This window comes from Enterobacter sp. SA197 (genome assembly GCF_054131575.1).
On record NZ_CP096393.1, the window covers coordinates 2,759,211 to 2,989,896 of the forward strand.

Sequence of the window (230,686 nt, forward strand, 5' to 3'; positions counted from 1 at the left end):
CCGTGAGGTAAGGCTGTTGTAACTACGCTGCCATACCAGCGGAAAACGCCCCGGTAGTGCGAAGTCCTGTTCATTCTCGTCGTTGAGGACTTTCACGCCGGTTGAGGCATGGACCGGGTTGGAAGAGCCAAACACCGCGCCAATCACCATGTCGGTGAGTAACCCTGCCCCGGCGGAGGCCAGCGCACAGGGCATATTTTTCAGGATCTGGCCAGGCCGCCCGCGAATCAGTGACATGGCAATCATCGCCAGTGCAAGCCCCGGCGTTTTTCCGCTTTTGATATCACGAACGGTAAGAGTCTCCCCACCGATAATCACGTCCGGGGAGACTTTTTCTGACACCGTGGCTTCGCAGGTCGTGCGATCTTTAGCGCGGACGGCGGGCTGATTATTGATAAACACGCTTTTCGACCCTTCCGCCAGATACTGCTGCGGGGAGTGTTTTTCGCAGTCGACTTTATCTTCCTCAAGGGAGGAGGTGCCGGGGTCGGCAGAAGCCACCTGCGGCTGCCACATGTTGCTGCCGAACTGGGCTGCCATCGACAGCAGCATGCCGCCGTAGTCGGCGAAACTGGCGGGAGACTGGGGTTCTGGCGGCGGTGTGTCTCCCGGCGTCAGCGTACCGGCCGCACGTGCAGCAGGCTTTTTGTTGGTGAGGACGTTTTCGGAACCGTTAGCAATTTTGCCTGCGGACGACGGCGGGAAGATGGCATCGCCAATGCTGCTGGCAGCATTGCTGATGTCATCGGTAATGCCCGTCATGTTCGCCAGTACGGCACCGGCAATGCCGCGAAAAACGCAACTTGACCCCAGAGTAATCGCCGTGGCGGCGGCTGAACTGGCCCCCGCGGCCACCAGCAGAGGGGCAGCAGCCGATACCGCGAACCCGACAGCGGCCCCTATAGCAGCATAGGCCAGCCCTTCAGCCACAATACTGGTAATATCCGCAAAAACGCTGGAGTGAATAATCTGGTCGCCCTTCCGGGCCGCGTGTTTGTCACTCATGCCTTATGCATTCCGGTTGTCGCCTTTATATTCAAGGAAAGGCAAAAGTCCTTAAGATGATTAGATAAAGAGAAGAAAAAATATATTTTTCGAGAAATGCTTCATGATCTTTATCAATAGAAAATATGTAAACTCATTTTATTTATGTTCATATATCTTTATAAAATAACTCATAACCTTATCCCTTACCTTCAGCGACACAGAGTTTTTAAGAATGAAAGGATACAATGGCATATCTCTATGACCACACGAGATGACCATCAATAAATTTATATTAGCTACAACAGAGGAAAACGTTGAAGTCATAACGTGAACATTTATTAACTAACCCCTATTTCTCATCCACATCAACTGCATGCTCTATGATGTCAATACAAATATGACCAGGAAGACATAGCTCATGATTAAGAATTAATTTATTTTTTGAGAAAAACGATCTCCAGGTCATTATGGATTTTGCATAAACCTAACATATTCACCTTTCACTTTTACGTATTTTTTAGCAGCCTCTTTGAAGTAACGAGTTTCACGATAATAAAGAACATAAAAGGCATTCCTCTTACCACAATTTAAGTTCTGCGAGAGGGGCAAAGCAGTCTTCGCAAACTTTTTTTACCAGAGGCCGTATCTCAAATAATTTTTTCCGATCATTCCATTCCCTGAGGCCATAATCTCTGCCTAACAAATGAATCTCCGGCTCAAGAGGCAACTCAAGCAGCAGAACATCCTCTTTTTCCAGGTACGTATATCCTTTGTTTATTTCCTGACCATTGTGCTGCGTATGAACAACGACACGGAAAAATGTATAGTCTGAGAATGGAAGATGGTTTACCAAAATATCCCTGACTTTACGTGAAACACATATGGTCTGCGCTTTTTGATGAACCGGACAAAGTAACAGCATTATGACCCACCTTGTTTACATTTCGTGACGCCCAGCTTTTTCTGAATGAAATGATACTGGCGCATCGCGCCTTGTGGTACGTCAACACCGCCCGCAGAGAGCACCTCCATAACATGCGTAAGACAGCTCCGGGTTCTGACATCATAGGGTCCCAGACTTTTGCCCACCTGCGATCGTTGAAATTCTAATGCTTTTTCTGCCCCTGCATCCGTCATATCAAAGGTCGTTTGATGGACGGGTTTTCCTTGCAGTTTTGCGTTGTTAACCTGGGACTGACCATCGCTTGCTATCATCGTGTCCGTCGGATTAACCCCCACATTGCGCCCACCCTCATTTACAAAGTCTTCATAGCCACCGTATTGATGGGTGTGCAAAATCTTATCGCCCATCACTTTCACAGTATAGTGACCGGTCGCGTCTATGCTTTGATCAGGAGATGGGGCTAACCAATACACAATAGCGGTTGCGAGACCCAGCGGGTCCATCCACACCAGGGCATTCGGTGCAAACCGGTAGAGATTTATCCCACCCGCAAGGCCGATTGGGTCGTGCTGAGTGAAGCGACCACAGTCCGGATCATAGTAGCGAAAGAGGTTATAGTGCAGCCCGGTTTCACGGTCCAGGTACTGACCCTGCATGCGTAAATTTTGCGGATAATCAATTGCCTTATGCGTCGCTTCCCGCAGAAGCTTACCCCAGGCGCTGTTCTGCCCTTCCCAGCGCAGTTCGCCTTCGATATCCGTCATCCGCTCCGGCGTGCCGTTCAGCTGACAGTGAAACCAGTAAACGTCCGGCGATTCGGTGCCATCAATTCGTGCCAGCGGCTCGTAGCTGCCCTGATCGCTGTAGACGTAAGTGAGCGGGACATCATCGTGGATCTCCTGAAGCAGCCTAAACCCTTCCCATAAAAAACGGGTTGTTACGCGTCTGCCAACAGGTTGACCGCCAAACATTTGCTGACGGGTTTTACTGATACGCCTGCCCAGTGGATCGTAGCGAAAGCTGACCCGGGTCTGCGGCTTGTTGCGATCGCGTGGCTGGCTCACTACCTCTGTCAGACGGTGTTCGGTGTCGTAGTAATAGCGCCAGCAGGTCTGACCGTTGTTTTTTTCGACGGTACGCCCGTGGATATCGTACTGCCAACGGGTGCCCTCAAGCCGTGTTACACGGTTATAGGCAACCTTTTCTGCCTGACCATTATCTACGGGATTACCGGCCGCATCCCAGTGACACTGCTCGTTACCGCCCAGCGTCCCACGCTGACTCAACAATCTACCGATATCGTCATACTGCCAGTTTGACCAGTTGAACGGGTTATCATCACGTTCTTCGCGCACCAGTTGGCTCTGGTAATCGTAATCCCAGCGGCGAGCCCAGCGTCTGGGAGCCGGACGCTGAGAGTGTCCTGTAAAAACATCACGCCGCTGAAGGCGGCCGAGGCGATCGTATTCACTGTTGCAGGTCAGTCCCCCCAGCGTGCGGCTGGTCTCCCGATGCATATCATCACGCGTGAAATCACTGATGCCTATTCCCTCATACGCCACGCTGAGGAGATGGCCGCTGCCATAATGCAGATAGTTGAGGCTCTGGCCCTGGGGCAATTCAACGGTGGTGCAATTACCCAGTTCATCATAGCGCCAGGAGAGCGCACCATTTTCCCCCTGCTCCTGCGTCAGGCGACCCAGTACATCAAAGGTGAAAGTAAGCTCCTGTTCGGCACACTGGCTCCAGATGTTGTCTCCGAGAGGGGGGTAAACCGCAATTCGGGTTATCTGGCCAAGGGGGGAATAGGTGTAGCGCGTCAGCGCTTCCGGCGTTGCGCGACTTTGCAGTTGCCCCGCTGCATTCCAGTTAAACAGGTGCGTTATGGCTTCCTGGTGACCTGACGCAAATTCGCGGCTGACCATACGACCGCAGGCATCATAGCTATAGCGGGTGGCCACGCCGTCAAGTCCCACTTCCGCCAGCAGCAGCGAACCTGCTCCCCACTCGAAACGATAGCTCTCTCCGTTGGGGTTTTTTAATTCTGTCAATCGGTTGCGGTTATCCCAGCGGCGGTGATGCTCCTGGCCAAGCGGGTCCCTGGTGGTGACAAGTCGACCTGTCGCATCATACTCAAACTCGCTCTGCGAACCGTCAGCGGCAATCTGCCTGACCATCTGTCCGGCTGCGTTCCATTCCAGTGTCTGAAGCCACCCTTCGGCGCGTTCGACCCGCACCGTTCGGCCTGCGGGGTCGTAGCTAAACGAGGTCTGTTCCCCGGACGCCGTCCGGACAGACCTCAACCAGCCAAGGGGATGATAGCGGTAATGTGTCGTGTAACCCGAACAGTCCGTCCGGCTTCGTACCAGGCCTGAATCCTCGTACTCGGTACGATACGTATTCCCCCGCGCATCCACCTCCTCAGTGACCTGACCACATTCATCGCGGCGCACAAACGTCGTCTGCCCCATCGCGTCGACAACCCGCCCGAGGCCAAAATGCTCGTCGTAATAAAACCGTGTCGCCGCCCCGTTTGCCTCCGTGATAACCGTTGGCAGCGCACGCTGTACCAGCCATTCGGTGGTACGAATGTTCCCCAGCGGGTCGATTTCCTGAATGCGGTTACCCGCGTCGTCATAGACAAAGGTTGTGACGTTTCCCAGCGGATCGGTACGTTTTGTCAGCAGGTCGTTGTCGTTCCATTCATACTGCCAGCGCCCGCCGCGTTCATCGACAAAGCAGGTGATCAGCCCCTGCTTATTCCAGAAATGCTGGCGGACGTTACCGTCATACTGGCGAACGGTGGTCACCCCGGCGTCCAGATCGTAATCAAAACGGCAGCCGTCGCCGCTGCTGGTGCGGTTTTCTACCACCCGCCAGTGGTCAAACTTCTGCCAGCGATACTCACTTTCAAGACCGCCCGGCAGGCGGTGCCAGGTCATCAGGCACTCATCGTTGTAACGAAACTCGCGGGTTATTACGCCCGCCGCGTCTTCCACCGCCGCCAGTTGCCCGCGCCTGTCAAACCGCCAGCGCATCAGCGGCCAGTGCCGGTCGCCGTCAAAGTGACTGGCCGATGTCACCCGCATCGGGAAACGTTCATCCTCGTAACGCAGTGTCACATCAATGGCGAGCGGTTCGTCATGAATGCGTACCAGCCGCCCGTGTTCATCCCAGCCCGTTTCCAGCATATTGCCGTACTCGTCGCTGAGCGAGGCCAGACGCAGAATTGCCGGGTTCTGGCGCGTCGGTTTATACAGCCGCCAGACCGCGCCATCGTCGTCGGCAATCGCCACATCACCCTGTTCATTACGGCGGATGATCAGTCCTTCACTGACGCTGTAAAAGGCGCTGTTGCTGGCAGGCAGCGTGAAGGTCAGTTCGCGCCCGGTGTCATCAAACCAGGTCGCCGTCTCGCCGTCGAAGTGCAGACAGCTGTCGAACACCGTGGCCCAGCCGGTGCCGTATAAGCCTTCCCGTGAGGTAAGGCTGTTGTAACTACGCTGCCACACCAGTGGGAAGCGCCCCGGCAGCATAAAGTCGCGTTCGTTGCCGCCGTTGAGGACCTTCACCCCGGTTGCCGCATGAACCGGGTTGGAAGAGCCAAACACAGCGCCAATCGCCATGTCGGTGAGTAACCCTGCCCCGGCGGAGGCCAGCGCACAGGGCATATTTTTCAGGACTTTGCCGGGCCGCCCGCGAATGAGTGAGATGGCTATCATCGCCAGCGCCAGGCCGGGCAGCTTGCCGCTTTTGATATCGCGAACGGTGAGGGTCTCCCCACCGATAATCACGTCCGGGGAGACTTTTTCTGACACCGTGGCTTCGCAGGTCGTGCGATCTTTAGCGCGGACGGCGGGCTGATTATTGATAAACACGCTTTTCGACCCTTCCGCCAGATACTGCTGCGGGGAGTGTTTTTCGCAGTCGACTTTATCTTCCTCAAGGGAGGAGGTGCCGGGGTCGGCAGAAGCCACCTGCGGCTGCCACATGTTGCTGCCGAACTGGGCTGCCATCGACAGCAGCATGCCGCCGTAGTCGGCGAAACTGGCGGGAGACTGGGGTTCTGGCGCTGGCGTCTGCCCCGGGGTCTGCGTGCCAGCGGCGCGGGCGGCGGGCAGCGTGTTGGTCAGTACATCAGGCGACCCGCCGGCTATCTTACCGGCAGGTGACGGAGGGAAAATCGCGTTGCCAATGCTGCTGGCCGCGTTACTGATGTCATCGGTAATGCCCGTCATGTTCGCCAGTACGGCACCGGCAATGCCGCGAAAAACGCAACTTGACCCCAGAGTAATCGCCGTGGCGGCGGCTGAACTGGCCCCCGCGGCCACCAGCAGAGGGGCAGCAGCCGATACCGCGAACCCGACAGCGGCCCCTATAGCAGCATAGGCCAGCCCTTCAGCCACAATACTGGTGATATCCGCAAAAACGCTGGCGTGAATGATATCGTCGCCCTTCCGGGCCGCGTGTTTGTCGCTCATGCCTTATGCATTCCGGTTGTCGTTAAGGGTGAGTGTCTGCTTAATGGCATTCCATCGCGCCGTATCCTGTTCAGTAAATGCGCGCAGTGCGGAAAGCGTGAAAACCAGCAGCACCGCCTGCTCAGGAACCTGGACCGCCAGCTGTTTTTGCCAGATATGGTGTTCACCGCGTAAAAAGGCGGTTTCGACTTCAATGGCGCGAATATTTCTTTGCGGCCCCACAAGCACACGGGCAAATTCGCTCTGCTGTACGTCCCCCATCTGGGTGCGCATTACGTCCCATTGACGCTGAAATTCCTGCTCTGCATTGCTGCCCTCTGGAATCACGCCCCGACTGACGACCACGGATAAACCGCTCTCATCATCACGCAATACTGTCATGCTGGTGTCCTGCCACTGGGCAGGGAATAGCTGAAAGGAACCTTCCTGGAGGTGATATTTCATTATTAGCCCTTTTAATGCTTTCACTGAGGGGGAATAGATGGGTAAGCGCTACTAAGACAGCGCTAAGAGAAGTCCTTCGACGAAATAACCACGCTGTGCAAGCAATCAGGTTGTGATTCAGTGAAACTGAACGTTATCTCCTGGCCTTGCTTATCAGCAGGGGTTGTATGGCTGGTGACTTCATTTACGGATCGCCCTCTGGGTACGTCCGTTATCTGTAATTCAGGATAATGTTTTTTTACCGTGTCGAGCGAAATACAGTGCCCGAACCAGATAAAACTTAAGAAAGGCCCCTGACCGCTGCGATCCTTACTCAAACGCACATCAATATCAGCAACTGTTGAGCCATCCTTCAATTCAACAGTCGCTGCCTGATAAAACTGAGTATATTCATTCTGTTTAACTAAACGTAACGCCACTGGAAAAGTGTTTACGTTATGTATTGTCAGATTGCGGATGGGTGCCTTGATGTCGGTAATAAAATCCCAGACATCATTACTTTTTATATTCGCCTCAGCATTCGCAGCCATAAATAAAAGCGAAAAAACAAACACTTTTTCAACATATCGACAAAGCATGTGATTTACTCATCTTCTTCGTTGTAACTCATAATGATTGAGGCCACTTGCCCATCAACGACTTCAAAAGATATACGTTTCTTCGCAAATAAATAGTGAATTACCTTACTGCCATTAATTTCGACCTCTTTGCCTGCGCCATAGCGTTCACGAAGCTGGGCCAGAGGCATGCCGACATAAGCGCCTCTATTTGTTTTCAGCTTCGATGACGTCAATGTAATCTGGGCAATGATATAATCATCAACCGTCCTTTCTGCTTTATCCCACCAAAGATTGGATGTATAAACATCGAAACCATCATATTGATGACGATAAAACTTGTAAGTGTCATCGCCGTAGTCAACTGTTCCGACAAAGTCATCCCTTTCGGCTTGTCCGAGCACCTTATCGGTCTGCTCGTTCCAGGGATCACCGAGCGAAATAATTTTCCGCTCTCCGATGACAGAAAAATCGCCCTTCGTTAGCGCAGCATCACTCACAGCAGCCATCGTCGACGTTATCTGCGTACCTGATGAGTAGGCCGTAACACTAAAAAAAACAAAAAACGCTGTAAAAAACATTCGAATCATAAAAAAATGCGCTCTATAAAAAACCATCAATAATTGAAGTCACATTCATTTACTCCATATACCCGTTTGATTTACGACTGTTTTATTGTTATTAACGACAGTCAATGTGTTATCCAGCTTACTGACCGAATAGACCGCGTTCCCCTTCCTGAACTCATATGAAATAATGGGGCAAATCCCGGAGTCACACCCCTTGCGAACGGCAACGCCTTTGAGAGTTAGCTCCGCACCATCTTTTTTTCTCGTGCCATGATACGTTGAAACATTGCAGTTTTTCTCAGCATCGCAGACCGTTGTAAGCTCAATGGAAAATGAATCTGTATTAAAGTGAGCCGTTTCTGAGTAATCTGCGGGGACGCTTCTGAGCGAGGCAAACTGCATATTACCGAATCGTTCAGCCCATGCCTTAATGTCCTTGTTAATTTCCGCTCCATCAGCATTGCTTTTATACTGGATAACATCAGATTCTGGCACCACCCATGCAGCTGATATTTTCCCATCAGGGAAGACAATTAAGGCCGAGGCATTTTCTTTATATAAATCCTGCATCCACCCTTCAACAAACAATGCACCATCACGGGTCTTATGCGGTTCGCCATAGACCTCAAAATTATTAATATAGGTCTCATAATCCGAGCCCAGTAATGCTTTCAGGCTCTTCGTCACATCTTTATTCTCCATCAGGCCAGATGCCGTGGATATTTTGTCATATTGACTTAAATTTATCGATGCTAATGCTGACAAGGGAGAACATAGCGCGGCGACAACCAAAGATGTAATTGCAAATTTTTTTAACATAATTATTACTCTTTAGATAATTTTAAAAACTCATCAGACTCGTTAGCATAGCGTTTTTTAAGTCCTTTGTTGTAGTGATCCCACCAGTTATAGGCTTTGCCACCTTTCACTGTTGTTGTGTCGCCATAAATCGCCTTGTCATAATCTAGTCTCGCGTTCACCAGTTTTTCCTGAAAATCCTCAGGCGTCATGGCTTCTATTTTTGTGATCGCCTGGGGTGTCAGGGTATCAGTTTGAACTATTTTACCTGATTCCATTGAGTTCAGTATGGCTTGAGCCCCACCGGCACCCCGCATGTGGGATAAAGAGGTAATGGCCGCTTGTTTGCCAGGATCGGTAAAATTTAACGCGCCGGCGGATTTTGCCGTGCTTGACATCGCTTTTGAAACCTCTTCAAACTCCTCAGCGCTTCCCTTGCCGTAAGCTTTACGCGCGGCAAGTATGTTGTCATACGCTTTTCCATTCCCTTTTCGGAAACCATAAAGCTCCTTACGCCCACCCTGCTCGCCTTCACTCCCTTCCGATTTCATCACTGATTTGACGACTCTATCGTCAATCCGCCCCGCTTTCGTCGCTGATTGCCCTCGCTGTGGGGCCGCTGGCGGTGCACCTGCCGCTTTCCCTTTTTTCTCAGGTGTAAAATGGGCCTGTACCGCCGCATCAATATCGCTCTTATGATCAGAGCCTGGGGCGACAGTGCCTGGCTGCGTGTCGTCGGCATTGAGATGCAGTTTCCCGCCGGTTTTAATGTGCCCGTCGTCTTCCACAAAGAAGTTAAACGACTTACCGATGAGATTGATTTTTCCGTTGGCATTCAGCTCAAAGGCACTCTCACCGCATACCAGCCGCAGTTTGGTGCCCGAGGCCAGCACGTACTGTTCGACTACCGCATCGAGTTTGCCTTTGCCGGTCAGGATCTCCGTGCCGCCTTTGACGGCCTGGGTTTGATTGATTTCGACCCGATGCAGTTCGTTTTTCTTCACATAGTGCGAACGTTCGCCGAGGACACTATGGGACTCATCGTTTTTAACATGGGTATCCATATTGCGTTGGGCCTGGATCCACACCTGCTCTTCCCCGGCTTTATCTTCAAAGCGCAGGGCGTTGGCGGTGTCGGCAGAACCGTCTTTTGAACGGCTGAGGAAACCCATTTGGGTCGCTCCTGCTGGCAATGCCCAGGGCGGCATACTTGCTTCGTTATAGACGCGTCCGGTGACGATGGGTCTGTCCGGGTCGCCGTTGATAAAGTCCACCACCACTTCATCGCCCACGCGCGGGATCTGCACCCCGCCAAAACCCTGACCTGCCCATGCGCTCGATACCCGCACCCAGCACGAACTGGTGTCGTCACCCTTCGCAAGACGGTCCCAGTGGAATTTCACCTTGATGCGACCGTATTTGTCCGTCCAGATGCTCTCGCCTTTCGGACCCACCACTTTCGCCGTCTGCGGCCCGTACGTGCGCGGCCACGGCGTCGACTGCGCCGGCCGGTACGGCACTGACGCGGGGATCACCGTGAAGTCCACGCGGTGCATCGTCTGCGAGTCGCCCCCGCTGGCGTACCGGTTCTCCTCCAGCCAGTATCCCGCCGCCGTCGTCAGGTATTCACCGTTGTCGCTGAAGAACGGTGCATTGTGCAGCGTGAAGGTCGTCCCCGGCGCAATCCCCAGCGCCGTGCCGCTCCCCTGCACCTGCTGGTGCTCCACCTGCCAGCGCTCCTGGCGGACTCTGGCGTAAAATTCAGCGTGGTCGTTCTCCACAAAACGCCCCGGCCAGTCGTAAACGTCGATGCTCCCCGGCTGCGGCGAGGACGGATTCTGACGCGCCTGGAACAGCCACGCGTTCGGCTTGCGGAAATCGTAGTCGTCCAGACTGTAAATCCCCGGCGTCACGCTGTCGGTCAGCGCCCACTGGCTGACCCCTTCCTCATCGGTGCTGCCGCCGGATGCGGTCACATGGTAGGGGATGGTTTCATAGCCGGGGAACGGCTGGTGCCCCGTGGTGGCATCCGTCAGCACCATCACGTGGCGACCGGCTTCATGGCGGAAGAAATAGGTGATGCCTTCCAGCTCCATCAGCCGGCTGATGAAATCAAAACTGCTCTCCTGGTACTGCACGCAGTAGTCCCATACCCGGTAGCTGCCGGTAAGCCTGTCCTCCGTGTTCACCTGATATTCACCCAGCAGCGTTTTCACTATCTGCACCGCCGTCTGACCCTGGAAAATGCGCAGATTGCGGTCACGCTTCATCGGCCACAGGTCCGGTTCAACGGTAAGCTGGTACACCGCATAGCGGGTGCCGGAAAGCTCCACGGCGCTCACCGCCACACGGGTGATTTTCCCGTTAAGAAAACGGGGCGAAAGAAGGTTTTGCGTAGGAATAGTAACAGTGGCAGGTTTGCCCAGTAGCTGGCTCCTGTCCAGGCGCGCATCAGTGCCAAGCAGCGTCAGCTCCAGCGCAAACGGCTCTGACAGGGCTTCCCGCCCGGAGAGTTTCCAGAAAAGCAGCCCCTCAACCGGAAGCTGTACGGTAATACGGTTAAGCATAAAGTTCATTCCGTTTCGTCATGAAAATACAAATGCACGCAGAAGTGAATACAGGGTTAATAAGACGCCAGAGATCGTTTGTTACAGTAAAGGGTACTGCAGGTGTTGCCTCCTTTAGGGTGCCAGCAGTAACACCTTGAACTGACTGGGGACAATGCGCATCCCAATAGCATTCGTAGAGTTTTGCAGACTGATACTGGTCAGTCGCGTCGCGGGTGTGCCCTTGAGCAGGACGGTAAACGCGCCGGTTAAATGCCGCGACGGCCCCATCACCGTGCCGGACGCGACGCCCGTGGCCACGCCCGGATTATCGCCAACGGTAAGCGGTGTGACCGTCGCCATGTTGTGTGCAGGCATCCCCATAAACAGGATGTTGAGGGCATTAGGAATGGCCGTTGGCCCCAGGGCAACATCCGGATAAGGAACAGGCACTGGCGCTGGCATCGGCGTCAGGCAAACATCAGGAAACGCCAGGTCTACCCCGAAAAGCTGGCAATTAGCAAACATCGTCGTTCCTCATCCCATGTGGATCTGTTCAGAATCGATTTTGGTTATCGCTTTGGAGGTGATAACCGTGTTGTGCGCATGCAGTCGCGCATAATCCTCGGCTTTGATATCCAGTTGCCCGGCACGCACCTGCTCCGTCTGCCGGGTGGTGCGAAACAGGTTATGGCTGATTTGCGTTACGGTCTGCCATACCGATTCTGCCCGTTTGCCGACAATGCGGGACAAACTGACCCAGGCGGAGAGTTTGTCACCACTGTATTTCATCTCACTGATATGGCAATCGCCCTGCGCTGCGCTCACTTTCAGGGCCGCGCCGCGCAGACTGAGCTCCCCTTCACTGCGAATCAAAAGATCCCCCGGCACGCTAAGTTCGCAGGCTTCTGCACTGACTCTTTCCAGGACCGCCAGCAACCAGATTTGATTGTCGACACCGGCAATCAACACAGTGTCCCCAACCTGTGGCGCAATTACGCAGCTCACGGCACGACGGCAATGCCAGCCACGCCCTTCACTCTCAACCATCAGACTGCCATCAGCAAAACCTTGGGTGACAATGCCCGATGCCTGGGCTGACGGCACAAGTGAATGCGCCAGTGAATGGTTTATTTTGTTCATCTTTTACTCCTCATCATTGACGACTCTGGCGCTGTAAGCTCCATGCTTCCGCAGCTAACAATTCTTCGTCATAGTCCAGAATGCCCTGTCGTCCGCTCAGACGGGCGTTATCCAGTTGGGCACGGTGCATGCGGGTGCGCGAGAAGGTGGCGCCACGAAAATCTGCCCCGTCCAGATTCGCGTATGAAAAATCACTGTAAGTCAGGTTACACAACGTAAAATGCGTGCCGGTGGCGTGGCTGTTCTGCAGAATGCTTTGAAAGAGTCGACTCTGACTGAAATCTGCCTTTTCCAGTATCGCCCCCACAAAAATAGCCTGATCAAAGACGCTACCCTGACACCGTGCTTCCGTCAGATTGGCTTCCATAAACAGTGCCTGACTGGCATTGACCTGATTCATATTTGCGCCTTTAAGGGATGCGCCCTTGAAGTTGCACTGCGTTAACTGCGCGCCATCGAAATTGACTTCATCAAGTTGGTTATCGGTAAACTGGCAGCCGGTAAATCCCTGACGGGAATAGTTCTTCCCACGCTGATCGCAGTTAAAAAAGACGGCACGTTCAAATGTCGCCCGTTCAAATTCAGTCGCACGAAGATCGCTGGCGTAGAATGTGGTCAGCAAAGTTGGGCATGCGGTAAAACGCGCATTGTTAAGATTTGATTCGAAGAACACACTGCGCTCGATTTTCGCGGCATCAAACTGGCTGTTCTCTACTTCACAGCTTAAAAACTGGGTCGCCTGTATTTCTCCACCGGCGAAGCGGCTGGCGGTTAACGAACATTTGTTGAAGATGCACTCGTTAAGCACGGTCTTAGTGGCATCGATATTGCCCATCTCACACTGGATAAAGAGCGTCTGTTCCAGTCTCGCCTCTCGCAAATCGGCATGCTTAAACAGGCACTCCGTAAAGACCGCCTCTTTCAGATTGGCATGTCGCAGGTTGACGTGGCAAAACGAGATATCCTGAAAAATGCCCCCGGAGAGATCGCATCCCTGTAAATCCAGCCCGTCCAGAGTAAGGTCACTGAGTGTTTCGCCACTTTTTACGCGCTGCTGCAGTTCAGCGGCTGTCAGCATTGTCATATCACCTCTCCATCCCGTTTGGGCAGCGTTTTGATGCGCTTCGTCCAGGCACCGTCAAACCGTGTCGTATCGCTGGTAAAAGACTGCGAGAGATCCGCGCGAAACAGATTCGCCCCCGGGAAGATGGCCCCGCCAAGCTGGCTCTTTTGCAGGATGGCCCCCATCAAATTGGCATCAGTAAAATCAACGTTTCGCAAATCAGTGCGAACAAAAAGGCTGCCCATCAGATTGGCCCCCACGAAATGGCAGGATGCGCAATTCGCCTCGCTGAAATCACTGTTGTCCAGTTTCGCCTGGCCGAATTGCGCCCCGATGAGCGGCGTTTGTCGCAAATTGCATTGTCTGAGCGTGGCGTAGCTGAAATCCGCACCCGTAAAGTCGCTTTCCGAAGCCACCGCCGTGGTTATACAGGTGGCATGGCTGAAACAGGCCTGTTCCGCCTGTGTTTGTACAAATGAACAGCTGTCGAGCGTAGCCGAATGGAAGTTTGCTGCGACCAGTTTCGATTGCATAAAGGCACATTTTTGTAGCGTTGCACCACGAAAATCGGGTTCCGCAAGCGTCAGTTCCATGAATATGCAGTTATCGAGTTTCGCCATGTGAAAACGACAACGGCTTAACCCGGTTTCACGCAGAAGCAGTCCGTCGATGTGAGCCTTATCGAAAATACAGTCCGCAAAATATGTGTTCTGCAACTGGGTATCTTTAAAACGCGCGCCGCTGAAGTCGCTTTGTACACACTGCGCCAGTGACATGCTTGCCTCGGAAAAATCACAACCCTGCATCGAGGTTTTTTCAAATTCCGCGCGCGCCAGCACGGCCCCCTCAAAACAGACACCGTCCAGTTTTGAATGGCGAAAGTCGACGCTTTCCAGTAATGCTTTGCGGAAATTCGCACCGCGCAGATCCATCCCGGAGAAGTCAGCACCGGTCAGATCCATGCCGGTAAAATCCCCGCCGAGTGCCAGCGTTCGTTGTGCACGTTGACGAATAATCACCGCCAGATCGCCTTTAAGACGCAGCGCCGGAGGCTGCGTCTGGACAGCCAGTCGATACATTTGATGCAGCATCTCGCATGCCTGCTCGCGCTTTTTCTCGCTCATCGTGTTGCTTTCGCGGTAGAGCATGTCCTGCATCTGATGCAGGGATTCCGGGCCACGTGGCAGATTATCTTCACTGTTCATTTGCGGATATTTCGCGGCGGCTTCTTTCTTGTGTGCCTCCGCTTGCTCTTGCATCTCCTGCGCCTGACGCTCCATTTTCTCCATGAATTCCGGCAGTTCTTCGAGTGTCGGCATTGGCGGCTCGGCAAGTTCTTCCATTAATGCGTTGACATCTCCCCCGCTTTCTTCAAGTCTGGCGCGATGTTGTTCTTTTAGCAGCCGCTCCCGATTTTTCATGTTGTCCTGCATCGCGCTGGACGACTGCGCCACCTCGTTGTCCAGCCAGGGGCCAATGGCATCCTCGGGAAGCAAGTCCTTTTCCCTGAATGCAAAGAGCGCCCCTTTTTCTTTATCAAGACGCTGATTCAGGACCTTGCGGTAGTGATGAGATGAACGGGCTGCGCCGTACTTTTCCAGCGCGGGGATGAGTTGCAACACATCCGCGGCATCATCTTCGTTGATGCGAATATGCCCCTGCCAGATAAGCAGCATCTGTTCCAGATGGGGAAAAAACCAGACGGTGGTCGCTCTGAGCGTAATCTCTTCGAAAAGGATTTCTTCCGCCCGTTGGCGCTGGATAAAGCAGCGTGCCTGCCAGGGCGGCAGCGTGCCTTCCTGTATCGGTTTTTCCGGATGCATGTTCCAGATGCGCCAGTGCGCATTTTGCGGTAATGCGTCTTTGTCATCCCACCACTGGTCGGGGCTGGCAGCATTAAATACCGTCCAGTCGATGTCACGGGAAAAGCCCGGAAACTCATTCTGCAACCAGCTCGCGTCGTATTTGTTGCCCATTTTTTTGAAACGGCGAGGCCAGGTCATATCGAGCGGCCCAAAACTTGTGGGCTCCGGTTTCTGATGCGTTGACGTGATACGACCTGACAGGGGCTCTATGTTGGGCAATCGGCGAAACTCATGACCCTGATGTATTTCCGGTCGAAAACCGACGCCGTGAGGATTGTCCTCAAAGCCTTCCCCACCGTAAGCGCGCGACCAGTCCAGACGCATCTCCTTCCAGGGTTGCGGCGCGGTCATTTTATTGTCCACCCAGTAACGGTCGCCGGATACCACCAGTGATTTACTGAGCGCCTCAATGTCGATACGCGCGATGGCCGTCGTTTTATCTTGCTGATGATGGGTATAAACATGGCCTGTCGCCAGAAACTCAGCGCGGGTTTTCGGAATGGCCATATCAATCACGCCGCCACTGGTGTGCAGTTCACGGGCGGCAAGTTGCCAGAGCTCCATCTCGGGGCGCAGTTTAGGGTTTGCCCCCATATCAGCCAACGCGAGTACCGAGACACCAAGATGATTTTTTCCCTGCCAGCGAAAAGGACGATTGAGCACACTCAGTCGCAAGGGCTTCACTATCTTCATCGGCTATTTCCTTTATCACTCAGAATGAGCGGCCTGTCATATCACGCCATACGCTTGGGATGGGCGGGCGACGATAATATCGACATTCGCACCCATTCCCTTTTTCCTGACCGTAGCCTGGGTGAAGACATCGTTCATATCGGGGATGAGGTTATTTCGAAAACTCAGATAGAAGATGCCCGCTATCAGCACAGTCATTTGCAGAGGAAGTCAATACCAATAACGCTCCAAAAAGTTCATAGCATCACCTTTCAGGAATCAGCCATTATTACTGGGTTAATAAAGGTTTACCCCCAGGGTCTTTAACGACAGTAATATTATTTTTTTCATCTATCTCTCCCTGATAAATATTACCAATATTGTACGAGGCAACGGCAATTAACCAGGCGGTTTCATCGTGTTTTTCAACAATCCAGCTTTTACCATTACCCGGTTCCTCTAATCGTAACGACATCCCGTTGACCGGGCTGCTATTGATAAATAACCCGCTCTGTTTCATTGGCATAATGGTAATAGTTACATCTCTACCAAGAACGAGAATCTGCGCTTATCGTCGTGATATCCAACTGACGCCCATTCTTTATCGTTGTTTTTAAGCCATTGTTTAACACCCGTGTGTCAATATCTTCGACAGGGGTTGCCCGCTTTTTACGATAATGAATGTCGCATCACACGTCACATCATCCGTCTGCTTTTTCTTGATGGTGGTCGTGCGGTTACCATCAATAGTCTCCGTTCATCGTTCTCCACCGACAACACCATGTCTTTTTCCGAGTTGTTTCTGATCGTTAGGGCAACAGGCGGGCATACGCTTTGGGGCGCAGGCCGCTACCGGTTGCCCGGAGTGATTCTCCCGTTTACGTCTTTAATTTTTTAACGCTACAGAGGGTTGCCCGACCTGCACCGGCCTGCCGCTACCATCTTTAACGAAAACAATTTTTCCCGTTTTATTTTCAACTTTACCGTAATATACCTCGCCGACCTGATAGGAGGCGACGGCAATTAACCAGGCGGTTTCCTGATGTTTTTCAACCAGCCAGCTTTTTTGGTTTTTAACATCCTCAACCCGCAACGACATATCAATAACGGGATTGTTGTTAATGAACAGGCCATTCTGTTTCATCGTCAATATCGTAATATTGACATCACTACCCTGCTCAAGAACCGTCTGCTCTCTCTCCTGAGAATTGCGCACAACGCGGTGGGCAAAATAGATAATGATGGCGGATAAAGACAACGTCACAACAATATTCACTACATTAAAAAGAGACATGCTTGTTCCTTGGCTTACATGACCATACAGAGGGCGAAAAGCGCCGTTTTAAGGCTTCCGCTCTCCACGCGAGCAGCTTCAACACGTTGCGCATTCACAATGGTGTGACCAAAGGTGAACCCTTTATGCGAGACATCAACCGCGGTAAAGGCGTAGCTGCTGCTTTTGATCGCGACCGTTCCCACTGAGAAAGTAAACTGTTTAATAAGGTAATCCACCACGTCCTGCGCGAAACTCGTTTTCTGAACATCGTTGCGTTCAAAGACGGGCGAATCAATAAACACTTTAGTGCCGCTTTTAATAGTAATTTGACCTGGGGACTGGATCATGATTTTTCCGTCCACGTATTGCGTCCACTCACCGCTGATATCGACGTTGACGTTATCAGTAATGGTCTGGGTTTGCCCACCTGAAGTAATAGTGATGGTTTCTCCGGCATCAATCGTTTTATCGTGTTTACCTTCGATATGGGTTTTATCACTGCCGGTAATGGTGCGTTGATTATTACCATCAAGGGTTAATATTCTGTTCCCTTTAATGGTGCTCTGATCGCCGTCATTCTTAATTTCAAGCCTACGCCCATTCTTAATGGTGATTATTTCGCTGTTATTGAAATTCTTGGTTTCAACATTGTCTACGGTGGTAGTGCGTTTCTGTTTATAGGTAAAGGTGGCGTCCTGCAAAACCGTATCCGTCTGCTTTTTCTTGATGGTGGTCGTGCGGTTACCGTCAATGGTCACCGTTTTGTCGTTCTCAACCGACACCACCATGTCTTTTTCCGAGTGCATCTGCACGGACTCATTGCCCGGATTATCTTCAAAAAAGAGAAAGCTGGCATTATCCATGTTGCCGTCTTTACTGCGGGTCATAAATCCCATTCGGGTGGCGTCACCGGGTAATTCCCAGGGCGGCATACTTGCTTCGTTATAGACGCGTCCGGTGACGATGGGTCTGTCCGGGTCGCCGTTGATAAAGTCCACCACCACTTCATCGCCCACGCGCGGGATCTGCACCCCGCCAAAACCCTGACCTGCCCATGCGCTCGATACCCGCACCCAGCACGAACTGGTGTCGTCACCCTTCGCAAGACGGTCCCAGTGGAATTTCACCTTGATGCGACCGTATTTGTCCGTCCAGATGCTCTCGCCTTTCGGACCCACCACTTTCGCCGTCTGCGGCCCGTACGTGCGCGGCCACGGCGTCGACTGCGCCGGCCGGTACGGCACTGACGCGGGGATCACCGTGAAGTCCACGCGGTGCATCGTCTGCGAGTCGCCCCCGCTGGCGTACCGGTTCTCCTCCAGCCAGTATCCCGCCGCCGTCGTCAGGTATTCACCGTTGTCGCTGAAGAACGGCGCATTGTGCAGCGTGAAGGTCGTCCCCGGCGCAATCCCCAGCGCCGTGCCGCTCCCCTGCACCTGCTGGTGCTCCACCTGCCAGCGCTCCTGGCGGACTCTGGCGTAAAATTCAGCGTGGTCATTCTCCACAAAACGCCCCGGCCAGTCGTAAACGTCGATACTCCCCGGCTGCGGCGAGGACGGATTCTGGCGCGCCTGGAACAGCCACGCGTTCGGCTTGCGGAAATCATAGTCGTCCAGACTGTAAATCCCCGGCGTCACGCTGTCGGTCAGCGCCCACTGGCTGACCCCTTCCTCATCGGTGCTGCCGCCGGATGCGGTCACATGGTAGGGGATGGTTTCATAGCCGGGGAACGGCTGGTGCCCCGTGGTGGCATCCGTCAGCACCATCACGTGGCGACCGGCTTCATGGCGGAAGAAATAGGTGATGCCTTCCAGCTCCATCAGCCGGCTGATGAAATCAAAACTGCTCTCCTGGTACTGCACGCAGTAGTCCCATACCCGGTAGCTGCCGGTAAGCCTGTCCTCCGTGTTCACCTGATATTCACCCAGCAGCGTTTTCACTATCTGCACCGCCGTCTGACCCTGGAAAATGCGCAGATTGCGGTCACGCTTCATCGGCCACAGGTCCGGTTCAACGGTAAGCTGGTACACCGCATAGCGGGTGCCGGAAAGCTCCACGGCACTCACCGCCACACGGGTGATTTTCCCGTTAAGATAGCGCGGGGCCCCCGCCGTCCGGGTCGGGATGGAGACGGTCGCAGACTGACCGAGCAACTGACTGCGCTCCAGGCGCGCATCAGTGCCAAGCAGCGTCAGCTCCAGCGCAAACGGCTCTGACAGGGCTTCCCGCCCGGAGAGTTTCCAGAAAAGCAGCCCCTCAACCGGGAGTTGTACGGTTATACGATTAAACATATCAGTGCATCCGAAAAGTTATATCGTTCACAATGACCAGCGGACGGTGCGCCTACCCCCTCCTCCCGACGCGTCGGGGTGAAGGGGTAAGGGGCTACTTTCCGCGATGAAATTTAATCCCCTGAATGGTGTCCTGATACTGCTGCTGGTGGTGAAGGCTGAACTCATCCATGCAGGTCGCCACATAGCTCACCAGTTTCTTTTCGCCATTTGGCGAGTCGATAAGGATAAGGGTCTGGCGCTGGAAGATGATGTGATTGTCATTTCTGAACTGGTAAAAGAGTTCAAAAGCAGGATAGCTATCCACCGTCAGCATTTGCGTTGATTCAAGATAGAAGTCCGTCAGCGTTTCATTCAGTTCACGTAGGGTACGGGCAGCAATGTCATGCACTTTATCGTCAGGCTCCGCACGCGTGCGTGAGACGACAAAGGTAAATCCGCCACTGCCATCATGGCTTTGTCTGAGTACATTCATCATTTATTCTTAGCATCATTGCGCAATGCCGTTGAGAGTAAGTCACCGCTGCGGGTTCACAAGCCAGGTTCCGGCGCTGGCTATCGTCAGTGTCTGGCTACGGGACTGGCCGTTACCCTGAAGCACAAGCTCATAGCGTCCGGGCGGCAATTTTACGGTCGCAAAACCGCTGGTCGCGGGGCTGACCGACTGTGCTTCACCATTAAGCGAGAGGGTTTCCCCTTCGTTCATCCGCACGTAGACCTGGGCTACAGGTGCTTGCGGCGCGACGGCAGCCGACGGCTGCACGACGGGTTCTGGCTGGCCTGGCGCTGTTGCGGGCGGTGTGTTCTGCGCGGTAGCACTGACCGGCGGTTGTGCGGGTTCAGGCGTCGTGGCGGTACCTGCAACCGGTGCCTCCTCTGACGGGCTGTGGTCGGCCTGCGCGGTCGTACTCTCCGGCGCGGAGTCCTGATGGAAGAGGATCCCACCGGCAATTAACCCAACCAGCACCCCTGCGGCTATCAGCCCTGGCACCTTGTAACGTCGCCAGTCCAGCATGCCCGGTTTTTCTTCCACCTCTTCAACGGGCACCAGCATGGTGCCGGGCTTTTTAACGCTTACCACGTCATTCATCCCGGCGACGGGCATCTCGATCAGGGCGGCGAACTCATCGATGGTTTGCGGCCTGTCTTCCATCTTCAACGACAGGGCTTTATCTACCGCGATCAGTAATGGCGCCGAATACCCCGGCAGATGGCGGCTTATTAACGGCTGGTAGCCATCCTGAATACTGCGCACCACGCTGACCGGCGGCGGGGAGCCGACAATCAGCGTGTGAAGTACCGCGCCCAGCGCATAGATGTCTGTCCACGGCCCCTGCTCGCTCTCGTTATCGTCGGTGTACTGTTCGATGGGAGCAAACCCGGGGCGCAACATGGTCTCAGTTTCATCGGAAACCGAGCCTATGCTGCGGCGTGCGGAGCCAAAATCAAGGAGTACGGGCAGGCCGTTATCCTGGATCTGAATATTATCCAGGGAAATATCCCGGTGCAGATAGCCTTCGTCGTGAATAGTTTTGATTGCCCCCAGCAGCATGGGCAGCATACGGCGAATCCACGCCTCGTCGACAACGTGGGGGGATTTCTCCCGCAGGCGCGACAATGTTGTACCGCTGTAAAATACGGTGCCCATGTAGGCAGTGTCGTTCTGAACCCAGAAACGGAGCACGTGCAGCAGGTTGGGATGGTTAAAGCGGGCCAGCAGTCGCGCTTCCTGAATGAAACTGTTTAACCCGGCAGAAAAGGCTTTACTGAAGCGGTCGCTGCGTAAGACCAGCGTCATATCATCGTTTCGTACCGCTAAAGAAGAGGGCATGAACTCTTTGATAGCTATAGTGCGCTCAAGCTGATGATCCCAGGCACGATAGACAATGCCGAACCCGCCCCCGCCAATCACCTCTTTGATTTCGAACTCATTGAAGCGGTAGCCGGGTGGCAACGCGTTCGGTACCGTCCGGTTGTTATCATTTTCCGTCATTAGTCAAACTCTCCTGGTTGTTGCATCAGGCCGCAAATTCACACTGGAATTCGCCCTGTTCAAAGGTAATACGTAGCTGCCGGAAACGCTCATCACGCGCGCTGGCATCCAGTAAAATCTGGCTCATTTGTGGCAGGAGCGTATTGGTCAGAATGGCATCCACCATACGGCCACCCGATTCGACATCGGTACAGCGCTGGACTATCTGCGTCACCACGCTGTCGTCCACCTCGCAGACAATCCCGTGATTATCGGCCAGGCGTCGTTGAATACGTTTCAGCTGCAGGCGCACAATCTGTGCGAGCATGGTGTCGCTGAGCGGATAGTAAGGCACCACCAGCAGACGACCCAGCAGCGCCGGGGGGAAAACCTGAAGCAACGGCTGGCGCAGCCCGTCACGCAGCGTCTCAGGGTCCGGCAGGAGCTCAGGGTCAGCACACAGGTTCGTGATGTACTCCGTACCCACGTTAGAGGTCAGGATGATGATGGTATTGCGAAAATCGATGTGCCGTCCTTCGCCATCCTCCATCCAGCCTTTATCAAATACCTGGAAGAAGATCTCATGCACGTCCGGGTGCGCTTTTTCGATCTCATCCAGCAGGACCACGCTATAAGGACGACGACGCACGGCTTCGGTGAGTACGCCGCCTTCACCGTAACCAACATATCCCGGAGGCGCGCCTTTCAGGGTCGATACCGTGTGCGCTTCCTGGAATTCACTCATGTTGATGGTAATGATGTTTTGCTCACCGCCGTAGAGCGACTCTGCCAGCGCCAGTGCGGTTTCGGTTTTACCCACCCCCGATGGACCACAAAGCATAAACACGCCGACGGGCTTGTTCGGATCGTCCAGACGCGCACGCGAGGTGCGTACACGGCGGGCAATCAGCTCCAGCCCGTGCTGCTGACCAATAACCCGCTCTCCCAGCGTATCCGCCAGCCTGAGCACCGCGTCTATCTCATTTTTCACCATCCGCCCCAGCGGAATACCGGTCCAGTCGGCGACCACGGCGGCCACAATATTGGCATCGACGGAGGCAAAGAGCAGCGGCGTGTCGCTCTGCATCTCCCGCAGTGCCCGCAGGCTCTGCGCCAGCGTTTCCCGCAGCGCGTCAGGCGACGGGTCGCTTTCATCGCGTAACTGCGCGCGCATGCGGATAATGTCATCCACCAGCGCCTGCTCCTGCTGCCAGCTCTGCGTCAGTCTGTCCCGTTCGGCTTCCAGCGCCGTGCGTGCGGCTTGCAACTGCACGACGCGTGCTCCGTCGCCTGCTGCCATACGCTGCTCGCGGCTGGCAATATCGATTTCCACCTCCAGCGCCGCAATGCGGTTCAGGCAATCTTCCAGCATCGGCGGCGGCGAGCTCTGGCTGACGGCGACCCGTGCACAGGCGGTATCCAGCAGGGCGACGGCTTTATCCGGCAACTGACGTGCGGGAATGTAACGATGTGAAAGCTTAACGGCAGCGACAACGGCCTCATCAAGCAGCAGCACGCGGTGGTGTGTTTCCAGTGCGGAGACAGTGCTGCGTAACATCAGTACCGCTTTTTCTTCGTCCGGCTCCGCCACCTGCACGGTCTGGAAACGCCGGGTCAGCGCCGGATCTTTCTCAATGTATTTTTTATACTCAGCCCAGGTAGTCGCGCCAATGGTGCGTAGCTGCCCACGGGCCAGCGCAGGTTTGAGCAGGTTAGCGGCGTCCCCTGTACCCTGCTGACCACCAGCGCCAATCAGCGTGTGGATCTCGTCAATAAACAGCATTACTGGCGTCGGGCTGGACTGGACCTCATTAATGAGCCCCTGAAGGCGCGCTTCGAATTCGCCTTTCATGCTTGCCCCGGCCTGCAACATGCCGATATCGAGCAGCCAGAGTTCCACGTCGCGCAGCGGCTCAGGCACGTCACCGGCGGCAATACGCAGCGCCAGCCCCTCTACGACTGCGGTTTTACCGACCCCGGCTTCCCCTGTCAGCAGAGGGTTGTTCTGCCGGCGTCGCATTAAGATGTCGATCATCTGGCGGATCTCTTCGTCACGTCCGACGACCGGATCAATTTTACCTTCACGCGCCCTGGCCGTGAGATCCTGACCGTACTGCGCCAGGCTCCCCTTCTGCGCGGGTACCGCCGCGCTGTTCTCCGGCGCAGTGAAGGTTTGCGTCGCCTCTTTGCTCTGCGCAAAAATCTGGTCGAAATCGTCCAGTAACGTATCGACACGAATACGCTCAAACTGCGGAGAGATGCCTTTGAGCACCGTTGCCAGGCTCCAGGTTTTCAACAGGCCAATCAGCAGATGCCCGCCACGAATGCGGGTCACGCCAAATTTCAGTGAACCGTAGACCCAGGCGCGCTCCACGGCGGTATCAATATGCTCCGAGAGATCGGAAACCGATGTGGCTCCGCGCGGCAGGGCGTCCAGGGCCCGAATGATATCGCGACTGAGCTCCTCTTCACTGAGATTGAAATGGTGAATGACCTGTTGCAGGTCGCCCCTCTCCTGCTGCATCAGCGCATGCAGCCAGTGGACCAGTTCCACATAAGGATTACCGCGCAGTTTGCAAAACGACGTAGCACTTTCCAGCGAAGTAAATAACAGCGTATCCAGTTTGCCGAAAAGCACGGCACGGCTAATTTCTGACATGATCGATTCCGTGAATGAATGAAATTGCGTTGGACGGAGCTCAGTGCTCCGGGCTGAAAACCAAATCGCCGCGTGGAACGGCCTGCGGCTGCGTACCAAGCCAGGCGCTGTAGCCAAGACGTTCGCTGCCGCCCAGCGCCGCCCCGGTGACATCCTCATGTTGTAACCACACGCGCAGTGACCATTTATATTCAATGCCAAGATACTGGCGGACCCAGTCACGCACGCGCTTTTCCGCATCATTGCCGGGCAAAAACTGGCGGTAGGAGGCCTGGTTCAGGGGGCCGATATCGATACGAAAACAGTGCGTAACGTCGCGAACGGCTTCGCCGAGAAAGGCCGATTCGCCCAGCCGAGGGGCATGACGCCCCCCCTGCAATCGCGCCCGCTCACGTGGGCTCAGCGGCATCCATTGCGGCACGTTTTCAACGACCCTGACCGGTACACCAAAATAGTGACGGAGAATTTTTTCCAGCCCTTCAGGATCGCGTCCGTTACGGGTCAGGTGGCCTGCCAGCGCAAAACGCGCGTGGGGGCTGAGACTGCCTTTGTGCAGTTGCCCGGGCTGGCCCATGCCGATTAAGGAGGCAACATACTGTTCAAAGCGGCGATTGTCGGCACGATCCAGTGAGACCGTAGGCTGCGCATCGGCCCAGGCACGGTAGAACAGTAAGGTCAGGCGGTGATGAAAAAGATCGGTGAATGCCGTTAAGCTCTCATCCTGATGATGATCGATACGCTCACGTGCATACTCCGTTAAATGTACCGGCAGTGGGCCATTCGGCCCGAAGAGACCAAAACTCAGAATAGATACATCATAAAGCGTCGAGGCGTCCCGTCTGCTCACCCCGGCCAGGGTTGAAGGGGCAAAACCCAGCGAAGGCTTTTGCCCGATACGTAACGGCTCAAAGCGCGGTAGCGGTGCGCGTCCGAGGGGATAACGTTCTCCTGCCTGCGCGTCGATGCGCCGTAGCAAACTGAAGAGATCGTAACGCCAGGGCGCCACCATGACGTTTTGCCAGAAACCGTCAGGTAAGGCTCTCGCACGCCGGATAGCAGCATGAGGTGTGACGACATCGGTCATAGTAATGCCCTCTTGCCCATCCGTGGGGGCCAGTAGCCAATTTCACCCCGTTGCAGACTGTTCAGGGTAAACTCGGTGAAACTGTTCATCGCCACAAGGCGCGAAAACACGCGCTCCAGAACGCTACCAAATAACCAGGGGCTGAAGCCGGAAAAGGCCTGTTCATCAACCGTCAGGCTGATGCCAACCCCGCGGGCAAAAACGATCGGACCCGGTTCAGGCACCCGCCGGTGTACCGGCTGCAGGAGGCATTCGCGTACCCCTTCAATCTGTCGCGCCACCGGGGCTTCTGCCAGCCGGGTATAGAGTCCAAGCAACTGGCGTAACGCTGCAGCCCCCTGTCCATCCTCACCGTCCATCAGGCTTAAATAGTTCATCTGCAGCTGGCTTATCAGTTGCCAGGTACTCAGCCCTTCGGCCAGGGCGGGACGCGGAGGCGTCGGGCCTTTGCGCAGGCGCGGCGTTTTTACGGGCAGCGAATCGGGAAGCACAAACTGCCCCAGCTCCTGTTGTAACAACAAAGGCAGATCGCGGCTGGTACAAAGGACGTCGGCGGTGATATAGCGCAGACTTTCATCCCAGGGAGCGTGCTGTTCATCAACCAGCGAGGCAAACACTTCTGATCCCATATATCCGGTGCGGGTGCCGTAACGCTGGGCATGCTCAGAGAGCGCGCGCTGCTCCCGACGCAATGAAAAGTAGGCTCCGTAGTTACCATCATCCTGATTCACGCTGCGCCAGAACGGGCGAAAAATCTGGTCATCACGCTGCCCGTCGCGGCTGGCGTAGATTTTGTTTACTGCATAAATTTCGTAATCCAGCGGGCGGATGTTGTCCACCACCAGATGGTACTCATACTGGTTCTCCTGCAGCTTTTGCCGCTCCGCCGTTTTACTGAACAGATTGATAACCGGCGTGCAGTGCAACGCCAGATGGCTTTTATCGACCACCCGCTCCAGTTGCGCATCGGCTTTATCCAGCAGGATTATGATGTCAAACGACTTCGCCTCTTTGCAGTCTGCCAGCAGCGGGCGCAGACCCTGAATACTGAAAAACAGAAACCGTGACGGAAAGGCGAAATACTCCTGCAGCAAACGGTAGCCATCAAAGTTGCGTAAATCTTCAGGTAGCAACGCCTGATCGGAGTCAAAACCTTCGTGACGCAGCGCCCCGGTGCCAAGGGATATCGGCGCGTTGTCGCTACCGGGGATGAGCGCAACCGCCCCAACCTGATGCGCCATCAGCAGTTCCAGCAGTTGTAGCGCCTGCATGTCCGGCCCGCTTAAAAAAAATGACACCCGATCGAAGTCGAGATGAGCCAGTTTTGTGGCCCCCTCACAGGAGAGGCGAATACGCAGCGCACTGGCCGCGCCGCTTTGCGAAAGTCCGCAGCGGGCCAGTGGCAGATCCGCCGGAACGCCACCAAGCTCAGTGAGCGTAATGGAGAGCGGCAACAGAGTGACATCATGGGCGGTGGTGTAACTGCAGGTGACACCGTTTTTTTTTCAGCGCCTGGCTGTCCATCATGGTCCCCCTCGGAACCACAAACCCTTTGCTTAAATCGCCCTTCATGGCATCAGGCTGAAATTCAGCAATCGCCATAGAGGGAGTGGGAGCCAGATAATTGGGGGCAATCATCTCCATCAAACGTTCGGAGAAGCGCGGAAACTCGGCGTCCATTTTGAGCTGCACACGGGAAGTCAGAAAGGCAAACCCTTCCATCAGACGCTCAACGTAAGGGTCGGCCACATCCATGCCGTTCATGCCCAGACGCCCCGCCACCTTTGGATAACGCCCGGCGAACTCCTGGCCCATCTCCCGCAGCCACGCCAGTTCGCGGTTATAGTATTCGAGCAGTTTGCTTTCCATACTTACCCTTCATCCCTTAATTCGAAATGGCCGTTTTCCAGATCCACATCGGTACGGAAAAGAAAGGTCAGCGGATAGGGAACGCACCACAGGCGACCTTTAATTTCTATCGACAACACGTTATGCAGATCCAGAGACTGGGTATCGGAGATGCAACGTACCGACAACCCCTGAGGCAGGATCCGCGGTTCGAAATGGAGGATGGCCTGCGTGAGTTTCTGCTGGATATCCTGCCATTCAATATCAGACATCCGTTTACCAGCCAGCGGTGCGACACCAAAATTCACCACCGAACGGCGAACGTGGTGCAGGCCACTGAGATCGTTTTGCGCTTCGTTATTGATGGTGTTGAACAGCCATTGCAGATCGCGAAGTACGTGGCGACGCAGCGCGGCGTGCGCAATCAGCGTGCTGTTACGCGGTTCCTGACGCTTTTCCGGCGCGTCGTCGGTGAGTCTGTCCAGCAGCGAAGGCTGCATTTTGTCCCGGCTGCTGACGTTCTCTTTGTCCCGTCTTGCCCGCCAGCCGTTATGCAGCAGGTTACTGTCATCCTGTGCCGGGTTACTCATGGTCGGTTGCCTCATCAAAAGAGACGACCGCCAGGTCAAGCAGCGGAAACTCAGCGGTATCGTTCAGCCAGACTTTTTGCCCCTGTCCCAGGTAGTGCGTCTCATCAGCGGACACCGCCAGCCACTCGGTGGTGCGTGACAAACGGAAACGGTCCTCAGCCCCGGCGTCGAACGGGTAGCGAACCGGGATCTGGCAGACCTGTTCGCTGCCATCCTGTAAACGAATCAGCGTATGACGCCATACCAGATCGGTTACGCTTGCAGGCGGCTGAAAGGTCATCTGTTCAATGGCGCTGAAGGGTAGCCAGCAGTAGCGGCCATTAACGATGGTTTCACACACCGGTCCAAAGCGACAGTCGCCATCCATGAGCCAGTCAAAACGCCGGGTCTCGCCGTTGTGCAGCGTTAACTCGCCGGCAACCGCATCGGCGTGTTCAAGCGCCATCATTCGCCGCGCGCTGGCCTCAGCCCCTGCGTCTGCCAGAGAGGCGACCATCGTCTCCAGCCACGGCCACTGGTGGGCTGGCATCATGGGACGCGCCCGGCCTGCTAAAACGTCTGCACGCACTTTTTCGCCGTTAATCGCCTGCTCAAGCAGGGTAATGGTGGGCTGCGCCTGCGGGGTAAGTGCCAGCCAGCTTTTCAACTGCGCCAGCGCGCGTGACCAGTTCCCTTCCAGACACAGCAGCTGGACAAACGCCGCGCGCAGGTCTGCGTCGGCAGGTCGCGTACGAATTTGGTTTTCCAGATTCTCCAGGCTTACCTTCAGGGAATCCCCTGCGAGTAGTGCTTCAAGCGTATTCATAAACGCTCCAGTGGGTTGGATTAGGCATGGTGAGTCGTGGTTACCCTCTGCCTGAGACAGCGGGCAAGGCGCCAGAATGTGCCCCTTTGTCCCCTCGTCCTGCGCCGATGCGTCAGGATGAGGGGAAGATGTCGGACAGGGATTAATGCGTCGGCGTGTATTTGCCTACCGCCGGGTCGCGTAACTGCGGGCGCAACGCATCAATCAGCACGATGTTAAGGCGCGTTCCCGGTGCAAACCACGGGGTCCAGTTTTCACGGACTTCGTCAAGACGGGCGCGCAGACGCCCCTCATCGCTGAGCAGTTCCCGGGGCACCTCCACGGCGATGGTGCCGTTTGCCTGCCAGGCATTCAGGCTGGCATCATAAGGCAGCAGCATCCAGCTCTGACCGGAACGCCCTTCGCTGACCACCATGCGCTCATTATTAACCGTCGTGATCAGCAGTCGATCGGCATCCGCGCTTTGGTTAAGGCCGCTTACCGGAAAACCGTGCACAAAGGTCATGGATACTCTTTTTTCACCCTCTTTGCTCAGTTGAACCACTTCGCTGCGGCCGTTGAGCCAGCCGCCCTTTTCACACTTTCCATCCTCTTTAGCCGGAATGAAGAGTGCGGAGGTGCTGCTGTCGCCCTGCCAGTAAGTGCGTAAATGACAGCCGTCATGCATGGTGAACTCCTGCCAGGGCGTGCGATTTGCCGCCACGGACATCTCCTCCGGTCGACCTTCCGGGAGGGTATAAGCGGGCGCGGTCGTTGGTACGGTAGCGTCTGGCGTCACGGGGGTGTCGCTTGTGGCAGGGGTGGCGACTTCAGGCACCCAGTCTTTGGATTTTTTTGCCGTCCCCTCTGCCAGCGTGACGTTTTTTGCATCCGTCATTTTCCAGTTGACCTGGGTAAGCGCGCCACACTGGTTCTCCAGCAGTGCGCCGAGACGCGGCATAAAGGTGTCAAGCACAGTGACTTTCTTGTCGCCGTTGGCGACGATACGCAGCGGTAAGGTCTTCGCACACCAGCTTTGAGGCGAGTTATCCACAATGTTGTCGATCCAGATATCCAGTTTTTGCGAGGGGGATTGCACAATGCGATAATTTTCCGCCTGGGCACAAAAACCCACGGTCAGCAGTGCCAAACCCGGAAGCCAACGTTTCATAAAAATCCTTGTCAGTCTGTATCAGTCACGAAGAGGGAGAAATTGCGCCGCTTGCGCCAGTGAGTGCAGGAGCGTCGTATCCTGCGGTGCGCCAACCCATACGGCCACCGCGCTGTAGTTATCCTGCTGGCCATCGCTCTCCACGTTGTTTCGCAGCAGGATCTGATTCATTAGCGTCAGCCAGTCACCAGGGGTATTGACCATATGCAGTGACTGCTTCATCAGCTCTTCACTTACCCCATGCCAGAAGCCATCGGTGCAGAGTAAAAATACGTCACCATCCTCAATAGGCACCACATCGCTGTAGCTGGCTTCGCGCTGATCGTCACCCAGACCCAGCGCGAAATAGAGTAAGTTGCTGTTTATCCCCTCCGTCTGATGACCTGCGTCTTTCATTTGCTGAACCAGACTGTGATCGGTGGTGACGTGGTAGAGCCACCCACGGCGAAAGAGATATAAACGGCTGTCACCGGCATGCGCCCAGTAGGCCAGATGAAAATCCCGGTCAATGAAGAGACTGACCAGGGTGGTGCCCATCCGGGCGTTTTCATCTCCTGCTTTCTGCTCGGTGCGGATAGCCTGATTAGCACCATTTACATAGTGGCGGATGGACTGCGCATTGAGGTGCTTTTCACCGTCGAAGCCAGTAATAATGGCGTTGCGGGCCAGGGCGGCCGCCACATCGCCACCGGGCAGGCCAGCGATACCATCGCAGACCACAAAGCAGGCCGCGCGATCGCCAATGGTTTCGCCGGTCTGATCCTGGTTGCTGGATCGTCCGCCCTGTCGGGAGAGGGAGGCTGTGCTGATATTCATTATTCTTCCGATCCGCTCTGTGAGTCTTTGTACTGGTTTACCTCCATGTCGTAGGCGTGCAGGAAGGCTTCGCCAAACAGAGTATGGAAGTCGTCATCAATCTCACCGGCCGTCTCGGCATAACGGCGTACAAAGTAGTCCCACAATGCCGCCTTACGGTTGGAAAGCATGCCAAGACGTGCCAGGGAACCGTCCCGTTTTGCCTCTTCTTCCAGCAACTCAGGATTAAAGGACTGCAACATGGCCGCGATAATGGCGCGGATGCCGGAAATCATGCCTAACTGGTGTGCCTGAAGGTCAATGAGAGCGTCACGAACGGATTTTTTCGGCGGCATAAAGCCCGGCATACGGGTGCCGTACATCTGCATCAACACGGTTTTACCGGACGGCAGGAGTTTGAAAGGGTTATTGGCGTCGTCTAACACCATCGTCATGTCGGCCTTGACGCCACGCTTCAGAATGGAACGTGACGAGAGCAGCGCCACCGTGCCCTGAGAGAACATACTGAGCATCTGCCCGAGCTGGCGCATATTTTCTTTGTCAAACTGTGGCGTTGGCTGCATGTCGCCAAGCCCCATCCCTTCGAGCAGGGCATCGAGCAGTTCGCCCTTCAGAACATCACCACTGTCGTTTCCTGACGCAGGGGCAGACTCACTGCGCACCGGGTCGATGCGTAAGCGCCCTTTCGGCGTCTGTACCGCCGCCCGCTGTACCGTTTGCGGTGTGGGGAGCGTGATCGGCACATAGTCAGGCAGTGGCTCGCTGAACGGGGGCACCTCTGCGCTCTGCGCCGTCTGCATCACCTCAGGTTCTTCCGCTCTGGGTTGCGATTCCGGTTGCGGCGACCCAGCTGGCAGGATGTCGTCAGTATGCGCCAGCGGCACGGCACCGCTGAGCAGGCCAAGGGGATCATCGTCGCGGGTGGTTGCTGCCCCACCGCCTGCACCGCCGAACAGCGCCAGGGGATCGAGTTCATCCTGCGTGGCGTGGTTGTCAGCCGCGGGCTGCCCTGTGGGCGGTACCAGAGTCGAGGGGGTGGCATCAGCAAAAATGCTGTCACCTTTAAACGGTGTGTCGTCGGTAAAGAGAGTGTCCGTGTTTACCGTGCGCGGCGCGATGACTGGATCCGCTTTACCCAGCAGAGCGAGCGGATCTTCCGGGTTACGTTCCGGGGCATCCGGAGCGGCAAAAGGGTTTGCCGCCGGGGTGTCCTGCGGTTTGGCCCGCCCGCGGGAGATGCTGTCCGAGATGGAAAACTCCTGCATCAGGCTGTCCCAGATTTCGGTGGGCACGGCGGCAGGCGTCGCCTCTGTTTTGCTGGTTTCTTCGGGCAAGGGCTCCGGCGTCAGTCCAGCCTGTACGTTGGCAGCCATACGGCTTACCGGCTGCGTATCAAGGATAAGATCACTGACTTCAATTCGGTATTCGTCAATGCCAAGAATATCACCATCCTGTAACTCCACCTGGCGCCCGCGCTCCAGCGGAATATCATTCAGCACCACGCGTGTTACGTTGCCACGGTTGGTGATACGGCACTCTCCGTTCCCCGAAATATGGACAATAGCCTGTAAGCGGGAAATGGCCCGATCGTTATCGGGCAAGACCAGATTGTTGTCGGTTCCCCGGCCAATGGTGCCCCCCGGCGGGTAAAAATCGCAGCGGCTTTGCACGGGTTGATGGCCGGGTTTATTGGTGACTATTGTGAATCGCATAGCGTTTTCCTGCTGGAGTTATTCGCGCTCAAACGGCGAAATTTGCCTTAAACGGTGGCGTTTGCCTGTCTGGAGAGTCAAGTTTTGCTGGACCGGTCATTCTGGAACCGGTTCAGGTACAGGTTTCGGCGCGCAAGCTTTTCCGTGGCCGACGCGCAAGGATTCAGAACGCATCCAGGCTGTGAGACAGCACCTCAAGCCGATCCTGCATGGATTTCTGCAGGCAGGTTTTATCGTCGGCGCAGCCATTTCGTTGCGCCAGCCATGCTTTTTGCCCGCTAATCAGGGAAGCCTGCAGGTCGCTCTTGTTGAGTCGGGCGGCTTCCTTGCGATATCTCTTCCATGCGCGTGATACGCTGACATCAAGTGAGGCCAGGGAAGGATTGTCACAAATGGCTTTTTCGCTCGCTGTCGCGGCGTTATCGCAACTGAAGGATGCGACGGGTTTGCCATGCTGTTCTACCGCTTTCAGGCTCAGAATCGTGCCATCTGTCCAGTTCAGTAGCACCTTATTGCCCGCGAAGACAATATCGACCGGCGTGTTGCCATCACCATTGGTGAACTGCCCCGTTTTACAGTCGAGGGTGGTGACGACCGCCTGTTCAGCGCCGGCGATGCCAAGCCCATAATTTTTAGCATTCGCATCGTCACCGGTCCCAAATACCCTGGTAATCCAGGTATCGAGTTTTTCATTTTTTTGTGTATACGATGGCGACTGGCAATGCGCACCACTGGGTAAGTCTGTTGCGATCGCATCGGGAGTGAGTGTTAAAAAGCGCCCGACCAGCCGATCGTCATCACTCTCATAGGTCAGCGTTCGCCCGGAGAGATCGTTAATCGCTACGTCAGAAACCTGCCAGACGCCGAGCGGTGATTTTTCAGTAACTGCCAGACTACTGGCCGTGAAAAAGCCCGCGTTCAGGATAAGGGCGAGGGTAACGACTTTCGGCACGTTCATCTCTTATGTTCACTTTGTAATCAGGGTGCCATACCCGTGATAAACGGGGCCAGCAGCAAGGTATATCTGCGCGCAATTACGCCTCATCACATCTCTCTTTTGAGGCAATAACGCCGCGGCTGGTTAAGCGGCGGGCTCATGCGCCAACACACTTAAACAGAATAGCTTTTTATAAAGTATTTAAGGCCAGGCATTCCCCTGGCCTGTTAGCACGTCATACATTAATACGTATTACGCTTCTTTGTTCTCTTTAATGTTCCAGCCTGAGCTGGTTTCCGCACCTTTACCACCTGCGGAAGATTGCTCCCAGTATTGTTGTTTCACTTTCGCTGCCTGGAAGGCATAGGTTACGCCGACGGTATCACCATTATCGGCACCGGTATATTGCACAGACGTCACCAGAACTTCTTCCAGTGTAATACGTGCATATTCCACCTGCTGCCCACCCGCTTTGCAGACGGACAATTCCACTTTGCTTAAGTGTTTACCGCTGGCGCAGTGTTTGAGAATAGCCGTCGTGGCCTTATCAATGAGCGCATTAATATGAAGATCGTTGAAGTTAACTTTACCGGCACCACCGCCGCCGCCAACGCTCATATTTCCCGGTTGGGACGCACCCCAGGAAAAAGAAGTAATATCTGTCCATCCAGTGTGATTAGAATCTTTTGATTCACCCGTCACACCGTCGACCTTCAGGAACATATCAATAGCCATAATATCTACTCTTCGTGGTTGAACAATATTGCTTTCGAAAAAGCACTTATATGGCAAAAAGGAAAGCATGGGGCCAAATAAAACCATCCATATTTTACCTCTGCCTCGGTTCTGAATAGTTAAACTATTCAGTATTCTTTGTCGCCTGCATAAGGCAGGTAACAGGAAACCTTGCGTCAAAACTCATCGCGTTAGCGCGCATGTTGTTTTATTCTTCGGCCATGACCGTTGATAAATGTGAGATAAGGTAACGATCGTGAGCAAAAGGGTTTTGCTTATGCTGCTGATGCTATCCATCGCCGCTGGCGTATATTCATTTATCGATCTCAGCCGTTCTCTCTGGCTGGTACTGGAGTACGAACCGTTGATGGCCTGTTCTTCAGGTGCCTTGCTCGGAAAATTTCTTTTTTTAGTCTGCACGCTGTTGGCGTTTGTTTTGATATACCGCAGGCTCAGACATCGGTGCTGAAGTTGCGCTGGCGCTTCGCTTATTCACTCTGCACGCGCCAGCAGCCGGGATAATTAATTCAGCTCCCAAAACCAGACTTCTTTGCAGTCAAAATAACAGTTGCTGTTGCACTGAAACATATTATCTTTATCCGGCTCCAGCATATCGATGTGCCCGCCACCATAATCTACAATTTGATGAAAATAGATCACCCCTTTGCGATTTTGTAGTTTGCGTGCGGCCTCCTGCAAATCCGAATAGAGTTCGGCCTTACCAAACACATCCGGGCGGTAAAGCTGATCGGCCAGCAGTTTCGCTCCCGTTTCAATTTTCTTGCCTTTGTAGGGGCCTGTTTTAATCGGCAGACGCCCCTGGAAGGTGATGTTGCATTTTAAAAGAGCCAGGCTCATCCGTACTGCACATGTATTTTCATATGCAGGGCTCATTTTCAACATTTCTTCCAGGGTGTAACCAATTTCAGGATACACATTTTCGCTATCGACAAACCCCTGACGGTAGGGATTGGATGAGTAATGGTTCTTTTTAAGCTGGGCATACAATGGTTTCATGACTGCGGTCCCTTTTGACAGGCGTGATTCTGGATCATCGCTTCAAGAATGAGCGTCGAGGCTCGCTCTTTTAAGCGCTCCGGAGGTAACTTCTTAAAATAACGATGCACGACTTCATGTACCGTAAAGATTTTAAGCGTCTTGTAATCACACCAGATTTTCCCTTCCGTCGCATCCAGCACCCCCAGCAGATATAAATCAGCTTTCAGACGTTCCGGGTTTTCTTCACCTGAACGCCATGCCGTTAAAAATTTTTCACCCGTCAGGTTGACGTTGGCAGGCCAGATCAGCGAAGGATCTTTTGGGAAAGTACTGTTCGAAATAGATTCTGCCGAGGCATCCAGCGCCGGGGTCAGCATGGTGGTCAGAGCAAGAACGAAAAGCAGGGACGACCGTGTTGTCCTCATTTTCAGGGAAATCTCCTTAACAGGGCCGGCATCATGCGGCTTACCATTACAACCGCTATCAGCCTGATGCCAGGCAACATGAACAGTGATGACTTTTACCAGGCTGCCGGGAAACCCCGCGGCAGCCTGATGCGGTTACGCCTCTTTCGTTTTCAGCGACGGCAGTTTTGACACCAGGCGCAGTGAGACGGTCAGCCCTTCCAGCTGATAGTGCGGGCGCAGGAAGAATTTCGCCGTGTAATAACCGGGGTTATCTTCAATTTCCTGAACCTGTACTTCGGCGGCCGCCAGCGGTTTACGCGCTTTGGTCTCCTGAGAAGAGTTTGCCGGATCGCCGTCTACATAGTTCATCACCCAGTCGTTGAGCCAGCGCTCCATCTCATCGCGCTCACGGAATGAACCAATTTTGTCGCGCACGATGCACTTAAGGTAGTGCGCGAAACGGCAGCAGGCAAAGAGATACGGCAGGCGTGATGCCAGCCGGGCGTTAGCGGTGGCGTCAGCATCGTGGTACTCGGTCGGTTTTTGCAGCGACTGTGCGCCGATAAAGGCAGCAAAGTCGGAGTTTTTACGATGGATCAACGGCATAAAGCCATTTTTGGCCAGTTCAGCCTCCCGACGATCGCTGATAGCGATTTCTGTCGGGCATTTCATGTCTACCCCACCGTCATCACTCGGGAAGGTATGGCACGGCAAGTTTTCCACCGCGCCGCCTGACTCCACGCCACGAATTGAGGTGCACCAGCCAAACTCTTTAAAGGAGCGGTTGATATTGGTTGCCATCGCGTAAGCGGCGTTGGCCCAGGAGTAGTTGCTGTGGTTAGCGCCGTCAGTCTCTTCTTCAAAGTCGAAGCTGTCCACCGGGTTGGTGCGAATGCCGTACGGCAGGCGCGACAGGAAACGCGGCATGACCAGCCCCAGATAGCGCGCGTCTTCAGATTCCCGCAGAGAGCGCCAGGCGGCATATTCGGTGTTCTGGAATATTTTGGTCAGGTCGCGCGGATTGGCGAGCTCCTGCCAGGATTCCATCTGCATCACGCTCGGCGCCGTGCCGGTAATAAAAGGACAGTGTGCGGCCGCACCGATACGCGCCATCTCTCCTAACATCTCCACATCCTGCGGGCTATGGTCGAAGTAGTAGTCACCCACCAGGCAACCAAAGGGTTCGCCCCCGAACTGACCATACTCCTCTTCGTAGATCTTTTTGAAGATGGGGCTCTGGTCCCAACCCACGCCTTTATAGCGCTTCAGCATCCGCCCGAGTTCCGGTTTCGCGATGCTCATAAAGCGAATTTTCAGCATCTCATCGGTTTCAGTGTTGTTAACCAGATAGCTCAGGCCGCGCCAGGCGCTTTCCAGTTTCTGAAATTCCTCATGGTGGAGGATCTCGTTTACCTGCCGGGAGAGTTTTTCATCAATGCCGGCAATCAGGTTCTGAATGGTGCGATAGGTGTCGGAGGAGAACGTCACGGTGTTTGCCAGCGCCTGCTGCGCCAGCGTCTGCACCGCCGTTTCCACTGCCGAGCGGGCCTGTTCGGTTTTCGGGCGGAACTCTTTGTTCAGCAGCGCGCTGAATTCGTCCTGGCTGAAGGTTTCTTCGCGCTGAAGTTCATGCTGTTGTCCTGGATTGCTCATGATTTACTCCTCTTTCCCTTGCGCGCTGTCGTGGTTGTCTGGCAACTGGCTTAACGATTTGAGCAGCGTCGGATCTTTGAGGATGTTGGCAATCAGCTCCTCAGCACCGTTTTTGCCGTCCATGTAAGTCAGCAAATTGGAGAGTTGCGTGCGCGCCTCCAGCAGTGCGTTCAAGGGTTCAACCTTGCGGGCGATCGCATCCGGCAGGAAATCTTCCATGCTGTCGAACGTCAGGTCGACGCTCATCTTCCCTTCGCCGGTGAGCGTATTATCGACCTGAAACGCCACGCGGGGTTTGAGGGCTTTCATTCGCTCGTCGAAGTTATCAATATTTATCTCATGGAATTTGCGCTCTTCAATAGAGGGAAGGTTTTCGAGCGGTTTCCCCACGAGGTCAGCCATTACTCCCATCACAAAGGGAAGCTGGATTTTGCGCTCCGCGCCGTATACTTCCACGTCATACTCAATTTGTACGCGTGGCGCGCGGTTACGCGCGATAAATTTTTGCCCACTGTTACTTCTTGCCATGATGTTCTCCGTCGAAGGTGCGCGGTGACGCTATCGGGATGATTTCACCCTGTTGTCAAAGGTTATGAGTGACGCCCAAAAATGTTTTCCAGTTGCTGGACGCCATCCGGGGCGAGGTCGCGAATGATCGCCATAAAATCCTGTTCAATGAGCCGCTGTACGCGATCGATCATGAGCGGCGCCGGGTGGCTGGGTTCGTGCCGGGTAAAGTAGAGTTTTACTTTTTCGAGCATCAGTTGTGCATCGGCCCGGCTGGTTATCTCCGTGCTTCGCCAGTCGCTGCGCGCGGGCTGCGGGGTGACCAGTGCGGCTTCAGGAGCAGCATCCGCTGGCGTGACAGGTGCCTCATCCAGAGGTGCGGTGGAGACGCTGGTGATGAGGGCTGTCGTTCTTATCAACTGATCCATTTCCGGCGCGCCGCTCTCACTCAGTTTGTCTACCAGTCCATCGCGAAGGGCAATAAGGCTCAGGTGGATGCGCCGCATAATACTGTTGTCACCCTCGCCGGTGCGGGCCAGTTCATCCACCAGCCGGGCGCGGCCGCCGGGAAAACCAGCACACTCCGTTTTGCTGCCATCCAGTAACGCCTGCGCATCGCGCACGCTTATCTCATCGCCGTTGCTGCGCAGCAGCACACACTGGCGCAGCGTGGTCGTCAGGGCCGATTTGTCACCGATGCTTGCCAGCGCGTTGATGCGGTAAAAAGGATCATACTCACCGTTTTCGGTGAGGGCGGGCCACAGTGCTTCCCAGTAGATCTCCAGCGCCTGTTCAATCAGCGACAAGCCGTTGGCATACCCTTCCAGCCCCTGACGACGGGTCCAGGCATGGGTTAAGGCGACCATTACCCGCAGATCTTTAGTGCGGGAAAGGAGCGCCGTCGCCAGTTTTTCCACCCGGTTCCAGTCCGCAGGTTCGGCCGGAATAATCGTGTCGCCAAATTGTTGCTCGGCTTTTCCCTGGCTTGCCTGCTCCAGTGCCTGGAACTCGGCGTCATACTCCAGGTTCTCGCCGCAGGGCTGCTCTGGGTTAACTGGAGCAAGTAAAGTTTCAATGGTCATGGTCTGCTCCCTTATTCAAACATCGGCGGATAAAGTCCGTGTCGGCCCGGTCGCGCCCCGCCTGCCGGGTCAAACAGCAACGTGAACAGCTGTCCGGTGAAGTTTCCGCTGTGCACGTGGGTATAGAGCGGATACCCGTCACAGCGGTTGGTCCACCAGAAGCTGGTCTGTCGCTGCGGGTCAAAACAGTCGGCAGCCTGCTGCCAGCCGAGGGTGGATTCTGCGTCGCCGTCGTAACCGAGGACATCCAGAATGTCGGAACGGTTTTCCACTTCCCCCGTCTGCGGCGTGGCTATCGACAGTAACGCCTGATCCAGTTGTTCAGGTGAATAGCTGTTTTTAACGCCATGCAGAAGGGTGCGCCCCAGTTGCTGATACCAGTCGCCAGAGAGACTCAGCTGGCGGGGTGACCACTCCTGAGGGTTTATTGCCAGCAAGGCGCAGACCGGATACTGTCGCCCGACGCTGTCGCGTCCCGGCAGTAAGCAGCCCATCTGCACCTGCTGGCCGCCTAACATTGGCGGTACCACGAAGTTCCAGACTGGCGCACTTCCGAACTTGCGCTCCGGGGTACTGTCAGCCTCTTTCTGCCAGTTCAGCAGGCCCAGCTGAAACCAGTGCGACCACTGACGTTGCAGGGCGTCCGGGAAACGTCGCTGGAGAAAATCGCCGGCACTGGGTAGTTTTCCGTACCAGCTTAATAATGAAGATGTTGTCATTCGGCTTTCCTTGCTGTTAGGGACACGCGAAACGGGGAAGCTGAAACGGGTTACGAATGCTGCCGGGAATAAACTCCAGCGTGACCTGATGCCCGTCGACGTTAAAAGTGGCCTGGCGCGCAAGACCGCTGCTGCCGGCACTTACCCGCGCCTTATCGACAAAACGGTTCAGCGCCCAGGCACCGTTACTGACCAGCGTCGAGGTGGTGCCATTGGTCAGTCCCAGTTGCATACGCACCTGATTGGTGCCACCAGGGCCTGGCCAGTTGATCACCTGTACCGCCTGCGGACCGTGGCTGTAACGGAGGATCTGTCCGTCAACGTCAAGCGTTAAGTTGAGGATGGCGTTGTCCATTTGTACGGTGCGCACGGTGGTACGAAAAGAGGGGGTCGTGCTGCCGTTGGCAAAAAACGCATCCCGAATGGACTGTGCCTGCTGGAACGGGGCCAGTAACCCCTCACTGCCCGGCAGGGTTTTCCCATCGATGCCCGGCGTAAAGCGCCAGGGTGACTGGGTGGTATCCACTTTATTGGTCAGGTTGTCACGAAAGAAGCTGTCCATCAGGCCGCTGCCAGGAGCAAACATGCGGGCCAGATCGTCGGGGGTGACTTCGGCGCTTGCATTGCGTACCAGCGGGTAACGTCCGGCGATCGCCTGACGGCAAAAACTGCCCACTTCGACGCTAATGCGCTTTCGTACGTTATCGAGCTCCCTACGCTGGGTATCACTGCTTGCACCAACGGCCATGTTGCTGAACATCGACTGCAATCCGCCGGGCAGACGGCCTGCGCTGGCCTGCAGACGGCTTATCGCCTCGCCGCCTGGCGGTGGCATTCCGCTGTTAGCGGCATCCTGTACCGCGGTCAGGTATCGATAAAGCTCATCCACCTGTTTGAGAAAATCATCAATCACCAGTGCCTTGCCCCCCTTTTCCAGCGGCTCAGCCAGCGCAATAACCGGGGCGTAATAGTCGGTGACCCGCTGCTCCGGTGATGCATTTGTCGCCGCCACCGGCACATTGTCAGCAGAATCGCGATGCCCGAAAAGGACATCCAGGGTACGACTGGTAGAGCTGGTTTCGGTGGCTTTTTTCTCGCCTTCCTGCGGTAAATCACGCGTCAGGGTTAACACTTTACTCAGATTAACTACCAACTGGCGTAACGGTGAGGCGTTGCCGGAGAGCAGGCGCGCGGTGTTGATTCGCTGCGTCAGGTTGGCGCTGTTATTAAGCTGAATGTCGCTTAAGAAATGGTCCCACTGCGTAATAAAGTCGCGGGCGTAGAGCTGGCGCACCGCCATATCGGTTTCCTGCGAGATCTGCGCCTGTGAGCTGCCCAATACCCACATGTCATCATCATGCAGCGCTTTAGTGACCGGACCAATTTGCGGATCAACATGCTTCCAGTAACCGTCCGGGGTGAAGAGCCCCGGCACGCCCTCGTTGAGCGAAGTCCCGCTTTTTCGTGAGAAAACCAGTTCACTTTGCGGCCCGCCCAGACTTGCCAGCGAGACCGGTTTGAGATTTTCATCGGCCGCGAGCAGGCGTTTAAGGCGACCATAGACGCGGGTTGCCAGGGGTTGCTGGTTAATCAGTGCCTGCTCCCTGGCAATCAACGCCTCATCTTTGGCATAGGGCGAGGATTGAATTTGTGGCTCCAGCAGCTGCGTCAGGTGCCACGCCATACGGCGAAGCTGAGCCTTTGTCATCGTCGCCGGCAGGTTACGCTCCAGGTTGAGCATGACCCATGCATGAAGGAATTTACCGTCGTAATGTTTCGGCTGATACAACATCTGATAAGCCTTCAGCGCTTCGTAGCTGTACTCTGCGTCCTGTCCGTTATCGCTGCGTAACCACTGGGTGATACGGGTTGCGACATCCGGCAGCAGTAGCTGATCGAGCGCTTTCTGGTACAGCGTTTGCGAGGCATCCGCCACGTCGTGACCACGGTAGAGCCCCATGCGACGGGTTAACGGAGGATCGTTTACATCAAAGGCTTCGCTTTGCGGCAGTTCGCTCAGGCTGTCGAGCAGGGGGAGCAGCGCAAAAAGATCGCCCTGCGTCCGGGCTCGCAGGGCTTTTACCTGCTCACTGATACCCGGCACTTTGGCATCCACTTCCGCAAGATAGTCCTGGTTGTTGTTATAGCTGGTAAGCCACAGCCCGCCGATTACGACAAGCAGGGCCAGCAATGCCGCATAGCCTGCCCACATCACCGCCCTGTTGCGCATCTCCCACCAGCGGTTTTGCCCGGCAATCCCCGCCTCCTGGAAAATGACGTTCTGCAGCAGGTTTTTGATAAAGAAACTCTGACCTTTATTGCCAGGCACCGGCTCTTCTTTGCTAACCGTATCCCAGCTCTCAGCACCTTCCCCTCTGGGCAGCGACAGTGAACGGGCAAGTTCCCCCATCACCCTGTCAAACGGCAACCCTTCCTGCGTACCGCTGGCAAGATAAATACCGCGGGGAGAAAATTCGGTTTCAAAGTTTGAGCGGGCAAACAGGGTTTGCAGGTAGTCAGCCAGTAAAGGACGCAGGGCCGCGAACTCCTGCGGGAAGAGATAACACTCCGCCCGCGCTTCGGCATCGCTCTCTTTTAACAGAATGTCCGGCAGTGCGGCATCCAGACGCTGTTGCAGCAGTGAATATTCCTGACTGAACCGTCCGTGAAGATCGAACCCGGCCTGTTTCCCCTCTTCCCACGGAAACGTGAAGCCCCAAATCTGATCGCGCTGGGCCTTGTCAAACCCGGCGAAATAGGCACGAAACCCTTTAAGGAGATCGGCTTTGGTCACCAGTACATAGACCGGAAAACGAATACCCAACTGCTCATGAAGCTCGCTCAGGCGCTGGCGCAGATTTTGCGCCTGTTCGCGGGAGGCTTCCGGCGACTGCGTCAGCAAATCTGCCACGCTGACGGTGACGATGACGCCATTGATGGGCTGTCGGCGACGGTATTTTTGCAGCAGGCCGAGAAATTTCAGCCACTCGCTGGCGTCCTGAGCCTGTTCACTTTGCTGCGTACTGTAGCGCCCGGCGGTATCCAGCAGTACGGCTTCGTTGGTAAACCACCAGTCGCAGTTACGCGTGCCGCCAATCCCACGTAGTGCCGTCTTGCCGAACTTATCCGCCAGCGGAAATTGCAGCCCGGAATTTACCAGCGCAGTGGTTTTCCCGGCACCCGGAGCACCAATCATCACATACCACGGCAGTTGATAGAGGTACTGGGTGCTAAAGCGCTGTGTCCACGCAGTACCACGCTGTCCTGGCTGATTAAAATGCGCTTTTTTGAGGATTTGCGAAGCTTCCTCAAACCTGTCGGTCAGGATCTGGTCTTCATTGCTCAGACGCTTGCTGTCGCCTGGCGTTGCGGCCGCATTATCACTTTTCAGGTTGTCCATCAGTTTGCGATTGAGCCAGGCGTTGTACAGACGCGGCACAATGTGGCTTTGCATCCAGATGAAGTACATTACTGCGATAGTAATAATGCGGTTTTGCTCAGACTCCAGCGGGCGGGAGTCAACTACCGATAACAGCGGGCCAATCATCCAGACCACGGCTGCCAGCGCCGTCATGCCAAGAAAACCCCACAATATGCGGTTAGTCAGAATAGAAAGCAGACTCATCATCCTTAGTTTCCTTGTGGCAGTCCGTTCAGTTCAGCGGCCGTATTTTCCGGGGAGACCAGTAGCGTCACCTCCACCCGGCGGTTGCGGGCGCGATTTTCTGCCGAGTTATTCGGCGCGATGGGGTTCATCTCCCCTCGCCCTTCGGCTTTAACCCGCCCCGGCTGGCTTAGCTGTTTTTCCAGAAGCGACTGCACCGAGCGGGCACGCTCAAGGGACAGTTCATAATTGGAGGCAAAGCGTGCGCTGCGAATAGGCACGTTGTCGCTGTAACCAACGACCAGAATTTTTCCGCTGACGTTATTCATCGCCTGCGCCACACGGGCTATCACCGGCTCGTAAGAGTCACGCGCCACCGTGGAGCCGGAGGCAAACAGACCATCGCCTTTTAACGTCACTACGCTTCTGTCCGCACCATCCCGCACCGCAACCAGTCCTGCATCGATTTCCGGTTTGAGGAAGGCACGCAGGTTAAGCACCGGTGGCAAGGCGGGTGCCGGTTGTGCGATGGCGGCTTCCGGTAGCGTAGTCTGATAAATCTTCGCCAGTACCGGATTGGTGCCATCGCCCAGACGCCAGTTAAGGCCAATGAAGAATAAGCAGGCGATAAAACCCGCCAGCGCCACGCAGGCCCAGAGAGGGATAACCGGACGCCAGAGTTTGCGCAGAACAGGCCGGTCTTCAGGATGCGGTGAGAGCGGTGGCGGGTAACTCCCGCGCACGCCCCGGATCATCTGCCAGAGGCGCTGTTTGATGGTGTCCAGTTGGGTACGCCCGTTATCCATGACCCGGTAACGTCCTTCGAAGCCGAGTAACAGGCAGTAATTAATTAACTCCAGCAGAACCACATGTTCGCGCGGGTTTTGTGACAGTCGAGCCAGTAGCTGAAAGAATTTTTCGCCGCCCCAGGTTTCGTTATGAAAGGTGACCAGAAGACCACTTCCGGACCAGACACCACGGCTTCCCCAGGGGGTCAGCGCCGCCGCTTCATCCAGCGCTGTGCATAAACAGTAGCGGGCACCCACAATCACCTCATAGGCCAGGCCGGACTGTTGGCAGCGCACTTCGAAACGGCGAATTTCATCAATCAACTGCTGTCGTAACCCGGCCTGATCCTCATGTGACACCGAGTGGCGAATCTGGGGGATTGCGTTCAGCAACGGGTTTGCAGCAACCACCAGCGGGTTATTACCACTCGCGGCTGCGGTGGCGTCACTGCCATTGAACGTCTGTTCCTGCATGTCTGCGCTCGCTATTGATCACGTTGTTGCCGGATGGCCCAAAACTCCATGTCCAGCCCCGGGAATTCACCGGCCAGGTGCAGAGCAAACGCACCGGACTTTTCCATTTCGCTCCACAACTCTCCGCCCTTTTCCAGCTCGAAATAGTTGTACCCGGCGTGCCAGGGGATCTGGGGCGGCGCGACGGACATCGCACGCAGTACCATACCTGGCAGTTGCAGCTGTACCAGATCGCGGATTTTGGTCACCGGGGCGACTTTCATCTGCGCCGGGAAATGAACCTGTAGCACCTCGCCTGGTACATTGGCTTTTACCGCCAGCACGAAGCCAAACTCTCGCGCCATGCTGGTGCTTGGTAACGTTGCCACGTTCAGGCCGTGGGTACGCTCCGTTAGCGGAATCTGGATAGCATGTTCTTCCATCACCAGCGACAATCCCTGTCGCAGCATCAAGACCAGTTCATCAAAACAGACGGCGAGATTGTCATGATCATAAATCGGTAAGATCTCCTGAGGCGCGCGCGCTGAGGTCCAGGTGGCGAGCTCAGTGGCAAAGGCCAGCCACTCACGCCAGAGGTCTTCGGGGTGCAGCAGCGGCAGGGTTTTCAGGTGAGAAATGAGTCCGATATGGTGGTTGACCAGCGCCAGAAGCGTAAACTCCACCATTTCAGAGGTGTTAAAGCGGCCCGGCTGACGTAGGCGTTGGGCAAGTTGCTGGCTACGCTGGGTCAGGAGGCTTTGCAGGTCGTTCATCATCGCGTAGAGCAATGGGTTATTGGTGGCATTAAGCATGGGCGGAATGTAGCTGCTGTCGTGCCGGATATGGTTGTCGCTGCGTTTTTCCAGCACCTGCACGACGCCCATCGCTGTCCATTCAGCACTGAGATCTTTTTCCAGCATCAGTTTCAGTCGCAGACGGCCGAACTGCAGAGCCGCCGGGCCCACCGATAACGCATTGTCATCATCCACTTCGGTTTCAAAAGTGACATAGCGCGCCAGCGAGTCTTTCTCCTCGCTGAAAATAACTTCGTCGCGGCCACCGCGTCGGGCCGGCAACGCCAGTACCACACGTGCATTGCTGAGGTTGTCTGGAATTAACAGTGGCGTTGGTGCACTACGGGCATCGCGGAACGAAAAAAACGTGCCATCCGGTAACAGTCCGCTGGCATAGCTCAGTGCGATACAGCCCTGACGAAGCATCGCCTCATCGAGTTCAACATCGAGAAATCCCCAAAGAAAGGGACGCTGTAGCGATCCCCACTCCCGGATGTGATGTTCTAGATGACTTTCCGCACGCTGGAAGTGATGAGGGCGCAGAAACATACCTTCGGTCCATACGACCTTTTCTGCCTTGTTCATTCTGATTTCCTGTTGAGACTGGCGCTATCGTGAAACGGCACGAACACCGGTTGCGTCAAGGACAATGTCGGCTTCCAGTGAATCCGCTGACGTTGTCCAGAAGGCATAAAATGGCGTTTCGCCCTGCACCGGGATGGGGACCGAGATCCGCCATTTTTTGCCGTCAAGCGACTGATATTCCGCCATGATGCCCACATAACGCGCCTCAGGCGGCGTCTGGCCTTTCAGCACCTTAGAGAGCTGTCCGGGCATCAGGAAAAATTCATCGCTATTAAGCACATTTGCCCCGAGGGCACTGTCAGCATTGTTTTGTAGCGACCAGAAATCCGCCGACATGAAGCTGGCGTCAGATTTCAACAGCAGGACCCTGACCTTCAGCGGCGCAGACGCATTTACCTGCGGGTTCGCCTGAAAGCGGAGGGTGTAATTGCCAGGTACGCTATGTGGAGTCGATTCACAACCGCTGACCAGGGCGGTCAGCGCAAGGAGAAACGCCAGAAAAATCTGGCGTGTTTGCCCGGTAATGTTCATTTTTGCATCACCTGTCAGGACGAATTAGTCGATTATCCAGGTGCCTGAAGATTTATTTTTACAGGCTTTGCTGCTGCCATCGACGTTAACGCAGGTCTGCTTTTGCCGGGGCTTCAGGCGCGGGGTCTGTTTACGCACCGTCTCTTCATACAGTTCACTTTTCACCACGGCACGCATAGGCACATATCCAATCAGCTCCTCCTGCCCCTCTTCTGCCAGCGCCATCCAGAAGTGTTCAACCTGCCCCAGTACAACATAGGTTTTGCCATTTTCCAGCTGGCGTACCAGTTTGCCGCCGTAGTCTGGCTGGCTCATCAAGGATGCGGGGTACAATGCCCGATAATTTTCATTAATCGGCTGGAACGTTTTCGGCGGCTGAATGGCATACCGGTGCGTCAGGGTGACGCCGTTGACCTCGCTGGTTACGATGGTGTCATCCGTTGGGGCGGGCGGCGGCGGCGCTTTACAGGCAGAAAGTGTAAAGACAAAAAGCAGCGCTAATACATTTCGCATTTTCATAACGGTAATTTTCCATTGCAAATATATTACTGTGGCGATCTGGAACCTTTCGGAAAGAATGATTTGAATCTTTCAAAATCACCCCGTTCATTTTCCTGCTGTATCCCGGATTAATTTATTTTGGGCATAGCTACCGCACGAACCCAGGCGCAAACCAGGCACTATTCATGACGTCACTAATATCCGGCGAGGCGTAATCTTACAGATTGAGCAATTCAATTCAATATGATCTCCGACCACTTGAAAAATGAATATTCAATTTTTCTGTAAATTAAGATAAATCTCAAGAAATAATTTCATTTAAGGTCAATCCCTTATGAATTGCCTTAAACAAGCGTTACTTTCACTTAACTAAATCACCCACTTGGTTGAATTTAAACATTTTTATTTGACCCCTATGGGGATAGCATCTTTCACACCAATAGAGATAAGATTAATCTTAAAAGGGCATATTTTTGATAATACCCCTAAATATTAGTAGCATCAAAACCGTAATAGTATAAGGGGTATTATTACAAAGGTGATTATTCAGCAGAGGAAAAATCTAACCCATTAAATATACCCGTTATTCATTACGAATATTCCCGCCCTTTCATATGAAAATAAAGTCACCGCGTTAAAACCTTATTTAATCACCGCTTAAATCTATGTTTGCCGCACGACAACATGTAGCCCTGCTTACGGCTCATCAATAACCATTAACGGAATCAATTCAGCAAATTTGACCTGTATCAATTATTCCGTCCGGTTATTAATAAAAGAAATTGATCATATCGATCATTTTTATTTCATTAATGAGTAAATTCTTACGCTGACATTATTCAGCTTTAATATTTGCCGCCTTCGACATAAGAAAAAAAGATGAAGGTAGGTGCGATGTCGCGCGCATGCTTTGTCGGCCAGCAGGGGCCAGGAAAAGGGGCTCTCCAACGTGTCAGGTAAGCAGGGCAAGGTTAAATTGTCTGTAAGCACGCAAAATGCCACATCCGGCACGCTACGCTGCTCATATTCGACTAAGGTTTTCACTAGGTTGGCTACAGCGGCCCCGCATTTTACCCGCAAAGGAGAATCGTTAATGACAAGACCTGATCTGCGCCGTCAGCGCACCCTGTATCTTGCAATGCACATCGCGTTGGGTGGTGCGTTGCTCTCATTTCTCCCCTCGGCCTTTGCGGCTGATCCACAAAACGCGAAGCCGTCGCCGGATGTGCTCCTTGGGCCACTTTTCAGTGATGTGCAAAGTGCCAAGTTGTTCCCCGATCAGAAAACCTTTGCCGACGCTGTACCGAAAAGTGACCCGCTGATGATCCTTGCGGATTACCGGATGCAGAAGAACCAGACCAGCTTTGACCTGCGCCATTTTGTGGACGTCAATTTTGATTTGCCAAAAGCAGGCGAAAAGTACGTCCCCCCGGAGGGAGAAAACCTGCGTGAACATATTGATGGGTTGTGGACGGTTCTGACGCGCACAACCGACCATGCCAGCAAGTGGGATTCATTACTCCCCCTGCCTAAACCTTATGTCGTGCCGGGTGGCCGGTTCCGCGAGGTTTATTACTGGGACAGTTACTTCACCATGCTGGGGCTGGCTGAAAGCGGCCACTGGGACAAAATTGAAGACATGGTGGCCAACTTCGGTTATGAGATCGACAGCTGGGGTCATATTCCCAATGGTAACCGCAGCTACTATCTGAGCCGTTCACAACCGCCATTCTTTGCCTTTATGGTCGAGTTGCTGGCAAGCCACGGTGGGGACGATGTGCTTAAAACCTGGCTGCCACAGATGGAAAAAGAGTACCAGTACTGGATGGACGGCGCTGATACGCTGCAGAACGGACAAGCAAACAAGCGTGTGGTGAAACTGGATGACGGTTCAGTGCTGAACCGTTACTGGGATGATAAAGACACCCCCCGCCCGGAGTCCTGGCTTGATGATGTGACGACGGCAAAAAACAACCCGAATCGTCCGGCGACAGAGATTTACCGCGATCTGCGCTCAGCGGCTGCTTCTGGCTGGGACTTCAGCTCCCGCTGGATGGATGATCCCAATCAACTGGGGACAATTCGTACCACCAGCATTGTGCCGGTCGACCTTAATGCGCTGATGTTCAAGATGGAGAAAATGATAGCCCGTGCCAGCCAGGCCGCCGGTGACAGCGCAAAAGCCAGCAAGTTTGAAGCGCTTGCCAGCGCCCGCCAGAAGGGTATGGAAGCCAATCTCTGGAATGATAAAGAGGGCTGGTATGCCGATTACGATTTGAAAACCAAAAAAGTGCGTAATCAGTTGACCGCTGCGGCTCTCTTCCCGCTCTATGTCAACGCGGCCGCCAAAGACCGCGCTGATAAGGTCGCCAGCGCCACGCAGTCGCGCCTGCTGAAGCAGGGCGGATTAGCCACTACTACTGTTAACAGCGGGCAGCAGTGGGATGCGCCAAACGGCTGGGCCCCGCTGCAATGGGTTGCTACCGCCGGGCTTCAGAATTACAACCATAAGAAACTGGCAATGGATGTCACCTGGCGCTTCCTCTCCAACGTTCAGCACACCTATGACCGGGAGAAGAAGCTGGTGGAGAAATATGATGTCAGCACCACCGGCACCGGCGGTGGCGGCGGCGAATATCCCCTCCAGGATGGCTTTGGCTGGTCAAACGGCGTCACCCTTATGATGCTGGATTTAGTCTGTCCTAAGGAAAACCCCTGCGACAGCCTGCCAGCCACCCAACCGGTGGTCGATACGCCACCTGCGCCTGCGGCAAAACAGGTCGCGCAGTAAAAACAAAACCCGGCGGAGTATGCTCTGCCGGGTTTATTCATAGACGGGTTTAAAGGGGAAAACAGGTTAATCCCTGCGGATCATCCGGAATACCGCCAGCACCACTATCGCACCGACGACGGCAACGGCGAAGCTACGGATATCAAAGCCGGTGATGTCCCCACCCATACCAAACATGGTGGCAAGCCAGCCGCCGACGACTGCGCCGACAATCCCAAGAATACAGGTCAGAATAAAGCCACCACCATCCCGTCCTGGCATAATGAATTTAGCTATAATCCCTGCGATGAGTCCAAAAATAATCCACGCGATGATGCTCATGTTGCTTTCTCCTGCTCAAACGTCATACCGCTGCGCCGTCCACCATGGCGACGCGCTGCGTAAAGTATAGGTGATAGTGTGAAAACTGATTTGTTCTCACGGACTTAATCGAAACTTTTGTGAAAATAATTTCGCTTTTGTCTGAAGTAATTTCGGCAATTGCCGATAGACAATTCATACGGTCTGTCAGTTACCAAGGAGCCTTTAGGCGTGAGTAAGTACAGTGAGCAGTTCCTGAAAAATAGCCCCTTAGCGGTGCTTGGCGTGATTCGCGACCTGCAGAAAAATGATGTTCCGGTCAGAATTACCTGGGCGAGTGGTCAGTTCATCAGCAAAATTCTCGAGGTTACGCCGGAAATGCTGGTGATGGACTTTGGGAGCCAGGAGTTTGAGAATACCGCCGTACAGCGTGCCGGAAAGGTGACCATCACTGCCGAAACGCAGGGGGCAAAAGTGGAATTTACCCTGTCCAGACTCGAAAGCGGCAACTGGCAGTCCCTGCCAGCCTTCATCTCTCCACTTCCCGAAACCCTCTTTTTTATTCAGCGTCGCGAATATTTCCGCATTAATGCCCCGCTGCATCCGGCCTATTTCTGCAAAGCCGTCATGCCAAACAAGTCTGAACTGCGTTTTCGCCTTTTCGACCTCTCCCTTGGCGGTATGGGGGCGCTGCTGGATAGCGCACTGCCGGAAGGATTACAGGCTGGCATGCGTTTTTCACAGGTAGAGTTAGATATGGCGTCCTGGGGGCAGTTCTATTTTGACGCCCAGCTGATTTCCATTGGTGAGCGTAAAGTAGTGGACGGCAAGAACGAGACGATTACGACGCCACGCCTGAGCTTTCGTTTTCTGAACGTAAGCCCTGGCGTGGAGCGCGAACTCCAGCGCATCATTTTCTCACTGGAGCGCGAGGCGCGCGAACGCGCCAGCCGGGTGCGATAATTACATCGCATCCATCGCTTTTTGTACTTTCCAGATATAGCGCGGCGCCTGAGGCGCCGGGTGGTTCTCCACGATATGGTCGAAGAAGTCGTCCGCGCTCAGGTCGTTGATTTCACGAATCGCTTTCTTCCTGTCGGACGAGAAGGTGCGTAACAGCGCACCTGCACCGTTGACATAGGAGACCACCAGCGCGTATTGCATCACCTGCGGATCGCGGATACCCGCAAGCGGCCCGTGCTCCAGAATGCTCAGGTAGGCAGCCCCCATAGAAATATTGCGCTCCGGGTTTTTTAACTCACTGGTGGTGGGTTCCCCTTTCCATCCCATGCGCTGATAGACTTCACGCCCGGCGGTGGAAGCTTTTAACTGCATCAGCCCTACCGCATTTGATTTACTCACAAGCGTTGGATTCCCCCCCGATTCGACAGCAATCATCGCGGTGATTAAGCGTGGACTGACGCCCCAGGCGGCCCCTGCTTTTTCACTGATGGGTAGCCACTGCATGGCCCGTTTAACCGGCACCTTCGGATCCCAGTCCGGATTACGGTAATCGTGCTTTGAACTACAGCCCGCCAGCAAAACCACTAAAAAAGCAAACCATCTAAATTTCACACGTTATCCTTCTTGAGTGAATACATCGCTATGGATGACAACGAACAGGGTAAGCGGCATGATAACGATTTCCGATCAGATGTCAGCAAGGAATTGCCATGTCCAGGTTTCATTTAATCGCGCCGTCCGGCTATTGCATTAATCAGGCCGCTGCGGCGCTGGGAGTTCAACGTCTGGAGGCAATGGGTCACCAGGTGGATAACCGTCAGGTGATCGCCCGTCGGGATACCCGTTTCGCCGGCAGCGACCCGGAACGCCTTGAGGATCTGAATACGCTTGCGGGCTTAGAGGGGGACAATCTTATCGTGCTGCCCGTGCGCGGTGGCTATGGCGCCAGTCGCCTGCTGGACAAGGTGGACTGGCCGGCGCTGATTGCGCGCCAGCAACAGCAGCCGCTGCTGATTTGTGGTCATAGCGATTTTACCGTTTTTCAGTCAGGACTACTGGCTCTTGGAAAGGTCATTACCTTCAGTGGCCCGATGCTGGCCGCCAATTTCGGCGCCCCCACCCTCGACGATTTCACACTGGATCATTTCTGGCGCGCGTTAAGCAACCCGACGCTGGTGGTGGAATGGGAGGGAGACGGGCCGCGTTGTAAAACCGACGGGACGCTGTGGGGAGGCAATCTGGCGATGCTGACCTCGCTACTGGGCACCCCCTGGTTTCCGGCCATTGATGACGGCATTCTTGTTGTGGAAGACATTAATGAGCATCCCTTCCGTGTCGAACGCATGGTCATGCAGTTACTGCATGCCGGTGTACTGGCACGTCAGAAGGCACTGATTCTGGGTAGTTTCAGTGGCGTCAGACCGAATGAGTACGATGCAGACTACACTTTACTGACGATGGTGGACTACCTGAGAAGCCGACTGACTATTCCGGTGATTACCGGGCTGGCATTCGGACACGAGCAGCAGACCGTCACCCTGCCTTTGGGCGCCCACGCGGTATTGCACCATGAGGCGACATCAACGCTGACAATCACCGGTCATCCTGTGCTGTCTGCATAAAAATATTATTCATTCGGCTTATTAATTCATTTTTTCTGCCGTTAATATAAAGAGGTTTTCAACCCCGTGCCCTTGCAGGCTGCCGGTGCGCGGGTCTTTTGGTGGAGCGACGTCGAGAGGAGAAGCACGACATTGGACGCTGAGGCAGTAATTAGTCTGTTTATTTTGGGTTCTGTCCTTGTAACCTGCAGTATTTTATTAAGTTCTTTTTCGTCCCGTCTCGGTATTCCTATCCTGGTTATCTTTCTTGCCATTGGTATGCTGGCTGGTATTGATGGTATTGGTGGTATCCCGTTCGACAACTATCCGATTGCCTATATGATCAGTAACCTGGCGCTGGCGGTGATCCTCCTCGACGGCGGGATGCGAACCCAGGCCAGCTCCTTTCGCGTGGCGCTGGGACCAGCGCTGTCGCTGGCGACTGTGGGGGTACTTATCACGTCGGGTTTAACCGGCATGATGGCCGCGTGGTTGTTTCATCTGGATCTGATTGAAGGGCTGCTCATCGGGGCAATCGTCGGGTCAACGGATGCCGCAGCCGTCTTTTCGCTGCTGGGCGGTAAAGGGCTCAACGAACGTGTGGGCTCAACGCTGGAGATAGAATCCGGCAGTAACGATCCGATGGCGGTATTTTTAACCATCACCCTGATTGAGATGATTCAGCAGCACAATCTGGGCCTGAGCTGGATGTTCGCGGTACATATTGTGCAGGATTTTGGCCTGGGTATTTTACTGGGGCTTGGCGGCGGCTATTTTTTACTGCAAATGATAAACCGGATCGACCTCCCGGCCGGACTCTATCCTTTACTGGCCCTGAGTGGCGGCATTCTGGTGTTTGCGGTGACCACTGCCATTCACGGTAGCGGTATTCTCGCAGTCTACCTCTGTGGTTTTGTGCTGGGTAACCGCCCGATCCGCAACCGCTATGCGGTTCAGCAGAACTTTGACGGCCTGGCCTGGCTTGCACAAATCGGTATGTTCCTGGTGCTTGGGCTGCTGGTGACGCCGTCCGATCTGTTGCCTATTGCCGTGCCTGCGCTGATCCTTTCCGCATGGATGATCTTTGTGGCCCGTCCGCTGTCTGTCTTTGCCGGACTGCTGCCGTTTCGCGGTTTCACGCTACGCGAACGGGTATTCATAAGCTGGGTGGGGTTACGCGGCGCGGTGCCCATCATTCTGGCGGTTTTCCCGATGATGGCAGGGCTGGATAATGCCCGTCTGTTTTTCAACCTGGCCTTCTTCGTGGTGCTTATCTCGCTCTTATTCCAGGGGACATCGCTCTCGTGGGCTGCCAGAAAAGCCAGGGTCGTGGTGCCACCTGTTGGCATGCCGGTTTCGCGGCTTGGCCTGGATATCCACCCTGAGAACCCGTGGGAACAATTTGTCTATCAACTGAGTGCTGACAAATGGTGTGTGGGTGCCGCCCTGCGTGATCTGCATATGCCTGCTGAAACGCGCATTGCAGCGCTGTTTCGCGATAATACCCTGCTCCACCCGACCGGCAGCACCCGGCTGCGTGAAGGGGATGTGCTCTGCGTAATCGGTCGGGAAAAGGATCTGCCGGCTCTTGGCAAACTGTTCAGCCAGACGCCTCCTGTCGCCCTTGACCAGCGCTTTTTCGGCGATTTTATTCTGGAAGCCAGCGCGAAATTTGCCGACGTTGCCCTGATTTATGGTCTGGAAGACGGGCTGGAGTACCGTGACAAGCAGCAAACGCTCGGAGAAATTGTGCAGCAACTGTTGGGTGCCGCTCCCGTGGTTGGCGATCAGGTCGAGTTCGCGGGTATGGTCTGGACGGTTGCGGAAAAAGCGGAAAACGCGGTTCTCAAGGTAGGGGTTCGCGTGGCAGAAGAGGAGGCGGAGTAACCGCCCCGGCCTGAGTTACACCGTCACTACTGGCACGCGTGGGGCAAGCGCGCACATAAGCTCATAGCCCACCGTGCCAGCGGCAGACGCCACTTCGTCTATCTTCACCTCCCTCCCCCACAATTCGACCGGCGTGCCAATGCCTGCCTGCGGGCAAGGGGTAAGATCCACCGTAAGCATGTCCATCGAAATGGCCCCCAGGGTCACAGAGCGAATGCCGTCAACCATTACCGGCGTTCCATTTGGCGCAAGTCGTGGGTAACCATCCGCATAGCCGCATGCCACCACCCCGATGCGTTGCTCCCTGCTCGCCCGGTAACGACTGCCGTAGCCGACGCCATCCCCCGCCTGAAGGGTTTGCACGGCGATAATCTGGCTGGTGAGGGACATTACCGGGCGGATACCGCTGTCAGCCACATCCTGCCACTGCCCCGATGGCGACGCGCCGTAAAGCACAATGCCCGGACGCACCCAGTCAGCATGCACCTCCGGGTGCCAGAGCGTGGCGGCCGAGTTGGAAAACGAGCAGGTGCACGCCAGCCCATCGGTGGCGCGCGCTATCCGCTCGCTCGCCTCAGTGATGCCTTCCGGCAATTCGGCGCTGGCGAAATGGGCCATCAGGGTCATCTCACCGACGTTTTTCATTTCACGAAGCTGACGCCAGATGCTTTGCACCCGCTCAGGCTGGAAACCGAGCCGGTTCATGCCGCTGTTCATTTTGAGGTAGACATCCAGCGGCGCATGGAGCTGCGCGTCCTGCAGAACTTTCAACTGCCAGTTGCTGTGGACGCTGGTTGTCAGACGGTACTTGTCAAACAGGGGCAACTCATCGGCATGAAAGAAGCCTTCCAGCATCAGAATGGGGCCTTTCCACCCGCGCTCGCGCAGCAGGATGGCCTCCTCAAGGTTGAGAAGCGCAAACCCGTCCGTGCCCTCAAGCGCACGCCAGACCCGGTCAATACCGTGACCATAAGCATTAGCTTTTACCACCGACCAGACACGCGAGGCGGGTGCGGCACGGCGAACGACCTGGAGATTGTGGCGCAGCGCGCGCAAATCGATCGTGGCCTGAACAGGACGTGACATTCTCTCTCCTTGCGTTAGTTATGCGCGCCATGCAGTTGCTGATGACGGCCTGGCATAAACCCTGGTTGATATCTCGCTACGCTTAAATCTTCCCAGGGGATAGCCGGGGTCTGCCCTGAAATCAAATCGCTAAGCAACTGACCAGAGCCACAGGCCATCGTCCAGCCGAGCGTACCGTGACCGGTATTGAGCCACAGGTTTTTGAAGGGTGAACGCCCGACAATGGGTGTGCCGTCTGGCGTCATCGGGCGCAGCCCCGTCCAGAAGGAGGCCTGTTCGATATGCCCGCCGTGCGGGAAAAGATCCTTGACCACCATTTCAAGCGTGGCACGCCGGGGCTCGCGTAACAGGGTATTAAACCCAACGATTTCGGCCATGCCCCCTACCCGAATACGTTTATCGAAGCGGGTAATAGCAATTTTGTACGTCTCATCGAGAATAGTAGAAACGGGCGCGCCCGCCTCATCCGCAATAGGTATGGTCAGGGAATAACCCTTAAGGGGATAGACGGGAATATCGACGATACCTTTCAACATGGAGGTGGAGTACGAGCCGAAGGCCATCACATAAGCATCCGCTTTAACTATCTCGTCACCACACTTGACTCCATAAATTTGCCCGCTTTCATACAGCAGCCGATCCACCGGCGTTGAGAAGCGGAAGATAACCCCCTGCTGTGCGGCCATGTCGGCAAGGTTGCGGGTGAAGAGCTGGCAGTCACCGGTCTCATCATTGGGCAGACGCAGCCCGCCGCTGAGTTTATGCGCCACGGAGGCCAGCGCCGGTTCGACCTCCGCCAGGCGGGACGCTTCCAGCAACTGGTAGGGAACACCCGCATCTTTGAGCACGGTAATATCTCGGCTGGCGTTGTCATACTGCTCGGCAGTGCGAAAGAGCTGTAACGTGCCGCCCTGCCGCCCCTCATACTGAACGGCGGTTTCGTCGCGCAATCGCTTCAGGCAGTCGCGGCTGTACTCCGCCAGTCGGACCATCCGGCCTTTGTTTTCCATATAGTGGCGGGTGTCGCAGTTGCGCAGCATCTGCCACATCCATTTGAGCTGGAAAGGGGTGCCATCAAGGCTTATGGCCAGAGGTGCATGGCGCTGAAACATCCATTTGATGGCTTTTAAAGGCACACCGGGTGCAGCCCAGGGTGCCGCATAGCCGGGGGAAATCTGGCCGGCGTTGGCCGCACTGGTTTGCAGCGCGGGCCCGGGTTCTCTGTCGATTACTGTCACCTCATGACCTGCCTGGCGTAAATACCACGCGCTGGTGACCCCCACTACGCCTCCTCCCAGTACCACAACTCGCATAGCCTGCTCCCATGAGTAAAGCACAATCATCTGATTACAAATTGATAACCCAGATGAAAATGTTATTCAACATATGCCTTTTTTATGGTGATACTTCTCACACCTTTCGGTAAATAAAGGTATTCATAAAGTTGGCATCTCCTGCTGCGCACTCTTTCGCCTTAGCATAAAATGCTAAACAGATGGCCGAAATCGCGTCATTCCCCGGAAGAAATCGTGAAGAAAAAAATGCCGCTAACCCACAGTTTTTATTGTGTGTTCTATCATTGAAATGAGACCTTCCATACAGAGAGGGTTGTTAACAATGAGGGCGCGCTAATGGCTACGATTGATTCCATGAATAAGGATTCTGTACGTCTCAGTGATGGACCTGACTGGACTTTCGATCTGCTGGATGTTTATCTCGCCGAGATCGATCGGGTGGCGAAACTCTACCGCCTTGACACTTACCCGCATCAAATCGAAGTCATCACCTCTGAACAGATGATGGATGCCTATTCCAGTGTCGGGATGCCTATTAACTATCCGCACTGGTCATTCGGTAAAAAGTTTATCGAAACGGAACGCCTTTATAAGCATGGCCAGCAAGGCCTGGCTTACGAGATAGTCATCAACTCCAATCCCTGTATCGCCTACCTGATGGAGGAGAACACCATTACCATGCAGGCGCTGGTAATGGCACATGCCTGCTATGGTCATAACTCCTTCTTTAAAAACAATTACCTGTTCAGAAGCTGGACTGACGCCAGCTCCATTGTTGACTACCTTATCTTTGCCAGAAATTACATCACCGACTGTGAAGAGCGTTATGGCGTAGAGGAGGTGGAAAAACTCCTCGACTCCTGCCATGCCCTGATGAACTACGGGGTCGATCGCTATAAACGGCCGCAAAAAATTTCGCTACAGGAAGAGAAAGCCCGCCAGAAAAGCCGTGAAGAGTATCTGCAAAGTCAGGTGAACACGCTCTGGCGCACCCTGCCGAAACGTGAAGAAGAAAAAGCAGTGGTTGAAGCGCGCCGTTACCCCTCCGAACCGCAGGAAAATCTGCTCTATTTTATGGAGAAAAACGCGCCGCTGCTGGAGCCCTGGCAACGTGAGATATTGCGCATTGTGCGCAAGGTCAGTCAGTATTTCTACCCGCAAAAACAGACGCAGGTTATGAACGAAGGCTGGGCAACGTTCTGGCACTACACCATCCTGAACCATCTGTATGATGAAGGTAAAGTCACCGATCGCTTTATGCTGGAATTCTTACACAGCCATACCAACGTCGTTTTCCAGCCCCCTTATAACAGCCCCTGGTATAGTGGCATTAACCCTTATGCCCTGGGTTTTGCCATGTTCCAGGATATCAAACGCATCTGCCAGTCACCCACGGATGAAGATAAATACTGGTTCCCGGATGTTGCAGGTTCCGACTGGCTTGAAACATTGCATTTCGCCATGCGTGATTTCAAAGATGAGAGCTTTATCAGCCAGTTCCTGTCGCCGAAGGTGATGCGGGATTTCCGCCTGTTTACGGTGCTTGACGACGATCGCAACAACTATCTGGAAATTTCCGCTATTCATAATGAAGAAGGCTACCGGGAAATCCGCAATAAGATGTCGTCACAATATAATCTGAGTAATCTCGAACCTAACATTCAGGTGTGGAATGTGGATTTGCGTGGCGACCGCTCGCTGACATTGCGCTATATCCCGCATAACCGTGCGCCTCTCGATAAGGGGCGTCGTGAAGTGCTTAAGCATGTACATCGTCTGTGGGGGTTTGACGTTACGCTGGAACAGCAAAATGAAGATGGTAGCGTGGAGCTGCTGGAACGCTGTCCGGCGCGTAGCAACGTCCTGTAGCGTATTGTAAAAAACCCCTCGAATGAGGGGTTTTGCTGTTTTATCGCCCGTGCATAACCAGATCGCCCGGGAGGTTTTTATGCATGCGCTGCCAGATTTCACCGCTATCATGCCCGTATTTACGCACGGTTTCATAAACCTGGTCATGCAGCTTCTGCTCGCACAACTCCCCCAGTCGATGATAAAAGCCGAGCGCCAGGCTACGGGCTTCCGGGCTCGCAAAATAGTGACGGCCAATACGCGTGTAAAGGCCTTTCATGCCGTTCAGGATCAGGCCATAAATAGGGTTACCTGACGCAAACGCAAGACCACGGAAAATATTGTAATCAAGCTCGGCAAAAGCATCGCCGTGATCTTCTACTTCGCGCGCTCTGGCCAGCACTTCCAGCGCCTGGTCCGGGTGCTGGCGAAAGGCCGTGCGGATAAAGATGGTGGCGATATTAGTGCGAACGGAGAGGAGATTGTCGATAAGCTGCGGAACACTCTCATGATCCAGTCGCGCCAGTGTTTCCAGAATATTCAGCCCGGAGGTTTCCCAAAAGTTATTCACTTTTGTCGGCTTACCATGCTGAATCGTCAGCCAGCCATCGCGAGCTAAACGCTGTAACACTTCACGCAAAGTGGTCCTGGTGACGCCAATCAGTTCGGAAAGTTCGCGTTCTGCTGGAAGAATCGACCCGGGAGGGAAGCGGCTGTTCCAGATACTTTCGATGATATACTCTTCCGCGAAACCCGCCGGGCTCTGCGCCTTTATGACCATAGTGAGATTTCCATTACAACTAAGCAAATATCACTCATCATACCAGACCCGCTCTGGGGCAGATAGCTTAGGGGCTTAAGAAAAAGGGGATCGGCTACCCAATTTACAAGATTCATCCGCCTGGCCTGCTGTTCTGAAGAAAACCGTGCACGCGCGTCAGATTGCCATGTAGCCGAAGGTGCTATTAGCGCTTTGATTACATTGTTTACGAAACCGTTTAACACCCTGCCTGCTAAACATCCAATTACGTATTATTTTCTTATGTGATAGTGGTTTGCGAAGGGAATTCGTTTACACTGCGTTGTCTACGCGTGTCCCAGGGAAATGATTATGTTGCGATACTTAAACCAGTGCTCTCGCGGGCGCGGCGCCTGGCTGTTGATGGCGTTTACTGCGCTGGCACTTGAACTTGTGGCGTTATGGTTCCAGCACGTCATGCTGTTGAAACCCTGCGTTCTTTGTATTTATGAGCGTTCGGCGCTCTTTGGCGTCATGGGGGCGGGTCTGGTAGGTGCGATTGCGCCGAAATCCCCGTTACGCTATGTTGCGATTGCCCTATGGCTCTATAGCGCCTGGCGCGGTATCCAGTTGGCCTATGAACATACCATGATTCAGTTACACCCCTCCCCCTTTATGACCTGCGATTTCGCCGCCCGTTTTCCGACGTGGTTGCCGCTCGATAAATGGCTGCCTCAGGTATTTGTCGCCTCTGGCGACTGCGCTCAAAAACAGTGGGAATTTCTTTCGCTGGAGATGCCGCAGTGGCTACTGGGTATCTTTGTCGCCTACTTTATCGTTGCCGTGCTGGTGCTGATTGCCCAGCCCTTAAAACCGAAAAAACGCGACCTTTTTGGTCGATAAGAAAAGCGCCTCAGGGCGCTTTTTTTTGTCTGCCAATTGCGAATCGTTCTCATAAGTTTTATTTTAAATGCAACTTTAAAGAGGAGGTTTTTATGTCGCATTTACTGATTCCTGCCAACTGGAAAGTAAAACGCTCTACACCCTTTTTTACTAAAGAGAATGTGCCAGCTGCGCTACTCTCACACCACAACACCGCGGCAGGCGTATTCGGGCAACTGGTGGTGATGGAAGGTACGGTCACCTATTTCGGGTTCGCCAATGAGCAGGCGACCGAACATGAAGTAAAAACGGTAATTAATGCAGGCCAGTTTGCCACCAGCCCGCCGCAATACTGGCATCGTATCGAATTAAGTGAGGATGCCCGTTTCAACATCAACTTTTGGGTTGCAGAAGATAACGGGAGCGATGAACTGTTCCAGGCGAAAAAGGGGTGACGGCTTCACTGCGCCCAGTCAGGCTTGTTTAAAATATGGTCCTGCCAGTCGCGCACTTCCGACTCTTTGACCGCAATATGACGGACGGTGATGCGCTGTTTGTGCATCATCTCCTTCGAACCGGTCCGCAGCGGATGCCAGAGTGGTAAGCTTTGCCCTTCAGCCAGCAGCCGGTACGCGCAAGTCGGCGGCAGCCATTCAAACGTAGGAAGATTGTCCCGGGTCAGTTTGATGCAGTCCGGCTCGTACTCAAAACGCCGTTCATAATTTTTACACTGACAGGTTTTGATATTCAGCTGTTGGCAGGCCACGTTGGTGAAATAGATCTCATCCGTATCCTCATCCATAAGCTTATGCAGGCAGCACTGGCCACAGCCGTCACACAGTGATTCCCACTCTGCGTCTGTCATTTGCTCAAGCGTTTTGCTTTGCCAGAAGGGTGTGTCGTTCATCAGTCAGTTCGCCATTTAAAACCAGGGTGCACCTTATAACCAGTCTGGCAGAGGGATGCAAGTTTTGCCGCCCTTTTGCGGCGGCAAAGAGAGTCAGAGGACACGGGTGGTAAGGGAAAGTCCGTTAAAACTGATATCCAGTTCATCGCCGCTGTGAAGCGGGCCGACGCCGTCCGGTGTGCCTGTCAGCACCACATCGCCCGCTTTCAGGGTGAAGAAACGGCTGATGTAGGCAATAAGCGGCACTATTTTGTGAATCATGTCAGCGGTCGTGCCCTGCTGGCGCACTTCCCCGTTGATTTTCAGTCCAAGCGGTATGTTTTGCGGATCACCGTTAAATTCCGCCGCCGGAATGAAACCCGAAATCGGGCAGGCGTTATCAAAGCCTTTTGCTTTCTCCCAGGGCTGCCCTGCTTTTTTCATTTTACCCTGCAACTCACGCAGAGTAAGATCCAGCGCCACGCCATAACCGGCAATCCCTTTCTGAACATGGTCTTCCGTAGCCTGGCGCAATGTCGCGCCAATCAGCACCGCCAGCTCCACTTCATGATGCACAGCGCCAAGCCCCTCTGGTAAAACGAGAGGCTGGCGAAGATCGCAAAGCGCGGTTTCAGGTTTAATGAAAAGCACCGGCTCCTCCGGCATAGCGCTGCCCATCTCTTTAATATGCCTGGCGTAGTTGCTCCCCACACAGACGACTTTACTTACCGGATAATCCAGCAACGCGCCCTGCCAGTTATGATGCTGATACATAGTTTTCCCCTGAGTAACATACTGAACATGAGAGAAAAATGACTATCCGCGCAGCCTGGAAGTTTGTCAAATATCGAAACGGGCCGGGAAAAAGGTAAAAAGAGGGGGGAGATGTGGCGGAATCGATCCACCACATTGATATCGACAGGTTTTAGTCGTTTAAGGAAATATGCTGTTTTAACAAATCTTCTGGCGGCGGAGGTAACTGTAAATAAAAACCCTGTTCAGTCAGCGCGTTTTTTACTTTTTCCAGTGAAGCATTCGCCAGTTTTTTGCGCCCGTCCAGCGGCAGGATCATCGCCAGCTGCGGACGGCCGAAACTTTTCATTAATTCTTCCGGCACGCGGCTAAAATCGTCTTTTTTTTCGACATACAGATATGTCTCATCACGCAGGGGACTTCGGTAGATCACACAAAACATACATAATTACTCTGAATTAATGGGTGGTTACTTGCCTGAATATAATAGTGACTATAACATGCTTGATAGTCTTCGGAATATCACTCGGTTGGCAGTGATAATAGCAAAATGAGTAAGGTCAGGATGTCAAACGCGCCCATCGAGCTAAAAGGCAGTAGTTTCACCTTATCAGTGGTTCATTTGCATGATGCAAAGCCCGAGGTTATTCGCCAGGCGTTAGAAGACAAAATCGCTCAGGCTCCCGCATTTTTAAATCATGCCCCCATTGTTATTAATGTTTCCGCTCTCAGTAATCCGGTCAACTGGCCGCCTTTGCAACAAGCAATAATGGCGACTGGCTTGCGCGTTGTTGGTATCAGTGGTTGTCAGGACAGCGAACTGAAAGCGGAGATTGAACGCGCGGGTCTTCCTCTTCTAACCGAAGGGAAAGAAAAAGCACCGCGCCCGGCCCCCGAGCCGGTCGCTGCGGCCCCGCTTGCCTCGACGGTAACCAAAACGCGCCTGATAGATACCCCCGTTCGTTCCGGGCAGCGAATCTATGCGCCTGACAGTGACCTGATTGTCACCAGTCATGTCAGCGCGGGTGCAGAGCTTATTGCTGATGGTAATATCCACGTATATGGCATGATGCGTGGACGTGCGTTGGCAGGGGCAAGCGGCGCACAGGATTCACAAATATTTTGTAGTCACCTTGCGGCGGAACTGGTCTCCATCGCAGGGGAGTACTGGCTGAGCGATCAAATCCCGGCCGATTATTATGGCAAAGCGGCACGCTTACTCTTGGTGGGTAACGCTTTGACTATTCAACCGTTAGATTAAGCCCTTTTTAACAAGGAACTCCTATGGCACGCATTATTGTTGTTACTTCGGGTAAAGGGGGCGTTGGTAAGACAACCTCCAGCGCGGCCATCGCTACTGGTTTGGCCCAGAAGGGAAACAAGACCGTTGTTATCGATTTCGATATTGGCCTGCGTAACCTCGACTTGATTATGGGCTGCGAACGCCGTGTGGTTTATGATTTTGTTAACGTCATTCAGGGTGATGCGACCCTGAATCAGGCGCTGATTAAAGATAAGCGCACCGAGAATCTCTATATTCTCCCCGCCTCTCAGACCCGTGATAAAGACGCACTGACCCGCGAAGGCGTGGAAAAAGTGCTGGATGAACTCAACAAAATGGATTTTGCGTTCATCATTTGCGACTCACCGGCAGGCATTGAAACCGGGGCGCTGATGGCGCTGTACTTCGCCGATGAAGCCATCATCACGACCAACCCGGAGGTCTCTTCCGTGCGAGACTCTGACCGTATCCTTGGTATTCTTGCTTCGAAATCCCGTCGAGCGGAAAATGGTCAGGATCCCATTAAAGAGCATCTGTTGTTAACCCGTTACAACCCAGGGCGCGTTAACAGAGGTGATATGCTCAGCATGGAAGATGTGCTGGAAATTCTGCGCATTAAACTGGTTGGCGTGATCCCGGAAGATCAGTCTGTGCTTCGTGCATCCAACCAGGGCGAGCCGGTTATTCTGGACGCCACTGCCGATGCCGGTAAAGCCTACGCCGATACCGTTGATCGCCTGTTGGGAGAAGAACGCCCTTTTCGCTTCATCGAAGAAGAGAAGAAAGGTTTCCTCAAACGCCTGTTCGGAGGATAAGTTATGGCATTACTCGACTTTTTTCTCTCACGAAAAAAGAACACCGCCAACATCGCGAAAGAGCGACTGCAAATTATTGTTGCTGAACGTCGCCGGAGCGATGCAGAACCACATTATTTGCCGCAGTTGAAACGCGATATTCTGGAAGTGATTTGCAAATACGTGCAAATTGATCCTGAAATGGTCACCGTTCAGCTCGAGCAAAAAGGTGATGATATTTCCATTCTGGAACTAAACGTCACCCTTCCGGAACCGGAAGAGACAAAATAACTTTTTGGCAACGACAGTTGTCAGAGGTAAATAAAAAGGCAGATATCCTCTGCCTTTTTTTATTGCCGCATGTAAAAAGCCTGTATTTATTTACAGGGATTACCGGGGATAATCTGCTAATACTTTTTTAAGTTGATCGGCCATCAATTCTGCACGCCAGCCACTGATTAATTCCGGCAGCGTGGTGGTCGTTTTTAACTGCCAGTGCCAGTTCAGTAACTGATTAATCTGCCGACGTGACGCCAGTAATTCCGCACTGAGACCTGAGGTTTCGCTGACTTTTTGCACCAGCGCTTTAATGTCTTTAAACGCTTTACGGTAGCCGGGCATATCAACAAGATTTAATAGCGGTTCAGGCAAGTCGGCATCCGGCAGGGCCTGCGCCTGCGCTACCAGTGCTAACAGGGTTTTACCATGAAAACGGATTTCACTGCCTGACAGCCCTATGCTATCCAGCTCACCCATGCTGCCTGGCATGTAGCGTGCGACTGCCCAGAGATTCTCTTCGCGCACTACAAAGTTCACCGCAAGATCGCGTTCCCGCGCCTTACGCAGACGCCAGTCCGCCAGCAATTTCAGGCACCCCAGCTGTCGCGTACGCAGCTGCCACGCGTTACTGATATCACGCCAGGCGTCTTCCGGCGCAAGGATCTCCTGGCGGCGTTGCATCATCAGACGGCACTCGTCAAGCGCGGCCTCCTGCCAGCCTGCCTGCGCCGTTTCCGCCATAAGCTTGTGTGCAATCGGCAACAGATACCAGACATCGGCGGCGGCGTAATCACACTGACGGTCGGTCAGGGGACGCGCGAGCCAGTCGGTGCGGGATTCACTTTTATCGATGGCAAGCCCGGTGAACTCCTCTACCATCGAGGCAAAGCCCCAGGAGAGCGCCCGGCCACAGAATGCCGCGAGGATTTGAGTATCAATCATCGGTTGCGGCAACATGCCAAAGGCATTCAGGAAAACTTCAAGATCCTCACTGCCGGCATGAAGGAATTTGGTTACGCGGGTGTCGCCAAGCAGTGTGCGAAACGGTGCCCAGTCGGTAATGGCCTGCGGGTCGATCAACGCGAGTTGTTCACCGTCGAACAGCTGAATTAATCCAAGCTGCGGGTAGTAAGTACGGGTGCGGACAAACTCGGTGTCGAGGGCGACAGCATCTTTTGCACCCGCAGTTTCACATAGCGCCGCCAGCGCCTGGTTCGTGGTGATCATCTGGTAATTCAAATCATTTTCTCTTAAGTTTGCGCCCATAAAAAACGCCGGATTAACCGGCGTTCAGGCGACTAACGCATAGCTCAGGCTTTATTGTCCACTTTGGCGCGGGCTTCGTCACGTAATTCTCGTCGTAAAATTTTGCCCACGTTGGATTTTGGCAGTTCAGTGCGAAACTCCACTTTTTTCGGCACCTTATAGCCAGTGAGCTGACGGCGACAGAAGGCAATCAGCGCCTCTTCGGTCAGCGAGGCCTCTTTTTTCACTACAAAAAGCTTAACCATCTCGCCGCTGTTTTCGGAAGGCACCCCAACGGCAGCCACCTCCTGCACTCCGGCATGTTGCATTACGACGTCTTCTATTTCATTCGGATAGACGTTGAAACCTGACACCAGAATCATATCTTTTTTGCGATCGACGATGCGCATAAACCCTTCGTCATCCATCACCGCAATATCACCGGTATATAACCAGCCGTCTTTGATGATTTCGTCCGTGGCATCCGGGCGCTGCCAGTAGCCGAGCATCACCTGAGGCCCTTTTACGCAAAGCTCTCCTGGCTGGCCGTGAATGACTTCGTTGCCCTCGTCATCGACCAGTTTTACTTCGGTGGAGGGCACCGGCAGACCAATGCTGCCGCTGTGGTAGTCGATATCATGCGGATTCACGCTCACCAGCGGGGAACATTCAGTCAATCCATATCCTTCCAGCAAATACTGTCCCGTCAGTTTTACCCAACGTTCGGCAACCGCCTGTTGCACCGGCATTCCGCCGCCGGCAGAAAGATGGAGGGTGGAGAAATCCAGTTTGCGGAACTCTTCATTATTCAGCAGCGCATTAAAGAGCGTGTTAACCCCGGTCATGGCGGTAAAGGGGTATTTCGCCAGTTCTTTGACGAGGCCCGGTATATCGCGCGGGTTGGTAATGAGAAGGTTCTGCCCGCCGAGCTCGATAAACAGCAGGCAGTTCATGGTCAGGGCGAAAATATGGTAGAGCGGAAGCGCGGTTACCACCAGTTCAGTACCACGGTGCAGTAACGGGCCGTAGGTCGCATTGACCTGCTCAAGGTTTGCCAGCATGTTCCGGTGAGTCAGCATCGCCCCTTTGGCAACGCCCGTTGTACCGCCGGTATATTGCAGAAAGGCCAGGTCGTCTGTGACCACATCAGGCTTGATATACTGCTGTCGGTAACCGGTTTGCAGAGCACGACGAAAGGAGATGGCGTCCGGCAGATGGTATTTCGGCACCAGGCGTTTAACGTACTTAACCACGAAGTTGACGAGGGTGCCTTTGGCAGGAGAAAGCTGATCGCCCATACGGGTCAGAATCACATGACGGACCTGAGTCTTATCAACCACTTTTTCCAGGGTATGAGCAAAGTTGGAGACAATGACAATCGCGGCAGCGCCACTGTCGTTGAGCTGATGCTCCAGTTCACGCGGCGTATAGAGCGGGTTAACATTCACCACCACCATACCAGCCCGCAGAATACCGAACAGCGCGACCGGGTATTGCAGAAGGTTTGGCATCATCAATGCCACACGATCGCCCTTTTTAAGCCCCAGGCTTTGCTGCAGATAGGCGGCGAAGGCCCGGCTACGCTCTTCCAGTTTGCGGAAGGTCATGACCTCCCCCATATTCACAAACGCAGGCTGATCCGCATAGCGCGCCGTGGCATGTTCAAAAAGTTCAACCAGAGATTGATAACGGTCGGGGTTGATTTCTGCCGGAACATCGGCGGGATAACGGTTTAGCCAAACCTTCTTCAATGCATCACCTCTAAAATGGATATTTGACGTCATCTCAACCCCGTTAAATAAACAAGTCGTTAACATAATATTAACTCAGCGTACCAGTTTATTAATTGTGCAAACTGAAGGTTGCGAAGCGCGTCACTAATTATTTTTCTTATCGACATTCAAATAAAGAAACAGCGGACCAGCCGCTGTTTTGTTTGCCAGGCAGAACAGAAAACTACTCTGTTACAATGCTTTGCTCGTATGCCGGGCCAGGGTTATACCAGCCCCAGCCACCGTAGCCATATCGCCACGGATGCGGCCCCATCATCCAGGGATCCATCGGCGCCGGAGGCAACACCACCTGTTTAGCTATATGCCAGCGTTTATACCCCTGCGCATTTACCACCAGAAACGTGTAGGGCGCGCCCCCCACCTGGCCGTCGTAGACGCCGGTAATCGGCCCTACTATCGTCACCAGGTGATTCTGGAAATCAACCGGATCGATAAAGCCGTTTACGTCAGCATAAATACGGCCGAACGAGGTCGTACCAAGGCGCGGACGCGCCCCGCTGTCCAGCGGCACGGCGGCGATCTCCAGTCGGGTTTTGCCTTTCTGATTAATCACCTTCACAACCTTGCCGCCAAAACGTGACTCCTGGCCGATATAAAGCTGGGGCGCGTTCATCACACGGACCAGATCCTCCTGCGGCGTCGGACTGTTTCCTTTGATCGCGTCAGGCACAGAGACACAGCCACTGAGCACCAGCGCCACAATACCTGCGGACAGCCAGCGCAAAACCCTTTTTTGATTCGCCATGATGCGACTCCTGAAACGTAGCTCGTACTACTGAGATTCATTCACGGCCGGGAAGTTTCTTCCATGCCACTTCGTTTCGCAAATAAACAGGTTCTGAGTGTTCAACGGCAACGGTGCGCCCCTGCGCCAGCAGGTGTTGGGCAATAGGCAGCATATCTTCTGCCGTCGGCAGTTCGATATGGCCGTCGGTAAGCGTAAGGTGAGTGACAGCACCCATTTCCGGCCAGGCTTTCCAGCCGGTCCCGACCGTCGCCCAGCTTCCCTCCAGTGCGGCCAGACGCGACACAACCGCCTCAGGCTTGAGCACAGCTTCGGTCTCTTCGCCCTGCCAGATGCCGTTTTCGTCACGCTGATACTCGGCCCAGTAGACCTCTCCCATGCGGGCATCAATCGCGGCGAGCACGCGCGTAGCGCCGGTTTTGCGCCATGCTCCCTCTGCCATCGTGGCCAGGGTCGAGACGCCAATCATGGGCAGTTCCGCGCCAAGTGCCAGCCCCTGGGCGATGCCGATACCAATACGAACGCCGGTAAAACTGCCCGGACCACGGCCGAATGCCAGTGCATTGAGAGAAGTTAAGGTCACCCCGCTTTGCGTGAGCACATCATTGACCAGCGGCAGGATGCGTTGTGTATGTTCGCGAGGGCAAAGTTCGAAGTGAGCAAAGGTTGCTCCGTTGTCGTGCAGGGCAACGGAGCACGCTTCAGTGGCGGTATCAATAGCCAGAATACGCATGGGTAATAGACGTCCCGGTAATACAAAATGGCGCGTATCTTAACACAGTCTCCGGCAAATTACTCCGCTTCGCCCGCCGCCAGAAATGCCACGGCGCGCTGAATATCACGGGTACGTGGCGCCGGGGGGAGGCTGGAGAGAAACACGGCGCCATAGGGACGCATGACCAGACGGTTGTCGCAAATCACCAGCACACCGCGATCGTCCACATCACGAATCAAGCGCCCTACTCCCTGTTTGAGGGTGATAACCGCATCCGGAAGCTGGACTTCATCGAAGGGATCACCTCCACGCAGACGGCAATCCTCCATACGGGCCTTGAGCAAAGGGTCATCCGGGGAGGTAAAGGGCAGTTTGTCGATGATAACCAGTGACAGGGCATCGCCGCGCACATCCACGCCCTCCCAGAAGCTGCTGGTCGCCACAAGCAAGGCGTTCCCGGCGCTGACGAACTGCTGGAGGAGTTGCCCCTTGCTGGTTTCTCCCTGTAACAGTACCGGGAGGGTCATGGTGGCGCGAAACTGTTCGGCCAGATCACGCATCATGGCGTGGGAGGTACAGAGCATAAAGCAGCGGCCATTATTCGCTTCGATAATCGGCCTCAGCATGGCAGCCAGGTGGCGGGCCGCCCCCGGCTGATTGGTTTGCGGCAGATTGCGCGGCACGCACAGCAGCGCCTGACTGGCATAATCAAAGGGGCTAGGCAGCAGTAAGGAGTCCGCGTCATTGATGCCTAAACGCGCGGTGAAGTGGTGAAGATCATCATTTACCGAGAGCGTGGCGGAGGTGAAAATCCAGCTGCCTTTCTTTTGTGCCATCACCTCCTGGAATTTATCGGATACCGACAGCGGGGTCAGCGCGAGGGTGAAATGGCGGGAGGTGCATTCATACCAGTAGCTGTACCCGGTCTGGTTATAGTCCTTTAAGCGCTTAAGTCGGGCCCGGTAGAGGGTGGCGCGCTCAAAGGCGGCATCGAGGAGAGCAGAACGGCCCAGGGATAATTTCGCGACGTCGTAGCAAAGCTCCAGCGCATCATCGAGCAGCAGCAAGGCGCGCTGGATATGGGCGTCTGCCAGTAATTCACGCAGATTACCGCGATAACCCGGTTCGCCGAGCTGCAGGCGAAAATCCTGGGTACTTTGCGCGAGCCTGTCGGCGCATTTCTGCAGCTGTTGCGTGTCTTTAAGCTCCGTGCGGTAGGCGATGGTGAAATCTTTAGCCAGATCGAGCAGTTGTCGGCTGGAAAGCGACTGACCAAAATACTGGCTGGCAATGTCCGGGAGCTGATGCGCTTCATCGAAAATCATCACATCGGCTTCGGGAATGAGTTCGCCGAAACCACTCTCTTTGACCACCATGTCGGCGAGAAAAAGATGATGATTCACCACCACCACATCCGCATCCATGGCTTTTTTACGTGCTTTGACCACAAAGCACTCTTTATACATCGGGCAATCGCTACCCAGGCAGTTATCGTTGGTGCTGGTGACCAGTGGCCAGGCGGCTGAATCTTCCGCCACGCTTGCGCAGGTGCTGATATCACCGTCCACGGTATTATTCGACCAGGAGCGCAGCATAATGACATCGCTTAAGGTCTGCACGGGCAAGTCGCCGCCAGCGAGAACCTGCTGTTCCAGCCGCTCTATGCAGAGATAGTTCGAACGCCCTTTTAACAATGCCGTTCTTCCGGCGTAAGCCAGCGCTTTTGCAACCGTTGGCAGGTCGCGGCTGTAAAGCTGATCCTGCAGGGCTTTGGAGCCGGTGGAGATGATCACCTTTTTACCTGCACGCAGCGCAGGGGCCAGGTAAGCATAGGTTTTCCCGGTACCGGTTCCCGCTTCAACCACCAGCGGTTGCGTTCGTGCGATAGCCTCACTAACCGCCCGGGCCATCTGGCGCTGCGGCTCTCGCGGCTTAAAGCCTGCTATCGCTTTGGCCAACTGACCGTCTGTTGCAAAATCGTCCGTCACACTGCCCCCACACTGGATAAATCGCCAGCGATTATGTCAGGGCATTGGGTTTTACGCCAGTCTGTGGCAGTCTTCTGCCTTCATAAGAAAAAGCACGAGGAAAAAAGTATGACCATTACCCGCATTGACGCTGATGCCCGAATGTCTGACGCCGTAATCCATCATCAAACGCTTTACTACACTGGCGTACCCGAAAATCTTGATGCCGACGCTTTCGAGCAGACGGCCAATACGCTGGCGCAAATTGACGCGGTGCTGGCTAAACAGGGCAGTGACAAGACCCGTATTCTGGATGTCACCATTTTTCTGGTTGAGAAGAGTGATTTTGCCGCAATGAACAAGGCCTGGGATGCCTGGGTCGTGGCCGGACATGCGCCGGTACGCTGTACCGTTCAGGCGGGATTGATGAACCCGAAATATAAAGTCGAAATAAAGATTATTGCCGCCGTCTGACAGACACCTTCCGGCGCACACCCGGCGCCGGAATTTACTCCATATCCAGGAAGTCGTCCCGCTCAAGATAATGATTAAGCGCCCGAATGATTTCAGCATCGCTGGCATGGGGTTTTTGCGCAATCGCCAGTTCCACGACAGACTGAAAATGCTCGCCCATGCAGGCGAAGTGAGGGTAGCGTCCCGTAGGCATTGCGTCCTCATCGTCATCGCCGCCCGCCACAAAGAGCACATCCCCCTCCTGTAACGCCCCCTCCCGCATGGAGTAGAGGCTGTAGTCAAGCGTGGTCCCTTGCCCGGCCTTCACGCAGGCAATCAGCGCCCCGATGCCGAGCGCGATATTCAGTCGCAGCGTTTCAAGCGCCGGGCCGATGGGCTCAAAGATGAGGGTCGCGCCGGTGTCCTGTAGCGCCCGCTCCAGGGGGCGCAAGCGCAGTCGATAGTCCTCGCCCACACATACGGGCAGGCTGGCGACGAACCCTAACGCACCGGCAAGCGGCAGATTAAGCGCTTTTCTGAGGACGTGAACCACCTTAAGCTTCTGCGGCCCCGTCCCGGTGATAAGAAGGCGTCCCGCCTGCCAGTCCAGGGGATCGACGCGAGTATCGCTATCTTCTTCATTCTCCTCTGACAGCCACGTTTCCCGAAGTTCGCCCCAGAAGCGGCTCTCAGGTTCAGTATGAGCGTCCAGTAACGCCAGTGCGGTCGCCTCGTCAGCATGATGCAGTTGCGCAAGCAGGGTGTGAAAGGCGTCCAGGTTGGGGGCGATGCGTTCTGCCTGCCAGCTACCCGCACCGTGCGCCGCGTAATAGACCGGATAGCCCTGCGCGGCCTCGTCAAGATTGATAAAAAAAGGATCGTCCAGCCCGTTAAGCGCAATCAGATACCAGCCAGGCTGCCACATACCGGGAGTCTTCGCGACAAGATTTTCCCCGGTAATGCCGTGCCAGCGGTAACCGCTATGCCATGCATGCCATTGCGCTGGCTGAGGGTAGTGAAAGGGAAGCAGTATGTCGCCTGGCGTCACTGCCGCGGTGATAAATGCCAGAATTGCATCAGGTATCTTCTCCGGCATGTTATTTTCCATTTTCTGCCTCCATGTTCCGGCGGTTACTCGTCTTCGTCTTCGTCCTCAAAACGCGCCACGATGCGTTCCCCTTTGTGGCTGGCGCGTAATTCATTAGCTACCTGAGTGATAGCCTGCCCGCTGCTCATGCCCTGCGACATCAGCTCATGGATGCGCTCAACGGCTTTTTGCTGCTGTTCATGACTAAGGGAAGGTAAACCTGCAAACATGGGTAACTCCTGCTAAATTATTGGCGCTAATTATTTCATGCGCCGTGGCTATGCGCCAGCGCTGGCGTTAAGAGCCAGGAACAATGAACTCAACAACACCTGCCATTATGGCACTACCCTGGCAGTCTGATGCTGCCGAATACTATTTTTCTTCCTTCCAGCATTTACCCTGGGCCATGCTGCTGCATTCAGGGCACGCGGAGCATACCTATAACCGTTACGATATTCTGGTGGCAGACCCGCTCTCAACGCTTGTGACCTCAGGGCAAACCACACATATTCACGATAGCAACGGGAGTCATACATCCACCGAGGATCCGCTGACCCTGCTTTGCCGCAGTCTGGAGGCAGCACCCTTTAAGCCCGACCTTTGCGAGGGACTGCCTTTTCAGGGCGGCGCATTGGGGCTGTTTGGTTACGATCTGGGGCGTCGCTTTGAGACCTTACCCGCTCAGGCGGAACGCGACATCACGCTGCCTGATATGGCAGTAGGCATATACGACTGGGCAATCATTGTTGACCACCACCTGCAGCAGGTCACGCTGCTGAGCTATCAGGATGTTGAGGCACGCTACGCCTGGCTTATGCAGCAGTCTGCCGTCGCGTCGCAACCTTTTCGCTTAACCTCCCCCTGGCAGTCAAATATGGATAGCCAAACCTACGCAGAGAAATTCCGCCAGATTCAGGCATGGATACGAAGCGGCGACTGCTATCAGGTCAATCTTGCTCAACGCTTTCAGGCGCGCTATGAAGGAGATGAGTGGCAGGCATTTGTGCGCCTTAATCACTCAAATCGCGCGCCGTTCAGCGCCTTTATCCGTCTTGATGATGGCGCGATTTTAAGCCTTTCACCTGAACGGTTTATTCAGATATCCGGTGACCGCATCCAGACCCGGCCGATTAAGGGCACACTGCCTCGTCTGAACGATCCGCAGGCAGATATCCAGCAGGCGCAAAAACTGGCAGGGTCGCCAAAAGACCGCGCTGAAAACCTGATGATTGTAGATTTAATGCGGAACGATATTGGTCGTGTGGCCGTGCCGGGTAGCGTTCGCGTCCCGGAACTTTTTGTGGTCGAGCCTTTCCCGGCGGTACACCACCTTGTCAGCACCATTACCGCGACGCTGCCGCCAGAAAAGCATGCCAGCGATCTCCTGCGTGCGGCCTTTCCGGGCGGCTCGATTACCGGTGCGCCAAAAATTCGGGCCATGGAAATCATTGACGCGCTGGAGCCACAACGGCGTAACGCGTGGTGCGGCAGCATTGGCTACCTCAGTTTCTGCGGCACGATGGATACCAGCATAACCATCCGAACCTTAACGGCATGGCAGGGTCAGCTCTACTGTTCAGCGGGGGGCGGCATTGTGGCCGACAGTAATGAGGAGGCGGAATATCAGGAGACTTTTGATAAGGTTAACCGCATATTGCAGCAACTGGAGAAATGAGAAGATGACGCAGCCTGCTCTGACGCTGGAGGATTTCTTATCCCGTTTTCAGCTTTTACGTCCGCAGATGAACCCTGTTATTGCCAATACGCGACAGGCGGCCGTTCTGGTGCCCGTCGTTCGTCGCGAACAGCCTGGTCTTTTGCTTACGCAGCGCTCCGCGCGGCTACGTAAACATGCCGGTCAGGTTGCTTTTCCTGGCGGTGCAGTGGACGATACCGACGCTTCACTGATTGCTGCGGCGTTACGGGAGGCGCAGGAAGAGGTGGCAATCCCCCCCGACGCTGTTGAAGTAATAGGTGTGTTGCCTGCCGTCGACAGCGTGACCGGTTTTCGTGTCACCCCGGTTGTGGGCATCATCCCGCCCGATTTGCCTTATCACGCCAGCGAGGATGAGGTGGCCTCCGTCTTTGAAATGCCACTGGCAGAAGCGTTGCGTCTGGGGCGCTACCACCCTCTCGATGTTCACCGCCACGGCAATGCCCATCGGGTATGGCTCTCCTGGTATCAGCATTACTTTGTCTGGGGTATGACCGCGGGCATTATTCGTGAGCTTTCGTTGCAGATTGGCGACAGACCTTGACTATACTTTAGTCATTGTAATCAATCGCTGACAGCGTTCAGCGGCCCGGCATAAGAAAAATCGCTGTCAGCCATTAGTTTAATTCATGTGAATAGTTGAACCGCGAAATTACTTCCCTCTTACACTATGCGCAGTTATTACATCGTTACCGGAACCCCGGTAACCCTGTCAGGAGTGTTAATGTGATTAGTATATTCGACATGTTTAAAGTGGGAATTGGTCCTTCTTCTTCCCACACTGTTGGCCCGATGAAGGCCGGGAAACAGTTCGTCGATGACCTGGTCGAAAAGGGATTGCTGGAGCGCGTAACCCGCGTTGCGGTGGACGTCTACGGTTCACTGTCATTAACGGGTAAAGGCCACCACACCGACATCGCCATTATTATGGGCCTTGCAGGAAATGAACCTGCTACCGTGGATATCGACAACATTCCCGCGTTTATTCGCGATGTTGAAAACCGGGGCCGCCTGCTGCTGGCCTCTGGTCGTCAGGAGGTGGATTTTCCACCCAATGACGGCATGCGTTTTCACAGCGATAACCTGCCGCTGCATGAAAATGCCATGAGCATTCATGCCTGGAGCGGTGAGAAAGAGATTTACAGTAAAACCTACTACTCCATTGGCGGTGGTTTTATCGTCGATGAGGAGCATTTTGGTAAAGAGACCGTTGCCAGCGTGACCGTTCCCTACCCGTTCAGGTCGGCCAGCGAGATGCTCGTTTACTGCCAGCAGACCGGCCTTTCTCTGTCCGGCATGGTCATGCAGAACGAACTGGCGCTGCACAGTAAACAAGAGATTGAAAGCTATTTTGGCCACGTGTGGGCTACAATGCGTGCCTGTATCGATCGCGGTATGAATACCGAAGGCGTGCTGCCGGGGCCGTTACGCGTACCCCGTCGTGCTTCAGCGTTGCGTCGACTGTTGGTTGCCAGCGATAAATTATCTAATGACCCCATGAATGTTGTGGACTGGGTCAATATGTTTGCCCTGGCGGTGAACGAAGAGAACGCTGCTGGCGGGCGTGTGGTTACCGCGCCGACTAACGGCGCATGTGGGATAGTCCCGGCGGTCCTGGCTTATTACGATCACTTTATCGAGCCGGTAAGCCCGGATATCTATATTCGTTACTTCCTTGCTGCCGGTGCCATTGGCGCGTTGTATAAGATGAATGCCTCTATCTCCGGCGCTGAAGTGGGCTGTCAGGGTGAAGTCGGCGTTGCCTGTTCAATGGCCGCCGCCGGGCTTGCTGAACTGCTGGGCGCAAGCCCTGAGCAGGTCTGCGTGGCTGCGGAAATCGGTATGGAGCATAACCTGGGCCTGACGTGTGACCCGGTGGCAGGCCAGGTACAGGTGCCCTGTATTGAACGTAATGCGATAGCCTCGGTAAAAGCCATCAATGCGTCCCGTATGGCGATGCGTCGTACCAGCGCTCCGCGCGTATCGCTCGATAAAGTTATCGAAACGATGTACGAAACAGGCAAAGACATGAACGCCAAATACCGCGAAACCTCGCGCGGCGGCCTTGCCATCAAGGTTCAGTGCGACTAATACGTCGTCATAGCCCTTCTGCAACGGAAGGGCTAATTTCCTGCACCGCCTCTTCTCTTTCCTGAATTCCCACTACACTTTGTTTGTTCTGGCGATCGTTCCAGGCCAGTGGCTACACAGGCGGTCACGGCATGCAAACAGCACAGCAAATCATTTCAGGATACCGGCGCAAACGCATCATTGTCTGCGCCCTGGTCGCTATTGCTGTTTTTCTGGCAACCCTGGCGGTGCGATTTATTTTGGAGCGCAATTTAAATGAGCGCAAAATTGCAACCTTTACGGCCCATGCCGTGCAGACCCTGGACAAGTTGCTCCTGCCTCTTGAACTCAGACGCAGCGATCTTATTCCTCTGGTAGGACAGCCCTGCGCAAGTGCCCATTTTTTGTTGCGTAAACAAGCTGCCAGCCTGCAGACCGTGCGCTCTGTCGCCCTGATTAAAGACGGTATCCTTTATTGCTCAAGCATATTCGGTTATCGCGATGTGCCAATTAACCAACTACAGCCCGCGCTGCCTTCCCCTACTCCCTTGCTGCTGCTCTCAACCGATCAATCGTTGCTGAAGAATTCGCCAGTGATGATCTTTTGGTATCCGACAACACCAGAGGGGCAGAGTGGCATTATTGAAGTCATTAATATTGATCTGCTCACAGCCTTTACTCTTGAGCCTGATTCCCCGCTTATCAGCGGGGCAAGCCTGAGCGTCGGACAGCGGCATCTGGTCTATGGGCAGGGGGTGGTCGGGGCCCTTCCCGCCCTGAAGGGGGAGGAGCGTTATCAGAAAGCGTCGGACCGGTTCCCGTTCAGTGTTGCTGTTGTCAGCCCCGGTGCGGCGCGGCTGGCATGGCGTTATCTCTCCTCTCAGGTTCCTCTTGCGCTGATGCTAAGTCTGCTGATGGGATACATTGCCTGGCTTGCCACCGCGAGTCGGATGAGTTTTTCATGGGAGATCAATCTTGGCATGGCTGCGCGGGAGTTCGAGCTGTTTTGTCAGCCTCTGCTGGATGCCGGGACCAACAGGTGTGTCGGCGTGGAGATCCTGTTGCGCTGGAATAACCCCCGTCAGGGATGGATTTCACCGGAAGTGTTTATCCCCATCGCGGAAGAACACCATCTCATCGCTCCCCTTACCCGCTATGTCATGGCTGAAACGCAGCGTCAGATCGGGTTGTTCCCGGCCGACACTCATTTTCAGATTGGCATCAATGTGGCACCGAGCCATTTGCGTAATGGTGAATTACTAAAAGATTTAAATACGTACTGGTTCAGCGCCCGTCCGACCCAGCAGCTCACCATTGAGATCACCGAACGTGATGCGCTGCAGGATGTGGATTACCGCATGGTGCGCGAGCTGCACCGTAAAGGGTTAAAAATCGCTATTGATGATTTCGGCACCGGCAACAGCTCACTCTCATGGCTGGAGCGGTTACGCCCGGATGTGCTTAAAATCGACAAGTCTTTTACCACGGCAATCGGCACCGATGCGGTGAACGCCACGGTCACCGATATCATCATTTCGTTGGGGCAGCGTCTTAACATTGAACTGGTGGCGGAGGGGGTTGAGAACCTCCGCCAGGCCTCGCATCTGCGCCAGCGGGGAGTTCATGTCCTGCAGGGTTTTTTATACGCGAAGCCGATGCCGGTAAAAGAGTTTCCGCGCTGGCTGGCGGGATGGTCGCCCCCTCCCGCCCGCCACACTAAACTGATGACGCCGTTTATGTCGCTTTGAATTACTCTTCTTCGTCGTACAGCGGTTGCTCTTTAACAACACGAACCAGATCCACGCGATAATCGTTGGCTTCCACTACGGTTATCTGCAGCGGCTTCAGTTCCAGTACGTCGCCAGTACGTGGGATCTGACCATTAATCGCAATGACCAGGCCCGCAACGGTAGCAATGTCTTCCTCTTCATTGACCAGCGTATCGAGTTGCAGGGTATGCTGCAGCGCATGCAGATCCGTCGCCCCTTTCACCAGCCAGCCGTCACCGTCAGCGACGATTTCCGGCGTTTCGTCTGCATCGGGGAATTCACCAGCGATAGCTTCCAGCACATCCAGCGGCGTAACCAGCCCCTGCACGACGCCAAACTCGTTGGTGACAATAACAAAACTGCCACGTGCGCGACGTAACACCGCCAGAAGCTTAATAGGGTCCAGGGTTTCAGGGACGACGATAGCTGGCGACATGGCCGCAATGGCGCCTACGTCCCCCCCTTCTTCCAGCGCCACCAGCATCTCTTTGGCACGTACAATACCAATTACCTCATCCAGCTCTCCACGGCATACCGGGAAAAGACTATGCGGTGAAGAGAGCAGTTGCTGACGAATCTCGTCCACACCGAGGTTTGCATCCACCCAGCTTATCTCACCGCGTGGCGTCATGATGCTGCGCAGTGAGCGTGAGGCCAGGGTAAGCACACCATTGATCATGTAACGTTCTTCTTCCGCAAAGGCCCCTTCCGGCACCGGCACAGCCGCCGGGCTTTCAGCGTCCTGGGGCTGATTCGCGCGGCGCTTGCCCCCCATCAAACGGAGGATGGCATCAGCGGTACGTGCGCGCAGCGGCACCGCTGACTGGTGGCGAATAAAGTTGCGACGGGCAATCTGGTTAAAGAGCTCGATAACGATAGAGAAGCCTATCGCGGCGTAGAGATAACCTTTTGGTATATGGAATCCAAAGCCTTCCGCGACCAGACTCAGACCAATCATCAACAGGAAGCTCAGGCAGAGCACAACTACCGTTGGATGCTGGTTCACGAAGCGGGTTAACGGCTTTGAGGCAAGCAGCATGACGGCCATAGCAATCACCACAGCGGCCATCATGACCGGCAGATGATTCACCATACCGACGGCGGTAATGACCGCATCAAGAGAGAACACCGCATCAAGGATGACAATCTGAACGACCACTACCCAGAAACTGGCATAACCTTTCCCCTGACCGCCCTCAAGTTGACGGTTTTCCAGCCTTTCATGCAGTTCAGTGGTGGCTTTGAACAGCAGGAAAATACCACCAAACAGCATAATGAGATCGCGACCGGAAAAGGTGAAATCCCAGACGCTGAATAACGGCTGCGTGAGCGTCACCATCCAGGAGATCAACGACAGCAGCCCCAGACGCATGACTAAGGCAAGCGAGAGACCAATGAGTCGCGCTTTGTCACGTTGTTTAGGGGGAAGCTTATCGGCCAGGATGGCGATAAAGACCAGGTTATCAATACCAAGAACAATTTCCAGGACGACAAGCGTCAACAGGCCCGCCCAGATTGAGGGGTCCATTAAGAATTCCATGGGTATCTCCTGCTCAACATAAGGCCAGACAGCGCGCGTGAACGCACAGGCGTGATGACATTAAAGGGGGTCGAAGTACAGAAATGGTTGGCAATGGGTTGCCAGAGGGTTAACTGACGTCGGTGACGGTCCATACGGTGGGCTGCAGCCCTTTACTCCTGAAATATTAAACGGAAGGTAAACATATCAAAGAGAGTTTGTCTTTGGCAAAGATTTACCTGAATTTGCATTTAACGACTTTTTCACGCCGCGAGGCTTCTTCGGTTCTTAAGCTAAATTACGGATCTTCATCACATAAATTATTTTTTCGCTGTCTAAAATAAATCCCGGAAGTCTTAGTTTTTCCTCGCTTATATTAATCGATTCACTGAATGGCGAGGTTCTCAACAGACCTTTTACAGGTGTGTTAACGACAAAAACGAAGGAGGTAGCAAGTGACCATTGCTATTGTGATAGGCACACATGGTTGGGCTGCGGAACAGTTACTCAAAACCGCTGAAATGTTATTAGGCGAGCAGGAGAATGTGGGTTGGATTGATTTCGTTCCTGGGGAAAATGCCGAAACCTTAATTGAAAAGTACAATGCTCAACTGGCAAAACTCGATACCCACCAGGGCGTGCTGTTTCTGGTTGATACCTGGGGCGGCAGCCCATTTAATGCCGCCAGCCGCATTGTCGTCGACAAAGAACATTATGAGGTGGTTGCCGGGGTAAATATCCCCATGCTGGTCGAAACCTTAATGGCGCGTGATGACAACCCCGATTTTGACGAACTGGTCGCGGTGGCGGTTGAAACCGGACGTGAAGGCGTGAAAGCGCTGAAAGCGGCTCCGGTCGCCAAAGCGGTGCCTGCCGCTCCCCCTAAAGCACCGGCTCCTGCCCGCCCTATGGGCCCAAATGACTATATGACCATTGGTCTTGCACGCATTGATGACCGTTTGATCCACGGACAGGTCGCGACGCGCTGGACAAAAGAAACCAACGTGACGCGCATCATCGTCATCAGTGATGAGGTCGCCGCCGATAATGTACGCAAAACGTTGCTGACCCAGGTAGCCCCTCCGGGCGTAACAGCGCACGTTGTGGATGTAGCCAAAATGATCCGTGTCTATAACAACCCGAAATATGCCGGTGAGCGCGTGATGTTGCTCTTCACTAATCCGACAGATGTGCTGCGTATTGTTGAGGAAGGGGTGAAGATTACGTCCGTTAACATCGGAGGCATGGCGTATCGTCAGGGAAAAACTCAGGTGAATAATGCGGTGTCGGTGGATGAAAAAGACATTGAGGCGTTCAAAAAGCTTAATGAACGCAACATTGAGCTGGAAGTTCGCAAGGTTTCTAACGATCCGAAACTGAAAATGATGGATTTGATCAGCAAAGTGGCGAAGTAATCACGCGCTTTCTTTGACGCGATTTCACATATACGTTTGTTTTAGCATAGGAGAAGTACAATGGAGATTACCACTCTTCAGATTGTGCTGGTGTTTGTCGTGGCGTGTATTGCCGGTATGGAATCGGTGCTTGACGAGTTCCAGTTTCACCGTCCGTTAGTGGCCTGTACGCTGGTGGGTATTGTCCTGGGAGATATGAAAACAGGCATTATCATCGGCGGTACGCTGGAAATGATTGCGCTGGGCTGGATGAACATCGGTGCTGCAGTTGCACCGGATGCCGCGCTGGCCTCCATTATCTCGACCGTGCTGGTTATTGCAGGCCATCAGAGCATTGGCGCTGGCATCGCGCTGGCAATCCCACTTGCCGCTGCTGGTCAGGTTCTGACTATCATCGTGCGTACTATTACCGTTGCCTTCCAGCACGCCGCAGATAAAGCCGCCGAAAATGGCAACCTTACGGCCTTGTCCTGGATCCATGTCTCTTCACTCTTCCTGCAGGCAATGCGTATCGCCATTCCGGCGGTTATCGTTGCTATCTCTGTAGGTACCAGTGAAGTTCAGGGCATGCTTAATGCCATCCCTGAAGTGGTCACCAGCGGTCTGAATATCGCCGGTGGCATGATCGTGGTGGTCGGTTACGCGATGGTCATTAACATGATGCGCGCAGGCTACCTGATGCCCTTTTTCTACCTGGGTTTTGTTACCGCGGCGTTCACCAACTTCAACCTGGTGGCGTTGGGCGTTATCGGTGCAGTGATGGCTGTTCTCTATATTCAGCTTAGCCCGAAATATAATCGCTCAGCCGCCCCTGCGCAGGCTGCAGGTTCCAACGATCTTGATAATGAACTGGACTAACAGGTGAACGACATGGTTGATATGACTAAAACTACCCCTGAGAAAAAGCTGACCCAGGGCGATATTCGTAGCGTGTTCATCCGTTCTAATCTCTTCCAGGGGTCATGGAACTTTGAACGTATGCAGGCGTTAGGTTTTTGCTTCTCCATGGTACCGGCGGTAAAACGCCTCTATCCGGAAAACAATGAAGCGCGTCGTCAGGCGATTAAACGCCACCTGGAGTTCTTCAATACCCATCCCTATGTTGCCGCGCCCGTACTTGGGGTAACGCTGGCGATGGAAGAACAACGTGCCAACGGTGCCGAAATCGACGACGGCGCCATCAACGGTATTAAAGTCGGTCTGATGGGGCCACTGGCAGGGGTGGGTGACCCGATATTCTGGGGCACCGTACGTCCGGTCTTTGCTGCCCTCGGTGCCGGTATCGCCATGAGCGGGAGCCTGCTTGGTCCACTGCTCTTCTTCGTGCTGTTTAATCTGGTGCGTCTTGCCACCCGTTATTACGGCGTGGCTTATGGTTATCGCAAAGGGATCGATATCGTTAAAGACATGGGTGGCGGCTTCCTGCAAAAACTGACGGAAGGGGCCTCTATTCTCGGGCTGTTTGTCATGGGGGCGCTGGTTAACAAATGGACGCACGTCAATATTCCCCTTGTCGTGTCGCGCATCACCGACCAGACGGGCAAACAGAACGTGACGACGGTCCAGACGATTCTTGACCAACTGATGCCAGGTCTGGTGCCACTGCTTTTAACTTTCGCCTGCATGTGGCTGTTGCGTAAAAAAGTTAACCCGCTGTGGATTATTGTCGGCTTCTTCGTCATTGGTATCGCTGGTTATGCCGTGGGCCTGTTAGGCCTGTAAACCACTGTGCTATAACCGGGGCCTGGCCCCGGTTTTTTACTTTCAGGAGCAACAATGACGCTTACGGACAGCATTCTGGTACTGTTTATTGCAGCCCTTCTGGCTTACGCCATTTATGATGAACTGATCCTGCCAGCACGTCATGGTGAAAGCCTGTTGACCCTCCCTCTTCTACGCCGCAGTCGTGTGGATGCAAGCATTTTCGTAGGTTTGCTGGTGATTCTTATCTACAACAATGCGGTCAATGGCGGTACGACCTTAACCACATGGTTATTGTGTGCGCTGGCGTTACTGGCCATTTATCTCTTCTGGATCAAGGTGCCCAAAATCCACTTCAAAGCTCACGGCTTTTATTATTCTTCTGTCTGGATCAAATATGACCGAATTAAAGAGATGAATTTATCGGAAGATGGGGTGCTGGTGATGCAATTAGAGCAGCGCCGTTTGCTGATTCGGGTGAAAAATATTGATGACCTTGAGAAGGTTTATCATGTTCTTGTGAAACATCAATAACATAAAAATAACCTCATCAAAGATATCCGTATATTTATTAGGCATCAATATAGCCATTGCTATATTAAAGGTGCCAAAACCTCTTCACTCTATATAGATTACAATCACCACTCAAACCAAATGAAAATCGTTATCAACTGGAGCACGGAATTAACTTTCAGTTGTTGTTTTATATTCAATAAATATGTTAAGGTTGCGCCCGTCATTGGGGAGTAGCCGATTTCTGTTATCCCGGAAATGTACGTGTCAACATACTCGTTGCAAAACGTGGCACGTACGGACTGATCCTTCTCAGTCAGGCGAGACCATAGACACATTCACTGCTGTTTACTGGGGGCAGTGGTGTGTTTTATGGAATTCCCGGTCAGGACGCTCGCATGAATCTATCCGCTACTCTTTTCCTCGCTTTTGGCATGTCTATGGATGCTTTTGCTGCTTCCATAGGAAAGGGTGCCACGCTACATAAGCCTAAGTTTTCAGAAGCTCTGCGTACCGGTCTCATTTTTGGGGTTATCGAAACGCTGACCCCGCTCATTGGCTGGGGAATGGGCATGCTGGCCAGTCAGTTCGTGCTTGAATGGAATCACTGGATTGCGTTTATCTTATTAGTCTTTCTGGGCGGCAGAATGGTGCTGGAAGGCTGCCGTGCCGGAAGTGAAGATCCCCTGCACGCTCCCTGTCGGCATGGTTTTTGGTTACTGGTTGCCACTGCTATCGCCACAAGCCTGGACGCTATGGCTGTTGGCGTTGGGCTTGCTTTCCTTCAGGTCAATATTATAACTACCGCCCTGGCCATCGGTTGCGCCACTCTGCTTATGTCCACACTGGGTATCATGATTGGTCGCTTTATTGGCCCGCTGTTGGGTAAACGTGCCGAGATCCTGGGCGGGATTGTACTGATTGGAATTGGTGTACAGATCCTGTGGGGGCATTTCGCCCCTTAATCAACACGTCTGAGGCAGTGCACGGTAAAATCCGTTTCGCAGGTAAACTGCGCTTTACCAGCCAGTGCCTCCCACACCTCTGGTCTGGCACGCCAGGCAAAAGGCGTCATTTGCAGTAATGCCACGGCTTCTTTTCCGGTGAGGCTCATCTCGTAGGCAATTGACTGCTGTTCAATAACCTCAAAACCTTCAATCTCGCCCGCATCCGGAGCATGTAACTGTACTTCCTGATAAATCAGGCCCTTCAATGCTAACAAATGTCGGGGTCCCGGCGAGGCAGTGATGATAATACCTTCTGGTTTGACAACCCGTTTTAACTCTTCTGCTTTACAGGGCGCATAAATCCTTACTACCGCATCAATGCTGCTTTCCTTAAAGGGAAGACGATGGCTGGAAGCCACACAGAACATTGCTTCGGGATAACGTTTTGCCGCCGCGCGAATAGCAGCCTTTGAGACGTCAAGCCCAACCATTTTCGCCCCTCTGCTGGCCGCCACACTCGCAAAAGCACGGGTGTAGTACCCTTCCCCGCAGCCGATATCGAGTAAAGCTTCCGCGCACTCCGGCAGAAATTTATCAAGCTTTGCTGCGATGGCGTCACGGAGTGGCTGATAATGGCCGGCATCAAGAAAAGCACGCCTGGCCTGCATCATTTCTGCGCTGTCGCCCGGATCGCGGGAACGCTTATGCTGTACAGGCAGTAAATTTACATACCCTTCTTTTGCAATATCAAACTGATGGCGGTTTACGCAGGAAAAACTGTTTACTGAACGATGCAAAGGCGCGTGGCAGAGTGGGCAACTGAAGGGCATAACAACTCCGGAACTCGAAAAAGGGCCAAAGTGTACCGCCATTCCTGCCCGCGGGGAATGCGGAGCAGAAATTAAAAAGCCCCGCACAAGTGCGAGGCTTTCCGCTGACATTGATACGCCGCTGGCGTTTCAGGATCAGTGGTTTTGAAATCAGATGGCTGTTACGTTTACAGCAGCCGGGCCTTTCTGGCCATCCTGAATTTCAAACTCAACGTTCTGACCTTCAGCCAGGGTTTTGAAGCCATTACCCTGAATTGCAGAGAAGTGTACGAACACGTCTTTGCTGCCATCAGCAGGAGTAATGAAACCGAAGCCTTTAGACTCGTTGAACCACTTCACTTGACCTTTAATCTTTGCCATTTGCAATATTCCTTAATGTATATACTTTGCCCGCAGGCATTCACTGAGATAAAACTGAGACATTACTGCTTGAGGCACTAATATAAGGTTCGGCAGAGAAGCGGTATTCAACGAAAACGTGTTTACTCAGGACTTCTTTACTGAAAATGCCACACATAAACAGAACTGTACCTCGTTTGACCCTAAACGTGTTATCACATACAACGTTAATTATGGCAAGCCATTTTTAAACATGTCTGGATCCGTCGCACAAATTAACGGGTATTCGCCCAAGTAATGCACATTTAAGCAATACCTTATACGCTAAATGATTCAGCAGATTCCATCACACTGTATGCAAAAAACACACGAACTAACCATAGCGCAACATGTCAGGTTAGTCTATGTAAGCACTTAAATTTATTCAAATATAGCGTATATCATTCGTATGATTTAAGCGTGGCTTTATCATTAATACTGATGAGTTAAGTGTGCGAACTTCTTGAACAGTAGTAAACCAAATGCAACTGTTAACTATCGAGTAATTCTTGTGCAAATAATTCAGCCACTGCACCAAAATAATGAATGCTTGATGACAACGCCTCATAAAAAGGCAATAAAAACGTTTCGACGGTATTAACAACCTTTTAATTATTAGAAATAAAAAAATAGTATCAATAAGTGCTGCTTTAACCTTGCAAAGTCAAATATTGACCAATTTTGAGAATGTTGAAATTTGAGAACCCTGTCACCGTTTCGTTTAATGCGTTTTGCAATTCGTTTACAGGTTCATCTAAAGATTCATCCGCGAGTTCAAATACTCCCCAGTGAATGGGAAATGCGCGGGGTTGCCCAAGTTGACGCCACAAATGTACAGCTTGCTGCGGATCCATATGATTAGAAGCCATAAACCAGCGCGGCGCGTAGGCCCCAATGGGCAAAGCAGCAAGAGTAATGTCCCCCAGTCGCTGCGGGATTTGTAGCAAATCGGACGAGTATCCGGTGTCGCCAGGAAACCAAAAACGCTGACCGCAATGCTCAATAACCCAGCCGCACCACAACGATGCATTACGATCCCAAAATGTTCTCATACTCCAGTGCCGGGCAGGTACAGCTGTAAACGTCATTCCATGAAAGGTTTCCGCTTCCCACCAGTCACGTTCAACCACCTGCCTCGCCCCACGACGCTGTAGCCATTTACCCAGGCCAAGCGGGGCAAATATCGTTACCTCAGGAAAGCGCGCAACCAGCTGCCGAATCGTTTTATCATCCAGATGATCGTAATGGTTGTGTGAAATGACAATAGCGTCAAGGGAGTGAAGTTCGTCGACGGACAACGCTGGCGGCGTACGCCGTAAGGGGCCAGCAAAGGAAAGCGGTGAGGCGCGCTGCGATAAGACAGGATCTGTCAGAATAAACCGGTTTTGTATCTGCAAAAGGATCGTGGAGTGACCCAACCACCAGATTTTATCCTCTGTTGCTAAGGGATCGAGTTCCGCCTTCTGCCACCAGCGTGCAGTAAACTGCTCATAACCACCGGCGGGGGGCAGCGGAAGTCCTGCGGCTTTACGCTCCCTTCGCCAGCGCTTAACGTCACCCGGTTTATGGCCGCCGGGACGCATGTTCTTGAAGCCGTCGGAAGTATGATGAGGGAGTGAAGCATTAAACCAGGGATTTTTATGTGCCATGTCACTCCCCTTATCAGCAACTGTTCGGCTAATCAGCGCTCGGCAACCAGACGAATGAACTCATCGTCTTTACTTTTAGCGCTGCCAGGCTGCTCAACGGGCTGCTCTTTCTCTGGTTCATTCGCTTCACATAAGCGACGTAACAGTGCAGTCTGACGTTTTTGCTGATCGAGCATCGCTTCCAGCAGCTCAATGTGCTCATTGGTGCGCGAGCTGGCACGGTTAATGAAGAACCACAATACCAGGCCGACCAGCAATACCACTACTGAAACCATCAACGCCGAAAAATTAAGCGCTCCAGAATTTATCACTTCGTTCATTTCACCACCTCAACCAAAACGCAGTATTCTACCACTGGCGGTAAAGAAGGGTATCGCTTCACGAAAAAAAGCAGTTACCAGGGGATAAATTTATTTATGACGCAAATACCGCTGTAAAACTGAACACCTTCATCGCACATCACATTTAGCGTTTGAGTCCAGAGCAGCAGGCAGATTGCCAGCACGGCAACCAGCAACAGCCATCTAAATTTTCTCACTCCACTCTCCGATACTTACCCGAATGTCATAACGTTAGCATGACAACCTTAAACCGCGACTAACTCTGTAAGGTTGATTTTTAGGAATGCTCAACTTGCGGCTCACCGTGATTACGGTAGCCTTCCAGAGAATATTTTCAAGCAAGGAAGAGCGATGCGAACACTTATTCGTACAATTATTTTACTCGCGCTGGTATGGGTCGGTATTTTACTGAGCGGCTACGGTGTGCTTATCGGCAGCAGTGAAAATGCTGCGGGGCTGGGTTTACAGTGCAAGTACCTGACGGCGAGAGGCGTGAGTACAGCGCAATATGTGCACTCATCCAGCGGGATCATCGGTTTGACTCAGTGCCCGATTCTTCGAAAAAGTGAAATAGTCGTCGATAACGGTTAAGAAAGCGCCGCAAATATGCGGCGCCTGTCTATTAAAAGGGATAAGCCGTGTAACCCATCTGTTCTGAAATTTTGCGGGCTGCCTGATGAAGCATTTCAACATACTCATGCAGGCGCTCTTCGGAAAATCGCAGGGTCGGGAACGAAATACTCAGACCGGCAATGACAACGCCAAAACGGTCAAAAACAGGGACGCCGATGCAACGCAACCCCTCTTCCTGTTCTTCGTTATCTTCACCATAGCCCTGCTCCCGAACCACATCAAGCATACTCAGCAGCGCTTCAGTGCTGGTGATGGTGCGCTCTGTGCTACGTTTATACTCCACGCCTTCAAGGATTTGCCGCACTTCATCACGCTCACGCCAGGCTAAAAGCACTTTACCAATCGCGGTACTGTAAAGCGGGTTACGACGTCCAATTCTGGAGTACATGCGCAGGTTATACATAGAGTCAATTTTATGGATGTAGACAATGCTGTCTTCATCCAGCGCACCCAGGTGGATGGTTTCTTTAGTCAGACGAGAAAGCTCACGCATCTGGATGTCCGCACTGCGAATTAAATCCACATTTTGCAGCGCCCGCGCGCCCAGTTCGAAGAGTTTAAGCGTTAATGAATACTTTTCAGACTCACCTTCCTGGGCGACATATCCCAGTGATTTCATCGTCTGCAAAAAGCGATAAACGGTGCTTTTAGACATCATAACGCGCTGCGACAGCTCGGTGATGCCGATTTCGCGTTCCTCGCCCAGCGCCTGCAGAATGCCAAATACCTTTAATACAGAAGAAACAGAATCCGGCTGCTTATCCAAATCTGCGATTGCCATTACTCACCTCATCGCCAGTGTTTTATAAAAATTAGAATAGGTTTTTATTATAAATTTCTCACCAGTCGGTCGCAATGCACGATTACCGACTTCGTAACAAATCTGCGATATAAAACCGGAATCGTGGTTTGCCCTTTCACCCGACAGTAAGAGGATGAATTAGTGCTTAACACACTGCCTTTGAATGAGTGGCGCTTAAAAAACGTGTTGCTGCCTGTTGTGGGGTATAAAAAAAAGCGCGTCAAAGACGCGCTTTTTTAGCCTGCTCATCGCTTATTTCAGATACTCACCGCTACGCAGTGCTTCGATACGTTTATCCAGTGGCGGGTGAGTCATAAAGAGCTCACTCAGGGATTTAGATTTACCATTGATGCAGAAGGCCATCATGGTGCTCGCTTCCTGAGGTTCGTAACTGGTTTTTAATCGCTGCAGCGCAGCAATCATTTTCTCACGACCCACAAGTTTCGCAGAACCGGCATCCGCATGGAATTCGCGGTGACGCGAGAACCACATGGTAATAATGCTGGCCAGAATACCGAATACCAGCTCAAGCACGGTCGCGACTACAAAATAGATGAGTGGATTACCGTTGCTCTCTTCACCTTCATCGCGGTTCCCCCCCATGAAGCCTGCTGCAATCTGCGCCAGGATGCGGGAGATGAAAATGACAAAGGTGTTAACCACGCCCTGAATCAGCGTCATGGTGACCATGTCACCATTGGCTATATGGCTGATCTCATGAGCGATAACCGCTTCCGCCTCGTCACGACTCATGTTCTGCAGCAGCCCGGTGCTTACGGCGACTAAGGATGCATCGCGCCGCGCGCCGGTAGCGAAAGCATTGATATCAGGCGCATGGTAGATAGCCACCTGTGGCATAGCAATGCCCGCCTGACGGGACTGGTTAGCGACGGTATCCATCAGCCAGCGCTCCATATCATTGCGTGGTTGTTCGATAACTTCACCGCCAACCGATTTGAGCGCCATCCATTTCGACATCAGTAGCGAAATGAACGAACCGCCAAAACCAAACAGCAGTGCCATTATCAGCAGTCCCTGCACGCTGCTCGACCGAATACCCGTCAAACTGAGCACCAGGCCGAACACCAACATCACGGCCAGGTTAGTTAACAGGAAGAGCGCGATTCGCATCATAATTTTCTTTTAACCTCTGTTTAACAAAACGCACTATGCGATTACCCACATCGTATGGGTAATAACGCTATTTTCAAGCATCAGAATGCCGTAAGTGACCAGAAAGACACAACTTTACATTTTGTAGCATCATGCTTACGCGATGCTGTTGTTGTTAAAAAAACAGGCACAATTTCTTGTGCCTGGGAAGGAGTTATTTCGCGGGGGCCGGCTGAGCTGCCGGGTTATCTTTTTCCATCGCGGCGAGATCAATCGCGATGTGAACCGTCTCATCAAGATAAGGATCTGGCTCTTTGTAATCTTTCGGCAGGTCGTCCAGTTTTTTCAGCGACGGCTTACCTTCGCGCTTGAAGCGATCGTTAAGACGCGCCAGACGAATAGCATCGTCTTCGGCATTCTCTTTCTCACGCTGTGCAAGGTTCAAAGAGACCTGATTACGTTTATCTTTCAGCGCATCGAAGCGTGCAATGTCCTTCAGGATGTACTGGAACTCAGGATCTTTAGCGATACGTTCATCATGTTTTTTCAGCAATGCGGGTCCAAACGGCTTCATATCACCCGAGCGGGTAAAGCTGGCTGCATTAATGCTGTCCCACGGCAGAGCGTTGTCTTCGAATTTCTCACCCGTTTCGGTCTCCTGCGTTCCCGTCGGCATGATGATATCCGGTGTAACACCCTTACGCTGCGTACTGCCGCCGTTGACGCGATAGAACTTCTGAATCGTGTACTGCACGGAGCCCAGCGCTGGCCATTCAGGTCGAAGCATCTGATCGTAAATACGATTCAGAGAACGATACTGCTGTACTGTACCTTTGCCGAAGGTAGGCTCGCCTACCACCAGCGCCCGACCATAATCCTGCATTGCAGCGGCGAAGATTTCTGAAGCAGAAGCACTGAAGCGATCAACCAGCACGACCAGCGGCCCTTTGTAATACACCACGCCATCAGTGTCGCTGTCTTCGCGCACTTTGCCGTTGTTATCACGCACCTGAACGACCGGACCGGAAGGGATGAACAGACCCGACAGTGAAACCGCCTCTGTCAGCGCACCACCACCGTTGGTACGCAGGTCAATCACAACGCTGCTTACGTTCTGTTTTTCCAGTTTCTGCAACTGAACTTTCACGTCGTCAGTCAGCCCGACATAGAAGCCAGGAATATCGAGTACGCCAACTTTCTCTTTACCGACGGTTTTCACGGACATTTTAACCGCGCGGTCTTCCAGACGAATACGTTCACGTGTCAGGGTAATGGTGCGCGTTTTGGTCCCTTTTCCTGCAGGCAGGATCTCCAGACGTACTTTGCTGCCTTTAGGCCCTTTGATGAGAGCAACGACGTCATCAAGACGCCAGCCGATCACATCAACCATGTTTTGCCCTGTCTGACCCACACCCACGATACGGTCGCCAACGCTTATCGCTTTGCTCTTCGCGGCTGGTCCACCAGCAACCATGGAATTGATGACGGTATAGTCATCATCCATTTGCAGCACCGCCCCAATCCCCTCCAGAGACAGACTCATCTCGGTGTTGAACTGTTCGGTATTACGCGGCGATAAGTAGTTAGTATGCGGATCGATTTCACGGGCAAATGAAGTCATTGCCAGCGAAAACACATCTTCACTGTTGGTTTGTGCCAGACGACGAATCGCAAATTTATAGCGACGAGTCAGGGTTTCACGTATTTCCTGATCGTTCTTGCCTGTTAACTTAAGGCTTAACTGATCGTATTTAACCTTGCTGTCCCATAACGCATTCAGCTCAGCCTCATCTTTTGGCCAGGGCGCTTTACTGCGGTCAAGGTTAAAAACATCATTACCCGAGAAATCCATTGGCCGCTCCAGCACTTTTAGCGCGTACTGGTAACGTTCAAAACGGCGTTTTTGAGCAAGATTATAAAGATCGTAAAAGACATCCAGTTTTCCGCTACGCAACTCGTCACCAAGCAGCGTTTTTTTCTGCGCAAACTGTTCAACATCGCTGGCTAACAGCACATTGTGACTGTAATCGAGAAGATTCAAATAGCGGGCGAATATTTTGGCCGAAAAAGCCTGATCCAAATCGAACTGGCGGTAATGCGAACGCGTAAAACGTGACGTTACCCGTTCGCTGACCGTGGCGTGCTGCGTCTCTTCCTTTAATACGGGAATCTGATCGGCACGCGTAATATCTTCTGCTGCGAATACCTGGCCTGTTATTAACAACAGGCCAGCCAACGCGGTGCGCTTAAACAAAGTGTTCATGCCAGGCCAGGCCTCCGTTTCAGAACATCAAATGTTCTGCGCGTACAATCATCGACATACCCGAAGTAAGCTGTACGCGAACGCCATCTTTGGTGATTTCCGTTACGGTAGCGTCCATCGCATTATTACCCGCTTTTACCTTCAGGCTCTGGCCTACGCTCAGTACAGATAAGTCTGAAACTGGAGTGTGACGCTCTTCTTTAGGTGCGCGTTGGGGTTTTGCTGCAGGTTTATCAGCGCGCGCTTTTTGCTCACCACCCTCTTTACGACGGGGCGCTGGACGCGGTTTACGCTCACGGCGCGGCGCTTCTTCTGTCTCTCCGGCGGCAGCAGCAGCTTCACGTTTTTTCGCTTGTTGTTCTGCGCGCTGTGCCTGAACACGAGCCTTCGCTTCTTCAAGCTGCTTACGCGCATGTTCGACATGTTGCTCATCCAGCGCACCACAGTCATTACCGTCGAGATCAACACGGATCGCGCCAGCTTTGATACCGTAGAGATAGCGCCAGCTTGATGTATAAAGGCGTAAGGCTGAACGAAGCTGAGTTTTGCTGAGGCTCATCTCACCTTCAACACGTTCAACAAGGTCCTGAAAAATACCAATTTTCAGGGGACGCGCTTCGCCTTCTGCACTGAAACAGTGAGGAAAACGTTCGGCCAGAAACGCGATAACTTCTTTACTGCTATTCAACTTAGGTTGATTTTCCATGAAATTTCCTGATTACAACGGACGTTGCCAACAAGCGCAGGCATGAACAGGCGTCATTATAATGACGCTATCAGTAATTGCTACGTTATCCGTTGATTATCCTGCGACGTCCGTAAAGAATTTTTTGTGATCGGTGTTTTCGAGAACGTTTTGAAGGTGTGAAACCAGCTCACGTAAACCACTTTCATCCTCATGAGTAAAACGAGAATATTCAACGCTGTCGATATCCAGTACGCCAATAATTCTATTATTCACCGTAATTGGTAAAACGATTTCGGAATTACTGGCGGCATCGCAGGCGATATGACCATCAAACTGATGCACATCTTCCACACGCTGCACCTGGTTTTGCGCAACTGCCGTACCACATACACCCCGACCAACCGGGATACGCACGCAGGCCAGCTTGCCCTGAAACGGCCCGAGAACAAGCGTATCGCCTTCAAGAAGGTAAAATCCTGCCCAATTTACGCCACTCAAGCGCTCAAACAGCAATGCGCTGGTGTTCGCCAGAGTAGCCAGAAAACTGGTTTCTCCTGCCATTAACGCCTGAAAATCACGGTTTAAATCCGCGTAAAATTCTGTTTTGTTCATTTTCCAGTCACTTTAAGTCTTGCGATGTCTTACTGCATAGCCTATTAAAATAAGCATTAAATGCGTTGATGCTCAAGAAGTTCCAATCATGAGTTAAGATAGTAGCATTCCTGAATTTATCATTTGCTTGCAATGGCCCTTAAAAACCGACAGATAACGCCTGCTAAAAAGATGGCCGTCCATGCCATTGGCGACCCATTGCCACGCGCACACTATCAGCGATGCCCGCAATGCGATACGCTTTTTGCATTGCCGGTGATGAAATCGCACCAAAGCGCCTTTTGCCCGCGCTGTGACGCCAAAATCCGTGACGGGCGGGACTGGTCATTGACTCGTCTGGCCGCCATGGCGATCACCATGCTGCTATTAATGCCCTTTGCATGGAGCGAACCACTGCTACATCTCTATTTGCTTGGCGTGCGTATTGACGCAGACGTGCTGCAAGGCATTTGGCAAATTGTAGCCCAGGGCGACCCCTTAACCGCAGCTATGGTGCTGTTTTGTGCAGTAGGCGCCCCGCTCATTCTGGTCGCGGCGATTGCCTATCTATGGCTGGGAAACATTCTCGGCATGAATCTTAGACCCATTTTACTCATGCTGGAGAAGCTGAAAGAGTGGGTCATGCTGGATATCTACCTCGTCGGCATCGGTGTCGCCTCCATTAAAGTGCAGGATTACGCTTACCTGCGTCCTGGCATCGGTCTGATTGCGTTCATCGCGCTGGTCATTCTCAGCATCATGACCATTATTCACCTTAACGTTGAGCAACTTTGGGAGCGTTTCTATCCCCAGCGTCCCGCCCGGCGCCCTGATGAGAAACTACGGGTCTGCCTGGGATGCCATTTTACCGGCTTTCCCGACCCGCGAGGCCGTTGTCCCCGCTGCCACATTCCTTTACGCGTTCGCCGCCGTCAAAGTGTGCAAAAAAGCTGGGCTGCACTCATCGCCTCGATGATTTTTCTCTTTCCGGCCAACCTGTTGCCCATATCCGTGATTTATATAAACGGTGCCCGTCAACAGGACACGATTATGTCGGGCATTATCTCGCTTGCCGAAAGCAATATCGCCGTCGCTGCCGTGGTATTTATCGCCAGTATTCTGGTGCCATTTACCAAAGTTATTGTGATGATTACACTGCTGCTTAGCATCCACTTTAAGTTTGAGGAGGGGTTGCGCGCGCGCCTCACCATGTTACGTATCGTCACATGGATTGGTCGCTGGTCCATGCTTGATTTGTTCGTCATCTCGCTAACGATGTCACTGATTAATCGCGATCAATTGCTTGCATTTACTATGGGACCCGCTGCGTTTTACTTCGGCGCAGCGGTAATATTGACTATTCTTGCTGTGGAATGGCTGGACAGCCGCTTACTTTGGGATGCACATGAGTCAGGAAACCCCCGCTTCGCCGACAGAAGCGCGCATTAAAACCAAACGTCGCATTTCGCCTTTCTGGATTCTGCCGGTTCTTGCACTGCTCATTGCCGGCTGGCTCATCTGGAACAGTTATGAAGATCGCGGCAATACCATCACAATCGATTTTATGTCGGCAGACGGGATCGTTGTTGGCCGCACGCCCGTTCGCTATCAGGGTGTGGAAGTGGGTACAGTTGAGGACATTCGCCTGAGCGAAGATCTGAAAAAGATCGAGGTACGCGCCAGCATTAAATCCAATATGAAAGATGCGTTGCGTAATGAAACGCAGTTCTGGCTGGTCACGCCAAAAGCCTCACTGGCTGGCGTTTCCGGGCTGGATGCGCTGGTCGGCGGCAACTACATCGGCATGATGCCAGGCAAAGGTGAACCGCAGGAGCATTTTGTTGCGCTGGATACCCAGCCCAAATATCGGCTCAATAACGGCGAGTTAATGATTCACCTTCATGCTCCCGATCTCGGTTCCCTTAACAGCGGGTCGCTGGTTTATTTTCGCAAAATCCCGGTCGGTCGCGTTTACGATTACTCGATTAATGCCAATAAACAGGGCGTGACCATTGATGTACTTATCGAAAGACGCTTTACCAACCTTATCAAAAAAGGGAGCCGTTTCTGGAACGTCTCCGGTGTGGATGCTGATCTGAGCCTGAGCGGAGCGAAAGTAAAACTTGAAAGCCTAGCGGCACTGGTCAATGGCGCTATTGCATTTGACTCCCCGGAAGGCTCTGCCCATGCCGATCAGGATGATGAATTTGGCCTCTATGAAGACCTCGCCCATAGTCAGCGCGGGGTGCTGGTTAAGCTGGATTTACCCGACGGGAAAGGCCTTAAGGCAGGCTCTACCGCGCTAATGTACCAGGGGCTGGAAGTGGGTGAGCTGACCAAAATCAACCTCGACCCGGGCGGCACCGTTACCGGTGAGATGACGGTCGATCCGGGCATTGTTAATCTGCTTCGCGACAATACGCGAATCGAAATGCGCAGCCCTAAACTTTCGTTAAACAATGCCAGCGTCAGTTCACTCCTGACGGGTACCACGCTGGAACTGGTGCCAGGCGAAGGCCAGCCGCGAAATCATTTTGTGGTGTTGCCTTCGGATAAAACGCTGTTACAGGAACCAGGCGTCGTAACCCTGACGCTTAAGGCCCCCGAAAGTTATGGTATCGATGCCGGGCAACCTCTGGTGTTGCATGGCGTACAGGTAGGTCAGGTACTTGATCGCGATCTCACCAACAAAGGCGTCTCCTTTGCTATCGCCATCGACCCGCAGTATCGCGACCTGGTGAAGGGTGACAGTAAGTTTGTGGTAAACAGCCGGGTCGACGTCAAAGTAGGCCTGGACGGCGTTGAGTTTCTAGCCGCCAGCGCGAATGAGTGGCTCAGCGGGGGTATTCGTATATTGCCTGGCACCAAAGGCGATATGAAGCCTGACTACCCGCTCTTCGCTAATCTCGATAAGGCTCTGGAAAACAGCCTCAGCGATCTGCCGACCACGACCCTCACGCTGACCGCCGATACGCTGCCTGATGTTCAGGCCGGTTCTGTTGTGCTTTATCGTAAGTTTCAGGTCGGCGAAATCATTACCGTTCGCCCTCGCGCAAATGCCTTCGATATTGAAGTTCATATCAAACCCGAGTATCGCTCACTGTTGACCAACAACAGTGTGTTCTGGGCTGAAGGGGGAGCGAAAGTACAGCTCAACGGTAGCGGTCTGACCGTGCAGGCATCGCCGCTGTCGCGCGCCATCAAAGGCGCCATCAGCTTCGATAACCTTAGCGGTGCCGGCGCCAGTGCGCGCAAAGGCGACAAGCGTATTCTTTATGCCTCCGAAACCACGGCGCGTGCGGTAGGTAGCCAGATAACCCTGCATGCCTTCGATGCCGGCAAGCTCGCAGCCGGGATGCCGATTCGTTATCTGGGTATTGATATCGGGCAGATCTCTAATCTGCAGCTCATTACCGACCGGAGCGAAATAGAGGCAACCGCCGTGCTGTATCCGGAGTATGTGCAGAAATTTGCCCGTAACGGCACCCGTTTCTCGGTGGTCACACCGCAAATCTCCGCTGCGGGCGTCGAAAATCTTGATACGATTTTGCAACCCTATATCAATGTCGAACCCGGTCATGGCGAGACGCGCAGAGAGTTTGAGATTCAGGAGGCGACAATCACTGACTCACGTTATCTCGATGGCCTGAATATCGTGGTTGAGGCACCTGAAGCTGGTTCACTGAACATCGGCACGCCGGTGCTTTTCAGAGGTATTGAGGTTGGCACCGTGACGGGGTTAATGCTTGGTTCCATGTCTGACAGAGTGATGGTCGGTTTACGCATCAGCAAGCGGTATCAGCATCTGGTGAGAAACAACTCCGTCTTCTGGCTGGCGTCAGGTTATTCCCTGGACTTTGGTCTGACAGGCGGCGTGGTTAAAACCGGCACCTTCAACCAGTTCATTCGCGGTGGCGTGGCCTTTGCTACTCCGCCTGGCGTGCCGCTTGCGCCAAAAGCGCAACCGGACAAACACTTCCTGTTGCAGGAAAGCGAACCGAAAGAGTGGCGGCAGTGGGGGACCGCACTGCCCCGCTAATTAACGCTTTGCTCCGGCGTGCCTGCGCCGGAGCGAGTGTGTTACACTGCGCGCCTCTTCGATTCCTGTGGTATTCCTCGTGGCTCAAAACGCTGTATATCTCCCTGATGACTTCCTGGCTCAAATGCGTGACGCCATGCCTGCCAGCCTCTCCTTTGACGACTTTATCGCTGCCTGCCAGCGCCCGTTGCGTCGGAGTATTCGTGTCAATACTCTCAAAATTTCTGTTGAGCGCTTTCTGGCGCTTGTTGCCCCTTACCAGTGGCACCTTACGCCGGTTCCCTGGTGCGACGAGGGCTTCTGGATCGAGCGGGAAGATGAGGACGCCCTGCCCTTAGGCAGTACCGCAGAACATCTCAGCGGGCTGTTCTACATTCAGGAAGCCAGTTCCATGCTGCCGGTAAGCGCGCTATTCGCCGATGGCGAACTGCCGGAGCGGGTCATGGACGTTGCCGCAGCACCAGGATCAAAAACCACCCAGATTGCAGCGCGCATGGGTAATAGCGGCGTGATTCTGGCCAATGAATACTCTGCCAGTCGTGTGAAGGTATTGCACGCTAACATCAGCCGCTGTGGGATTACTAACGTTGCCCTGACCCATTTTGATGGCCGCGTCTTTGGCCCGGCGTTGCCCGAGGCTTTTGACGCCATTCTGCTCGATGCTCCCTGCTCCGGCGAAGGTGTAGTGCGCAAAGATCCGGATGCCCTGAAAAACTGGTCTCATGCCAGTAATCTTGAGATTGCTGCCACGCAACGGGAACTTATCGACAGTGCTTTTCACGCGCTACGCCCTGGTGGAACCTTAGTCTACTCAACCTGCACTCTGAACCGGGACGAGAACGAAGCTGTCTGCCACTGGCTTTTGCAGCAGTATCCTGACGCAGTCGAGTTTGTGCCGCTGGGGGACCTGTTTTGCGGAGCCGGGAAAGCATTAACCGCTGAAGGCTTTCTGCATGTCTTTCCTCAAACCTATGACTGCGAAGGTTTTTTTGTTGCCCAGCTACGTAAACGCGCCGCTGTCACCCCGCTTCCCACGCCGCAGTACAAAGTGGGTAACTTTCCGTTTACTCGCGTAAAACCGCGTGAATCCAGCCAGATGATAGCCGCCGCTGCCGCTGTTGGCCTTCGCTGGGAGGACGAATTACAGCTCTGGCAACGCGATAAAGAGATTTGGTTATTCCCGAAAGCCATCGATGCTCTGCTCGGAAAAGTCCGTTTTTCACGTATCGGCCTGAAACTTGCCGAAACCCATAATAAAGGTTTTCGCTGGCAGCACGAGGCCATTGTTGCGCTGGCCGATGTCACTCATCCTTCAGCCTTTGAGCTATCGCTCACGGAAGCGCAGGAGTGGTACCGTGGGCGCGATCTCTATCCACACGCGGCTTTGGCGCAGGATGACGTGCTCGTAACCTATCAGCATCAGCCTTTGGGGCTGGCGAAAAAAATCGGTTCCCGGCTTAAAAACAGCTATCCGCGTGAACTGGTACGCGATGGTCGTTTGTTTGCCGCCCCGGATGAGTCGTAGAAAAAACGCACGATTCGACTGGCATCTTGTCATTTGTTGTACCAGGCTAAAAAGTGGACGGCTTTACTGGTCGTACCACATTTTTCCATCAACGGAGAGCATTATGACGAAGACCAGCGTGCGTATTGGCGCATTTGAAATCGATGATGCCGAGTTGCAGGGCGAAACTCAGGGTGAACGTACTTTGCGCATCCCCTGCTCATCCGACCCGGATCTTTGTATGCAACTTGATGCCTGGGACGCGGATACCAGCATTCCGGCGATCCTTGACGGCGAACATTTTGTACTGTACCGCGAGCATTACGATCAACAATCTGACACCTGGATCATGCGCCTTGCCTGATTCATCGGGAACCCGTCCGTAAGACGGGTTATTTACCCGCTTCATTTCCCCTGTCACCGTTCATCCCCTACACTTAGTCCAGGTTGTCATGGTCTGAGGATGTAATGTTCGCGCTGGTTCTTTTTGTTTGCTATCTGGATGGTGGATGCGACGAAATCGTCGTTGATGTGTTCAACACTGAGAAGCAGTGCATGGTGGCAATGGACGTTCAACGTCTGCGCTATGGTGGATGCTTTCCGGTTGAAGATTTCATTGATGGTTTCTGGCAACCCGCACAGGAATACAGTGATTTTTAACTACTGCACGCGCACCAGCGTCAGCGCGCCGCCAAATACGGCTCCGGTGTCGATATAGTGCTGGTTTTCCACATCAAGCCGCTGTTTCAGCGGCGTATGGCCGAACCAGAAGTGTTCGGCACCATAGATAAACTCCCCCTTGCCGGCGAGATGCCGGGTTAGCCGCTCCCGGTTCCACAATACCGCCGCTTCGTTGATTGTCTGTTGCCATTTATAACGTGGTGCCGGGTAGTCAGCATGGGCAATAATATGAGTGCCGCTCTGGCTATGCAGTTCAATAATAAGCGGCCACGATGCGCTGTCGAGCAGGAGCGCCTCAGCCTGCTGTTTATGCCCGGAACTTAACGTTGTAAACCAACTGCCACCATTCAAAAGCCATAAGGTTTCATCACCTTTCTGAAGTGCCTCCATCGCCATCTGTTCATGGTTGCCGCGCACGGTTCTGAACCAGGGTTTTTTTTATTAATTCCAGACATGCGAGGCTCTCCGGACCACGGTCGATGAGATCGCCCACAGCAATTAACAAATCCTGCCAGGGATCGAAGTGCTGCTCGCGTAATTGCTCAGTCAGTTGCCTCAGGCATCCGTGCACATCACCCACAATCCAGATATAACGCCATCTTTTACCGTCGATACGCAGATACATATTTCTCTCCCCCTGATATTTAGTATAGAGAGAGGTCTTGACTGTGCCTGTTTATTAAAAAACATGCGATTAACCTCAATCTCCCCTAAACGAACCGGAAATAAAAGTCAGCACCGCTTCAGTTTATAATTCTTCACTCTTTAGAATGGTATTTGAAACATTGAGAGGTGCTTATCGTGTCAAATATCAGTCTGCAAACAAAAACGCTGCCATCAACCCGCAGACAAATTATCAGTGAACTGGTTACCGGTCGTTTAATTCCTGGGCCTATCTGGCGTAAGCGAGAGTATCGTTTTAAGTTTTTATTGCGCTCACTGCTGTTCTGGCCCTCGACCGTCAGGATGCTCAGCGCACTGGCACAGCGCCCCAATTTTGAAGAGATGCTTCATGCGCAGGTTACCCTTCCGAGTAAATCTCACCGTCAGTATCTGACTCTGGGTCTGAATGCTTCGCGCCGCGCCGATGCGATTGTGAGCCATTATGCATGGCTTGATTCGCAACTCTCTGCCCGGGCTGCAGACGCGCTGACGGCAACAGCGCCACAGCAAATCCTGCAGTTTACGGGGCGCAATGAAGCCCATTTTTACGTATGTGCCTCAGGGGCGCACAAAGCAGAGCGTGAAGGTGAAAGCACGCTGTGGCTTTATGACGGTAACGATGCGCTGCTGGCAAGCGTGACGTTCAGCGTGACGGTTGAAAAAGGTATTCGCACGTTAATGATTGGCGGGCTGCAGGGACCACGCAAAAATGTTTCTCATGAGGCCATTAAAATTGCGACCAAAGCCTGCCACGGTATATTCCCCAAGCGTTTACTTCTTGAAGCGTTATGGCAGATGTGTGCCAGCACCGATATTAAAGCAATGTATGGCGTGAGTGATAACGGTCATGTCTTTCGTGCGTGGCGATACCGTTTCAGTAAAGGCCGGGATTTCCATGCCAGTTACGATGAATTCTGGGCCTCCATTGAGGGTATCAAAAGTGATAAATATCGCTGGCGTTTACCCATGCAGATGGCGCGTAAGCCACTGGAGGATATCGCCAGTAAAAAAAGAGCAGAATATCGCCGACGCTTTGAATTACTCGATGAAATACAGTCCTCACTGCATAATTTTTTCTAAGCAATACTGATAAGGCACGTTACGGTGCCTTGCCACCATCATTTATTTCTGGGCCGCCTTCGCCTTCCAGGATATATCGTTACGCGGCGCTATTTAATGTTAGGGTATTCATTCCATTCCACGGCCCGGAGGGGCTATTTCAAATTTAAAATTCATTTGCCCGGTTTGCGGCGGCAATCATTTTTTCTTTACACAGTTTTGCCCTGAAAAAACTCATTTACATGGCGCACTATGTTCAGTCTGCGGCGCGAGGGTAACGTTAAAAGCCTGTCTGCCAAAAAGACGTCGGTGGGTGAAACCGGTTTGTTGAAAGTGAGGATAGCCCCGCACACAGGCACCACACTGAAGCAGCATTAAAAGCCGCACCCGGAACGGATGCAGCAGGAAGGATTAGTAAAATTGCCTGATTGCCTGTTCCGTCTCACGGGCGCTGACCAGGTCAGAAAACTTTGCAATGAGGAATTCTTCCCCATCAAGCACGTAGGTTTCAATCGGGAGATCCAGGAAGGATCGCTGATCGTTTCGATAGCTGACTTTCTTCAGGTCATCATCAACAGAAAGATGTTCGACCTTGCCACCGGGGAGTATTACCACAACATCTTTGCTCATGTCGTTATCCTCAGTTTTGTTTAAATTGCATACGACAGTAGCACACCTTTTCGACCACCGTCTCTTGTTAAATTGTGCTTCGCCAGTTCGCCAGCCCCACCCGTTGGACAAAATAAAAAACGCTGGAGGTTTTCAGGCCAGATTGTGGTATGTCTAGTGTGCAGGTTTGGCACCATTGCCGGGTTGAAAATAGAAAACCTTGCAGTTCAGACGTATAAAAAAGACCGGCTACGATTCCTATCAAGGTTGCTTCCTATAAATCTCTTTCAATATCATTAAGTTAAACCGCTACACCTCTTGAAAACACTCTCCAATGCTTATCATTGCATCCATTCAGGATCAAACACTTGTGCTATTTTTTGAGTCTCCCTCGGAGTAATCTCGTGATCTGATTTAGATCGTCAGATCAGCAGCACTAGCTACACTTGCAGAAATAAACTGGAGGTTCTATGTGCGGACGTTTTGCTCAAGCGCAGACGCGTGAAGAATACCTGGCCTACCTGGCAGATGATAACGATCGCGATATTGCCTATGACCCCGAACCCATTGATCGTTACAACGCAGCCCCTGGCACAAAAGTATTGCTGCTGAGTGAACGCGACGAACTACTGCATTTGGACCCGGTCCACTGGGGATATGCGCCTGGCTGGTGGGATAAGCCCGCATTAATAAATGCACGTGTCGAAACTGCGGCTACCAGCAGAATGTTTAAGCCACTATGGCAGCACGGCCGGGCGATCTGTTTCGCAGATGGCTGGTTCGAGTGGAAGAAGGAAGGTGATAAAAAACAGCCCTACTTCATCCATCGTGCCGACGGTGAGCCAATTTTTATGGCTGCAATTGGCAGTACGCCGTTTGAGCGAGGCGATGAAGCTGAGGGTTTTTTGATTGTGACCGCAGCCGCTGATAAAGGGCTGGTCGATATTCATGACAGAAGACCGTTGGTATTGTCACCGGACGCAGCCCGGGCATGGATGCGGCAGGATATTGGCGGAAAGGCAGCGGAAGAGATAGCAGCCGACGGCGCAGTGACGGCTGACAAATTTATCTGGCACGCCGTCACGCGTGCGGTCGGGAATGTGAAGAATCAGGGGGCGAACTTAATCGAACCGATAACATAAATCATCAAATAACCGGGCAACCGTCCTCATCCGCCCGGTCTACAAAAAACGTGACCAGACCGATCACCTGAGTTCCCTCCATACCCTCGCCCTCGTAAACGTCACCATCAGGCGTGACGAACGCCTGTCCATGCAGTCGTACTAACTGAAATCTAATGCTCCCTCCAATAAGCAGAGTATCCCCCTGCTCGATTCTGGTCGGTTGCGTTTCCACAATCGCGTACCCGGTTGCGGTGTCTGTCACTCCGGTTGTGGGGTTAACCGCAGACTGTATTCAGGTCTCTTCAAAATCAACATTCGGGAATAAGCGCTCACTACAGAAGCAAGGAATCGTCCTTCTTCTCAATCAATAGCAGGTTCTATGAAGACTCAGTTATCCCTGTCCCTTGCCATCGAACTGGCACCATCAATCACCGCGATTGTTAAGAGAGTCTCCCTGGCAATCAGTTTTTGGCTTCTTTATCGCTGCTCACTATTAAAGCCCCTCAGTGAGGCACTTCTGTATTTGATGGCAATAAAAGCCACCAGCGGATGCCAGTGGCTTGGTACAACCCAAATGATTACTTAGTCAGTAGTAAGCATTACATACTCAGAAATCAATAGTGCCTTTTGCGAATACTCTGTTGCCAGCCGCTCAAGTTCATTGGCATCCATCTTTCCAGACTGTGAGTTTTTGATATAAGCAGCTATTACACATTCATGCAGCAAGATATAAGGGTTCTGGTTGATTATCTCTTTTATGGCCAGAAAAAATGTTGCCAGATCATCGGTTTGCCCCGTATGCCAGGTTGGACGATTAAGCCATTCGTTTAACGCATCAAGACCCTTAAGCATAAGACCTCCTGTTTGTGGAATCCCATTCTCCCACCAAAGCAGTTATATCAAAAATTTTTTTGCATTATCACAGGCACTCATTGAATGCCTGCTGTAATGCTTGACAAATTTTATCAGTGATCACTTTCCTGAGAGGCCGGGTTATAGTGTTTTATAACCCTGGAGGAGCAATGAAAAAATGAAATGCATTCCACAGTGAAGGATTCATTGCCAAAAGACCTACCGAAAGGAATGAAAATAGACATAAAGATGCCAAAAATATTAAAACTTTCTTTTTAAATAGGCTCCACTTTGAATAGATGAAATATGTAACTCCAATTATTATTACTGCCTGAGCAATATACGGCGTCCATGACAACGGGTAACCAAACATAAAATGGGGGAAAAACAGGATCACATTATTAATGTAAGAATAATCCCTGCCCCGCAAAACACGTTATCTGTAAAGGAAAGCAGTTCGGACCACACCCGCCGCCTTATCATGAGATCAGGAGTCTGGCCACCAGAGTGTATTAAAAGGAGCGTGGAGAAGAATTCGCGCAGCGATTACTCGGATATAAAAACATTGCTATGACAAAAAAATACCTGGACGCTCGCGGTGCGGAGTATGTTATGGTTTAGCCCTAGTATGTAGTTTTCGAGTAATTTTCGTGGAATTTCGAGGGAAGCGATAAAAACACGTTAGAAAACATACATATAAAAAAAGACCGAATACGATTCCTGTATTCGGTCCAGGGAAATGGCTCTTGGGAGAGAGCCGTGCGCTAAAAGTTGGCATTAATGCAGGCTAAGTCGCCTTGCACTTTAAGAATAGATGACGACGTCAGGTTTTCCAGTTTGCCGCAAAAGCACGCTGAAAAATTAGGTTATCGTCACGCTTAAAAATGTTAAAACCGCAAGACTTCTTGATTAAGCCTTGCGGTTTTTTATTGTAAATCAAAAAGTTGAATTGTTTTTTTAACAAAGCGTCTCTGCTCGGGCAATAAAAGGCGCCAGGCTCATTTTTTCACCCGCACGGGCCGGATTATCGACCTGAATGACAGCGATTGGTTGTGCTGTCGTCTTACCGCTTTTCACCTGTTCTTCGGCTATATCATTCAGCGGATATTGCACCAGCGTGCTCGGGTTAATCACATACAACGCCTTGCCCGGACGACAGGTAAGCATCACCTCTTCGCGGTTAAATGCCCAGTTGTCTTTCCCCATCTCAAAACGGCTCACCGTAATAACTGATGGTGCCGCAGAGGCTGCTGCAGAAAAGGCCATTAATAATATCAATAGATTCTTTTTCATCGTTTCCCCGTCTCAGAAGGGTTCCCAGGTAGCAAACAGACTTACCGCGCCCAGTACCAGCGCGCCCAGTACTACCTCAGTCCATGTCATAAAAATGAGTGTTTGTTGCGCAGACGAAGGTTTCCGGCTCAGACGCGGCACCAGAACATACCTGTTCACTAACGCAATTGCCACCATTAGCAGGGCCAGCGCACTTTTGATCAACAGCATACGCCCCCAGTCAGTGCTCCAGGGCCATGAGATGCCCTGAATAAAGATCGTGTTCACTACCCCCGTTATCAATACACCTGCTACCGCCAGATGGCCGTACCGGGAGAATCCCATCAGCGCTGAAACCGACTCATGTTGCCAGCGTCGTTGCGTAAGGCTCATACAATAAATGACTGGCAACAGACCTCCAAACCACATGGAGGCGCAGAGTAAATGAACCGCATGATTAGCGCGCTGCAGCAGGCCTGGCAGGCCATCCAGCATCGCGGCATGCCCGACGCCTGCCATTAACACTAACTGAGCGGCGCATAGCAGCATGAGGTTTCGCTGCAGCCAAGGGCGCATCATTGCAACGATCAGGGTGAAAACAGCAATGACTATTTGCCAGAGCCACACACCGCCGAACCGGGTGCCCGCTAAGGCGAACCACGTTGCTGGCTGCCAGACATCCTGCCAGCCGTCCCCCATGATACCAGCCTGCAGAGGGTACATCAGAAGCGCACTCAGCGCGGTTAATACCAGGCAGATGCGTTGCAGCGTCCTGAAATCCCTGGCCATGACGCTCTGTAAAGCAGCAGGGGCCAGACGATTGATATAAAACGCTACGCCGAAACTCAGCATCAGAGCGCTGAAATGGATGAAACGCAACACCACATAACCTGAACTGAGCATGGGTTACTTCACGGTAAAGGAGTAAGTTCCACGCGTTTTGTGACCATCAACCGAAACGACATGCCAGTCAACGTTATACACCCCTGGTTGCAGGCTTTGCTCCAGAGGGACAACAAGCTGTGTGTCGTTATCTTTATCATGGGTGGCTTTGCCGGTTCTGATGGTCTGCTTCTTGCTATCCGTAAGCGTTAAGCCACTGAATGCAGGTTCAATCCCTTCAGAAAAGTTGAGGGTCAGCGCCTTTACATTCGTGGTCGCTTGCGAACTGGCGGCCGGGATCTGCGTTTTTAAATGCGCATGAGCAAAGGCCAATGGTGTAGTCAACAGCATACTGACAAGAAGCAGAACATGACGGGTGCCTGCGGCAGTGAAGACCATATTAGTCATTCCTTTACGTTATGTATTTAGGGTCGAGGATAACGCTGTATAATGTGTGCGTCGAGTATGATCATCTGTGCTCTTGTCTTTCTGCGACGGGCTTAGTACCTTTTTCGGCGTGAACTCAGGAGAAAAGAATGAATACGAATCTGGCCCATCTCTCGCAAGAGGAAATGGACAAAGTGAATGTCGATCTGGCAGCGGCGGGTGTGGCGTTTAAAGAGCGCTATAATATGCCGGTTATTGCTGAAGTGGTCGAGCGGGAGCAGCCCGAACACCTGCGCACCTGGTTTCGCGAACGACTCATCGCCCACCGTCTGACATCTGTGAACCTTTCCCGCCTGCCTTATGAGCCGAAATCGAAATGACTACGAGTAGCGTGTTAAGGGTTATCGATACCGAAACCTGTGATTTGCAGGGCGGTATTGTTGAAATTGCCTCAGTGGATGTGGTGGACGGGCAAATTATTAACCCGCAGAGCCATCTGGTGCGCCCGGACAGACCCATCAGCCAGCAGGCGATGGCTATCCATCGCATCACGGAAGCGATGGTTGCGCATCAGCCGTGGATTGAAGAGGTGATCCCTCACTATTACGGTAGTGAATGGTATGTCGCCCATAATGCCAGTTTTGACAGACGCGTACTTCCCGAGATGCCCGGAGAATGGATATGCACCATGAAGCTGGCCCGCCGGTTATGGCCCGGCATTAAGTACAGCAATATGGCGCTCTATAAATCCCGCAAGCTGAGCGTACAGACGCCCGCAGGGTTGCATCACCATCGGGCATTATATGACTGCTACATTACGGCGGCTTTACTGATTGATATTATGAATACGTCGGGCTGGACGCCAGAACATATGGTGACGGTAACGGGTCGCCCTGCATTGATGACCACCTTTACCTTCGGGAAGTATCGCGGTAAAGCGGTTTCCGAAGTCGCTGAACGCGACCCCGGTTATTTGCGCTGGTTGTTTAATAACCTTGATAAGATGAGTCCTGAACTGCGTCTCACGCTAAAACACTATCTCGGTGAGCATTAATCCTGGCGTGAAGCTTTCAGGGTTCCCTGCGCCAGCCCGATAAGAAATGCATATTCCATCGCGACACCTTCCCAGGACTTAAACCTCCCCGATTTTCCGCCATGCCCGGAGTCCATATCGGTACAGAGCAGCAGAATATTGTCATCGGTTTTGAGCTCGCGTAATTTTGCCACCCATTTCGCCGGTTCCCAGTACTGTACCTGAGAATCGTGCAGACCCGTGGTCACCAGCAGGTGGGGGTATGGATGCGCGCCAACGTTATCGTAAGGACTGTAACTCTTCATATAATGGTAAAAAGTTTCATCCTGAGGATTGCCCCACTCTTCGAATTCACCTGTTGTCAGCGGGATAGATTCATCCAGCATCGTGGTCAGGGTGTCGACAAAAGGCACCTGCGCCACCACACCATGAAACAGCGAAGGACGTTCATTGATAACGGCACCCAGAAGCAGTCCACCCGCGCTCCCGCCCATACCGTAGCAGTATAAAGGGGAGCCATACCCCTGCGCGAGCAGGGAATCGGTGACGTCTATGTAATCATGGAAGGTATTTTTCTTCTTAAGGAATTTGCCGTCTTCATACCACTGCTGACCTAACTCCCCTCCTCCACGAATATGGGCAATGGCAAAAACAAAGCCGCGATCCAGTAAGCTCAGCCGGCTACTACTGAAATCTGCATCCATGCTCGCACCATAGGATCCATATCCATAAACCAGGAGTGGGTTCTCCCCTTTTCGGAAATACTTGTGGTTGTAGACAAGCGATACGGGGACTTCGACGCCATCACGCGCGCGTACCCACACATGTTCACTGCGATAATTCGACGCATCAAAACCGGCCACTTCCGACTGCTTAATGACACGACGTTCACCCGTATCCATATCCAGTTCGAACAGCGTGTCCGGCGTCGTCATGGAAGAGTAACCGTAACGCAGGCGCGAGGTTTCCGGCTCGGGATTATAGGCAACCCAGGTAACATACGCGGGATCATCGAAGGCAATTCCCGTTACCTCCCGCGTTTTACGGTTGATTTGACGAAGGCTGGTCAGCCCACGCTGACGCTCTTCAACCACTAACCAGTCGGTAAAAAGGGTAAACCCTTCCAGCATAATATTTTCGCGCGCCGGGATAAGCACTTCCCAGCGCCTTTCGTCACGGACTTTCGTCCGGTAGAGGCCGAAATTTTTACCGTCGCGGTTAGAACGCAGATAAAAGGTATGCTGGAAATGATCGAGGCTGTACTCATGGTCTTTGCGGCGTGGAAGAAAACAGAGTGGTTGCGCATCGGGCAGCTCCGCATCCAGGAGTAATACCTCACTGGTCGTTGCACTCGACAGATGAATAATGATGTAGTGCTGTGAGGTGGTTTTACCTAAGCCTACATAAAACGTATCGTCTTTTTCTTCGTAAATAAGCTCATCGGCGCTGGAAGGGGTGCCTACCGTATGCCGCCATACCTGATAAGGCAGCAGGGTTACAGCATGCTTTCGCACGTAATAGATTGTTTCTGAGTCATTCACCCAGACAAACTCAGGCGCGACATTGTCGAGCATTTCCGGGTACCAGTTCCCCGTTTCCAGATTACGAAACCGTAAGCCATACTGCCGTCTCGACAGATAATCCTCTGCCAGGGCCATTATTTTGTTGTCCGGGGTAATAGCAAAGCCCCCCAGCGTATAAAAATCACTATGGGCTGCACGTTTATTACCATCGAGCAGAACCTGCCACTCATCCCACTCAGCAGACAAGACAGACTGACGCTGGTAGATGGCATATTCACAGCCAGGTTCATAGACGTGTCTGTAACGATATCCATTTTTCACATAAGGAGCTGACACCTCACGCGGAGGGATACGGGCAATGATTTCCGCGAGCAGTTTATCCTGCAACGCCTGCTGGGACGCCATCACACGGCGACCATAATCATTTTCATCCCGGAGGTAGTCCAGCACTTCTGGCTGCGTTCGGGTATCGTCCCGTAGCCAGTAGTAGTTGTCCAGGCGCGTGTCACCATGCAGTGTCATGGTGTGAGGAAGTTGTTTAGCTTTCGGCGGCATAACATTTTACTTATTTATTCGACACTCTATAAGGTTGGCAAAAGCTGCCGCCGATGCAAGCGAAACGTGACAACAAGGTTACTGTGGCAGTGCGCGCTTCTGCTCCTGAAGATCGGCTTCAATGCCCTCGCGAACCTCCTGAGGGATCTTCAGCGCATCGCCTAATGCGGCGAGATAGCTACGCTCCATAAAATGGTCGATATCAATGGCAGCGCAGCTCAGGAAGTACACCTCCAACGCCTCTTCTTCATTTTTGATATCCCGGGCCAGGCGCTGAGGGTCCAACGGTTGTTCTATAGCCTGCGCCACCAGTAACCTGCCCTGTTGTTCCACGCCGGCTTCGCGCAGCTGCTGTTCAATAGCGGCACGTTCTTTATCATCAATGTGCCCGTCACTTTTTGCGGCGAACACCAGCGCAAGGATCAATCGTTCCGTTCGGACATCCAGCGGAGAGCTCGTCTGCCCGAACTGGGGTTCATCTTTATGCGCTGCCCTCACTTTATCTTTGTATTTGTTCCATAAAACAGTACCGGCGACCGCACCGCCTCCTGCCAGAAGCGCACTGGTGCCATATTTTGTGAGTAGCTTACGTGATGATTTACTCGAGACCAGTAAACCGGCGAGCCCGCCGAGTGCGCCGGGTACAAGCAGTTTTCCGAGCCCCTGATCGGTAGATGGTGAGCCCGACGCACTTTTTTGGCCGAGCAATGACTGGAGTTGATTTAACCAGTTTGACATGATGTCCCCCGCTTAAGCGATGCCAGAAAGGTTCAGCGTAAGCGAGGGTGTGTCAGGAAATGTCTAAGTCTGCAAAAGAAAAGAAAATTCTGTACGCTTACTGGTGCTGATATTCTGCTTTTCCCGCTTTACAGTCTACCTGGACGAGATAGTGAATATCCGTATTCTTACCGCGCACGGTCAGGGGCACGCGCCATTTATCTTCTTTACCCTGCACGGCTTTTGGGCTAATCCAGGCGACCGGATCGGCCTGCCCAAGTTTTTGCTGATCATCAGCCCAGCGAACAATGCGGTTTTGCAGATAGTCACGCTTGACGCTGGCAGCAATGCCCTCAGCGTTCATTCCCTCACAACCTGGAAAGGTTACTGATTTTTGGTTATCAATGGTGACCGTCTTATCGTCTGCCGCTGAAACCACGAAACTCCCTGCCAGTAACACCGTACCCATTAACACTCCTGCTAATTTCATGCTTTTCTCCTGTGCATATAGCCCATACAAAGCATGGTACAAATTACTGGCAGTGCAAGGTGAATCAGGCAGCAGAGCGCTTCGCTGCGCGTTTGATATCTACAGCCTGGCTTTCGTTATCCGCTTCAGCGGAAACAGCAGCCGACGGGGTGTCCTCTGCTTCAGCCGAGGGGAGCTTACCCGATCGGAAGATGTGGCTCAGAACATCTTTTTGCTCTGCAAGCCACATGGCCATTTGATCGCGCTGCACATCCTCAAATGCAACAGGTGCTTCGCCAAGCCAGGTCTCAAGTACCTCAGCAAGATCAAGCATTTTGTCGTAGGCATCCGCTTCCTTTTTGCTGGCAAAAGACATTTTTTCCTCACCGTTACGAATCACAACATATTTGACTTCAACCGCCATGATACAGCCCCTTACCTGTTTATATATACAGTATATTACCGCACCACTGCCCTGGATGCAAGTCGCAAAAGACATGCGCAAACGTTTTCGTATATACTGCGGCCAGGTTTTTTTGAGGGTGAAATGACGATGACTTGTTTAGGTACTGCGCTGCGTCCGGCAGCAACACGTGTGATGTTACTGGGTTCAGGAGAGCTCGGGAAGGAAGTGGCCATCGAGTGCCAGCGGCTTGGGATTGAAGTCATTGCCGTAGATCGCTATGCCGATGCGCCCGCCATGCAGATTGCGCATCGTAGTCACGTGATTAACATGCTTGACGGCGACGCGCTGAAGGCCGTCGTGGCGCAGGAAAAACCGCACTATATCGTGCCGGAAATTGAAGCGATTGCCACCGATATGCTGATTGAGCTGGAGTCTCAGGGCCAGCATGTCGTGCCGTGCGCCCGTGCGGCAAAACTGACCATGAACCGTGAGGGTATACGCCGTCTTGCTGCTGAAGAGCTGGCACTGCCAACCTCGAGCTACCGTTTTGCTGATAGCGAAGAGGCCTTCCGTGAAGCCGTCAGTGAAATAGGTTTACCCTGTATTGTTAAGCCGGTGATGAGTTCATCAGGCAAGGGTCAGAGCCTCATTCGCACCGCCGGACAGCTGGAAAAAGCCTGGGAGTATGCGCAGCAAGGTGGTCGTGCTGGTGCCGGCCGTGTCATTGTGGAAGGCGTCGTCAATTTTGATTTTGAAATTACCTTATTGACCGTCAGCGCCGTGGATGGCGTTCATTTCTGCGCCCCGGTGGGTCATCGTCAGGAGGACGGCGATTACCGCGAATCCTGGCAGCCGCAGCAGATGAGCGACGTGGCGCTCAAGCGCGCTCAGGAAGTGGCGCGCAAAGTGGTGCTGGCGCTTGGCGGGCATGGCCTGTTCGGCGTAGAACTCTTCGTGTGCGGCGATGAGGTGGTCTTCAGCGAAGTCTCTCCACGTCCCCATGATACCGGGATGGTAACATTGATTTCGCAGGACGTTTCAGAGTTCGCACTTCACGTGCGCGCCTTCCTGGACTTGCCGGTAGGTCAGATTCGCCAGTACGGGCCATCAGCCTCTGCGGTGATTCTGCCTCAGCTGAAAAGTAAGAATGTCACCTTTGATAACCTGCAGAATGCCGTTGGCGCAGGCCTGCAGGTGCGTCTGTTTGGCAAGCCGGAAATTGACGGGACGCGGCGTCTGGGCGTAGCGCTGGCGACAGCGAATTCCGTTGAAGAAGCGGTGGAACGTGCGAAGGCGGCGGCTACAGCGGTAAAAGTTTTTAGTTAACGCGTACCCTGGGATCATTCCCCGGTGCCGCGACTCCCGCGGTACCTTTCTGCCAACCCCGGTGCCGCTACGGGATAGTATTCCGCCATGAGACGCTGAAATCAGCCAGTGAAACGCGGTCAGCGCCGTACAGGGTATCGCCAGCCTTACTCCGGGCGCAGCAGGTTCTGTTGCCTGTAAAAAAGCCGGTGCAATGATATGCACCGGCTTTTATTTTTAACCAGGAACACAACCCGGGTTAAATAAACTTATTTCGCGCCTTCTACCGCTTCGCGAGCCAGTTTAGTAATACGGTCATAATCGCCAGCTTCAAGCGCATCGGCCGGAACCAGCCAGGAACCACCGATACACAGCACGCTTTTCAGCGCCAGATAGTCACGGTAGTTAGCCGGCGAGATACCGCCGGTCGGGCAGAAGCGCACCTGCGAGAAAGGACCTGCGATAGCCTGCAGCGCTTTGGTGCCGCCGTTCGCTTCAGCCGGGAAGAATTTGAACTCTTTCAGACCGTAGTCCATGCCCAGCATCAGTTCCGAAACGGTGCTGATACCCGGAATCAACGGGATGGTACCTTCCGTCGCGGCTTTGAGCAGCGGCTCAGTCAGGCCCGGGCTTATGGCAAACTGTGCGCCTGCTTCGGTCACTTCTTTAAGTTGCTGCGGGTTCAGCACGGTCCCGGCACCAATAATGGCATCCGGCACTTCTTTAGCAATCGCGCGGATAGCATCCATAGCGCATGCGGTACGCAGCGTCACTTCCAGCACGCGTACTCCGCCAGCTACCAGCGCTTTCGCCATCGGGACGGCGTGTTCCAGTTTGTTGACAACAATAACCGGCACAACCGGACCCGTTTTCAGGATTGCTTCTGCACTCGTTTTCCAATTTTTCATCAGAGTTTTTCTCTCGCCAGAACGAATAATCTTGTCGTTTTAAAAATCGATACAGGTTGCGCCCTGTTCCGCGCCGGACAATTTTTCCCGTAACGCGCCGAACATTTCGCGCCCCGTGCCTACGCGCATTGCGCTCAGGTCAGGAATATGTGGCTGACGTGCGGTCAGTTCGGCCTCATCGACCAGCAACGTAAGTTCGCCAGTTTGGCCGTTTACGCGAATCATGTCGCCATCACGCACTTTTGCCAGCAGCCCGCCGTCATACGCCTCAGGCGTGACATGGATGGCGGAAGGCACTTTACCTGATGCGCCGGAGAGGCGTCCATCGGTAACTAACGCTATTTTGAAACAGCGGTCCAATAATACACCAAGTGGCGGCATAAGTTTATGTAATTCTGGCATGCCGTTCGCTTTTGGTCCCTGATGGCGCACAACCACCACGCAATCCTTGTCCAGCAGCCCTGCCTCAAAAGCAGGTAACACGTCATGCTGGCTTTCAAAAACCACAGCCGGCGCTTCGATAACCTGATATTCAACCGGCACGGCGGAGGTTTTCATTACCGCACGGCCCAGGTTACCACTAAGCACTTTAGTACCGCCGTGGCGGGAGAATGGGGCATCGACCGTAGCAATGACCTGTGAATCGAGAGGGGCCATAGCGCCGTCGCGCCAGGCCAGTTCGCCGTTATTAAGCCACGGCTCCAGGGTGTAACGGGAGAGACCAAACCCAGCGACGGTATTGACATCTTCATGCAGCAAGCCGCCTTTGAGCAGCTCACGCATCAGTACCGGTACGCCGCCCGCCGCCTGGAAATGGTTAATGTCGGCCGGGCCGTTCGGGTAGAGTTTCGCCATTAATGGCACGACCTCAGAGAGCTCTGAGAAGTCATCCCAGTTGATAATGATGCCTGCCGCGCGGGCCATCGCAACGAGATGCATGGTGTGGTTTGTCGAACCGCCGGTTGCCAGCAGTGAGACAATGCCGTTCACCACGGCTTTTTCATCAATCATTTTACCAATCGGCATCCATTCACTGCCGTTACCGGTCAGTCGGGTCACCTGACGCGCGGCAGCGCTGGTCAGTGCTTCGCGAAGCGGCGCATCCGGGTGAACAAAGGAGGAACCCGGTAGCTGCATCCCCATAAACTCGATAACCATCTGGTTGGTGTTGGCGGTGCCGTAGAAGGTACAGGTGCCCGGTGCATGGTAAGAAGCCGCTTCGGACTCCAGCAGCGCCATACGATCGACCTTCCCTTCCGCATAGAGCTGGCGAATACGCACTTTCTCTTTATTGGGCAACCCGCTGGCCATCGGGCCTGATGGGACAAACACCGCCGGTAGGTGGCCAAATGAGAGGGCAGCCATTGCCAGACCCGGTACGATTTTATCGCACACGCCAAGGAAGAGTGCACCGTCGAACATGTTATGCGACAGACCCACCGCTGCTGACATGGCAATCACTTCACGACTCAGCAAAGAGAGCTCCATCCCGTCCTGCCCCTGCGTGACACCGTCACACATTGCAGGTACACCGCCCGCAACCTGACCAATCGCATTCACTGAATGCAGCGCCTTGCGAATAATGTCCGGGTAGGTCTCATAAGGCTGGTGTGCGGAGAGCATGTCGTTATAGGAGGTGATGATGGCAATATTGTTACGCAGCATGCTTTTCAGGCCCGCTTTATCTTCGGGCTGGCAGGCCGCGAAGCCATGCGCGAGATTGCCGCACGCCAGCGACGAGCGGTGCACTGTTTCGCTCTTCGCCTGTTCAATGCGTTTTAGGTAGGCTGACCGGCTTTCGCGGGAACGCTCTGCAATACGATTTGTTACGCGTAACAATACTGAGTTCATAAAAGCTCCTGAAAATTTATCTGTCCGGCGCTACGCGTTGCAGGCATTACCAGGGTGGATAAGATCACCGGGATTACTGCATCCGCGCGCCCCAAAGGCAAAATCGCTTCAGCCAGTGTAATAAAAAAAGCCCCGCTGGTGAATCCAGGCGGGGCTTGAAAGATGAAAAATTATCCGGAATTCTGTGTTAGATCATGTTACCGGTAAAATAACGTAACACACCTGTTCAGCCGTTACTCAAACTCGTTCCAAGAACGGCCATCACGGGTAATCATCGCGACGGACGCAACGGGTCCCCAGGTTCCCGCCTGATACGGTTTCGGAGAGTCATTATCCATCGCCCAGGCTTCCGTAATGGAATCCACCCATTTCCAGGCCTCTTCCACCTCATCACGACGAACAAACAGAGCCTGAATCCCACGCATGGTTTCCAGCAGCAGACGCTCGTAAGCATCCGCAAGATGCGTTTCATTAAAGGTTTCGGAATAACTCAGATCCAGCTTGGTTATCTGCAGATTATGCTTGTGATCAAGGCCCGGCACTTTATTAAGTACCTGAATATCTACACCTTCATCCGGTTGCAGGCGAATGGTCAGTTTGTTTTGCGGCAGATCCTGCCATGACTCTTTGAAAAGATTCAGTTCCGGCGTTTTAAAGTAGACGACAACTTCAGAACATTTGGTGGGCAGACGCTTACCGGTACGCAGGTAGAAAGGCACGCCCGCCCAGCGCCAGTTATCGATATCGACGCGAATAGCCACAAAGGTTTCAGTGTTACTGGACTTGTTCGCCCCCTCTTCCTCAAGGTAGCCCGGCACTTTTTTGCCCTGCGCAAAGCCCGCTGAGTACTGACCACGTACGGTTTTTTCACGCACGTTGGTGCGATCGATACGACGCAGTGATTTCAGCACTTTCACTTTTTCATCACGAATAGCGTCGGCGGTAAGGTCGGACGGCGGAGACATGGCAATCATGCACAGAATCTGCAGGAGGTGGTTCTGGATCATATCGCGCATCTGGCCGGCCTGGTCAAAATAGCCCCAGCGCCCTTCAATGCCCACCTCTTCGGCGACAGTGATTTCGACATGATCGATGGTGCGGTTATCCCAGTTATTCACAAACAGAGCATTCGCAAAACGCAGAGCAAGCAGGTTCAGGACGGTCTCTTTGCCAAGATAGTGGTCAATACGATAGACCTGGCACTCTTCAAAATATTCACCCACCTGATCGTTAATTTCACGTGAGGTGGCAAGCGAAGTGCCTAACGGTTTTTCCATCACCACGCGCGCAGGTTTGGCATTCAGTTTTGCTTCACCAAGACCTTTGCAGATGGCGCCAAAGGTGCTGGGCGGCATGGCGAAATAGTTAATGGTGGTACGTTCTTTCTGATTAAGCATTTTACCCAAGCGGGTAAAGGCTTTAACGTCGTTTACATCCAGGTTGCAAAAGTCCAGGCGCCCGCTCAGCGTGTCCCATAAACCTTCATCAATTTTCTCTTTCATGAAGGTTTCGAGCGCTTCACGCACGACTTTGGTGTAGGCTTCTTTATCCCAGTCCGCGCGTCCCACACCCAGGATGCGTGTATCAGGATGAATCTGCCCTGCTTTTTCAAGCTGGTACAGGGAAGGCAGCAATTTTCGGCGTGCGAGATCGCCTTTCGCGCCGAAAATGACCAGGTCACATGCCTGGGCTGTTTGCGTTACCGCCATGTCATTCTCCTCAGTTGGCTTTCCTGGTGCTTATGCCAGGCCTTAGTTGTAATTTTATTACACTGCACTGTACTGCTTTTACGTAAATCACGAAACCGCTAACGCTTATCATGCCGTGCGTTCTTTAATCACCCGGCTGAGATCTGGGTTTTCGCCCGGAAAACGCTGGATGTTTGCCAGATGCCGTGATGGGAAAATCCGACTGTGATCATGTTATGAAAAAAAACAACAACATTTCACGTTGTTACTTACCTTTCCACTACGCGGGGAGGTATATTCTTGCTAAAACGCTTTACGGTTTTACACTCCAGTGGAACCGTTTTACTGATGAGCACGCTGCTAAATGAACATGCTGGAAAAAATCCAGTCCCAACTGGAACACCTTAGCAAATCCGAGCGTAAAGTGGCGGAAGTGATTCTTGCCCTTCCGGACAAAGCCATTCACTCCAGTATCGCCGCCCTCGCTCAGGAAGCGGGTGTCAGTGAACCGACGGTCAATCGTTTTTGCCGCAGTCTTGATACCCGTGGATTTCCCGACTTTAAATTGCATCTGGCACAAAGCCTTGCCAACGGCACCCCCTATGTTAATCGCAATGTCGATGAAGATGACAGCGTAGAAGCATACACGGGGAAAATATTTGAATCCGCAATGGCAAGCCTGGATCATGTTCGCCAGTCGCTGGATATGGCTTCGGTAAACCGGGCTGTTGACCTTCTCACTCAGGCTAAAAAAATCGCTTTCTTTGGCCTCGGTTCCTCAGCGGCTGTCGCACATGATGCGATGAACAAATTTTTTCGCTTTAACGTTCCTGTCGTCTACTCCGACGACATCGTCCTGCAACGCATGAGCTGTATGAATTGCAGTGATGATGATGTGGTTGTGCTGATCTCCCATACGGGTCGTACTAAAAACCTTGTTGAGCTGGCGCAACTGGCACGTGAAAACGATGCCATGGTGATTGCGCTGACCTCCGCCGACACGCCGCTCGCCCGCGAAGCTACCCTTGCCATCACTCTGGATGTGCCTGAAGACACGGATATCTATATGCCGATGGTATCGCGCCTGGCGCAACTGACGGTGATTGATGTACTTGCGACGGGTTTCACATTGCGACGGGGCGCAAAATTCAGGGATAACTTGAAGCGTGTCAAAGAAGCGCTCAAAGAATCGCGCTTTGATAAGGAGCGTTTTATCACAGGCGATAAACATTAATAGTAATAACAAAGTTGTAACATCTTTAGCTATTCGGTTAAATTCATTGTTCGCCGCTCTGGCGTAGCACGAAACCGAATTCATGTTCACGCAACACCTGGTTGTTCAGACAACGGAGTATTACATGTCCAGAAGGCTTCGCAGAACCAAAATCGTTACCACACTTGGCCCGGCTACTGACCGCGACAATAATCTTGAAAAAGTTATCGCTGCGGGTGCCAACGTGGTGCGAATGAATTTTTCTCACGGCACCGCAGAAGATCATAAATTACGTGCAGACAAAGTACGTGAAATTGCGGCAAAACTGGGACGCCATGTCGCTATCCTTGGCGATCTGCAAGGGCCAAAAATCCGTGTGTCGACCTTTAAGGAAGGGAAAGTCTTCCTCAATATTGGCGACAAATTCCTGCTGGATGCCAACCTTGGCAAGGGCGAAGGCGATAAAGAAAAAGTCGGCATTGACTATAAAGGCCTGCCCGCTGATGTTGTCCCTGGCGATATCCTGCTGCTTGATGATGGCCGGGTGCAGCTTAAAGTGCTGGAAGTTCAGGGCATGAAAGTTTTCACGGAAGTGACCGTAGGCGGGCCACTTTCCAATAATAAAGGCATCAACAAACTGGGCGGCGGTCTTTCTGCTGAAGCACTGACGGAAAAAGATAAAGCAGACATCGTGACAGCGGCGATGATCGGGGTTGATTACCTCGCGGTCTCTTTCCCGCGCTGTGGGGAAGACCTGAACTATGCGCGTCGCCTGGCGCGGGATGCAGGATGTGATGCCAAAATCGTCGCCAAGGTTGAACGTGCGGAAGCCGTTTGTAGCCAGGATGCGATGGATGACGTGATCCTCGCCTCCGACGTTGTGATGGTCGCGCGTGGCGATCTGGGGGTGGAGATCGGCGACCCGGAACTGGTCGGTATTCAAAAAGCATTGATTCGTCGTGCCCGTCAGCTTAACCGCTCCGTCATCACGGCAACCCAGATGATGGAATCGATGATCACTAACCCGATGCCAACCCGTGCAGAGGTTATGGACGTGGCTAACGCCGTGCTGGATGGTACTGATGCCGTGATGCTGTCTGCAGAAACCGCAGCTGGCCAGTATCCGGCTGAAACCGTTGCCGCCATGGCGCGTGTATGCCTTGGCGCGGAAAAAATTCCGAGCATCAACGTCTCCAAGCACCGCCTGGACATTCAGTTCGACAACGTAGAAGAAGCGATTGCGATGTCTGCAATGTACGCTGCTAACCATCTGAAAGGGGTGACGGCGATTATCTCGATGACAGAATCAGGCCGCACGGCGCTGATGACATCGCGAATCAGCTCCGGTCTGCCGATTTTCGCCCTCTCCCGCCACGAACGTACGCTGAACCTCACGGCGCTTTACCGTGGCGTTACGCCGGTCTACTTCGACAGCGTGAATGAAGGCGTTGCCGCCGCTAACGATGCGGTCAATCTGCTGCGTGATAAAGGCTATCTGATTTCCGGCGATCTTGTCATCGTCACCCAGGGTGACGTAATGAGCACCGTAGGTACAACCAACACCACCCGTATTCTGACCGTAGAATAAGGGCAGTGAAAAAAGCCCCGCACGCTGCGGGGCTTTTTTATCTCTTCTACTTCTTCGGAAAGAGCTCTTTACGTTTATAAGGCTCTTTATCTCCGGGTTTTCGCGTTTTAAGCAACTTTAAAATCCAGGTGTACTGTTCGGGGTTCGGCCCTACCAGTAATTCCACCTCTTCGTTCATACGACGGGCAATGGTGTTGTCATCCGCGCTATTCAGATCGTCCATTGGCGGGCGAACATGAATAGTGAGACGGTGTGATTTTGCGTCATAAACGGGGAACAGCGGCACAATACGGGCGCGGCATACTTTCATCAGGCGACCAATCGCCGGAAGCGTGGCTTTGTAAGTGGCAAAGAAATCCACGAACTCACTGTGCTCCGGCCCATGATCCTGGTCGGGCAGATAATAGCCCCAGTACCCCTGACGTATGGAGTGAATGAAGGGTTTGATGCCGTCATTTCTGGCATGCAGACGTCCACCAAAACGGCGACGCACGCTATTCCAGACATAGTCAAATACCGGGTTTCCCTGATTATGAAACATCGCGGCTATATTGCGCCCCTGCGACGCCATTAGCATCGCCGGGATATCGACGCCCCAGCCGTGTGGCACAAGAAAAATGACATTCTCGTTGTTTTCCCGCAGTTCATCGATAATGGCCTGCCCCTGCCATTTCACACGCGGCAGCACTTTTTCCGGTCCGCGCAGTGCCAGCTCCGCCATCAACACCATCGCCTGAGGTGCGGTGGCGAACATGTCGTCGATCAACGCCTCACGTTGCGCATCGCTTTGCTCAGGAAAACAGTACAGCAGGTTAATTTGCGCGCGACGGCGCGCACTTTTGCCAAGCTTACCGGCAAGACGTCCAAGCTTACCCAACAGCGGATCGCGCAGCGAAGGGGGGACCATAGCAATACCTGCAAAGGCCAGCACGCCCAGCCATGCGCCCCAGTAACGCGGATGGCGAAATCCCTTTTCAAACTCGGGTATGTATTCAGAATTATTTTTCTTGGTTTCCATGCATATTCCGCAGGCAGACAGGTATCAAAATAAAAAGTAGGCACAGTGTAGCGAGGCGCGCCGGATCCTACAAAAGAAAAAGCCGGCGCGCATGCGGCCGGCTCTCCGGGATGCAACCCTTAATCAAAGCGGAGCTGTGGGAGCACTTCTTTAACCTGCGCCAGGTAATCGCGACGATCTGACCCTGTCAGACCCTCCGTTCTTGGCAGCTTCGCGGTTAACGGGTTGACGGCCTGCTGGTTAATCCACACTTCATAGTGCAAATGTGGTCCGGTAGAACGTCCGGTATTACCAGAAAGCGCAATGCGATCGCCACGCTTCACTTTTTGCCCTTCTTTGACCAGCAGTTTTCGCAGGTGCATGTACCGCGTGGTATAGGTGCGGCCATGACGCACGGCAACGTAGTATCCTGCCGCGCCGCTGCGTTTCGCCACTACCACCTCACCGTCACCGACAGAGAGCACCGGCGTGCCTTGCGGCATGGCGAAATCAACGCCTTTATGCGGTGCAACCCGCCCGGTTACGGGGTTGAGTCGACGTGGATTGAAGTTAGAGGAGACGCGGAATTGTTTCGACGTCGGGAAACGCAAAAAGCCCTTCGCCAGGCCCGTGCCGTTACGATCGTAGAATTTGCCATCTTCAGCGCGAATCGCGTAGTAATCTTTGCCATCTGAGCGCAGACGAACACCCACCAGCTGGCTTTGTTCCTGCTTGCCCTGAAGCATTTCGCGGGACATCAGTACCGAAAATTCATCGCCTTTTTTCAGCTTACGGAAGTCCATTTGCCACTGCATGGCTTTAATAACCGAACTGATTTCGCCACTGCTCAGGCCCGCATCACGGGCGCTGCTGACAAAACTTCCCCCGACAGTCCCTTTCAGCACTGAATTAACCCAGTCTCCTTTCTGAAGTTCGCTGGTCATTTTAAAACCGCCATCAACGCGGTCATACGTGCGGGTTTCGCGGCGGGACATCTCCCAGGTCAGTCGCTGAAGATCGCCTTCGGCCGTCAGGGTCCAGGAGAGTTGTTGACCGATTTTCATATTTCGCAGGTCTTTATCAGCGGCAGCAAGCTGGCTGATATCACCCATCTCAATACCGTACTGATTCAGAATGCTGCTGAGGGTATCACCGGTAGAAACAACATATTCGTGCACGCCCGCTTCGTTCGCGGTTTTATCATCAAGCTCGTCCTGAGGAATGTCTTCAACTTCATCCGGCATAGACTGGTCTATTGGTTCGCTCGCCTCAGGCAGCAGCGATCGGATTTCATTCTTTTCAAGCGTAATGGCTTTGACGATAGGGGCAGGTTCGGTGTGTTCAGGGTGGTAAACATACGGACGCCAGACGGCGACCGTAAGGGTGAGAACTGTAAGTGACCCCAGCATTACGCGGTGGGGTCGGGGCAGATTATTAAATGCCAGGGCGACAGAGCGGGCTATCTGTTGCACGTATCCACTTCCTCGTTAATCTCCTTTCAGGCAGCTCGCATACTGGCTCGACAGCAGGGTCAGGAACTTTGAATAGCTCTCTTTACCAAGCTGGACAGGGGTTCCCAGGGGATCCAGGGTGCCCATTCGGACAGAGGTCCCTCTGGCAACCGCTTCAACGACGGCTGGCCTGAACTGTGGCTCAGCAAAAACGCAGGTTGCTTTTTGCTCAACCAACTGTGTTCTGATTTGATGTAAACGCTGCGCACCGGGTTGAATTTCAGGGTTGACGGTAAAGTGACCCAGCGGGGTCAGCCCGTAATGTTTTTCAAAGTAGCCGTATGCGTCGTGAAAAACGAAATAACCCTTACCCTTCAACGGTGCCAGCTCGCTACCAACCTGCTTGTCGGTCTGAGCTAAGTTTGCCTCAAACGCTTTCAGATTGGCATCCAGCCGGGCTCGGCTTTGCGGCATAAGTTCCACTAATTTATCGTGGATTGCAACCGCCGACATCCGCGCAATCTCCGGTGAAAGCCACAGGTGCATGTTGTAATCACCATGATGATGATGCTCGTCACTATTTTCATCGCCATGATCGTGTCCGGCATGATCATGCTCGTCGTGATCGCTCCCTTTCATGAGCAGAGGTTTCACCTCCGGCAGTGTCGCCATGACCACTTGTTTAGCGGCGGGTATCTGTTGGGCAGATTTGTCCATGAAAGCTTCCATGTCCGGGCCGACCCAAAAGACTAACTCCGCGTTATTTAAGCGTTTTACATCGGATGGGCGCAGAGCATAATCATGTTCTGAGGCGCCATCCGGAAGTAAAACTTCGGTCGTAGTAACCCCATCAGCGATAGCGGAAGCGATGAAGCCAAGCGGTTTCAACGAGGCGACAACGGCGGCGTTTGCGGTGCCTGAAACTGCCCCTAACAGAGCGGTGGAGAGTGTTGCGCAAAGAAGCGTATTTTTATGTAACATAGTGCGACTAATTATCGTAATGAATGGGTGGTATGTGATATTATAACATTCTATCACTTGTGCAACCCCTTAAACGCTATGACTAATTTGATAACGCTTGAAAATGTCTCGGTCAGTTTTGGTCAAAGACGCGTCCTGTCTGATATTTCGCTCAATCTGGAACCGGGTAAAATATTGACCTTGCTGGGTCCAAATGGGGCGGGGAAATCGACGCTTGTACGTGTCGTGCTGGGACTGGTAGCACCGGATTCCGGCACTATCAAGCGCGGCCCTCGACTACAAATCGGCTATGTGCCGCAAAAATTATATCTGGATGCCACCCTCCCCCTGACCGTCGGGCGATTTATGCGGTTGCGTCCGGGTACGCGGAAAGCCGATCTTCTGCCGGCGCTCAAGCGCGTTCAGGCAGCACATCTCATTGATGCGCCAATGCAGAAACTCTCCGGCGGCGAAACCCAGCGCGTTCTGCTGGCGCGCGCTTTGCTTAATAAACCGGAGCTGTTGGTATTAGATGAACCCACGCAGGGTGTGGATGTTAATGGCCAGGTCGCTCTCTACGATCTTATCGATAAGCTACGTCGCGAGCTCCATTGCGCTGTGTTAATGGTTTCCCATGATTTGCATCTGGTAATGGCAAAGACCGATGAAGTGCTGTGCCTGAATCATCATATCTGCTGTTCGGGTGCGCCAGAGGTCGTCTCGATGCATCCCGAATTCATCTCTATGTTTGGCCCGCGCGGCGCTGAGCAACTGGGTATCTATCGTCACCAACATAACCATCGCCATGATTTACAAGGGCGCATTATTTTACGTCAGGGAAATGGACGCGAATGATTGAATTACTGTTGCCCGGCTGGTTTGCCGGGATTCTGCTTGCCTGCGCTGCGGGTCCCCTGGGTTCTTTTGTCGTCTGGCGTCGGATGTCTTATTTTGGCGATACCCTCGCACATGCATCGTTGCTGGGAGTGGCCTTTGGCCTGCTTCTGGATGTGAACCCTTTTTATGCCGTTATCGCGGTAACGTTACTGCTGGCAGCGGGCCTCGTCTGGCTGGAAAAGCGACCGCATCTGGCGGTGGATACGCTGCTTGGTATCATGGCTCACAGCGCACTCTCGCTTGGTATGGTGGTAGTGAGCCTGATGTCGAACATTCGTGTTGACCTGATGGCTTATCTTTTTGGAGATCTTCTTGCCGTTACCCCGCAGGATCTCATTGCCATTGCGCTTGGGGTCTCGGTGGTTATCGCTATTCTTCTCTGGCAATGGCGCAGTCTGCTTTCCATGACTATCAGTCCGGAACTGGCCTTTGTTGACGGGGTTAAAATTCAGCGTGTGAAATTATTACTGATGCTGGTGACGGCCCTGACCATCGGTGTGGCAATGAAATTTGTCGGCGCACTGATTATCACCTCACTGTTAATCATCCCCGCCGCTACAGCCCGTCGTTTCGCGAAGACGCCTGAACAAATGGCCGGTGTGGCGGTAGTCATAGGGATGATTTCTGTTACCGGTGGATTAACCTTCTCGGCCTTTTACGATACGCCCGCAGGCCCTTCCGTGGTGCTGTGTGCGGCGCTGATGTTTGTGCTTACGATGGTGAAAAAGGCAGCCAACTGAATTTCAACTCCCTTTAGCAGAACCTCCCCGCCCACGCGGGGAGCCTGCCTGTCGCGCGCCGAAGGATATCTCATCCTCCTCCCCTTGTGGTTTTAAATTTGCACCCTGTGATCTTTTTCTCACTTCGGGACTTCTCTGACGGTGCGCGCACCTAAGCCCTTCTAAAGTTTAATCAGGGAGTTACTTCAAAGGGTAAGGAGAGGCCAGCCAGACGGGAGGTGCATATGCTACTCATCGGAACAGGCATCCTTTTGTTAATTATCCTGCTGGCGGTCGTGGTTTCCCGATCAGCCATGCAGGATATAGAAAATGACTATTGACCGCCTGAAGGGCGTTTCAGGGGAGTGCGGGCGGGGTAATACCGAAGTGGTTCCAGGCACGTACCGTGGCCATACGCCCGCGCGGCGTGCGCTGCAAAAAACCCTGCTGGATAAGATAAGGCTCAAGCACGTCTTCAATGGTTTCGCGCTCTTCGCCAATGGCGGCGGCGAGGTTATCCAGCCCTACCGGTCCGCCGAAGAACTTATCAATCACCGCCAGAAGCAGTTTACGGTCCATATAATCAAAGCCTTCAGCATCCACATTCAGCATATCCAGCGCCTGCGCCGCCACATCCACCGATATGGCACCATCATGTTTCACTTCAGCAAAATCCCGCACGCGGCGTAACAGACGGTTGGCGATACGTGGGGTCCCGCGTGCGCGTCTGGCCACTTCCAGCGCGCCATCGTCGCTCATATCAAGGCCCATAAAACGTGCGCTTCGCCCGACGATATGCTGCAGATCGGCCACCTGATAAAACTCAAGGCGCTGAACAATTCCGAAACGATCGCGCAGCGGCGAGGTTAAGGAGCCTGCCCGTGTGGTCGCACCAATCAGCGTAAAGGGGGGTAAATCGATTTTGATTGACCGCGCCGCCGGCCCCTCACCAATCATAATATCGAGCTGGTAGTCTTCCATTGCGGGGTAGAGCACTTCTTCGACGACCGGCGAGAGCCGATGAATTTCATCGATAAACAGAACATCATGCGGCTCAAGGTTAGTCAGCATTGCGGCGAGATCGCCCGCCTTCTCCAGCACCGGTCCGGACGTGGTACGCAGATTGACGCCCATCTCATTAGCCACGATGTTTGCAAGCGTGGTTTTCCCCAGACCCGGTGGGCCGAAGATCAACAGGTGATCCAGCGCATCACCGCGCTGTTTCGCCGCCTGAATGAATATTTCCATCTGCGATCGCACCTGTGGCTGACCGACATACTCAGCCAACATCTTCGGGCGAATAGCTCTGTCCGCAACCTCTTCCGCAGTCATACTGCCAGGGGAAATCAGACGGTCTGCTTCTATCATCCTTTACCTCACAACGCGGCGCGTAATGCTTCGCGGATTAGCGATTCACTGCTGGCATCGGATTTAGCGATTTTGCTTACCATCCGGCTGGCTTCCTGAGGTTTATAGCCCAGCGCCACCAATGCCGCAACGGCTTCCTGTTCCGCATCATCCGCCGTCGGACCTGATGGCGAAGTCAGTACCAGATCAGCTGCCGGCGTAAAGAGATCGCCATGCAGACCTTTAAAGCGGTCTTTCATTTCAACAATCAGACGCTCAGCGGTTTTTTTTGCCGATACCCGGCAATTTTATCAGCGCCGCAGGATCTTCACGCTCCACCGCATTAACAAACTGCTGTGCGTTCATACCGGAGAGAATTGCCAGTGCGAGCTTTGGCCCGACGCCGTTGGTTTTGATTAACTCACGAAACAGCGTGCGCTCCTGCTTATTGTTAAAACCAAACAGCAGATGCGCGTCTTCACGCACCACAAAATGGGTGAAGACCACCGCCTCTTTACCGGCTTCAGGTAGTTCGTAGAAGCAGGTCATTGGCATATGCACTTCGTAACCCACGCCTCCGACTTCCATCAATACCAGAGGGGGCTGCTTTTCAAGAATAATGCCTCTGAGTCTGCCTATCACATGACGCTCCTGCGTAAGGGCCGAAGAAAATATGGGGTATCATAAAAAAAGGCTGGATAGATATCCAGATGAAAAACAGCGAATCATGGCGCGAGCGTGAATTAACCCGCCGTTTCTACCCTACCCTGATGCGATAACGTCGCGGTGCTGGCCCATCAGGGGCCCTTTTTCTGGCGCACATGATAGGTAATACAGTCCACCCTGCACATTTTGCGCCCAGACCTGACGCGTTCACAGGTGCGGAATGTTGCGCATACGCGATACCTGTCACCAATGAATCGCTGCGCTTCATCGCCATCTTCCGTCTCCAGCAGGAGCTGACGTTTGGGGGTACAAACCCGGAAAATCAGCCTCTGCGCCCTCCTGCGCCTCGCAAAGCGATGTATCAGCCAGGTAAAACTGACGAAAGCCAGGATTGCCCATGCCATGATGAGCGCCGGGATCCGGCTTGGAATAAAGAAAAGGTCGTCGCAGGGTTTGGCAATAGCGGGACGGTTTTGCACGACGTGCATGCAGAGTAGCGCATCCGGCGGCAGGCGCGCTTTATCAACGTGCCAGTGCCAGGTTTTCGCCCCAGCCCGCCAGCTGACATCGTACGCATATTGCGCCGAGCAATCTTTTCTGCCGCGAAAATAAGTGCAGGTGTCATACCATTGCCGCTCGGCACTGCTGGTTACTTGCAGCCCGGACACCCTGGCCATGGAAACCGTACTGGTTCGATACCAGGGATACTCGGACCAGAACACATACCCGTTCAGAACGAGGAAAAGAATAAAAAGCGCTTTTATTACCCGCGACATCGCTGACCTCGTCACAACAGGGTTTAGCGCAGCCGTCCCCGCGCCAGATTCAGCCGGGAGTCGCTCATCTGCATCGCATTCTGACTGACATGGCAATGCGTAATCGCAATGGCAAGGGCATCGGCAGCATCCGCCTGCGGGTTCGCCGGCAGCTTCAGTAGGGTACGCACCATGTGCTGAACCTGCGTTTTTTCTGCACCACCGTTCCCGACCACCGTCTGCTTGACCTGGCGAGCGGCATACTCAAAAACGGGCAGGTCCTGATTGACGGCGGCAACGATGGCCACGCCGCGCGCCTGGCCAAGCTTCAGGGCTGAATCAGCATTTTTGGCCATAAAGACTTGTTCGATAGCAAAATAATCGGGCTGGAACTGGGTGATGATTTCCGTCACCCCTGCGTAAATCAGCTTCAGGCGCGAGGGTAAATCATCGACTTTGGTACGGATGCATCCGGAGCCCAGGTAGGACAGTTGCCTGCCTACCTGGCGGATCACACCGTAACCGGTGACGCGCGACCCCGGATCGATACCGAGAATAATAGACATCACGCATCTCCTTTTAACGGTTCAGAGCGTCTCATTACAGCGTTGCTGCAACCTCATCAGAGATCTCACCGTTATGGTAAACTTCCTGAACATCGTCGCAGTCTTCAAGCATATCAATCAGACGCAGCAGTTTTGGTGCCGTTTCTGCATCCATGTCCGCTTTGGTTGAGGGGATCATTGACACTTCAGCCGCGTCCGCTTTCAGGCCCGCCGCTTCCAGCGCATCACGCACTGTACCCATCTCTTCCCAGGCCGTATAAACGTCGATTGCGCCGTCATCATAGGTCACCACGTCTTCGGCACCCGCTTCCAGCGCCGCTTCCATGATGACGTCTTCGTCGCCTTTCTCGAAGGAGATAACGCCTTTTTTACTGAACAGATATGCGACTGAGCCGTCAGTGCCCAGGTTACCACCCGTTTTGCTGAAAGCGTGACGCACTTCGGCAACGGTACGGTTACGGTTATCGGAAAGGCACTCCACCATCACCGCTGTGCCGCCAGGACCGTAACCTTCATAAATGATGGTTTCCATGTTTGCATCTTCATCACCGCCAACGCCACGCGCAATGGCGCGGTTCAGGGTGTCACGCGTCATGTTGTTGGACAGCGCCTTATCAATCGCCGCACGCAGGCGTGGGTTAGAGCCCGCATCCCCGCCGCCGAGACGGGCCGCGGTGACCAGTTCACGAATGATTTTAGTGAAGATTTTACCGCGCTTGGCATCCTGTGCCGCTTTGCGGTGCTTGGTGTTGGCCCATTTACTATGACCTGCCATAACTATTTCCTCAAAATTATCCTGCGCCTTTCAGCTACCAGATGCGTTGGCTACGACCGCTCATACCTGTCACTTACCACTGTAAGCTCCTGGCGATTCGCGGTCTTGCCGCCTTCCTGGAAACCGGATGGTCTGGAAATTAATTAACGTTAATTACAAATTCTTCAATTGCCTGCCGGTTACTCCATGATTTGGTTAATGCAGCCGCTTCTGGCGCATCAACCCAGCGGTAAGCCAGGTGTTCTGTAAACACGATGGCGCGCTCATGGGGAAGCGCAAGACAGAACCAGGATTCTGTATTGCGCTCAATACCCGGGGCGTATCGATGACGTAAATGACTAAAAATTTCAAACTCCACCGTGCGTTGACAGTCCATCAAGGTCAGTTGCTCTTTCGCAACGTTAATCGTGACCTCTTCCTCTACTTCGCGCACGGCGGCCTGCGACGGGAGCTCCCCCTCTTCCAGACTTCCGGTAACCGACTGCCAGAAATCAGGATCGTCACGTCGCTGTAGCATCAGCACCCGCTTCGTGTCCTGAGCATAGATAACAACCAGCACAGAAACAGGGCGCTTGTACACTTTATCCTTCACACTGCCTCGTTGTTGGCTGCCCTCGTTCATCCCATTTACATAGTCATCTATGCTCATGAGAATTCACTCAGTTGCCGCCGCGATGCAGGGCGAAGGATTTCGTGTAGATAAGCCATATCAGTTTTTCTCTTCCTTTTTCACCACTTCGATACCCAGCTCGGTTAAAGATGCCGGGTTAGCAAAGCTCGGTGCTTCTGTCATCAGACAAGCAGCGGCGGTGGTTTTCGGGAAGGCAATCACATCACGAATGTTGTCGGTTCCGGTCAGCAGCATGGTCAGACGGTCAAGACCGAAGGCCAGGCCCGCATGCGGCGGGGTACCATATTTCAGCGCATCAAGCAGGAAGCCAAATTTCTCACGCTGTTCCTGCTCGTTGATGCCCAGGATGCCGAACACGGTCTGCTGCATCTCACCGCTGTAAATACGTACGGAACCGCCACCCACTTCATAACCGTTGATGACCATATCGTAGGCGTTAGCCACCGCTTCTTCCGGTGCTGCTTTCAGCTCGGCTGCGGTCATGTCTTTAGGTGAGGTGAAGGGGTGGTGCATCGCCGTCAGGCCACCTTCGCCATCGTCTTCAAACATCGGGAAGTCGATAACCCACAACGGTGCCCATTTGTTTTCATCGGTCAGGCTGAGATCTTTACCCAGTTTCAGACGCAGCGCGCCCAGCGCATCGGCAACCACTTTTTTGTTGTCAGCGCCGAAGAAGATCATGTCGCCATCCTGCGCACCGGTGCGTTCCAGAATGGCTTCCACAATCTCTGAATTCAGGAACTTGGCTACCGGGCTGTTAATGCCTTCCAGCCCTTTAGCGCGTTCATTAACCTTGATGTACGCCAGTCCTTTCGCGCCATAAATCTTCACGAAATTGCCGTACTCATCGATAAGCTTACGGGTCAGGGCCGCGCCACCGGGCACACGCAGAGCCGCCACGCGTCCTTTAGGATCGTTGGCCGGGCCTGCAAAGACAGCAAACTCAACGGATTTCAGCAGATCCGCTACGTCCACCAGCTCCATCGGGTTACGCAGATCCGGCTTATCGGAGCCGTAACGGCGCTCGGCTTCAGCAAAGGTCATGATCGGGAACTGCCCCAGATCCACGCCTTTAATATCCAGCCACAGCTTGCGAATCAAATCTTCCATCACTTCGCGTACCTGCGGTGCGGTCATGAAAGAGGTTTCGACGTCGATCTGGGTGAACTCCGGCTGGCGGTCAGCACGCAGGTCTTCGTCACGGAAGCATTTAACAATCTGGTAGTAACGGTCAAAACCGGACATCATCAACAGCTGTTTGAACAGCTGAGGTGACTGCGGCAGTGCGTAAAACTTACCTTTATGCACGCGGCTTGGCACCAGGTAGTCACGAGCGCCTTCCGGCGTCGCTTTGGTCAGCATCGGCGTTTCGATGTCCAGGAAGCCGTGGTCATCCATAAAGCGACGCACAAAGCTGGTGATTTTCGCTCGGGTTTTCAGACGCTGCGCCATTTCCGGGCGACGCAGATCGAGATAGCGGTATTTCAGACGCGCTTCTTCGGTGTTGACCTGATTGGAGTCCAGCGGCAACGGCTCGGAACGGTTGATAATGGTGAGTTCTGTGGCAAAGACCTCGACTTCACCCGTTGCCATGTCGCTGTTGACGTTTTTCTCGTCGCGCGCACGCACCGTGCCGGTGACGACGATGCAGAACTCATTACGCAGTTCAGAGGCCAGCTTAAAGGCTTCTGCATCCGGATCGAAGAACACCTGAACGATGCCTTCGCGGTCACGCATATCGATGAAAATAAGGCTGCCGAGATCACGACGACGGTTGACCCAACCACACAAAGTCACCTGCTGCCCGACGTGGGTCTTACGCAGTTGCCCGCAATATTCTGTACGCATGAGATATCCCTTAACTTAGCCGCAGGCTGTTTGTTGCCTGCCCTGCAGGCGACGTTATCGCAGCTTTAGCTGAATGTCACAACTGGATGAAAAAAGGCGGCTATTATACTGGAAATAATGGCTGACGATAAGCCCGATACTGCCTGTACGCGCGTTTGCTGCACGCTTAGCGGCTATTCTCACAAAAATTAACAAAAATTGTAAACCGTGCAGGAGTGCGTACCGGGTAAGGTAATGTGATGCCGTTCATATTCCAGGAGTAATTATGCTGCAACTTGATGCCACAAAAACCGCGCTGGTCGTTATCGATTTACAGGAAGGTATTCTGCCTTTCGCCGGCGGACCCTATAGCGCAGCCCAGGTGGTCTCCCGCTCCGCTAAACTGGCGGATAAATTCCGTGCCGCAGGTGCGCCCGTTATGCTGGTGCGCGTGGGCTGGTCGGCGGATTTTGCTGAAGCATTAAAACAGCCGGTGGATGCTGCAGCAGGCGGACATGCCCTGCCTGAAAACTGGTGGGACTACCCCGCGGCTTTGGGTAAACAGGAGAGCGATATTGAAGTGACCAAACGCCAGTGGGGGGCTTTTTACGGCACCGATCTTGAGCTGCAACTGCGCCGCCGTGGCATTGAAACCATCGTGCTGTGCGGTATCTCAACCAACATTGGCGTCGAGTCAACTGCCCGTAACGCATGGGAACTGGGCTTCAGTCTGGTGGTTGTCGAAGATGCCTGTGCCGCCGCAACCGCTGAACAACACCAGGGGAGCATGACAAACATCTTCCCGCGCATTGGCCGCGTTCGCACAACAGACGAGATCCTCGCCGCGCTATGATCTATCTTGGCCTTCCACAGTGGTCGCACCCCAAATGGGTGCGCATGGGTATCACCGGGCTTGAAGAGTACGCCCGACACTTTAACTGCGTGGAGGGTAACACGACGCTTTACGCCCTGCCGAAAGCAGAAATCGTTCAGCGCTGGCGGGAACAGACACAAGATAATTTCCGTTTTTGCTTTAAATTCCCGGCCACCATTTCCCATACCGCCTCGCTGCGCCAGTGTGGCGATTTGACGCTGGAATTTTTTACCCGCATGACGCCTCTGGCCGATCGCATCGGCCAGTACTGGTTACAGCTTCCGGCTACGTTTGGTCCGCGCGACATGCCTGCGCTTTGGGCTTTTCTGGATAGCTTACCGGCGGAATTTACCTATGGCGTGGAAGTGCGCCACCCGTCGTTTTTTGCCAAAGGCGATGATGAACGCTTTCTCAACCGTGGGCTGCATCAGCGTAACGTCAACCGCGTGATCCTCGACAGCCGCCCGGTTCATTGCGCCATACCGCATAGTGAAGCGGTGAGAGAGGCGCAACGGAAAAAACCGAAAGTCCCGGTGCACGCGCTGGTCACCGCACATAACCCAATGGTGCGCTTTATCGGTAGCGATAACATGCTACAGAACCGCGAATTATTTGCGGTCTGGCTGGAAAAACTGCCCTTATGGGAAAAGACCACCACGCCTTATCTCTTTCTGCATACGCCGGATATTGCCCAGGCTCCTGAGCTTGTGGATACCTTATGGCACGATTTGCAGCAGGCCGTGCCTTCTGTTGGCACTCCTCCGTCCATCCCTTCGCAATCTTCTCTTTTCTGAATGGATTACCTATCATTGTAAAGCCATCAGGTATTAAAGGGAGTTTGTATGGTTAGCGCGCTGTATGCCGTGCTGGGTGCGTTACTGCTCATTAAGTTTTCTTTTGATGTTGTTCGTCTGCGGATGCAATACCGCGTCAGCTATGGCGACGGTGGGTTCAGCGAGCTGCAAAGTGCAATCCGCATTCACGGAAACGCGGTGGAGTACATCCCCGTTGCGTTGATCCTGTTGCTGTTTATGGAAATGAATGGCGCCGAAACCTGGATGGTTCATGTGTGCGGCATTCTGCTGATTGTCGGGCGACTGATGCACTACTATGGTTTTCATCATCGCCTGTTTCGCTGGCGGCGTTCAGGCATGAGCGCCACCTGGTGTGCCCTGCTGCTGATGGCGCTTGCCAACCTGTGGTATATGCCGTGGGAGTTGGTTTTCTCCCTGCGTTAGCGCACAATACGCCACTTTGTTTTCCCAGGTATTTACATTATGTCTAACCGCGACACGCTTTTTTCCGCGCCTATCGCCAGCCTGGGCGACTGGACTTTCGATGAACGGGTAGCTGAAGTCTTCCCCGATATGATCCAGCGTTCCGTTCCGGGTTACTCCAACATTATTTCGATGATCGGCATGCTTGCCGAACGCTTCGTGCAGCCGCAGACGCAGATTTACGATCTGGGTTGTTCACTGGGTGCGGCCACGCTGTCGGTACGCCGCAACATTCATCATGACGGTTGCAAAATTATCGCCGTGGACAACTCCCCTGCAATGGTGGAGCGCTGCCGTCGTCATATCGACGCCTATAAAGCGCCAACACCCGTCCAGGTTGTTGAGGGTGATATCCGTGATGTGACCATCGAAAACGCCTCGCTGGTGGTGCTGAACTTCACCCTGCAATTCCTTGAGCCAGCAGAGCGTCAGGCACTGCTCGACAAGATTTATCAGGGGCTGAACCCAGGTGGTGCGCTGGTCCTGTCCGAGAAATTCAGCTTTGAAGATGAAACCGTCGGTGAGTTGTTATTTAACATGCATCACGACTTTAAGCGCGCCAACGGCTACAGCGAGCTGGAGATCAGCCAGAAACGCAGCATGCTGGAAAATGTGATGCTGACGGACTCCGTCACCACCCACAAATCACGCCTGCGCAGCGCCGGGTTTGAGCACAGCGAAGTCTGGTTCCAGTGTTTTAACTTCGGTTCACTGGTGGCTGTTAAAGCAGGGAATGGCGCATGATTACCTTTGAGCGTTTTTATCAGCAAATTGCCGTCAGCCCGCTATCACACTGGCTGGAAACCCTGCCGGCACAAATTGCCAGCTGGCAGCGTGAATCGGTGCACGGGCAAGTCAAGCAGTGGACCAGCGCGATAAACTATCTGCCTGAGCGAAAACCGCACCACCTCGATCTGCTTAATGGTGTCATTGCATCAAGTGAAGCGCCATTAAGTGCCGGTGAACTGACCCGCATTGAAACTCATCTGCGCAATCTGATGCCGTGGCGTAAAGGCCCTTTCTCTCTTTACGGGCTGCAGATCAACACTGAGTGGCGCTCTGACTGGAAATGGGATCGCGTTTTACCTCATCTTTCCGATCTGCGTGGCCGCACAATCCTCGATGTGGGGTGCGGGAGCGGTTATCACCTGTGGCGCATGATCGGGGCCGGGGCAAAATTCGCCGTGGGTATCGACCCGACACCGCTGTTCCTGCATCAGTTCGAAGCGGTGCGTAAGCTGTTAGGTGACGATCGCCGCGCCCATCTGTTGCCGCTGGGCATTGAGCAGCTTCCTGCCCTGAATGCTTTCGATACCGTCTTCTCAATGGGCGTGCTCTACCATCGTCGATCTCCGCTGGAGCATCTCTGGCAGCTTAAAGATCAACTGGTGCAGGACGGCGAGCTGGTGCTGGAGACGCTGGTGGTCGAGGGTGACGAGAATACCGTTCTGGTACCAGGCGATCGCTATGCGCAAATGCGCAACGTCTATTTCATTCCCTCCGCCGCCGCGTTGAAGAACTGGCTGGAAAAGTGCGGTTTTGTTGATGTGCGTATAGTTGACGTCTGCACAACGACGGTCGAAGAGCAGCGCCGTACCGACTGGATGATCACCGAATCGCTGGCCGAATTCCTTGACCCCAACGACAGCAGCAAAACCATAGAGGGCTACCCCGCCCCGGTTCGCGCCGTGCTGATTGCCAGAAAGCCCTAATCTCTGTTCAAACCAGCAGCAGAGGCATTGCAGCAACGCAGCGAGTTCCCGGGAGTTTAGACCGGGGCGAGCGAGGAGAGCGAACGCCGCTGCGGGCCGGAAGATGCAGGGGAAGCCTTCTCCACAATAGTCCGGTTTGCAGCAACGCAGCGAGCACCCTGAAGTTTACAGAAGTAAATGACCGGGGCGAGCGAGGAGAGCGAACGCCGCTGCGGGCCGGAATATGCAGGGGAAGCCTTCTCCACAATAGTCCGGTTTGCAGCAAGGCAGCAACGCAGCGAGGACCCGGGAGTTTACATAAGTAAATGACCGGGGCGAGCGAGGAGAGCGAACGCCGCTGCGGGCCGGAATATGCAGGAGAAGGACAAAAAAAGACCCCTGTTGAAATTGCAGGGGCCTGGTACAAATAAGCATCATATTGGGCGACATGATGCTGCGGTAAAATCGGTTACTTCGCGTGACGGGCTATTTTTGCCTTCATCGCCGCGACGGCGTCGCCATCCACCCGGTAACGGGAGTACTCATCCGCTGTGGGGTCTGCCGACATCGATAATCCTGGGTTGCGATAACGCATAGGGGACGGTGTTAGTTGCCCCGCCGAGCTGTGTAGCTCCCGGATGCCGGCAGTCAGGAAGCAATCCAGATTGCTTTCTCTTACTCCTGCACCCGCTATTATTATTGGAACACCTGAACGGCCATTTAGTTCCGTAATTAATGAAATACCTTTTTCGGCACCAGACTGCTGACCCGATGTCAGAATGCGTGCCACACCCAAATGGCCCAGAATATCAGCGGTTTGATAAGGGTCAGCACACATATCGAAAGCACGATGAAATGTCACTTTCATTCCCTGTGCGGCATGCATAATCTGCTGCATCCGGGTCACATCGACGTTGCCCTCTTCGTCCAGTACCCCCGTGACCAGCCCTGGAAAGCCCAGTTCACGCATGACCTGAATATCTTCCAGCATGACGGCAAACTCTTCGGCGTCGTAACAAAAATCGCCACCGCGTGGGCGCACGATAGGATGTACCGGAATGGTCACCGTCTGGCGAACCCGTTTAAGCACCCCGAGTGACGGCGTCAACCCGCCCTCCTTTGGTGCCGCGCACAATTCGATACGGTCGGCCCCATGACGCTGTGCCGTTAATGCGCAGGCTGCGCTGTAACAACAGATCTCCAGTAACGTCATTTTTCCTCCTTTCAGGCTTCCTGCTCGCTGGCTACAATGGCCTCAATGCTCCAGGGGTGAAACTTCACCGTCACTTTACCGTCTGTCACCGCCAGAGTGGGATTAGGCAGACGCTCGCGCTCTCCCCTGGGTGAGCTGGTTTTCACAAAAATGCCCGCCTGACGCAATCCCTCATCGGACAGCAGCGCCAGCGCGCGAGCGTTGAGCGTTTGCGGATCGCCCGGTAGTACAATCTCAATGTGCTCCCACCCCTCATGCGGGTAGCGCTTTTCCCCCGGCCACGGCAGTTCAACCACGCTAAAACGCCAGTGGGCAACACAAACGGGCTCGCGCAATCTGAACAAACAGATAGGGCGACCATTAATCAGGGTTTCAGATAGCAGTTCACCACACTGCTCAAGACCGCGACGCCAGCGTTCAGCCGTGGCGTTCTGGTGGCAGCGTAACGAGATGTGGTCAGCCTCAAGCGGTGCAATGTCCAGCCCAAGGCGTGTTATTAGTTGGGAAAAGTCAGCGCTAAATCGTGGCAGGTCTGCGCAAATGTCCTTCAGTTCTTCGAGTGTCTGCCAGGTGGCCATATGTGATATCCGTGCGGTGAGTAAGGCGGCTAATCTACCCTGTTCTGCTCCACAGACCAACCGTGACACCCAATCATTAACCACTGCGGTTCCCCTGCTGACGACATGGGGCAATTGCAGTATACTCCCGCCTTTCATAATCAACACCCGGACGCAGCCGCACTCGTGCGTGTTGTGTCGACAATGTAAGGTATCCCGGTGAATATTCAGACGCTTCTCTCAGAAAAAGTCAGTCAGGCGCTCATTGCCGCAGGCGCGGCAGCAGATTGTGAACCTCAGGTTCGTCAGTCAGCTAAAGTCCAGTTTGGCGACTATCAGGCTAACGGCGTGATGGCGATTGCTAAAAAACTGGGTATGGCCCCCCGACAACTGGCAGAGCAGGTTCTGACCCATCTCGACCTCAACGGGATTGCCAGCAAGGTTGAGATAGCGGGCCCTGGTTTTATCAATATCTTCCTGGATCCCGCATTCCTTGCCGCGCACGTCAGCGAAGCGCTGAAGTCAGACCGTCTGGGCGTTGCAAAACCGCAGCCGCAAACCATTGTGATTGACTACTCTGCGCCAAATGTGGCCAAAGAGATGCACGTGGGCCACCTGCGTTCAACCATTATTGGTGATGCAGCCGTCCGTACTCAGGAGTTTCTTGGTCATAAAGTGATCCGTGCGAACCATGTGGGCGACTGGGGCACACAGTTCGGCATGCTCATCGCCTACCTGGAAAAACAGCAGCAGGAAAACGCCGGTGAAATGGCGCTGGCGGACCTCGAAGGCTTCTACCGTGAAGCCAAAAAACATTACGACGAGGATGCCGAATTCGCCGAACGCGCCCGTGGCTACGTAGTGAAATTGCAGGGCGGCGACGAATACTGCCGTCAGATGTGGCGCAAGCTGGTTGACATCACTATGGGTCAGAACCAGATTGCCTATCAGCGTCTCAACGTGACCCTGACCCGTGACGATGTGATGGGTGAAAGCCTCTACAACCCGATGCTGCCCGGCATCGTGGCCGATTTAAAGGCCAAAGGACTTGCGGTGGAGAGCGAAGGCGCAACGGTGGTCTTCCTTGATGAATACCAGAACAAAGAAGGCGAACCTATGGGAGTCATCATCCAGAAGAAGGATGGCGGCTACCTTTACACCACCACGGATATCGCCTGTGCGAAATACCGTTACGAAACCCTGCATGCCGACCGTGTGCTCTATTACATCGACTCACGCCAGCACCAGCATCTGATGCAGGCCTGGACCATCGTGCGTAAAGCCGGTTACGTGCCGGAAAGCATTCCGCTGGAACACCATATGTTTGGCATGATGCTCGGCAAGGACGGTAAACCTTTTAAAACCCGCGCTGGCGGTACCGTAAAACTGTCCGATCTGCTGGATGAAGCACTGGAACGCGCCCGTCGCCTGGTGGCAGAGAAGAACCCGGATATGCCTGCCGATGAGCTGGAAAAACTGGCGAACGCCGTGGGTATCGGTGCGGTGAAATATGCGGATCTATCCAAAAACCGTACCACGGATTATGTGTTCGACTGGGACAATATGCTGGCATTCGAAGGCAACACCGCGCCTTATATGCAGTATGCCTACACCCGCGTGCTGTCCGTGTTCCGTAAGGCCGGAATCGAAGAGAGCGCCCTGCTCAACGCACCGGTAATGATTGCAGAAGATCGTGAAGCACAGCTGGCAGCCCGCCTGCTGCAGTTTGAAGAGACGCTGAGCGTGGTTGCCCGCGAAGGGACACCACACGTGATGTGTGCCTACCTCTACGATCTGGCGGGCCTGTTCTCCGGCTTCTACGAGCACTGCCCGATCCTCAGCGCCGAAAGCGAAGCGGTGCGTAACAGCCGTCTGAAACTGGCGCTGCTGACCGCGAAGACCCTGAAACTTGGGCTGGATACTCTGGGTATCGAAACCGTCGAACGCATGTAACAGGTCTCTTTTACATTGAAAACCGACAAGCCGTAGCGGGTGACGCTACGGCTTTTTTATTGCGCCTTTTGACCGGAAATCATCCGTCTTTTCCCTGTACGCTTTTTAACCACCCTGCGCTTTACCTTCTGTCCCACACGCCCATATAGCCTGTTTTTGGCTAACTTTAAGAAATCCTACCAGTTTTAGGGGTATCCAGACTCGGAATGGTCCGAAGTTTTAGGACTATTCCCCCTTTCGTCGTAACGCAAATAACTAAACAATTTTACAAAAAATCACATTAGATCCTTTTTACTTACACGGCACGGAATGACCGATGACTCTAAGACGTAATCTCGCCTTCATAATTTCGGCGACAGCCCCTTTTTCTGTTGTTTACAGTGTTCATGCTGCCCCTCCTGAAGATCAGTTCATTATTCAGCAGCAGCGCCAGAGAGCGCTGGAACAACAAATTACGCCACCGACACCGGATGTCAGGTTAACGGAACCCACTTCCAGCTTTGGCCGCATCCCCTTCCCCACTGAACGCCCGTGCTTCCCGATTAATCGCGTTGAGCTGAGCGGGCAGGATGCGCTGCCACACTGGTTACCGCTACAACGCCTTGCGGACCAGGCTCAGGGCCAGTGCCTGGGCGGGAAGGGAATCAATCTGTTGATGAGTACGCTGCAAAACAGACTGGTCGATCACGGGTGGATAACGACCCGTGTTCTGGCTCCGTCTCAGGATTTGAAAAGCGGAACGTTAAAACTGGCGATTGTGCCAGGCTACGTGCGCCAGGTGAAACTCACGCCTGAAAGCGATAACTATATCCAGCTTTACAGCGCCTTCCCTGCCCATGAGGGCAATCTGCTGGACTTACGCGACATCGAACAGGGGCTTGAAAACCTGCAGCGCCTGCCCACCGTCGATGCCAGTATGGAAATTCTTCCGGGTGATAAGCCGGGTGAAAGCGATATCGTTATCACCCGTAATCAGCGCAAAATGTGGCGTCTCGGGTTGTCGCTTGACGATTCTGGCACGGAAACCACCGGGCGCTATCAGGGCGGAGCGACCCTCTCGCTGGATAATCCCTTCTCACTGAGCGACCTGCTGTATGTCTCGGCCAGCCATGACCTGAATGACAGTGGCGGGAAAGGCAGCAAAAACGTTACCGCGCACTATTCGGTGCCGCTGGGTTACTGGATGTTTGGCATTACCGGCAGCGATTACGATTATCACCAGACGGTGGCCGGGCTGAACCAGGACTACCGTTATAGCGGCAAAAGCAAAAACCTTGATGTCCAGCTTAGCCGCGTGCTGCACCGCAGCGGCTCGCAGAAAACCACTTTCACTTACGATGTGCTGGCACGCGAAACCCGTAACTACATTGATGATACCGAAGTTGGTGTACAGCGCCGCCAGACAGCAGCCTGGCGTCTGGGGCTACAACATCGTCACTATATTGGCCAGGCTACGCTGGATGCTGGCGTCAGTTACCAGCGCGGGACCCGCTGGTTTGGCGCCCAGCCTGCGCCGGAAGAGTACACCGGTGATGCCACTGCGCTGAGCAAAATCCTTGTTCTCAACAGCCAGCTCGATCTGCCTTTCGACATCGCAAACCAGCACTTTCGCTACAACGTGCAGTATCAGCGGCAGGTCAGTAACACGCCGCTGACTCCACAGGATCAATTCGCCATTGGTAACCGCTGGACGGTACGTGGGTTCGATGGCGAACGCACGCTTAACGCCAGCCACGGCTGGTATGTACGTAACGATCTGGGCTGGAGCACACCGCTGCCTAATCAGGAGTTGTATATCGGTGCTGATTACGGCGAAGTCGGCGGTTACAGCTCAGATTACCTGATTGGTAAACACCTGGCAGGCGGCGTCCTGGGCCTGCGTGGCAGCGCTTTTAATACCGCCTATGACCTGTTTGCTGGCACGCCTTTCTCGAAACCGGACGGTTTTCAAACCAGTTCCGTTACCCTGGGTTTCAACCTGAACTGGAGCTGGTAATGCGCATTGGCGAGTACAACATCAAGGCTCCGCTGTTTCTCAGCGAAGAGGAGAACGAAGCCGAGGTGCTGGGGGCAAGCGTCTGGCTGTGGATGCACTCACCCATGCATCGCGATGCCCCGCTTCATGCGCTCCCCACACTGCTGTTACCGATTATTAAACGCCGTCAGTACGTGCTCGTTGCACGGGACGCCGAACCTGTTTTCTTTCTCAGCTGGGCCTGGCTTGATGAGGAAGCGGAAAGCCGTTTCCTTACCCGTCCGTCGATTGAAATGCGTGAAGCGGACTGGCAGAGCGGCGACCGTCTCTGGTTTTGTGACTGGATAGCGCCGTTTGGCGATACCGTCGCCATGCATAAGCTGATGCGTAATGACTTTTTCTCCGGGCACTGTGCCCGCGCACTCTATCACCGGGGTGCCGAGCGCGGTAAGCGCGTAGTGATGTTTCATGGCAACCAGATAAGCCGTGAAGACGCGCACGAGTGGCGGCGGAAACACCCGCTCACCGTCAACCTGCCGGAAGTGTTTAAAGGAATGAATGATGAATAAGAACCTGTACCGTATCGTCTTTAACAAAGCGCGCGGCATGCTTATGGTCGTGGCCGATATTGCCCGCTCTGGTCGTGCGGGTTCCGCACGCGCCTCCGGTATTGGCCATACCCATAGCCGTCTGGTATGTAAGCTCAGTGCCATGAGTCTGAGTTTGTGGCTGGCGATGGGGGTCATACAAACGGCGCAGGCCAATATTGTCGCGGATGTCAACGCCGCGAAAAATCAGCAGCCAACCGTGCTACAAAGCGCTAACGGCACGCCGCAGGTCAATATTCAGACACCGTCAGGCGCAGGGGTTTCGCGCAATAATTACACCCAGTTTGATGTGAATCAGCAGGGGGTCATCCTCAATAACTCGCATAAAAATGTGCAAACCCAACTGGGCGGGATGGTTGCAGGTAACCCCTGGCTTGCTAAAGGCGAAGCGAAAGTCATTCTGAACGAAGTCACTGCCCGCGATCCCAGCAAACTCAACGGTATGATTGAAGTGGCAGGCCAGAAAGCGCAGGTCGTCATTGCTAACCCGGCGGGGATCACCTGTAACGGCTGCGGTTTTATTAACGCCAATCGCGCCACCCTGACCACCGGCCAGGCCCAGCTGAACAATGGCAATCTTACAGGCTATAACGTTGAACGCGGCGAAGTGGTGGTTGAAGGTGCCGGGATGGACACCACCGGCGCCGACTATACCGATATCATCGCCCGCTCAGTAAAGGTCAATGCCGGATTATGGGCCAACGATCTTAAGGTCACCACAGGGCGTAACAGTGTTAACGCGGCCCATGATCAGGTCACCAAAGGTGCCGATGAGGCCAGTACACGGCCACAGCTGGCGGTGGATGTCTCCAGCCTTGGCGGCATGTACGCCGGCAAAATTCGTATGATCGGCACCGAAACGGGGGTGGGTGTGCGCAACGCAGGCGCAATGGGCGCGCAGGCGGGCAGCGTCACCCTCACCGCGGATGGTCGCATCGAAAACAGCGGGACCGTCCGTGGCAGTGAAGATGCCATCCTGCAAACGGCAGGCGAGTTTCGTAACAGTGGCATCGTGACGGCGGGAAATAACGTGCAGGCGCACGCGGCGACCCTCACCAGCGACAGTAACAGCGTGCTGGCAGCCGGGGTGGGAAATGACGGAAAACTGGGTTCTGCGGGCGAACTGCAGCTATCCACCGACGGCCAGCTTAACGCGCATGGCCAGACGCTGGCGGGGGGAACGGTCGCCATTTCGGGTCAGGGCGTCGACCTGAGCGGCAGCCAGACGCAGGGCAAACGGATGTTACTGAACGCCAACAGCGGTGATCTCAGCACCCGACAGGCCCGTGTTAACGCCAGCGAACTCTCTGCCAGTACCGCCGGAACCGCCAGTAATGACGGGGGTAATCTCAGCGCTGATACACTCAACCTGAGCGCCCGGCATCTTTCTAACCAGAAAGGCACTATTGTCCAGAGCGGAAAAGGTACTCTGACGGTTGCGTTACCGGGAAAACTCGATAACCAGCAGGGACAGATTGCCAGCAATGGCGATCTGAATGTCACCGCGCAAGCCCTCAATAACAATGGGGGACAACTGCTGGGCGTGGAGGGAAATACGCGTCTGAACACCGGCTCGCTGGACAACACCGCAGGCCTGATTTCTGCGACCGGCGGTGACAACATCATTCAGAGTCGCGATGCGGTCAACAACACCGGTGGACGCATTGAGGCTGCCCGTACCCAGCGCCTTGAAGCTACCGGGCTGAACAACCAGAACGGGGTCATTGTTGCCCGGGGTGCCAGCCTTGCGCTTCAAAACGGGGACTTTAACAACCAGTCAGGCTCCCTGCTCTCTCAGGGGACGCTCGACATTCAAAGCGGCGATCTCAATAACCAGAGCGGCTTTCTTGCCAGCAACGGTGCATTGACCTTCTCCGGCGGCGATGTGGATAACCGTCTCGGACAGTTTGGCACTGACGACACGCTGAATGCCCACTTCGGCACACTCACCAACCAGCAGGGCGCGCTGACAGCCGGCACCGGCATGACCTTAGACGGGGAGAGCCTGAACAACGATAACGGCGGCCTGATACACAGCGGTGGCGCGCTTGATGCCCGCGTCGCCACCCTTACCAACCAGCAGGGCGCGCTGAAAGCCGGCACGGGCATGACCTTAGACGGGGAGAGCCTGAACAACGATAACGGCGGCCTGATACAAAGCGGCGGCGCGCTCGATGCCCGCGTCGCCACCCTTACCAACCAGCAGGGGGCGCTGAAAGCCAGCACGGGCATGACCTTACGCGGGGAGAGCCTGAACAACGATAGCGGTGGCCTGATACAAAGCGGCGGCGCGCTCGATGCCCGCGTCGCCACCCTTACCAACCAGCAGGGGGCGCTGAAAGCCGGCACGGGCATGACCTTAGACGGGGAGAGCCTGAACAACGATGGCGGCGGCCTGATACAAAGCGGCGGCGCGCTGGATGTCCGCGCACAACGTATCAGCAACCGCAACAGTGGTGACACGGGGGGCATCCTCTCTCTCGGCGAGACCTCCCTGAATGCCGATGCACTGGATAACAGTAACGGCGTGGCCTACTCCGGCAATGCGATGACGCTGCGCGGGCAGACGCTTGATAACACCGCCGGGCAACTGGTGGCAAACGAAGGCCTTACGCTCAATCCGGCGTTGACGCTGAATAACCAGTCCGGGCTGATACAGGCTAAAGGGATCCAGGCCACCACCGGTGTACTGAACAATGTCGATGGTACCCTGAACAGCCTGGGTGAGCTCAACCTTGCCGCCGACACGCTTGATAATCAGGCGGGAACCCTGGCGGCCACGGGAAATGCAGTCATTGCGGCCGCCCGACTAACTAACCGCGACGGCGGACGGGTGATCGGTGAAGGCCAGACAACCATTAAAACCGATAGCCTTGCCAACAATAATGGTCAGATCCAGTCCGTTGGCGATTTAATGGTTGAGAGCGCGAAAGGCGTGGTAGATAACACCGCCGGCCTTATCCGCAGCGGGAATGACCTCAGCCTGGATGCCGCTACTCTCACTAACCAGAACACCCTGACCGACAATAAAGGTCTGGAGGGGCAGCGCGTCAGCCTGAAGACCACTACGCTTGATAACCAGCGCGGCTCTCTTCTTGCCAACGAGGCACTGGAAATTCAAAACACCGGTGAACTGAACAACAGTGGCGGTGCGCTGGCCGCCACCGGCGTGCTGGAGGTGAGCGGCGAAACGCTCTCCCTCATCAACCGCGACGGTACGCTCAAAGCCGGTAAAACGCTGAAAGTGGATGCCGATAGGCTCGATGGCAGCGGCCAGCTTTTGTCCCTGGGTGATATGACGCTACACAGCGCACAGGCTTTTGACAACAGCGGGTCAACTATCGCCAACGGCACCCTTGACCTTACGACTCAGGGTGACCTTACCAACAGCGGCAAACTGCTGGCGGGTAAGGCGCTCAACGTCCAAAGCGATAACCTGACTAACACCCAGGACGGCGAAATCAATGCCGGTCGAAACACGCTCACCACCACTGGTACCCTGCTTAACCGCGGCCTGATTGACGGCGGTTACACGCGCATCAATGTCGACACCCTGACCAATATCGGTAGCGGACGTATCTATGGTGACGCCATCGGTGTCAATGCCACGACCTTCAGTAATCTCGCGGAAAATGGCACGGCGGCCACGCTTGCGGGACGGGAGCGCGTTGATCTTGGCGTCAACACCCTTAATAACAGAGACCACGGCTTAATCTACAGCGCCGGAGAGATGGAGATAGGTGGCACTCTCGATGATAAAGGGGCAGTGACCGGGCAGGCAGCGACTATCAATAACCATAGCTCTACCATCGAATCGGCTGGCGATATGGCCATTAACGCTGGTCAGATCAATAACATCAACGATCGCTTCTCAACCGAGATCGTGACCGTTTCACAAGAGCCGCTGACGGAGTATCAGCACTCCGGCTCAACCAACCGCTGGAAAGCGGGCACGGAAAATGTCTTGGTAGATGGCAACTCTTCAGACGGCTTACGCAACCTCAGCACCCCGGAGCGCCCAGGCGGCGGTCATGATAACTTTAACCAGTATGACTATACGCGCACGGTTGAAGAGACCCGCATCAAAGAGAGCGATCCGGCTAAAATCCTCGCTGGCGGAAACCTGACCCTTAGCGGTGACACGCTGAACAACGATAAGAGCCAGGTGATTGCTGGCGGTACCCTGAGCACCGACGGTCTGAAGAGTCTGCGCAATGAAGATGTGACCGGCGAACGTCGGACAACGGATGTGGGCACGGTAACCCATTACTATCGCATCCGTCACAAAGGCGATGATGAACAGGGTCGCGACAGGACGAACTACACCCCGCCGACCGCCATCCAGTCCATCAAACTTAAACCCGGACAACTGATCAGCAACGGCACCGTCGACGGGAGCAATCTCACCCTCTCGCCGCTGGTGTCGCAGGCGACACATGTGACCATCGCCCGAACGGCAGATGTCGCCACCGGGCAGACCGAAGTGCCTGTCGCGCCACCGCAACAGTCGGTTTCTCCTGATGAACCTGTTACGCCTCCAGCCGGGCAGCAGTTTGAAGTGAAGCCAGCAGGTGGCCTTATCCGTATCGTTGGCCCGAACACCAGGCTACCGGACAATAGCCTGTTTAAGGTTAATCCGGCAGCCGATGTGCCGTTTTTGGTCGAAACCGACCCGCGCTTCACAAATGAAAGAAACTGGCTTGGCAGCGACTACATGCAGAAGGCCTTCAGCGATGATGGCGACAACACGCAGAAGCGCCTCGGCGACGGCTACTATGAGCAGCGCCTGGTGCGTGAGCAAGTCATCGGCGTGACGGGGCAGCGTTATCTTGACGGTTATTCCAATGACGAAGAGCAATATAAGTCATTGATGGATAGAGGCATTACATTCGGCAAACAGTACGATCTCAAGCTGGGGGTAGCACTGACGCCCGAGCAGATGGCGTTGTTAACCGGCGACATCGTCTGGCTGGTCAACACCCGCGTGAAGATGCCGGATGGTTCAATGCAAACGGTGCTGGTGCCGCAGGTGTATGCCAAAGTTAAACAGGGCGACATTGACGGCTCCGGCGCATTAATTGCAGGCAACAATGTTTCGCTGAAACTGAACGGCAGCCTGTTTAACAACGGCACCATTAGTGGCCGCCGCGTGCTGCAGCTTGACGCCGATAACATCACCAATCAGGCAGGGACTATCCGGGGGGCAGATGTCAATCTTCTGGCCCGCACCGATATTACTAATAATGGCGGCACGGTGGTTGGCGAGAACAGCGTAGTTGCGAACGCCGGACGCGATATCACACTCACCACCACCACGGCCAGCGCAGAAAGCGTTAATGGTGAAAACCGCTTTAGCCGCACCACTATCGACAGCGTGTCGGGGATCTATGTGCAGGGTGAGGACGGGAAGCTGGCGCTACAGTCCGGCAGGGATATTACGCTACGCGGCGCGCAGGTTATCGCCAGCGGAGAAAACGGCAAAGCACAGCTGGTGGCCGGCCGCGACCTCACGCTCGACACCGTGACCACCGCCCGCAGTGACAATCTCATCTGGGACGCTGACAACACTCTTCGGCAGAGCAGCCTTGAACACAACGGTACGACCGTTAATGGTAACGGCGGCGTAACTCTTGCAGCGGGTAATGATATCGCCGCTTACGGCGCGGCGGTGAAGTCCGATGGCACCCTGGCGCTGCTTGCCAGGAATGATATCAAGGTCTCCGGTGTGCTTAACGAAAACCAACTCGACGAACGGCACAAAGTGACAGGCGGTAACGGCTGGCTGTCAAAAACCACCCGTACCACGCGTGACACCATAGATCGACAGAGTGTTCAGGGCAGCGAGCTGAGCGCAAACATGCTGAAAATCGATGCGGGTAATAATGTGACCGTTGCGGGCAGTAGTGTGGTCGGCACAGGAAATGTTGGCGTGCGCGCCGGCAACGATTTAACCCTGACCACGATGGGGGGACGTAATGAAGAGACGCACCTTAAACAGGAGAAAAAATCGGGCCTGCTGAGTTCGGGCGGCATCGGTTTCACGGTGGGTTCACGTAAAGAGACTACCGAGCAGGCAAGCCAGGCGCTTTCCGGCCAGGGCTCAATGGTTGGCAGCCTGCAGGGAGACACGGTATTGCTGGCGGGCAATGACTATCGCCAGACCGGCAGTACCGTCGCGTCGCCTGAAGGCAATGTGGGCATCCAGGGTAAAAACGTCACCATTGAGGCCGACGAGAACACCTACGCGTCTCAATACAAACGTACCCTGGAGCAAAAAGGCTTTACGCTGGCCGTCAACGTGCCGGTGGTGCAGGCAGTACGCGGGGCAATTCAGAGCACGCAGAATGTGGGCAAGAGCAATGACGATCGCATCAACATGCTGGCAGCCGCCAACGCCGCATGGGACAGCGCCCGCGCGGCCAGTGCAATGATGAATATGTCGCAAGGTCTGATGGAAAACGGCGCCCAGGCGGCGGCGCAGAACGTCAGCGTGTCGCTCACCTATGGCCAAAGTAAACAGACTAATACCGAAAACACCAACAGCACCAGCGCACTGGCAAGCAAAGTCAACGCCGGGCAAAACGCAGTGGTGGTGGCGACCGGTGGCAAGCAGTCGGACATTAACATCATCGGCTCTGATGTCAGTGGCAAGCAGAGTACGACTCTGTTTGCTGACAACGACATCAATATCGTGGCCGCGCAGCAAGAGCGCCATGAACGCAGTGATAATAAGTCCAGCGGCTGGAACGCAGGCGTTGCGGTGAGCTATGGTCAGGGTGGTGCTTCGTTTGGCGTCACGGCCGGTGCCAACAAAGGCAAAGGCTATGGCAACGGGGATGAACGCTCCTGGCGTAACAGCCATGTCGGGGATATGGACGGGCAAACTACCCTCACCAGCGGCGGCACGACCACCCTGCGTGGCGGTCAGCTACTGGGTAAAGGGGTCGATATTACCGCCCAGGATCTGAATATCGAAAGCCTTCAGGACACCATGCAGTATGACGGGAAACAGATGAACGTCGGGGGTCAGGTCACCGTGGGCTACGGCTTTGCCGCCTCCGGTAACTACGGGCAGTCTAAGGTGAACGCGGATTACGCCTCCGTGCAGGAGCAGTCCGGAGTCTTTGCCGGTGCTGATGGCTATAATATTAATGTTAAAGACAATACCGATCTGGTCGGCGGGCTTATTACCTCCAGCGAGAGCGCAGAACAGGCGGGTAAAAACCAGTTCAGCACCGGCACAATCAGCTGGCGTGATGTTCATAACAACGCTGATTATGAAGGCAACGGCTTTGGCGTTGGCGGCTCAATGAGCATGAACACGGATATGGGCCTTGGCAAAAATGCGGCACCACAAAGTAGCAAAACCGTGACGGATAAAGACGGGAATACCCATCTTGCGGACGGCTATGCCTCCCTGGACAGAGATATCACCTTTGGCATTGGTCATGACAGCGGTAGTGAGAACTCAGTTACCCGTAGCGGCATCAACACGAGTAATGTCACTGTCACCCGTCCTGATGCGCAGCAACAGGCCGTTGATGGTATCAAAACCGACATCACGACCGAGACCGCCGCCGCCAACTCCGGTCGTCTTGAACATAACTTCGACAAAGACAAAGTCCTTAAAGAGCTGAACCTGCAGGTTCAGGTGACCCGCGACTTTAAAGAGAACGCCAACCGTCAGATTGGGGTGCTGCTGGATGACAAGCAAGCAGCCGCCCGCAATGAACTGCAAAAAGCGATTAAGTCAGGTGACGTGGCGAAACGCGATGCCGCACTGGATGAGATTTATAAAATTCAGTATCAACGCCGCCTGCTGCAGACCGTCGTTGGCATCGTCGCCGGCTCCCCGGATGCCGCTATCACCCAGGGCACCCTTGTCCTTGCTGCAACCAAACTGCGTGAAGAGACAGCCAGAAACTCAATGCTGTCGCCGGGTGTGGTCGATAAATCTACTGGTAATGTGCTAAGCAACATATCAGCGGTAAGTGGCGCCTATGATGGGCTGAAACTCGGCGGCGTAAGGGTTGGCTTAGATATCATTTGCGGCTCAAATAATGAACGCTGTGATACTAAAAAAGACGCGAACGGTAAATTGGTGCTTGATTATGATGCTGAAGGACGCGTGAAATACAAAGGTGATATCAATCACCCGACGTTAACCTCTCTACTGGAAGATAAAGAAATCGCGGCTGGACTTTATGGCTACACGGGCGGGCTTCAGGGTGTCGAGGGGCTTTTTGGCGACACGCCTTATGCTCCCGGCACGCTGAAAGGCGATTTCTTCGATACCACGGTGGAAAGCTTCGCCGGTTCACACGATTTCATCGGCGGCCAGTTACCGGGCTTCTATGATGAAACAGGTAACACCTCCCGTAACCGATCGGATTTCACCAAAGTTGCGGCAGAAGTCTGGACCTATGCGGCGCTTCCGCAGGCTGCACCTTTCGCATTAAGCGAGGTAGTCTCACCGGAACTGCTGGAGTTCATTTTCGCAACCAACAAATAACAGGATAAAACATGGTAAAGATGTCAGGCATTATCGCGAGTCTGTTTATGTTATCCGGCTGTGTCGTTGCGGATTTGGACTCGTCGAATTACAGGTACGTGCCCTGGGTACAGGTATTTCAGAAGCCGGAGGCATCGGGCCGCACCAATGAGGCTCAGCGTAAAGCCGATCTGTACAGCTGTGGTGTTGATCGTAAGGAGAATCTTGACGATCCGCAATGGAGTCTGAATACCACCAACCCTGGTGAGACGTACGAGCAATCCGTAAAACGAAGGGATAAAGTAATAAGTTGCATGGAAAGCAAAGGCTACAAGGTTTACGGCTTTGACCAGTGCGGCCCGCTAAAAAAACCTACCGGGTTATGCCCGAACTAATCGGCCAGTCAATCCCCTGCTAACCTGCAGGGGATTTTTTTACCTACAACACCGTGCCTCTCATCCCCTGCCTGACAAGCAACGAGCGCCGCTGCCGCTTACTGGCAGCAAAGTTAAAATAGAAAGTATGTTGTAACTAAAAGTGTGTCGCGCTGACCGATATACAAAAAAAAATCCGTAACCCCGCAGGATTACGGATATGTCGCCGGCCCCGTCAAAAATACTTGCGCAGGTATTCCGTCAGGCACAACATGGCCATAGCCTGACCATAGGGCATGGAGGTCAGCGGGATCTGGCGATAGAAGTCTAAATCGCTCCCCATCCCGGTACCAAAGGAGACCTGCAGCAGCTCCCCTTCTGCTGAGATGTTCTGCACCACCGCCTTGATTGCTTTCTCAGCCACCTGCGCATATTCCGGTCCGACATAGCGCTTGCGAACGGCTTTAAGGATGCCATAGGCAAACCCGGCGGTGGCGGACGCTTCAAGATAAGAGTTCGGATCGTCAAGCAGCGTATGCCACAGTCCGCTCTCATCCTGGCACTTCGCCAGCGCGGCAATCTGGGCATTCAACACCTGCACCAGATAACGGCGCACGGCGTTGTTTTCCGGCAGATCCACCAGCTCCAGGAAGTCCGGGATGACAATCGTCAGCCAGCTATTACCCCGTGCCCAGCGGGCGTGGGCAAAGTTATGGTTGCCTTCATAGCTCCAGCCGTGAAACCACAACCCCGTCTCGCGGTCCATCAGATTCTGCACATGCAGCAGGAACTGATACACCGCTTCTTCAACGTAATCCGGGCGATTAAGCAGCTTGCCGATTTTCGCCAGCGGCAGGACGGTCATCATCAGCGTGTCATCCCACATCTGCTGATGGTTCTCTTCCGCCAGCGTAATGTGCTGCATGCCGCCGTGCTCGGTGCGCGGCATTTCGCTCATCGCCCATTCAGCCCAGGTTTCCAGCCACGGCAAATAACTGGCCTCACCGGTTTCTTCGTAGCGATACGCCAGGGTCAGGAACGGCGCCATAGTGTTGACGTTTTTGGTGGTCGCGCCTTCAGCGAAACGATCGGCAAACCAGCTGTCGATAATATCGCGAACGGTTTTATCCCCCGTCTGACGGTAATACTGATACATGCCATAAAGTCCGACACCGTGGGTCCACTCCCACCCTGCCCATCCTTTGGTATCAATCACGCGTCCATCATCAAGCCGCAGTAAAAACTCACCAGAGGTATCATGAATATTAACCAGATTATGCGTCACCTTCTGGATCAATGCTTTAAGCTCATCGCGGGCGATAAAACGCTCGGGCTGGCAAAGTAACGGGCTGTGTTTAACAGGCCAAACCTTCATATTCTTAACCTCAGTTGTAAGTCGATTTCAGTGACGCGCGTTCTTTCAGTGACGGCGCGGCAGGTTTATTACGATTCAGATAGCCAATGTTGTTATTGCCCCACAGGGTGTCATACGGCATACCTGCCAGCATTTCGACGGTCGCACGGGCTTCAGGCGTTGCGGTTTCCGGCATGGCGCGACCGGAAGAACGCATTTTTGCCGTCTCTTCACGCAGGATGCTGTGGGTTTTCAGGTTCAGTTTGAAGCGCAGGGAGACCAGGAAGCCGCAGCACAACACCGCCACCGTGCCAACGCTTAAGATAAGCAGAATGGTATGGCTGACTTCTGGCACCTGAGTTTTCTGCCCGGAGACAAATCCGGACATCTGCATCACAATCCCCACCAGCATCACCGCACCGGCCTGAGACGCTTTACGGGTCAGGGTCATGATGCCCGCGAAAATCCCTTCACGACGCTGACCGGTGACCACTTCATCAATATCAGCAATGTAGGTATAGGTGTTCCACGGTACGTAGTTGATACCGCCACGGCCCAGGCCCGCGACCGCAGAAATCAACAGCAGCAGCGAGTAGACATCACTCAGGCCTGCCCAGTAGAGCACCGCGTAAGAGACTGCACTCAGACCAAACAGCACCACCACCATGCGGTAAGACGGCGCAGGTCCGAAGCGGATGCACAGCGGGATCATGGCGATAACGGCAATGAACTGGAAGATGGCCATGGTGCCCAACAGGCTGGAGGCCATAGAGGCTTCCTGCATCAGCACGAAGACCACGTAGTAGGTAAAGACCGCGTTAAAGACGTCCTGGGCAATATAACCGCCGAGGTACATGCCAAGGTGCTGACGGAAAATTTTAATGCGCAGCGTCGAGCTTAATTCCACGAACAGACGGCTCATGCTCTGACTAAAGGTCAGGCTTTTCTTCTCTTCTTCTGCACGCAGCGCGGCTTCAGTCCAGTCTTCACGCGGACGCTCCCAGGTAAAGCACCAGACAAAGGTCAGCATGATGGCGCACAGTACGGAGAAGACGAGGCTTGCATAGAAGAAGGAGATGGGGTTGTCTTTACCAAAATGAGCCAGCAGGATGCCCGGCAGGAAAGAGGCCAAAATAGCCGACATCTGCGCCATTGAGATGCGCGCACCCGAGAATTTGGTTTTCTGTTTAAAGTCATCGGTCATTTCCGGCACCAGGGTTTCGTAGGGTACCAGGATCATGGTGTAGACGATGTCAAAAATCAGATAGGTCACCAGGTAATACCAGAAGTTCATGTCCCCTACCCACATAATGGAATAGCTGAACACGCAAGGAATACCCAGCATGATAAAGAATTTGCGACGCCCAAAACGTTTACCCAGCCATGTTGACCCGAAGTTGTCGGTCAAAAAGCCCATCAGCGGACTGACAACGGCATCGAGTACCCTTGCGGCGGCAAAAATAAAGGTCGCTTCGATAGGTGTTAACCCGCAAAACGTTGTGTAGAAGTACAGAAGCCATGCAGCGGTCAGTGCCGTGGTGCCCGCCCCCAGAAAATCGCCTGAGCCGTAGGCGAGATAGTTAGCTAAACCAATTTTACGTGTTTTCATTGCCGTTAACCCTGTTCATTAGTGAGGGACCTCTGGCAATCCTTTCGCCAAAGGTGGTTCTTACACGGCTAAAGTAAGAGTATGCGCATTCTGAAACCTTCCTGTTTCTGCCACCAAAGTGGGCACAATGGCAAAAAAGCAAAGAGTCTCATTACGTGCGTCACTGATTTATAAAACAGTGTTTCTACTGCTTCAAAAGTGAGGGTCAAAATTTGCGAGCGAGTCATCATAATCCATGAAAAGAGAACGATGACTGCTGAAAAGACGAGCGTTTAGCGGTAGTTAACGATGACCTGATTACTGCGAACGTTCAGCGCGGGTATCAAACGTCCCCCGCCAGGAACCTCCCAGACAAAGCGCATAGGTTCAATAGCCGGTACACCGGCAAAGCCTACGGTGCTCCCGCTTTGACCATCAAGCTGAACACAGCGGGTCTGTGAGCAGAGGCGCACATTTAATCCCGCCGGTGTTGGCCCGTTAAGTTCATAACGCCAGACGACAAGGGTCATCAGCCCGTTGACAGGCTGGGATGGCGCAAGCACACGCGATGACGCAGCCTGCCCCCGGTGACTTAAAATAATACCTACGCTGCTGTCCTGCCAGGCGCCTTCACCGGCAGCCTGGCCGAACAACGGTATTAACAGAAGCAGGCCCGCGAGGCGTCGCATCATTTACCTCCGATGGTCGCCGTCATACGGATATGGCGATTATCAGACATTTCAAGATTCGACAGTACCACCAGCTGAGGCAGGCTACGACGCAGGAACCGCGACAGCAGCGGACGCAACGCATGGTTTACCAGCAGGACAGGCGGCGCGCCCATCATCTCCTGGCGTGACAGCGCTTCCTGAGTCTGGGCCAGCAGACGATCGGCCAGACCCGGCTCCAGCCCGCCACCGCCCTGCAACGCCTGGAGTAACAGACGCTCAAGCGGGGTATCGAGGCCAATGACCTGCACCTCGCCCGTGCCAGGGAACCACTGTTGGGTGATAGCTCGGCCGAGCGCAACGCGTACCACGGTCGTCAGTTCGTGCGGATCGTTTTGTACCGGCGCATGTTCGGCCAGGGTTTCCAGAATGGTACGCATATCGCGGATCGGTACTTTTTCTGCCAGCAGGTTTTGCAGCACCTTGTGCAGGGTGGTCAGCGTTACCACGCCCGGCACCAGATCTTCCGTGAGTTTCGGCATCTCCTGGGTCACGCGATCCAGTAGCTGCTGCGCTTCCTGGCGCCCAAACAGCTCAGGGGCAAACTGACTGATCAGATGGTTAAGGTGTGTTGCGACCACGGTACTGGCTTCCACCACGGTGAAGCCCTGAATCTGCGCCTGCTCTTTAAGGGCGCTCTCAATCCAGATAGCGGTCAGACCAAACGCCGGATCTACCGTCTGCTCGCCCGGCAGCGTGCCTGCGGCGGTGCCAGGGTTAATCGCCAGCCAGCGTCCCGGATAGGCTTCACCGCTGCCTACCTCCACCCCTTTCATCAGGATGCGATAGCGCGCCGGTGGCAGGTCCATATTGTCACGAATATGGACCACCGGGGGCAGGAAGCCCATATCCTGGGCAAATTTCTTGCGGATACTGCGGATACGTCCGAGCAGCTCGCCATCCTGCTGGAAATCGACCATTGGAATCAGGCGATATCCCACTTCCATACCGAGCGAGTCTTCCAGTTGCACATCGTTCCAGGTGGCTTCAACAGCCTGGGTGTTTTCCGGCATTTTGACCGGTGCGACTTCCGCCGGTGCTTCCTGCTCCTTGCCCCGTAGCCACCAGGCAAGGCCCAGCAATGCCCCGGTGAACAGCAGGAAGACAAAGTTCGGCATACCGGGTACAAGTCCCAGCAAACCAAGCACGGCGGCACTGAGCAGCATGACGCGCGGGTTGGTGAAAAGCTGCCCCACCATCTGCTGGCCGACGTCCTGATCGGTGGCTACACGCGTAACGATAACGCCTGCCGCCGTCGAAATGACCAGCGCCGGAATTTGTGCGACCAGACCGTCACCGATGGTCAGCAGCGTATAGCTTTCTGCCGCGTGGCCTACGTCCATACCATGCTGCAACACGCCCACCAGCAGGCCGCCAATCACGTTGATAACCATAATCAGGATGCCTGCAATGGCATCCCCACGCACGAATTTACTCGCACCGTCCATTGAGCCGTAGAAGTCGGCTTCCTGAGTCACTTCAGAACGGCGGCGCTTGGCCTCATCTTCACCAATCAGGCCCGCGTTAAGATCGGCATCAATCGCCATCTGCTTACCGGGCATACCGTCAAGAACAAAACGCGCACCGACTTCCGCAATACGTCCGGCACCCTTGGTAATAACCATGAAGTTAATGATGACGAGGATGATGAACACCACGATACCAATCGCGAAGTTCCCCCCGACCAGGAAGTGGCCGAACGCTTCGACCACCTTACCTGCCGCCGCACCGCCGGTATGCCCGTCCATCAAAATAATACGCGTGGAGGCCACGTTCAGCGCAAGGCGCAGTAAGGTGGTGAACAGCAAAATGGTGGGGAACGCAGCAAACTCCAGGGTTTTCTGGGTGAACATTGCCACCAACAGCACCATGATCGACAGCGCAATGTTAAAGGTAAAAAGCAGATCCAGGATGAATGATGGCAACGGCAATACCATCATCGACAGGATAAGCAGGATCAGTATGGGTCCTGCCAGAATCTGCCATTGCGTTGATTTCAGGTTGGCCGGCAGGCGCAACATGGAGACCAGATTAGCCATCAGTATCCTTCTCGTTCAAAAAATCCAGCGCCTCAGGCACAGGTAAATTTGCAGGTTTAACCGGCCGCTGACCGCCCGTCAGACGCCAGCGTTTCAATTGCCATACCCAGGCCAGCACTTCGGCAACGGCCGCATACAGCTGCCCGGGAATTTGTTGACCAATTTCAGCATGGCGATAAAGCGCACGCGCCAGCGGCGGCGCTTCAAGCAGCGGAATTTTGTTTTCCGTACCAATTTCACGAATGCGCAGCGCAACGAGACCGGAGCCCTTCGCTACCACTTTTGGCGCACTCATTTTGTTCTCATCATATTGCAACGCGACGGCGTAGTGGGTCGGGTTGGTCACAATGACATCCGCTTTAGGCACGTCGGACATCATGCGGCGACGCGCGGCATCACGCTGCAACTGCCGGATACGACCCTTAACATGGGGGTCGCCTTCCTGCTGTTTAAATTCATCACGGATATCCTGACGCGACATGCGTAATTTTTTAATGTGGCTGTATATCTGGAAGAAGACATCAAAGCCGACCATCGGGATAATCGCCAGCACCACCAGAATGCAGCACATGCCAGCAATATTGAGCGCGCTGGCCATCGCGGTAACCGGCGCTTCCGTCATCAGTCGCATCACGTCCGGCCATTTATGCCATAAATAGAGCCCGGCCACGCTTCCCATCAGCAGCGCCTTCATGACCGCTTTCACCAGCTCAGCGACCACCTGTGCCGAGAAGAGACGTTTGATGCCGCTAAGCGGATTCAGTTTTGAAAACTGAAACTGTAACGATTTCCCGCTGAGCACCAGTCCACCCAGCATCAGTGGACCCACTATAGCCATGATGACAACCCCGCTGATAAGCGGCAGTAACGCAAACATTGCATTTTTGATCAGCAAAATTATCTGACTGAGGATCAGATTCGGATCGTTGACAATGTTGTGGTCAAAACGTAACCCCGCCGTCAGCATCATCGACAAGCGACGTGCAAAGTCCTCCCCACCCATCCAGATAATGCTGACACCCACCAACAGAATCAGTACGGAGGTCAGCTCTTTCGATCGGGGAACCTGCCCTTCTTCTCGCGCCTTTTCTAGTCGGTGCGATGTGGGGGCTTCTGTTTTGTCGTCGCTATCTTCTGCCACGGCTTAAATCCACGGGTGGAGGTTTGACGACATATTGCCAGAGTCAAGTCTGTCTAATGGGCGGAGTAAGGCATAAAAACGGGGGGTTTTCGCGATTTGAGAAAAGCGAATCACAGCAGGGAGAGAAAAATGTCTCCTGTCTGAATGTGCAATAGCATGCGTTATGCCAGTCAGACGCAAGCGCCTTACCCGGCCTACAGGGCTGTAGACCGGGCAAGTGAAACGCCATCAGGCACGCTCTAGGTTTATCAGAAACCGAGGCTGTCCAGCAGGTCGTCGACCTGATCCTGGCTTGCCACCACACCGGCTTTGGTGGCGTCAAGCTGCGGACCATTGAGCAGGCCTTCGTTTTCACGTTTCGGACGTGAGGAAGGATCGGGCATGTTCTCCAGCAGCACCATCAGCAGCTGACGCTCAATCTCCTGAATCACGTCCATCATACGCTTGATAACCTGACCGGTCAGATCCTGGAAATCCTGCGCCATCATGATGTCCAGCAACTGGGCGTTAGTGAAGCTGGTATGGCCCGGTACGTCACCCAGATATTTGCGGGTATCGGTCACCAGTTCACGCGCGTCACTCAGTTCGATCGGATTTTCAAACCACTCATCCCACCGTTTAGAAAGCGTTTTGGCCCCTTTTTCCAGCGCATCCTGATGAGGCTGGGAAGCTTCTACGCTATTGAGCGCACGCTCGGCGGCCTGCGCTGTCATCTGCACCACGTAATCAAGACGATCGCGGGCATCGGGAATCGCTTCTGCCGCCTCCGCAATCGCCTGATCGAGGCCTAACTCACGCAGGCTGTCACGCAGCATACGGGTCAGGCTACCGATCCGGGCAATGATGTCGGTAGGTGAATGCTCTTCCACAGGTTTAATAGAAGGTTGAATCATCGTCCAGTCCTCACATGCCGAGTTTCTCGAAGATCTTACCGAGTTTCTCTTCCAGGGTTGCAGCAGTGAACGGTTTCACTACATAGCCACTCGCACCAGCCTGTGCCGCTGCGATAATGTTCTCTTTCTTGGCTTCTGCCGTTACCATCAGTACCGGTAATGTCGCCATGTTACCTGACGCGCGGATGGTTTTAAGCAACTCAAGGCCATCCATGTTCGGCATGTTCCAGTCAGAGATCACAAAGCCAAAGCCGCCGGCCTGAAGTTTATTCAGCGCGTCAACGCCGTCTTCGGCTTCCTCAACGTTGTTGAACCCCAGCTCTTTTAACAGGTTGCGCACGATACGACGCATCGTGGAAAAATCGTCAACAACCAGAAATTTGAGCTCTTTATCCGCCATAAAACTTCACTCCTCGTTAAATACGTATTGCCTGTCCGGCACTGATTTTCGCCAGCATCTGCTGGCTAACCTGACTGAGATCGACCACTTCGCTCACGCCACCCATATTGATGGCTTCGCGCGGCATGCCGAACACCACACAACTTGCTTCATTTTGCGCGATGGTCCAGGCCCCCGCCTGATGCATCGCTAACATTCCTGCCGCCCCATCATTGCCCATCCCTGTGAGGATAACGCCAACGGCGTTACGCCCTGCATGCTTGGCGACCGAATGAAATAGAACGTCCACGGCTGGACGATGCCGATTTACCGGCGGACCGTCGTGGATTTTTATCTGGTAGTTCGCGCCGCTTCGCGCAAGCTCCATATGTTTATCTCCCGGGGCAATATACGCATGCCCTGGCAGTACACGCTCACCGTCTTCCGCCTCTTTCACGCTTATCTGACACAACTTATTCAGACGTTCAGCAAACGAGCGGGTAAAGCCCGGCGGCATGTGCTGTGTAATCAGAATACCCGGACTTGAGAGGGGCAATGGCTGGAGTACATGACGAATTGCCTCTGTTCCTCCGGTTGAAGCCCCAATTGCCAGCAGTTTTTCCGAACTTAACAGCGGCCCCGACTTCATCAATGCCACTGGTGCGGCCGTTGGATGATGCGCGGCCAGGCGGGCACGAGAAGCCGTGCGTACCTTTTCAGCAATCATCTCGCTGTAGGCCAGCATTCCTTCACGAATGCCCAGCTGCGGTTTGGTCACAAAATCGATGGCTCCCAGTTCCAGCGCACGTAATGTGACTTCAGAACCCTTACCGGTCAAGGAAGAAACCATCACCACCGGCATGGGCCGCAGGCGCATCAGCTTTTCGAGGAAATCCAGCCCATCCATGCGGGGCATTTCCACGTCCAGCGTCAGCACGTCGGGGTTATATTTTTTTATTAAATCCCGGGCAACTAACGGATCCGGTGCCGTAGCGACCATTTCCATATCGCTATGACTGTTGATAATTTCGGTCATGATTTGACGCATCAGTGCCGAATCATCAACAGACATTACCCTGATTTTACTCATGCTTTTTCCTTACTCAGCGCATAAACGGTTTGGCCACGCAGGCTAAACTCACGCACGAGGTTGCTGAAATTCTCCGAATGCCCGGCAAAGAGTAATCCGTCAGGCTTAAGCATTGGTGCGAAACGGTGCAGTATGTCCTGCTGCGTCGTTTTATCAAAGTAAATCATAACATTACGACAAAATATCGCATCGAACGGCCCGGGGACGTTGTACTGTTTATCGAGCAGGTTCAGCGGCATAAACTCCACGTAATTTGCCAGCTCCTGGCGTACACGTACTAAACCGGAATGCGGCCCGGTTCCGCGCATGAAATAACGCTGTAGCTGCTGAGGCGACAGGGTTTTCAGCTCATCCTGGCGATAAATACCGCTGCGCGCTTTTTCCAGCACTTCCGTGTCGATGTCGCTGGCGATGACCTTAAAGCGACCTGGTGCCATGCCTAGTGCGTCCGCAAGGGTGATGGCAAGCGAATAAGGCTCTTCGCCCGTAGAGGCTGCCGCACTCCAGATACGGTACTCACCGCTGCGCTTGCGCGCATGTTCTGCCAGTACCGGGAAGTGGTGCGCTTCCCGGAAAAAGGCGGTGAGGTTGGTGGTCAGGGAGTTAATAAACGCCTGCCACTCGGCACTGTTCTGGTTCGCTTCAAGCATACTCAGGTAGCGACCAAAATCGTCCAGCCCAAGCGTGCGCAAACGGCGCACCAGACGGTTGTAAACCATGTCCCTTTTGTGATCGGCGAGCACAATCCCGGCTCGCTGATAAATCAATTGACAGATTCGACGAAAATGCGCGTCAGACAGCGCGAGGCGCTGGGTCATCTGTTGCAATATGGATGACGATTGCCCACTGGGCAGCGATGTTGTCATGGCGCGTTCTCACCTGGTTTATGATGCAACAGGCACGCCCTCAGGCGGTGCCACTTCGGGTGCTGAAACATGGTTTTCAACTTTAAATACTGCAACCAGCGAGGTCAGATGATCCGCCTGGTGGGCGAGTTGATCGGTCGCTGCAGCCGCTTCTTCAACTAACGATGCGTTCTGCTGTGTGACCTGATCCATCTGACTGACGGCCAGCGCGACTTGCTCAATGCCACGGCGTTGTTCATCCGATGCTGAAGCAATGTCGCCCATGATGTCGTTCACCTGCGTGACCGAACGGACAATTTCCATCATGGTTTGCGCGGAGGTATCCACCAACGCTGACCCTTGCTGCACACGCGAGACCGAGTCTTCTATCAACCCTTTTATTTCTTTTGCCGCCTGTGCGCTTCGGCTGGCAAGGTTACGCACCTCACCGGCCACCACGGCGAAGCCGCGGCCCTGCTCACCGGCACGCGCCGCTTCCACTGCAGCGTTGAGTGCCAGAATGTTTGTCTGGAAGGCGATACCATCAATCACGCTGATGATGTCGCCAATTTTTTGCGAGCTGGTGGCAATCTCGTGCATGGTGTTTGCCACATTAGCCGCCTGTTGCCCGCCTTTACGTGCTGTCTCGGCAGCCCCCTGTGCCAGGCCTGACGCCTGACGGGCGTTGTCGGCATTCTGACCGACGGTCGCCGTTAACTCTTCCATGCTTGCCGCAGTTTGTGCGAGCGAAGCGGCCTGCTGTTCGGTGCGTGCCGACAGGTCATTATTCCCCGCAGCGATTTCCGAAATACCGGTATGCATTGCATAGCTGCCGTGCCGGACGTCGGTTACCGTCGTGCGCAACGACGACTGCATTTTTTTCAGGCTGGCAAAAATGGCGGAAATTTCATTTTTACCAAATACCGCAATCGGACGCGCCAGATTCCCCTGCGAAATGCTGTCAAAGTGGCTGCTGATGATTGCCAGCGGCTGCACGATCATTTTGCGTGACCAGAACAGTGCGCCGGAGGTCAGCAGCGCGGCCAGAATCACCACCACCACAAAAATCACGGCGGAGCGCTGGTAATTATTCTGTCCGTCCGCTTTCGCTGTCCGCACAAAGCTGTCGATATGCGTCTGCCAGGCAGCAAAATTCTTATCAAATGCCTCCTGCGATTGTTGCACCGGCGCGGTCATAAAATCTGACAGCTGGTTATTCTCAAGCCAGGTCGCCTGGTGCTCCAGATCGCCATGCCAGGCGCTGTAGGCCACTTTTGTGACCGCCTGCAGGGTTTTGCCATCTTCGGTTAATACCGGAATGGCAAGGAATGCCTGCAGTGTTGCGTCCGCCTGCGAAAGAAAGCCTTTGGCCTGCGCCATCAGACCCTTAACCTCCTCCGGTGGGTAGGCCAGCGCGGTCAGGGTTCCGGCTTTGTTCAGTGCCGTACTCGCCTGCAACAACAGTGAGCGCGTCATCATCAGGGTACTGCGCTGCTGGTTACTTTTTTCGAGTTCTTCCAGATGGCCAGTACTTTCACGAAACGCCCAAAACGATAGCCCGTTACTCCCAACCTGCAAAACGCCACAAATAATCAAAATCAGAAAAAGTGTTGTCGAGATACGAATACGGTTTAACATCCACGCTCCCATCAGGCGGCATCCGACCGCCGTGATTATCCATTAAAAGGTTTCCCAATTATCATCTTGTCCGGTTGAGAGCTGGCGTGGTCTGGCACCTGTCGGAACGTTAACAGCTGCCGGATTAAGCGAACGCTGAGCCGGGGTTCCGGGTACAGTAGAGAGTCTGAAAGCGGAGACCGTCCTGGTCAGGCGGCTGGCTTGTTCTTCTAATGCTGCAGCGGCAGCTGCAGATTGTTGCACCAGTGACGCGTTCTGTTGCGTGACGCGGTCCATTTCAGACACCGCCAGCGCAACCTGATCGATGCCCCGGCTCTGTTCATCAGACGCCGACGCAATCTCACCCATAATGTCGTTCACGCGGGTCACCGCACTGACGATATCGTTCATGGTCTCCCCGGCGCTTTCCACCAGTTCCGAACCGGTATTCACGCGGGAGACGGAGTCCTCAATTAAGGCTTTAATCTCTTTTGCGGCCTGAGCACTGCGGCTGGCGAGATTTCGCACCTCACCGGCGACCACGGCAAAGCCCCGTCCCTGCTCACCGGCGCGGGCCGCTTCTACCGCGGCATTAAGCGCCAGGATATTGGTCTGGAAGGCGATACCATCGATGACGCTGGTGATGTCAGAAATTTTCTGCGAGCTGGCGGCGATGTCGTGCATGGTTTTTACCACGCCATCAACCACTTTTCCGCCGTGCCCGGCGGTATCCGAGGCGCTTTTCGCCAGCAGCGAGGCCTGACGGGCGTTTTCGGCGTTCTGTTTCACCGTCGCTGTCAGCTCTTCCATGCTGGCGGCAGTCTCTTCCAAGGCTGACGCCTGCTCTTCCGTGCGGGATGAGAGGTCGTTATTGCCGGCGGCAATTTCGCTGGTCCCGGCGTGGATGGCATCAGAACCGGCACGAACGCTGGTGACAGTGTCAATGAGCGAACGCTGCATATGATCCACGCTGTGAGCAAGATCGGTAATTTCGCTGCGCCCTTCCACCACCAGGTTATGCGCCAGATTGCCGCCTGCAATTTCACGGATGTGCCTGATTACGGCACTTAACGGAGCCAGCAGAATGCGGCGAATGCCCTCCCAGACCAGAATCAGCACCACAACTAACGCCAGCGCCAGCGCAGCCATCTGCCATTTTGCAAACTGGTAATCGCTTACGCTTTCGTCATAAGCCTGGTGGTAGAGGGATTCACTGAGCGTTGCATAATTCTTTAAGGCTTCACCGAGGCCATTTTGCATACCCTGAGTCGGCTGGGCGAAATACCCGTCCATGTTGCCGTTTTCCAGGAACTGCACCAGTTCGGTGAGGCCGGCAGCATAGGTTTTGTACTTTTCATCAAGCGTCTGACGGGCCTGATCCATTTCAGCGACCACCGGCAAAGCGCGGAAGCGGTCGTAGTGTTTGCCGGCTTCAGCAAGACTGCTTTTCGCGCTGTTGAGAAGGTCGGTTTTGGCACTGCTCTGCTGATTATTCGCATCCATCATCATGCGTGCGGATGAACGGCTGAGGTTGATACGCGTCTGCAGCATCAGCTCCCATGTTTTACCGAGTTCAGTCTGCTGCTCCCTGAGATCGTTGGAGACCGCAAAGCTTTGCTGATTTTGTTTAAGCGACGAGAAAAAAAGGCCGCCAGAGAGCAACTGGAGCAGCGCAAAGACAACCAGCACACTCATCAGCATTGTGACAACGCGAATACGGTTCAACATATGACACCTTCCCGAAAACTTGTTATCGAGGTTATCGGCAAAGGCCAACGGAACTTTACATTTGCGAAAAGGAATTACATATAGGCTGCATTATCTCCAGGACAGGTTATCTTCGCCTGCCCCGGAGATGAGGGATTAAAGGCCGATATCGATGGTCAGCGTGTCGCTGTAGACGCCTCCGGGCGGGGTTATCTGGTTCGGCAGGACCTGCGCCGTATAGTTAAAGGTGCGCAGTGTGCCATCGCTGCTGACCGCCGATGAGATTGCGCTGGCCCAGCGCTCAGAGCCAGTCGATCCCCAGCGCGATGTGGTGCTGCCTTTATAAATTTCATAGCTCAGACGGTTGGTCGCCCCGCTCGCCATTCTGCGCACGTTACCGCTGGCGTTCAGGCCATTGTTGATGCCGACCGTGTAGGCATAATCTTTGGTGCAGGTGACCCCTACCGACTGCGAGATGGTCGGGAAACTTTTTGCCACTGGCGCGCTCCCGAAGGCAACCGCCGGAGCGGTAATGGTCGTGCAGTCATTGGCGACGGTCATGTTGACCGTGAGCGTCAGGGGGAGATTACCCACCTGATTAGTGGCGCAACCAATCACCCCTTCGGCGCAGATACTGTAATAAAGATTTAACGTCATCACACCCTGGTAAGTCCCTGCCGACACGGTCTGCCCGGTCACCGTGCGTAAAAAGAGGGGTAAGGTGTAACGTTTTGAGCCAAGCAACGTCAGTAGCACGCCGCCGGTCCAGGTATACCCCTTAATTCGCGATATCTCACTGGCGGCGCTGCAGGTATTAAGACCGCATAATCTAAAGGCGATGGCGTCGGTCGAGGCGGTGGCATCCGTGCGTCTCATGACGGCCCGATCGCCAACAAACGGCGTCGGCGAGATGGCGGTTAAGGTCACGGAATCATTAGTGAGCAGGGTTAAGGTGCTGTCGCAATCGAGAAGTAAGTTGAGGGTTGTCGTCTGCTCGTTGGTATTGAGCACAAAGGAGCTGACCTGGGTTCCCAGCGACGGGCTGGCATTAGAAAAGTTAGCCCGACAGGCGGACCTGGCGTGTGGAATGCTGATGAGCAGCAATACCAGGGTGAGGAATACCTTGCGCATCAGTTGCTCCTCCTGCAGGTCAGGGGTCCGTAGGTTTGTAATTTATGCTCCGGGTTCGGGTCGAGCGTAAAGCGGGCGACACAGCGCGAACCGTCCGGCAGCCTGACGTTAAGCACGCTGGACTCCTCCAGATTTTCAATCCACGCAATGCCATCGTAGCCCACGACCGCCGTTGGCTTCCCTTCCCGACTGACCTGGCTTGTCACCGGTACAGGGTCACCCTGCTCATCATGCAAAATAACGTTTGCCACCCGCTCCTGCTCCATCGGGAACTCAACCAGATACCCCGTGTGACGACGTAAGGCCACACGGCGTTCGGTCTGGGCGATGCTGGTATCTGCGGGTAAATTCAGGGTGTTAATGCTGTAGGTTGCCGGATAATAGGACGACACGCCGCTTATCAGCAGATACCCATTTTTGTTGGTTTTGCCCACGGGCTGATTCTCGTAATTGACCGGAATATCAGGCTGTCCCCCGGTACTGACCACCACAAACGCATCATTGATTCTATTGGCGGCCAGCAGCTCATTGTCCATCATAACCAGCGATCCCATCACCTCTCCCCACCAGGTACGCATGCCGGTGTAGCCATACAAGCCCCCTTGCATCTCCACATTGTTGTTACGCCAGCCGAGCGTCCCCTGCTGGTAGCTATCACCTTCACTCTGGCGACCTAGCGACAGGTTCCAGCTCAGTCCCCCGTCGGATGGCATCGAATGGCTGTAATTCACACGCTGCGCATTGCCATAATCGGGCGTTTTTTCGAGGCTGAAGGTGGCGTTATCTCGTTCACCCAGTGGGATCTGAATCGCCATCGCCATCGTCCAGTCCCCACGCTGCTTATCATGGCTGCCGGAAACATAAAGGCTACTGGCGCCCCAGAGACTCTTGCTCCAGGAGAGGTTGAGCAGTTCAGTTTTGCTGTTGTCAAAGCTTTGCACCCCGATCCAGGCGGCACCGACTGTGCCATAGTCACCGAGAGTAAAAGAGAGTGAATACTGGTCAGTATTGCGACTGAGACTGGCGACGGGCTGGGCGCTTCTGTTGGTGGCGCTGGCGTAGTAATAGTTCTGGTCATAGAGCGCCAGGTTGCCAAACCCACGATCGCGCCGGATATGCTGGGTGGCAATACTAAAGGCGCTGGTACTGTACTGATAGCCCCAGTTGAACTGGCTACCACTTTCTTCACGCATCCGGCTTTCTGTCCAGGCGGTGTTCACTACCCCAAGACGCCCTGCTTTGATGACCGCACCGGCCCCGCCCAGCGCCAGCTCCTGGGCACCTTCACCATGTGCTTCAAGCGTCAGGTAGTCGGTCAGTCCATAGCGGTAAGAGCCGCTCCCCACCAGCGGGCCGTAATCAAAATTATCAAGACCGTAGTTGCGGCGCAGGCTGCCTACGGTCAGCGCACCGTCGTGAAGCCCGGCTTTGAGCAGATCGCTTGCGACATAAAAAGGCATGGTGGTACTCACCTGCCTGCCGAGCGCATCCGTGGTGACCAGAACGGCATTGCCTGCCCCGTTAATGTAGGGGAGATTCGTCAGGGTAAAGGGGCCGGGCTCAAGCTGTCTTGAACCGGCGCGGTAGCCGTTAATGAACACATCCACCGAGGTTGGCACCGCAGCCTCCCCGGAAAACGACGGAATCGGCCAGGTAACTAAATCAGGGCGTAAGGAAAAATCACGGCCGTAGCTTATGCCGCCCACGCGCACGCTGCTGCTCCAGCTCAGGGCATCTGAGATAACGTCCCCCACGCTGATTTGCGTGGCATTATCTTCGTTGGTAAATAACAGCGAGGTGTCGTAACGCGTGTACCCCTCCTGTTGTGCAGCGTCACCCGACAGACGGGAAATCCAGGTACCGGTGGTCGAAAGCGAAGCATTGCCTGCAAAAAAGCGGTATTCATGCCACAACGAGGCCTGACCACCGATCTGTTCGGTATTGCTGGTGTAGAAGTCGTAGTTCAGCAGGGAACCACGGCCATAAAACAGCTCGCTCCGCTCCTGTTCACCATTAAACGCGGTAAAGCGTTCAGGCAACCATTCACGAGGCATAAAGAGCAATAGCCGCTGCCCTGCACTGTCGTAGTCGGTACGGACGTTCGCTAACGCCGACACATTGACCTCCCCCTGTGGCAGATGTTCAGCCGGGATCCCTGCGCGTTGCAGGTCGGCGCTGGCAACAAAATACGCCCCCGCTCTGCGCGTTACCGGGACGACCTGCTGTGTATCGTAATGGTTCAGCACCAGGTTTAAATGAAAAACGGCGTCTTCATTTATCGCCTGGGCATCGGGAGGCGGTGGCAGTGCGTCATCCCCTTCCTGCGCCTGTACAGAGACTGCATGAACCAGCAGGAGCATCGCCGGGATAATTACCTGGCGGAGGACTGCCATTCACTATCCCGCGCATTGATTTTTGCTTTCAGCTCAACCGGGGCTGGCAAATTAGCCGGAAGCGGCCAGGTGCGCGTGCCGCCGGGCAGAACGTAGCCCAGAAGCCCCTCGGCAACCGGGCGTAATTGTCCCCCCTGCCGCCCTGTAACGTCCGTCAGGCGGACGTGAACCTTGCCGCTGTTGCGTACCTCAAGCGCAGGCCTACCGTTATCCCTAACCACCTGCCAGCTCAAATCCCCAGCTTCAACCAGTGCATGACTGGCGCTGTCCGGGTAAGTGGTAATGCCCTGACCATAAACAAAGAGCGGGATCGAATAGCGCATCTGCAACTTGATGCCAATCTGCGGCGTGGTGGCGTTAACTGGCTGAGGGATTTCGTCAACAATAATCCGATACGCCTGTTCAACACCCGCCGGAACCTGGGTCTGTTTAATCAGGCGGATAAGCTGCTTCGATCCCTTCTGAATGGTTACTATCGGCGGACTGGCCACTACATCGGTTTGCTGTTCGTAACGTTCGTTGCCCGCAATCTGCTGCCAGCGCACAATGCGCACCTGCATGGTTGCCGGGCTGTCGCCCTGGTTCTGGATCCACAATTCCGTGGCTTTGGTCTCTGCGCCAAGCCAGGGATCAATGGGCCAGAGCAAGATTGTGGCCGCCGCCTTTGCCTCTCCTGTCGCGATACTCAGCGACGCCACCAGTAACCATCCAGCCGCACGTGCGGCGCCCGAGGTGACGCTCATATCCCTTCTCCCTTATTACCATGACAAGGTCACGGTCAGTTGATCTGTATAGGTTCCCGCAGGCGTTAATGCGGTAAGCTGCGCAGCGCCAAAGATGCTGAGCGCAATCGCGTTGGCATCGGTATAGCTAATCGCGACGGGCTGTGTTGTGATTTCCGAGTTGGCTGCCAGTGAACTGCTGGTGTAAAGCCTGTAGGGCACACGCTGTGTTCCCCCCGCGCGTTGTAAATTGCGGACCGAAGCGTAATTGACGCCATTATCAATTGTCATGCTGAGCGCCACTCCCGGCGTACAGGCGAGAGACAACGCCGCATTTGGTACAAAACTGGTGCTTACTCGTCCGCTTTCAGCCCCGGTATGGGTGCCAAAGTTCAGGCTACCCAGCACGCCGCCCGCGCCGCTGGTAACGGAACACCCTGGGGTGATGGTTGCCCCCACAGTAAATGTCTGCTGTGAAATCGTCAGGGCGACTGCATTCTCCGGCCTTACCGTCATGCATATGACCAGCCCGAAAAAAAGGTGCAGCAATCTGTGGCTTCTCACGCAAGAAGCACTCTTACCTTTCACCCACATTGTGGTGTTATCAGTACGTCACGTTCACATTCAGGGTATCGGTGTAGGTACCAGGAAGGACCGTTACGCTGTTTCCGCCCCCCTGAATACGGCCGTACAGCGTGTAGGAGTCAATGCCGTTAGCGGTTGAGGTACGTGGAATATTGGTGTTATTGCCAATTTCATTACTGAATGCGCTGTCGCTGTAGACGCTATAGGCCACGCCCTGGGTATTTGCCGCCGTGCGCAGGTAACGTGGCGTCGCGCCCGGTGTGCCCACCGTCGACCCTGGGGTGGCCGAGTTGGTATTGCCAATAATCTGCACCGTGTAACTTGTGGTGGTGCACTGAATGGTAAAGGTGCTCCCTCCTGCACCCGTCGCCGATAATTGCGTTGTTAATTCGCTGAAGGTAGCGGGATGCTCACCGAAGTTCAAAGTACCGAAGTTAATGCCCGATTGAGAAGGAGAGCCATTTATCAGGCAACCATTAGAAAGCGTTAGGGTCGCGCCAATGGTGCCTGAGCTGGTGACAGCGCTGGCATTATTTACCGAGAGCGCAACCATCCCTACCATCATAACAAAGCGTATTCTTTGCATTCTGAACCTCCGAAATGACGCGTGTTTATTTTAAAAAATACTTTCAAGCGGCGAACACGCAATTTACCAGCAGCAATAACAAAATTTAGTTGAATAACGGGAGAACAACCACTGCGCGGGAATAGAAAGCGATGCGGCACGACTGAATTTAAAAATCATATCAATCAATGTATTAGCACCATTTAAAAACCACATGTGCGTCCATGCAAAAGATATATCTCAAACCATGTGACCTTTATCACATTAAATCACCTCTGTAATAAAAAGGAAGTAGCCTGAATTCATTAAGTCGTAGTGTCACTTAAATTAATTATTTTTTATCCCTCAGTCATGTCATCATTAATGCTTATTGACGGTCACATCATATATTTTAAATTGCGATTAACTGAGAATAGTGCAATTAATTTACCGGGAGGCTGACGCGGATCATACGCTCTGAGTAGTGCTTCAGCTCCCGGTGAAGAAAGGGTATTGGCAGCGGTTAATTATAACTTGCCACAATCTCTATCGAAGAATTCGCCGTCCCTGCCGAGACCGTTCCCGTGGTGCGAATGTAGCGGGCAGCCATTTTAATGGTCTCAGTCGTGGGCGTACTGCTGCTGGAGTAAGTTTTTGTCGTATAGCCCGTGGCTGCAATATCACCCGGCTTGACGGGTTGATTAAATGTTACCGGACTTCCCGGCGTTAAGCCTGTTGACTGGGAGGTCGCTCCCCAGGCGAGCTGAATACCAAAGCCTGTTGCCGTACTGCCACTGTCCAGCGCAATAACGCCACTGTTGGTGCCGACCTCGCTGGTTCTGGGTAGGACGGTCAGGACAAGGCCTTTATTTGGCGTGTTAGCAGTGATTCCGCTGATCGCATTGCTCGAATTGAGAGAATAGACCGGGTTATAGCCCCAGGCTTTAGGGCACTGCAGGGTAAAGGTGGCGTCCTTCCAGTCAGAGACCGACACGCCCACATCATGTTTACCCATGTCCACCTTTTTAAGGGCAAAGTTACAGGTGCCAGGGTAAGCGGTTAATGAACCATTAAACTGTTTGGACATGATGAACCAGCTCGTTGGGTAAGCGGGATCATAGCCATTATTTGGCGGTGGCGGGAGCATGGTATTCCCGGGCGGAATATCCAGGATTACATTCATTGTCGGTCCGGTAAAGGTTACCAGACCATTTATCGGTAATTCACTCCCGCCGTTTGAGGGCGGTATCTTCCAGAGCGTAGCTTCCACGCTTAACGCGTTATATGAAAGACTCGTCCAGCGATACTGGGTTCCCATCCCCCCCGCATTGAGAACGGTAGGGTTTGCGGAAGTACCGATAGAACTGGTGGGTGTTGCCGCATTGCCCATTGCAACTTTAAATGAGATACCCACGCTCGCTTCTGAGGTAGGAAATATCCATACACCGTTATACATCGTAGGTTGTTTGCCATTATAGGGCACGACGTACCCGACAGTGTTCACGCTGTAGGCAGAGCTCATATCGCACTGGGCATTACCACTCCAGCGAAAAAATGACCATGTCGCGAGTTTAGACCAGCCCGCGGTGTTGCCTTCACCACCACTGGTTATTGGCAGGTTTTGCACAGGCATCGTAAAGCTCTCAAGAGGAGAGCCACCGGAGCACTGTATGTTTATTGCATAAACCCTGGAACCACACAAACTTGCTAAAAATAGTAATGCTATAAATGGCCGCATCTTTTCCCCCTCGCGCGAACTATCGAGGGGGATAATAAAAGGCACAGGAACAGTCAGAAAATAAATTATAAGATGGATTACCACCTCAAACCATGCGTTCAGCGACACAACACATTGATATTAACCATCTGAAATATTAATAAAATCACCATGTTTTACGGAAGTGTTAAAACGAGAAAATTATAAGTTTTACCTTCCTGGCGGAGAACTCCTTTTTTGTAAAAAAACAGAACATTTTATATAGTAAATATTTAATCGAAACAGTACGCATAAAAATATCAACCGTAACCGCTGGTTATTAAAAACTATTTACGGTTTCGCCCGAACAAAAATTTTCGGGCGTGAAGTAACTTAATTATAACTTGCCACAATCTCTATCGAAGAATTTGCCGTCCCTGCCGAGACCGTTCCCGTGGTGCGAATGTAGCGGGCAGCCATTTTAATGGTCTCAGTCGTGGGCGTACTGCTGCTGGAGTAAGTTTTTGTCGTATAGCCCGTGGCTGCAATAACACCCGGCTTGACGGGTTGATTAAATGTTACCGGACTTCCCGGCGTTAAGCCTGTTGACTGGGAGGTCGCTCCCCAGGCGAGCTGAATACCAAAGCCTGTTGCCGTACTGCCACTGTCCAGCGCAATAACGCCACTGTTGGTGCCGACCTCGCTGGTTCTGGGTAGGACGGTCAGGACAAGACCCTTATTTGGCGTGTTAGCAGAGGTTCCGCTGATCGCATTGCTCGAATTAAGAGAATAGACCGGGTTATAGCCCCAGGCTTTAGGGCACTGCAGGGTAAAGGTGGCGTCCTTCCAGTCAGAGACCGACACGCCCGCATCATGTTTACCCATGTCCACCTTTTTAAGGGCAAAGTTACAGGTGCCAGGGTAGACCGTAAGCGCACCACTGACTGCTTTTGACTGCATAACCCAACTATTTGAATAAGCAGAAGTACCGTTGTCGGGTGCTGTCAGACTATTGCCAGGCGGGACATTCACCACCTCATAAAGTGTGGGGCCAGTAAACTGTAATGCACCACTGAGTGGAATTTCACTTCCCCCTCCCGAGGCCGGAATTTTCCAGAGTGTAATTTCAGCCGCCAGAGGGTTATCACTAAGGCTTGTCCAGTGATAATAACTGGTTGCGCCGCCGGGGTGAATGATGGCGGGGCTATCTTTCGTTCCGGTCTGGTATCCGGGTGACGATAATCCTGTTTTAAACGAAATACCCACGCCATTGACGGAGGTAGGGAATATCCATATACCTGAATAAGAAAGGGGTTGTTTATTATTGTATGGCTCTATGTATGTTACGGTCTGCATTTGCAGGTTGCCATTTATGTTGCACTGGGCACCCGTTCCTGACCAACGAAAGTAGGTCCAGGTCGCGAGTTTGGTGTATCCAGAAACATCACCTTCTCCACCGGCCGTGATAGACTGACTCTGAACTGGCAACACGACATTCTCAAGTGGCGAACCGCCTGAGCAGTTTACATTTAGCGCATGAGCACTCATAGAAACGTACAGAAATGCGAGTAACAAAAGCCTATGCTTCATTAACGCCCCCTATCAACCCAAAATAAGGAGATAATATTAGGGCAAAGGAACAGTCAGAAAATAAATTAGATCTTGCCAAAATGACTTACTTTGTTGCCATGCAGAGACAAACCAGGGCGTCAGTGTTTAAAAATCATTATGATAGTGGGTGATTTCCTGCAGCGTTAATAACGTCAGGCGAGATTCTATTTTCTTAAATAAAAAAGCACATTATTTTTTTGTAAATAAAGCCCGCTTTTTGCAAGTAAAATAATGTTTCGCTTGTCATGCTTTAGCGGCAAAGGTATTACCCAAAGCCCGTCAATAAATTACGCTTACATTGAGGGTATCGGTATATATACCAGGGATGACGGCAGCGTTATTTCCCTCGGCGAGAATACGTCCGTATAAGGTGTAATAATCGACGCCATCCGCCGTTGATGCACGGGGCAAAGGCATGTTGTTGCCAACTTCAGAACTGAAATTACCGTCGCTATAAAGTCGGTAGGCCACGCCCTGCGTTCTGTTGGTCGCGCTCATCAAATAACGTGCTGTACCGCCCGGTACCCCAATTGTCGTGGCTGGCGGCACGGTGTTGGTATTACCCGTAATAACAACGGCATAACTGTCGGTCGTGCACTGCACGCCGATGGCATTTGCCGCCTTTCCGCTTCCGGCAAGCTGGGTTGAGAGTTGGGAAAACGACGTTGGGCTGTCACCGAAATTAAGGCTACCGAAATTAATCCCGTTCTGATTCGACGTGCCATTAATCAGGCATCCATTGGTAAGCGTCAGACTTACTCCAATGGTTCCGCTGCTGACGGCGGCAAAGGTTAACGGCACCGGTAAGGCGGCCAGAAGTGTTGACAGGAGTAAATATTTCTTCATTCTACCGCTCCGGAAATGGCGTAAGTTATTTATAACCATTTAACAAACTGAAAAAATTAGCATTTCCATCGCGGCTGGTTAAAGCATGCGCTTAACCAGAGAGATCACTATGTGACTGGCGTAAATGTGTTTCCCGTTGTCGGTCATTGCAGTTGCTATTGCGGAACTGAAACAGGAGCAGGTATTTACGTCTGCCATCATTGAGAAGAATAATATAATAAGTTAAGCAGTATTAAAATGTGATTTACATTCGCTTAACTATAAAACCACTTCAATATGACAGGCGAACCAAAGAGAGATGACGCACAGCGTCGTGGCAGGAGAGAGGATGAAATGCTCTTCCGCCTGGGGCGGAAGAGCATTATGCATTACGCGACCTGCGTCGTTGCAATATCCAGAAGTGCCATTTCATCGCTGTTCAACAGCTTCTCGATATTTACCAGAATCAACATACGGTCACCCAGCGCACCCAGTCCCGTCAGGTATTCCGTTGACAGCGTGACGGCGAACTCTGGTGCCGGACGAATCTGGTCCGAAGCCAGTGATAGTACGTCGGAGACGCCATCCACGACGATGCCGACCACACGCTGACCAAAGTTCAGCACGATAACCACGGTGTTGTCGTTATACTCGACTTCGGTCTGGCTGAACTTCACGCGCAGATCGACAATCGGCACAATCACACCACGCAGGTTAGTCACGCCTTTGATAAAGTCAGGTGTATTGGCAATGCGGGTGACCTGATCATATCCCCGAATTTCCTGAACTTTGAGAATATCGATACCGTACTCTTCATCGCCCAGGGTAAATACCAGGAATTCCTGACCTGATGGCTCGCCCGCCAGTTTTGTTACATTACTCATACCGGTCATGTTTTTACCTTCTTACTCAATCAGGCGGCTGTGTGCGCCATACGTTGTTCGCGGTTTAATCCCTGCAGTGCCGAGACATCGACAATCAGCGCAACGCTGCCATCACCCAGGATGGTCGCTGCAGAAATCCCCGGCACCTTACGGTAATTGCTTTCAAGGTTTTTCACTACTACCTGATGCTGGCCGATTAACTGATCCACCAGCAGCGCGTAGCGACGACCTGCGCTTTGCAGGATCACTACAATCCCCTGTGTGGCTTCAGTTTTCGCACCCGTTACATCGAATACTTTCCACAACTCTACCAACGGCAGGTACTCACCACGCACTTCCAGCACGCGCTCTCCGCCCGCCAGCGGATGGAGGTCTTCATCACGGGGTTGCAGTGATTCCATTACGGCATTCAGCGGGAGGATAAACACTTCGTCACTCACTTTCACCGACATGCCGTCAAGGATGGCAAGCGTCAGCGGCAGCAGAATACGGATAGTGGTGCCTTGCCCCTGTTTTGATTTGATTTCAACGTGGCCGCCCATTTCCTGGATGTTACGCTTGACCACGTCCATCCCTACCCCACGACCCGATACGTCTGTTACCTGCTCTGCCGTCGAGAAACCCGGAGCGAAGATAAGCATTCCCACGTCTTCATCGGACATGTTTTCGCTTACCGCCATCCCCTGAGAAAGCGCTTTCGCAAGGATACGTTCGCGGTTCAGGCCAGCCCCGTCATCGGTCACTTCAATACAGATGTTCCCGCCCTGATGTTCCGCCGAAAGAATCAGATTACCCACCGGTGATTTACCCGCAGCAACGCGTTTTTCCGGGGTTTCGATACCGTGGTCGAGGCTGTTACGCACAAGGTGCGTTAACGGATCGATAATGCGTTCGATAAGACTCTTATCAAGTTCGGTAGAACTGCCCTGAAGCGTCAGCTCGACCTGTTTATCCAGCTTGCTGGCAAGGTCGCGGACCAGACGCGGGAAGCGGCTGAACACATATTCCATCGGCATCATACGGATGGACATCACCGATTCCTGCAGATCGCGCGCGTTACGCTGAAGCTGAGTCATGCTGGTAATGAGATCGCCATGATTAACCGGATCCAGCTCATTTGACCGTTGCGCCAGCATGGACTGGGTAATGACCAGCTCACCGACGAGGTTAATCAGTTGATCCACTTTTTCAACGGCAACACGGATACTGGTGGATTCGCTGGCGCGCGCTGGTTTCTCTGCGCGACCGGCAGGTTGTTCCTTCGGAACGGCCTTCAGCGCCGGGGGTTGCGTAACGGTCGGCGCAGCCTCAACGGCAGCCACCGGCGCAACGTCCACCGTTTCTTCTACGGCCACGGCAGGGGCGGCAGGCGCTGACGTTTCAAAAGCAATCTGATCCGGCTCAATGACAAAGCAAAGAACGGCGATAATATCGTCCTGCCCTACACCGCCATCAAGCGTCGCAGTGAGGGTGTCTTTGCCTTTCACCACGTCGCTTAAGGTGGCCAGGTTGCCGAGCTCTTCTTCGAGTAAATTGACTTCACCCTCTTTAAGGCCCGACAGAACGATGCGCAGTTTCCCCTCTTTTTCAGCCGCAGCGGGTGTTGCCACCGCGTCAACGGGCGCCGTGTCGACCACGGATAATTTCGCTCCACTGGTCGCGCCAGGTGCAGCTTCACCTTTGGCTTCCAGCGCTAACTGACGCAGCGCGTTACAGATATATTCAAAGCTGGCTGCATCGGGCTCGGTGGAGCTTTTATAGGCGTCGAGCTGTTCCTGCATAATATCTTTGGTTTCCAAAAACAGGTTGATAATGTCGGTATTGAGCTGCATCTCTCCGCGGCGAGCTTCATCAAGCAGGTTTTCCATCAGGTGCGTGGTTTCCTGCAAAATGGTGAAGCCAAACGTACCTGCACCTCCTTTTATGGAGTGGGCTGCACGAAAGATGGCGTTGAGCTGTTCGGAATCCGGCGCTTCAGGCACCAAATCCAACAGGTGCTGCTCCATATCCGCTAACAACTCGTCAGCTTCATCAAAGAATGTCTGATAAAAATCGCTAATATCCATGCTCACGCTATCACCTCGAGTCGGGTTGTGGCGATGTGGTAACGGCTGCCGCAGGTGCAGACGATGGCTCTGACGCCGCCGCTGCCTCCGGCTGTCTAATGACGCTTAGTGGCACATTCTGGCTTTCGGCGTTTTCGTGCAGAATGGCTTCTTCTGCTTGTTTGTTTAGCACCAAAAGGCTGATACGCCGGTTGATAGCTTCGTTTGCTCCGCGGGCAGCGAGTCGCATCGTCGCCGCCATGCCGATCACCCGAAGCATTTTCCCATCGTCAAGTCCCCCAACAACCAGCTCACGTCGCGATGCGTTTGCACGATCGGCTGAGAGTTCCCAGTTGCTGTATCCTTTCTCACCGTTGGCGTAGGGATAGTCATCGGTGTGTCCGGAAATGCTAATTTTGTTCGGTATTTCATTGAGTACCGGTGCAATGGACCGCAGTATGTCACGCATATAAGGTTCAACATCCGCACTCCCGGTTTTAAACATCGGTCGATTCTGGCTGTCGATAATCTGAATACGTAACCCTTCCTGAACAAGATCGATTTTCAGATGCGGCCGCAGTGCGCGCAGTTTAGGATCGGCTTCAATCAGTTGATCCAGCTCACCGCGTAACTTACTCAGCCGGTTTTGCTCCATGCGCTTTCTGAGATCTTCAATGTTCGGCTGTTTTTTTACTTCACCATGTTGCTGTGTGTAGTCATCGCCACCACCGGGAATGGGGCTATCGCTGTTCGAAATTCTCGGCCCCCCGGTGACCGCTGTCGCCAATGGCGTACGGAAATATTCGGCAATCTGAATCAGTTGCTTAGGGCTTGAGATCGAGATCAGCCACATGATTAAGAAAAAGGCCATCATCGCCGTCATAAAGTCGGCATAGGCGATTTTCCATGAGCCATGGGATCCCCCGCCATGTCCTTTATGTTTTTTGCGTCTTACGACGACGATAGGATGGGACTGATTTTTCATGCGTCCTCAGTCGTTGTCTGTTGGTTCGGGTTTCTTACCGCACGCACGTGCTCATCCAGCTCGACAAACGTTGGACGTTCGGTGGAGTACAGCGTCTTGCGCCCAAATTCAACCGCGATCGGCGGCGCATAGCCGTTAAGATTGGACAACAGCGTGATTTTCACGCATTGCATCATCTTGGTGGTCTCAGCACTTTTCTGACGCAGAACGCTCGCGAGTGGAGAGACGAAGCCATAAGCCAGCAAAATGCCAAGGAACGTCCCCACCATCGCATGGGCAATCAATGCCCCCAGCTCTGCTGCCGGGCGGTCCGCTGAGGCGAGGGTATGTACCACGCCCATTACCGCCGCAACGATACCGAACGCGGGCAGAGAATCCCCGATTGCGGCCAGCGCATTGGCCGGTACCTCAGCTTCACTTTCATGGGTTTCGATCTCTTCGTCCATCAGCGCTTCTATTTCAAAAGTATTCATGTTGCCGCTGATGATAAGTCGCAGATAATCCACGATAAATTCCAACATCGTACTGTCTGCGAGAATACGTGGGTAGCTGGCGAAGATTTCGCTTTCTTTAGGGTTTTCGATATCCCTTTCCAGGGAGAACATCCCTTGCTGGCGTGATTTCGCCATCAGGCGATAGAGCAGTGCCAGCAAGTCCATGTAGGTACTTTTGGTATATTTAGAACGACGGAAAAGTATGGGCAACGCTTTGATAGTACCCTTAATGGCTTTTCCGTTGTTACCAACGATAAATGCGCCAACACCCGCACCGCCGATGATGAGAAGCTCCGACGGTTGATAAAGTGCGCCAAGGTGCCCGCCGGTCATCATATACCCGCCCAGGACAGCACCCACAACCACTATGTAACCTAATACGATAAGCACGACATCATCCTTCCGCTAATGACTATGGCAAGGATAAACAGATGACTGGGTTTGTTTTTCCCAAAAGTCAGGCAAAAAAAAGCAGCGGTAAACTTCACCGCTGCTGGAGTTCTTCACACCTGATTCGGTTAAACAGCCTGAGCGATCTGTTCATCCAGCAGTTGTGGAATAATATCGGCAGCATCACGGGAAAGTTTACGTCTTTTTACCGCTCTGGATGGCGGTTGGCATAAACTGCACGCAAAGCTACCTACAGGCTGATGTGCATGGGTAATAAAATTACCGTTGCAGCAGTTGCAGCGCGATAACTCCAGCATTCCGCTTTCGACAAAACGGACCAGTGTCCAGGCGCGAGTCAGCGCCAGGAGCGGCCCTTCCTCAGGCTGAGGGCATTGTTCAAGATAGAGTCGATAGGCTTTAATTACTGCGTCTACGCCACTGCACAACCCGGTTTTTAATAAATACTGCCAGGCGTTACAGAACATAGAAGCGTGAATATTTTGCTCCCACGTCATAAACCAGTCGGTGGAAAAGGGCAGCATGCCTTTTGGTGGCGGGCTACCACGTAACTCTTTGTAAAGTTTAATGAGACGACCACGGCTGAGTTGGGTCTCACTCTCTAACATCTGTAAACGTGCACCAAGCGTAATCAGCTCCATTGCAAGCTGGATATCGCGTGCTTCCTGAACAATGCTTTTTTCGCTCATCGTTATGCCCTTTTCTTCCGGGCTGCAGCATCGCCACTTTGGCTGGATTCATTTAGCAAACGTGTAGACAGCAGGATGCCGGTATGGATCTGTTGCAAATCATCCACCCGCGACTCCTGAGTCAGGCGAGTGATGGTTTGATGATTGTCAAAACGGAACTGACAGATGACCTGATTGGTTTCGGCCAGTTTTACCATTTGCGGAAGTGTTAACTCGACCAGTGTGTTGGCCATTTCTTCATTGACGCCTAAGCGAAACATCGCTGAAGGTTTGTCTTGACTGATCAAACGCTGAGCAAGGAGCAAGTATGACAAATTGATGTCATAAATGTGTTTCAGCAACTCGGATGTATGCATTTTTCCCATCCCGAATAACCAACTTGTATCTTATGCGGTCAAGCCGCACCCCGTGATGTCGCCGGGAAAAACCCGGTATAAAAAAGAAAGGCTAAAAATGCATATCTAACTTAGGATTGGCGGGAAAGACGTCGATTTGGATGTTAGCGTCTTGCCACACTCTTAATCATTTCTTACAAAGAATTAAGATTTTTCCTAATTCGACGCAACTGTACTCGTAGGTGCTCTTACATACAATCTGGACAGCCACAAAATTTGAATATTATGTGATGCGTGTCACATAATTTAAGCTATTTCTTACAATAAATCTATCAGTCTGGCTTCTGATTTGAATATTTTTTGTTCTAACAAAGCTCTTTTCTATTCCTTTTGTGCGAATAGTCATGCAAAAAACTTGATAAATTGACAAAACTGGTCAGATGTCTACCCCTAAAAGAAATTCAAAAGCGTTAAAATGTTTCTAAAAAAGATACGTTAATAAAAAACCATTAAAAACAGGATATTATGCGATCAACACCGCTAATTAATTACAGGTGGCGATAATTTCAATATCGTTAATCGTGTTGATTAATAATTTCACTAATTAACTTAAAATCCCGAAAATTTTGGTTAAGTGTTTAAAAATTGTTAATTTGCACAAATACTGGGCATAGGTTTTATTAAGAATAATTAATGAATATTTATGACGTTCTTCACATCACTGCCATTTTCATGCCTTGCGCGGTTGGTTTAATCGGAGTAAAGCTGGTATGAGAGTCCTTTTTCAGGAGTAAGAGATGAGCTATTCGCACCTTCTTGTTGCGGTTTCCGTGTCACCTGAAAGCCATCGACTGGTCGCCAAAGCCGTGTCAATAGCACGCCCGTTTCAGGCGCGTCTTAGCCTTATCACCCTTATGGCCGATCCCGAAATGTATAATCACCTTGTTGCGCCGATGATGGAAAATGTGCGGGACGTGCTGAAGGAAGAAACGCAACAATTTGTAAATGAACTTGTCTCACGTGCTGACTACCCTATCGGGCAAACGATCATGGCCTCCGGTGAACTCAGCGAGCACATTCGTCATACCTGCCGTACCCAGGGTGTCGATTTAGTCATCTATGGCAATCATAATCAGGGGTTCTTTTCGCGGGCGACCTGCTCTGCAAAATCAATTGTCGGCAGCAGCGGTGTGGATGTCCTGCTCGTCCCCCTGGATGAGTAGTTGAGCTCCCGCCTTTGCGGGAGCTACGGCATTAGGCCAGTTTCGGGAAGGTCGCCACGTTGCTCTGCAGGTAGCTTTGCTCACTACGTGGCGTTATTCCCTTTAAATCGTCAATGAACCTCGCCTGCCAGTGATGGATGTCATTTTTGAGGATCACTTCCAGCATCTCAGCGTGGCGCGATATACGTTCAGCCAGGGGCATGGTGAGTGCTCTGTCCAGCGCGGCGGCCACATCATCACGATCGTAAGGGTTAACAATCAGCGCTGACGTTAACTCGTTGGCTGCGCCTGCAAACTGCGACAACACCAGCACCCCCGGGTTCGCCGGATCCTGAGCAGCAACATACTCTTTCGCCACCAGATTCATGCCATCACGCAGCGGGGTGACAAGGCCGACCTCGGCATAGCGGAAGACTTTCATTAAGACCTTGCGGTCAAAATGCTGGTTCAGGTAGTAGAGCGGCGTCCAGCCCAACTGACCATATTTACCGTTAATGCGCCCTGCTTCCGTTTCCAGCTGATGACGAATGTCCTGGTAGGCCTGCACTTCACCGCGCGACGTCGGGGCTATCTGGGTGTAGCGAATTTTACCGTGATGCTGAGGATACTTTTCCAGCAGCGCTTCATAGGCTAAAAAGCGCTCAGGCAGCCCTTTGGAGTAATCAAGGCGTTCAACAGAGAAGATATTTTTGACGTTTTTAAGCTCTTCTTTTAGCTGCGCCAGTTTGGGTGGCATCGGACCGGCGGCCTGTTGAGCAATCTCTTCAGGCTCAATACCAATCGGGTACACCTCGGTACGGAAGCTTTTGCCCCATGCCGTGTGGCTTTTACCGCTGCGCGTGGTAACGCGGGTCTGCGCGGAGACGGAATCGAGAAACGCCAGCCTGTCATTCTCGGTCTGGAAGCCGAGCAGGTCATAATCACACAGCGCTTCCAGTAACTCAGCATGCGGCGGAAGCGCATTGAAGATTTCAGGCGTCGGGAACGGAATATGCAGGAAGAAACCAATCTGGTTATTCACGCCTCTGCTTCGCAGTTCACGTGCAAAAGGAAGTAAATGGTAGTCGTGGATCCAGAGGATATCGTCCTCTTTAAGTAACGGCAGCAGTTTATCCGCCAGCAGCGCGTTGACGCGCTGATAGCCATCCCAGGCTTCCCGCTGGTAATTCACCAGGTCCAGACGGTAATGGAATGCAGGCCACAGTACCGCATTTGAGAACTGCGAGTAGTACTGATCATAATTCTCTTCATTGAGGTTAAAAGAGGCCCAGGTGATGTTCCCGCGCGAGACCTCATTGAGCGGCGCGTCCTCATCGCCAATTTCTCCGCTCCAGCCAAACCATAACCCTCCGGTCGCTTTCAGCGCCCCGAGAATACCTACTGCCAGGCCGCCTGCGCTGGCTTTTTTATCATCGGGCGGTGCAATACGATTAGATACTACGACTAAGCGACTCATAGCCATCTCTCCTGTTTATTAACGTCTTTTCTTCTTCTAATTGATGGTCGGTGATACGTTTTAGCCACTGATGAACACCTTTTACATCGTCTATACGGTAGGCTGCCAGGGTACGTCCTGCACCCACCTTGACCGAAATACCCTTGAGGCGATTCACCACGTCAAAGCCATGCTCATCGGTCAGGTCATCGCCAATAAAAACCGGTGTACGCCCCTGAAACGGTGCTTCCTGCATAAATGTTTCAATGGCCGCACCTTTATCAATCGCGGCTGGCTTAAGCTCAATGACGCATTTACCGGGCTGCATCGACAGTTCGGGGTAGCGCGCCACCATCTTCATGGCCAGAGCGCGGATCTCTTCTTCATAGTGCAGTGCCTGGCGATAGTGCAGCGCAAACGCCATGCCTTTGGCTTCAAGTTCGGTACCGGGCAGTTCCGCCAGTCTGGTAGCCAGTTCATGCTCAAGCGGCTGAACCACGCTGAGCGGCAATGACACCCGGTGCGTTTCACCATTGATGTCGCGGCGCTCGGCCCCATGCACCCCGGCGAGCGGGAAACGATGGGGTGAAGCGAGCTGGTCCAGCTCAGCCATTGAACGCCCTGAAATCAACGCCAGCGCCCCATTGTTTGCGCCTGAAAGCAGTGCAAGCTGCTCCAGAACTCTGGATGGAATGAATACCAGGTCCGGATGCGGTTGGATATCAGCGAGGGTGCCATCGAGGTCGAAAAAAAAGGCAAAATCACCCGAAATTACAGGCGGTATGGATAACGTGTCAGCCACCCTGGACTCCTCCTTACAGTGTGAGCGAAAGGCTTTTATCAATAACCTTTCATTATCATTAGCCATGTAAGTATAGACAGTGTGACGGCGCTCGCCATTTTATGCTGAACCCACCTACCGAATTAACGGTAGATGGGCCGGTTGAGATAAAGCTGAGGATCTTGTGCGGCGTATCAGACGGTACGTTTCGCTTTTTGTTTGTAACGGTCAAAGATGACGGCGGCAAGCAGGATCAAACCGCGCACCACATACTGGGCAAATGGCGAGATGTTGAGCAGGTTCATGGCGTTTTCTACCGTACCCAGAATCAGGATCCCGGCAATAACATAGGAAATTTTGCCAATGCCCCCTTTCAGCGACACCCCACCCAGCACGCATGCCGAAATGACAATCAACTCATAACCGATTGAGGTCATCGGCTGGCCACTGGTCATACGCGAGGCGAGGATTATCCCGGCTGCCGCAGAAACCAGACCAGAGAGGACGAAAATAATGATTTTGGTGCGTACTACCGGCACACCGGCCAGACGGGCGGCCTCTTCGTTACCACCAATCGCCAGCGTATTACGGCCAAAGGTGGTGCGGTTTAACAGGAAACCAAAGACGATGAGACAGGCAACGGTCAGCCAGATGGGCGCGGGCAATCCTAACCAGTTTGCATAACCCAGCGTAAAGAAGCTCTCGTCCTCAATACCAACCGCTTTACCATCAGAGATGATATAGGCCAGCCCGCGCACGATCTGCATTGTTGCGAGGGTGGTTATCAGGGCGTTGATTTTCAGGCGCGCAATCACGAAGCCGTTGATAAAACCACTGACCACACCCAGCATCAGCCCTGCAAAGACGCCAATCCACAGGCTTTCACTGAGGTTGATGACCACGGCAGTGGTAACGCCGGCACAGGCGATGACCGATGCGACCGACAGATCAAAATCGCCGGAAGCCAGGCAAAATAGCATGCCGCAGGCCACCATGCCGGACATGGAAATGGCGAGCCCCAGCCCTTTCATATTGATAAAGGTGGCAAAATTAGGCACAAAAAGTGCGCAGCCAAGGAACAGCACTGCAAAGACCACCAGCATGCCGAACTGGTCCCAGATACGCCCGAAGGTAAATGGCGACTTTGATGCGCCGGATGAGGTTAAAGATGACATCATATTCTCCTCGCTCAGGCTACGGCCTGGCTGACTTTTGGCATTGCGAGGCTCAGTGCTCGCTGTTCATCTGCCTGACCATGAAGCAGTTCCCCGGCGATCTCGCCTTCGCGCATCACAATGATGCGGTCAGCCACGCCAAGCACTTCAGGCAGGTCACTGGAAGCAAACAACACCGCGACACCACGGGCTGCCAGCGCATAAATCACATTATAAATTTCATGTTTTGCCCCTACGTCGATACCGCGTGTCGGTTCGTCGAGCAGGATGACCTTCATCTCTTCCGAGAGCCAGCGACCCAGAATGGCTTTCTGCTGATTGCCCCCCGACAGGTTCATGATGAGCTGGTCAGCGCTGGGGGTTTTAATATTGAGGGCGTTAATATGGTGCTGTGCGTTTTGTGACTCCCACCCATCATTTATCAGGCACCCGGCGCGTAAATATTTACGCCGTGCGCTGATGTTGATGTTTTCCCGTACCGAGTGAACAGGAATAATTCCATCTGCTTTCCGGTCTTCCGGGCAGAGCATCATCCCGGCGCTGATGGCATGGGCCGGTTTTTGAATGTTGACCGTTTGACCATCAATGAAAACCTGCCCGTCAGTGATCCGGGTACCGCCAAACAGACCTTTCATGAGTTCGCTGCGACCTGCGCCCACCAGACCAAACAGGCCGACTATCTCCCCGCTGCGTACCGTCAGGCTGACAGGGGCGCGCACGCCAGGGGCTTTCACCTGATCCAGACGCAGACGTTCGTCGCCATAATCACGCGGGCTCCAGCCATAAATATCACCCAGCTCTCTGCCGACCATCGCCTGCACCAGTGAGTCATGGTTAACCTGCTGCATATTCGTAAAGGTGCGCACGTAACGGCCATCTTTAAATACCGTGATGGCATCGCTGAGGGCAAAAATCTCTTCCATACGATGCGAGACATAAAGGATCACGCGTCCTTCTTTACGCAGTTCGCGGATCACGCGGAACAGGTTGTCGATTTCACGCGCCGAGAGCGAGCTTGTGGGTTCATCAAACGCAATAATTTTGGCATTACGTGCCAGCGCTTTGGCAATCTCCACCATCTGCCACTGACCGATGGAGAGATATTTCAGCGGCGTTTGCGGGTCGATATCGAGGCCCAGGTGCTTAAGCTGAAGTCCGGCTTCATAGTTAAGCAGTGAGCGGTTTACGAAGCCGCTTTTATGCGGAAGCTGGCCGAGATAGATGTTCTCGGCGACCGTCATTTCGGGTACCAGGTGTAGCTCCTGGTAAATAATCGCCACCCCTGCGTTCAGTGCGGCAGTCGTGTCACTAAAGCTCACGTCCTGCCCTTTGATAGCCAGCGTGCCTGTGGTTGGCGCATAGTTCCCGCTGAGGACTTTTAACAGGGTCGATTTACCGGCACCGTTTTCCCCCATCAGGGCATGTACTTGCCCTGCATGGCAATCAAAGCTGATGTCACTTAACGCCTTAACGCCGGGAAAGGTTTTACCTATGCCGCGAAAGGAGAGATAAGGAGTAGAGTCTTGCATAACGTCTCCGTGAATCAATTCAGTGCACTTCTGGCCCTCCCTCGGTTGAGGGAGGGCGCAATCATCTGACTGTTACTGCACGCCTAACCCTTTCTTCGCCAGCTCTTCTTTAAAGTTATCGCGGGTGATCAGCACCACGTCGGTAACCGCGGTGAATTTAGGCGGCTCAACACCTTTGGTGACCCAGTTGTAGAGCAGTTCACTGGTTTTATAGCCATGTACGTCCGGGCTTGGCAGCAGTGAACCGTAGAAGCCGGTTGCCTGAGCTTTGGACAGTTCGCTCACCGCATCCACGCCGTTAATGCCAATGCCTATCACGTTCGGTGCCTTGAAGCCCTGCCCTTCCGTTGCGCGCACGCCGCCAAGGACGGTGCTGTCATTCATACCCACCACCAGCCAGTGTTTCACTTCCGGGTGTTGAACAAGCAGAGAGTTACCGGCATCGAAGGCGCCAGGGATATCGTTGGATTTAGTCGGGACCTGGTAAATCTGTTTTTCCGGGAAGCCAGCGGCTTTCAGCGCATCCATTGAGCCGGTAGTACGGCGGCGCGCGGTATCAAGTTCATTTGCGGTAATCGCCATTACCGCGGTTTCCTTGATATCCCAGCCCCGTTTCTGCATCTCTTTATAGAGCTCCTGCCCCTGACGCGCACCAATTTCACTGGCAGCCATCATCACCAGCGGAACGCTGGTCATTGGCTGACCCTTGGCGTTAACAAACTGGTCATCCACCGCGATGACTTTCATGTCATAGCCTCTGGCTTTGGCGACAATTGCTGCCCCCAGTTTCGGGTCAGGCGTACAGATAACAAACCCCTTCGCGCCGCTCGCCGCCAGGCTGTCGATCGCGTTCAGCGTTTTTTCGCCATCAGGTACGGCAATCTTAATAACTTCAAAACCAAGATCTTTCCCCGCTTTATCAGCGAATTTCCACTCGGTCTGGAACCAGGGTTCTTCCGGTTGTTTTACCAGAAAACCCAGTTTCATCGATTCAGCGATAGCGGATTGTGACATAACGGCAGCCAGACCAATGGCTGCTAACGCTTTAGTGAATTTGTGCATGGTTATCTCCAGCTTTGGCATTCTTTTATGTAGGGGAAAACAACTACTGGTTAATTTAAAAGTTCATAAAACAAGGCATTAGGGTCCGCACTTCCCTGGACACCTTTGCTGGCAGTAGTTTTAGCGGGAAATTGATTCTCCATAGGAGAGCAATATCACACCGCAGAATTACAGTAATTACGTACATAAATTCAGCGGTTTTAGACATAAAAAATGGGGTATTTGTCAGACAATTAGGAAGGGGGTCAGCAGATTAATCCATAGCATCAGCCAGCTTATCCTTGTCCCCGAAGACAGGGCGTCTTCGGGGTCAGACTTACCAGGGGTAATAAATGTGATCCGCATGGTCGTGGACCGGTGCTTCATCACCCAACAGGCGGGCGGCCAGCGTAAAGGCAAAATCAAAGGCATGACCAAGCCCTTTACCGCTGAGGAGGTTGCCATCCTCCACGACCGGTGCGTCAAGGTATTCGCCTCCGCTCACCGTTTCCCAGAGGTCGCCGGAACAGACATAGCGCCGCCCGTTAAGTAACCCATTTGCGCCCAACACCCGGGCTGCCGCTGAACAGATAGGACAGATAAGCTTGCCCAGCGCATCATGGGCGCGAACAAAGGCAATCACCTCCTTGCTGGCCCCCAGGTTCATACTGCCCTGCGGGCCACCGGGAAGGACCACGGCGTCGTAGCGCTCGTCGCTGCGCTCGATCAGCGTAGCGTCGGCGACCATCGGAATATTGTGATAGCTGACGACTGCCCTGGACTCCGCGCAGGCCAGCGTTTCAACATCAATATTCAGCCGACGCAGAATATCAATGGTAATGATGGCTTCTGCCTCCTCAAAACCCGGCGCTATCAGTACTGCCACTTTTTTCATGTGTGCATTCCTTACCAATACAATGAAAGATTGTTTATTTTTACTCAAAACAACGTTTCAAAATATTGAATAAGTCACATAACCATTAACCGCTTTCGCTTTCGCTGGTGCAGGGCAGGACTCTGGCCAGGCCTGGATGTCAGAGCAACTCCGGCTATTCATTACGAAAATATTTCGCCCATCAATAGTTATCTGCCCGCCCTGTTGCTGGCGCACAGGCGTGCTTTAGAGCCGTTCGTCACAATGCTGGCGAAAAGCTGTGGTGAAAAGCGCACAACCGAAGGGGTGATGCCTGTTACTTTTTTCTGTTCGCCCGCTGTCTGAAGGACACCTAATGAAGCCTGCGTTCATTATTAGGCTAAAGGGTGCCTGCTTCGCCTCAAGTTATTGAGTTGCTGAATGGCAGGCATCTTTTCAGGCCGCCGATGGGGTCGGCTGATGCTTCTGTAAGGGTTAATTTTTACTAAATCATGAAATTTATGTTAATAAAAAGTTTATAAGTTATTGCTTTTATTAAATTTTGCCAAATTGGATCTGGCTCTCATTGAATGGCATTACAAAATGTAATGATTTAGCAGGTTTATCCATTCAAAGACAAGGTGAGTCATGATTACCATCGAGTTCATTATTATAATTCTTTGCTTATTACTGGGGACGCGTTACGGCGGGATGGGGCTGGGGTTAATCAGTGGTATTGGCCTCTTTATTCTGAGTTTTGTCTTTGGTCTTGAGCCTGGCAAGCCTCCCGTGGATGTCATGCTGACCATCCTTGCGGTCATTGGCTGTGCGGCAACGCTGCAAACGGCGGGTGGGCTGAATGTCATGATGCAGTTTGCCGAAAAATTGCTGCGTCGACATCCTCAACATATTACGTTACTCGCCCCCTTTACCACATGGATGCTCACCTTTCTTTGCGGCACCGGACACGTGGTTTACACCATGTTTCCGATTATCGCAGACATCGCACTGAAGAAAAATATCCGTCCTGAACGCCCTATGGCGGTGGCTTCGATTGCGTCACAGATGGCAATCACTGCCTCGCCCGTTTCCGTGGCGGTGGTCTCCCTGGTCTCTATTCTTGCTGCCCAGCATGGTATTGGCCACGCATGGAGCATCCTGGAGATCCTGGCCGTTTCGGTTCCTGCATCATTATTTGGCGTTGCGATGGCGGCATTATGGAGTTTGCGGCGCGGAAAAGATCTCGCCGATGACCCTGAATTTCAGGAGAAGCTTAAAGATCCCAAGCAGCGTGAGTTTATCTATGGTGCCAGCGAAACGCTCATGAACCAGCGTTTTCCAAAAGAAGCCTACTGGTCAACCTGGATATTCTTTACCGGTATTCTGGTCGTGGTCTTACTTGGCGCCCTGCCTGATCTACGTCCGGCATTTGAGGTGAAAGGCAAACTCTCGCCACTGTCGATGAACCTTGTCATTCAGATGATGATGCTGATTGCAGGTGCCGTTATGCTGGTGGTCTGCAAAGTAAACGCGTCGGCGGTCTCCAGTGGTGCGGTCTTCAAAGCAGGCATGGTCGCGATTTTTTCGGTGTTTGGCGTGGCATGGATGAGTGATACCTTTTTCCAGGCGCACCTTAATGAACTGAAAATGGCCCTTGAAGGCGTGGTGAAAAGTCATCCGTGGACCTACGCCATTGTGCTGTTTCTGGTTTCCAAACTGGTAAACAGCCAGGCTGCTGCGCTCACGGCGGTCGCGCCGATGGGGCTGATGCTCGGTGTGGAGCCCAAAATGCTGCTGGCTTTCTTTCCCGCCTCGTATGGCTATTTTGTCCTGCCCACTTACCCAAGCGATCTGGCATGCATCGGCTTTGACCGCTCCGGGACCACGCGAATTGGTAAATTTATCATCAACCACAGTTTCATTCTGCCGGGACTGATTGGTGTCAGTTGCGCCTGTGTGGCCAGCTACCTGCTGGTTTCTGTTTTGTTTTAACAAAAAGCGGCGCGAAATGCGCCGCTTTCCAGGGGCCCGTCTGCACTGCAAACGGGCATAAAAAAACCTGCCTACGCAGGTTTTTTTATTATCAGAACATAGCACCAGGGGGTACGTCTTTGAAAGTTTTGCAGTAGGTTTCAAAAATGCTTTTCAGGATTTTGCGCAATTTCATGGTTTGCTCCGGCGATTTGTTATGCAGGTGTTATCAGTTGATGTGCACATAATATGACCTTCATCACAAAACGCAAGTTTTTCGTGATAGAAATCACGTTTTAAAAATCAGAAAAAAGCATTTCTTTAGGAAAAAACCATTATTTTCATTGAGATAAAAGAATAAAAAAAATTTATATTTTTAAACTTTTTTTGGCGGGCAGGCGCAGAGGCGGGACAAAAATTTAACATTTGCAGCAAAGGGGGCCGGTTTTCACCGACCCTCTGACTGTCAGGCAAGGATTTCACGCACGAAGGCTTCGATCTCTTTATCCTGGCAATTCTCAAAGAAACACTCCTGGAAGCGCGGGCCTGATACGGCAGTTTTAACCAGTTCAGGATCGATGGCACGCAGAGTATCGAGATAGTTCTCTTTTACGACAGCGGCTTTAACCTGGTTGAGGAGCCCCGCATTACGTACCTGCGGCTCTTTACGCTCCGGCGGGTAACCTTCGCCTTTCGTGCCGGTGAAGGCTTTTTCAAAAATAAAACGTACGTTCAGTTCAGCGCCCCAGCCAAAACCTTTAGCAAAAGGTAGAGCCAGCGCGTTGCCATTGTTGATCTGGGCAAAAAGGAAGGCGTCAGCCGGATCTATACAGTAACCGCAGACCACACCCGGATGAATATTAAGAGACATTAATGCCCCCTGCCCTGTACCACAACCGGTGACAACAAAATCTACCGCTTTGGCATTCAGCAGAATGCTGGCCATAATACCGAGGTGGATATAGGTCAGATGATGGTCATTTTCATCACTCATTCCGACGTTGAAGACCGGGAAGCCTTTTTCACCGGCAACGGCCTGAAGCTCGTTTAAAATGATGGCGTTTTTACCCGCCTGGCTGTTTTCCATCATCAGTGCAATTTTCATGTTCATCTCCAGATTAACGCGTTCGCTAGCTAATCTAACAACCTTACTACCTGCCAAACATACTTTCAAATTTAATGAAAAAAGGTTTTAAAAAATTAAAGTGCCTTCACATTTTTTACAGTGAGGGGACCTCTGCAAAGCAAAAGGAAGGAGGGTTTTACAATGCATCAACGAAGCGCAGGCAGCAGTCGTGGCGCGGATACTTTCCGCCAGCACGCTACCAGACAGGCGCTCAGTGTTGGCCGCCTCGCTGGGTGAACTTTCTCGTTGCGCATAAACAGGGCTGTTACGCGGTTTATTCCGGCGATTGCGGCAGCGCCTCCCGTGTAAGATGTCACGATGCCCATCAAGAAACAGAGCGATTTCATGAACAAATTAGTTGTTGCCGCCGCGTTATTACTGCTTACCGGGTGCACCATTACAAAAGAGCCCAAAGTCAGCAGCGTCGACACCACCAGTGGTATCGTGCGGCTCAATTTCAGTGAAGCGATGATGCAGTCAGCGCGCTATGACAGCTATACCACGCAAGGAACAGCCAACAAACAGTGCCAGCAGATGGGCTACGCCACCGCAGTTGCCTATGGCCAGCCTGTTTCCACCTGCAGCGTTTACAGTGGTTCTGTCTGCATGAATACTACCGTGACGCTTCAGTACCAGTGTCGTGGAGTGGCCTTTAATCAAACCGGTGTCGCCGGCACGCCCGCCTGGTAGTTCCCCGCGCCAGTGTGAATGTGCTGGCGCGTTGGGTTATTTCTAAAATAAAGAATAATTATCATTTACTCCGCTATTAATAATGCAATGCGTTTTATTCCCATTCTCATTGTTAATAAATGAATTTTTTATTTTACCTTTTGCAAATAATTAAATAACAAATTATAGTGGCCGCACTTCACGACCTTTAATTTATTTCCCGGAGCGCTTTAATGTTAAAAGCTGGAATGATTGAAAAACTTAATGAGCAAATGAATCTGGAACTTTTCTCATCTTTGCTTTATCAACAGATGAGCGCCTGGTGCAGCTTTAATAGTTTTGAAGGTGCCGCCGCATTTCTGCGTCGCCATGCGCAGGAAGAGATGACGCACATGCAGCGCCTCTTTGATTATCTGGCTGATACCGGCAGTCTGCCGCGCATCAGCACTATTACAAGCCCGGTGGCGGAGTACGGTTCGCTGGATGAATTGTTCCGTGCGACTTATGAACATGAGCAGTTAATCACCCAGAAAATTAACGAACTTGCCCATGTTGCCATGACCTCTCAGGATTATCCGACCTTCAATTTCCTGCAATGGTATGTAGCGGAGCAGCATGAAGAAGAGAAACTCTTCAAATCCGTTATTGATAAATTAACGCTTGCCGGTAAAAGCGGTGAAGGCCTTTATTTCATCGATAAAGAGCTGTCGACACTCGACACGGCTAATTAATAAAGTGCGCGGTAATGTCATTTCATTACCGCACTATTTTAATGGTTGCAGATTTTACTGATGTGCGTTGAAAACCCGGTTTCGGCCGGAATAAATTTCCCCCGCAACGCCAGAAATGCCACAAGCTCAGCCGCCGTCATGTCAGACGCTGAACAGGTATAAAAACGCGCCTCGTTACCAAAACGCGCGAGAATGGCCGCCACCAGACTCTTCTCTGTATAAGGCTCAACTGAATCGAGCATCATGTTAAGCACCTCATGACCGTGTACAGATGTCATCACTCCTCCTTTAAAAAAAGCATGATAGTCACATCACTCACCGCCCTTATTGCGCTACGACAGATTTACATGCACCCGGCGCAACTCGTGCAGCGCCAGTCATGACGGTTAACGGCCTGATAGAAAAACCGGTAATTTTCACTTTCCATCGGAATGGAGTGTTCATAAAAGAGGTCGGTAAGCCAGTCTACATTGGCAATGATCCACTCATCCTCCTGCAAACCCTGAGCGAAGGTCTCATCTTCAGGATCGATAATGGAATAGATGGCCCATGTGCCCATATCTTTTTCGCTGCGGGATTCAGGCAGCGTAATCGCTTGTCCCTGCCAGCTCAACAGCCAGCTCCCATGACAGAGTAAATTACCGGCACGGGTCCACTTGGCGGTAAATGGATTCTCCTCAGCCATATCTCCCCTTGTACAAATTATCAGAAATTTTAGCTCCTGATTTTCTCGCAGATACCGGAGAGTTATGCATCAGGCAACGTCACGGATCCTGCCAGGCAAATGACTAAGGCAGTGGCGCTCGGCAAGCTGCAAAGTAATGTTTACAGCAGGCGTAAGGCTGGTTTGACGGCGCGACTGTTTTCACATACTCTGCGCCGCATCCTGATGTTGCAGGGCGTTGAATTTGTCGAGGAATGTGTGAAAAATCGAACACTTGGTAGTGTTTTTATCGTGGCAGGGACCACCATTGGCGCGGGGATGCTGGCCATGCCGCTGGCAGCGGCTGGCGTGGGTTTTGGCGTAACGCTGGTTTTACTGTTCCTGTTATGGGCGGTGATGTGTTATACCGCACTGTTACTGCTGGAAGTGTATCAGCATGTGCCAGCAGACACCGGGTTGGGGTCTATTGCACGTCATTACCTGGGGCGCTACGGTCAGTGGCTCACCGGGTTTAGCATGATGTTTTTAATGTATGCCCTGACGGCGGCTTACATGAGCGGCGCTGGCGAACTGCTCGCTTCCAGCCTGAGTGACTGGACGGGCATTTCAGTGTCGCCCGTAACCGGCGTGCTGCTGTTTACGCTGGTTGCCGGTGGCGTGGTCTGCATCGGCACATCGCTGGTTGATCTCTTTAACCGGTTTTTATTCAGTGCCAAAATCATTTTCCTGCTGGTGATGCTGGCATTACTGGTACCTCATGTTCATCATGCGAATCTGCTTACGCTGCCGCTGGAAAAAGGGCTGGCGCTGTCTGCTATTCCGGTTATCTTCACGTCGTTCGGTTTCCACGGCAGCGTACCAAGTATCGTAAGCTACATGAATGGCAATATTCGTAAACTGCGCTGGGTATTTATCACCGGCAGTGCGATCCCGCTTATTGCTTATATTTTCTGGCAACTGGCGACCCTGGGCAGTATTGATTCCTCAACGTTTGCAGGCCTTCTGGCGCAACATGCCGGGCTTAATGGACTGTTACAGGCGCTGCGCGAAGTCGTTGCCTCTGCGCATGTTGAACTTGCGGTACATCTCTTTGCCGATCTTGCGCTGGCAACCTCGTTCCTCGGGGTTTCACTGGGGTTGTTTGATTATCTTGCTGACCTGTTCAAGCGCCGCAACAACGTATCAGGGCGCCTGCAATCCGGGCTGGTTACCTTCCTGCCACCTCTGGCTTTCGCCCTCTTTTACCCGCGTGGTTTTGTAATGGCGTTGGGGTATGCAGGCGTAGCCCTCGCGATACTGGCGCTTTTACTGCCTGCGTTGCTGGTGTGGAAAAGTCGTGATGCGCACCCCGAGGCCCCTTATCGTGTTGCCGGTGGCAGGCTCGCATTGTGTGCCATCATTGCCTGCGGGATCGGTATTATTCTGGTGCAGTTTGCTATCGTCGCCGGGATCCTTCCTGAGGTCGGATAAAAAAAGGGCCCTGGCGGGCCCTTTCTTTTAATGTAAGCAGCAGCTTTTAAACTTCCTGCCACTACCACACGGGCAAGGATCGTTACGGCCCACTTTTATACCATTCACGACCGGCTGCTGAACAACCGGCTGTTGCGGATTGGCTGACCAGTAATCATAAAGGCGCAACGCAGCAGGACGTATGGCATCAATGCTTTGACTGAACGTCTCTTCGTCCATTTCATCGAGGCGGGCAAAATTCTCCTCCGAGCCATGCAGGGCAATCGCATCCAGATCGGGTTGCAGCGCGTCGGGCAGTGCGGACCAGTCGGTTAACGCCACGCCACGCATATAGCCAAAACACCACTCCTCAACCACCGTGAAGTGACGGCCTTCAACTTCGTTCTCACCGAATACAGGCTCAAACTGGTCTGGATAGTCGCTCAGTCGTTCGGCAATATCATTCATATGCTGGAAGCAGAGATTGATAAAGCGATCCATCTCGCGCTCGTTTTTCCAGCGAGGGATATTCTTTTCGCCGCCCCAGATAGCGACCAGCCAGCGGTCAGGCTCTACAACAACGGGGCCGGACAAAACAGCGGTCAGCAGTCCATCGAGCTCGGCGACGTCAAGAATGGTGTCATCGCCATGAGCGTAAGAGATCAAGGTCTCTTCCAGCCACTGCAATTCGTTTTCGTTTAATGGGCCCTGGGCCATATGAGGAGCTCCTGAGGGAGAGGAAGATTTACGGGAAGTCACGGAAGGGTAACACAACTACCGCAAATACAAAAAAACCACCCGAAGGTGGTTTTACGACACTGCTTATTGCTTTGATTATTCTTGTCTTTCCCATGGTACCCGGAGCGGGACTTGAACCCGCACAGCGCGAACGCCGAGGGATTTTAAATCCCTTGTGTCTACCGATTCCACCATCCGGGCTCGGGAAGAAAGTGGAGGCGCGTTCCGGAGTCGAACCGGACTAGACGGATTTGCAATCCGCTACATAACCGCTTTGCTAACGCGCCAGATTCTTCAGGCTTTTAAGCCAACACCCGCAAACTGCCGGTGCATATAAACTGGAGCGGGAAACGAGACTCGAACTCGCGACCCCGACCTTGGCAAGGTCGTGCTCTACCAACTGAGCTATTCCCGCAATATCAAGTTGTGTTGCAATCACTTGATTTTGTTATCTTCTGGAAGCCTGCGCTGCCGTCTGATGCGATGCATTCTACTTACCTGGCGCACTGAGTCAACGTTATTTTTCAAAACCCGAATCGTTTGCTGAAAATTAACGCGATGCGATCACTGATCGAGCAGATCGCCGCGTGCAGCGTTCAAATATTGCAGCATTGACCACAGCGTCAGAACCGCAGCAACCAGGAAAAGCGCAATACCAGCCCACTCAACCCACTCATTGGGACGCCAGAGCATCCACGTCAACGCGGCCATCTGCGCCGTTGTTTTAACTTTGCCGACCCACGACACGGCTACGCTGTTACGTTTACCCAGTTCAGCCATCCATTCACGCAGCGCGGAGATAATGATTTCACGCGCGATCATGGTGGCGGCAGGCAAGGTCACCCACCAGCTATGGTAATGCTCAGCGACCATCACCATAGCAATGGCTACCAGCACTTTATCGGCAACCGGGTCGAGAAAGGCGCCAAACCGCGTGCTTTGATTCCAGCGACGCGCCAGAAAACCGTCAAACCAGTCAGTTACCGCTGCCACAAGGAAAATCAGCGCTGAGGCAAAAGGTGCCCAGGGAAAAGGCAGATAAAACGCCAGCACAAAAAATGGAATCAGGATGACGCGGAACAGGGTGAGCAACGTAGGGATATTAAATTGCATAATGACGGTAACTGTCTGTTGTTAGTAAATTTTGACCCTATGTTGCTACAGAGCCCTTAATGTTTCAACGAGTAGAAGATCTTTTCTGCCAGGCCTTGCGAGATGCCCGGCACTTTTGCAATTTCTTCAACGCTCGCGTTTACCAGTCCTTGCAGACCGCCCATGTATTTTAGCAGCATCTGGCGGCGCTTCGGCCCGACGCCTTCGATGGTTTCCAGGCTACTGGTATTCTTCACTTTTGCCCGTTTTTTACGGTGACCGCTAATCGCATGATCGTGGGATTCATCACGAATATGCTGAATGACATGCAGCGCAGGCGAATCCGGCGGCAGGCTGAATCCCTCCCCTTCCGGTTCAAAAAAGAGCGTTTCCAGGCCCGCTTTGCGATCCACACCTTTTGCCACACCGAGCAATAGCGGGTGATGTTTATCCCAGGGAACATCGAGTTCCGCAAAGACGGCTTTTGCCTGCCCGAGCTGTCCTTTACCACCATCAATGAGGATGACATCCGGGATTTTGCTCTCTTCAATGGCTTTACCATAGCGCCGACGCAGTACCTGGTTCATTGCCGCGTAATCATCGCCCGGGGTAATACCGGTAATATTGTACCGGCGGTACTCCGCTCGCAGTGGGCCGTTTGCATCAAACACCACACAGGAAGCGACGGTCTGTTCACCCATGGTATGGCTGATATCAAAACACTCCATACGTCTGACTTCAGGCATTTTCAACAGCGCAGCCAGGGCTGTGAGTCGCTGGCTGACGGTAGATTGCTGCGCCAGTTTAGTACTAAGCGCAATGGCCGCATTGGTACGCGCCAGTTTTAGATAACGGGCACGATCGCCGCGCGGTTTCGTCTGCACATTAACCTTACGACCGGCCAGTTCTGAGAGTGAATCAGCAAGCAGCGTTTTGTCGCTGAGGTTGAAGTCGAGCAAAATTTCCCCAGGCAGGGTGCGCATTTGACTGCCCTGCAGATAAAATTGCCCGACAAAGGTCTCGACCACCTCGCCAAGCTCCGTACCGCCGGGTACTTTCGGGAAATAACTGCGGCTTCCCAGCACTTTACCCTGGCGGATAAAGAGCACATGAACGCACGCCATCCCCGCGTCGAATGAGACACCAATGACGTCAAGATCGTCGCCCGTATTGGAAACAAACTGTTTTTCCGTTACGCGGCGCACGGCCTGAATTTGATCGCGAATCCGCGCCGCTTCTTCAAACTCCAGTGACTGGCTCGCTTTTTCCATTCTGGCGATAAGTTGCGTTAAAACTTGATCGTCCTTGCCGGACAGGAAAAGCCGAACATACTCGACCTGCTGCGCATACTCCTCTTCGCTCACCAGTCCCGCGACACAAGGTCCCAGGCAGCGGCCAATCTGATATTGCAGGCAGGGACGTGAACGGTTGCGGTAAACGCTGTTTTCACACTGACGGACGGGAAAGATTTTTTGCAACAGGGCCAGCGTTTCGCGTACGGCGTAACCGTTAGGAAACGGACCGAAATACTCCCCTTTAGCGTGCTTTGCTCCACGGTGCATGGCAAGCCGGGGGTGGGTATCCGCGCTCAGGAAGATGAAAGGATAAGATTTATCATCGCGCAGCAGCACGTTATAACGTGGCTGGTAAAGCTTAATGTAGTTATGCTCAAGCAGCAGGGCTTCTGTCTCGGTGTGGGTGACCGTAACATCAATTTGCTGGATTTGCGCCACCAGCGCTTCGGTTTTTCGCGAAGCGAGATTACTACGAAAATAGCTGGAAAGACGCTTTTTGAGATCTTTGGCTTTGCCTACATAGATCACAGTTCCGCCGGCGTCATACATTCTGTAAACACCGGGGTTGCTGGTTACGGTCTTAAGAAAGGCTTTGGAATCGAAAACTTCATTCACTGACTTGCTAACGTCTCCGCATTGCACAGACCATGGCGAATTGCCAGGTGGGTCAGTTCTACATCACCGTGGATGTTCAATTTACTGAACATACGATAGCGATAACTGTTCACCGTTTTTGGGCTGAGGTTCAGTTGCTCAGAGATCTCATTGACCTTCTGACCTTTAGTGATCATCAGCATAATCTGCAATTCCCGTTCCGACAAACTTTCAAACGGGGAGTCCGCTTCAGGCTCAATCTGACTGAGTGCCATTTGCTGGGCAATATCCGAGGCGATATAGCGTTGACCCGCATGGACAGAACGAATAGCGTTTACCACTTCCTGTGGGGCCGCACCTTTACTGAGATAGCCCGCCGCACCCGCCTGCATAACTTTTGTTGGAAGAGGATTTTCAGTATGAATGGTCAGCATGATGACTTTCGTGTCGACGTTTAATCGCACAATTTTACGTGTCGCTTCGAGGCCACCAATACCCGGCATGTTCATATCCATCAGTACGACATCGACGGAATTGCTTCGGCACCATTTTACGGCATCCTCACCGCAACACGCTTCGCCAGAAACTTTTATGCCCTTAATGTCTTCAAGAATGCGTCGTATCCCTGCGCGCACAAGTTCGTGGTCATCAACAAGAAGTACGTTGATCAAAGGAATATCTCCAGAAGAGGGATGACGCTGCTGCAAACTAATTGGCTCATAGTAACGGTTTTTAACCAGGTAATGAAAGGTAAATAGTGCCGTGCGCCGAATTTAGCTTCCGTTTTTGGAAAATAACCTGTACATGGTGTGGAAACGTCCCGCATAAATCTGTGATGGGCCGCGCGATTAGAAAGCGTGAAGCAGAAACTTACTGGCAGCGCTGCGCTTATCCTGATGAAAAATATAAATGGAAGTTGTAACAATAATTAACCGATGCGACACCTCGTTAAAACATATATTTGCTAAGCACTATTCGTTTTTGAATAACGGTAATAGGTTTAATTTAATAAACCCACCCCAATGCGATCAAAAAATAACCGCTGCTGATTTTTGCAAAGCATGTGGTATACTCCGCCGCTTTGACATTCTATGTCACGCAAAGACACTGTAACTTAACGAGGTAATTAAATGAGCACCCCTGATTTCACCACTGCTGATAATAGCCAGGAACTGGCTCAGGAAGTCTCTTGCCTGAAAGCAATGGTCACGCTGATGTTGCAGGCGATGGGACAGGCTGATGCGGGCCGGGTGATCCTTAAAATGGAAAAACAGATCGCTGGTCTGGAAGATGCCTCTCAGGCAGCTGTGTTCTCAAACACCGTTAAGCAGATTAAACAGGCCTACCGTCAGTAAGCGAATCCGGCTGGTGGCGTTTTATCGCTGGCAGCCGGCTTTCGTCTGACACGCAGAACGGCATGGATGCTCAAATCATGCCGGTTGCAGCGGCATAACAGGCAATCTGGGTTTTGTTCGGTGCATTAAACTTCTTCTGCATATTCTTCTGATGGAAATTCACAGTATTCTCAGAAATCGATAAGATAATCGCAATTTCCGCAGAGGTTTTCCCTTCTGCCGTCCATCTCAGGATCTCTTTTTCGCGTTTACTGAACTTCATTTCAGGCGCCATAACCATCTCATCCCCCAGCCGCACAAGGGCCAGCAGACTCACCTGAACGAGCAGTTGTAGACGCAGTTCGAGATCTTCACCCTCACGGGTTTTACCCAACAGACTGGTGCGAGAGACGGATAAGAAACCCAGCGCATGATTAGGCAACATCAGACACTGCGTCACGCCCTTTCGCAGACCGTGGTCGCGGGCAGCATCCCACAATACTGGTGCATCATGGAATAATTTATCATCCCAGGGTAAATGGCCGTGTAAGAAATTCTCCGCCTTTAGTACGGGATCGATGCCGAAATAGTTCTCCGCCTGATAATGCGACATCCAGACATCAGGATAAGATGATTCAACGTTGATTTTAGGGCGCGTAAAAGGTACCGGATGTCGGACACACAGTGAAAAATAATCATATTCCAGGGCCTGCGTCTGACGCTTAAGCTCGGAATAAACGTCCTCTGTACTTGTCATCTCCTGAAAACGTAGCAACACATCCCTGCGCCACGCAAAAAAGTCATTCTCCCACATCTGACGGATATCACCCTTGCCATTAATAATCATTATTATGAATACATTAAATTAACACATAAAACTTTTTTATAAGTGTAAAAAAACATAGAGAGGGCAAATTAGTTGGCCGCGGAAGGCAGCTAATAGTGGTAAAACGCAAAAGCGTTCGATTAAAGGCGTAATGGGGCTGTATACCCACAAATATATCCATAACGGATGTGCCGGTAATAAACGCACCGGCGGCAGTTTGCTTTAAGAAGGTTTATTTTCAGGTTCAGAAAGGCGGCGCTTCTGAACCTGAACACATTACTGCATCAGAAATTTTTCCAGAAACTGACGGGTACGCGGCTGCTGGGGATTGGTAAACAGCGACCTGGCAGGCCCCTGCTCCACAATCCGCCCTTGATCCATAAAGATGGCTCTGTCTGCGACATCGCGCGCAAAACTCATCTCATGGGTGACAATAACCATTGTGCGTTTTTCCTGAGCCAGCTGGCGAATGGTGTTTAGCACTTCGCCCACCAGTTCGGGATCGAGCGCTGAGGTCGGTTCATCAAACAGGATTACCTCCGGACGCATCGCCAGCGCACGCGCAATAGCGACACGCTGCTGCTGCCCCCCGGATAAACGCCGAGGATAACTGGTCTCTTTGCCACTCAGCCCCACTTTCGCCAACAGTTCACGGGCGCGGGTGGCAGCCTCCTCCCTGGCCTCGCCTTTTACAATCACCGGCCCCTCGATAATGTTTTCCAGCACGGTGCGATGGGGAAAGAGATTAAAACTCTGGAAAACGAAACCGACATGCTGACGAAGCTGGCGAATTTGCCCCTTTTGCTGGCTCAATGCCCGCCCGGTATCAATGGTTATCTCCCCCACCCGGATAGTGCCGTTTTCCGGCTGCTCCAGAAGATTAATGCTGCGCAGGAGCGTGGTTTTGCCAGAGCCGCTTGGCCCGATAATCGCCACCACCTCCCCTTCTTCTACCTCAAGATCGATACCGTGCAGCACCGTCTGACCATGAAACTTTTTCACCAGATTCTTAACTTCGATGGCACTCATTTGGGATCGCGCTCCTGACGGTTAAGCTGATTTTCAAAGTAATTCTGTAACGCAGAAAGCACGGTCGCCAGCACCCAGTAGATCAGCGAGGCGGCAAGGTACATGGTGAAGACCTCCAGCGTGCGCGAGGTGATCAGCTGCGCCTGACGGAACAGTTCCGGCACCTGGATAGTGGCGGCAAGAGAAGTATCTTTTACGAGGCTAATGAAACTGTTGCTAAGTGGCGGCAAGGCCACGCGCGCTGCCTGCGGTAAAATGGCACGTCGTAAGGTCTGCCAGGGCGTCATACCGATACTGGCTGCCGCTTCCCATTGCCCCTTATCGATGGACGAAATTGCTGCCCGAAGCGTTTCAGAGGTATAGGCCGCCGTGTTGAGCGACAGCCCAATCATCGCCGCCGGGATCGGGTCGAGCTCAATTCCAAACTGGGGCAAACCGTAGTAGATCATAAAAAGTTGCGCGATAAGCGGTGTGCCGCGAAAAATCGAGATATAAACGCGCGCCAGCCAGCGAACCGGCCAGACCGGAGACATTCGCATCAGCGCCAGCACAAATCCCAGCAACAGGCCAAAAATCATGCCCCCGATGCTCAGCTGGAGGGTAAATACGGCCCCTTTCAGCAGAAACGGCGCGGAGTCCAGAATCAGTTGTAAGCTTTCTTGCATGATGGTTGCTACGCCTTGCAATTAAACATGGGGATGGTAAGCGAAAAGTGCCGGTGCGCCGCCGGTATGCACAAACAGAATCGGTCCTTCATCTTTGAACCGTTTCTGGCTGATACCATCGATAAGTCCTGCCATTGCTTTACCGGTATAGACCGGGTCGAGCAAAATCCCTTCCAGTCGCGCCAGCAGTTTTACCGCTTCACTGCCTTCGTCATTAGGTGCGCCGTAACCAGGCGCAAAATAGTCATCCCATAAAAGGATATCAGCCTTCGCATCCACCTCAAGAGCGTTTGCCACCGCCTGCTGTAGCGCTATGACTTTCGGTTTCTGCTCTGCCACACTGCGCGATACGGTCACCCCGATCAACTCGACATCCGGTAAAAGATGCTCCAGCCCCACCGCAAGCCCGGCATGGGTTCCCGCACTCCCTGAAGCGACCACAACCGAAGAGAGACCGACTGCCCCTTCACATTGCCCGGCGATTTCGAGCGCACTTTCAACATAACCCAGTGCGCCCAGTGCGTTCGATCCCCCGACCGGAATCACATAGGGACGATAACCCTGGGCTTCAATACGGGTGGCGAGATCTTCAAGCTGACGCACCGGATCGGTCAGCGCCTCACACATCTCAATTTGGGTATTAAACAGATCCAGCAGCAGGCGATTACCGTTGGTGAGGTAATTTTCGGCGCGGGTGCCAAGAGGATTTTCCAGTAACGCGACGCAGTTCAGCCCGAGTTTTGCTGCTACGGCCGCCGTCTGACGCACATGGTTTGACTGAATCGCCCCTGCGGTTATCAGGGTATCAGCACCTTCACGCAGCGCATCTGCTGCGAGGAATTCAAGTTTACGCAGCTTATTGCCGCCCATTGCCATCGGGGTGACGTCATCACGCTTGATAAAAATATCGCGCCCCAGGTAATCAGAAAAACGGGGCAGATATTCCAGCGGTGTGGGTGCGCCGATAAGTTCCAGTCGCGGAAAGCGGGTCAGGTTATGCAAGGACATGGATCCTCCGGTTACAGGTTTTTTTTAATTATGCACGCATACCGCGCGTAAATAAAAAAGGCGCTAGATTTAGCGCCTTTTGCAAGCCCCGACGCTTATTTTGTCACGTCAGCGCCAAACCATTTTTCAGACAGCGCTTTCAGGGTGCCATCTTTCTGCATATCCGCCATTGCTGCATCAATAGCTTTTAGCAAGTCATCGTTATCTTTGCGCAGCGCAACACCCGCTTCCTGACGGGAGAAAGCCTCCCCGGCAACGGCCAGCGTATCTTTGGTTTTCTTCACCAGATCCAGCGCCGCCAGACGGTCAACCAGGATGGCATCGATACGGCCGACGCGCAGATCCTGGTATTTGGTCGGATCGTCATCGTAAGTACGAATGTCAACGCCCTGTACGTTCTTGCGCAGCCACTCTTCGTAGTTGGTTCCCAGGCCAACACCGACTTTTTTACCTTTTAAATCCGCTGAAGATTTTATGCCGCTTTCATTGCCTTTTTTCACCAGCGCCTGAATACCGGATACCGTATAAGGCGTGGAGAAATCATATTTTTTCTTGCGTTCATCGGAGATAGAAACCTGGTTAATCACCACATCGATGCGTTTTGAATCCAGAGAGGCCAGCATGCCATCCCATTTCGTGGGCTTCAGATCCGCTTTCACGCCGAGATGCTGCGCCAGCGCCTGCGCGAACTCCACCTCGAAGCCGGTGAGTTTGCCGTCATCGCCCTGGAAACTGAACGGCGGGTAGGTGCCTTCGAGCCCAACCAACAACGTTCCGCGCTCTTTAACCTTAGCGAGCAGATTTTCCGCCGCGAAGGTTTTCACGCTCATGCCCGCGACCAGCGCAACCGCCATCGCGCCCAGTAATGCCTGACGTCCCAGAAGTGCAAGTTTCATAGTGACCCCGAATGAGATAATTTTTCACAGGGTAAGGCGCTTGTCATAAAGTACAAGCACCCTTCCGTTACATGTTATTCATTTTTAATATATATCAGATCTTGCGCCGACCGCGATTTTTTGCACCACGTTAAAATGCGCCTGTGCTTTAAACTGTGCGTATTTACGCAGTGCGATGCGGTAATTATTGGTGCTGGTGGCGGGCAACCAGGGTTCAAGATTTTCATCCGGGAACCCTTCATCCAGAAGATGGCGGGAGATATTCAGGTCAGTGAGGTGATTACCCAGACGGCGCAGGCGGACAACGTACTCACGCACGGTGCCGTGGCTCATCTCAGTTTGATCAAAGAGGAATTGCTTAAAACCGATGATGTCGAAAAAATCGCTCTGTTCTTTGCAGTGAAGATCGCCACAGAAGCGACAGAGTGCAACCCACTCCTTTTGCTCCTGTTGCCAGGCGGCTTCGTCCAGCAAACTGTCGAGGCGTGAAATCGCAATTTTGTTCACAATTTCCCCCCGACGCACCAGGGTGATGCGGTCGAGGAGCTTGTGACAATGTGCACAATGCGTTTGGCTGTGTTTAAAGTCTTTAAGGTAGCGGCTTAGTGGCCGTCTTTTAGGTTGCTGCACCGTCATGATAACTCCTGGTTGTCAATGCGTTGTGCGGCATTACCAGGGGCTGTCAGACAACCGACCCTATAACTTACCCAGCTTGGTACGTAAGCGTTTAATAGCCTGACTATGGAGCTGACTTACCCGTGACTCACCGACCTCCAGAACCGCGCCAATCTCCTTGAGATTAAGCTCTTCCTGGTAATAAAGGGTCAGAACCAGTTGTTCACGTTCCGGCAAGGATTCAATAGCTTCCATGACGCGGTGACGCAAATTACTTTCCAGTAACTGGAATAACGGGTTTTCCTGTTTATGATCGTCAGTCACAAGCTCAATACTGTCGCCATGCTCTTCTCGCCATTCGTCATAGGAGAAAAGTTGACTGTTGTTCGTATCAAGCAGCATCTGACGGTACTCTTCAACAGGGATACCAAGACGCTGCGCCACTTCGGTTTCCGTTGCGTTTCGTCCCAGCTCTTGTTCAAGTTGCCCCATCGCCTGTGCCACTTCGCGGGCATTACGCCGGACACTGCGCGGCACCCAATCACGGCTGCGCAATTCATCCAGCATGGCCCCACGAATGCGCTGCACTGCGTAAGTGGTAAATGCCGTTCCTTGCAGAGCGTCGTATCGGTCAACTGCATTCAGTAACCCGATTCCGCCCGCCTGTAGCAGATCGTCCAGTTCCACACTCGCCGGCAGACGCACCTGCAGGCGCAATGCTTCGTGACGCACCAGCGGAACATAACGCTGCCACAGCGAGTGTTTATCCATTACACCTTCAGCGGTATACAGTGAATTCACGATAAACAGCCCTGCGTTAGTTTAAGTTATCGGCATGATTATCCGATTCTGTAGGGGTTTTAATCGGATGAATAGTGGGTGAAATGGGCGTTATTTGCGGTAATAAAAAAGAAGTGTGCACTGAATCGCGTTATTGAGGCAATCGGGCTTGCTTTACATGGCGGTGCTTTACACAGCCTGGCGAAAAGGTGAATAGCAAAAAATGAGACGCCAGGGCTAACCGGCTTAATTTTATCAGATTCTTAACAATACAGGCACCCATATGCCCCAGTGAAGGCAGGAAGGCTTCTGAGAAGGGATTAGCTGCTCGGCATTTAAAATCAGCGATACCGACGCGATGCGTTAAAACAGCAAACCTGGTGAACGTTGCGCAACAATTCTCCGTGTCACACACTGCTTCGTTAGCATAATTAAAAAGGCATCGAAAACGATGCCTTTTTGCTGTACCTGACTATCCATTATGTTTTTCAGGGATGAAATAATAGACTGTTTCCAGCACACCTTCAGTGTAATGACGCATGTAAAGCTTATAATCTGAGCGGAAGGAGAAAATCAGCTCGGGGAGCTTCCAGAAATCGTCCACAAGGTGATACGCGCAGATTGCCAGTACCGGATGATCGTTCAGAATATGTTCACGCGAGCCTTCCAGTGCCGCATATTCATGACCTTCAATATCCATTTTTATAAATGAAATTTTCTCATTAACCAGGTTATCTAACGTATTAATTTTGACCTCTATATCGCCCTGCTCGTCAACATGCGACCAGCTTCCCGAAGAGGTAAATTTTAATACCCCGGCACAATTTGAAGCACCATACTCATGAAAATGAATATGATCCAGCGCCTCTACTCTGCTCCGAATAACTGCCATCTGCTTTGGTTCTGGCTCAAACAGATGGACACTACGATAACCAGGATAGCGACGAATGAATTCAAGAGTAGTACTACCATCATAGCTTCCGACGTCTGCAAAAACGGCATTAGTAGAATCAATGTTAATAAAAGACTCAAAGTAGCTTTCTTCGGGCCTGAAAGTAAAATACTCCATAGTTTCAAGATGTTCATTCAACCGAAAATCAACCAGACGTGAGAAAGTTTCTTTTGAAGTTTCATCAGCGAGGTGATTGAAGACATAATCATACTTATCGCGATTTTGCTGATAATCCGAACGAAACTCTGCATTAGCGACAAGTGAATGCTCTTTCAGTGGCAAACCGGAATAATGCTTAAAACTATAATAATCAATATTACCGATTTCCTTTCCCGCCAGTAACCGACTGACAGTGACAGGCCTGCCATCGACGATAGATGAAACGACAATAGCTTTAGCTGGGACTGACGCCAATTTAATTATCGGAACACCATTAAAGGTAGATTCCGTAGTGAAATCATCAATAATACCATCAGGCTTGATATATTCGATGATATCTTTAGCATAAGGTGTCCGACCAAAAATATATCGAGGCACTCTGCCCTTGATGAATTCATCACACAACTGGCGAAGTGCCTCACCGCGTTCAATTGTCATAGCGACCTCAAAAATAATTCATTTATTAATTAGCAATGGATACTGGAATGTGCAGATTACATTTTGCATATTATGCAGCAGTGCACCGTAAAAAATTAGCATAGTAATAAATTTACTGCATCAACATCCAGAACAAGACACTTTGTTTTTTCAAATACGTCTTTTCTTTCAATAAAGTAATTATCGATAAATATCGAATCTGGCTTAATATAGTTGGCCTTACTCTCTTTATCTTGCACATGATAGATTTCATCGAACACGGCGGGAGAAATCCTGACCTTTTCAAGAGTTTGATGGACATCATATTCGTGGCGCGTGATCAGGTAGACCTTCTTACCGTCAGCAATAGCCTGGTAAATAAAGCTGATTACACCAGGCACAACGAAACCGTTAATAATGAGAGTGTCATCGAGATCAACATACACGTTTTTGTAGTCGCGATTGACTCGCGCTTTGGTGCTGATGCATCGGTCTATCAAGGTGATATCGTGATTCGGCATAGCCGCAACATCCCTTCCCATAAAGTCATGGATAGCCATCAGTGGCAGGTTCACTCCCCGGGCACGCTGGAATATCATTGTGCCGCTGATGCGACAGGAGATCTCTAATAATTTCCATTTCCCATCTGCGTTCGCTTTTAACTGGAAAAACCAGGGTCCACGCAATGGTATGCGCTTACATATCGTCAGTGCAATATCACGGAGTTCATCGGTAAGTTCAACGGACTGCGAGCGCATCGTGATACCGGCGCGTACGCGCTCACGGGTTCGCGGTCCAATCCAGATGACCTCCCCCTTACGGTTGGTAAAACAGTCTACGGTTAACTCACCGCCAGGAAGATATTCCACCAGCACAGGCAGGGTAGTGTTTTTATAAACTTGCCAGGCTTGTTTCAGATTATCAACACGCGTAACGCCCTGACCCCCTTGTCCTAAATCAGGTTTAATAATTGCCGGCCATGCCGTTACGGCATCCGGGTCGGCATACCCCTCAGGCACCCACGTGCAATCGTTAAAAAGAGCATACGTTTCGCTTTTTTTACGGGCTATACGGGTCGCCTGTTCGTTACCGTTAACCAGGAAAAACCCCATCCCCTCGGCCAGTGGGGCCAGCGCCTCGGCGACGGTATCATGAGTGGCAAACACAACATCAATATTGTGCTGTTTAATGATGTCGAAAAAAACATCGTTAAACCGCGCGTCCATAATATTCGGAATATCAGACAGATATTGCGGAAAAGTGAATCTGCCATGATCTTCAACGCTTGATGCGCCAATGATATTGACGTGCAGGGAATAACGCAGCGACTGATATATTTCATTCGCATTCTCAGCGCCACAGGGAAAGACGAGGACATTAATTTTTTTAGTTGTTGCCATTTTTTATTCTCTCTGGAGTATGCGCAATACCTTTTCAGCAATTGTATGCATATCTTCGGAATCGTAGCGTTGGTCGAGGGGGAGTGGCACCAGATTCGCTTTAAAATAAAGCGCCGCGCTCCCTTTTGGGCAGATATCCTCAAGCTGCGGCCAGTAGGTGGGGACATAGATCTTCTCCCCAATCAGCCGACTTTTCAGCCCTGGATTATCAATTAATAATGGGTAGGCCATAGGAACATCTTCATCAGTGAGATCTATCGTCAGGCCGTTAATTTTTGCCAGCATGCTGTGGAGCTGCACAAAATTTTCCTGACGACGTCGTCTGGCAAAATCATAATCGATACCACGCATCAAGTTTTCCGTTACGGCAGACATTGCTCTGATTTCAGCTGAGTTGAGCTGGCTATCAGCCTCGCAAAAATCGGTGTATGCCGCACTGGCACCTGCATCGTGACGCCTCAGTAAATGCTGGCATCGTTGCCAGGAGATATCCTTTTCGAACGCTTCTTCCAGCGTGCCGGACGTTAATGCCATTCCCCCGTCCGGGAGGCCAAAGAATTTTCTCGGGCTGTAAATCGCAGCGATGCCTTTTTGTTTTGCAAAAAACGCCTGCGCATTATCGACAACTAAACCCGGAAACTGACCGGCAAGCCTATGCATCTCTTTTGATTTAATACCGAAATAATCATTGCAAAGAACAAAATCCTCGCCATCGACATTATCGAGCACCGGGTTCATTTGTCCGTCTACATCGTAATAGTGCATCTCGCAATGTTCTTCCTCAATCGCCTGCCAGATAACGGGGCAGGTAAAAAAGGAGACATATATTTTTTTTATTTTATGCAGGCGAATGATATACTTTAACGCATTTCTTGCTGAATTAAGATTAATGGCATCAGGGTGATAAAGACCACCACGTCCTGCTTCCATATGCAGAAAACCACCATACTCTTTATAATTTTTCATAATTATCCAGCATAGTATGTATCGCGTCAGGAGAATTAAACATCATAACGTCAATAATGGATAATCCAGGCTCAAACGCCAGCCCCTGGTTTGACTGAGAGTAGGGTGTGAGATTTACTTTCTGAAAAACCAGATCAATATTAGCTGCGGTATATTTATTTTTATCAAAAAACGTCATTCCGCCGGTAGGGTTCCAATACGCAGACACTGTCGGAATTTTTTTACATATATTTAGAGCCCATTCATCTGGCGCGTCAGGCGGCTCTATATCCATATTCAGATGAGAGAAGACAGACAGATCGGCATTGATCTCCAGATAGCCACACACGGATTTCAATACATGAAGGTTCAGTTCAGCAATGCTGTCAGTTCTGATATCCAGTCCCTGCTCAACAACTGCCATCGTTTTTCTGAAGAATGAGGCTTTCTTTTTGTAGTGAGTGAGCTGGCGCAGCAGTTTATCTCTCCAGTCAGTCTCGTTGTTAATCTCGGTCTCTTTTATTGTGGCGGTATGGTTTTTTTTCTTCAACGGCACAGACAGGTACTGCCAGCCAGATTCCGGTTTAAGAATACGGTTACGTTCTATCCAACCGTGGCGTATAAACTGCACATCATCGAGTAAAATAAAACGTTCCGTATGCTTGATGAGACTGATGTACCCAAGATAAGGAAAGAAATAGGGTTGCATGATGGCTATTTTCATTTCATATCCATGTGTGTTAATTCAAATTGACTGCCATGCAACAACGTCAGGCGAACATGCTACCGCCCCTGGCTCACAGCAGCCACTACGCTGAAAACAGCTTGGTGCAAATGTTAAATTACTGATATTAATCAGCCTGTTGCCAGGAGGATGTTTTTTTGCGTTAAAAAAAGCCATGTTTACATGGCTTTTTAGCTGCGTCTCATCCCGGTAATCCGGTTAATCAGGACGCTTTCCCCAGTGGTTCATTTGCGGCAACCCAGGGAGATTTAATGATGTCAGCAATTTTACATTGATCCTCAAACTCCAGATCCGGATAAATCGGCAGACACAGTATCTCTTCCGCGATCAGGTTTGCCTGCGGCAACGCGGTTTTCGCCGCACTCGGCAGTCCACGATACATTGGGAAATTACTGATAAGCGGGTAGAAATAACGCCTTGGCATAATGCCGTTCTGCTTAAGCAGGTCGTAAAGCGCATCACGGCTTATCGGGTAATTAGGGCCAATGCGAACCGGGAAGTAGGCGTGGTTCCAGTCAATATTTCCGGGTACGTCTAACATTTGCACCCCCGGAATATCCTGCAATAGCGCACGATAATGGTTATCCAGCGCACTACGTTTATTAAAAGCGCCCTCGATATGCTGAAGCTGTAGCAGTCCAAACGCAGCCTGCACTTCGTTCATTTTGCCATTAATCCCTGCCGCCACGACGGTAGTTTCACCGGCAAAGCCAAAGTTTTTGAGATAATCGATACGCTGCTTGGTGCGTTCATTATGGCAAATGATGGCCCCGCCTTCGAAGGTGTTAAATACTTTCGTGGCATGGAAGCTCAATACCGACAAGTCGCCGTAATTGAGGATGCTGGTGTCGTTTTGCCGCACACCAAACGCATGCGCCGCATCGTAAATAACCTTCAGGCCGTAGATATCGGCAATTTTTTGGATCTTATCGACATCGCAGGGGATACCATAGCAGTGCACCGGCATGATAGCGGTCGTATTCGGGGTAATCAGCTCTTCGACCCGGTCCGGATTGATGTTATAGGTCCGGGGATCGATATCAGCAAACACGGGTGTCAGGCCATTCCACAACAATGTATGGGACGTCGCCACAAAGGAGTAAGGCGTGGTGATAACCTCTCCGGTTACGCGTAGCGCCTGAAGGGCGGTGAGCAACGCCAGCGTTCCATTGGCAAAAAGGCAAACGTGCTTCACGCCAAGGTAACGTGCCAGCTCCGCTTCAAGCTGCTGATGGAAGTCGCCACCGTTGGTCAAGTTTTTGTTTTGCCAGATTTTCTCAAGATAAGGAATGAACTCTTCCAGAGGTGGCAGCAGCGGACTGGTGACAAAAATATTCTTGGCCATGGGACCCTACATGCGCGAACGCTGAAGTAATGATGATACGTCATCATACCGCTGGCGCCGGGAGGTTATCGGCAAAACAGCGCCCTTTTCCGCTCTCAATTCCGAAGTTAATCGGTACTGAAAATGCCACTATCACCTGAACAGAGCTGCAAAACGGGGGATATTTAACAGCTGGCACCCGCCCGGTGTATGGCACATTGAATTATTAACTGGTTCACCTCCCCTGACGCGCGCCAGGGGGCTTAACGGATGAAATGATGAAAGAACACGCTCTGGTGAGTATTGTTATACCAGCCTATAACCCCGTCTTTTTTGAAACCGCACTGCTAAGTGCCCTCAACCAAAGCTGGCCTGAAATCGAAATCGTTATCTGTGATGACAGTAGGGATGACAGCATCCGTATTATCAGTGAACGCTATGCCGCCTCGTCCTCCCTACCCGTGCGCTATTACAAAAATGAGGTTCGCCTCAATGAGGAAGGCAACGTGTTGCGCGGCGTACACCTCGCCCGGGGCAAATATATTAAATTCCTGTATGACGACGATATTCTCTTTACTGACTGCGTTAGCCGTCTGGTCGGCGCACTCGAATCCTCACCAGAAAACCGTTTAGCCTCTTCACGCCGCCAGCGTATTGATGCTGAAGGCAAGCCTCTGATTGATATTGGCGCAACAGCCTATCCCTTTGAGGGCGATGTGATCCTTAATGGCGCCGATGCGCTCGCATTTTTCGCCGACTACCTGTTTAACTTCGTCGGAGAGCCCAGCGTGGTACTCTGTTATCGCGAGGATCTGGCCTCTTTTGGTAAGGATTTATTCCTGCTAAGGGGAGAGAGTATGCCTTTCCTCGGCGATATGGCCGTGTTCGTTAAACTTCTGCATGCCGGAAACCTGGCCTTTATTGCCGATACGCTCTCCGCTTTCCGCGTAACCGAATCGCAAAGCAGTCAGCTTGCCAAAACCGAGCAGTTCCGGGATCTCGTCAACCGGACCTATACCCGCATGCCTCAGGCTATTCGTGAACTTGGCTGGTATAAAGGCGATAAAGAGCAAAATCAGTGGGTACGTGTAGCCCCCATGAACGATCCTGAAAATGTGCAGCAGGAGAATCTGCTGCACGGGGTTTATGTGTCGTTACAGCAGTCTGAAAAGGATTATCGCACCTGGCAAATCCGACAGTGGTTAACGTCCCATCATCTCACCACACAACAGCAGGGCCTCGCAGAGGCTTATCAACTCAGCCGTGGAACCCAACAGACGTTACGCGTGATCATTGATAATCCCGTCCCTTCCCCCGATGACGTCGCCCTCACGCTCGAAAGCCTGAAAAGCTATACCGGCTATGGCCTGAAGATTGATCCCGTGGTGTTATGCAGTGATGCCAGCGGGCTGGAAGTCAAGACGGTGGTAGCGCCTGCCCATGAACGCGTCTCTGTCATTAACGAAATCTTAGCCCGCTATCCGGGGGACTGGTTCCTCTTCTTACAGGCCGGCGAGACGCTTATCAACAGCGGCCTGCTGACGTTCGATCTCGCTCTGGACAGTGCGGCGGGATGCGATGCAATTTACGCTGATGAAATTTACCAGGCAGACGATCAAATTGTGGGCACCGCACTGCGCCCTGATTTTAACCTCGACCTGCTGCTGAGCTGCCCGGCCGAGATGGCGCGGCACTGGATTTTTCGTATCGACGCCCTGCTGGCGCTCGGCGGTTTTAATCCGCAATACCCCACGGCCTGGCAGTTTGAGATGATAACCCGCCTGATTGAGCACAAAGGCATTCAGTTTGCCGGCCATCTGCCTGAGCCATTCGTGACTGCGCACCCGCCACTACTGGCAACCCATCCGGAAGAGGTCGCCATACTAACCCAGCATCTGCACCACCGCGGTTACCCGAATGGGGTGGTGGAGGCACCACAAAACGGTCTTTACGCCCTGCGCTATCACCACGGGCAACAGCCGCTGGTGTCGATTATTATACCGACCAAAGATCAGCTCGCCGTACTGATCCCTTGTGTGACCAGCCTGCTGGAGAAGACCCGCTACCCTAACTATGAACTCCTGATCGTGGACAATAACAGCGAAACGCCCGAAGCGCTGCAGTGGCTTGAGGGGGTGTCTGCCATCGATCCGAATCGCATACGCGTATTGCGTTACCCGCATCCCTTTAACTACTCCGCCATCAATAACATGGCGGCACGGGAAGCGAGAGGCGAGTATCTGGTTCTTCTTAACAACGATACGGCCATTATCAGCAGCGACTGGCTGGATCATCTGCTCAATCATGGCCTGCGACCGGAAGTCGGCATTGTCGGTGCCAAACTACTCTACCCGACCGGCCGCGTTCAGCATGCAGGCGTAGTGCTTGGCCTGCGCGGGCCGGCCGACCATCCGTTTATTGACAGTGAACACGACCGCCCCGGTTACATGCAACGTTTGCAGGTGGACCAGAACTACAATGTGGTGACGGCGGCCTGTCTGCTTATTCGCAAATCGCTGTATGAAGAGGTGGGTGGTCTTGATGAGGTGAATTTCACCGTCTCCTATAACGACGTCGATTTATGCCTGAAAGCACGTCAGGCAGGCTACCTTACCGTCTGGACACCCCATGCTGTCGTCATGCATGAAGGGAGCGTGAGTCAGAAGCACGTCGATAAAACGGTCCAGGAGAAGAAGCGCCAGCGTTTTATGGCGGAGCAGGATGTGATGTACCAAAAATGGCTGCCGCTCATTGCTAATGACCCCGCTTACAACCCGAATTTGTCGCTGGATAACGGTGGGTTCGAGCTGGTGCTGGACGACCCCGCACTCTGGCAACCTCTGCACTGGCGGCCTCAGCCGCTGGTGATGCCCTTTGTGCTCGATAAGCACGTCAATGGTCACCAGCGTTTGACCGCCACCTTTACTACCCTGCGGGATGCGGGACTGGTGAACGGCATAATCAGCCACCATGCCAGGCAGTATGTTGATCTGGCGAGGTTTAATCCGGCGTCGGTTATTCTGCAACGACAGATAATGCCGTTCATGACTGAGTGGCTGCAACGTAACAGAAAAATTACCGGCGTCATGACCGTGTTCGATCTGGACGACTATCTGCCGGCGCTTGCAGCAAATGCCAGTGCCAGAGAGCACTATCCGCAGGATATTTCCGGTGCACTGCGCGTCACCGTGGCCGGGGTCGATCGTCTGGTGGTGGCAAGCGATGTCATGGCCGAGAGCTGTGCCGGATGGCACCCGGATATTCGCGTACTCCCCACTCGTCTCGCACCGTCCGAATGGGGGATGCTAACCAGTTTGCGCCATGCAGGTCAGAAACCCCGCATTGGTTGGGTTGGGGATGCAAGAAACGTTGCCGATCTGGAAATCATCCACAAGCTCATCGCCCAATTTGCTGACCGCGTGGAGTGGATTTTCTTCGGTTACTGTCCCCCCTCCCTGCGTCCGCTGGTCTGCGAGTTTCATGCAGCCGTCACTCCTGAGCGGTTTGCCTCTAAGCTTGCCTCACTGAACCTCGATCTGGCGCTACTGCCGATGGCAGACACCCCGTGGAACCGCAATCTGAGCCCCGTGCGGTTACTGGAGTTCGGCGCCTGCGGCGTACCGGTGATATGCAGCGACATCATCAGCCTTCGCAACACCCTTGCGGTGACGCGCGTTGAAAACCGCTCCCGCCACTGGCGTGATGCGATAGAGATGCATCTGAGCGATCTCAGTGCCACGCATAAACTGGGAGACATGCTGAAAGCCGGGGTAGAGAAAGATGGCTTCCTGCAGGGCGAAGCACTGCTCAGTTATGCACGCTGTTGGTTGCCGGACTAAAAAAAAGCCGGAACAGCAATCTGTTCCGGCTTTTTTTACGTGCGCTGGCAGCGGAGTGTCAGCGCGCGGGTAACCACGCTTTACGCCAGTCATCCAGTCCCGCATCGCGCAGATACCAGTCACGGTGGACCGCCTCACGCAGCGCATCGCCCTGGCGCGCCCGTAACAGCGGATCATTGATATAGGCCTGTATGGCATTCATCCAGTCTTTAAACCGGTTTTCAACCAGCGTAACCGGCAATCCACAGCGATAAGGCATCAGATCTGTTGCAATAATGGGAACGCCGCAGGTGCCAATTTCCAGCAGACGCAGGTTACTTTTGCACTCGTTAAAATGATTCACTTCGAGCGGAACCAGCGCGAGGTCGAGGTTCAGGGATGCCAGTTTTTCAGGGTACATATCAAACGGGACCCCTGGATGGAACTCGCAGCGGATATTGCGTGGCTTCATCCCCATAAAGACCCACTCTACCTGCCCTTCCAGCGCTTTTATAAGTGGTAACAGGATCTCCAGATCGCCGCGGTGAGAACTGCCACCAGCCCACCCGATACGGATCTTCTCACCCACGCCACGCTGGCTTTGCAGATGTCCCCACTGATCCGGAGCCAGGCGGTTCAGCGCCACACGGATGTCCGAATGGAAACGGCTATAGGCTTCCGCCAGCGGTTCGGTTGAGACTACCAACCAGTCCGCGCTGTCCAGCACTTTGCGAAATGTCTTTAGCGCCTTTTGTGGGAAGTGCTGTCGCGAACCATTTTTAAGCGGGATATTCAGTAGGTTATCGTCATATTCCAGAATAATTTTTGCGTTATTTATCTCACGCAGCTGGGTAATGATTTCCGGGAAACGGCTACCGGTGACCAGCTCAAGCAGCACCACGTCAGGTTGTAACTGCGTCGTTTCCATAAGCCCGGGAATGGCGTTGATGAGCGCCCCTTCCATGTGATAATGGCGTTCGAGCGCTTTAAAAGGTTGCATAACCCGGTGGTGACCGTTTCCCTGCCAGTTAATATGATGCGCCAGCATCACGGGTAGCGGTCTCCCGGGCAGAGGCTCATGAAAACGCGCCGTGTGTTCGCTCAGGGTGAAAAGCTTACCGGTTTTCTGCATTAAGGGATGGTAGGCAGGTTCCGCCAGTACGCCCTGCTTCCACTCGCGGCGTAAGGTCGCGTAGTCTTCGCGAAGGGGCCGTTCCTGAACCTTAAACTGCTGACCCATTAAGCGGGTTGCCCCGCCCATATGTTTCACACGTGCGTAAGGGGTCCAGACATTGAGATAACCTGACTTTTGTGCCCGTAGCCCGAAATCCACATCAGCAAGGTAAAGGGGGAGCGCCTCCTGATGGAAGCCATTCAGCGCGAAGAAGACCTCTTTTCGCACCATCATGCAGGATGCGCTGACAGCGGAGAGGTTGCGCGGCGTTTTCAGGTAGTGCTGATAGCCATTGCTGTTGCCGTCAGCCCCGTCGAAGGCCACTTCCACACCCGGCCCAACCCCAACCAGATAGCCACCGTGTTGAATGCGACCATCACCATACTCCAGCCGTGCCCCTACCACCCCGACTTCAGGGCGCAGAACCTGCTCGACCATCGTACCCAGCCAGTCACCCTCGATGATTTCGCAATCATTATTGAGGAATAGCAGCACCTCCCCGCGGGCCTGCTGAGACGCGGCATTGTTAATTTCGGCGAAATTGAAAGGGGCGTCGTAGCGTAAAACGCGGACCTGATCGATCCCGGAGTCCGCCAGATCGTTGAGAAAGCGACAGGCATCCTCCTCTACGGACTGGTTATCCACAATTAAAAGTTCGTAGCGGGTATAGCGCGTCTTTTCCATCAGGCTTTCAACGCAGCGTTTGAGCAGCGCAAACCGGTCGCGCGTGGGGATGATCACTGAAACCAGCGGAGCGGCATCCCAGTGGTAGCGTACCCGTGCGATCCCCGGTGCCATACCCTCTTCCAGCGTGGCGCTAATCCCCAGTCGGGCCAGGTGAGCAAGCAGGATCTGCTGGCACTCCGCCTGTACCTCGGCCGAGTTCATCCACAGTGATGGAGAGGCAGGGTTCTCTACCAGTACGTCCGGCACCCGTCCGAGCGCCCCTGCCCCCTGCGCTTCAACAAAGCGCCAGAGCAGATCGATTAACGGGGCGTGGGAATAACGCGTGTCCAGCCCGCCACACTGCAAGGCGATATCGCGCGAGAACAACAGAACCTCGCCAACGTAGGGTACGCCACGCAGCAGATCGATATTTACATCCGGGCGAATGGTCAGCTGCGGCTCACCGTTTTCTACGCGGGTCAGCTCATCGCAGTAAAACAGCCAGGCATTGGGCTGGTGCAGGCGCTGCTCGCAAAAGCGCAACAGCGCGTCGTCCAGCAGGGTGAACCCAGCCGGTATCACCAGCATCGCATCCGCGTGACGCTCAGCTAACAGCGTGTTGACAGCGTTAACCGGATTCACCTGGTCGCTGATAATATCAACGCTTGCGGGGCGTAACGATTGCGCGTTCACTGAGGCCAGTGTCTGTTCGCGGGCCGCCGCATCTGAATGTTTATCGATAACAATCACACCGATGCTGCCCTTTTCCGGATGGCGTTCCGCTAAAGAGAGTAACGTCGCCCGGCGGGCAGAGCTCAGCTTGCGGTCCTCAAGCCAGCGGGACATGGAGTAGTCCGTTGACTGTTGCGCGAGTACCGCTTTGCTGTGGAAACTCAACGCATAGTGTGCTTTTTCATCAATGTGCAGCGGTTTTTCCGCCAGCGGTTGAGCAAAAATGGCCTCCAGGCTGCGTCCCAGACGCCATTTTTCTGTCAACTGAGCGCGACTGGTCGTAGTCCACTGGACGGCACTCTCATAACCGCTTTTCAGTAACTCAAGCCACTCTTCTGCATCCGGGCAGTTACGCAGCGTCTGGGCGCAGAAGTGTTCATTCTCATGCCGGGCAATGTTCTCTTCATTGAGATACCCTTCAACATACCCTTCAATGGCCAGAAAGAGCGGAATGCCGAGCGACAACGCTTTAGGCACGGTGTCTTCATTACCGATAACGACGTCATACTGTTCAAGCCAGGCCGGCTCAACACCCGTGGCCTGCGATGAGAGATCCAGCCAGTCGAGGGTAATCCCCTCCTCCCCTGCCTTTTGCTGGATCTCGTACATCTCAGCAGTCATATTAGGGGCAACGTAGAGGACTTTTTGCAGCCCCTGCGCCATGCGGGTTCGCTGATAGGTGGCAAATTTCTCAGCGACGGTCCAGGGCAGCGTTTGTAACTGCGCGCGCTCTATGCCGGTTTGCAGCAGAATGTCGTTACTACGGCCAGACTGGCCAAGCGTCAGGGTGGCGAGCTGGTTTTCTAGCTGCACACCATAAGGAATATAGAGATCGTTGTAGTCGCTGAAGTGACGGAAAATCATGGCACCGCTCAGACGCGCTTCCCTTAACGCGGTGAGCAGACTCTCATTGAAATAACCACGATAGATCCAGATGGCGTCGTAACGGGTAGCCAGGCTCCCACGGGAAGAGGTGATGACATTAAAACGCCCTGTTAACGCGCGTTGTTCAATCTCATGGTTCAGCACTTTGCCGGCGGCAGACGTCACGATATCAACTTGCCAGCCTGATGCCAGTAATGCGTCGGCGATATCCAGCGCTTCAGTGGTCTGGGCAGAGTAAACGTCTAGCTTATCGACGCTGATTAATATACTTCGCATCTGTCATCCTCAACATCGTCGGAAGTGCCCGCCTGCATCGTGCGGCATGTTAAAAAGGCACAGCGGTAGTCATACGATATTGTGCGGTAACAGCGGGATATTGAGAGGGAAAAAAGGTTACAGAAAAGGGCTTATATCCGGCGATTGTCACTAAACCCTATAAAAAAAGGCATCCGAAGATGCCCTTTTGCCATTGCGTTCGATTAACGCAGCAGGGACAGCATGGTCTGCGGAACCTGGTTGGCCTGCGCCAGTACAGAAGAGCCAGCCTGTTGCAGGATCTGCGAACGGGACATGTTGGACACTTCGGTCGCGTAGTCGGAGTCCTGAATACGGCTGCGGGCAGCGGTCAGGTTGCTCACGGTATTGTTCAGGTTGGTGATGGTGGACTCGAAACGGTTCTGAGACGCACCCAGCAGGCTGCGCTGGCTGTCTACTGCTTTGATGGCATCATCAATGTCAGCTAATGGTGAACCGTTTGCAGAACCACCGGTTGCGCTAGAGGCAACGGTTCCGCTAAGAACATCAAAACCTTCTGCTTTAGTACTGCGCGTTTTGCCGTTTACAGTTTGAGCAGTGTTGTCATACGTGGTGCTGGCACCTGAGAAGTGCAGGTTGTATGAATTACTGGAGCTCATAGTAATGGCAATAGTTTCGGTATCTTTAGAGCCAACCTGGAAGCTGTAGCTCGCAGTCCCTGCTTTAGTATCAAGGACTTTGATGCCGTTGAAGTCAGTCTGCGTGGTAACACGGTTGATCTCTTCCATACGCTGGTTAACTTCAGCCTGGATGGAGTCGATGTCAGAAGCAGAGTTGGAGCTGTTCTGCGCCTGAACGGTCAGGTCACGAACACGCTGCAGGTTGTTGTTGATTTCGGACAGCGCGCCTTCAGCGGTCTGCGCCAGGGAGATACCATCGTTAGCGTTACGTGCAGCAACGGTCAGACCATTAATGTTAGACGTAAAGCGGTTAGCGATAGCCTGACCTGCGGCGTCATCTTTCGCGCTGTTGATACGCAGACCGGAAGACAGGCGTTCAATCGAAGTACCCAGAGAAGACTGTGATTTAGTCAGGTTGTTCTGAGTCGTCAGCGACAGGGTGTTAGTATTAATAACAGCCATGATGTAGTTCCTTCATTGATAAATGTAAGTTCCGGTAAGGGCCAGCGGCGTCATCACCGTCATATTAGTTATCGACGCTATGAGGAAATGCTTTAGTTATTTCTTAATCTATTTATCTGTCCGGAAAGCATATAAATGCAAATGCAAAAAAGCGCCGCAAGCGGCGCTTTTACTGTCATCAAGACGTGTGCGATTAACGCAGCAGGGACAGCATGGTCTGCGGAACCTGGTTGGCCTGCGCCAGTACGGAAGAGCCAGCCTGTTGCAGGATCTGCGAACGGGACATGTTGGACACTTCGGTCGCGTAGTCGGAGTCCTGAATACGGCTGCGGGCAGCGGTCAGGTTGCTCACGGTGTTGTTCAGGTTGGTGATGGTGGACTCGAAACGGTTCTGAGACGCACCCAGCAGGCTGCGCTGGCTGTCCACCGCTTTGATTGCCGCATCGATGTCGGCCAGCGGGGAACCATCAGTGCCGCCGCCAGAAGCTACGGTACCGCTCAGTACGTCGAAGCCTTCTGCAGAGGTTGCACGTTTGTTACCATTAACCACACCACCCGTTGAACCGCTTGCTGCAGAAGTGTTAAACAGGTTGTAGTCGTTACTTTTGCTCATGGAGATAGAGATGGTTTCAGTATCTTTAGAGCCAACCTGGAAGCTGTAGCTGTTGGTACCGGAACCGGTGTTCAGCACTTTGATGCCGTTGAAATCAGTCTGCGTGGTAACACGGTTAACTTCTTCCATACGCTGGTTAACTTCAGCCTGGATGGAGTCGATGTCAGAAGCAGAGTTGGAGCTGTTCTGCGCCTGAACGGTCAGGTCACGGATACGCTGCAAGTTGTTGTTGATCTCAGACAGCGCGCCTTCAGCGGTCTGTGCCAGAGAGATACCATCGTTAGCATTACGTGCAGCAACGGTCAGGCCGTTGATGTTGGACGTAAAGCGGTTTGCAATTGCCTGACCCGCTGCGTCGTCTTTTGCGCTGTTGATACGCAGGCCGGAAGACAGACGTTCAATAGAAGTACCCAGAGAAGACTGAGATTTAGTCAGGTTATTCTGAGTCGTCAGAGACAGGGTGTTAGTATTGATAACAGCCATGGTGAAATTCCTTCATTAGTAAATGTAAGATCCGGTAAAGGCCAGTGGCGTCATCACCGTCATAATAGTTATCGACGACCTGAACAAATGCTTTAGATCTTTTTTGATAATTTTATTCTTGCCATAACCTGCTGAATTTACTAATAAAAAAAGCGCCGCAAGCGGCGCTTTTACTGTCATTAAAGCGTTTGCGATTAACGCAGCAGGGACAGCATGGTCTGCGGAACCTGGTTGGCCTGTGCCAGTACGGAAGAGCCAGCCTGTTGCAGGATCTGCGAACGGGACATGTTGGACACTTCGGTCGCATAGTCGGAGTCCTGAATACGGCTGCGGGCAGCGGTCAGGTTGCTCACGGTGTTGTTCAGGTTGCTGATGGTGGACTCAAAACGGTTCTGAGACGCACCCAGCAGGCTGCGCTGGCTGTCTACTGCTTTAATCGCATTATCAATGTCGGCCAGAGGAGAGCCGTTAACGGTGCCCGTGGTCGCACCGGATGCAACAGTACCGCTCAGTACGTCAAAGCCTTCTGCTTTGGTGGAACGTGTTTTGCCATTAACAGTCTGTGCAGTGTTGTCAAAGGTTGTGTTGGTGCCAGCATTGTACAGGTTGTAATCGTTGCTTTTGCTCATAGAAACAGAGATGGTTTCAGTATCTTTAGAGCCAACCTGGAAGCTGTAGCTGCTGGTGCCGGAACCGGTGTTCAGCACTTTGATGCCGTTGAAGTCAGTCTGCGTGGTAACGCGGTTGATCTCTTCCATACGCTGGTTAACTTCAGCCTGGATGGAGTCAATGTCAGAAGCAGAGTTGGAGCTGTTCTGCGCCTGAACGGTCAGGTCACGAACACGCTGCAGGTTGTTGTTGATTTCGGACAGCGCGCCTTCAGCGGTCTGCGCCAGGGAGATACCATCGTTAGCGTTACGTGCAGCAACGGTCAGACCATTAATGTTAGACGTAAAGCGGTTAGCGATAGCCTGACCCGCTGCGTCGTCTTTTGCACTGTTGATACGAAGGCCGGAAGACAGGCGTTCAATCGAAGTACCCAGAGAAGACTGCGATTTTGACAGATTGTTCTGAGTCGTCAGCGACAGGGTGTTAGTATTAATAACAGCCATGATGGAATTCCTTTAAAAAGTTATCATATTCAGGCATCTGCCTACGGCTTTCTTACCGTTGTTACTCATTATCGACAATCTTAAGATAACCTTTAGAAAAAAATTCTTTTTTTTAAAAGCACAAACTGCCCCGTATTCTCGTGCTTTATTTGCCCATTGTTTTTTAAAAAAGGCTCTAATCTTTTCTCATTCGCTGCCGATAATCCATCCAGTGATTGTCTCAGATGAAAGGATGTTATTTATGGCAACAATTAGTTCGCTCGGCGCTGGCACCAGCATGAGTTCAAGCCTCAGCTCCTTATATGATAACCTGGAGACTTCTGAACAGACGAGACTGACGCCTATTACCAAGCAGCAGACCTCCTATAAAGCAAAGCTGACTGCCTGGGGTGTTGTTCAGACCTCTTTGAATAAGCTGCAGACGGCTTCTGACGCGCTGAAGAATACTTCCGCTATTGCGTCCGCGAAAGTGACCAGCACCAACACCGCCTTTACCGCCACGCTGGCGAACAGTGCAACGGCAGGAACCTATTCCGTAGAGGTTTCAGCGCTGGCTTCCGCGCAGTCTTTACTCAGCCCGAAAGTGACCAGTAAAGATACCGATCTGGGCGACAGCAATCTGTCATCGCACACGATTACCATCAAGCAGCCTGGGCAGAAAGATCCATTTACGGTGTCACTGGCCAGCGATAAAACCAGCCTTGCCGATATTCGTGATGCGATCAACGCCAAACAGGGCAGCGTGACCGCCAGTATCATCAAAGCCGATGATAACAGCTATTACCTTTCACTGACTTCCAAAGAGAGTGGCACCGCGAATGCGATGACCATTACTACGGATGACCCCTCTCTGGAACAGTACATCAGTTACGATGCCACGGGTGCCGGTCCGAGTAGCATGGCCCAACAGGTGCCTGCTGCCGATGCGAAACTGAAAGTTAACGGCATCGACATCACCCGTAGCAGTAATACCATTACGGATGCGCCAGAAGGCGTTACGCTGACGCTGACCAAGACCAACGTCGGTACCCCGGAAACCTTGACGGTCGCAAAAGACAATACCGCAATGACCAAGGCCATCCAGGACTTCGTGGATGCCTATAACTCGCTGCAAACGACGATCGGCAATCAGACCAAATATACGGCTGTTGAGCAGGGTACGACCAGCCAGAACAGCTCCAACGGTGACCTGCTCGGTGATGGCACGTTGCGTAATATTCAGACGCGCGTGCGCTCCATGCTGTCGACCAACCAGAGCGGCGGCTCGCTGACTGCGTTGTCTCAGTTGGGGATAACCCAGGACGTCAACGGCAAGCTGACCGTCGACAGTACGAAGCTTGAAAAAGCACTGAACGAAAAATCTGCTGACGTGATTACCTTCCTGTCAGGCGATGGTTCGAAAACCGGTTTTGCTACCCAGACCAGTGCGTTACTGAAAGACATCCTGGGCACGGATGGTTCCTTACAGAACGCCACAAACGGGATTAACAAGACCCTGAAAAAGCTGGGCGAAGATTACGACCGGGTCAACACGCAGATCACCGCGACGATGGCACGTTACAAAGCACAGTTTACGTCGTTAAGTTCGTTGATCTCTTCGCTTGACTCGACCGCAAGCTATTTGACACAACAGTTTAATGCACTGAGTTCTTAAGTTACTGATTGAGGTTTGACATGTATACGAAATCGGGGATCCAGGCCTATGCATCGGTCGGCATCGAAAGTGCCGTCCTCAGCGCCAGCCCACATCAACTTGTGGTTCTCCTTTTTGATGGCGCATTAAGCGCGATGAAAAAAGCAGCCATCTTGATTGAGCTGGGAGACATTCCCGGTAAAGGCAAGGCGCTGTCACATGCCATCAACATCATCAGCAATGGTTTGCGCGCGGGCCTTAACCACGAAGCCAGTGGTGAGCTCGCGGCGAACCTTGATAGTCTTTATGACTACATGACACGGCGTCTTTTACAGGCCAATTTGCACAATGACCTCACCGCCATTGAAGAAGTCGCAGCGTTGCTTACCAACATTGCGGACGCCTGGAAAGAGATTGGTCCACATAATCCAAATGCGCGGGACACATACTAATGGAAGCAAATTTCGGGTTGCTCCACCACTATCAACAACTGCTTATGACCAGTTGTTCAATGCTCAACCTGGCGAGAGAGGCTCGCTGGGATGACCTGATTCAACATGAACTGGCTTATGTAACAGCAGTAGAAAAGCTCACACAATTTCAGGGTGCAAGTGATGTTGCACCCCATGTGCAGGCACAAATTCGCCCTCTTCTGAAGCAGATCCTTGAGAATGAAGTGGAGCTGAAGACGCTATTGCACCAGCGCATGGAAGAATTACGGAATCTGGTTGGACAAACATCCCGACAACATAACCTGAATTCAGCATATGGACGTCTCTCTGGCAATATCTTGTTCCCGAGCGAGCTCTAATCTCGCTTCGATGATGCGGGTGAATTTTTAAAAGTTTCACCCGCGTCATTTCTCCCGTTTCAACCATACTTCGTGTGTCCTCAATCAGGAGCACGGAAGATGAAAAATCCCACTCTTTTACAAGCGTTTCACTGGTATTACCCCGACGGCGGAAAACTCTGGCCGGAAATCCTTGATCGTGCCCCAGGCCTGAACGACATCGGTATTAATATGGTGTGGCTACCTCCCGCCTCTAAAGGTGCCAGCGGCGGCTATTCGGTGGGCTATGACAGTTACGATCTCTTCGATCTGGGTGAGTTTGATCAGAAAGGCACCATCGCGACCAAATATGGGGATAAAGATCAGCTTCTGCAGGCGATTAAGGCGCTGCACGATAATGGGATTGCTGTCCTGATGGATGTGGTGGTGAACCATAAAATGGGCGCCGATGAAAAGGAGGCGATTCGGGTAAAGCGGGTCAATGAGCAGGACCGCACGCAGATTAGTGATGAGATCATCGCCTGTGAGGGGTGGACCCGATACACCTTCCCTGGCCGTAAGGGGCAATATTCACGGTTTATCTGGGATTTTAAATGCTTCAGCGGCATCGATCATATCGAAAATCCTGATGAAGACGGCGTGTTTAAAATCGTCAACGACTACAGTGTGGATGGCTGGAACGATCAGGTTGATGATGAAATGGGGAATTTTGATTATCTGATGGGCGAGAATATTGATTTTCGTAATCGCGCCGTCTCAGAGGAGATTAAATACTGGGCGCGATGGATGCTGGAGCAAACCCACTGCGATGGGTTTCGACTCGATGCCGTAAAGCATATACCCGCCTGGTTTTATAAAGAGTGGATTGACCACGTCCAGGAGGTGGCACCAAAACCGCTGTTTATCGTCGCGGAATACTGGTCGCATGAGGTGGAGAAATTGCAGCACTATATCGGACAGGTCGATGGGAATACGATGCTGTTTGATGCCCCCTTACACCTGAAATTTCATGAAGCCTCCCTGTTAGGGCGCGAGTATGACATGCGCCAGATTTTCACCGGTACGCTGGTCGAGGCCGATCCTTTTCATGCTGTCACTCTCGTTGCCAACCACGACACCCAACCGCTGCAGGCTCTTGAAGCGCCTGTGGAGGCCTGGTTCAAACCGTTGGCTTACGCACTCATTTTACTGCGTGAAAACGGTGTGCCGTCGGTGTTTTACCCGGACCTGTTCGGCGCAAGCTATGAGGACACGGGAGGCGATGGCAAGACTCACCACGTCGATATGCCAATTGTTGATAAGCTTTACGAACTCATCCAGGCGCGGCAACGCTTCGCCCACGGAGTCCAGACTTTGTGGTTTGATCATCCTAACTGCATCGCTTTTTGCCGCAGTGGTACCGAGGAGTCGCCAGGCTGCGTAGTGGTAATGTCCAACGGCGACGAGGGGCAGAAGACGCTCGTATTGGGTGATAACTACGGCAATAAAACCTGGCGGGATTTTTTGGGGAATCGGGACGAGACGGTGACCACAAATGCACAGGGGGAAGGCGTGTTTACTTGCCAGGGCGGCAGCGTAAGCGTGTGGGTGATTGACGAAGAGTAGCGATTTAACGCTGAGTGAACAGCTTCACTCAGCGTTTACCATCAAGCTGAATCAGGGTTTCAACCCTACCGCTTTTTTCTTTGTCAGTGCATCAGCACATTCAGGGGTAGGTTTTTCAACACGCTTTAATGTCATCCCGTCATAATCGAGGCGATCGCCCGACCGCGTGATGCGATAGCTATCAAGCTGTTGAGTAATATTATCAAGCACCCCACCGCGTACGGAAAGCCTCCCCGGGACAGCGATAACGCGTTGCCACTGCCGGCAATCCAGTGTATCCCCTTCCGGGGTAATAATCAGGCTGGCAATCGCATCCGGGCTGACCAGTTCGCTTTGCGGCCCGTCAGATTGCCAGTTTCCTGCCAACCCGGCGGGTGCCGGATGTTTAACCACTTCATCATAATGTTCAATCTGAGCGCATCCGCTCAACACCAGTAATGCGCCAATAACCCAACGTTTTTTCATCATTTTTCCTGTCTCCAGAACCACAAAGAGTGTGGCATCAAATACTGGCTGTCACCAGTCTTTCGTAAGCCCCTCTTCCACTCTTCGCAGTGATTCTTTGATGTATACCGGGGTTAAACGCAAAGGGTACGTGTATTATCCCACCCCTCACGCGGTCTATAGACTGCATAAATAGATCCTTCTGAGTTCAGAGGCTAACGTTATGACCTGGCAACATATTAAGCAGACCTTTTTGGTCAAATTCTGGTCCCCTTTTCCTGCGGTGATAGCCGCCGGTATCTTGTCAACCTACTACTTCGGCATCACCGGAACCTTCTGGGCAGTAACCGGCGAATTCACCCGGTGGGGTGGTCAGCTGCTGCAACTGGCCGGCGTCCACACCGAGGAGTGGGGATATTTCAAACTCATCCATCTTGAAGGCACCCCGCTCACCCGTATCGACGGCATGATGATCATCGGCATGTTCGGAGGGTGCTTTGCCGCCGCATTGTGGGCTAACAACGTGAAGCTGCGCTTTCCTCACAGCCGCAAGCGTGTTGCTCAGGCCATTGCCGGCGGTATTATCGCCGGATTTGGTGCGCGACTGGCGATGGGTTGTAACCTGGCGGCATTCTTTACGGGCATTCCACAGTTCTCACTTCACGCCTGGTTTTTTGCCATAGCCACCGCGATCGGCTCCTGGTTTGGTGCCCGTTTCACCTTACTGCCTTTCTTTCGCATTCCGGTGAAAATGCAGAAAGTCTCGGCGGCGTCACCGCTGACGCAGAATGCTGATCAGGCCCGCCGCCGCTTCCGGTTAGGGATGCTGATATTTGCGGGCATGCTGGGCTGGGCGCTGCTCACAGCGATGAACCAACCCAAACTGGGACTCGCTATGCTGTTTGGTGTGGGCTTTGGTCTGCTCATTGAGCGGGCGCAGATTTGCTTTACCTCTGCCTTTCGCGACATGTGGGTAACAGGACGCACGGTAATGGCAAAAGCCATTATCTTTGGCATGGCGGCAAGCGCCATCGGGATCTTCAGCTATATCCAGCTTGGCGTAGAGGCCAGGATCATGTGGGCTGGCCCGAACGCAGTACTGGGGGGATTACTCTTCGGCTTCGGAATTGTGCTGGCAGGTGGTTGTGAAACCGGCTGGATGTACCGTGCGGTAGAAGGTCAGGTCCATTTCTGGTGGGTCGGCCTTGGCAACGTCATAGGGTCGACCCTCCTGGCCTACTACTGGGACGGGCTCTCGCCGGTACTGGCTACCAACTGGGATAAAATCAATCTGCTCAAGACCTTTGGCCCTTCTGGCGGCCTGCTGATGACTTACGTGATGCTGGCCATCGCGCTGCTGCTGGTGATGGGCTGGGAGAGACATTTCTTTCGTCGTGCAACACCCGTTGCCGTTAAGGAGACAGCATGAGTATTGTACCTGATTATCGTCTGGATATGACTGGCGAACCCTGCCCCTACCCGGCTGTTGCGACTCTCGAAGCCATGCCGCAGCTAAAAAAAGGGGAGATACTGGAAGTGGTAAGCGACTGCCCGCAGTCCATTAATAACATTCCGGTTGATGCCAGCAACCACGGTTACAAAGTGCTGGATATTCAGCAGGATGGACCGACAATCCGCTATCTGATTCAACGTTAAATAAAAAAAAAACGGCCCTGTTCAGGGCCGTCTTCAGGAACACTCACACCTGCATGTTCATCATATGAAAGTGCAATTTTCATAAACAGTAAAATTCGCCCAAGAGCGCACTAAACATCATGCGTTTACCGTTATGAGAATTGAGTGGTTCCTTAAATCGCCATAAATCGGCAGATAAAAATGTCCCACCCATGCCCCATTCACATCACTGGGCAGTCGTCGAACTCTCCGGACCTCGCATCGTTGATGATATAGGTGATCACACCGAATACGGGAGACTCCACACCGTATCCCTCAGAGTCCGGTAATTTCTCACGCTGTCCATTGTGCACATTTACCAGGTGCGGGACCGGATGCCTTCGGTATCGTTTAATTCTCAGCTCCCCATCGACACTGCAAATGAGCAGTGACCCGTCGCAGGGGGTGAGCGACGAGTCGATGACAAGCAAAGCGCCACTTATTATTCCTTCTCTGTAGCACGTCTCGCTGGCCCGCATGAAATAGGTTGCTGCTGGCTTTGTAATCAGCCGGTTGTCGAGAGAAATCCTTCCTTCTTCAAAATCTGCTGCCGGGCTGGGGAATCCCATAAATCACCCCTCGTTATTACTGTATATACATACAGTATCGACAAATCGGGGTGAATCACAAGGTTTATTTGCGGGGTGGTTTTTTGGAGCCTACGGATGCCGGCCCCATGTTGATATATGCTGTCAGTGTGGTGTATGTTTGCTTTCTAAATCTTTGATTAGCCCTTTTGCTCTCACATTATGATGGTCTATCAAGAGAATGGCATTTGCGTGCGCTTTAGCTGATTCGTAATCGCCAAGAGATTGCTTTATTTTGGATATTTCAAACAATGCCCTTACATGCTTTTCATCAATCTTGATGCATTCAGCGTAATGGTTGAGAGCTTTTTCTGTATTGCCTATTCCTTGAGATATTTGCGCAATATGGAAGTGGGCATGAGCAAGTAGGGGGTTTAGAGATATAGCTTTTTCTTGGTGTTGCAATGCCAGTGTTTTTTGCCCTGTCATTAGCAATGCTACGCCATATTTATGATGGCTAAGGGCGTGACTTGGTGCCATAGACACCGCGATCTTTAATTTCTCTATTGCCTCTTCTGGTTTTTTGTCAAGCATAAGAGTATGCCCATGAAAAAGAAATGCCCCATGTTCTTTTAATGTGCTGACGCCAGACTCACATTCGATTTCAAAGTGGCCGCTTTGCTCGTACCTCTTGATGATATTTGTAAGGTTATAGTTTTGACCAAGGTATGTGGAAACCGCATGTGGAGCGTTTCTAACTGAAACAAGTTGTACGTTGCTCATCCCACGGATTAGGGATGCCTGAAATATATCATTCACATCATCATCGCCATACACATGTGTCACCTGCAGCCCTGATGACGCAACAAGAGCCCGAATGTCTGCATACCAAAGATTTCTTGGCTTCCCCGCCAGGACTTTGCTTTTTGTCTCTCTACCATACAAGAGGAACTCCCCTCCAAATGATAGGCACCTGAAACGTATCTCTGGCATGCGAGGGGCGATTATGCTCCCATAGAGCATCGCCGCATAGGCGCCCATTGATGGGCCAATAAGTACGACCTCCTTCGGAGCTATTTCCTTTATCATTGACATAAGATGGCTGGATGAGGATAAAACGTCACCTCCCATACCCGGAATTCCATGAACATACCATCCATTGTTTTCATCGTTAATGAAGATTTTAACTCCGTCCATTCTGTTCATGATTTTCCAGAACATGAATGTGCCCTTGGGGATATATACAGACGAAAAGATGATATACAGACGTTCTGAGTTGTCAGAGGGCACTACGCAACAGTATGGATTTTCGTTGTTTATAATAGACACTTGCCACCTAAGAGATATTTTTGCCAGCAAATGTCGTTTATTTTGCATTAAATATTAATTGCATGGCAATCCTTTGCCTTATTTTATTTCCCTTCGATGACTGAAATCCTTTTTTCTAAATCTTCCATGCGCTGCCAGCACTGCTGCAGGGCTCTGACAATTGGAGGGATGAACTCGTCGTACCCCAGAGAATAGACATCTTCACCACCGTTTACTGCATGATGTTGCAGGCCTCCGAACTCAACTCCTAAAGAATCGCAAACTTTCTGCACTTCCTGAGCAATGAACCAGTGGTGGAAGCGCTTGCCCTTGTGCGTGCCGTCAGGTTCGCGAGAAGTAGAACCGGAGGTAAATTTTTCTTCCCGGTCTTCCATGACAGTCACAAGCTCGCCATCAATTTCCTTATCCACCGGAACCTGAACAATCCTGGTTTCCTCGACAGGGGTGATATAGTTGTCTCGTAAATCCCATTTGCCATCAACAGGACGCAATCCAAGAATGAAGTCAATCCCAAGCTCTGTATCACGTACTTCTGTCTTATCGCGGGCGTCTGAGCGGTTCTGGACAGTGCCGTAAACGTAGGTGGTAGTGGCTGAGTTGCCTAATTGCACCTGATTATCACCAGATACCCTTGCATCATTACCGACAGTAGTCGTGTTCGTCAGGTTTGTTGTGCTCGCCCCTGCCTGGGTTAATCGCCCAGAGTTATGGCCCAGCGCCGTATTTAGAGTGCCAATAGTGTTCGTAATCAGACTGCCGTTACCAACGCTCACGTTACTGTTACCTGCCGTGGTAGCGCTCTGAGAATTAACGCCTATTGATACGTTATTGTCTCCCGTTGCAGATTTCAGGGATGAGTGCCCTACCGCTACCGAGAATGAACCAAGCGTGGCTGCCGATGTTCCTGATTCAAAGCCGATAAAAACAGACCGCTCAACCATCGTTGATGCATATGCTGCTCCCGCGCCAATAACCACCGACTCCTTACCAGCAAGGTTATTGCTCATGCAGTTCATGCCAACCGCTACGTTGTCGTGCCCGGTGCCGGTTCCTGCGGTAGTTAGTGCACCAATAGAGTTACCCGCACGATATCCAATATGCGTGTTGTTAGAACCAATATTGGCATCACCAGCAAATGTACCAATGTGTACACTGTTACTCTGGGAAGCGCTCCCGCTATTCCCATGTGCTCGATAGCCTATAGAGACACAATACTGGTCGCTCATGGCCTCAGCGCCAGCTGATGCGCCAAATGAGCAGTTAAAGTTTCCGTCCTGTAGCTTGCCGCCAGCTGACGCACCAAAAAGTGAATTGTAATAACCTGTATCTATCCATTCACCGGCGATGGAGCCAACAATGGTATTTGCGTCACCGGAGGCACGATAACCGGCCTGGAATCCAATTGTTGTGTTGTTATTCCCTGTTTTGTTTGACATCTGAGCGCGAGAGCCGAAAGCGGTATTGTTAGCCCCTGCCGTAAGGTCTATTAGTGCTCTCGCCCCAAATGATGTGTTGTTGTAGCCAGATGGTGATGTCAACGGGTCAGGAAGTGTAGGCACCACTTTACATCCGCCGCCACTATTTCCAAACGCATTGTATGACCGAATCATCTCAGGTTGAGGGCCAAGATTCAGTGTGCCATTTGTTATGTTTATCTTCACCTGCACGGTATTAGCAGTGCCAGCTGCCTGAATTGTCCGTGCATCAACCCATGTATAAGTCTGGACTACTCCATCAAACGTCAGGCTTACTGCTGACTGGTTTGGATAATCATAAAGGAGTGTATATCTCTCCGGGACCGACATAGAACCAGACGACCCGCCACGGCG

At 53.0% G+C, this 230,686-nt stretch carries 204 protein-coding genes, 3 tRNA genes, 4 pseudogenes and 1 riboswitch (2 of these 212 only partly in view); of the genes and pseudogenes, 59 read left to right on the forward strand and 152 right to left on the reverse strand.

What is annotated here, in order from left to right; translation table 11 throughout:
- The 38 genes and pseudogenes from M1D91_RS12915 to M1D91_RS13100 form a co-directional block, all read right to left on the reverse strand.
- A protein-coding gene (locus tag M1D91_RS12915) for an RHS repeat-associated core domain-containing protein (RefSeq protein WP_457975799.1) crosses the window boundary here: on the reverse strand, positions 1-1,005 show its 5' portion. 3,324 nt of this gene lie to the left of the window's left edge; only the first 1,005 of its 4,329 coding nucleotides appear in the window; its start codon is at positions 1,003-1,005; its stop codon lies beyond the left edge, outside the window.
- Between the two features lie 559 nt (positions 1,006-1,564).
- The gene (locus M1D91_RS12920) at positions 1,565-1,909 is read right to left on the reverse strand and encodes a hypothetical protein (protein ID WP_437434539.1); all 345 of its coding nucleotides are present in this window, start codon (positions 1,907-1,909) and stop codon (positions 1,565-1,567) included.
- Entirely contained in the window at positions 1,909-6,372 is a 4,464-nt protein-coding gene (locus M1D91_RS12925; RefSeq protein ID WP_457975800.1) for an RHS repeat-associated core domain-containing protein, read from the reverse strand. Before M1D91_RS12925 ends, M1D91_RS12920 begins: the two co-directional genes overlap by 1 nt.
- A gap of 3 nt (positions 6,373-6,375) precedes the next feature.
- A complete protein-coding gene (locus M1D91_RS12930) occupies positions 6,376-6,816 on the reverse strand; it encodes a DcrB-related protein (protein WP_437434533.1) in 441 nt (146 codons plus the stop codon).
- Between the two features lie 62 nt (positions 6,817-6,878).
- The gene (locus tag M1D91_RS12935; protein ID WP_437434534.1) at positions 6,879-7,394 is read right to left on the reverse strand and encodes a hypothetical protein; all 516 of its coding nucleotides are present in this window, start codon (positions 7,392-7,394) and stop codon (positions 6,879-6,881) included.
- Positions 7,395-7,399: 5 nt separating this feature from the next.
- The gene (locus tag M1D91_RS12940) at positions 7,400-7,963 is read right to left on the reverse strand and encodes a hypothetical protein (protein WP_437434535.1); all 564 of its coding nucleotides are present in this window, start codon (positions 7,961-7,963) and stop codon (positions 7,400-7,402) included.
- A gap of 45 nt (positions 7,964-8,008) precedes the next feature.
- Positions 8,009-8,761 (reverse strand): hypothetical protein, encoded by a 753-nt coding sequence (locus tag M1D91_RS12945; RefSeq protein WP_437434536.1) that lies wholly within the window; start codon positions 8,759-8,761, stop codon positions 8,009-8,011.
- A 5-nt stretch (positions 8,762-8,766) separates the two neighbouring features.
- Positions 8,767-11,307 carry a type VI secretion system Vgr family protein gene (locus M1D91_RS12950; RefSeq protein WP_457975801.1) on the reverse strand — a complete coding sequence of 847 codons (2,541 nt, stop codon included), beginning with the start codon at positions 11,305-11,307 and terminating at the stop codon, positions 8,767-8,769.
- 114 nt (positions 11,308-11,421) lie between these two features.
- Positions 11,422-11,814: a DUF4150 domain-containing protein gene (locus tag M1D91_RS12955; protein ID WP_437434502.1), complete on the reverse strand. Its 393-nt coding sequence runs from the start codon at positions 11,812-11,814 to the stop codon at positions 11,422-11,424.
- Between the two features lie 9 nt (positions 11,815-11,823).
- Positions 11,824-12,429, reverse strand: coding sequence for a DUF3540 domain-containing protein (locus tag M1D91_RS12960; protein ID WP_437434503.1), 606 nt, complete (start codon positions 12,427-12,429; stop codon positions 11,824-11,826).
- A 13-nt stretch (positions 12,430-12,442) separates the two neighbouring features.
- Complete coding sequence (locus tag M1D91_RS12965) at positions 12,443-13,513, reverse strand: pentapeptide repeat-containing protein (RefSeq protein WP_437434504.1); 1,071 nt, start codon at positions 13,511-13,513, stop codon at positions 12,443-12,445.
- On the reverse strand, positions 13,510-16,050 hold the full coding sequence (locus tag M1D91_RS12970) for a DUF2169 family type VI secretion system accessory protein (RefSeq protein WP_437434505.1): 2,541 nt from the start codon (positions 16,048-16,050) through the stop codon (positions 13,510-13,512). The genes M1D91_RS12965 and M1D91_RS12970 overlap by 4 nt, the downstream gene beginning before the upstream one ends.
- Before the next feature lie 268 nt (positions 16,051-16,318).
- Positions 16,319-16,555: a hypothetical protein gene (locus M1D91_RS12975; protein ID WP_437434506.1), complete on the reverse strand. Its 237-nt coding sequence runs from the start codon at positions 16,553-16,555 to the stop codon at positions 16,319-16,321.
- A gap of 360 nt (positions 16,556-16,915) precedes the next feature.
- Entirely contained in the window at positions 16,916-17,323 is a 408-nt protein-coding gene (locus M1D91_RS12980) for a hypothetical protein (protein ID WP_437434507.1), read from the reverse strand.
- A gap of 14 nt (positions 17,324-17,337) precedes the next feature.
- Complete coding sequence (locus M1D91_RS12985) at positions 17,338-19,596, reverse strand: type VI secretion system Vgr family protein (protein ID WP_457975802.1); 2,259 nt, start codon at positions 19,594-19,596, stop codon at positions 17,338-17,340.
- A 94-nt stretch (positions 19,597-19,690) separates the two neighbouring features.
- On the reverse strand, positions 19,691-20,074 hold the full coding sequence (locus M1D91_RS12990) for a DcrB-related protein (protein ID WP_437431532.1): 384 nt from the start codon (positions 20,072-20,074) through the stop codon (positions 19,691-19,693).
- Positions 20,075-20,113: 39 nt separating this feature from the next.
- On the reverse strand, positions 20,114-21,589 hold the full coding sequence (locus M1D91_RS12995) for a serine/threonine protein kinase (protein ID WP_437431533.1): 1,476 nt from the start codon (positions 21,587-21,589) through the stop codon (positions 20,114-20,116).
- A gap of 25 nt (positions 21,590-21,614) precedes the next feature.
- Positions 21,615-24,227: a type VI secretion system ATPase TssH gene (gene tssH / locus M1D91_RS13000; protein ID WP_437431534.1), complete on the reverse strand. Its 2,613-nt coding sequence runs from the start codon at positions 24,225-24,227 to the stop codon at positions 21,615-21,617.
- 40 nt (positions 24,228-24,267) lie between these two features.
- Positions 24,268-25,311: a type VI secretion system baseplate subunit TssG gene (gene tssG, locus M1D91_RS13005; RefSeq protein WP_437431535.1), complete on the reverse strand. Its 1,044-nt coding sequence runs from the start codon at positions 25,309-25,311 to the stop codon at positions 24,268-24,270.
- Positions 25,308-27,180, reverse strand: a pseudogene (gene tssF / locus M1D91_RS13010) (type VI secretion system baseplate subunit TssF). Before tssF ends, tssG begins: the two are co-directional and overlap by 4 nt.
- Positions 27,181-27,182: 2 nt before the next feature.
- On the reverse strand, positions 27,183-27,749 hold the full coding sequence (tssE, locus tag M1D91_RS13015; RefSeq protein ID WP_437431537.1) for a type VI secretion system baseplate subunit TssE: 567 nt from the start codon (positions 27,747-27,749) through the stop codon (positions 27,183-27,185).
- Entirely contained in the window at positions 27,742-28,554 is an 813-nt protein-coding gene (locus tag M1D91_RS13020; protein WP_437431538.1) for a type VI secretion system accessory protein TagJ, read from the reverse strand. Before M1D91_RS13020 ends, tssE begins: the two co-directional genes overlap by 8 nt.
- 142 nt (positions 28,555-28,696) lie before the next feature.
- On the reverse strand, positions 28,697-29,704 hold the full coding sequence (locus M1D91_RS13025) for a hypothetical protein (RefSeq protein WP_437431539.1): 1,008 nt from the start codon (positions 29,702-29,704) through the stop codon (positions 28,697-28,699).
- Between the two features lie 21 nt (positions 29,705-29,725).
- Positions 29,726-30,520: a PP2C family protein-serine/threonine phosphatase gene (locus M1D91_RS13030; protein ID WP_437431540.1), complete on the reverse strand. Its 795-nt coding sequence runs from the start codon at positions 30,518-30,520 to the stop codon at positions 29,726-29,728.
- On the reverse strand, positions 30,520-32,232 hold the full coding sequence (gene tagH / locus M1D91_RS13035) for a type VI secretion system-associated FHA domain protein TagH (protein WP_437431541.1): 1,713 nt from the start codon (positions 32,230-32,232) through the stop codon (positions 30,520-30,522). Before tagH ends, M1D91_RS13030 begins: the two co-directional genes overlap by 1 nt.
- A gap of 163 nt (positions 32,233-32,395) precedes the next feature.
- Entirely contained in the window at positions 32,396-33,190 is a 795-nt protein-coding gene (locus M1D91_RS13040) for a lysozyme inhibitor LprI family protein (RefSeq protein WP_437431542.1), read from the reverse strand.
- Positions 33,191-33,421: 231 nt separating this feature from the next.
- On the reverse strand, positions 33,422-33,904 hold the full coding sequence (locus tag M1D91_RS13045; RefSeq protein ID WP_437431543.1) for an Hcp family type VI secretion system effector: 483 nt from the start codon (positions 33,902-33,904) through the stop codon (positions 33,422-33,424).
- Between the two features lie 522 nt (positions 33,905-34,426).
- Positions 34,427-34,921, reverse strand: a complete 495-nt coding sequence (locus M1D91_RS13050) for a T6SS effector amidase Tae4 family protein (protein ID WP_437431544.1) — start codon at positions 34,919-34,921, stop codon at positions 34,427-34,429.
- Positions 34,918-35,328, reverse strand: a complete 411-nt coding sequence (locus tag M1D91_RS13055) for a Rap1a/Tai family immunity protein (protein ID WP_437431545.1) — start codon at positions 35,326-35,328, stop codon at positions 34,918-34,920. Before M1D91_RS13055 ends, M1D91_RS13050 begins: the two co-directional genes overlap by 4 nt.
- A 135-nt stretch (positions 35,329-35,463) precedes the next feature.
- Positions 35,464-36,963, reverse strand: a complete 1,500-nt coding sequence (gene tssC, locus M1D91_RS13060) for a type VI secretion system contractile sheath large subunit (RefSeq protein ID WP_437431546.1) — start codon at positions 36,961-36,963, stop codon at positions 35,464-35,466.
- A gap of 3 nt (positions 36,964-36,966) precedes the next feature.
- Positions 36,967-37,491, reverse strand: a complete 525-nt coding sequence (gene tssB, locus M1D91_RS13065) for a type VI secretion system contractile sheath small subunit (protein ID WP_437431547.1) — start codon at positions 37,489-37,491, stop codon at positions 36,967-36,969.
- Positions 37,492-37,553: 62 nt separating this feature from the next.
- On the reverse strand, positions 37,554-38,552 hold the full coding sequence (tssA, locus tag M1D91_RS13070) for a type VI secretion system protein TssA (protein WP_437431548.1): 999 nt from the start codon (positions 38,550-38,552) through the stop codon (positions 37,554-37,556).
- Between the two features lie 11 nt (positions 38,553-38,563).
- The gene (gene tagF / locus M1D91_RS13075) at positions 38,564-39,271 is read right to left on the reverse strand and encodes a type VI secretion system-associated protein TagF (RefSeq protein ID WP_437431549.1); all 708 of its coding nucleotides are present in this window, start codon (positions 39,269-39,271) and stop codon (positions 38,564-38,566) included.
- 16 nt (positions 39,272-39,287) lie between these two features.
- Positions 39,288-42,899, reverse strand: a complete 3,612-nt coding sequence (gene tssM, locus M1D91_RS13080; protein WP_437431550.1) for a type VI secretion system membrane subunit TssM — start codon at positions 42,897-42,899, stop codon at positions 39,288-39,290.
- Positions 42,900-42,901: 2 nt separating this feature from the next.
- Positions 42,902-44,137, reverse strand: a complete 1,236-nt coding sequence (locus M1D91_RS13085) for a DotU family type VI secretion system protein (protein WP_437431551.1) — start codon at positions 44,135-44,137, stop codon at positions 42,902-42,904.
- Between the two features lie 11 nt (positions 44,138-44,148).
- Positions 44,149-45,495, reverse strand: coding sequence for a type VI secretion system baseplate subunit TssK (gene tssK, locus M1D91_RS13090; protein WP_437431552.1), 1,347 nt, complete (start codon positions 45,493-45,495; stop codon positions 44,149-44,151).
- Between the two features lie 24 nt (positions 45,496-45,519).
- Positions 45,520-46,026: a type VI secretion system lipoprotein TssJ gene (gene tssJ / locus M1D91_RS13095; protein ID WP_437431553.1), complete on the reverse strand. Its 507-nt coding sequence runs from the start codon at positions 46,024-46,026 to the stop codon at positions 45,520-45,522.
- Between the two features lie 24 nt (positions 46,027-46,050).
- Positions 46,051-46,545, reverse strand: coding sequence for an SH3 domain-containing protein (locus M1D91_RS13100; RefSeq protein ID WP_437431554.1), 495 nt, complete (start codon positions 46,543-46,545; stop codon positions 46,051-46,053).
- Between the two features lie 1,075 nt (positions 46,546-47,620).
- Between M1D91_RS13100 and M1D91_RS13105 the strand changes: the two genes are divergently transcribed.
- Positions 47,621-49,318 (forward strand): alpha,alpha-trehalase, encoded by a 1,698-nt coding sequence (locus tag M1D91_RS13105; protein ID WP_437431555.1) that lies wholly within the window; start codon positions 47,621-47,623, stop codon positions 49,316-49,318.
- Between the two features lie 66 nt (positions 49,319-49,384).
- On the opposite strand, the gene M1D91_RS13110 is transcribed toward M1D91_RS13105, so the two are convergent.
- On the reverse strand, positions 49,385-49,639 hold the full coding sequence (locus M1D91_RS13110) for a GlsB/YeaQ/YmgE family stress response membrane protein (RefSeq protein WP_437431556.1): 255 nt from the start codon (positions 49,637-49,639) through the stop codon (positions 49,385-49,387).
- A 210-nt stretch (positions 49,640-49,849) separates the two neighbouring features.
- Here M1D91_RS13110 and ycgR point away from each other — a divergent pair, with 210 nt between their 5' ends.
- The gene (ycgR, locus tag M1D91_RS13115) at positions 49,850-50,581 is read left to right on the forward strand and encodes a flagellar brake protein YcgR (protein WP_437431557.1); all 732 of its coding nucleotides are present in this window, start codon (positions 49,850-49,852) and stop codon (positions 50,579-50,581) included.
- On the opposite strand, the gene emtA is transcribed toward ycgR, so the two are convergent.
- The gene (gene emtA / locus M1D91_RS13120) at positions 50,582-51,193 is read right to left on the reverse strand and encodes a membrane-bound lytic murein transglycosylase EmtA (RefSeq protein ID WP_437431558.1); all 612 of its coding nucleotides are present in this window, start codon (positions 51,191-51,193) and stop codon (positions 50,582-50,584) included.
- Positions 51,194-51,291: 98 nt separating this feature from the next.
- On the opposite strand from emtA, the gene ldcA reads away from it, so the two are divergent.
- Together ldcA and M1D91_RS13130 are read left to right on the forward strand one after the other, a co-directional pair.
- On the forward strand, positions 51,292-52,203 hold the full coding sequence (gene ldcA, locus M1D91_RS13125; RefSeq protein ID WP_437431559.1) for a muramoyltetrapeptide carboxypeptidase: 912 nt from the start codon (positions 51,292-51,294) through the stop codon (positions 52,201-52,203).
- 132 nt (positions 52,204-52,335) lie between these two features.
- The gene (locus M1D91_RS13130) at positions 52,336-54,069 is read left to right on the forward strand and encodes a potassium/proton antiporter (RefSeq protein WP_437431560.1); all 1,734 of its coding nucleotides are present in this window, start codon (positions 52,336-52,338) and stop codon (positions 54,067-54,069) included.
- Positions 54,070-54,084: 15 nt separating this feature from the next.
- On the opposite strand, the gene dadX is transcribed toward M1D91_RS13130, so the two are convergent.
- Complete coding sequence (gene dadX, locus M1D91_RS13135) at positions 54,085-55,155, reverse strand: catabolic alanine racemase DadX (RefSeq protein WP_437431561.1); 1,071 nt, start codon at positions 55,153-55,155, stop codon at positions 54,085-54,087.
- A gap of 14 nt (positions 55,156-55,169) precedes the next feature.
- Positions 55,170-56,468, reverse strand: a complete 1,299-nt coding sequence (locus M1D91_RS13140; RefSeq protein ID WP_437431562.1) for a D-amino acid dehydrogenase — start codon at positions 56,466-56,468, stop codon at positions 55,170-55,172.
- Between the two features lie 318 nt (positions 56,469-56,786).
- On the opposite strand from M1D91_RS13140, the gene M1D91_RS13145 reads away from it, so the two are divergent.
- Positions 56,787-58,319: a SpoVR family protein gene (locus M1D91_RS13145; protein WP_437431563.1), complete on the forward strand. Its 1,533-nt coding sequence runs from the start codon at positions 56,787-56,789 to the stop codon at positions 58,317-58,319.
- Between the two features lie 40 nt (positions 58,320-58,359).
- Here the strand turns inward: M1D91_RS13145 and fadR are convergent, their stop codons facing one another.
- The gene (fadR, locus tag M1D91_RS13150; RefSeq protein ID WP_437431564.1) at positions 58,360-59,079 is read right to left on the reverse strand and encodes a fatty acid metabolism transcriptional regulator FadR; all 720 of its coding nucleotides are present in this window, start codon (positions 59,077-59,079) and stop codon (positions 58,360-58,362) included.
- 330 nt (positions 59,080-59,409) lie between these two features.
- Between fadR and dsbB the strand changes: the two genes are divergently transcribed.
- Together dsbB and M1D91_RS13160 are read left to right on the forward strand one after the other, a co-directional pair.
- Positions 59,410-59,940 (forward strand): disulfide bond formation protein DsbB, encoded by a 531-nt coding sequence (dsbB, locus tag M1D91_RS13155; RefSeq protein ID WP_437431565.1) that lies wholly within the window; start codon positions 59,410-59,412, stop codon positions 59,938-59,940.
- A gap of 92 nt (positions 59,941-60,032) precedes the next feature.
- Positions 60,033-60,374, forward strand: coding sequence for a DUF1971 domain-containing protein (locus M1D91_RS13160; protein ID WP_437431566.1), 342 nt, complete (start codon positions 60,033-60,035; stop codon positions 60,372-60,374).
- Positions 60,375-60,379: 5 nt separating this feature from the next.
- Here the strand turns inward: M1D91_RS13160 and M1D91_RS13165 are convergent, their stop codons facing one another.
- The 3 genes from M1D91_RS13165 to M1D91_RS13175 all read right to left on the reverse strand — a co-directional run bounded on the left by M1D91_RS13165 (position 60,380) and on the right by M1D91_RS13175 (position 62,000).
- On the reverse strand, positions 60,380-60,826 hold the full coding sequence (locus tag M1D91_RS13165; protein ID WP_437431567.1) for a YcgN family cysteine cluster protein: 447 nt from the start codon (positions 60,824-60,826) through the stop codon (positions 60,380-60,382).
- A gap of 93 nt (positions 60,827-60,919) precedes the next feature.
- On the reverse strand, positions 60,920-61,579 hold the full coding sequence (locus tag M1D91_RS13170) for a fumarylacetoacetate hydrolase family protein (protein WP_437431568.1): 660 nt from the start codon (positions 61,577-61,579) through the stop codon (positions 60,920-60,922).
- A 151-nt stretch (positions 61,580-61,730) separates the two neighbouring features.
- Positions 61,731-62,000 carry a YcgL domain-containing protein gene (locus M1D91_RS13175; RefSeq protein ID WP_437431569.1) on the reverse strand — a complete coding sequence of 90 codons (270 nt, stop codon included), beginning with the start codon at positions 61,998-62,000 and terminating at the stop codon, positions 61,731-61,733.
- Between the two features lie 123 nt (positions 62,001-62,123).
- Between M1D91_RS13175 and minC the strand changes: the two genes are divergently transcribed.
- From minC to minE, 3 genes are read left to right on the forward strand one after another with little or no spacing between them, the layout of a single operon-like run.
- Complete coding sequence (gene minC / locus M1D91_RS13180) at positions 62,124-62,819, forward strand: septum site-determining protein MinC (protein WP_437431570.1); 696 nt, start codon at positions 62,124-62,126, stop codon at positions 62,817-62,819.
- A 23-nt stretch (positions 62,820-62,842) separates the two neighbouring features.
- Positions 62,843-63,655, forward strand: a complete 813-nt coding sequence (gene minD / locus M1D91_RS13185; RefSeq protein WP_437431571.1) for a septum site-determining protein MinD — start codon at positions 62,843-62,845, stop codon at positions 63,653-63,655.
- A gap of 3 nt (positions 63,656-63,658) precedes the next feature.
- A complete protein-coding gene (gene minE / locus M1D91_RS13190) occupies positions 63,659-63,925 on the forward strand; it encodes a cell division topological specificity factor MinE (protein ID WP_437431572.1) in 267 nt (88 codons plus the stop codon).
- Between the two features lie 99 nt (positions 63,926-64,024).
- On the opposite strand, the gene rnd is transcribed toward minE, so the two are convergent.
- The 5 genes from rnd to M1D91_RS13215 form a co-directional block, all read right to left on the reverse strand.
- Positions 64,025-65,152 carry a ribonuclease D gene (gene rnd / locus M1D91_RS13195; RefSeq protein WP_437431662.1) on the reverse strand — a complete coding sequence of 376 codons (1,128 nt, stop codon included), beginning with the start codon at positions 65,150-65,152 and terminating at the stop codon, positions 64,025-64,027.
- Positions 65,153-65,223: 71 nt separating this feature from the next.
- A complete protein-coding gene (gene fadD, locus M1D91_RS13200) occupies positions 65,224-66,909 on the reverse strand; it encodes a long-chain-fatty-acid--CoA ligase FadD (RefSeq protein ID WP_437431573.1) in 1,686 nt (561 codons plus the stop codon).
- Positions 66,910-67,114: 205 nt separating this feature from the next.
- On the reverse strand, positions 67,115-67,696 hold the full coding sequence (locus M1D91_RS13205; protein ID WP_437431574.1) for a Slp family lipoprotein: 582 nt from the start codon (positions 67,694-67,696) through the stop codon (positions 67,115-67,117).
- Positions 67,697-67,733: 37 nt separating this feature from the next.
- Positions 67,734-68,429 (reverse strand): tRNA (adenosine(37)-N6)-threonylcarbamoyltransferase complex dimerization subunit type 1 TsaB, encoded by a 696-nt coding sequence (tsaB, locus tag M1D91_RS13210; RefSeq protein ID WP_437431575.1) that lies wholly within the window; start codon positions 68,427-68,429, stop codon positions 67,734-67,736.
- A 59-nt stretch (positions 68,430-68,488) separates the two neighbouring features.
- Positions 68,489-70,399: an ATP-dependent DNA helicase gene (locus M1D91_RS13215; protein ID WP_437431576.1), complete on the reverse strand. Its 1,911-nt coding sequence runs from the start codon at positions 70,397-70,399 to the stop codon at positions 68,489-68,491.
- A 108-nt stretch (positions 70,400-70,507) separates the two neighbouring features.
- On the opposite strand from M1D91_RS13215, the gene M1D91_RS13220 reads away from it, so the two are divergent.
- The gene (locus M1D91_RS13220) at positions 70,508-70,852 is read left to right on the forward strand and encodes a RidA family protein (protein ID WP_437431577.1); all 345 of its coding nucleotides are present in this window, start codon (positions 70,508-70,510) and stop codon (positions 70,850-70,852) included.
- 34 nt (positions 70,853-70,886) lie between these two features.
- Here the strand turns inward: M1D91_RS13220 and M1D91_RS13225 are convergent, their stop codons facing one another.
- Positions 70,887-71,939, reverse strand: a complete 1,053-nt coding sequence (locus tag M1D91_RS13225) for an SMI1/KNR4 family protein (protein WP_437431578.1) — start codon at positions 71,937-71,939, stop codon at positions 70,887-70,889.
- Positions 71,940-71,962: 23 nt separating this feature from the next.
- On the reverse strand, positions 71,963-72,148 hold the full coding sequence (locus M1D91_RS13230; protein ID WP_437431579.1) for a YoaH family protein: 186 nt from the start codon (positions 72,146-72,148) through the stop codon (positions 71,963-71,965).
- An 83-nt stretch (positions 72,149-72,231) separates the two neighbouring features.
- On the opposite strand from M1D91_RS13230, the gene pabB reads away from it, so the two are divergent.
- From pabB to M1D91_RS13250, 4 genes are all read left to right on the forward strand, one after another.
- Positions 72,232-73,593, forward strand: a complete 1,362-nt coding sequence (pabB, locus tag M1D91_RS13235) for an aminodeoxychorismate synthase component 1 (protein ID WP_437431580.1) — start codon at positions 72,232-72,234, stop codon at positions 73,591-73,593.
- Positions 73,594-73,597: 4 nt separating this feature from the next.
- Positions 73,598-74,176, forward strand: coding sequence for a CoA pyrophosphatase (locus M1D91_RS13240; RefSeq protein ID WP_437431581.1), 579 nt, complete (start codon positions 73,598-73,600; stop codon positions 74,174-74,176).
- Between the two features lie 182 nt (positions 74,177-74,358).
- Positions 74,359-75,723, forward strand: coding sequence for an L-serine ammonia-lyase (gene sdaA / locus M1D91_RS13245; RefSeq protein ID WP_437431582.1), 1,365 nt, complete (start codon positions 74,359-74,361; stop codon positions 75,721-75,723).
- Positions 75,724-75,854: 131 nt separating this feature from the next.
- Complete coding sequence (locus tag M1D91_RS13250; RefSeq protein WP_437431583.1) at positions 75,855-77,450, forward strand: EAL domain-containing protein; 1,596 nt, start codon at positions 75,855-75,857, stop codon at positions 77,448-77,450.
- Position 77,451: 1 nt separating this feature from the next.
- On the opposite strand, the gene yoaE is transcribed toward M1D91_RS13250, so the two are convergent.
- Complete coding sequence (yoaE, locus tag M1D91_RS13255; protein ID WP_437431584.1) at positions 77,452-79,011, reverse strand: CNNM family cation transport protein YoaE; 1,560 nt, start codon at positions 79,009-79,011, stop codon at positions 77,452-77,454.
- Positions 79,012-79,445: 434 nt separating this feature from the next.
- Between yoaE and manX the strand changes: the two genes are divergently transcribed.
- From manX to mntP, 5 genes are all read left to right on the forward strand, one after another.
- A complete protein-coding gene (gene manX, locus M1D91_RS13260) occupies positions 79,446-80,405 on the forward strand; it encodes a PTS mannose transporter subunit IIAB (RefSeq protein WP_437431585.1) in 960 nt (319 codons plus the stop codon).
- A gap of 60 nt (positions 80,406-80,465) precedes the next feature.
- Positions 80,466-81,263, forward strand: coding sequence for a PTS mannose transporter subunit IIC (gene manY / locus M1D91_RS13265; RefSeq protein ID WP_437431586.1), 798 nt, complete (start codon positions 80,466-80,468; stop codon positions 81,261-81,263).
- A 12-nt stretch (positions 81,264-81,275) separates the two neighbouring features.
- On the forward strand, positions 81,276-82,127 hold the full coding sequence (locus M1D91_RS13270) for a PTS mannose transporter subunit IID (protein ID WP_437431587.1): 852 nt from the start codon (positions 81,276-81,278) through the stop codon (positions 82,125-82,127).
- Between the two features lie 54 nt (positions 82,128-82,181).
- A complete protein-coding gene (locus M1D91_RS13275) occupies positions 82,182-82,640 on the forward strand; it encodes a DUF986 family protein (RefSeq protein WP_437431588.1) in 459 nt (152 codons plus the stop codon).
- A gap of 195 nt (positions 82,641-82,835) precedes the next feature.
- Positions 82,836-83,011: riboswitch (yybP-ykoY riboswitch) on the forward strand.
- A 6-nt stretch (positions 83,012-83,017) separates the two neighbouring features.
- On the forward strand, positions 83,018-83,584 hold the full coding sequence (gene mntP / locus M1D91_RS13280) for a manganese efflux pump MntP (protein ID WP_437431589.1): 567 nt from the start codon (positions 83,018-83,020) through the stop codon (positions 83,582-83,584).
- Here mntP and rlmA read toward each other — a convergent pair.
- From rlmA to mgrB, 6 genes and pseudogenes are all read right to left on the reverse strand, one after another.
- A complete protein-coding gene (gene rlmA, locus M1D91_RS13285) occupies positions 83,581-84,396 on the reverse strand; it encodes a 23S rRNA (guanine(745)-N(1))-methyltransferase (protein ID WP_437431590.1) in 816 nt (271 codons plus the stop codon). The two genes, mntP and rlmA, sit on opposite strands and share 4 nt — an antisense overlap.
- Before the next feature lie 150 nt (positions 84,397-84,546).
- The gene (cspE, locus tag M1D91_RS13290) at positions 84,547-84,756 is read right to left on the reverse strand and encodes a transcription antiterminator/RNA stability regulator CspE (RefSeq protein ID WP_001062678.1); all 210 of its coding nucleotides are present in this window, start codon (positions 84,754-84,756) and stop codon (positions 84,547-84,549) included.
- Positions 84,757-84,768: 12 nt separating this feature from the next.
- Positions 84,769-84,913 (reverse strand): annotated as a pseudogene (locus M1D91_RS13295) (DUF2627 domain-containing protein).
- A gap of 511 nt (positions 84,914-85,424) precedes the next feature.
- On the reverse strand, positions 85,425-86,423 hold the full coding sequence (locus M1D91_RS13300; protein WP_437431591.1) for an MBL fold metallo-hydrolase: 999 nt from the start codon (positions 86,421-86,423) through the stop codon (positions 85,425-85,427).
- A 32-nt stretch (positions 86,424-86,455) separates the two neighbouring features.
- Positions 86,456-86,743, reverse strand: coding sequence for a YebO family protein (locus M1D91_RS13305; protein ID WP_437431592.1), 288 nt, complete (start codon positions 86,741-86,743; stop codon positions 86,456-86,458).
- Positions 86,744-86,817: 74 nt separating this feature from the next.
- Entirely contained in the window at positions 86,818-86,961 is a 144-nt protein-coding gene (gene mgrB / locus M1D91_RS13310; RefSeq protein ID WP_437431593.1) for a PhoP/PhoQ regulator MgrB, read from the reverse strand.
- 154 nt (positions 86,962-87,115) lie between these two features.
- Here mgrB and M1D91_RS13315 point away from each other — a divergent pair, with 154 nt between their 5' ends.
- Positions 87,116-87,355 carry a YobH family protein gene (locus tag M1D91_RS13315; protein ID WP_437431594.1) on the forward strand — a complete coding sequence of 80 codons (240 nt, stop codon included), beginning with the start codon at positions 87,116-87,118 and terminating at the stop codon, positions 87,353-87,355.
- A gap of 31 nt (positions 87,356-87,386) precedes the next feature.
- Here M1D91_RS13315 and kdgR read toward each other — a convergent pair whose 3' ends face one another.
- From kdgR to M1D91_RS13340, 5 genes are all read right to left on the reverse strand, one after another.
- Positions 87,387-88,178: a DNA-binding transcriptional regulator KdgR gene (gene kdgR / locus M1D91_RS13320; RefSeq protein ID WP_437431595.1), complete on the reverse strand. Its 792-nt coding sequence runs from the start codon at positions 88,176-88,178 to the stop codon at positions 87,387-87,389.
- A gap of 273 nt (positions 88,179-88,451) precedes the next feature.
- Positions 88,452-89,333 (reverse strand): protease HtpX, encoded by an 882-nt coding sequence (gene htpX / locus M1D91_RS13325; RefSeq protein ID WP_437431596.1) that lies wholly within the window; start codon positions 89,331-89,333, stop codon positions 88,452-88,454.
- Positions 89,334-89,526: 193 nt separating this feature from the next.
- Complete coding sequence (prc, locus tag M1D91_RS13330) at positions 89,527-91,575, reverse strand: carboxy terminal-processing peptidase (RefSeq protein ID WP_437431597.1); 2,049 nt, start codon at positions 91,573-91,575, stop codon at positions 89,527-89,529.
- Positions 91,576-91,594: 19 nt separating this feature from the next.
- Positions 91,595-92,281, reverse strand: coding sequence for an RNA chaperone ProQ (proQ, locus tag M1D91_RS13335; protein ID WP_437431598.1), 687 nt, complete (start codon positions 92,279-92,281; stop codon positions 91,595-91,597).
- Positions 92,282-92,377: 96 nt separating this feature from the next.
- Positions 92,378-92,875, reverse strand: coding sequence for a GAF domain-containing protein (locus M1D91_RS13340; protein ID WP_437431599.1), 498 nt, complete (start codon positions 92,873-92,875; stop codon positions 92,378-92,380).
- Between the two features lie 132 nt (positions 92,876-93,007).
- On the opposite strand from M1D91_RS13340, the gene yebS reads away from it, so the two are divergent.
- From yebS to M1D91_RS13365, 5 genes are all read left to right on the forward strand, one after another.
- Positions 93,008-94,303 carry a membrane integrity lipid transport subunit YebS gene (gene yebS, locus M1D91_RS13345; RefSeq protein WP_437431600.1) on the forward strand — a complete coding sequence of 432 codons (1,296 nt, stop codon included), beginning with the start codon at positions 93,008-93,010 and terminating at the stop codon, positions 94,301-94,303.
- Complete coding sequence (locus M1D91_RS13350; protein ID WP_437431601.1) at positions 94,260-96,893, forward strand: PqiB family protein; 2,634 nt, start codon at positions 94,260-94,262, stop codon at positions 96,891-96,893. The genes yebS and M1D91_RS13350 overlap by 44 nt, the downstream gene beginning before the upstream one ends.
- Positions 96,894-96,972: 79 nt before the next feature.
- Positions 96,973-98,418: a 16S rRNA (cytosine(1407)-C(5))-methyltransferase RsmF gene (rsmF, locus tag M1D91_RS13355; protein WP_437431602.1), complete on the forward strand. Its 1,446-nt coding sequence runs from the start codon at positions 96,973-96,975 to the stop codon at positions 98,416-98,418.
- A 103-nt stretch (positions 98,419-98,521) separates the two neighbouring features.
- Complete coding sequence (locus M1D91_RS13360) at positions 98,522-98,761, forward strand: YebV family protein (RefSeq protein ID WP_437431603.1); 240 nt, start codon at positions 98,522-98,524, stop codon at positions 98,759-98,761.
- 104 nt (positions 98,762-98,865) lie between these two features.
- On the forward strand, positions 98,866-99,057 hold the full coding sequence (locus M1D91_RS13365) for a YdfD/YebW family protein (protein WP_437431604.1): 192 nt from the start codon (positions 98,866-98,868) through the stop codon (positions 99,055-99,057).
- Here M1D91_RS13365 and pphA read toward each other — a convergent pair.
- Positions 99,058-99,703: pseudogene (gene pphA, locus M1D91_RS13370) on the reverse strand (protein-serine/threonine phosphatase).
- Between the two features lie 176 nt (positions 99,704-99,879).
- Between pphA and M1D91_RS13375 the strand changes: the two are divergent.
- Positions 99,880-100,821: a VirK/YbjX family protein gene (locus M1D91_RS13375; protein WP_437431606.1), complete on the forward strand. Its 942-nt coding sequence runs from the start codon at positions 99,880-99,882 to the stop codon at positions 100,819-100,821.
- 390 nt (positions 100,822-101,211) lie between these two features.
- Here the strand turns inward: M1D91_RS13375 and M1D91_RS13380 are convergent, their stop codons facing one another.
- Positions 101,212-101,430: a hypothetical protein gene (locus M1D91_RS13380; protein ID WP_437431607.1), complete on the reverse strand. Its 219-nt coding sequence runs from the start codon at positions 101,428-101,430 to the stop codon at positions 101,212-101,214.
- A 449-nt stretch (positions 101,431-101,879) separates the two neighbouring features.
- Between M1D91_RS13380 and M1D91_RS13385 the strand changes: the two genes are divergently transcribed.
- Complete coding sequence (locus M1D91_RS13385; protein ID WP_437431608.1) at positions 101,880-102,551, forward strand: SOS response-associated peptidase; 672 nt, start codon at positions 101,880-101,882, stop codon at positions 102,549-102,551.
- Positions 102,552-103,115: 564 nt separating this feature from the next.
- Here the strand turns inward: M1D91_RS13385 and M1D91_RS13390 are convergent.
- The 4 genes from M1D91_RS13390 to yobA all read right to left on the reverse strand — a co-directional run bounded on the left by M1D91_RS13390 (position 103,116) and on the right by yobA (position 105,938).
- A complete protein-coding gene (locus tag M1D91_RS13390) occupies positions 103,116-103,385 on the reverse strand; it encodes a hypothetical protein (protein ID WP_437431609.1) in 270 nt (89 codons plus the stop codon).
- 957 nt (positions 103,386-104,342) lie between these two features.
- Entirely contained in the window at positions 104,343-104,678 is a 336-nt protein-coding gene (locus tag M1D91_RS13395) for a YebY family protein (RefSeq protein ID WP_437431610.1), read from the reverse strand.
- A gap of 12 nt (positions 104,679-104,690) precedes the next feature.
- Positions 104,691-105,560: a copper homeostasis membrane protein CopD gene (gene copD / locus M1D91_RS13400; RefSeq protein ID WP_437431611.1), complete on the reverse strand. Its 870-nt coding sequence runs from the start codon at positions 105,558-105,560 to the stop codon at positions 104,691-104,693.
- Between the two features lie 3 nt (positions 105,561-105,563).
- Positions 105,564-105,938, reverse strand: a complete 375-nt coding sequence (yobA, locus tag M1D91_RS13405) for a CopC domain-containing protein YobA (RefSeq protein WP_437431612.1) — start codon at positions 105,936-105,938, stop codon at positions 105,564-105,566.
- 137 nt (positions 105,939-106,075) lie between these two features.
- On the opposite strand from yobA, the gene M1D91_RS13410 reads away from it, so the two are divergent.
- The gene (locus tag M1D91_RS13410) at positions 106,076-106,306 is read left to right on the forward strand and encodes a DNA polymerase III subunit theta (protein ID WP_437431613.1); all 231 of its coding nucleotides are present in this window, start codon (positions 106,076-106,078) and stop codon (positions 106,304-106,306) included.
- 11 nt (positions 106,307-106,317) lie between these two features.
- The gene (gene exoX, locus M1D91_RS13415) at positions 106,318-106,980 is read left to right on the forward strand and encodes an exodeoxyribonuclease X (protein ID WP_437431663.1); all 663 of its coding nucleotides are present in this window, start codon (positions 106,318-106,320) and stop codon (positions 106,978-106,980) included.
- Here exoX and ptrB read toward each other — a convergent pair.
- The 4 genes from ptrB to M1D91_RS13435 all read right to left on the reverse strand — a co-directional run bounded on the left by ptrB (position 106,977) and on the right by M1D91_RS13435 (position 110,647).
- Complete coding sequence (gene ptrB, locus M1D91_RS13420) at positions 106,977-109,037, reverse strand: oligopeptidase B (protein ID WP_437431614.1); 2,061 nt, start codon at positions 109,035-109,037, stop codon at positions 106,977-106,979. The genes exoX and ptrB overlap by 4 nt on opposite strands.
- 78 nt (positions 109,038-109,115) lie before the next feature.
- Positions 109,116-109,775 (reverse strand): tellurite resistance TerB family protein, encoded by a 660-nt coding sequence (locus tag M1D91_RS13425; RefSeq protein WP_437431615.1) that lies wholly within the window; start codon positions 109,773-109,775, stop codon positions 109,116-109,118.
- A 97-nt stretch (positions 109,776-109,872) separates the two neighbouring features.
- Positions 109,873-110,244, reverse strand: a complete 372-nt coding sequence (gene yebF, locus M1D91_RS13430) for a protein YebF (RefSeq protein ID WP_437431616.1) — start codon at positions 110,242-110,244, stop codon at positions 109,873-109,875.
- 64 nt (positions 110,245-110,308) lie between these two features.
- The gene (locus M1D91_RS13435) at positions 110,309-110,647 is read right to left on the reverse strand and encodes a YebG family protein (RefSeq protein ID WP_437431617.1); all 339 of its coding nucleotides are present in this window, start codon (positions 110,645-110,647) and stop codon (positions 110,309-110,311) included.
- 129 nt (positions 110,648-110,776) lie between these two features.
- On the opposite strand from M1D91_RS13435, the gene purT reads away from it, so the two are divergent.
- Positions 110,777-111,955 (forward strand): formate-dependent phosphoribosylglycinamide formyltransferase, encoded by a 1,179-nt coding sequence (gene purT, locus M1D91_RS13440; protein ID WP_437431664.1) that lies wholly within the window; start codon positions 110,777-110,779, stop codon positions 111,953-111,955.
- 248 nt (positions 111,956-112,203) lie between these two features.
- Here purT and kdgA read toward each other — a convergent pair whose 3' ends face one another.
- The 3 genes from kdgA to zwf all read right to left on the reverse strand — a co-directional run bounded on the left by kdgA (position 112,204) and on the right by zwf (position 116,402).
- Positions 112,204-112,842: a bifunctional 4-hydroxy-2-oxoglutarate aldolase/2-dehydro-3-deoxy-phosphogluconate aldolase gene (gene kdgA, locus M1D91_RS13445; RefSeq protein ID WP_437431618.1), complete on the reverse strand. Its 639-nt coding sequence runs from the start codon at positions 112,840-112,842 to the stop codon at positions 112,204-112,206.
- Positions 112,843-112,881: 39 nt separating this feature from the next.
- The gene (gene edd / locus M1D91_RS13450) at positions 112,882-114,693 is read right to left on the reverse strand and encodes a phosphogluconate dehydratase (protein ID WP_437431619.1); all 1,812 of its coding nucleotides are present in this window, start codon (positions 114,691-114,693) and stop codon (positions 112,882-112,884) included.
- 233 nt (positions 114,694-114,926) lie between these two features.
- On the reverse strand, positions 114,927-116,402 hold the full coding sequence (zwf, locus tag M1D91_RS13455; protein WP_437431620.1) for a glucose-6-phosphate dehydrogenase: 1,476 nt from the start codon (positions 116,400-116,402) through the stop codon (positions 114,927-114,929).
- 343 nt (positions 116,403-116,745) lie between these two features.
- Between zwf and M1D91_RS13460 the strand changes: the two genes are divergently transcribed.
- On the forward strand, positions 116,746-117,615 hold the full coding sequence (locus M1D91_RS13460; protein WP_437431621.1) for a MurR/RpiR family transcriptional regulator: 870 nt from the start codon (positions 116,746-116,748) through the stop codon (positions 117,613-117,615).
- 124 nt (positions 117,616-117,739) lie between these two features.
- On the forward strand, positions 117,740-119,182 hold the full coding sequence (gene pyk, locus M1D91_RS13465) for a pyruvate kinase (RefSeq protein WP_437431622.1): 1,443 nt from the start codon (positions 117,740-117,742) through the stop codon (positions 119,180-119,182).
- 46 nt (positions 119,183-119,228) lie between these two features.
- Here the strand turns inward: pyk and lpxM are convergent, their stop codons facing one another.
- From lpxM to znuA, 3 genes are all read right to left on the reverse strand, one after another.
- Positions 119,229-120,200: a lauroyl-Kdo(2)-lipid IV(A) myristoyltransferase gene (gene lpxM, locus M1D91_RS13470; protein WP_437431623.1), complete on the reverse strand. Its 972-nt coding sequence runs from the start codon at positions 120,198-120,200 to the stop codon at positions 119,229-119,231.
- Between the two features lie 119 nt (positions 120,201-120,319).
- Positions 120,320-121,651 carry a murein DD-endopeptidase MepM gene (mepM, locus tag M1D91_RS13475; protein ID WP_437431624.1) on the reverse strand — a complete coding sequence of 444 codons (1,332 nt, stop codon included), beginning with the start codon at positions 121,649-121,651 and terminating at the stop codon, positions 120,320-120,322.
- Between the two features lie 15 nt (positions 121,652-121,666).
- Positions 121,667-122,611 carry a zinc ABC transporter substrate-binding protein ZnuA gene (gene znuA, locus M1D91_RS13480; protein WP_437431625.1) on the reverse strand — a complete coding sequence of 315 codons (945 nt, stop codon included), beginning with the start codon at positions 122,609-122,611 and terminating at the stop codon, positions 121,667-121,669.
- 78 nt (positions 122,612-122,689) lie between these two features.
- On the opposite strand from znuA, the gene znuC reads away from it, so the two are divergent.
- Positions 122,690-123,445 carry a zinc ABC transporter ATP-binding protein ZnuC gene (gene znuC / locus M1D91_RS13485; protein ID WP_437431626.1) on the forward strand — a complete coding sequence of 252 codons (756 nt, stop codon included), beginning with the start codon at positions 122,690-122,692 and terminating at the stop codon, positions 123,443-123,445.
- A complete protein-coding gene (gene znuB, locus M1D91_RS13490; RefSeq protein ID WP_437431627.1) occupies positions 123,442-124,227 on the forward strand; it encodes a zinc ABC transporter permease subunit ZnuB in 786 nt (261 codons plus the stop codon). The genes znuC and znuB overlap by 4 nt, the downstream gene beginning before the upstream one ends.
- Before the next feature lie 336 nt (positions 124,228-124,563).
- Here the strand turns inward: znuB and ruvB are convergent, their stop codons facing one another.
- The 7 genes and pseudogenes from ruvB to aspS all read right to left on the reverse strand — a co-directional run bounded on the left by ruvB (position 124,564) and on the right by aspS (position 130,794).
- Entirely contained in the window at positions 124,564-125,574 is a 1,011-nt protein-coding gene (gene ruvB, locus M1D91_RS13495) for a Holliday junction branch migration DNA helicase RuvB (protein ID WP_437431628.1), read from the reverse strand.
- 8 nt (positions 125,575-125,582) lie between these two features.
- Positions 125,583-126,195 (reverse strand): annotated as a pseudogene (gene ruvA, locus M1D91_RS13500) (Holliday junction branch migration protein RuvA).
- A 155-nt stretch (positions 126,196-126,350) separates the two neighbouring features.
- On the reverse strand, positions 126,351-126,995 hold the full coding sequence (locus tag M1D91_RS13505) for a hypothetical protein (RefSeq protein WP_437431630.1): 645 nt from the start codon (positions 126,993-126,995) through the stop codon (positions 126,351-126,353).
- A gap of 23 nt (positions 126,996-127,018) precedes the next feature.
- Complete coding sequence (gene ruvC, locus M1D91_RS13510) at positions 127,019-127,540, reverse strand: crossover junction endodeoxyribonuclease RuvC (RefSeq protein ID WP_437431631.1); 522 nt, start codon at positions 127,538-127,540, stop codon at positions 127,019-127,021.
- Positions 127,541-127,574: 34 nt separating this feature from the next.
- Positions 127,575-128,315 (reverse strand): YebC/PmpR family DNA-binding transcriptional regulator, encoded by a 741-nt coding sequence (locus M1D91_RS13515; RefSeq protein ID WP_437431632.1) that lies wholly within the window; start codon positions 128,313-128,315, stop codon positions 127,575-127,577.
- Positions 128,316-128,454: 139 nt separating this feature from the next.
- Positions 128,455-128,907, reverse strand: a complete 453-nt coding sequence (gene nudB / locus M1D91_RS13520; protein ID WP_437431633.1) for a dihydroneopterin triphosphate diphosphatase — start codon at positions 128,905-128,907, stop codon at positions 128,455-128,457.
- Between the two features lie 117 nt (positions 128,908-129,024).
- Positions 129,025-130,794 carry an aspartate--tRNA ligase gene (gene aspS / locus M1D91_RS13525; RefSeq protein WP_437431634.1) on the reverse strand — a complete coding sequence of 590 codons (1,770 nt, stop codon included), beginning with the start codon at positions 130,792-130,794 and terminating at the stop codon, positions 129,025-129,027.
- 265 nt (positions 130,795-131,059) lie between these two features.
- On the opposite strand from aspS, the gene M1D91_RS13530 reads away from it, so the two are divergent.
- From M1D91_RS13530 to cmoB, 5 genes are read left to right on the forward strand one after another with little or no spacing between them, the layout of a single operon-like run.
- Positions 131,060-131,626 (forward strand): hydrolase, encoded by a 567-nt coding sequence (locus M1D91_RS13530; RefSeq protein WP_437431635.1) that lies wholly within the window; start codon positions 131,060-131,062, stop codon positions 131,624-131,626.
- Complete coding sequence (locus M1D91_RS13535) at positions 131,623-132,441, forward strand: DUF72 domain-containing protein (RefSeq protein WP_437431636.1); 819 nt, start codon at positions 131,623-131,625, stop codon at positions 132,439-132,441. The genes M1D91_RS13530 and M1D91_RS13535 overlap by 4 nt, the downstream gene beginning before the upstream one ends.
- Before the next feature lie 48 nt (positions 132,442-132,489).
- Positions 132,490-132,885, forward strand: coding sequence for an MAPEG family protein (locus M1D91_RS13540; protein WP_437431637.1), 396 nt, complete (start codon positions 132,490-132,492; stop codon positions 132,883-132,885).
- Between the two features lie 39 nt (positions 132,886-132,924).
- A complete protein-coding gene (cmoA, locus tag M1D91_RS13545) occupies positions 132,925-133,668 on the forward strand; it encodes a carboxy-S-adenosyl-L-methionine synthase CmoA (protein WP_437431638.1) in 744 nt (247 codons plus the stop codon).
- Complete coding sequence (gene cmoB, locus M1D91_RS13550) at positions 133,665-134,636, forward strand: tRNA 5-methoxyuridine(34)/uridine 5-oxyacetic acid(34) synthase CmoB (RefSeq protein WP_437431639.1); 972 nt, start codon at positions 133,665-133,667, stop codon at positions 134,634-134,636. Before cmoA ends, cmoB begins: the two co-directional genes overlap by 4 nt.
- A gap of 448 nt (positions 134,637-135,084) precedes the next feature.
- Here the strand turns inward: cmoB and cutC are convergent, their stop codons facing one another.
- Positions 135,085-135,828 (reverse strand): copper homeostasis protein CutC, encoded by a 744-nt coding sequence (gene cutC, locus M1D91_RS13555; protein ID WP_437431640.1) that lies wholly within the window; start codon positions 135,826-135,828, stop codon positions 135,085-135,087.
- An 11-nt stretch (positions 135,829-135,839) separates the two neighbouring features.
- Positions 135,840-136,406: a VOC family protein gene (locus tag M1D91_RS13560; protein WP_437431641.1), complete on the reverse strand. Its 567-nt coding sequence runs from the start codon at positions 136,404-136,406 to the stop codon at positions 135,840-135,842.
- 198 nt (positions 136,407-136,604) lie between these two features.
- Here M1D91_RS13560 and argS point away from each other — a divergent pair, with 198 nt between their 5' ends.
- The 5 genes from argS (at position 136,605) to M1D91_RS13585 (ending at position 149,807) form a co-directional block, all read left to right on the forward strand.
- Positions 136,605-138,338 (forward strand): arginine--tRNA ligase, encoded by a 1,734-nt coding sequence (gene argS / locus M1D91_RS13565; protein ID WP_437431642.1) that lies wholly within the window; start codon positions 136,605-136,607, stop codon positions 138,336-138,338.
- Between the two features lie 316 nt (positions 138,339-138,654).
- Positions 138,655-140,334 (forward strand): ShlB/FhaC/HecB family hemolysin secretion/activation protein, encoded by a 1,680-nt coding sequence (locus M1D91_RS13570; RefSeq protein WP_437431643.1) that lies wholly within the window; start codon positions 138,655-138,657, stop codon positions 140,332-140,334.
- Complete coding sequence (locus tag M1D91_RS13575) at positions 140,334-140,882, forward strand: toxin-activating lysine-acyltransferase (protein ID WP_437431644.1); 549 nt, start codon at positions 140,334-140,336, stop codon at positions 140,880-140,882. Before M1D91_RS13570 ends, M1D91_RS13575 begins: the two co-directional genes overlap by 1 nt.
- A complete protein-coding gene (locus M1D91_RS13580; protein ID WP_437431665.1) occupies positions 140,875-149,433 on the forward strand; it encodes a two-partner secretion domain-containing protein in 8,559 nt (2,852 codons plus the stop codon). The genes M1D91_RS13575 and M1D91_RS13580 overlap by 8 nt, the downstream gene beginning before the upstream one ends.
- Positions 149,434-149,444: 11 nt before the next feature.
- Positions 149,445-149,807, forward strand: a complete 363-nt coding sequence (locus M1D91_RS13585) for a hypothetical protein (RefSeq protein WP_437431645.1) — start codon at positions 149,445-149,447, stop codon at positions 149,805-149,807.
- Positions 149,808-150,021: 214 nt separating this feature from the next.
- Here M1D91_RS13585 and bglB read toward each other — a convergent pair whose 3' ends face one another.
- The 25 genes from bglB to flhD form a co-directional block, all read right to left on the reverse strand.
- Positions 150,022-151,161 carry a beta-galactosidase BglB gene (gene bglB / locus M1D91_RS13590; protein WP_437431646.1) on the reverse strand — a complete coding sequence of 380 codons (1,140 nt, stop codon included), beginning with the start codon at positions 151,159-151,161 and terminating at the stop codon, positions 150,022-150,024.
- Between the two features lie 10 nt (positions 151,162-151,171).
- A complete protein-coding gene (locus M1D91_RS13595) occupies positions 151,172-152,749 on the reverse strand; it encodes an MFS transporter (RefSeq protein WP_437431647.1) in 1,578 nt (525 codons plus the stop codon).
- 272 nt (positions 152,750-153,021) lie between these two features.
- Entirely contained in the window at positions 153,022-153,417 is a 396-nt protein-coding gene (flhE, locus tag M1D91_RS13600; protein ID WP_437431666.1) for a flagellar protein FlhE, read from the reverse strand.
- On the reverse strand, positions 153,417-155,495 hold the full coding sequence (gene flhA / locus M1D91_RS13605; protein ID WP_437431648.1) for a flagellar biosynthesis protein FlhA: 2,079 nt from the start codon (positions 155,493-155,495) through the stop codon (positions 153,417-153,419). The genes flhE and flhA overlap by 1 nt, the downstream gene beginning before the upstream one ends.
- On the reverse strand, positions 155,488-156,636 hold the full coding sequence (flhB, locus tag M1D91_RS13610) for a flagellar biosynthesis protein FlhB (RefSeq protein ID WP_437431649.1): 1,149 nt from the start codon (positions 156,634-156,636) through the stop codon (positions 155,488-155,490). Before flhB ends, flhA begins: the two co-directional genes overlap by 8 nt.
- A gap of 248 nt (positions 156,637-156,884) precedes the next feature.
- Positions 156,885-157,529 (reverse strand): protein phosphatase CheZ, encoded by a 645-nt coding sequence (gene cheZ, locus M1D91_RS13615; RefSeq protein WP_437431650.1) that lies wholly within the window; start codon positions 157,527-157,529, stop codon positions 156,885-156,887.
- 10 nt (positions 157,530-157,539) lie between these two features.
- On the reverse strand, positions 157,540-157,929 hold the full coding sequence (cheY, locus tag M1D91_RS13620; protein ID WP_437431651.1) for a chemotaxis response regulator CheY: 390 nt from the start codon (positions 157,927-157,929) through the stop codon (positions 157,540-157,542).
- A 16-nt stretch (positions 157,930-157,945) separates the two neighbouring features.
- Positions 157,946-158,998: a protein-glutamate methylesterase/protein-glutamine glutaminase gene (locus M1D91_RS13625; protein WP_437431652.1), complete on the reverse strand. Its 1,053-nt coding sequence runs from the start codon at positions 158,996-158,998 to the stop codon at positions 157,946-157,948.
- Positions 158,995-159,864, reverse strand: a complete 870-nt coding sequence (gene cheR / locus M1D91_RS13630) for a protein-glutamate O-methyltransferase CheR (RefSeq protein ID WP_437431653.1) — start codon at positions 159,862-159,864, stop codon at positions 158,995-158,997. Before cheR ends, M1D91_RS13625 begins: the two co-directional genes overlap by 4 nt.
- An 18-nt stretch (positions 159,865-159,882) precedes the next feature.
- Positions 159,883-161,481: a methyl-accepting chemotaxis protein IV gene (gene tap, locus M1D91_RS13635; RefSeq protein WP_437431654.1), complete on the reverse strand. Its 1,599-nt coding sequence runs from the start codon at positions 161,479-161,481 to the stop codon at positions 159,883-159,885.
- 42 nt (positions 161,482-161,523) lie between these two features.
- On the reverse strand, positions 161,524-163,188 hold the full coding sequence (tar, locus tag M1D91_RS13640; protein WP_437431655.1) for a methyl-accepting chemotaxis protein II: 1,665 nt from the start codon (positions 163,186-163,188) through the stop codon (positions 161,524-161,526).
- Between the two features lie 135 nt (positions 163,189-163,323).
- Complete coding sequence (locus M1D91_RS13645) at positions 163,324-164,298, reverse strand: Csu type fimbrial protein (protein WP_437431656.1); 975 nt, start codon at positions 164,296-164,298, stop codon at positions 163,324-163,326.
- On the reverse strand, positions 164,298-166,691 hold the full coding sequence (locus M1D91_RS13650) for a fimbria/pilus outer membrane usher protein (RefSeq protein ID WP_437431657.1): 2,394 nt from the start codon (positions 166,689-166,691) through the stop codon (positions 164,298-164,300). Before M1D91_RS13650 ends, M1D91_RS13645 begins: the two co-directional genes overlap by 1 nt.
- Complete coding sequence (locus tag M1D91_RS13655) at positions 166,670-167,434, reverse strand: fimbrial biogenesis chaperone (RefSeq protein ID WP_437431658.1); 765 nt, start codon at positions 167,432-167,434, stop codon at positions 166,670-166,672. Before M1D91_RS13655 ends, M1D91_RS13650 begins: the two co-directional genes overlap by 22 nt.
- A gap of 15 nt (positions 167,435-167,449) precedes the next feature.
- Positions 167,450-167,929 carry a Csu type fimbrial protein gene (locus M1D91_RS13660; protein WP_437431659.1) on the reverse strand — a complete coding sequence of 160 codons (480 nt, stop codon included), beginning with the start codon at positions 167,927-167,929 and terminating at the stop codon, positions 167,450-167,452.
- Between the two features lie 88 nt (positions 167,930-168,017).
- Positions 168,018-168,584, reverse strand: coding sequence for a Csu type fimbrial protein (locus M1D91_RS13665; protein WP_437431660.1), 567 nt, complete (start codon positions 168,582-168,584; stop codon positions 168,018-168,020).
- A gap of 481 nt (positions 168,585-169,065) precedes the next feature.
- A complete protein-coding gene (locus M1D91_RS13670; protein ID WP_457975805.1) occupies positions 169,066-170,175 on the reverse strand; it encodes a fimbrial protein in 1,110 nt (369 codons plus the stop codon).
- 456 nt (positions 170,176-170,631) lie between these two features.
- Positions 170,632-171,828, reverse strand: coding sequence for a fimbrial protein (locus M1D91_RS13675; protein ID WP_457975806.1), 1,197 nt, complete (start codon positions 171,826-171,828; stop codon positions 170,632-170,634).
- Between the two features lie 300 nt (positions 171,829-172,128).
- Entirely contained in the window at positions 172,129-172,695 is a 567-nt protein-coding gene (locus M1D91_RS13680) for a spore coat protein U domain-containing protein (protein WP_437434021.1), read from the reverse strand.
- A gap of 368 nt (positions 172,696-173,063) precedes the next feature.
- A complete protein-coding gene (gene cheW, locus M1D91_RS13685) occupies positions 173,064-173,567 on the reverse strand; it encodes a chemotaxis protein CheW (RefSeq protein ID WP_437434020.1) in 504 nt (167 codons plus the stop codon).
- 20 nt (positions 173,568-173,587) lie between these two features.
- On the reverse strand, positions 173,588-175,630 hold the full coding sequence (gene cheA, locus M1D91_RS13690; RefSeq protein WP_437434019.1) for a chemotaxis protein CheA: 2,043 nt from the start codon (positions 175,628-175,630) through the stop codon (positions 173,588-173,590).
- Between the two features lie 4 nt (positions 175,631-175,634).
- Entirely contained in the window at positions 175,635-176,588 is a 954-nt protein-coding gene (motB, locus tag M1D91_RS13695) for a flagellar motor protein MotB (protein ID WP_437434018.1), read from the reverse strand.
- Positions 176,585-177,472: a flagellar motor stator protein MotA gene (gene motA, locus M1D91_RS13700; protein WP_437434017.1), complete on the reverse strand. Its 888-nt coding sequence runs from the start codon at positions 177,470-177,472 to the stop codon at positions 176,585-176,587. Before motA ends, motB begins: the two co-directional genes overlap by 4 nt.
- 128 nt (positions 177,473-177,600) lie before the next feature.
- A complete protein-coding gene (gene flhC / locus M1D91_RS13705) occupies positions 177,601-178,179 on the reverse strand; it encodes a flagellar transcriptional regulator FlhC (protein WP_437434016.1) in 579 nt (192 codons plus the stop codon).
- 2 nt (positions 178,180-178,181) lie between these two features.
- Positions 178,182-178,535, reverse strand: a complete 354-nt coding sequence (gene flhD / locus M1D91_RS13710; RefSeq protein ID WP_437434015.1) for a flagellar transcriptional regulator FlhD — start codon at positions 178,533-178,535, stop codon at positions 178,182-178,184.
- Between the two features lie 776 nt (positions 178,536-179,311).
- Here flhD and uspC point away from each other — a divergent pair.
- Positions 179,312-179,737: a universal stress protein UspC gene (uspC, locus tag M1D91_RS13715; RefSeq protein WP_437434014.1), complete on the forward strand. Its 426-nt coding sequence runs from the start codon at positions 179,312-179,314 to the stop codon at positions 179,735-179,737.
- Between the two features lie 31 nt (positions 179,738-179,768).
- Here the strand turns inward: uspC and otsA are convergent, their stop codons facing one another.
- The 6 genes from otsA to M1D91_RS13745 all read right to left on the reverse strand — a co-directional run bounded on the left by otsA (position 179,769) and on the right by M1D91_RS13745 (position 186,593).
- Positions 179,769-181,193, reverse strand: a complete 1,425-nt coding sequence (otsA, locus tag M1D91_RS13720; protein WP_437434013.1) for an alpha,alpha-trehalose-phosphate synthase — start codon at positions 181,191-181,193, stop codon at positions 179,769-179,771.
- The gene (gene otsB, locus M1D91_RS13725; protein ID WP_437434012.1) at positions 181,168-181,974 is read right to left on the reverse strand and encodes a trehalose-phosphatase; all 807 of its coding nucleotides are present in this window, start codon (positions 181,972-181,974) and stop codon (positions 181,168-181,170) included. The genes otsA and otsB overlap by 26 nt, the downstream gene beginning before the upstream one ends.
- 173 nt (positions 181,975-182,147) lie before the next feature.
- On the reverse strand, positions 182,148-183,128 hold the full coding sequence (gene araH / locus M1D91_RS13730; RefSeq protein WP_437434026.1) for an L-arabinose ABC transporter permease AraH: 981 nt from the start codon (positions 183,126-183,128) through the stop codon (positions 182,148-182,150).
- A gap of 14 nt (positions 183,129-183,142) precedes the next feature.
- On the reverse strand, positions 183,143-184,657 hold the full coding sequence (gene araG / locus M1D91_RS13735) for an L-arabinose ABC transporter ATP-binding protein AraG (protein WP_437434011.1): 1,515 nt from the start codon (positions 184,655-184,657) through the stop codon (positions 183,143-183,145).
- 72 nt (positions 184,658-184,729) lie between these two features.
- On the reverse strand, positions 184,730-185,719 hold the full coding sequence (locus M1D91_RS13740; protein ID WP_437434010.1) for an arabinose ABC transporter substrate-binding protein: 990 nt from the start codon (positions 185,717-185,719) through the stop codon (positions 184,730-184,732).
- Between the two features lie 316 nt (positions 185,720-186,035).
- Positions 186,036-186,593 carry a DJ-1 family glyoxalase III gene (locus M1D91_RS13745; protein WP_437434009.1) on the reverse strand — a complete coding sequence of 186 codons (558 nt, stop codon included), beginning with the start codon at positions 186,591-186,593 and terminating at the stop codon, positions 186,036-186,038.
- 606 nt (positions 186,594-187,199) lie between these two features.
- On the opposite strand from M1D91_RS13745, the gene M1D91_RS13750 reads away from it, so the two are divergent.
- Positions 187,200-188,543, forward strand: coding sequence for an anaerobic C4-dicarboxylate transporter (locus M1D91_RS13750; protein WP_437434008.1), 1,344 nt, complete (start codon positions 187,200-187,202; stop codon positions 188,541-188,543).
- A 91-nt stretch (positions 188,544-188,634) separates the two neighbouring features.
- Here M1D91_RS13750 and azuC read toward each other — a convergent pair whose 3' ends face one another.
- Both azuC and M1D91_RS13760 read right to left on the reverse strand, forming a co-directional pair.
- Entirely contained in the window at positions 188,635-188,718 is an 84-nt protein-coding gene (azuC, locus tag M1D91_RS13755) for a stress response protein AzuC (RefSeq protein WP_088218881.1), read from the reverse strand.
- Between the two features lie 270 nt (positions 188,719-188,988).
- Complete coding sequence (locus M1D91_RS13760) at positions 188,989-189,627, reverse strand: RpiB/LacA/LacB family sugar-phosphate isomerase (protein ID WP_437434007.1); 639 nt, start codon at positions 189,625-189,627, stop codon at positions 188,989-188,991.
- 366 nt (positions 189,628-189,993) lie between these two features.
- On the opposite strand from M1D91_RS13760, the gene yecR reads away from it, so the two are divergent.
- Positions 189,994-190,338, forward strand: coding sequence for a YecR family lipoprotein (yecR, locus tag M1D91_RS13765; protein ID WP_437434006.1), 345 nt, complete (start codon positions 189,994-189,996; stop codon positions 190,336-190,338).
- 212 nt (positions 190,339-190,550) lie between these two features.
- Positions 190,551-191,048, forward strand: a complete 498-nt coding sequence (gene ftnA, locus M1D91_RS13770) for a non-heme ferritin (protein ID WP_437434005.1) — start codon at positions 190,551-190,553, stop codon at positions 191,046-191,048.
- A 38-nt stretch (positions 191,049-191,086) separates the two neighbouring features.
- On the opposite strand, the gene M1D91_RS13775 is transcribed toward ftnA, so the two are convergent.
- Together M1D91_RS13775 and M1D91_RS13780 are read right to left on the reverse strand one after the other, a co-directional pair.
- The gene (locus tag M1D91_RS13775) at positions 191,087-191,326 is read right to left on the reverse strand and encodes a YecH family metal-binding protein (protein WP_437434004.1); all 240 of its coding nucleotides are present in this window, start codon (positions 191,324-191,326) and stop codon (positions 191,087-191,089) included.
- Between the two features lie 65 nt (positions 191,327-191,391).
- Positions 191,392-191,733 carry a hypothetical protein gene (locus M1D91_RS13780; protein WP_437434003.1) on the reverse strand — a complete coding sequence of 114 codons (342 nt, stop codon included), beginning with the start codon at positions 191,731-191,733 and terminating at the stop codon, positions 191,392-191,394.
- A 237-nt stretch (positions 191,734-191,970) separates the two neighbouring features.
- Here M1D91_RS13780 and tyrP point away from each other — a divergent pair, with 237 nt between their 5' ends.
- Positions 191,971-193,182, forward strand: coding sequence for a tyrosine transporter TyrP (tyrP, locus tag M1D91_RS13785; RefSeq protein WP_437434025.1), 1,212 nt, complete (start codon positions 191,971-191,973; stop codon positions 193,180-193,182).
- A 27-nt stretch (positions 193,183-193,209) separates the two neighbouring features.
- Here tyrP and M1D91_RS13790 read toward each other — a convergent pair whose 3' ends face one another.
- The 7 genes from M1D91_RS13790 to uvrY form a co-directional block, all read right to left on the reverse strand.
- On the reverse strand, positions 193,210-193,878 hold the full coding sequence (locus M1D91_RS13790; RefSeq protein WP_437434002.1) for a YecA/YgfB family protein: 669 nt from the start codon (positions 193,876-193,878) through the stop codon (positions 193,210-193,212).
- Positions 193,879-194,013: 135 nt separating this feature from the next.
- A tRNA-Leu gene (locus tag M1D91_RS13795) sits at positions 194,014-194,100 on the reverse strand.
- Positions 194,101-194,112: 12 nt separating this feature from the next.
- Positions 194,113-194,186 (reverse strand) — tRNA-Cys (locus M1D91_RS13800).
- A gap of 52 nt (positions 194,187-194,238) precedes the next feature.
- Positions 194,239-194,314: transfer RNA gene (locus M1D91_RS13805), tRNA-Gly, on the reverse strand.
- A gap of 149 nt (positions 194,315-194,463) precedes the next feature.
- Positions 194,464-195,012, reverse strand: coding sequence for a CDP-diacylglycerol--glycerol-3-phosphate 3-phosphatidyltransferase (gene pgsA / locus M1D91_RS13810; RefSeq protein ID WP_437434001.1), 549 nt, complete (start codon positions 195,010-195,012; stop codon positions 194,464-194,466).
- A gap of 56 nt (positions 195,013-195,068) precedes the next feature.
- Positions 195,069-196,901, reverse strand: coding sequence for an excinuclease ABC subunit UvrC (gene uvrC / locus M1D91_RS13815; RefSeq protein WP_437434000.1), 1,833 nt, complete (start codon positions 196,899-196,901; stop codon positions 195,069-195,071).
- Complete coding sequence (gene uvrY / locus M1D91_RS13820; protein WP_437433999.1) at positions 196,898-197,551, reverse strand: UvrY/SirA/GacA family response regulator transcription factor; 654 nt, start codon at positions 197,549-197,551, stop codon at positions 196,898-196,900. The genes uvrC and uvrY overlap by 4 nt, the downstream gene beginning before the upstream one ends.
- Before the next feature lie 392 nt (positions 197,552-197,943).
- Here uvrY and M1D91_RS13825 point away from each other — a divergent pair, with 392 nt between their 5' ends.
- Together M1D91_RS13825 and M1D91_RS13830 are read left to right on the forward strand one after the other, a co-directional pair.
- Entirely contained in the window at positions 197,944-198,006 is a 63-nt protein-coding gene (locus M1D91_RS13825) for a hypothetical protein (protein ID WP_457976339.1), read from the forward strand.
- A gap of 4 nt (positions 198,007-198,010) precedes the next feature.
- A complete protein-coding gene (locus M1D91_RS13830) occupies positions 198,011-198,235 on the forward strand; it encodes a DUF2594 family protein (protein ID WP_437433998.1) in 225 nt (74 codons plus the stop codon).
- A gap of 70 nt (positions 198,236-198,305) precedes the next feature.
- Here the strand turns inward: M1D91_RS13830 and sdiA are convergent, their stop codons facing one another.
- From sdiA to M1D91_RS13890, 12 genes are all read right to left on the reverse strand, one after another.
- Positions 198,306-199,028 carry a transcriptional regulator SdiA gene (sdiA, locus tag M1D91_RS13835; protein ID WP_437434023.1) on the reverse strand — a complete coding sequence of 241 codons (723 nt, stop codon included), beginning with the start codon at positions 199,026-199,028 and terminating at the stop codon, positions 198,306-198,308.
- Positions 199,029-199,316: 288 nt separating this feature from the next.
- On the reverse strand, positions 199,317-200,069 hold the full coding sequence (tcyN, locus tag M1D91_RS13840; protein ID WP_437433997.1) for an L-cystine ABC transporter ATP-binding protein TcyN: 753 nt from the start codon (positions 200,067-200,069) through the stop codon (positions 199,317-199,319).
- The gene (gene tcyL, locus M1D91_RS13845; protein WP_437433996.1) at positions 200,066-200,734 is read right to left on the reverse strand and encodes a cystine ABC transporter permease; all 669 of its coding nucleotides are present in this window, start codon (positions 200,732-200,734) and stop codon (positions 200,066-200,068) included. Before tcyL ends, tcyN begins: the two co-directional genes overlap by 4 nt.
- 21 nt (positions 200,735-200,755) lie before the next feature.
- Positions 200,756-201,742 carry a D-cysteine desulfhydrase gene (dcyD, locus tag M1D91_RS13850; protein ID WP_437433995.1) on the reverse strand — a complete coding sequence of 329 codons (987 nt, stop codon included), beginning with the start codon at positions 201,740-201,742 and terminating at the stop codon, positions 200,756-200,758.
- Between the two features lie 95 nt (positions 201,743-201,837).
- On the reverse strand, positions 201,838-202,638 hold the full coding sequence (gene tcyJ / locus M1D91_RS13855) for a cystine ABC transporter substrate-binding protein (protein WP_437433994.1): 801 nt from the start codon (positions 202,636-202,638) through the stop codon (positions 201,838-201,840).
- An 84-nt stretch (positions 202,639-202,722) separates the two neighbouring features.
- Positions 202,723-203,274 (reverse strand): flagella biosynthesis regulatory protein FliZ, encoded by a 552-nt coding sequence (gene fliZ, locus M1D91_RS13860; RefSeq protein WP_437434610.1) that lies wholly within the window; start codon positions 203,272-203,274, stop codon positions 202,723-202,725.
- A gap of 60 nt (positions 203,275-203,334) precedes the next feature.
- Entirely contained in the window at positions 203,335-204,054 is a 720-nt protein-coding gene (gene fliA, locus M1D91_RS13865; protein WP_437433992.1) for an RNA polymerase sigma factor FliA, read from the reverse strand.
- Between the two features lie 451 nt (positions 204,055-204,505).
- The gene (locus tag M1D91_RS13870; protein WP_437433991.1) at positions 204,506-205,582 is read right to left on the reverse strand and encodes an FkbM family methyltransferase; all 1,077 of its coding nucleotides are present in this window, start codon (positions 205,580-205,582) and stop codon (positions 204,506-204,508) included.
- Positions 205,583-205,677: 95 nt separating this feature from the next.
- On the reverse strand, positions 205,678-206,961 hold the full coding sequence (locus M1D91_RS13875; RefSeq protein WP_437433990.1) for an ATP-grasp domain-containing protein: 1,284 nt from the start codon (positions 206,959-206,961) through the stop codon (positions 205,678-205,680).
- A 3-nt stretch (positions 206,962-206,964) separates the two neighbouring features.
- Positions 206,965-207,927, reverse strand: coding sequence for a hypothetical protein (locus tag M1D91_RS13880; RefSeq protein WP_437433989.1), 963 nt, complete (start codon positions 207,925-207,927; stop codon positions 206,965-206,967).
- Positions 207,914-208,630 (reverse strand): WbqC family protein, encoded by a 717-nt coding sequence (locus M1D91_RS13885; RefSeq protein ID WP_437433988.1) that lies wholly within the window; start codon positions 208,628-208,630, stop codon positions 207,914-207,916. Before M1D91_RS13885 ends, M1D91_RS13880 begins: the two co-directional genes overlap by 14 nt.
- Before the next feature lie 223 nt (positions 208,631-208,853).
- Positions 208,854-209,996: a DegT/DnrJ/EryC1/StrS family aminotransferase gene (locus M1D91_RS13890; protein ID WP_437433987.1), complete on the reverse strand. Its 1,143-nt coding sequence runs from the start codon at positions 209,994-209,996 to the stop codon at positions 208,854-208,856.
- A gap of 254 nt (positions 209,997-210,250) precedes the next feature.
- On the opposite strand from M1D91_RS13890, the gene M1D91_RS13895 reads away from it, so the two are divergent.
- Complete coding sequence (locus M1D91_RS13895) at positions 210,251-213,814, forward strand: glycosyltransferase (protein WP_437433986.1); 3,564 nt, start codon at positions 210,251-210,253, stop codon at positions 213,812-213,814.
- A 58-nt stretch (positions 213,815-213,872) separates the two neighbouring features.
- Here M1D91_RS13895 and M1D91_RS13900 read toward each other — a convergent pair whose 3' ends face one another.
- The 4 genes from M1D91_RS13900 to M1D91_RS13915 all read right to left on the reverse strand — a co-directional run bounded on the left by M1D91_RS13900 (position 213,873) and on the right by M1D91_RS13915 (position 220,855).
- Complete coding sequence (locus M1D91_RS13900) at positions 213,873-217,526, reverse strand: glycosyltransferase (RefSeq protein WP_437433985.1); 3,654 nt, start codon at positions 217,524-217,526, stop codon at positions 213,873-213,875.
- A gap of 203 nt (positions 217,527-217,729) precedes the next feature.
- Positions 217,730-218,647 carry a flagellin N-terminal helical domain-containing protein gene (locus M1D91_RS13905; protein WP_457975807.1) on the reverse strand — a complete coding sequence of 306 codons (918 nt, stop codon included), beginning with the start codon at positions 218,645-218,647 and terminating at the stop codon, positions 217,730-217,732.
- Positions 218,648-218,840: 193 nt separating this feature from the next.
- Complete coding sequence (locus M1D91_RS13910; RefSeq protein WP_437433984.1) at positions 218,841-219,743, reverse strand: flagellin N-terminal helical domain-containing protein; 903 nt, start codon at positions 219,741-219,743, stop codon at positions 218,841-218,843.
- Positions 219,744-219,937: 194 nt separating this feature from the next.
- Positions 219,938-220,855 carry a flagellin N-terminal helical domain-containing protein gene (locus M1D91_RS13915; protein ID WP_457975808.1) on the reverse strand — a complete coding sequence of 306 codons (918 nt, stop codon included), beginning with the start codon at positions 220,853-220,855 and terminating at the stop codon, positions 219,938-219,940.
- A 241-nt stretch (positions 220,856-221,096) separates the two neighbouring features.
- Between M1D91_RS13915 and fliD the strand changes: the two genes are divergently transcribed.
- The 4 genes from fliD to amyA all read left to right on the forward strand — a co-directional run bounded on the left by fliD (position 221,097) and on the right by amyA (position 224,883).
- Positions 221,097-222,509 (forward strand): flagellar filament capping protein FliD, encoded by a 1,413-nt coding sequence (gene fliD / locus M1D91_RS13920; protein WP_437432642.1) that lies wholly within the window; start codon positions 221,097-221,099, stop codon positions 222,507-222,509.
- 20 nt (positions 222,510-222,529) lie between these two features.
- A complete protein-coding gene (fliS, locus tag M1D91_RS13925; RefSeq protein WP_437432643.1) occupies positions 222,530-222,940 on the forward strand; it encodes a flagellar export chaperone FliS in 411 nt (136 codons plus the stop codon).
- Positions 222,940-223,299 carry a flagella biosynthesis regulatory protein FliT gene (gene fliT, locus M1D91_RS13930; protein ID WP_437432644.1) on the forward strand — a complete coding sequence of 120 codons (360 nt, stop codon included), beginning with the start codon at positions 222,940-222,942 and terminating at the stop codon, positions 223,297-223,299. Before fliS ends, fliT begins: the two co-directional genes overlap by 1 nt.
- Positions 223,300-223,398: 99 nt before the next feature.
- Positions 223,399-224,883, forward strand: coding sequence for an alpha-amylase (gene amyA, locus M1D91_RS13935; RefSeq protein ID WP_437432645.1), 1,485 nt, complete (start codon positions 223,399-223,401; stop codon positions 224,881-224,883).
- A 51-nt stretch (positions 224,884-224,934) separates the two neighbouring features.
- Here the strand turns inward: amyA and yedD are convergent, their stop codons facing one another.
- The gene (gene yedD / locus M1D91_RS13940; RefSeq protein ID WP_437432759.1) at positions 224,935-225,348 is read right to left on the reverse strand and encodes a lipoprotein YedD; all 414 of its coding nucleotides are present in this window, start codon (positions 225,346-225,348) and stop codon (positions 224,935-224,937) included.
- A 202-nt stretch (positions 225,349-225,550) separates the two neighbouring features.
- Between yedD and yedE the strand changes: the two genes are divergently transcribed.
- Positions 225,551-226,756: a selenium metabolism membrane protein YedE/FdhT gene (gene yedE, locus M1D91_RS13945; RefSeq protein WP_437432646.1), complete on the forward strand. Its 1,206-nt coding sequence runs from the start codon at positions 225,551-225,553 to the stop codon at positions 226,754-226,756.
- On the forward strand, positions 226,753-226,983 hold the full coding sequence (yedF, locus tag M1D91_RS13950; protein ID WP_437432647.1) for a sulfurtransferase-like selenium metabolism protein YedF: 231 nt from the start codon (positions 226,753-226,755) through the stop codon (positions 226,981-226,983). The genes yedE and yedF overlap by 4 nt, the downstream gene beginning before the upstream one ends.
- Before the next feature lie 200 nt (positions 226,984-227,183).
- Here yedF and M1D91_RS13955 read toward each other — a convergent pair whose 3' ends face one another.
- From M1D91_RS13955 to M1D91_RS13965, 3 genes are all read right to left on the reverse strand, one after another.
- The gene (locus M1D91_RS13955) at positions 227,184-227,570 is read right to left on the reverse strand and encodes a HumD family translesion DNA polymerase (RefSeq protein WP_437432648.1); all 387 of its coding nucleotides are present in this window, start codon (positions 227,568-227,570) and stop codon (positions 227,184-227,186) included.
- 123 nt (positions 227,571-227,693) lie between these two features.
- On the reverse strand, positions 227,694-228,749 hold the full coding sequence (locus tag M1D91_RS13960) for a hypothetical protein (protein ID WP_437432649.1): 1,056 nt from the start codon (positions 228,747-228,749) through the stop codon (positions 227,694-227,696).
- A gap of 191 nt (positions 228,750-228,940) precedes the next feature.
- Positions 228,941-230,686, reverse strand: the 3' portion of a protein-coding gene (locus tag M1D91_RS13965; protein ID WP_437432650.1) for a phage tailspike protein. The gene runs 621 nt beyond the window's last position; the window shows 1,746 of its 2,367 coding nt (coding positions 622-2,367); its start codon lies beyond the right edge, outside the window; the stop codon is at positions 228,941-228,943.

What these genes read in the sequence shown, in the direction of transcription:
- M1D91_RS12920 (WP_437434539.1), bottom strand. Translation starts at nt 1,909, where the DNA reads ATGCTGTTACTTTGTCCGGTTCATCAAAAAGCGCAGACCATATGTGTT.
- M1D91_RS12925 (WP_457975800.1), bottom strand. Translation starts at nt 6,372, where the DNA reads ATGAGCGACAAACACGCGGCCCGGAAGGGCGACGATATCATTCACGCC.
- M1D91_RS12930 (WP_437434533.1), bottom strand. Translation starts at nt 6,816, where the DNA reads ATGAAATATCACCTCCAGGAAGGTTCCTTTCAGCTATTCCCTGCCCAG.
- M1D91_RS12935 (WP_437434534.1), bottom strand. Translation starts at nt 7,394, where the DNA reads ATGCTTTGTCGATATGTTGAAAAAGTGTTTGTTTTTTCGCTTTTATTT.
- M1D91_RS12940 (WP_437434535.1), bottom strand. Translation starts at nt 7,963, where the DNA reads ATGATTCGAATGTTTTTTACAGCGTTTTTTGTTTTTTTTAGTGTTACG.
- M1D91_RS12945 (WP_437434536.1), bottom strand. Translation starts at nt 8,761, where the DNA reads ATGTTAAAAAAATTTGCAATTACATCTTTGGTTGTCGCCGCGCTATGT.
- M1D91_RS12950 (WP_457975801.1), bottom strand. Translation starts at nt 11,307, where the DNA reads ATGCTTAACCGTATTACCGTACAGCTTCCGGTTGAGGGGCTGCTTTTC.
- M1D91_RS12955 (WP_437434502.1), bottom strand. Translation starts at nt 11,814, where the DNA reads ATGTTTGCTAATTGCCAGCTTTTCGGGGTAGACCTGGCGTTTCCTGAT.
- M1D91_RS12960 (WP_437434503.1), bottom strand. Translation starts at nt 12,429, where the DNA reads ATGAACAAAATAAACCATTCACTGGCGCATTCACTTGTGCCGTCAGCC.
- M1D91_RS12965 (WP_437434504.1), bottom strand. Translation starts at nt 13,513, where the DNA reads ATGACAATGCTGACAGCCGCTGAACTGCAGCAGCGCGTAAAAAGTGGC.
- M1D91_RS12970 (WP_437434505.1), bottom strand. Translation starts at nt 16,050, where the DNA reads ATGAAGATAGTGAAGCCCTTGCGACTGAGTGTGCTCAATCGTCCTTTT.
- M1D91_RS12975 (WP_437434506.1), bottom strand. Translation starts at nt 16,555, where the DNA reads ATGCCAATGAAACAGAGCGGGTTATTTATCAATAGCAGCCCGGTCAAC.
- M1D91_RS12980 (WP_437434507.1), bottom strand. Translation starts at nt 17,323, where the DNA reads ATGTCTCTTTTTAATGTAGTGAATATTGTTGTGACGTTGTCTTTATCC.
- M1D91_RS12985 (WP_457975802.1), bottom strand. Translation starts at nt 19,596, where the DNA reads ATGTTTAATCGTATAACCGTACAACTCCCGGTTGAGGGGCTGCTTTTC.
- M1D91_RS12990 (WP_437431532.1), bottom strand. Translation starts at nt 20,074, where the DNA reads ATGATGAATGTACTCAGACAAAGCCATGATGGCAGTGGCGGATTTACC.
- M1D91_RS12995 (WP_437431533.1), bottom strand. Translation starts at nt 21,589, where the DNA reads ATGACGGAAAATGATAACAACCGGACGGTACCGAACGCGTTGCCACCC.
- tssH (WP_437431534.1), bottom strand. Translation starts at nt 24,227, where the DNA reads ATGTCAGAAATTAGCCGTGCCGTGCTTTTCGGCAAACTGGATACGCTG.
- tssG (WP_437431535.1), bottom strand. Translation starts at nt 25,311, where the DNA reads ATGACCGATGTCGTCACACCTCATGCTGCTATCCGGCGTGCGAGAGCC.
- tssE (WP_437431537.1), bottom strand. Translation starts at nt 27,749, where the DNA reads ATGAGTAACCCGGCACAGGATGACAGTAACCTGCTGCATAACGGCTGG.
- M1D91_RS13020 (WP_437431538.1), bottom strand. Translation starts at nt 28,554, where the DNA reads ATGAATACGCTTGAAGCACTACTCGCAGGGGATTCCCTGAAGGTAAGC.
- M1D91_RS13025 (WP_437431539.1), bottom strand. Translation starts at nt 29,704, where the DNA reads ATGAAACGTTGGCTTCCGGGTTTGGCACTGCTGACCGTGGGTTTTTGT.
- M1D91_RS13030 (WP_437431540.1), bottom strand. Translation starts at nt 30,520, where the DNA reads ATGAATATCAGCACAGCCTCCCTCTCCCGACAGGGCGGACGATCCAGC.
- tagH (WP_437431541.1), bottom strand. Translation starts at nt 32,232, where the DNA reads ATGCGATTCACAATAGTCACCAATAAACCCGGCCATCAACCCGTGCAA.
- M1D91_RS13040 (WP_437431542.1), bottom strand. Translation starts at nt 33,190, where the DNA reads ATGAACGTGCCGAAAGTCGTTACCCTCGCCCTTATCCTGAACGCGGGC.
- M1D91_RS13045 (WP_437431543.1), bottom strand. Translation starts at nt 33,904, where the DNA reads ATGGCTATTGATATGTTCCTGAAGGTCGACGGTGTGACGGGTGAATCA.
- M1D91_RS13050 (WP_437431544.1), bottom strand. Translation starts at nt 34,921, where the DNA reads ATGAAACCATTGTATGCCCAGCTTAAAAAGAACCATTACTCATCCAAT.
- M1D91_RS13055 (WP_437431545.1), bottom strand. Translation starts at nt 35,328, where the DNA reads ATGAGGACAACACGGTCGTCCCTGCTTTTCGTTCTTGCTCTGACCACC.
- tssC (WP_437431546.1), bottom strand. Translation starts at nt 36,963, where the DNA reads ATGAGCAATCCAGGACAACAGCATGAACTTCAGCGCGAAGAAACCTTC.
- tssB (WP_437431547.1), bottom strand. Translation starts at nt 37,491, where the DNA reads ATGGCAAGAAGTAACAGTGGGCAAAAATTTATCGCGCGTAACCGCGCG.
- tssA (WP_437431548.1), bottom strand. Translation starts at nt 38,552, where the DNA reads ATGACCATTGAAACTTTACTTGCTCCAGTTAACCCAGAGCAGCCCTGC.
- tagF (WP_437431549.1), bottom strand. Translation starts at nt 39,271, where the DNA reads ATGACAACATCTTCATTATTAAGCTGGTACGGAAAACTACCCAGTGCC.
- tssM (WP_437431550.1), bottom strand. Translation starts at nt 42,899, where the DNA reads ATGATGAGTCTGCTTTCTATTCTGACTAACCGCATATTGTGGGGTTTT.
- M1D91_RS13085 (WP_437431551.1), bottom strand. Translation starts at nt 44,137, where the DNA reads ATGCAGGAACAGACGTTCAATGGCAGTGACGCCACCGCAGCCGCGAGT.
- tssK (WP_437431552.1), bottom strand. Translation starts at nt 45,495, where the DNA reads ATGAACAAGGCAGAAAAGGTCGTATGGACCGAAGGTATGTTTCTGCGC.
- tssJ (WP_437431553.1), bottom strand. Translation starts at nt 46,026, where the DNA reads ATGAACATTACCGGGCAAACACGCCAGATTTTTCTGGCGTTTCTCCTT.
- M1D91_RS13100 (WP_437431554.1), bottom strand. Translation starts at nt 46,545, where the DNA reads ATGAAAATGCGAAATGTATTAGCGCTGCTTTTTGTCTTTACACTTTCT.
- M1D91_RS13105 (WP_437431555.1), top strand. Translation starts at nt 47,621, where the DNA reads ATGACAAGACCTGATCTGCGCCGTCAGCGCACCCTGTATCTTGCAATG.
- M1D91_RS13110 (WP_437431556.1), bottom strand. Translation starts at nt 49,639, where the DNA reads ATGAGCATCATCGCGTGGATTATTTTTGGACTCATCGCAGGGATTATA.
- ldcA (WP_437431559.1), top strand. Translation starts at nt 51,292, where the DNA reads ATGTCCAGGTTTCATTTAATCGCGCCGTCCGGCTATTGCATTAATCAG.
- dadX (WP_437431561.1), bottom strand. Translation starts at nt 55,155, where the DNA reads ATGTCACGTCCTGTTCAGGCCACGATCGATTTGCGCGCGCTGCGCCAC.
- M1D91_RS13140 (WP_437431562.1), bottom strand. Translation starts at nt 56,468, where the DNA reads ATGCGAGTTGTGGTACTGGGAGGAGGCGTAGTGGGGGTCACCAGCGCG.
- M1D91_RS13145 (WP_437431563.1), top strand. Translation starts at nt 56,787, where the DNA reads ATGGCTACGATTGATTCCATGAATAAGGATTCTGTACGTCTCAGTGAT.
- fadR (WP_437431564.1), bottom strand. Translation starts at nt 59,079, where the DNA reads ATGGTCATAAAGGCGCAGAGCCCGGCGGGTTTCGCGGAAGAGTATATC.
- dsbB (WP_437431565.1), top strand. Translation starts at nt 59,410, where the DNA reads ATGTTGCGATACTTAAACCAGTGCTCTCGCGGGCGCGGCGCCTGGCTG.
- M1D91_RS13160 (WP_437431566.1), top strand. Translation starts at nt 60,033, where the DNA reads ATGTCGCATTTACTGATTCCTGCCAACTGGAAAGTAAAACGCTCTACA.
- M1D91_RS13165 (WP_437431567.1), bottom strand. Translation starts at nt 60,826, where the DNA reads ATGAACGACACACCCTTCTGGCAAAGCAAAACGCTTGAGCAAATGACA.
- M1D91_RS13170 (WP_437431568.1), bottom strand. Translation starts at nt 61,579, where the DNA reads ATGTATCAGCATCATAACTGGCAGGGCGCGTTGCTGGATTATCCGGTA.
- M1D91_RS13175 (WP_437431569.1), bottom strand. Translation starts at nt 62,000, where the DNA reads ATGTTTTGTGTGATCTACCGAAGTCCCCTGCGTGATGAGACATATCTG.
- minC (WP_437431570.1), top strand. Translation starts at nt 62,124, where the DNA reads ATGTCAAACGCGCCCATCGAGCTAAAAGGCAGTAGTTTCACCTTATCA.
- minD (WP_437431571.1), top strand. Translation starts at nt 62,843, where the DNA reads ATGGCACGCATTATTGTTGTTACTTCGGGTAAAGGGGGCGTTGGTAAG.
- minE (WP_437431572.1), top strand. Translation starts at nt 63,659, where the DNA reads ATGGCATTACTCGACTTTTTTCTCTCACGAAAAAAGAACACCGCCAAC.
- M1D91_RS13205 (WP_437431574.1), bottom strand. Translation starts at nt 67,696, where the DNA reads ATGGCGAATCAAAAAAGGGTTTTGCGCTGGCTGTCCGCAGGTATTGTG.
- tsaB (WP_437431575.1), bottom strand. Translation starts at nt 68,429, where the DNA reads ATGCGTATTCTGGCTATTGATACCGCCACTGAAGCGTGCTCCGTTGCC.
- M1D91_RS13220 (WP_437431577.1), top strand. Translation starts at nt 70,508, where the DNA reads ATGACCATTACCCGCATTGACGCTGATGCCCGAATGTCTGACGCCGTA.
- M1D91_RS13225 (WP_437431578.1), bottom strand. Translation starts at nt 71,939, where the DNA reads ATGGAAAATAACATGCCGGAGAAGATACCTGATGCAATTCTGGCATTT.
- M1D91_RS13230 (WP_437431579.1), bottom strand. Translation starts at nt 72,148, where the DNA reads ATGTTTGCAGGTTTACCTTCCCTTAGTCATGAACAGCAGCAAAAAGCC.
- pabB (WP_437431580.1), top strand. Translation starts at nt 72,232, where the DNA reads ATGAACTCAACAACACCTGCCATTATGGCACTACCCTGGCAGTCTGAT.
- M1D91_RS13240 (WP_437431581.1), top strand. Translation starts at nt 73,598, where the DNA reads ATGACGCAGCCTGCTCTGACGCTGGAGGATTTCTTATCCCGTTTTCAG.
- M1D91_RS13250 (WP_437431583.1), top strand. Translation starts at nt 75,855, where the DNA reads ATGCAAACAGCACAGCAAATCATTTCAGGATACCGGCGCAAACGCATC.
- yoaE (WP_437431584.1), bottom strand. Translation starts at nt 79,011, where the DNA reads ATGGAATTCTTAATGGACCCCTCAATCTGGGCGGGCCTGTTGACGCTT.
- manY (WP_437431586.1), top strand. Translation starts at nt 80,466, where the DNA reads ATGGAGATTACCACTCTTCAGATTGTGCTGGTGTTTGTCGTGGCGTGT.
- M1D91_RS13270 (WP_437431587.1), top strand. Translation starts at nt 81,276, where the DNA reads ATGGTTGATATGACTAAAACTACCCCTGAGAAAAAGCTGACCCAGGGC.
- M1D91_RS13275 (WP_437431588.1), top strand. Translation starts at nt 82,182, where the DNA reads ATGACGCTTACGGACAGCATTCTGGTACTGTTTATTGCAGCCCTTCTG.
- mntP (WP_437431589.1), top strand. Translation starts at nt 83,018, where the DNA reads ATGAATCTATCCGCTACTCTTTTCCTCGCTTTTGGCATGTCTATGGAT.
- rlmA (WP_437431590.1), bottom strand. Translation starts at nt 84,396, where the DNA reads ATGCCCTTCAGTTGCCCACTCTGCCACGCGCCTTTGCATCGTTCAGTA.
- cspE (WP_001062678.1), bottom strand. Translation starts at nt 84,756, where the DNA reads ATGGCAAAGATTAAAGGTCAAGTGAAGTGGTTCAACGAGTCTAAAGGC.
- M1D91_RS13300 (WP_437431591.1), bottom strand. Translation starts at nt 86,423, where the DNA reads ATGGCACATAAAAATCCCTGGTTTAATGCTTCACTCCCTCATCATACT.
- M1D91_RS13305 (WP_437431592.1), bottom strand. Translation starts at nt 86,743, where the DNA reads ATGAACGAAGTGATAAATTCTGGAGCGCTTAATTTTTCGGCGTTGATG.
- M1D91_RS13315 (WP_437431594.1), top strand. Translation starts at nt 87,116, where the DNA reads ATGCGAACACTTATTCGTACAATTATTTTACTCGCGCTGGTATGGGTC.
- kdgR (WP_437431595.1), bottom strand. Translation starts at nt 88,178, where the DNA reads ATGGCAATCGCAGATTTGGATAAGCAGCCGGATTCTGTTTCTTCTGTA.
- htpX (WP_437431596.1), bottom strand. Translation starts at nt 89,333, where the DNA reads ATGATGCGAATCGCGCTCTTCCTGTTAACTAACCTGGCCGTGATGTTG.
- prc (WP_437431597.1), bottom strand. Translation starts at nt 91,575, where the DNA reads ATGAACACTTTGTTTAAGCGCACCGCGTTGGCTGGCCTGTTGTTAATA.
- proQ (WP_437431598.1), bottom strand. Translation starts at nt 92,281, where the DNA reads ATGGAAAATCAACCTAAGTTGAATAGCAGTAAAGAAGTTATCGCGTTT.
- M1D91_RS13340 (WP_437431599.1), bottom strand. Translation starts at nt 92,875, where the DNA reads ATGAACAAAACAGAATTTTACGCGGATTTAAACCGTGATTTTCAGGCG.
- yebS (WP_437431600.1), top strand. Translation starts at nt 93,008, where the DNA reads ATGGCCCTTAAAAACCGACAGATAACGCCTGCTAAAAAGATGGCCGTC.
- M1D91_RS13350 (WP_437431601.1), top strand. Translation starts at nt 94,260, where the DNA reads ATGAGTCAGGAAACCCCCGCTTCGCCGACAGAAGCGCGCATTAAAACC.
- M1D91_RS13360 (WP_437431603.1), top strand. Translation starts at nt 98,522, where the DNA reads ATGACGAAGACCAGCGTGCGTATTGGCGCATTTGAAATCGATGATGCC.
- M1D91_RS13365 (WP_437431604.1), top strand. Translation starts at nt 98,866, where the DNA reads ATGTTCGCGCTGGTTCTTTTTGTTTGCTATCTGGATGGTGGATGCGAC.
- M1D91_RS13380 (WP_437431607.1), bottom strand. Translation starts at nt 101,430, where the DNA reads ATGAGCAAAGATGTTGTGGTAATACTCCCCGGTGGCAAGGTCGAACAT.
- M1D91_RS13385 (WP_437431608.1), top strand. Translation starts at nt 101,880, where the DNA reads ATGTGCGGACGTTTTGCTCAAGCGCAGACGCGTGAAGAATACCTGGCC.
- M1D91_RS13390 (WP_437431609.1), bottom strand. Translation starts at nt 103,385, where the DNA reads ATGCTTAAGGGTCTTGATGCGTTAAACGAATGGCTTAATCGTCCAACC.
- M1D91_RS13395 (WP_437431610.1), bottom strand. Translation starts at nt 104,678, where the DNA reads ATGAAAAAGAATCTATTGATATTATTAATGGCCTTTTCTGCAGCAGCC.
- copD (WP_437431611.1), bottom strand. Translation starts at nt 105,560, where the DNA reads ATGCTCAGTTCAGGTTATGTGGTGTTGCGTTTCATCCATTTCAGCGCT.
- yobA (WP_437431612.1), bottom strand. Translation starts at nt 105,938, where the DNA reads ATGGTCTTCACTGCCGCAGGCACCCGTCATGTTCTGCTTCTTGTCAGT.
- M1D91_RS13410 (WP_437431613.1), top strand. Translation starts at nt 106,076, where the DNA reads ATGAATACGAATCTGGCCCATCTCTCGCAAGAGGAAATGGACAAAGTG.
- ptrB (WP_437431614.1), bottom strand. Translation starts at nt 109,037, where the DNA reads ATGCCGCCGAAAGCTAAACAACTTCCTCACACCATGACACTGCATGGT.
- M1D91_RS13425 (WP_437431615.1), bottom strand. Translation starts at nt 109,775, where the DNA reads ATGTCAAACTGGTTAAATCAACTCCAGTCATTGCTCGGCCAAAAAAGT.
- yebF (WP_437431616.1), bottom strand. Translation starts at nt 110,244, where the DNA reads ATGAAATTAGCAGGAGTGTTAATGGGTACGGTGTTACTGGCAGGGAGT.
- M1D91_RS13435 (WP_437431617.1), bottom strand. Translation starts at nt 110,647, where the DNA reads ATGGCGGTTGAAGTCAAATATGTTGTGATTCGTAACGGTGAGGAAAAA.
- purT (WP_437431664.1), top strand. Translation starts at nt 110,777, where the DNA reads ATGACTTGTTTAGGTACTGCGCTGCGTCCGGCAGCAACACGTGTGATG.
- kdgA (WP_437431618.1), bottom strand. Translation starts at nt 112,842, where the DNA reads ATGAAAAATTGGAAAACGAGTGCAGAAGCAATCCTGAAAACGGGTCCG.
- edd (WP_437431619.1), bottom strand. Translation starts at nt 114,693, where the DNA reads ATGAACTCAGTATTGTTACGCGTAACAAATCGTATTGCAGAGCGTTCC.
- zwf (WP_437431620.1), bottom strand. Translation starts at nt 116,402, where the DNA reads ATGGCGGTAACGCAAACAGCCCAGGCATGTGACCTGGTCATTTTCGGC.
- M1D91_RS13460 (WP_437431621.1), top strand. Translation starts at nt 116,746, where the DNA reads ATGAACATGCTGGAAAAAATCCAGTCCCAACTGGAACACCTTAGCAAA.
- pyk (WP_437431622.1), top strand. Translation starts at nt 117,740, where the DNA reads ATGTCCAGAAGGCTTCGCAGAACCAAAATCGTTACCACACTTGGCCCG.
- lpxM (WP_437431623.1), bottom strand. Translation starts at nt 120,200, where the DNA reads ATGGAAACCAAGAAAAATAATTCTGAATACATACCCGAGTTTGAAAAG.
- znuA (WP_437431625.1), bottom strand. Translation starts at nt 122,611, where the DNA reads ATGTTACATAAAAATACGCTTCTTTGCGCAACACTCTCCACCGCTCTG.
- znuC (WP_437431626.1), top strand. Translation starts at nt 122,690, where the DNA reads ATGACTAATTTGATAACGCTTGAAAATGTCTCGGTCAGTTTTGGTCAA.
- znuB (WP_437431627.1), top strand. Translation starts at nt 123,442, where the DNA reads ATGATTGAATTACTGTTGCCCGGCTGGTTTGCCGGGATTCTGCTTGCC.
- ruvB (WP_437431628.1), bottom strand. Translation starts at nt 125,574, where the DNA reads ATGATAGAAGCAGACCGTCTGATTTCCCCTGGCAGTATGACTGCGGAA.
- M1D91_RS13505 (WP_437431630.1), bottom strand. Translation starts at nt 126,995, where the DNA reads ATGTCGCGGGTAATAAAAGCGCTTTTTATTCTTTTCCTCGTTCTGAAC.
- ruvC (WP_437431631.1), bottom strand. Translation starts at nt 127,540, where the DNA reads ATGTCTATTATTCTCGGTATCGATCCGGGGTCGCGCGTCACCGGTTAC.
- M1D91_RS13515 (WP_437431632.1), bottom strand. Translation starts at nt 128,315, where the DNA reads ATGGCAGGTCATAGTAAATGGGCCAACACCAAGCACCGCAAAGCGGCA.
- aspS (WP_437431634.1), bottom strand. Translation starts at nt 130,794, where the DNA reads ATGCGTACAGAATATTGCGGGCAACTGCGTAAGACCCACGTCGGGCAG.
- M1D91_RS13530 (WP_437431635.1), top strand. Translation starts at nt 131,060, where the DNA reads ATGCTGCAACTTGATGCCACAAAAACCGCGCTGGTCGTTATCGATTTA.
- M1D91_RS13535 (WP_437431636.1), top strand. Translation starts at nt 131,623, where the DNA reads ATGATCTATCTTGGCCTTCCACAGTGGTCGCACCCCAAATGGGTGCGC.
- M1D91_RS13540 (WP_437431637.1), top strand. Translation starts at nt 132,490, where the DNA reads ATGGTTAGCGCGCTGTATGCCGTGCTGGGTGCGTTACTGCTCATTAAG.
- cmoA (WP_437431638.1), top strand. Translation starts at nt 132,925, where the DNA reads ATGTCTAACCGCGACACGCTTTTTTCCGCGCCTATCGCCAGCCTGGGC.
- cmoB (WP_437431639.1), top strand. Translation starts at nt 133,665, where the DNA reads ATGATTACCTTTGAGCGTTTTTATCAGCAAATTGCCGTCAGCCCGCTA.
- cutC (WP_437431640.1), bottom strand. Translation starts at nt 135,828, where the DNA reads ATGACGTTACTGGAGATCTGTTGTTACAGCGCAGCCTGCGCATTAACG.
- M1D91_RS13560 (WP_437431641.1), bottom strand. Translation starts at nt 136,406, where the DNA reads ATGGCCACCTGGCAGACACTCGAAGAACTGAAGGACATTTGCGCAGAC.
- M1D91_RS13570 (WP_437431643.1), top strand. Translation starts at nt 138,655, where the DNA reads ATGACTCTAAGACGTAATCTCGCCTTCATAATTTCGGCGACAGCCCCT.
- M1D91_RS13575 (WP_437431644.1), top strand. Translation starts at nt 140,334, where the DNA reads ATGCGCATTGGCGAGTACAACATCAAGGCTCCGCTGTTTCTCAGCGAA.
- M1D91_RS13580 (WP_437431665.1), top strand. Translation starts at nt 140,875, where the DNA reads ATGAATAAGAACCTGTACCGTATCGTCTTTAACAAAGCGCGCGGCATG.
- M1D91_RS13585 (WP_437431645.1), top strand. Translation starts at nt 149,445, where the DNA reads ATGGTAAAGATGTCAGGCATTATCGCGAGTCTGTTTATGTTATCCGGC.
- bglB (WP_437431646.1), bottom strand. Translation starts at nt 151,161, where the DNA reads ATGAAGGTTTGGCCTGTTAAACACAGCCCGTTACTTTGCCAGCCCGAG.
- M1D91_RS13595 (WP_437431647.1), bottom strand. Translation starts at nt 152,749, where the DNA reads ATGAAAACACGTAAAATTGGTTTAGCTAACTATCTCGCCTACGGCTCA.
- flhE (WP_437431666.1), bottom strand. Translation starts at nt 153,417, where the DNA reads ATGCGACGCCTCGCGGGCCTGCTTCTGTTAATACCGTTGTTCGGCCAG.
- flhA (WP_437431648.1), bottom strand. Translation starts at nt 155,495, where the DNA reads ATGGCTAATCTGGTCTCCATGTTGCGCCTGCCGGCCAACCTGAAATCA.
- cheZ (WP_437431650.1), bottom strand. Translation starts at nt 157,529, where the DNA reads ATGATTCAACCTTCTATTAAACCTGTGGAAGAGCATTCACCTACCGAC.
- cheY (WP_437431651.1), bottom strand. Translation starts at nt 157,929, where the DNA reads ATGGCGGATAAAGAGCTCAAATTTCTGGTTGTTGACGATTTTTCCACG.
- M1D91_RS13625 (WP_437431652.1), bottom strand. Translation starts at nt 158,998, where the DNA reads ATGAGTAAAATCAGGGTAATGTCTGTTGATGATTCGGCACTGATGCGT.
- cheR (WP_437431653.1), bottom strand. Translation starts at nt 159,864, where the DNA reads ATGACAACATCGCTGCCCAGTGGGCAATCGTCATCCATATTGCAACAG.
- tap (WP_437431654.1), bottom strand. Translation starts at nt 161,481, where the DNA reads ATGTTAAACCGTATTCGTATCTCGACAACACTTTTTCTGATTTTGATT.
- tar (WP_437431655.1), bottom strand. Translation starts at nt 163,188, where the DNA reads ATGTTGAACCGTATTCGCGTTGTCACAATGCTGATGAGTGTGCTGGTT.
- M1D91_RS13645 (WP_437431656.1), bottom strand. Translation starts at nt 164,298, where the DNA reads ATGCGCAAGGTATTCCTCACCCTGGTATTGCTGCTCATCAGCATTCCA.
- M1D91_RS13650 (WP_437431657.1), bottom strand. Translation starts at nt 166,691, where the DNA reads ATGGCAGTCCTCCGCCAGGTAATTATCCCGGCGATGCTCCTGCTGGTT.
- M1D91_RS13655 (WP_437431658.1), bottom strand. Translation starts at nt 167,434, where the DNA reads ATGAGCGTCACCTCGGGCGCCGCACGTGCGGCTGGATGGTTACTGGTG.
- M1D91_RS13660 (WP_437431659.1), bottom strand. Translation starts at nt 167,929, where the DNA reads ATGACGGTAAGGCCGGAGAATGCAGTCGCCCTGACGATTTCACAGCAG.
- M1D91_RS13665 (WP_437431660.1), bottom strand. Translation starts at nt 168,584, where the DNA reads ATGCAAAGAATACGCTTTGTTATGATGGTAGGGATGGTTGCGCTCTCG.
- M1D91_RS13670 (WP_457975805.1), bottom strand. Translation starts at nt 170,175, where the DNA reads ATGCCTGTGCAAAACCTGCCAATAACCAGTGGTGGTGAAGGCAACACC.
- M1D91_RS13675 (WP_457975806.1), bottom strand. Translation starts at nt 171,828, where the DNA reads ATGAAGCATAGGCTTTTGTTACTCGCATTTCTGTACGTTTCTATGAGT.
- M1D91_RS13680 (WP_437434021.1), bottom strand. Translation starts at nt 172,695, where the DNA reads ATGAAGAAATATTTACTCCTGTCAACACTTCTGGCCGCCTTACCGGTG.
- cheW (WP_437434020.1), bottom strand. Translation starts at nt 173,567, where the DNA reads ATGACCGGTATGAGTAATGTAACAAAACTGGCGGGCGAGCCATCAGGT.
- motB (WP_437434018.1), bottom strand. Translation starts at nt 176,588, where the DNA reads ATGAAAAATCAGTCCCATCCTATCGTCGTCGTAAGACGCAAAAAACAT.
- flhC (WP_437434016.1), bottom strand. Translation starts at nt 178,179, where the DNA reads ATGAGCGAAAAAAGCATTGTTCAGGAAGCACGCGATATCCAGCTTGCA.
- flhD (WP_437434015.1), bottom strand. Translation starts at nt 178,535, where the DNA reads ATGCATACATCCGAGTTGCTGAAACACATTTATGACATCAATTTGTCA.
- uspC (WP_437434014.1), top strand. Translation starts at nt 179,312, where the DNA reads ATGAGCTATTCGCACCTTCTTGTTGCGGTTTCCGTGTCACCTGAAAGC.
- otsA (WP_437434013.1), bottom strand. Translation starts at nt 181,193, where the DNA reads ATGAGTCGCTTAGTCGTAGTATCTAATCGTATTGCACCGCCCGATGAT.
- araH (WP_437434026.1), bottom strand. Translation starts at nt 183,128, where the DNA reads ATGTCATCTTTAACCTCATCCGGCGCATCAAAGTCGCCATTTACCTTC.
- araG (WP_437434011.1), bottom strand. Translation starts at nt 184,657, where the DNA reads ATGCAAGACTCTACTCCTTATCTCTCCTTTCGCGGCATAGGTAAAACC.
- M1D91_RS13740 (WP_437434010.1), bottom strand. Translation starts at nt 185,719, where the DNA reads ATGCACAAATTCACTAAAGCGTTAGCAGCCATTGGTCTGGCTGCCGTT.
- M1D91_RS13745 (WP_437434009.1), bottom strand. Translation starts at nt 186,593, where the DNA reads ATGAAAAAAGTGGCAGTACTGATAGCGCCGGGTTTTGAGGAGGCAGAA.
- M1D91_RS13750 (WP_437434008.1), top strand. Translation starts at nt 187,200, where the DNA reads ATGATTACCATCGAGTTCATTATTATAATTCTTTGCTTATTACTGGGG.
- azuC (WP_088218881.1), bottom strand. Translation starts at nt 188,718, where the DNA reads ATGAAATTGCGCAAAATCCTGAAAAGCATTTTTGAAACCTACTGCAAA.
- M1D91_RS13760 (WP_437434007.1), bottom strand. Translation starts at nt 189,627, where the DNA reads ATGAAAATTGCACTGATGATGGAAAACAGCCAGGCGGGTAAAAACGCC.
- yecR (WP_437434006.1), top strand. Translation starts at nt 189,994, where the DNA reads ATGAACAAATTAGTTGTTGCCGCCGCGTTATTACTGCTTACCGGGTGC.
- ftnA (WP_437434005.1), top strand. Translation starts at nt 190,551, where the DNA reads ATGTTAAAAGCTGGAATGATTGAAAAACTTAATGAGCAAATGAATCTG.
- M1D91_RS13775 (WP_437434004.1), bottom strand. Translation starts at nt 191,326, where the DNA reads ATGACATCTGTACACGGTCATGAGGTGCTTAACATGATGCTCGATTCA.
- M1D91_RS13780 (WP_437434003.1), bottom strand. Translation starts at nt 191,733, where the DNA reads ATGGCTGAGGAGAATCCATTTACCGCCAAGTGGACCCGTGCCGGTAAT.
- M1D91_RS13790 (WP_437434002.1), bottom strand. Translation starts at nt 193,878, where the DNA reads ATGGCCCAGGGCCCATTAAACGAAAACGAATTGCAGTGGCTGGAAGAG.
- pgsA (WP_437434001.1), bottom strand. Translation starts at nt 195,012, where the DNA reads ATGCAATTTAATATCCCTACGTTGCTCACCCTGTTCCGCGTCATCCTG.
- M1D91_RS13830 (WP_437433998.1), top strand. Translation starts at nt 198,011, where the DNA reads ATGAGCACCCCTGATTTCACCACTGCTGATAATAGCCAGGAACTGGCT.
- sdiA (WP_437434023.1), bottom strand. Translation starts at nt 199,028, where the DNA reads ATGTGGGAGAATGACTTTTTTGCGTGGCGCAGGGATGTGTTGCTACGT.
- tcyN (WP_437433997.1), bottom strand. Translation starts at nt 200,069, where the DNA reads ATGAGTGCCATCGAAGTTAAGAATCTGGTGAAAAAGTTTCATGGTCAG.
- tcyL (WP_437433996.1), bottom strand. Translation starts at nt 200,734, where the DNA reads ATGCAAGAAAGCTTACAACTGATTCTGGACTCCGCGCCGTTTCTGCTG.
- dcyD (WP_437433995.1), bottom strand. Translation starts at nt 201,742, where the DNA reads ATGTCCTTGCATAACCTGACCCGCTTTCCGCGACTGGAACTTATCGGC.
- tcyJ (WP_437433994.1), bottom strand. Translation starts at nt 202,638, where the DNA reads ATGAAACTTGCACTTCTGGGACGTCAGGCATTACTGGGCGCGATGGCG.
- fliZ (WP_437434610.1), bottom strand. Translation starts at nt 203,274, where the DNA reads ATGACGGTGCAGCAACCTAAAAGACGGCCACTAAGCCGCTACCTTAAA.
- M1D91_RS13870 (WP_437433991.1), bottom strand. Translation starts at nt 205,582, where the DNA reads ATGACAATTGAACGCGGTGAGGCACTTCGCCAGTTGTGTGATGAATTC.
- M1D91_RS13875 (WP_437433990.1), bottom strand. Translation starts at nt 206,961, where the DNA reads ATGGCAACAACTAAAAAAATTAATGTCCTCGTCTTTCCCTGTGGCGCT.
- M1D91_RS13880 (WP_437433989.1), bottom strand. Translation starts at nt 207,927, where the DNA reads ATGAAAAATTATAAAGAGTATGGTGGTTTTCTGCATATGGAAGCAGGA.
- M1D91_RS13885 (WP_437433988.1), bottom strand. Translation starts at nt 208,630, where the DNA reads ATGAAAATAGCCATCATGCAACCCTATTTCTTTCCTTATCTTGGGTAC.
- M1D91_RS13890 (WP_437433987.1), bottom strand. Translation starts at nt 209,996, where the DNA reads ATGGCCAAGAATATTTTTGTCACCAGTCCGCTGCTGCCACCTCTGGAA.
- M1D91_RS13895 (WP_437433986.1), top strand. Translation starts at nt 210,251, where the DNA reads ATGATGAAAGAACACGCTCTGGTGAGTATTGTTATACCAGCCTATAAC.
- M1D91_RS13900 (WP_437433985.1), bottom strand. Translation starts at nt 217,526, where the DNA reads ATGCGAAGTATATTAATCAGCGTCGATAAGCTAGACGTTTACTCTGCC.
- M1D91_RS13905 (WP_457975807.1), bottom strand. Translation starts at nt 218,647, where the DNA reads ATGGCTGTTATTAATACTAACACCCTGTCGCTGACGACTCAGAACAAC.
- M1D91_RS13910 (WP_437433984.1), bottom strand. Translation starts at nt 219,743, where the DNA reads ATGGCTGTTATCAATACTAACACCCTGTCTCTGACGACTCAGAATAAC.
- M1D91_RS13915 (WP_457975808.1), bottom strand. Translation starts at nt 220,855, where the DNA reads ATGGCTGTTATTAATACTAACACCCTGTCGCTGACGACTCAGAACAAT.
- fliD (WP_437432642.1), top strand. Translation starts at nt 221,097, where the DNA reads ATGGCAACAATTAGTTCGCTCGGCGCTGGCACCAGCATGAGTTCAAGC.
- fliS (WP_437432643.1), top strand. Translation starts at nt 222,530, where the DNA reads ATGTATACGAAATCGGGGATCCAGGCCTATGCATCGGTCGGCATCGAA.
- fliT (WP_437432644.1), top strand. Translation starts at nt 222,940, where the DNA reads ATGGAAGCAAATTTCGGGTTGCTCCACCACTATCAACAACTGCTTATG.
- amyA (WP_437432645.1), top strand. Translation starts at nt 223,399, where the DNA reads ATGAAAAATCCCACTCTTTTACAAGCGTTTCACTGGTATTACCCCGAC.
- yedD (WP_437432759.1), bottom strand. Translation starts at nt 225,348, where the DNA reads ATGAAAAAACGTTGGGTTATTGGCGCATTACTGGTGTTGAGCGGATGC.
- yedE (WP_437432646.1), top strand. Translation starts at nt 225,551, where the DNA reads ATGACCTGGCAACATATTAAGCAGACCTTTTTGGTCAAATTCTGGTCC.
- yedF (WP_437432647.1), top strand. Translation starts at nt 226,753, where the DNA reads ATGAGTATTGTACCTGATTATCGTCTGGATATGACTGGCGAACCCTGC.
- M1D91_RS13955 (WP_437432648.1), bottom strand. Translation starts at nt 227,570, where the DNA reads ATGGGATTCCCCAGCCCGGCAGCAGATTTTGAAGAAGGAAGGATTTCT.
- M1D91_RS13960 (WP_437432649.1), bottom strand. Translation starts at nt 228,749, where the DNA reads ATGTTCTGGAAAATCATGAACAGAATGGACGGAGTTAAAATCTTCATT.